The sequence below is a fragment of the Truepera radiovictrix DSM 17093 genome (genome assembly GCF_000092425.1).
Lineage (GTDB): Bacteria > Deinococcota > Deinococci > Deinococcales > Trueperaceae > Truepera > Truepera radiovictrix.
In genome coordinates, this window is the sequence record NC_014221.1 from 2,093,684 (window position 1) to 2,324,369 (window position 230,686).

The window sequence follows — 230,686 nt, forward strand, 5'->3', positions numbered from 1 at the left end:
CGTCCACAACCAAGCGCACGTCAACCTCTGCACGAGCCAACCGATGGTCAACTCGGCCAGGGGCTTGGGGATCAAACGGGTGCGGCTCTGGCCCAAAGCGGTCGACACCGAGCGCTACCAGCCGACGAACCGGAGCGCGGCGATGCGCGAACGCCTCTCCGGCGGGCACCCCGACGCGCCCTTGATGATCTACGTGGGGCGGCTGTCGCACGAAAAGCGCCTCGACTGGCTCTACGCCCCCATCACCCAGCTCCCCGGGGTGCGGTTGGCGATGGTCGGCTCCGGCCCCGCCGAGAGCTTTTTGCGCGAGCGCTTCAAGGACACGCCGACGGTCTTTACGGGGTACATGAGCGGCGACGAGCTCGCGCAGGCGTACGCCAGCGCCGACGTGTTCGCTTTCCCCTCGGACACCGAGACCCTGGGGTTCGTCGCGATGGAGGCGATGGCCTCGGGGGTGCCGGTCGTCGGCGCGCGGGCCGGCGGGATCCCCGACGTCATCCGCGAGGGTGAAACGGGGCTGATGTTCTCCCCCGGCGACCTGGGCGACCTCACCGAAAAGCTCCGGACGCTCCTCTTTAACCCCGAGCTGCGGCGCGCCATGGGCGAGCGGGCGCGGCAGGACATGGAGCGCTGGAGTTGGCGCGCCGCCACCGAGGCGCTGCTGACGTTTTACGAGCGCGCCGCGACCATCCACCGCCGCTACGACCCGCCGAGCAAGTACTAGGGCTCCTAGGTGTGTGGCCTGTGGCACGTAGCGATGCTCACCGCCACGAGCCATAGGCCACGAACCACAGGCCACGAACCACAGGCCACACACAACCGAACGCCCGACGCCGACTTTTGCGGTAGCATAACCCCATGACGGTGCGCGCTCTTGAAAGTCGTGACTTCCCGGACCTGTTGGCGCTCCTTAAACTTCAAGACGAGGACGCCGCGCACCGCAGCATGACGCCGGAGAGCCGCAGCGTCGAGGAGCTCGCCCTCGAGCTCGGCGAGCTCTCCCCCTACAGCGAACTCGTCCCGCTGGTGCTCGAGAGCGACGCCGGGCTCACCGCCTACGTCGCGCTCTGCCGCTACGACGGCGAGGCCTTTTTGGAGGGGCCTCTTATGCACCCCGAGGCTAGCGTCGAGGAGGTCAAACCGCTCGTGCTCGAGGCGACCGCCGAGGCCAAGCGGCGCGGGTTCGCCTTTGTCGAAGCGTTTGTCGATGAGGAAAACCGGCGGGCGCAGCAGGTGCTCTCGGAAGCCGCCTTTGAACCCTTTCGCACGACCTACATCTACACCTTTACCCGCGGCACCCCCCTCGCCCCCCTCGCCCCCAGTCCCTTCCGCTTCGAGCGCACCAAAACGGTCGACCTCTCCTCGTACCGCGACCTCTACCGCGAGACGAGCGACAACTGGGCGACGCGGCTCGCGTGGCGCGACGAGGACCTCTTGGAGCGCTTTGCCGACCCCAACGTGACGCTCACGCTCGCCTACAGGGGCGACAAGCTCGTCGGGCACCTCGAGCTCGAGCGCTTCCCCGACGAAGGCTACGCCGAAGTGGCCTACTTCGGCGTCTTGCCGGAGGCGCGCGGCCAGAAGCTCGGCCGCGAACTCCTGCTGCGCGGCCTTCACGAAGCCTTCGCCGACGAGGCCATCGAACAGGTCCTCGCCCGCGCCCAGGACGACGAGCGCGCCGCGTCGTTTGCCTTAGAGGGGGTCGGTTTTCGGCTCTCGCACGGGGTGGTGGCCTTTACCTTGGAGCTCGAGCCTTAAGCCTCACGTCACCCCAGCGAACCCGTTAAACAGCGAGAGTAGAGCTTAAGAAGGTTTCATTAAGCTTCCACTTAGCAATCACTGTAAACTGCTAACATCCTCGAAGCAACAAAGGGGGTGGCAGCCTTTGCCCAGATAGCCCTTCTGCAAGTTGGCGGTTCATCTAGGAGCTGGTCGGCTTTCAACCTTCTCGTAGGTTGTCAGGGGGCATCTTGAACGCTCCTAATTCTCGTGCAACGAAACTTTTTTCTGCTCAGGTGAACTTCTCTTCGGGTGCGTTGAGCCCTGGTACGTATCGCTGGCACGTCATTGCAACCAGTGGCAGCGGTAGCCTTGACATGTTCCCAAAAGGTTGACCTTGGCTCTGCGGAGGCATATGGACATGAGATACGGTTTCGTCCTTTTAATCCTGTTGCTGTTCACTGCTTGCGGCTCAACGACAAGCCCCATCTCAGACCCTGGTCTACTCGGTCAGGTTTTGGTTGGTGTTGAGCCAACTGAACCCGCGTTCGGAACGTTCTCTAGTGCGCTTGCTGACGAAGAGCTGGCAGATGTTCGTGAACTGCTCATGCAAGAAGGGCCATATACAGTGTTCGTTCCCGGCAACGCGGCCTTCGACGCGTACTTCGAGGCGCGCGGCATCACCAAAGAGGCGTTTTTGGCGAGTGACGAGATGCCCGAGATCATCCGTGCTCACATCGCACTCGGCAAGTACAACGCCGATACACTGCTTGGTAACGACACTTTGACCGCCGAGAACCTCAACGGTGACACATTGACGATCAGCCGAGAAGGCGACGACTTTTACGTCAACGGCGTCCCAGTTGACGGCCCCGTTGTCGAGGGAACAGGGAACGTCAAGAACGGTGCACTCCACTTCCTCTTAGGCGTCATTGAACCCTAGCTGAAGCGTCTCAACCAACCTCAGACGGGCCGCTCTTAGGGGCGGCCCTTTTTCGTGCCGCATCCGCGCCGCCATAAACCCCCGGAGAGGATGCGTTGTTGCGCTCCGTTTTTCCACCCCAGCGCCCCTGCCGCGTCCCGCAGCGCGCTCCGGCAACAGAGCCCAGCAGCGAGCACGTATGAAAGAGACCAAGTACATCTTCGTGACGGGTGGGGTGGCCTTTACCTTGGAGCTCGAGCCCTAGCGGGTCGCTCCGCGCGGGTGTCGCCGAGGGTGTCGCGGAGGTAGAGCTCGCGCACGAGCACCAACAAAAGCGCCAGAAGCGGCGCGGCGACGAGAGCGCCTAAAAGCCCCAAGAGGCTGGCGAGCGCGAACACGCCGATGATCCCTAGCACCGGCGGCAGGTCGACCGCCCGCCGCTGGATCAGCGGGTGGATGACGTTGCCCTCGAGCTGCTGAATGACGAGGTAGAAGAGCGCCACGTAGAGCGCAAGCAGCGGGCTCTGGGCGAACGCCAGCAGCACGGCCGGCACCGCCGCTAGCACCGGGCCGATGTTGGGGATGAACTCGAAAAGGGCGGCGATAACGCCCAGCACAAAGGCGAGCGGCACGCCGAGCACCCAGAGCCCCACGCCCGTCACGGTGCCGATTAAAAGCATCGAGATAAGTTGCCCCACGAGCCACGCGCGCAGGGTGTAGCCGAGCTTGCTGGTGACCTCGCGCGCGCGGCGGCGCTGCGGCGGCGGCCACAGGCTGACCAGGCCCTCTTGGTAGTAGCGCGGATGGATGGCCAAAAAGAGCCCCACGAAAAAGATGAAGACGCCGTAGAAGACGAGGGTGGTGAGCGAGGTGATGAGCTGCGTCGTCTGCGCCAGCACCTGCGACAGCATCTGCCCCAACCGATCAGCCCCCTCGTCGGGTGCGGGGAGGAGCGCGCGGAGGCTGTCGTACCACGGCGTTCCGCCGAGCTCCGCCTCGAGGTTCTGCAAAAACCGGGGCAGCCCCTCGAAGAGCGCTACCGCTTGCGCGGCCAGCGTAGGCCCCAAGAGCGAGAGGGCAAGGGCGAAAACGCCGGCGAAAAGCAGCAGCGTGAGCGCGAGCGACCAACCGCGCGGCAGCGACAGGTAGCGGCGAAAAAGGCTCGAGGCGGCGTCTAGAAACACGCCGAACAGGAGCCCGATAAAGGCGAGCAGGAAGATGTCGGCGAGGCGCCACAGCAAAAGCGCCCCCAGCACGGTGAGGCCGACGATACCGGTCGCGATCAGCACGCGTTTGGCGTAGGTGCCTAGCGTCATCTCTTTGGCGATCACCCTCACCGGTGAGGCCCACTTCGGTCCACGCACGTCGTCTCCTCTCTGGCCACGCGTCGCCACGAAAAGCGCCCCAGAAGCGTCGTTAGCGGTCTTTGTGGCACCCGCCGGAAGCGCTGGCGCAACCGCGGACACAGCGGCCCCTCCACCATAACAGGCCCAACCACCCGCCAGCCTAGAGCGCGGGACCGCTCCCCATCCGTGCTACCATAAACCCCCGGAGAGGATGCGTTGTTGCGCTCCGTTTTTCCACCAGAGCGCCCCTGCCGCGTCCCGCAGCGCGCTCCGGCGACAGAGCCCAGCAGCGAGCACGTATGAAAGAGACCAAGTACATCTTCGTGACGGGTGGGGTGGTGTCGTCCTTGGGTAAGGGCATCGTCACCTCGAGCCTCGGGGCGCTCTTGCGCGCGCGCGGCTACCGCGTCACGGCCGTCAAGATCGACCCCTACATCAACGTGGACGCGGGCACCATGCGCCCGTACGAACACGGCGAGGTCTTCGTCACCGCCGACGGCGCCGAGACCGACCTCGACCTAGGCACCTACGAACGCTTTTTGGACGTGCCGATGAGCCGCGCGAACAACATCACCACCGGGCAGGTCTATTTGCGGGTCATCGAGCGCGAGCGCGCGGGTGAGTACCTGTCGCAGACCGTGCAGGTGATCCCGCACGTAACCGACGAGATCAAGGGGCGCATCCGCGAGGCGGGCCGCGCCGTGGGCGCCGAGGTGGTGCTCGTCGAGGTCGGCGGGACGGTCGGCGACATCGAGTCGCTCCCCTTTTTGGAGGCCATCCGGCAGCTGCGCTTCGAGGTGGGGGGCGGCAACGCGCTCTACCTGCACGTCACGCTCCTGCCCTACCTGGGCACCAGCGAGGAGTTCAAGACCAAACCCACCCAGCACTCGGTCGCGACCCTGCGCAGCGTCGGCATCCAACCCGACGGCATCGTGCTGCGCTCGCCGAGCCCGGTGCCCGAGGAGGTGAGCCGCAAGATCGCGCTCTTTACGAACGTCGAGGCGCGCGACGTCTTTAACTCGTTTGACACCGACATCATCTACGAGGTGCCGGAGATCCTCGAGCAGCAGGGGCTGGGCCGCTTCGTCGAGCGCCGCTTGGAGCTCGAGAAAGTCACTCCCGAGCTGCACGCCTGGCACAAGGCGGTGCGCGTTTTGCGCAACCCCAAAAGGCAGGTCACCATCGGCGTGGTCGGCAAGTACGTGGCCATGCCCGACGCCTACTTGAGCCTCACCGAGGCGCTTAAACACGCCGGCATCGCCAACGAGGCGCGGCTCGAGCTACGCTGGGTGAGCGCCGAAGCGCTCGTGGAGGGCGACCTGAGCCCCTTGGCCGAGCTCGACGGTATCCTCGTACCGGGCGGTTTCGGCGTGCGCGGCATCGAGGGCAAGGTGCGCGCGGCACGCTACGCCCGGGAGCGGGGGGTGCCCTACCTGGGGATCTGCCTGGGCATGCAGATCGCTGTCATCGAGTTTGCCCGCAACGTCGCGGGGCTGCAGGCGGCGAACTCGACCGAGTTCGACCCCTACACGCCGCACCCGGTCATCGACCTCATGCCCGAACAGCGGGGGCTCGCCGACACGGGCGGCACCATGCGCCTGGGCGACTGGCCCATGCAGGTGGCTCCCGACACGCGCCTCCATGAACTCTACAAAGACCGCCTGGACCACCGCGGCGTGGTGTTCGAGCGCCACCGCCACCGCTTCGAGGTCAACCCGGCGTACGTGACACCCCTGCAGGAGGCGGGGCTCACGGTCTCCGGCGTGACCCCGGGGATGGCGGGGCGCGGCGCGGGGCTCGTCGAGGCCGTCGAGCTCCCCGAGCACCCCTTTTTCGTCGCTCTGCAGTCGCACCCCGAGTTCGGCACGCGGCCGATGCGCCCCTCGCCGCCCTTTCGCGGCTTCGTGGGGGCGGCGGTGCGCTACGGGGAGGCGCGCGCGGCCCGTGAGGCCGGCGCCGAGGCGGACGTCCGTGCGCGGGCCTAGGCCGGTGGGGGACGCGTGAACCTCGCCCGCTCCGCGGAGACCCAAACGCTGGTGATCGGGCTCGCCGGCGGCACCGGTTCGGGCAAGACCACCGTCTCGGAGGCCGTTAGGCGCGCCGCCGGCCCCGAGCGCGTCCTCATCTTGCCGCAAGACGCCTACTACCGCGCGCAGAGCGAGCTGCCCTTCGCGGTGCGCGAGCGCACCAACTACGACGAACCGAGCGCCTTCGACACGCCCCTACTCATCGAACAGCTCGACGCCCTCTTGCGCGGCGAAGCGGTGGCGCGGCCCGTGTACGACTTTGCCCGGCACGACCGCGCGGCGACCACGGTGCACGTCACCCCGCGCCCCGTCATCGTGGTCGAGGGCATCTTGGTGCTTCACGACCCCGCCTTGCGCGAGCGCTTTACCCTCCGCGTCTTTGTCGACGCGCCCCCCGACGAACGCTTTATCCGGCGCCTCGAGCGCGACGTGCGCGAGCGGGGCCGGAGCGCGCAGAGCGTCATCGAGCAGTACCGCCGGAGCGTCAAACCGATGCACGACCTTTTCGTCGAACCGACCAAAGCCCACGCCGACCTCATCATCCCCGAAGGGGGCAACAACCGCGTCGCGCTCGAAGTCTTAAGCGCGTTTGTCGCGAGCTTTACCGAGCGCCGCAGCGAACGCGCCACGGAACGCCGCGCGGGGCAACGCGAGGGGGCGGCGTGACGACCCGCGGCGTCCTCTACCTGCTGGTGCTGCTAAGCCTCATCCCCGGCGGCTGGCTCGCCTACCGGCGGGTGCAGCACGAGGGGAGCCGCACGGCGGTGACGCTGTTGCTCGACGAGGCCGCCCTCACCGAACAGGCGGCCTACAAGGGGCTCGACCCCATGGCGCTGGCCGAGCGCTACCGCGAGGCGGGGCTTAACGGCGTCGCGCTCTTTGAAGACACCCTGCACACGCTCGCGCTCAAGGGGCGCGTCGCCCTCCTACCGAGCACGGACGCGCGCGCCGCCGCGGCGTTGCGCGGCGAAGGGCTCGCGCTCCCCCCGCAGAGCCTGTTGGTCGCCGAGCTCGAGCCCGGCGCCTTGACGGGCGCGCTCGCCAAAACCGCCCCCGCCCCCGAGACGCTGAGCCTAGCGGGCCGCACCTGGTACGTCTTCCCCGACCCCGCCGACGGGAGCGGCGCCGACCGCCCCGCCGGGCCGGACCGCGAGCTGCTCGCGGCCTACCACGAGGCGGGTTGGGACGTCGCCTACCGCCCGCTCAACTACCCGGGGTTACAGAACGTCGGGGCCGACTTCCCACCCGAAGCGCGCTACCTCATCCACGGCGGGCTCGAGGTCGCGGGCAACCCCGAAGCGCTCGCGGACACGGTCGCCGCCTCGCAAAGCTACCTCACCGGCCTCATCGAAGGCACCCCCCAAGCCGGCCTCGCTGACGTCCTCGGCGAGGTGCCCGCCGCGCGCGTCTTTAGCCTCGCGCAGGACTGGCTCAACACCCTCCCCCCCGAGGAGGCCGCCAGCAAGTACGTGCTCGCGGCGAGCGAGCGCGGCGCGCAGCTCCTCTACGTGCGGCCCTACACCACCGAAAGGGTCGGCGAGATGGTGGCCGCCACCGAGGCGCTCATCCGGAGTCTGCGCGCGGGGCTCGAGGCGCGCGGCTTCTTGGTGGGGCCCGTCGAGGCCGCGGCGTACGAGAGCCCCATCCTCTTGCGCGCGCTCGCTGCGCTCGGCGTCCTCGCGGGGCTCGTCCTGTTGGCGGGGCTCTACCCGGGCCTCTGGGGCGCTTTCGTGGCCTTCGGCGTGCTCGCGCTCGGCGTGCTCGCCGCCGGGTTCAGCTGGGGCGCGCTGGCGCTCGTTGCCGCGCTGAGTTTTCCCGTGCTCGGTTACGCGCTCCTGCCCCCCAAGCTCTGGGCGTTGGGCGGGGCGACCTTGGTCAGCCTCGTCGGCGCGACCCTTTTGGCCGCGGTTGGCAGCGACCGCGACACCCTGCTGGCCGTGACGCCCTTCGCCGGGGTGGCGGCGACGCTGGTGGTGCCACCCGCGCTCTTCGCCTTTCACGTGGCGCTGCGCGCACGCCCCCCCGCCCGCTGGGTGACCGACTTCTGGAACGCGCCGGTGCGCCTCGGCTACGTCCTGCTCACGCTCCTTGGCTTAGCGGCCTTTGCCCTGCTCCTTTTGCGGCGCGGCAACTTCCCGGTCTTGCCCGCGAGCGAGGCCGAGCTCGGGCTGCGGGCGCTCCTCTCCGAGTGGTTCGCCCGCCCGCGCTTCAAGGAGCTTTTGGGGCACCCGCTGGCGGTGCTGGCCCTGCTCAATGCGCGCTGGCCGCTCTGGGTGCGGGGGCTGCTGCTGAGCGCCGGGGTCGTGGCGCAAGCGAGCGTCGTCAACTCGTTTAGCCACTACCACACGCCGCTTCTGGTGTCACTAGAGCGCACCCTCGTCGCGCTCGCCCTCGGGCTCGCGCTGGGGCTTGTGCTCACGCCCGCCGTGCGGCTCGGCGAACGCCTCGTGACGCGCTGGCTGGCGCGGGGGGGCGCAGCCGGAACGCCGCCCCAGACGCCACAGGCGCACCCACCCTCCCAGAGCGCACCACGGGGGCCGCGGCGCTCGAGCGCGCGGGGTTAGGGGTCGTACGATCCGCGTCCTTTTAAGCGGCTACTACGGCTTCGGCAACGTGGGCGACGAAGCCATCCTCAGCGGCCTCAGCGCGGGGCTTAAGGCGCGCGGCTTCGAGGTCACGGCGCTGTCGGGGGCGCCGCGCGCGACGGAGGCGCTGCACGGGGTGCGCGCCGCACACCGCGTGCGCGCCCTTCTCCCCGCCCTGCTGCAGCACGACGCCCTCATCTCGGGGGGCGGGGGGTTGCTGCAAGACCGCACGAGCGCGCGCAGCCTGCGCTACTACCTCGGGGTGCTCGCGCTCGCGCGCCGGCTCGGCAAACGGGCGGTCGTCTACGGACAATCGGTGGGCCCACTCAGCCCGGCGGGTCAGCGCGCCGTCGCGAGCACCCTGCGGGGGCTCCCGGTCGCGGTGCGCGACGAGGCCTCGAGGGAGCTGCTGTACACCCTCGGCGTCCCCGCCGCCCTCACCGCCGACGCCGCGCTCCTCCTCCCGCGCCCTCGCGTGACCCCTGGCGGCGACGCCCCCGTCCTCCTCATCCCGCGCGGCGGTTTCCCCGAAGCGACCGCGACGCTCGTCGCGCTCGGCAAGCGCCTCGCCGCCGCTGGTCTGCGCGTCGCGGCGATGAGCGTTCAGGCCGCCGAAGACGACGCCCCCGTACGGGCGCTCGCGGCGCATGTGAGTGGCCTCGAGCCCCTGCGCGCCGACACGGTCACCGCGGCGCTAGCGCACGTCGCGCGCAGCCGCGCGGTCGTCTCCGTGCGGCTGCACGGCCTCGTGTTCGCGGCGCTCGCCGAGCGGCCCTTTTACGCGCTCGCCTACGACCCCAAGGTGACGGCTTTTATGCAGGAAGTGGGGACGCGCGCCTACCCCTTGCGCGCCGACACGGCGCAGCTCTTTGACGACGTGCTGCGCGGCGCGCGGCCGCCGGCGTGCGCGCCCTTGCGGCGCCGCGCCGCAGCCGGTTTGGACTGGCTCGAGGCGCAGCTGAAACGACCCTAAAGGGCTCCTCAAACCGCCCCTATGCGCGTCTCACCCCGCACCGGTAGGCTAGAGGCGTGTCCGCCCCGCTCCGCCCCCTTTACCGCTCCCTGCTCCTCGCCGCGCTCGGGTGGGGCGCCTGGGCCGCCGCATCGGCACCTACCCTGCAGGGGGAGCTGAGCGCCCTTCGCGAACTCCTCGCCGAGGGCTACTACGCGCTCGCCGCCCAGGTCGAGGGGCCGCGGGTCGTCGCGGCCTTTCCGGAGAGCCTCGAGGCGCGCCTCCTCTACGCGCGCGCGCTTCTGCTCGTCGGCAACCCCGACGCGGCGGGCGAGGTGCTAAGCGCCCTGGGCTCCGCCCCGCAAGCGCCCGACGCGTTGCACCTCAGCGCCCTCGTGCGCGCCGCTCAGGGCGACACCGAGGGCGCGGCCGAACTCCTGCGCGCAGCTTTTGAAACCTCCCCCAGCTACGACGTCGCGATGGACTGGGGGCAGGTGGCGTGGCAGGGTGGACACTTCGAGGAGGCCGAGCGCGCCTACCGCGCCGCGATGACGACCCCCAAGGGGCGGCACGAGCCCTGGCCGACGCTCAACATTGCCCGGCTGCAACTCATGCAAGGCCGCTTCGAGGAGGCCGTCGAGAGCCTCAACACGACCCTGGACATCCTCGAGGACGACACCGCCCTCCTCCCTTCCCCCGCCTACATCGAGGCGTTTTACCGCCTCGGCGAAGCGCACGAGGCGCTCGGCGACCTCGAGGGGGCGGTCTCGCACTATCAGGCCGCGCGCAGCGTCGACCCGGACTTCGCCCCCGCCAGGGAGGCGCTGCGCCGACTGGGGAGCCCATGACGCCCCGACGACACCGCCAAGCGCAGGAAGTGTAGGAATCCCCACCGACTTCCGAGACGCGATCGACGACGATATAAATAGTGTAGTGCACGGGGTGCTGAGCCGTCTGGGGCAGACGTCAGCACCGAGAAGGAGGCCCCACATGCTAAGCATCTCCGAACACATCGCGCCGCAAAACTGCGACACCCCCGAGGTCGTGCCGAGCACCCTCGCGCACCCCACGCGGACGCTCGAGCCGGGCGGCATCCTCTATGAGGCGGGCCGCGAGGCGAGCTCACTCTACATCGTCAATAGCGGCGTGCTCAAAGCCGTCGTGCCGACCTCGCTGGGGCGCGACCGCATCGCCGACCTGCACGGCCCCGGCGATGTCTTAGGGCTTGCTGCTATCGACGGTAGCACCCACGCCGAGACCATCCAAGCCGTCCACGACGCCTGCTTAACGCCGCTCGACCCGCAGCAGGCGATGAACGACCGGCGCTTGCGCGACTACATCCTGCGGAGCATGGCGCGGCAGCTGCGCCGCAGCCGCGAAGCCATCGACGACGCCGAGCTGCCCGTCGGCGCCCGCGTCACCCGCGCTTTCCTGCGCCTGACCGAGCGCTTCGGCCAAGCCTCGGACAGCGGCGAGGGCGTCAAGCTCCCCCTCGCTCTTACCCACGAAGACCTCGCCTCACTCACGGGCTCCTCGCGCGTGACCATCACCCGCATCTTGGGCGAGCTGCGCCAAGAGGGCGCGCTCTCGGGCACCCGCGGCGTCTACCTTGCCAACCCCAAAGTCCTCGAGGCGGCCACCGACCACTACGTGATGCAGGTCATCTGAACCCAGCCACCTCGAGCTCGGAACCCGTGCTGCGACGCAGCACGGGTTTTTTTTGGCGTACGCTTGGCGAGCGTAAAGACCGCTACGCGATGTCGGCGAGCGCGGCGCCCAGCAGCTCACACCCGGTCGCGACGTCTTCGGACGAAACGTTGAGGTGCGGAGCGACGCGGCTCACGTTGCCGTAGCGCCCCCCTTTGCCGATCAGCAGCCCCCGTTTGCGCGCGGCAGCGACGAGCGCGTTCGCCCGTTCCGGGTCCGGCGTCTTCGTCCCCGGCTGCACCATCTCAAACGCTTGCATAAGCCCCATACCGCGCACGTCACCGATAAAGTCGTAGCGCTCAGCCTGCTCCTCCATAAAGGCACGCAGGGCGCCCCCTTGCACTTCGGCGTTTTCCCACAAGCGGTGTTTTTCGATGTAGCTGATCGTCGCATAGGCTTGCGCCATCGACACGGGGTTGCCACCGTAGGTCGAGAGCGTAAGGCCGCTCATCGCTTCGGCCACCTCCGGCGTCATGATCGTGCAGCCGACCGGCGCGCCGTTGGCGATCCCCTTGGCGAACGTCATGATGTCGGGCTCAACCCCCCAGTGTTCGATCCCGCACCAGTAGCGTCCCGTCCGGCCCCAGCCGGTCTGCACCTCGTCGACGATAAGCACGCCACCCGCGGCTTTCACGAGCGGCAAGATGCGTTTAAAGTAGTCTTTGGGCAGCACCACGAAACCGCCCACCCCTTGGATCGGTTCGGCGATAAAGGCGGCGATGCGACCGTCCGTGCAGGTCGCCAAGAAGTCCTCAAAGTCGGCGACCAAAAAGTCCAGGTACGCCTCCTCGCTCATCCCCTCGGGGCGGCGGTACATGTTGGGGCTCCTGACGTGTTTGATGGTGCCGTCGTACACCCCGCCGAGCCGCCAGTTGGCGTGCGCGGTCATCGACATCATCGCGCTGCTGCGTCCCGAATAGGCGTGGCGCAGGGCGATGATATCGGTGTTGCCGGTGTAGACGCGGGCGGCGAGGATGGCCATCTCGTCGGCTTCGGTGCCCGAGTTGGTGAAAAAGCACTTCTGCAACCGACCGGGGGTGATCTCGGCGATCTTCTCGGCGACGTTGAGGGTGACCTCGTTGAGGTAGAGGGTGCTGGTGTGGCCTAGGCGCTTCATCTGCGCGTAGGTCGCCTCGACGACCTCGTCGTTGCAGTGCCCCACGGAGATCGTGAGGATCCCCCCGAAAAAGTCCAGGTAGCGCCGGCCCTCGATGTCCCAGACGTACTGGTCTTTCGCGCGCTCGACCGCTAGGGGTTCGTCGCCGTAGTAGAGCATGTTGCTCAAACTAGGGATTAAAAACCGCTGCTGCCGCTCCCGCAGGTCCTGGGTCTTGCTGGCGGTGGTCGTCATAGCACCCTCCTCAAAGCGCGAAGAACTGCCGTGAGAGCTACTCTAGCACTTGTGGGAACGCCGTCGGGCGGGAGCGCTTGACGGTGCTCTCAGGTAGCGTCGCAGAGCGTGATGCGGTGCCCCGAGCAGGTCTCTAGAAGCCTCGCGAAAACGAGCTATGCTGCCGCTCACGACGTTGGCACCTGAGACGTTGGCACCTGACCCTGAAGCGTCCAGGCGGTAGCGTGGCGTAACGCCGACGTACTCCCTAAGTCACGGGCGCGCCCTGCACGCCTAGCGCCGGTAGCAGTCGAGGTCGTGCGGGGCGTCAGCGCGCGACCACCTCGGGGATGCGAGAGCCGTTCGCAGTCGCCACCCCCGTACGGCGCCGAGCCCATCGGCTTAAGCGCGACTTGTCCCCTGCAGAGCGGCCCCGTTTCAGGTGCTGCCAGGTACGCGCCCGAACGCCCGCAGCAGGTGGTACGGGACGTCACACCGCGCCCTTTTTTCGGCGCGCGAGCAGTTTGCGCAGCTCGTCGGCGATGAGGAGCACGGGAGCCCACACAATGACCCCTAGCCAGTCGCGCGGGCTCAGCGCGGCCGTACCAAAAACGCGCTGCAGTGGGGGCAAGTAGACGATGAAAGCTAGAAGGACGAGCTCGCTCGCTACACCCGCCCAAGCCAAGCGGTTGGAAAAGAACCCTCGTTGCAAGATGGAGAGCCGCTCCGTGCGGTGGGCGAACAGGTTACCGACCTGGGTCATCACCACGGTAGCCAGCGCCACCGTGGTAGCGAGCCGGTAGAGCGGACCGCTATCGGGTACGCCGAACCAGCTCCCGGCGTAGCCGCTCCGCCAGTAGAAGCTGTAAAAGGCGGCCATGACCGCGACGCTTTGCAAGGGGCCGAGCCAGAGGTAGGCGCGGGCGAGCAGCGCTGGCGAGATCAGGTGCTCTTCTCTCCGGCGCGGCGGTCGGTCCATCACCCCGGGTTCGGGTCGTTCGGCGCCCAGCGCCAGGGCGGGCACCATGTCCGTCCCGAGGTCTACGGCGAGGATCTGCATGATATTGAGCGCGAGTGGGATGCGACCGCCGCTCAAGGCGAAAAGGACGAAGGGCACGGCCTCGGGCACGTTGCTGGTAAAGATGTAGGAGGTAAACCGCTTGATGTTGGCGTAGACCGCGCGCCCCTCCTCCACGGCGTTCACGATGGTGGCAAAGTTGTCGTCCAAGAGGATGAGGTCAGCAGCCTCCTTGGCGACGTCGCTACCGCTCTCACCCATAGCCACCCCGATGTCCGCGCGCTTTAATGCGGGCGCGTCGTTGACCCCGTCCCCCGTGACGGCGACCACGTGCCCCCGGCGCTTAAGCGCCTCTACCACGCGCAGCTTGTGCTCGGGCGCCATCCGCGCGAAGATCACGTCGCCCTCCAGCGCCGCCGCGAGCGCCTCTTCGGACATGGTGTCGACCTCGCTGCCCGTGACGATGCGCCCCCCCGGACCCCGGAGGATACCGATCCGGCGAGCGATGCTCTGAGCCGTGAGACCGTAATCACCCGTGATCATGATCACGCGGATACCCGCGCGGTGGCAGGTGGCCACCGCCGCCGCCACTTCGGGGCGTGGCGGGTCCATCATGGCGACGAGGCCGAGAAAGGTGAGCTCCCGTTCGACGCCCTCCACGCTGAGCTCGAGGTCGCCGGGAAGATCGCGCTGCGCGACGGCCAGGACGCGCAAACCCTCGGCGGCGAAGCGGTCGGTGGCGGCCTCGATACGCGCCCGCAGAGGTGCACTGAGCGCGTGCGGCCGTCCGGCATGCCAGACATGGGTGCACAACTCGAGCACCTCTTTGGGCGCCCCCTTGACGTACACGCGGCGACCTCCGGCTAGCTCGTGCACCGTGCTCATACGCTTGCGCCGCGACTCGAAAGGTAGCGTGCGCAGGCGAGGGTAGCGCGCCGTTTCACGCTCCAAGTCCACCCCGCCCTTGGCCGCTACCACCAGCAACGCTGCCTCGGTCGGGTCGCCGAGCGCTGTCCAATGCGTGGCGGGCGCTTCTGGCGGCACCACGCGGGCGTCCGTACAGAGCGCTGCGGCGAGCAGGAGGGCGCGGAGTTCCTCGTCGTCCTGTGCCCGCATCACGCGCGCCCCTTCCATGATCGTCCCGCCTGGCGCGTAGCCTTCACCCGTGACGCGCAACGTGCGTCCACCCAACCAGAGCGCCCGCACCGTCATCTCGTTCTGCGTCAGCGTGCCCGTCTTGTCCGTGCAGATGACTGTCGTGCAGCCGAGCGTCTCGACCGCTGAGAGGCGTTTGACGAGCGCGTGGCGCGCCGCCATCCGCTGCACCCCCATCGCCAACGCGAGGGTCACGGTAGGCAGGAGGCCCTCCGGGACGAAGGCGACGATCATACCGAGCGAGAAGATCAGCGCTTGGGCAAGCGGCATCGTACCGAGAAGGGTGGCCAGCAAGAAAAAGATCACGCCAACGCCTACGGCAAGGGCGCTGACGACCTGGGTGACGTGGGCGATCTCCCGCTGTAACGGGCTGAGGTCTTCACCCATGCTCCCCGTGAGGTGGGCGATGTGACCGAACTCGGTAGCCATGCCGGTGGCGATGACCACGGCCTTGCCCGTGCCCGTGGTGACGCTCGTACCCGCGAAGATCAGGTTAGGCAGCTCGGTGTGCGCGAGGCCGGCGCGCGTGACCTGCTCCGCCGTCTTACGCACGGCGTGAGATTCGCCGCTCAGGGTGGACTGATCCACCCATAGCTCGGTCTCCTCGACGAGGCGGGCGTCGGCTGAGACGTTTTCCCCTGCGGCGATGAGCATGACGTCGCCGGGTACGAGCGTCTCGGCGGCGATCTCCCGCACTGTCCCCTCACGTAGGACCCGGGCGCGTCGTGGCAAGAGTTTGCGCAGCGCCTCGGTGGCCCGCTCCGCGCGGTACTCCTGCCAGAAGCTGAAAACGCCATTGATCACGACCACCAGCCAGATGGCGAGCGCGAGCTGTGGCAGCCGCGCCGCCAGCGCCAGCGCTCCCCCCAACCAGAGGAGGAGGGCCATGAGGTGGGTGAAGTTGGCGAGCAACGCTCGCGTCAGCGGTTTGCGCTCGGCCTCTTGTAGGCGGTTGGGGCCGTAACGCTCGAGGCGCGCTTGCGCCTCGGTTTCGGTGAGACCCGTGGGGCGCGTGTCGAGAGCACCGTACACGTCGTCTGCAAGCAGCCTGTGCACCTGCAGCTCGGACGCGCCCACAGAACGCGGCGTGGCTTTCACCCGCGCCTCCTCACCGGTACGCCACCCCTACCCCGACGACCCGAGAAGGCGGCAGCGTATCCTGGGTGCCGCCTTCTCCAACGACGCGGGCCTTGCGGTAGGCTGCACCCCTCTCGCGAAAAGCCCGAGCCCGGGGTACCGGGGACGGAGCCAGCGGTGGGTTCCCGCCCCCCCTGGGGCAGCTCTGCCGCGCGCGGAGGCCGAACAAGCGGGGTGCAGCCGGCTTTCGAGCAAGGTGCCTTTGGGCCCGCTTCAGATCGCCGCTGCGATGAGGTCTCGGTGCCAAAGACGCCCAGCGCGACCCGCCTCGTCTCCTTTTCAAAGGCTATGCTCGGCGCTGTGGCACCGAGGTGAGGAGGTTGCGCTTGACGTTTCACGTTCCCCCGTCTCCATCCCCTTTAGCGAACTCAAGGCACACCTCAACGCGGGTGAACCGTCGTTCTAGAGCGACATCCTAGGCAGTCTGGCGGGGCGGTGGTATCTCGGAAAGTCCGACAAAGGGGTAGGAGTATCGCGGACACCGAGGCAACCCCCTTGACGTGACCCTAGTAAACCTGAGGTCGGGGGATGTGCGTCAGGCTGAGAGGGAAGAGGACGTGAGAAAGGCTCACAGCCCCTCGCTGCTCTTCACTCGTCTCGAGGTCTCATCGCTGTAGGCCCTTCACGAGAGGTCGCGTTTAAGCCGCCCCAACTCCTCCTGGCCAATCTCGCCCTTCGCGCAACGCTCACGCGCGATGTTCCAGGGCCTTGTCCTTGCCCGACGCACCGCCACCCGGCTATCGACCCGCATCCCGCCTTACGCCTCGCGTCACCGGTAGTGCGGCATCTCGCTGAGCTGCGAGGCTCTCACCACCTTAACCGCGCGCTCCCTGGCAGAAATGCACCTCCGCTTCGCGCAATTTGCTGGTCATCTCTTCAAGCTTGTACGCTTCACTCGGCACCCCTCCCGGAGCCGTGTGGCACCCTCATCGCGCCCGGTCTCCTGGGATCATCCGTGTCACTCGGGCCGACCGCAGGTGTGAGCGGGACGCCAAATGAAAGGGACGGGGCGCTGTTCCTTCCCCGTCCAAACCGACTGTTGTGTGGTGGAGCCTATCAGATTCGAACTGATGACCCCCTGCTTGCAAAGCAGGTGCTCTCCCAGCTGAGCTAAGGCCCCGCGGCAGCAAGGTAGTTTACTGGTCTAGAGCCCTTTGCGTCAAGCCGCCGCGGACGAACGCGCCGCGTTAGGGGACGGGCGCCCCGCGGGCCGCCTCGAGCAGCCGGTACCACTCCGTGCGCGTCAGCGTCACCTCGTCGGCGCGGACCGAGTCGGCCAGGCGGTCTACTTTGAGCGTTCCCAAGATCGGTTGGATGGGGGCCGGGTGACGCAGCAGCCACGCGAGCGCCACGGCCTCCTTCGTGGTGCCCTTCTCCTCGGCGAGCTGCGCAATCAACGCTGCCGCGCTCCGCACGTTTTCAGGCGCGTCATCAGCGGGGTTGAAGAGCCGCCCCCCTGCGACCGGCGACCACGCCTGGATCAAGATGTCGTGCAGGCGGCAGTACTCGAGCGTCTCGGCGGTGTTGGCGTAGACCGCCGCCGTCTGGTTGACCAAGATGCCGCTGCTAATCAGGTGGTGGTGCAGCAAGTTGAGCTCGAGCTGATTGACCACCAAAGGCTTGTCCAGGTGCTTTTGCAGCAGCGCGATCTGCATGGGGCTATGGTTGCTGACACCGAAGTAGCGCACCCGCCCCTCCCTATACAGGTAGTCGGCGGCGCGCGCGACCTCCTCTAGGTCGGCGAGCGGGTCCGGCCGGTGAAAGGCGAGCAGGTCGACGTAGTCGGTGCCGAGGCGTTTTAAGCTCGCCTCGACCGTGCCGACGAGGTGCTCGTACGAAAAGTCGTAGCGTCCGGGGGGGCCGTAGTCGGGGTCGGCACCGACGATGATCCCCGCTTTTTGCTGCAAGACGAGCTTTTCGCGCAGCCCGGGGTTGTGCTGAAGCGCGTAACCCACGGCCTCGTCGGACTTACCTAGCGTGTAGATGTCAGCCAAGTCGATGTGGTTGATCCCGTACTCAAAAGCCGCGACCAACAGGGCATTCGCCCGCTCCTTGAGCTCACCCGAAAGGGGCGTTTTGTCCCAGCTCCCGCCCAGGTGCCAGGTGCCGTAGGCGAGGCGGCTGACCTCGAGGTCGGTGTGGGGGATGCGGTAGGTCTTCATGGGGCGGCCTCCTCTATGGGCGCCGAGCCGGGGCTCGCTCCGCTCACTATAACGCGGCGGCCCACGAAACCCGCGCCCCAGGCGGCTGAAGCTCCCTTTACAGGGGACGGGCTATACTTGGGCCGATGAGACACCTTGCCGTTTTGACGAGTGGAGGCGACGCGCCCGGGATGAACGCCGCGATCCGCGCGGTCGTGCGCACGGCGATCTACCGGGGGCGTACGGTTTCGGGGGTTTACAGGGGCTATCAGGGGCTCATTAATGGCGACATCCACGAGCTCGGCGCCCGCAGCGTCGCCAATATCATCCAGCGCGGCGGCACGATGCTCCGCAGCGCCCGCAGCATGCCCTTTATGACCCCCGAGGGCCGCGCGCAAGCGGCTGAGAACCTGCGCCGACACGGCGTCGAGGGGCTCATCGTCATCGGTGGCGACGGCTCGTTTCGGGGGGCGCACGCGCTCTCGCAGGAGCACGGCGTGCCGGTGATCGGCATCCCCGGTACCATCGACAACGACATCTACGGCACAGACGTCACCATCGGCTTTAACACGGCGCTCAACATCGCCACCGAGGCCATCGACCGGCTGCGCGACACGGCGGCGAGCCACGACCGCCTCTTTCTGGTCGAGGTGATGGGGCGCCACGCCGGCCACATCGCCCTTAACGTGGGGCTCGCCGGCGGGGCCGAGGCCATCTTGCTCCCCGAGGTGCCGCACGACCTCGACGAGGTGGTCTCATCGATCGTCGAGGCCCAAGCGCGCGGCAAGTCGTCGTCGATCATCGTCGTCGCCGAGGGCGCCTACGAGGGGGGCGCGATGCACCTCAAAGAGAAGATCGAGGCGGCCTGCGGTTACGAGGTGCGCACGAGCATCTTGGGGCACATGCAGCGGGGCGGTTCACCGACGACGCGCGACCGGGTGCTCGCCAGCAGGCTCGGCTACGCCGCTGTCGAGGCGCTGTTGGAGGGTCAGCAGGGTGTCATGGCCGGGGTCGACAAACGCGGGACGGTCTTCGTCCCCCTCGAGGACACCTGGAGCAAGCAAAAGGAGATCGACTGGCAGCTCTTCGAGATCGCTAAGGTGCTCGCCGTCTAACGCCTAGCGGCGCGCCCGCCGCCGTCGACGGGCGGTCACCAGGGCCCGCACACCCAGGACCGCACGTCACCATGCAGGGCAGCCGACGCCGAGACGACTGCCCCGGGCTCATGGCCGCAGCGCCCAGAGCTGAGGCTACGCCCCGCTAGGCCCCAGACGTCGTCCTAGACATCTTCTAGTTCTAGACATCGTCGCTGACGTAGACGCGGTCGAAGTCGCTGGCCAGCTGCAGCCTTTCGTGGAGCGCCCGCGCGCGCTCGAGGAGCCCGCGCAGCGTCTCGGTGTCCTGCGCCAGCGCCGCGAGCACCTCCCGCCGCTCCGCGTCATCCGCGCCCTCGAGCCGCTTTTGTAACGCCTCCGCCCGAAAGGCCGCGCTCAGGACCTGGAGCGATTCGGCAGCCGAGCGGTAAGCCCGCAGCGTCGCCTCGACGTCTTCCATCGTGTTCACCCCTTCCTCGCTTTGTAGTTTAGGGGAAACCGCAAAGGGGCGACGAGGTTCGTCGGTGTTTTTCGGGCGGCCGCGTCGACGTCTATCTCACGAGCCCGTGACGAGCACGCTGTACCCTAGGGCATGTTTACGCACCTTCTCGTCCCCGTCAGTCGCACCGAGGCCGTGGGGCGGGCGCTCGAGGTCGCCCTCGCGCTGGCGCAACCCGCACAGAGCCGGGTGACGCTGCTCCACGTGGTCGAACGCCTTCAGGACACCGACGACGAAGAGCCCTGCGACGAAACCGATGAGGCCTTCGGCAGCTTTTACGAGCGGCTCGAGCAGCAGGCGGCGCGCGACCTGGAGACCGCCGGCGAACGCTTTCGCGGCGCGGGGGTGGCGCTCTACACCAAAGTGCTTCTGGGAACGCGCGTCGAGACCCTGGTGCAGTACACCCACGAACACGACGTCGACCTCGTCGTGATGCAGTCACACCCCGTCGACCCCGCCGACCCGGCGAGGGGGTGGAACACGATCAGCTACAAGGTGGCGCTCTTGGCGCCCTGTCCGGTGCTGCTCGTTAAATAAGCACCCGTCCTCCAGCTCCCGTTTCACAGGGCGCGAAGGCGACACGAGCGGTGTTCGGTTCGAACACATAGAACCCTTGCGCCCCAGGCATCATCGGTCTGTCTCGGAGCTTGCCAAAGGCGCGTCACTGCGATGCCGTCTGCGCGCCGTTCCGCTGACCTATTGAAAACACCGCCGGCCTCTTTGCGACCCGTGAGGCGTCGAGAGGGCTGAAAAACGTCTCGGAAAGGACCCCTTATGGCTCACGACGCCGAGCTCGCCGCCGAACACGAACCCGAAGCGATCCGCGAACGCCTTGCCGCGACGCGGCGGCACTCCTACCTCGGCGACGCCGTCTTGGGCGGCATCGACGGCTGCGTGACGACCTTTGCCGTCGTGGCGGGCACGGTGGGGGGCGGCTTTTCGGACGCGGTGGCGCTCGTGTTGGGGCTCGCCAACCTCATCGCAGACGGCTTTAGCATGGCGGTGAGCAACTATCAAAACGCGCAGAGCCAACGCGAGGCGCTTTTAGACACCCGCCGCACCGAGGAGCGGCACATCGCGGCGGTACCCGAGGGCGAACGCGAGGAGGTGCGGCAGCTTTTTGCGGCCAAAGGGTTCACCGGCGAGGCCCTCGAGGAGATCGTCCGCGTCATCACGCAAGACCGGCAGCTGTGGGTCAACACCATGCTCACCGAAGAGCACGGTCTGGCTCTCGAGGGGCCAAAGCCGCTGCGGGCCGCGCTGGCGACCTTCGCGGCTTTTTTGCTGGTCGGCGCCCTGCCGCTCCTGCCCTTTCTCCTCCCCGGCCTGGAGCGGTCAGAGACCTTTGCCTTAAGCGCCGGGGTCACGGGGTTGGCCTTTTTCGGGATCGGTGCCGCCAAGGGCTGGGTCGTCGGGCGCCCCTTGCTGCGCGCGGGGGTGCAGACGCTGCTCCTTGGGGGGGCGGCGGCGGCGCTCGCCTATCTCGTCGGCTACTGGCTGCGCACGACCTTCGGGATCTAGGCGCGCGAGGCGTGCCGCAAAGGGGTGACAAGGCCCGCGAGCCCCGCGCTACGGAGAAACGCCGCGCACCACCCTCGCGCTTCCCTGGCAGCTCCGCTGCTCTTCGCAAGTACGGGCTAGGCGCTGCAGCACCAAGCGCTATCAGCGCAGTTGCACGGCGCGTTACCCGGGGCGTAGAGGCTTAAGCGCCGTCACGCACGGCGACAGTCGGAGATAGACGACAGACGGAGATGAACGGAGCCAGGCTCTCGAAGGCACCCCGCCTCGGCTCCGGGCTATTTCGCCCCGTAAAGTGGCAACGACACCCGCCCCGAGACCGTCACGGGCGTCGGCAGCAGGGTGTAAGAGGTGGCGTACTGCGGGTGGAAGGTAAAGACGAGCAGCCCGAGCTCATCGCCCGCCGAAAGCTGCGCGCTCACGCCGACGAGCTCGAGAGTGTGGTCTCCTAGACCGCGCAGTGGCGCGAGCTGATCGTTAACGAGCTCGACCCTGCCACGCGCGTTGCGCCGGCCTAGCCCCACCAGCACAATAGGCGCTTCTGGATTGGGCGCACCTTCGAGGCGAAGCTCCGCCGTCGGTAGACCCACGAGCGCCCGCGGCGCCTCTACCAGCTCGAGGGGGACGAAGCGGTACGCGGTCGTCAGCTCAGCGCGCTCTTCGTACGAGAGGAGCGCCAAAAGGTTGGGAACGTCACGCGCCAGTGTCTCGGGAGCGCCAAGGCCAGCCACGGCGCGCGCGACGCGCAAGGACGCGTCGGCAGGTAGATGACGCAAAAGGGCTTCGAGGCGGCTGGGCGAGAGGCGGCGAAGCAGCGTCAAGGTGCCCTCTACAAGGGGGCCATTTGTCAACGTCGTGGTCGGCACGGTCCGGCTTACGCCCCCCACCGGTATCTCCTTGAGCAACACGCCACTCGCGTCGTTTTGGGTTACGCAGAGCTGCGGAACGGCGAGTCCCCGTCGGCCCAGCAGCTTCTCCTGCAGAAAGCTGACCATCAGTTCGGCCGTATCAAGCCGCCGCCCCCCGCAGACCACGGTGCTTTTGATCCCCGAGACCGAGGCGTCTTGTAACACCGGGAGCTGATGCCCCCCGCCCTGCACGAGAAGCCGCACGTCGTTGCCGGCGCGGCGCAAACAAGCCGCTTGACGTGCGGCCTCATTCAGATTGAAGAGCGTGTCGTTCACCCCCTGCACCAAAAACGCCGCCACGCGCGGCACCTGGCGGCCCTCGAGGTTGTCGCAAAACGACGCGAGCGAGTTGCGGTAGACGCGCTCCAAAACGGGCTCAGGTACGCGCTTGAGGGCGAGCGCGCTGAGAAACGCCTCCGGGATAAAGGGGTCGAGCCGTCCCCTTGAACCGACCAACCCACCGGCAAAGAGCAGGTCAATCCATAGCGACTTGGGTACCCCCCCTGGATTCAGACTGTAACGCAGGTCAAACCAGGTTCCCGAGGGCACAATAGCGTCAAAGCGCCCGTCTAGCGCCGAGCCGATAAGCTGAAACCCACCGCCATACGAGTAGCCGAGCGCCCCCACCAGTGGGTCACCCTCGCGGTAGCGCAGATACGGGCCCAAGTTGGCTTCCGCCCAATCGAGAATCGCGCGGACGTCGCGCCCCTCGAAGTCGGGGTCCATCACCTTGACGCTGCCGCCGCTCTCGCCAAAACCGCGCTGGTCGAAGGTGATGACGAACATGCCGCGCTGCCACGCCTTAAGCGCGGCGCGCACCGTCGTGTCCGTGGCCGCATCCGACCTCAAGTCCTTCGAGCGGCTGCCCCCGAAGCCGTGCCCGTGCAACACCAGCGGGGCGCGCTGCCCACGGGCGAGGGCGGGCTGAAACACGGTTGCGGCGATCGGCGTACCGTCAAACGAGGTGATGGTCACGTCGTAGGCGGCGCGCGCCAACGCGCCACCGCGCTGGCGCAGCGCCTCAACCGGCGGTGGGGTCGGGGTCGCGTTTGAACACGCGACCAACACGAGCGTCAGGAGAAGCCAAGACACGCTGACGTTACGGCGCCACATAGAAACCGCCTCCCTTAGTGCCCCGGCCACACCAGCCTACCCCGTCGGGATCGTGGGCTTCTCCCTCGGGCCAGGTGTCGCCGTACACCAACCTTTTTTCGACGCCCCCCACGCAGCCACCACGCCAGCTAACGCCTCGAGCTCGCCGCGGCCAGCGTGAGGCGCTAGCCCCTCAAAGCCGCACCCGCACAAACCGGTCTTTGCCGCGCTGCAACACCACGGGCGCGTCCAGGCGCACCTGCAAGTTGACGTCCTCGACCACCTCGCCGTCAAGCTTTAAACCGCGGTTTTGAATAAGGCGCCGCGCGTCGCCGTTCGAGGTGCTGAGCCCCGCCAGGGTGGCGAGCTTGCAGACCCAAATCACCCCGTCTTGGGTGGCGTCGGCGCTCAGCGTGAGTTCCGGCACGTCGTCGGGGATACCGCCCTTGGCGACGTGGTCGTAGCGCGCTTCGGCCTCCTGAATCGGTTCGGGACCGTGATAGAGCCGGACGAGTTCGCGGGCAAAGACCCGGTGCGCCTCTTTAATGTCCTGCTCGATAAGCGCTCTTGCCTCGCCCAGGGGAAACGAGGTGCACAGCTCGAAGTAGCGGTAGAGCAGCGCGTCGGGTACGAGCATGGCTTTTTTGAACATCACCTCGGGCGCTTCGGCGACGCCGATATAGTTGCCCAGCGACTTCGACATCTTCTCGACGCCGTCTAGGCCCTCTAAAAGCGGCATGGTCAAGGCGACCTGGGGAGCTTGGCCATACGCGCGCTGCACGTCGCGGCCCACGAGCAGGTTGAAGAGTTGGTCGGTGCCGCCGAGCTCGACGTCGGCGCGGATCGCCACCGAGTCGTACGCTTGGGCGAGCGGGTAGAGAAACTCGTGGATGCTGATGGGCACCCCCGCCGCGTAGCGCTTTGTAAAGTCGTCGCGCTCGAGCATCCTCGCGACGGTGTAGCTCGAGGCCAGCTTGATGAGTTCGGCAAACCCCAAAGGCGCCAGCCACTCCGAGTTGTAGCGCAGCTCGAGCTTGTCCGGATTCGGGTCCAAGATCTTGGTGGCCTGCGCGACGTAGGACTCGCTGTTGCGCCGCGTCTGCTCCAGCGAGAGCACCGGGCGGGTCTTGCTCTTGCCCGAGGGGTCGCCGATGGTGGCGGTAAAGTCGCCGATGATCAAGACCACCTTGTGCCCCGCGTCCTGAAAGTCGCGCATCTTGCGCAGCACCACCGCGTGCCCGAGGTGGAGGTCCGGGCTCGAGGGATCCACCCCGAGCTTGACCCTTAGGGGGCGGCCCTCGCGCCGCGCGAGCGCGAGCTTCTCCTCTAACCCGCCCTCCGGCACGAGGTGCTCGGCGCCGCGCAACAGCCTCTGCATCTCTTCTATTACATTGCCGGGACGCCCGGTACCAGACCCACCGGGGCCGGGCTTAAGTCTAGGGCCACTAGGCCCCCGGCGGGTACTAGCCCCACTAGGGCCGGGCTCGGTGCCCGTACTAGTGCCGGTACTAGTGCCCGTGCCTTCGGCGGACGCTCCGCTCGGCACTCCGTGACGCTCCGCGCTACTAGTGGCGCTGACCTCTAGGTTACCGGCATCGCCGGTGCGCCCGGTACTAGGCCCATCGGGGCCGGGCTTGGTGCCCGTACTAGGGGCGCTGGCCTCTGTGACTCGCTGACTCACCCGCTCAGTATGCCACGCGCGTGCCGGGGCGCCAAACACCCCGATCGCGGCAGTTGCCCCCGTCGCTTCCGTCACCCTAGAGGGGAGGGTTACACGCGCGCCCGGCGGCGACCTGTTAGAGTCGAGGGCGTACGTCAGGTCGGGGGGCCCTTCGGGTCCCTCGGGGTTTTGGTAGCGACGAGCGGGTCGGCAACCCGCGATGAGGTGACCGGCATCGTCGGGAGTGCGCAGCTGCGCGGAGCGGCGCCTGGAGGCGTTGACCTCTAGGTTACCGGCATCGCCGGACGCCTGGAGGCGTTGACCTCAAAGGTTACCGGCATCGCCGGGACGCCTGGAGGCGTTGACCTCAAAGGTTACCGGCATCGCCGGGACGCCTAGAGACGTTGACCTCAAGGTTACCGCACGACGCATGCGGAGGAGATGTGGAGGCGCTATGCGTTTAGGCATGATTGGACTTGGACGGATGGGCGGCGACATGTCCCGCCGCCTGCTCGCAGATGGTCATGAGGTCGTGGTCTACGACCTGAGCGAAGCGGCGGTGGGAGCGCTCGCCGCGGCGGGCGCGCACCCCGCGCGCAGCGTCGAGGACCTCGTGGCGCAACTCAGCGCACCCCGCGTGCTCTGGCTGATGCTGCCCTCGGGCACCGTTACCGAGAGCGCTTTTGGAGAAGCGCTCGCCGCCCTCTCGGAGGGCGACGTGCTCGTCGACGGCGCTAACTCACACTGGAAAGATTCGTGCGAGCGGGCCGAGCGGGCGGCGAAGCGGGGCGTTCACTTCGTCGACGCGGGCGTCTCGGGGGGCGTGTGGGGGCTCCGCGAGGGGTACAACCTGATGATCGGCGCGAGCCCCGAGGCCTTCGGGGTGCTCGAGCCCGCCCTGAAGTCGCTCGCTCCGGCGGGCGGTTACGCCCACGTCGGCCCCGCGGGCAGCGGCCACTTCGTCAAGATGATCCATAACGGCATCGAGTACGCCATGATGCAAGCGTACGGCGAGGGCTTCGAGGCGCTCGCCGCTTACCCTCACGCCGAGCTCGACCTGCACCAGATCGCTCGGCTCTGGACGCGCGGTTCGGTGGTGCGCTCGTGGCTTTTGGAGCTCGCCGCCCGCGCGCTCGAAAAAGACGTGCGCCTAGCGGACGTCCGCGCCTACGTCGACGATTCGGGGATGGGCCGCTGGACGGTCCTCTACGGGGTCGAAGCGGGGGTGCCGATGGCGGCGATTTCGGCGGCGCTCTTCGCGCGCTTTTCCAGCCGCCAGACCGACTCGTTCGCCGCCAAGCTCGCCGCCGCGCTGCGTAACGAGTTCGGCGGCCACGCGCTGCACAGGCTCCCCGAAGGCGAACGGGAGGTCGAATGACGCCTACGCAAAACGGCGAACACCGCTGCGCGTTCGTCATCTTCGGCGCGAGCGGCGACCTCGCCGCCCGCAAACTCCTGCCGGCGCTTTTCGAGCTGCACCTGCGCGGCGCGCTGCACCCCGAGACCGCCCTGGTCGGGTTTTCCCGCCGCGACTGGTCGGACGACACCTTTCGGGAGCGCGCCCGAGCGGCGCTGCAAGAACACGCCCCCAAGAGCTTCGACGAGGCGGCTTGGGCCGAACTCGCACCCAGGCTGTCGTTCGTCTCCGGCGGTTACGACGACGCCGAGGCCTACCAAAAGCTAAAAGAGCACCTCCAAAACCTGGGCCAAGACAACCGCCTCTTCTACACCTCGACACCGCCGAGCACCTACGCCCCTATCGCCGAGCGCCTCGGCGAAGCGGGTATGGCCAGAAGCGCCGGATGGGTGCGCCTCATCGTCGAGAAACCTTTCGGCCACGACCTTAGAAGCGCTAGGATGCTCAACGAAACGCTCCTCAAGCACTTCCGCGAGGAACAGATCTACCGCATGGACCACTACCTCGCCAAGGAGACCGCGCAGAACATCGCGGCGCTACGCTTTGCCAACGCGCTCTTTGAACCCACCTGGAACTCGCAGTACGTCGACCACATCCAGGTCACGATGGCCGAACCCATGGGGATGGAGGGGCGCGGCGGTTTTTACGACGAGGTCGGGGTGATCCGCGACGTCATCCAAAACCACCTCCTGCAGCTCGTGGCCCTGACCGCTACCGAACCTCCCGCCCGCTACGACGCCAAAAGCGTGCGCGACGAAAAGGTCAAGGTGTTTCAGGCGATGGCGTGCTCCAACCCGCAACACGCGGTGATCGGCCAGTACCGCGGTGACGGGCGCGTCAAGGGTTACCGCGAGGAAGAGGGGGTGGACCCGCGCTCGCGCCAGGGCACCTACGCCGCGCTGGAGCTGCGCATCGACAACTGGCGTTGGGCCGGCGTGCCCTTTTTCGTCCGCAGCGGAAAACGCCTCAGAGCCAAGTCGAGCGAGATCGTTATCGTCTACAAGCGCCCTCCGCACATCCCCTTCGAGCTGCGCGCGCCGGTGCAGCACGACCGCATCGTCTTGCGGCTGCAACCCAACGAAGGCATCAGCCTCCGCTTCAACGCCAAAAAGCCGGGGCAGGGTATCAGCTTGAGCCGCGCCAGCATGGACTTCTACTACGACAAAGAGTTTCGCAGCCGTAACCCCGACGCCTATGAAACGCTGCTCGAGGATGCCATGATGGGTGACGCCACGCTCTTTATGCGCGCCGACGAGGTCGAGGCGCAGTGGCGCGTGGTGACCCCGCTTTTGGAAGCCTGGGAGGCCTCATACGACGAACCGGCCTTTTACGACGTCGGCAGCTGGGGGCCCGACGAGGCCAACGACCTGCTCGCCAAACGCGGGCGCACCTGGCATACGCCGGCGGTGGAGTAAGCCAGAAGCCAGATGTCAGGAGTCAGTAGCCAGTAGGTGGTTAGGTTGCGCCTTGCAAGCTACACGCCACCCTCTTAGCGCCAGCTAACGCATCACCAGCCAAAAGGAGCGAGCATGTCCGACCAACAAGACGATCAAGCCGACAGCCAAGCCCGCAACCCCGACCGCGCGCAGCCCGAACTCACCGAGCTCAACCTGCTCATCCAAGAGCTCGAGAACGAAACCGACCCGGAGCGCAAAGCGGCGCTGCGGCGACAGCTCGAGCAGATGGAGCGCGAGGTCGGGGAGGCGAACAGCCGGTAGAGCCGCCACGCTAAGCTACAGCTCCTCCCGAGCCGAGCGCGTACGCTCAAAAGGTGGCGCTCGCCGTGGACCTCACCAACCTCGACCTCTGGGCGGTGGTGACCCAGCTGCTCCGCAGCCTCGACCTTTTGGGCGTCGCGCTGCTCGCGACCGCGCTCGCGCCCGAGCTCCTGCTCCCCTTGGTCGGCTTTTTGGTCTTCCGGGGCGAGTTCGGGTTTTGGGGCGCGCTGCTCGCCGCCACGGCGGGGGCGATGCTCGGTCAGTGGGCCATCTACCTAGCCGCCCGGGCCGTCGGTGAGGCGCGCCTGCTCGCCTTAAGCCGCCGCTACGGGCGCTTGCTGAGCGAGCGGGACGTGCGGCGGGTGTTGGCGCTCTCCGAGCGCTTCGGAGCGCCTCTGGTGCTCTTCGGACGCGCCATTCCCACCCTGCGGAGCCTCGTGTCGGTACCCGCTGGGCTGCGCAGGATGCCGCTCGGGCGCTTTTCCGTGTTCACGGCGCTCGGTACGGGTTCGTGGAACGCGCTGCTGCTCTACGCGGGGACGCTTTTGGGCCGCAACTGGCGACAGGTCACCCAGGTGCTGCAGAGCTACAGCGCAGCCGTCTGGGTGCTCCTCGCGCTCGCCGTAGCGGGGCTCGTCGTGCGGCGGCTTGGGCTGGAGCGCGTATAAGCGCACCCGCACGAGGTCGTCGCCACGACCGACCACCGGCACCACCTGGCTGCCCGCGCCCGCTCCCGTCCACCCCCCCCCTCGGGGTTTGCGACTCGCCCTTTTGTGGCTTGCCATGAAGTAAGCCCCGCGCGTATTCGCTATAAAGGCCTCCATACATGTCGCTCTTTCTAGACAACCTGCTAGGGTTTATCGTCGGGGTCATCGACCTGCTGGGTTACCCCGGCCTCATCGTGCTGGGGGCGCTCGTGCCACCCGAAGCGGTGCTGCCGTTTGCCGGTTTTCTCGTCGCCTCAGGCGAGCTGACCTTCCTCTGGGCGCTGCTCGCGGCGACGCTCGGCGCCACCATCAAGCACGGCGCCTTTTTTCTCGTGGCGCGCTCCCTCGGCACCGAACGCATCCGCGAGGTCGTCGAGCGTTACGGGAAGTTTTTTCTGCTCTCGACGAGCGGGCTCGAGCGCGTGCTCGCCCTTTTTGAGCGGGTGGGGGGGCGCCTCGTCTTTTTCGGGTGCTTCGTCCCCAACGTGCGCACGCTCGTCGCCGTCCCCGCGGGGTGCGCGCGGATGCGCCTGTGGCGCTTTTTGTCGGTGCACACCCTCGGCACCCTGCTCTGGAACGGCGGGCTGCTGCTGGCCGGCACCCTCGTCGGCCGCAACTGGGAGGTCGTGCGCGACGCCCTTTCGACCTACAAGCAGGTGATCTACGTCGGCCTCGGCCTCCTCATCCTCGGCGCCCTGCTCAAGCGCTTCTGGCCGCGCTTGCGGGCCAAAGGGGCGTCTTAACCAGCCTCGGCGCCCCCCGTCTCCGCCGCGCGCACCTCCGGCGCTTTGAGCACCGACGCCCGCTCGTTGTCGAAGGCGCTAAAGAACGCCACCACCGCCTCGGCTGCCACGCGGCCCATCCCGGGTATCCGGGCGAGCTCGTCGACGCCCGCGCTTTTAAGCTCGTCGATACTTGAAAAGCGCGCCAAAAGCGCGTCTCGGCGGGCGGGGCCGATCCCTGGGATGTCGTCCAGGACGCTCCGCGTCATCGCCGCCCCGCGCTGCTTGCGGTTAAAGCCGACCGCCGTGCGGTGCGCCTCGTCGCGGATGTTGATCAGTAGGCGCAGCGCGGGGTGCGTCTCGGGGACCAAGATCTCGGGCGCCCCCTCGCGGATGATGGTCTCCTGCTTTTTGGCGAGCCCCAGCAGGGGCAGCTCGAGCCCGGCGTCTTTGAGCGCGCGACGCGCCGCCGAGAGCTGCCCCTTGCCGCCGTCGATAAGGAGCAGGTCGGGCACGGGCAGTTTGTCGGCGAGCGCCCCCGTAAAGCGCCGGTAGACCGCCTGGTGCATGGCGTAAAAGTCGTCGGGGCGCGTCAGACCCGTGATCCGCATTTTGCGGTACTCGGACTTTCTGGCTCGCCCTCCCTCGAAGACGACGATGGAGGCGACCGTGTGGGTGCCCATGAGGTTACTGATGTCAAAGCCCTCGATGCGGTAGGGCGCGCTCTCGAGACCGACGAGCGCCTGCAGCTCCTTGACCCCCGGCGCCTCACCGCGCCGCTCGAGGAGCGCGAGCTCGGCCTCGAGCCCCGTGTGGGCGTTGCGTTCGGCCATCCCCATGAGCTCGACTTTGTCGCCGCGCTGCGGCACCCGGAGCTCGACGCGCTTGCCCGCGCGCTCCGACAAAAACGCGCTCCACACGTCCAGGTCGATCTCCTGCGGGACCAAGACCAGAGGCGGCACCTGCATCGCCTGACCGTAGTAGTCGGCCATGAAGCGCTCTAAAATCTCCGCCGGGCTCGCCCCCTCGGCGTTGGTCAAAAAGCGCTTGTCGCGCCCCACGACCCGCCCGCGCCGCATCTGAAAAAGCTGCACCATGGCGAAGTTGCCCGCTTGAGCGACGCCCAAAAAGTCGAGGTCGTCTTCTGAAGCGCGCGTCACGTCCGAGTCGTAGCCGGTCAGGCGCTGCAGCGCCTGGAGGCGGTCGCGGTAGAGGCGGGCGAGCTCGAAGTCTTGCCGCGCGGCGGCGGCGCGCATCTCGCTCTCGAGCTGCTCGGCCGTACCGGCGACGTCACCCTCCAAAAACGCGCGCACCTGACGGACGACCTTGGCGTACGCCTCCTCGGAGACGTTGTCGATGCACGGGGCGAGGCAGCGGCCCATGTGGAAGCGCAAGCAGGGTTTTTTGCGCTTTTGCAGCGGTACCCCGCTGTTTTGCCGCAGCGGGAAGATCGCGCCGACGAGCTCCTGCACCTTGCGGACCGCGCCGGGGTTGGGGTAGGGCCCGAAATAGGTCGCCCCGTCTTTAAGGACGCGCCGGGTAAAGAGGAGCATCGGGTAGGCTTCGCGGGTGAGCTTTAAAAAGGGGTAGCTCTTGTCGTCTTTAAGGAGCACGTTGTAGTGCGGCTTAAAGCGTTTGATGAGGTTCGCCTCGAGGATGAGCGCCTCGACCTCGGACTTGGTGACGATAAACTCGAGCCGCTCGGCGCGGTTCCGGATGAGCTGCGCCTTCTGCGCCGCCGTGGCGCTAAAGTAGCTGCGCACCCGGCTGCGCAAGTTGACGGCTTTGCCGACGTAGATGACCTCCCCGCCAGGGGCGTGAAAGAGGTAGCAACCGGGTTTGGTGGGCAACACGGGGAGTTCGGCGGCGGTCATCGAAACCCAGTTTACCGCGCCCAGAGCCCGCCTTTTGACCCCGGCCTACCTCGTTTGGCGCCACAGGAGGCGCCAGAGCAGCCCCAGGGCGAGCCACCCCAGACCGGTCAGCCACACGGCCGTTTCGACGAAGAAGGCGAGCCCCGCGCACGCCACGAGCCCCGAGAGCGCGACCGCGGGCCCGTAGAGCCGCTCCTCGGCGGGGAGGCGCAGGGCCGCCAGGTTGGTCAGGGCGTAGTAGACGAGGACGAAAAAGGCGCTAAACGACCAGGTCGTGCGCACGTCGCCCGTCAGCGTGAGGAGCGCAATGACGCCCCCGACGAGCAACGTCGCCACCGCCGGCGAGCCGCGCGCGTCGAGGCGGGCGGTCACGGCGGGGACGTCGCCGCCGCGACCCATCGCGAAGAGCACGCGAGAAAGCCCCAGCACGAGGTTAAGGAGCACCCCGAGCATGGCGGTCATGGCCCCGATGCTAACAAGCAGCGCGGTCCCCGGGAGGGCGAACGAGCGCGCGGCAAGCGCCAGGGGCGCAGCGCCCCTTTGCGCCTCGGCGAGCGCGTCCGCCCCGACCACGCCGACGCCGACCACCGCCACCGCGGCGTAGAGGAGCAGGGTGACGAGTAGCGTCGTGACGATCGCCCAGGGGATCGTGCGGCGCGGGTCACGCACCTCTTCGCCCAACGTCGCGACGCGCCCGTAACCGGTGTAGGCCACGAACATGAGCGCGGTCGCGTGCAGCAGCTCTCGCCAACCGCCCTCCCCCGCCCCGACCGGCCACAGGGGGACGAGGTTGGCCGAGCGCACGCTCGGCAACCCGGCGGCGACAAAGAGCAGGAGCGAAAAGAGGGTCACGGAGACGATGGCGAGGTTTGTGGCGCTCGAGCGCCTCACCCCGCCGAGCACCACGAGCGTGGTCCCGGCGGTTGCCGCGAGCGCCAGCAACGCGAGCGCCCAGGGGGCGTGCACGCCCAGGAGCCCCAACAGGTAGCCGCCGAAACCGAGCGCCGCCGTCGCCGCCGAGGCGCTTTTGGCGACCAGGAACGACCACCCCGCCAAAAAACCCAGCCAAGGGTTAAGGTAGCGGTACCCGTACGCGTAGGTGCCGCCCGCGACCGCGTAGTTGGCCGCGAGCTGCGCGCTCGAGAGCCCGTTGAAGGTCGCTAGAAGCGCCCCCAAAAGCACCGCGAGCACCACCGCGGGCCCCGCGACACCCGCCGCGATCCCGATGGAGACGAAGACCCCCGTGCCGATAATCGACCCGAGACCGACGATGACGGCCCCCGGGAAACCTAGGTGGCGTGTGAGCTGCTGCACAGGCGAGTCTACCGCACGGGCGTCAGCTTAGCGCCACCCCGCGCGAGCTCCGGTCGCAGGGGAGGGCCCAGAGGCTTGACAAAAGGCTAGGGGCTCGGCCATACTCTGGGGAAAGCTAACACGTGTTAGTAGAGCGAGCGCCCGTCGAAACCGCCCTTCGCCTTGCGTCGCCGCCCGGTTTTAGCCCCAACGGTCGCTTATGGAGGTGCAGGTGGCTCTCACGACGTCAGCCGAACCGCCCCGCCGCGAACGGAGCGCCCTAAAGCGCGCGTTCACCAAAGAGGCGCTTACCGCCTGGCTCTTTATCCTCCCTAGCTTCGTGGGCTTTTTCTTTTTCTACGCGCTCCCCGCCTTTCGCGGCCTGATGATCTCGTTTACCGACTGGAACCTCCTGCGCGACCCCAACCCGGTCGGGCTCGCCAACTACGAGCGGATGCTCGCCGACCCGCTCTTCTGGAACGCCTTGCGGGTAACAGGCCTCTACGTCCTCGCCAACATCCCCATCCAGACCGTCCTGGGCCTTTTGCTCGCCGTGCTGATGAGCCGCCTTACGACCTCGATGTTCGTGCGCGGCACCCTGATCCTGCCCTACTTGATGTCGAACGTCATCGTGGCTCTTATGTGGCTCTGGCTGCTCGACCCGCTGCTGGGGTTCGGCAACGCGCTGCTGCAGATGTTGGGCTTTAGTCGGCAGCCCTTTTTCGGCTCCCCGGATCAGGCCATCTGGACGATCGCGGCGGTCAACATCTGGCGCCACATGGGTTTTACCGCGCTCCTCTTTTACGCCGGCATGCAGGGCATTCCGGGGTCCTTGTACGAAGCGGCCCGCATCGACGGCGCCTCGGAGAACCGGATGTTTTGGAACATCACCCTGCCGCTCCTGCGCCCCGTGACGGTGTTCGTGCTGGTCACCTCGCTCATCGGGTCGTTTCAGATCTTCGACACGGTCGCCGTCACCACGCAGGGTGGGCCGGTCAACGCGACGCGGGTGCTGGTTTGGTACATCTACGAGAACGCCTTCCAGTTCTCCAACATGGGCTACGCCACCGCGCTCTCAATGACGCTCTTTGCCATCCTCATCGTGATCACCCTTTTGCAGCTCCGCTTTCTCCGCTCCGACCAGTCCGACTTGGCTTAGGAGGCCGCCATGGTAGAGTCCACGACCGCTCGAGCGTCCGCAAGGCACCGCCCCGGCGTCCCCTGGGGGCGCATCTTGGCCTGGGCTGCGCTGGTGCTGCTCCTCGTCATCACGCTGCTGCCCTTCTGGGTGGTCATTAAAACCGCCTTTTCGAGCCAGCGCGCGCTCTTCGGCGCCGCCGGCTCGCTCCTACCCGCCGACCCCACGCTCTTCAACTTCCGCCGCGCCCTGGGGCTCGCGAGCCTGGAGGAGATGATCGCCGCAGGGGGTTCGGGGCAGAGCCTCAACTTTTTGCTCTACCTGCGCAACTCGGTCATCTTCACGGGCCTGATCGTCGTGTTTCAGATTTTTTTCTCCGCCATGGCGGCCTACGCGTTTGCCCGCCTGAAGTTCCCGGGGCGCAACCTCATCTTCCTGCTCTACCTCGCCGCCCTGATGGTCCCCGGGATCGTGCTCTTCATCCCCAACTTCGTGCTGATTCGCCAGCTCGGTTGGCTCAACACCTTCCAGGGGATGGTGGCGCCTTACCTCTTGATGACGCCCTTTGCCGTCTTTTTCCTGCGGCAGTTTTTCTTGTCGCTGCCGCGTGAGCTCGAGGAGGCCGCCCGCCTAGACGGCGCGAGCCCCTTCGGCATCTTTTGGCGCATCGTCTTGCCGATCAGCCAAACCCCCCTGGCGACGCTCGCCATCTTGACCACCATCAACATGTGGAACGAGTACTTCTGGCCGTTTCTGGTGGGGCGCCAGGAGAACGTGCGCGTTCTCACCGTAGGTCTTGGGATCTTCCAGAGCCAGACGCCGCAGGGCGTCCCCGACTGGACGGGGCTCATGGCCGGAACGCTCCTCAGCATCATCCCGATATTTCTGCTGCTGCTCTTTTTGGGCCGCCGCATCGTCGATTCGCTCGCCTTCAGCGGCCTGAAGTAGGGGCCTGAAGTGATCTAACCAGGAGGTGCGCCCGTCAGAGCTGAAGCAGACAGGAGAAAGTAGTCAGCAGTCAGTAATCAGCAGCCAGTAGCCAGGAACCCCACGCCACGAAGGAGAACCGATGAGCCAGCTTCACCGCCTCGCCCTTTTAAGCGCCCTTAGCGCCATCACCGGCACCGCGCTCGCCCAGACCACCATCCGCTACACCCTTTGGGACGCCAACCAACTCCCCGCCTACCAGCAGTGCGCGGACGCTTTTAGCGAGCAGAACCCCGACATTCAGATCGCCATCGAACAGCTCGGCTGGGACGACTACTGGACGAACCTCACCACCGGCTTCGTCGCGGGGACCGCGCCGGACGTGTTTACGAATCACCTCTCGCGCTACCCCGAGTTCGTCGCCAACAATCAGCTCGTGGACCTGCAACCCTTGGTCGAGCGCGACGGTGTCGATACGGAGCAGTATATCGGCGACCTAGCGGAGCTCTGGACGCGCGACGGCGCCCGCTACGGGCTCCCCAAAGATTGGGACACCGTCGCCGTGTTCTACAACGTCGCCATGCTTGAGGAAGCGGGGATCGACCCCGCGGTGATGGAGGACTGGACCTGGAACCCCGAGGACGGCGGCACCTTTCAGGAGGTCGCGGCGCAGCTCACGCTCGACGCTAACGGCAACAACGCGCTGTCGCCCGACTTCAACCCCAACAACGTGCGGCAGTACGGCTTTATCCTCCCCGGCGAGGGGGGTGGCGGCGGGCAGACCGAGTGGAGCCACTTCGCGGCCTCGAACGGCTGGACGGCCGTCAACGAGATCTGGGGGAACGAGTACTACTACGACGCCCCCGAGTTCATCGAGACCATCAGCTGGCTGCAGGACGTGGTCAACAACCGCCGGCTGTCGCCGCTCGTGTCGGACGTCGCGGGCATCGGGGCGAACGCGCTCTTCGCCGCCGGTCAGGGCGCGATGGTCACCGACGGCTCGTGGATGATCGGTCAGTACATCAACAACTCGCCCTTTGAGGTCGGCATCGCCCCGCTCCCCATCGGCCCCGAAGGGCGCAAAAGCATGTTTAACGGGCTGGCGGACTCCATCTGGGTCGGCAGCCAACACCAAGACGAGGCCTGGGAGTGGGTGAAGTTCCTGGGTTCGGCCGAGTGCCAGAACCTCGTCGGCGCCGCCGGGGTGGTCTTCCCCGCCATTCAGTCGGGGGTCGACGCGGCTATTGAAACCTGGGAGGCGCGCGGCGTCGACGTCACCCCCTTTACCGACCTCGCGGCCGAAGAGGGCGCGACCTTCCTCTTCCCCATCACCGACAACTACGCCCGGGTCACCTCGATTCTCACCAACGCGCTGCAGAGCATCTTTATCCAAAACGCCGACGTCGAACAGACCCTGACCCAAGCCAACGCGGAGATCAACGCGCTGTTCCAGTAAAGTATAGGTGACGCGCTGTGCTGCTCCAGGGCAGCACAGTCCACATACGCCCCCCACGTACGCCCCTCCAGGGGCGCGCCGTCTTAGGAGCCTCGTGACCAAAATCACCTTTATCGGTGCCGGCAGCACCGTGTTCGCCAAAAACCTCCTCGGCGACATCCTGAGCTTTCCCGAGCTCGCGGGCGCCGAGATCGCGCTTTTTGACATCGACGCCCAGCGCCTAAAGACCTCGGAGGTCGTCGCGCACAAAGTCGCCGACGCGCTCGGCGCCAAACCCCGCATCCTCGCCACCACCGACCGTGAGCGGGCGCTCGACGGCGCCGATTACGCGCTCAACATGATCCAGGTCGGCGGGTACAAACCCGCGACGCTCATCGACTTCGAGATCCCCAAAAAGTACGGTCTGCAGCAGACCATCGGCGACACGCTCGGTATCGGCGGCATCATGCGGGCGCTGCGCACCGTCCCCGTGCTTTTGGCGATGGCGCGCGACATGGAGCGGCTCTGCCCGGAGGTACTGCACCTCAACTACGTCAACCCGATGGCGATCAACTGCTGGGCGCTAAGCCGCGCCTCGAGCGTCCGCACCGTCGGCCTCTGCCACAGCGTGCCGCACACGGCGGGCGAGCTCGCGCGCGACCTCGGCGTGCCGGTAGGTGAGATCACCTACCGCGTCGCGGGCATTAACCACGTGGCCTTTTACCTCACCTTCGAGCGCCGCGGCGAGGACCTCTACCCGGCGCTCCGGCGGATCGTCGACGAGGGGCGGGTGCCCGAGACCAACCGCGTGCGCTACGAGATGCTGCGGCGGCTCGGGTACTTCGTCACGGAGTCCAGCGAGCACTTTTCGGAGTACGTGCCGTGGTTTATCAAACGCAGCCACCCGGAACTCGTCGAGGCGTTTAACATCCCCATCGACGAGTACCTGCGGCGCTGCGAGTTTCAGATCGCCAGCTGGGAGCGCATGCGCGCGCTTCTCGAGGACCCCGCGACCCGGTTCCGGGTCGAGGACACCGCGAGCGAGCACACCGACCACACCCCCACGGACGGCTCGGTACGCGACGAGGCGAGGCTCACCGAGCAGCTGCTCACCATCAAGCGCTCGCCGGAGTACGGCTCTTTGATCATCCACTCGTGTGAAACGGGGGAGCCGCGCGTGGTCTACGGCAACGTGATGAACCGTGGGCTTATCGACAACCTCCCCGAGTGCTGCGTCGAGGTACCCTGTCTGGTCGACGGCAACGGGGTGCAGCCGACCAAGGTGGGCGCGCTGCCGCCGCAGCTCGCCGCGCTGATGCAGACCAACGTGAACGTGCAGGCGCTCACCGTCGAGGCCATCTTGACGGGGCGCAAAGAGCACCTCTACCACGCGGCGATGTTTGACCCGCACACGGCGGCCGAACTCAGCTTGGAGGAGATTCACGACCTCGTCGATGACCTCTTGGCGGCGCACGGCGACTGGGTGCCGGAGGCGTTTCGCCCCCCGCACCGACGCGAGCTCGCCCTGTAGCCACCCGCTACGCCCGCGCTAGGCGTAAACTAACCCTTAGGTGGCTAAGCAACCCCCTCCGACGAAGCGCCCGGCAAAACGCCCGACGAGCTTTGAGGTCGCCGAGCTCGCGGGCGTGTCGCGGAGCACGGTGTCTTTGGTGTTAAACGGGGTGCCCAAAGCCAACATCAGCCAGGCGACGCAGCAGCGCGTGCTCGAGGCGGCGCGGGCGCTCGGCTACGTGCCCTCGGCAGCCGGGCGCACCTTGGCGAGCGGCCGCACGCGGACCCTGGGGCTTTTAATCTGCCACGCCGAACACTTAAGGGTCGACGCCTTTATCCCGCAGGCGCTTTTTGGCCTCAACCAGGTCAGTCAGCGCTACGGCTTTAAGGTGATCGTCGAGGCGGTCGAGGAGCCGCGGCCGGGGGCGTACCTCGAGCTCGTGCGGGCCAAACAGGTCGACGGCTTGGTGGTGCTCAACCCGCGGCGGGGCGACGCGCAGCTCTCGGAGCTCGCGCGCGAGGGGTTCCCGTTGGTCATCATGGGCGCCTCTGAGATACCGGAGGTGTGCACGGTCTCGAGCCGCGACAACACCCTCGGCGCGCGGCGGGCGGTAACGCACCTCATCGCTCTGGGGCACACCCGCATCGCCCACATCTCGTACGGGGGGCTCGAGTACCGGGGCGCCGAGGAGCGCTTCGAGGGCTACCGGCGCGCGCTCGAAGCGGCCGGTCTCCCCTTCGAGGGGGCGCTCGTGCGCGAGGGCGACTACAGCGCCGAGAGCGGCTTTTCGGCGATGGCGTCGCTTTTGGAGGCCGGAGCGGGCTTCACCGCGCTCTTCGCCTCGAACGACACCGTGGCGCTGGGCGCGATGGCGGCGCTTCGGGAACGCGGCCTCAGGATCCCCGAAGACGTTGCCGTCGTCGGTTACGACGACATCCCGCTGGCCGCCTTCGCGGCGCCGCCGCTCACGACCGTGCGCTCCCCGGCGCTCGAACACGGTCGGCTCGCCGGGGAGATGCTCGTCAGCTTGATCCGCGGCGAGCGCCCGGAGCGCACCCAGGTCGACTTTGAGCTCGAGCTCGTGGTGCGCGCGTCGTGCGGCGCCGCGTCGCCCCCGAGGCGCTAAGCGACCTCTGACGGCGTGACCTCGTCGCTTGGACGCACCGCCGTCTCCCCCAGACCCAAATTGCGCCGCAAGAGCGCCTCGGGGTCGGGGTCACGCCCCATGAACTCGCGAAAGAGCACCTCGGGGGGGGCGCTGTCGCCGCGCGACAAGATGGCCTCGACGAAGGCGCGCCCCGTCTCCGGATTAAAGAGCCCCTCGCGCTGAAAGCGGGAGAAGGCGTCCGCGTCCAGCACCTCGGCCCACTTGTACGAGTAGTAACCGGCGGCGTAACCCCCCGCGAAGATGTGCGTAAAGGCGGTGAGGAAGCTGTTGTGGGCGAACTCGGGGCGGATAGCAAAGGGCGCCATCACGCGCTGGGCGAACCCCACGGGGTCGCCCGAGGCCGGGTCGTAGGTGATGTGCAGCGCCAAATCGACGGCGCCATAGGAGAGCTGGCGCATCTGCGCGTTCGCCCCCGCAAAGGTGCGCGCGGCCCGCAGCTTGTTAAAGAGCTCCTCGGGGAGCCTCTCGCCCGTGTCCACGTGGCGGGCGAAGAGGTCCAAGGCGGGACGCTCCCAGCACCAGTTCTCCATGATCTGGCTCGGCAGCTCCACAAAGTCCCAGGCGACGTTTGTACCGGCGCGCGCGCGCACCGAGACGCGGCTCAAGCAGTGGTGGAGCAGGTGACCGAACTCGTGAAAGGTGGTCTGCACCTCGCTGTGTGTCAGCAGCGCGGGGCGCCCCCCCTCGGGCGGCGAGAAGTTGGCGGCAATCAGCGCGACGTGCGGGTCAAACCCCCCTGCCGTCGGCCCCCCCGTGATGAGCGGGTTCATCCAGGCGCCGCTGCGTTTGTCCTCGCGCGGGAACCAGTCCGTATAGAACGACCCCAGGTGCGTCCCCGAAAGGTCGTGGAGGTCGTAGTAGGCGACGTCGGGGTGCCAGACCTCGGGGTTGTCGCGGCGCGTCACGCGCACGCCGAAGAGCGTTTCGGTGAGCTCGAAAAGCCCGGCGAGCACCCCCTCGAGCGGGAAAAAGGGGCGCAGCGCCTCCTCGTCGAAGGCGTAGCGCTCGCGCCGCAGCCGCTCGGTGACAAACGCGACGTCCCAGGGTTGCAGCTCACCGAGCCCCAGGGCCGCGGCGAAAGCGCTCAGCTCCGCGACCTCGCGCTGCCAGTGGGGGCGGGTGCGCTCGGTGAGCTCCGTAACGAAGGCCAGCGCGCGCGCGCCACTCCCCACCATGCGCGGCTCGAGCGCGTAGTCGGCGTGGTCGGGGTAGCCGAGCAGCTGGGCGCGCTCGCGCCGCAGCGCCAAGATGCGCCCGATCACCTCGCGGTTGTCGAACGCCCCCCCGCTGGCGCGGCTCGTGTAGGCGCGGTACATCGTCTCGCGCAACGCCCGGTTCTCCGCGTAGGTCATAAAGGGGACGTACGAGGGCGCCTGCAGCGTAAAGCGCCACCCCGAGAGCCCTTTGGCCTCGGCGCTCGAGCGGGCGCGCTCGAGCGCCGAGGCGGGCAACCCAGCGAGGTCGGCCTCGTCGGTCAGGAGGAGCTCGAAGGCGTTGGTGGCGTCGAGGGTGTTCTCGGAGAACTTCGCCCCGAGCTGCGACAGCTCGACGTTGATCGCCTCGAGGCGGGCCTTGTCGGCGCCGCTCAACTCCGCCCCGGCGCGCCGAAACTCCTGCAGAGTCTTCTCGAGGTGCCGCCGCGCCACCCCCTCTAGGCGCGCGGCCTGGGGGCTCTCGGCTGCCTCTTTCACGGCCCGCCAGAGCCCTTCGTGCAGCGGCAGGCCCGTTAAAAAGGCCGTGTAGCGCGGCAGCACCGCGTTATACGCGGCTCGCAGCTCGGGCGAATCTTGGACCGAGACGAGGTGCGCCACCAACCCCATGGGCCGACTTAAGCGCTCGGTCAGCGCGTCGAGCGCCAAGATGGTGTCGAAGGTGCGCGGCCCGGAAGCCGTGACGAGCGCCTCTAAGGCCGTCTGGGCCTCCGCGAGGGCCGTATCCAAAGCTGGTTCGACGTGGTCGGGGCGAATCGCTGAAAAGGGAACGCGCGGCTCCCGCGAAAGAAGTGGGTTCATGGGAACTCCTCTGACAAGGCGGCGTAGATCGCGAGGCAACTCCTGTCACCTTACCACGGCGCCCAAAGAGCTCCACGGTATTACGAGTAAGGTGCCGCGAGTACGGCGCCCCAAGCGCGGCGCTACAAACCAAGTAGGCGCGGCGCAGCGAGAGCACTCGCGCCTAGCGGGACGCGAGCAGCGCGTAAGAAAGCTGTGAGAGCCGTTCCGGTAGCTTGTGCTTCATGAACGCAGCCACGCCACCCAAGCGGGCGCTTTTTAATTGGTTGGAAGGTGCGTTGGCAATTGGGGCCGTGCTCCTCGTTTTGGGGCCCCTGTTTTGGGCGTACGCCGCGCTCTACGAGCGTACGGCGGATGGGTTTACCCCCCTAGTGGCGCTGCGCTTCGCCCTCGCGCTCCCCCCCCTGGTGATGTTCGGCTTGTCGTTTTCCCTGCGCGGCGCGCTCCCCGAAGAGGTCGGTTTTGCGCTGCGCGTCACCACCCTCGGCCTCACCTTCTGGAGCGCGTTCGAGGCGCTCTTCGACCTTTTAGCGCCACACGAAGCGAGCGACTGGTTGGAGCTCCTCTTTATGTCGCTGGTCACCTGCGGCCTCCTCGCGCACCTCGCGGCGAGCGTCAGGAGCGTGCAGCGCGCGCAGCAGCGGGCGCGCGACGCGGCCGAGCGCGACCCGCTCACTGGGCTTTTCAACCGCCGCGGGATTGAACACCACTACGCGGCGCTCCCCCCCAAAACCCCCCTTACGGTGATGATGCTCGACCTCAACGGCCTGAAAAGGCTCAACGACCTCGGCGGGCACAGCGAAGGGGACGCGCACCTGCGCCTCGTGGCGCAGACCCTACAGGCACACCTGCCTAGAGCCCTCCTCGGGCGCTGGGGCGGCGACGAGTTCGTCGCCCTGCTGCCGCACTGCACCGCGCAGGAGACGCGCGCCCGCCTCCTCAAGGTCGAAGGGGTGCTGCAGCGCCACACCGGCCCCCACCCCTTCGCCGCCGGTTGGGTCGAGACCCGTAGCGGCGAACCCTTGGGCCGCGCCGTCGCGCTCGCCGACGCCCGCATGTACGAGCAGAAAGAGGCGCAGCAGCAAGAGCAGCTGCGCCTCACCGGGGAGCGCGTCGCCTTCGGCGCCGAGGCCTTCGCCGCGCGCATCTTGCACCTCGAGCGCCCCGAAGAGGTGATCGGCGTGGGGCTCGCGACCGCGCGCACGCTGCTCGGCTTCGACACGGCGCTCTACTTCGAGCGCCGCGGCGAGGCGTTCGAGCTGCGCGCCGCCGACGGCTACCGCGCTGAAGAGCTGCCCCGGAACGGGCAGCTGCACACCCTGCATAAGGGCCGCGGGGTGAGCGGCCAGGTGCTGCAGCGCGGCGCCGCGGTGTGGGAGAGCGACTACCCGAGCAGCCCCCTGGCGCTCCCCGAATACGTCGCGGCGGGCGTCAAAAGCCTCATCAGCGTCCCCGTACGCGACCGCGGCGCGATCGTCGGGGTCTTTAGCCTGGTGATGTTGAGCACCTGGAAAGCGATCACCCCGGCGGCGCGGAGCGTGCTCGAGGGGGTGGCGCTGCGGCTCGGGCACGCCCTCGAGCACCGGCGCGTGCTCGGCGAGGTGCGCGCGACCCTCGAGGGGGGGCTGCTCGCGCTCGGGGTGGCGCTCGAAGCGCGCGACCTCGAGACGGCGGGGCACACGCAGCGCGTCGTAGAGGGGGCCGAGCGGCTCGCGCGGGCGCTCGGCCTCCCCGCCGAGCTCACCGAGGCGCTCCGCTTCGGCGCCTACTTGCACGACATCGGCAAGCTCGCCGTACCCGACGCCGTGCTGCTTAAACCCGGCAAGCTCACCCCCGAGGAGTGGGAGGTGATGAAGCTGCATAGCAGCAAGGGCTTCGACATCGCCTCGAAGCTGCCGACGCTGCACCCGGAGGTGCTCAACGTCATCCGGCACCACCACGAACGCTGGGACGGCGGCGGCTACCCCGACGGCCTCGCCGGTCGCGCCATCCCCTTGGTCGCCCGCATCTTCGCCGTCTGCGACGTTTACGACGCGCTCACCTCAGCGCGCCCCTACAAACCGGCGTGGAGCCCCGCCGCGGCGCGGCGGGAGCTCCTCGCCCAAGCGGGGCGGCAGTTTGACCCGGAGGTCGTGCGGGCGTTTCTCGCGCTGCCCGACCCCCCCGATACCACCCCCCGCGCAGCACCCCCCGCGCACCGAACGGCGCCCCTAAGAACGCCCGAGGCCGCGCCGCCCTAGGAAGACGCGTCGGGCCTTGAGCGGGCGATGTGCCGCGAGCGTGCGCAGCGTGCGCAACAGGATCAGGCTGGCGACCAACAGCTCACCACCGTCCTCGAGCACGGTCAGGAGCTCGTCGCGCCGCAAGAGCGAGGCGATGAGCTCGAGCGCGTCCGCCACGACCACCCCGGACGTGGCGGCCCAAAGCGGCCACGCGGGCAGCGACGCGGCGGACGCCAGGGTGAAGAGCGCTGGCGGTGCGTGCCCCCACCCGAGCGCCGCGGCGAGCAGCGGCAGCGACACCGGAGCGTGCGCCGCCCAAAAACCCCCTAGCGCGTGTGGGAGCAGCGCACCGTGCAACAGGTCGAGCACTCCACCCAACAGGGTGAAGGGGACGAAGAGCCCAACCATCTGCCACCAGTGCGCCCTGTCGGCGCTCGAGCCCCGGTAGTAGGCGGCCACGAGCCCCGCCGCGAGGGGTAGCCCCAGCGCCAACCAGAAGAGCAGCTCACCGACGTCCCACGCCCGCAGGCCGTGAAGGGGCGGCAACGCGTGGACCAGCGCGGCGCTCGCGCGCTCGTGCAGCGAGAGGGCGTCGTCGAGGCCCACAAACCCGAAGACGAGCGTCCAAGCAGCGGCGCTCCGGTAGCGGGTGCGGTAAAAGAGCCGGAGCGAGGCGAAGGTCAGCGCGAGCAGCTTGAGGTGCTGCCACCGCTCCGGCACCCCCCCTTCGGCCTCGAGCCGCCAGCTCAGGGGCAGCTCCCCGTACCCGGGAGCGAGGCGCAGGTGCACAGCGATAAAGAAGAGGTCGACGCCGAGGAGCAGGGCCACGAGGGCACCCGTGCGAAGGCGCCGCAGCGGGGGCGGCATACCGGCCATCATAGGGGTTTTGCACCCGCGCGGGGTGACGCGTGGCCAGCTCCGCGCGCCGACACCCCCCCACCTCAGCAGCACCCCTGCGGGAGCGGCTGCGGTGGTCTCAGCGAGGGCTCACGCGGGGACGCGTAGGGCGAGCGCGAGCGCCTCCCCACCGCCGATGCAGATCGACGCCACACCGCGCCCGCCACCGCGCCGCCTCAGCGCGTGCGCAAGCGTCCCCACGATGCGCGCCCCCGAAGCGCCGATGGGGTGACCCAAGGCGACCGCGCCGCCGTGGACGTTGACCCGCTCGGGCGAGAGCCCCAGCTCCTGAAGTGCGGCCATCACCACCACCGCAAATGCTTCGTTGATCTCGAAGAGGTCGAAGTCGCTCGGGGACGCCGCTAGCTTTTTGAAAAGCCCCCGCATCGCCCCGACGGGCGCCACGGTAAACCACTCCGGGTCGGTCGCGTGGCCGCTATAGCCCTCGATCACGGCGAGCACCGGTAGCCCCCGCTCGCGGGCCGTCTCCTCGCGGCACACCACCGCCGCCGCCGCGCCGTCGTTGATCGTCGAGGCGTTCGCCGCGGTGACCGTACCCGCGGGGTCGAACGCGGGGCGCAGCGAAGCGATCTTGTCGAACTTGACGCGCGCGGGCTCCTCGTCCTCGCCGACTATCACCGTCCCCTTGCGCCCCGGCACCTCGACCGGCACGATTTCGTCCGCGAACGCCCCCGACGCGGCCGCCTCCTGCGCCCGCCGGTACGAGCGCTCGGCAAAGGCGTCTTGGGCCTCGCGCGAAAAGCTGTACTTGGCGGCGCACAGCTCGGCGCACGAACCCATGTGCTTGTCGTAGTAAGCGTCCCAGAGGCCGTCGTGCACCATGTGGTCGAGCAGCTGCTGGGTACCCATCCTGAGCCCCGCGCGCGCCCCCGGCAGCAGAAAGGGGGCGTTGCTCATCGACTCCATCCCCCCGGCGACGACGATCTCGGCGTCACCCAGGGCGACCATCCGCGCGGCCTGAATGATCGCCTCCATCCCGCTGCCGCAGACCTTGCTCACCGTGACCGCCGGGGTGCGGTCGTCAAGCCCCGCGTACCGCAGCGCCTGCCGCGCGGGCGCCTGCCCCATCCCCGCCGGCAAGACGTTACCCATAAAGACGGCGTCGACGTCCTTCGCCTCAAGCCCCGCGCGGCTCACCGCCTCGCGGATAGCGACCGCCCCTAGCTGCGACGCTTTAAGGGGTGAAAGCGCCCCCTGAAAGGCCCCGAAGGGCGTCCGCACGGCCGACGCGAGCACGACGTTCACCGGCGCACCTCGAGCGGTGCGGCTAAACGGTTGGGCGCGTAGTGCGTGTTCTCGTTCATGCCTCTAGCCTACAGGAGGCTCGCGCGCCCTAGCGCCCCCCTCCCGCGCCGCCGGTACACCGCGCTCAGCGGCCGTTCTCGCTCAACGACGCGATCAGCTCCTGCTTTAGCGTCCACAGCGGCTCGCTCAAAGAGACGTGGTAGATGTGCGGGTTCACCAAGCGCCGCACCCCGGAGTTGAGCGCCTCGATGTCGCGCGTGCGCAGCTCGCGCATCGCCGGGATGTCGGGCAGCTCGCGCACCAAGCGGCCCTCTTCGAGTACCGGCAGCAGCAGGGGTTCGACGCGGCTCACCTCGCCCGCGCGCAGCGTGCGCCGCCTCGAGGGGTCCGAGGGGTGGTGGAGGAGCAGCCGCTCGTCCCCTTGGGGCGGCTTGGGCGTCTCGTCCGCGAGGGTGATGAGGTCGGCCGTGGCGTTGCCGCGCGCGTCGTAGAGGCGCCATGCCCCCTTGTCGCCCGGGTTGAGCACCTTGTCGCGCGAATCCGAGAGCTTGATCGCCGGCTGCCACCTTTCGCCGTCGTGGAGCGAGACGAGCTTGTACACCCCGCCCAGCGCGGTGTCGCCTTCGGAGGTAATAAGGCGGGTGCCGACGCCGTAGACGAGGCGGCGGATGATCGCCTCGGGGTCGAGGCCGTACGCGGGCGCCTCTTCAGAGATCTGCGTCAGGATCTGCCAGATGACGAGCTCGTCGAGGTTGCTGCTGAGCACGATGGCGACGTCTGGAAACCCCGCCTCGTTGAGCAACTTGGCGGCCTGGATGCTGAGGTACGCGAGGTCGCCCGAGTCGAGGCGCACCCCGACCGGTTCGTGCCCCTTGCGCCGCAGCTCCTCAAAGACCGTGATGGCGTTCGGGATGCCGCTATGCAGCGTGTCGATGGTGTCGACCAAGAGCACGCACTCGTCGGGGTAGGTCTCGGCGTAGGCGCGAAAGGCCGCCAGTTCGCCCAACCCGAGGGCGACAAAGGCTTGCACCATCGAGTGCGCGTGGGTGCCCTTGGGCGGAAACCCCAAGACGTGCGAGATGCCGGCGTTCGAGGTGAAATCGGCGCCGCCGATCAGCGCCGCGCGCGTGCCCGCGTTCGCCCCGCGGTCGTGCGCGCGGCGAACGCCAAATTCGAGCACCAGGCCGCCGCGCGCGCTCTCCTTGACGCGCGCGGCCTTGGTGGCGATGAGCGTCTGGTAGTTGAGCTGCGCCAAGAGGGCCGTCTCCAAAATCTGCGCCATGATCAGAGGCCCTTCGACGACCGTCAGCGGCACCCCGGGGTGCACCACCCGCCCCTCGGGGATCGCTCGCAGCGTCAGGCACTCGAAGGTGCCATGCCGTTTAAGCCACGCCAGAAAGTCGTCGCCGAAAAGCCGCTCGCCGGTGCGGCCCCTCATGCTCTTGAGCGCTTCGATATCCGCTTCCTGAACGCGCGCCTCTTTCATCCAGTCGAGCAGCCAGCCCAGCCCCGCGTTGACGCAGTAACCCGCCCGGTGGTCGCCGTAGTTCGGGAGGTCGCGGAAAAAGTGGTCGAACTGCGCCCGCTTCTCGGCGAGACCGGTGCGGAAGTAGAGCTGCGCCATGGTGAGCTGGTAGAGGTCGGTAAAGAGAAACCCCTCGGCGAGACGCTGCTGAGCGAAGGTCATGCGTGCTAGCATGCCACATCGCTACCGCCAACGTCAGCGAAACGTGAGCGGCCGGGCGCGCCGCTAAGGGCCGCGGTCTCTTGGCGCCGCGCTAGCACCGTCGCGCCAGGCTAGGCGGCTAGGGCCAGCGTGCGCTATACTAGCTGCACGGTCATGGTGAGGCGAACTGTTGGCAACGTTTGAGGCGCGCGCATGAGTGACCCGGCCGGGTGCAGCTCTCCAAGCGCCCCCGAGGTGCGGCGCTGAACGCCAAACGCCCACACGCGTGCCCTTCGCACGCCCTATCCCTTGCACACAACCTAACCACGCCCCGCGTCGCACCCCGCTGCACGCGCTCGCCCCTATGCACCCCTTGGGCGCCCGCGCCGAGGTAGGGGGCACCCTTACACGCTGAGGAGGACCCGATCAACAAAGTTCACGGTAAACTCTCCGGTTTAAAAACCTCGCAGGTCAAACGCCTCTCCAACCTCTACCGGCGCCGCCTGGACCCGAGCGCCGTCGTCTCACAGGAGTTGGCTCGAGCCCTCGGCGAGCTGTCGCTGGAGTTTCACAAACCCGTCTCGGTGCTCGTCGACCGGCGCGGGCGCGTCGTCACGGTGGCGCTCGGCGACGCTGCCGACACGCCGCTCCCCGCACGGCCCGGCGAGGCCGAGGGGCGGCTTTACGGGTTGCGGCTCGTGCACACCCACCTCAAAGGGGGTGGCCTGTCGCAGGGCGACCTCTCGAAGCTGTTTTTAAACCGCCTCGACGCCGTGGTCGCCGTCGACGTGCGGGCGAACGCGCGCGGCGACGCCGAGGTGACGCAGGTGCACCTCGCGCAGATCGCGCCGCCCCGCGCCGAGGCGGAAGACTGGCTCATCTCGCCCCCTATGAGCATGCAGCGCGCCGAAAAGCTCGACTTTTTGGAGCTCACCAGAGCCCTCGAGGAGGAGCTGAGCCGGAGCGCGCGCGCGCGTGAGACGAAGCGTTCGTCGCAAGAGCGCGCCGTCTTGGTCGGCCTCAACACGGGCGAGAGCCCCTTCGAGAGCGACTCGAGGCTGGCTGAGCTCGCCGAACTCGCCCGCAGCGCGGGTGCGACGGTCGCCGTGATGAGTAAGCAGCAGCGCGCCGCACCGGACCCGCGCACGCTGATCGGGCGCGGCAAGCTGCAAGAGCTCGTCTCCAGGGCGTACCACGAGGACGCCGACCTCTTGATCTTCGACCGCGAACTTAACCCCGCGCAGGCGCGCGAGATCGCCCAGGAGACGCAGCTCAAGGTCGTCGACCGCACCCAGCTCATCTTGGACATCTTCGCGCAGAACGCGCGGGGCCGCGAGGCGCAGGTGCAGGTCGAACTCGCGCAGCTGCAGTACCAGGTGACGCGCCTCGCCGGCCGCGGGCGCGCCATGAGCCGCCTCGGTGGGGGGATCGGCACGCGGGGGCCGGGGGAGACGAAGCTCGAGGTCGACCGCCGCCGCATCCGCGACCGCATCGCGGCGCTCCAAGCCGAGGTCGCCCAGATCAGCCAGCGCCGCGCCGAGGGGCGCAAGGGCCGCAAGGCGTCGGAGGTACCGGTCATCGCCCTGGTCGGCTACACGAACGCGGGCAAATCCACCCTCTTTAACGCGCTCGCCAAAGCCGACGTGCTGAGCCAAAACCGCCTGTTTGCCACCCTGCGCCCGACGACCCGCGAGGGCTGGCTGCCGGCCTTGGGCGCGTGGGGCGGCAAGGTGCTCTACACCGACACGGTCGGTTTTATCCGCGACCTGCCCGAGGAGCTCGTCGACGCCTTCCGGGCCACCTTAGAGGAGCTGCACGACGCCGAGCTCTTGCTCCACGTCGTCGACGCCGCCACCCCCGGCGCACCCGACCGCGTGGCAGCCGTCAACCGCATCTTGGACGACCTCGGCGTCGAGGTGCCGCGCACGGTGGTGCTGAATAAAGCCGACCTCGCCGCTCCGGCCGAGCTCAAAGACCTCGCCAAGCGCTACAACGCTCTTGGCGTGTCCGCTGCTACCGGCGCTGGACTAGACGCGCTCAAAGCGTCGCTGGCGCAGCTTCTGGAGGGGCCGCGCCACGTCCCGCTACCCGACGACCCGGGGCGCGCTTACGGCATGACCTTTCACGACTAGTCACGACCAAGACGTAAAGTCGCCACGTAGGTTGCCACCTCTAGTTGAGAGCCTTTCGAGCCGGGTGCAGCGCCCGTAGGGTTGGTAGCGCCAGATCGCGCGTAGCCTCCGCTACCGGCACCAGACTCGTAGCCCTTACAGCCTTTCACACCCCTTAAGGGGCTGCGGTAGAGTAGGGCGCATGAGGTTGCATCCGGCAGTTGCGCGCGCGCTTGCTACGGGGCAAGCGGTCGTCGCCCTCGAGTCCACCGTCATCACCCACGGGTTGCCCCGCCCGCAGAACCTAGCGCTCGCGCGAGCTTTGGAGCGCGCCGTGCGGGAGGCGGGCGCCGTGCCCGCCACGATTGGGCTTTTAGGTGGGGAGGTGGTCGTCGGGCTCTCGGACGGTGAGCTCGCCTACCTCGCCGAAGCACCGGCCGCCAAAGCCACGCTCTGGAACCTCGCCGACCTCACCGTGCGGGGTGCGGACGCCGGCACGACGGTCGCCGCCACCTTGCACCTCGCCGCGCGCGCGGGCATCTTGGTCTTCGCCACGGGCGGGATCGGCGGGGTGCACGGCGCCTACGACGAGTCAGCCGACCTCGCCGCGCTCGCGCGCTACCCCTTGGTGGTCGTCTCGGCGGGGGCCAAATCCATCCTCGACCAGGCGGCGACCTTGGAGCGGCTCGAGAGCCTCGGGGTGAGCGTCATCGGCTACCGCAGCGACCGCTTCGCGGGGTTCCACGTCCCCCAGACCGCGCTCCCCGTCCCCGCGCGCTGCGACACGCCCGAGGAGGTGGCCGAACGCTTCCGCGCGGCGCGCGCGCTGGGGCTACCGGGCGCCTTGCTGGTAGCCAAGCCCGTCTCGGAGGGCCTGACGGCCGAGGAGGTGGACGGCTGGTTGGGGCGCGCGCAGCGGGAGGCGGCCGCAGCGGGTCTGCGGGGAAAGGACGTGACGCCCTTTTTGCTGCGCCGCTTCGACGAGCTCTCCGAGGGGCGCGCGACCGACGTGAACGTACGCCTTCTAGAGGAGAACGCCAGGCTCGGGGCGCAGGTCGCGCTCGCGCTACAGCGCGCGCCGGCCAGCACCCCTTAGGGAGGTGAGCGCTGGTGAACGAGCTAGGGCACGACGCGTCGCTCAGGCGCCCCGCGCGGGCCAGTAGGCGTGCGGGTAGCGCCACGCGTTCGCCGCTGCGGCAGAGCCGCCTCGCCGAGAGCTTGCGCGAAGCGCGCCAAGATAGGGGGCTCGAGCTGCGCGACGTGTCGGTGATCACGGGGGTGCGCATGAGCTACCTCGAGGCGCTCGAGGCGGGTGACTACGGGCGCCTGCCGGAGGACGCCAAGGGCAAAAACGCCCTGCGGCTCTTTGCGCGCGCGGTCGGCCTCGACCCGGCGCGGATGCTGCTGCTCTACGCCCAAGAGCGGCGCGGCGTCTACGCCCCGCCGCCGGAGCTCGAGCTGCCCCGCGACGACGCGCGCCCCCCCAGGCCGGTGTGGGGCCGTTTGGGGCGGTGGTTGGCGACCCTGGCGCTCATCGCGGCGACCCTTGGGGCCGCGCTGTGGGTCTTTAACACCCTCCTCTTCCCCCCCGCCGGCACACCCGCCCCCCAAGCCACCCTCAACGCCCCCATGGAGGCGCCCCGGAGCCCCTCGGCCGCACCTGGTACGGTGGACCTCGCGACCGCCGACGTACCCGTGAGGCCACCCCCGACCACGCCACCAGCCGCGGAACCTGCGGAGGCTCCGGCGCCCCAGGTAGAGGCGCTCCCGACCGATGTCCCCCCGGCCGCCGTGGCGCCGTCCACCACCGGCCCCACCGTCACAGACCCTACAGCGATCACCCCGGCGACCTCAGCCCCTACCCCGAACGCCGCGCCGCTCGAGGCCGACGCGGCGCTGGACGCGCCCGCGAACGACGCTGAGCCCGTCGCCGAGGAACCGGCAGCGCCGGCAAACGCCCAGGCGGCGGCACAGGCAGACGCGCAGACAAACGGGCAGCTCAGCGAACCGATCAACGGGCAAACCGCCCAGGCGGAGGCGCCAGCGCCGGAAACGGCCCCGCCCACCGTCACCATAAACGTCACCGCGCCGGCGTGGCTCGAGGTCTACACGGGCGGCGCACGGCGCGAAGGGGAGCGCCTCGTCTACCGCCTCGCCGAACCGGGCGAAACCCTGACCTTCGAGGGGCCGGTGTTCATCTTTACCGGCAACGCGGGGGGCGTCGCGGTCTCCGTCGGCGGCGGCCCCGCCGAACCGCTCGGCGCGCCGAGCCGCGTGGTCGGCCGGGTATTCCCCGCCGAGTCACCCTGAGCTGCCCGAGGCGCCCGCGCACCGCGTTTGGCGCCATGCCGCAGCACCGTATACCGCAGCGCGGCGCGCGCCTCAAGGTCGGCGTAAACTAGCTTGATGCTCTGGTCACTCGCCCTGCAGTCGCTTCGGCTCCGCCCGGTGCGCACCTTTTTGACGGCGCTCGGGATCGCCGTCGCGGTCGGTTCGACCGTGATCTTCCTGTCGCTCGGGGAGGGGCTCCGGCAGATCTTTGCCGAGGAGCTGAGCGGTCTGGGGCCGGACATTCGCGTCGGCGCCGACGAGTTCGACGCGCTCTCGCTCTCTGCGCTCCCCGAAGTGCCGCTGACGCTCGCCGATGAGCTGCGCGCAGAGGCGCCGCAGCTCGGAATCACGAGCGTCGTCCCGATTCTTATCTATACCCGCGCGGGGTTTACACCGACGAGCACCTTCGTCTTTCAGGGGCTGCCCACCGACATCGACATCCGCAGCGTCTACTTCGACTACACGGTCATTGAGGGGCGGGCGTTAGACGCAAGCGACGAGGGCGCCTTTGTCGCCGTCGTCGGCGAGCAGGCCGCGCTGCGCAACGACATCGCGCTCGGCGACACGCTGCGCCTGAACCCCGAAGCCAGCTTCGAGGTCGTCGGCATCGCCCGCTCGGGCGGCGGGCTCGTCGACAGCACCATCGTGCTGCCGCTGACGAGTCTGCAGACGGCGCTTGACCTTCGCGACCGCGTCACCCTCCTCGCCGTCAGCCTCACCAACCCGGCGCGGGCCGCCGAGGTCGCCGAGACGCTGAGCGAGCGCTACCCGGACTACGGGTTTCAGACGCGCGGCGAGGTGCTCGAGGTGCTCGAGCGCGGGGTGCGCGTGAGCGACGTCGTGCGTCTGGGCATCTCGGCGATCGCCCTGATCGTCGGCGCCATCGCGGTCGCCAACACGGTGCTGATGAGCGTCTTTGAGCGTACCCGCGAGTTCGGCGTGGTGCGCGCGCTCGGCGCCAAACCGCGCTTTCTCTTCGGCTTGGTGCTCGCCGAGTCGGTGCTTCTAAGCCTCGTGGGGGCGGCCTTCGGGGTGCTCTTGGGGCGCCTCGGCATCTGGGTGGTCAACGCCATCTCAGCCGACCTCATCGGCCTCGAGGTCGCCGCGCTGACCCTGCGGCTCGGCCTCTTCGCCGTCGCCATCGCCTTCGCCATGGGGCTTTTGTCGGGTCTGCTGCCCGCCGCGCGCGCCGCGCGCATCCCGATCGCGGTCGCCATGGCGCGGGAGTAGGGGCGCAGGGGGTATCATCGAGCGGGCGGGGCGCGTTCGCACCGGGGCTTCGGGCCCTCTGTGAGGTTCTGCCGTGACCATCTTCCGCCGTTATCTCCCGCCGCTCCTGCTGCTCCTCGCCGGGGCGCTCGGGAGCGCCTACGCGCAAGACTTTCGCTGGCTGGACGTGCGGCAGCAGGTCACCGTGCAACCAGACGGCGCGGTCATCGTCCGCGACGAGCGCACGCTAAGCACCCGCGGCGACTTCGGCGAAGCGTTTATCTGCGTCGCGCTCGCCCCCGGGCAGACCCTGACGCTGCTCGAGGGGGGCGCCCTCTCCCCCGGCCCGGCGGCCGAGGCCCTGCAGCAGCCCTGTGAGGAGGGCGAGGGGCAGGAGGTCGTCCTACGCCAAGCCGAGCGGGTCGCCGAGCGGCGCGTCTTTTTCACCTACCGCCTCGAGGGGACCCTCGAGGCCTACAGCGACGTCGTCGCGTGGTACTGGGAGATCCTGGAGCGCGACCGCCCCCCCGTCGACGGCTACACCCTCACCGTCACCGCCCCCGGCCCGATGGCCGAACCCTACGACGCCTTCGTGCACCGCTTTAACAACCCCGAAGCGCCCGTCGTGCGGCTTTCGCCCGACCGCAGCGAGCTGTCGGTGACGTTCGCGCACGTCCCAGCGGGCGACGGCGTCGAGATCCACTACCTCATGGACCCCGCGCTCTTCGACGCGGCGGTGCGGCGCGCGGGGGTCCAGACGCCGGGGCTCGAGGGGCGCCTTTTGGAGGAGGCGAGGCTGGCCAACCTCGGCACCCCGGGCGCGCCCACCGTGCACCTCACGGAGGCGCCGCGCGTCGTCGACGCGGGCGCCGTGACGCTCACCGGCACAGTCGCGCACGAGGGCGTGGTGACGGCCGTCGCCTACAGCCTCAACCGCGCCGCACCCGCCCCCTGCGACCTCTCCCCTACCCCGCCCTGGACCTTTTCGTGCGCCCTCACGGCGCTCGAGCCGGGCGACAACGACGTCACGATCGTCGCGCGGAGCGCCGAGGGGGCGGGGTTCACCACCCACACCCTGAGGTGGCGGAGCGCCGCCGAACGAGCGCGCGCAAACCCCTTATGGGGTCTTCTGGGGCTCTTTGCGGCGCTCGGCGTCGGCGGCGGGGTGTTTCGGGCGCTCGGCCGGCAGCGGCGCTCGAGCTACCCTCCCAGCATGCGCTACCCCTTCGAACCGCCCAAGGCGCGCCCCCCGGCCGCCGCCGCGCTCCTCGCGTCGCGCCTCGCGCCGAACACCCAGGCCGCCTTTCACGCCACCATCATGGATCTGGCGCGTCGCGGCTTCGGGTCGTTCGCCTCGAAGGGGCGGCAGTTCAACATGCACCTCGACCTCGAGCAAGACACCTCCGAGCTCCTGCCCTTTGAGGCGAGCGTCCTCGACTACCTCAAACGGGCCGCCAGGAGCCGCCGCGGCGACCCGGCGCACCTCGAGTTCCGCGAGCTCAGGCGCTACTCCGAAAAGCACCTCGCCCACTTTTTAAGCGTCTGGTCGGAGGAGCTCAAAGCGTGGCTCACGGCCGAACTCGGTGGGCCGCGCCTCTCGCCCGCGAGCCAGCGCGCCGCCTGGGGGTGGGCGGCGCTCGGCGTTCTCGGCGCGGCGCTCTGCGGGGTCGGGGCGACGCTCACCCTCGGCGCGGCGCAGCTCGCCCTCCTCGGGTGCGCGCTCGCCTGCGGCGCCCTCAGTCTGGTCGCCGCCGCCTTGCTACCTGCGTGGCGCGCGGAGGTCGCGCCGGAGGCGCTGGGCTGGCAGGGCTTTCGGCGGACGCTCTCGGACTACACCCGCATGAAAGACGCCCCCGACGACTTTTTCCGGCTCTGGGACGTCTACTACTGCTACGCCGCCGCCCTCGGGGTGGCCGAGCGGTTCCTGCGCAACCTCGAGCGCGCCGCGCCGCTACGCAACCTCGACGAAGGGGCGCTCGCGAGCCGCGCGGCCTGGTTGGGCCACGGCGCCATGAGCGGCCAGAGCTTCGCGGGCGTCAGCAGCGCCGCCCTGTCGCTCGGCAGCGCCCTCAGGGCGGCGGGGGCGTCGGCCTCGTCGGGGGGGTCGGTCGGCGGCGGCGGCGGGGGGGGTGGGGGCGGCTCCTCGGGGGGCCGCTAGGGGTGGGAGCGGCGCGCACCGCACGTTTTGGAGGCCGTGAGGCGGCTATGCTAGAGCGTATGCCCGCTGCCCCCACGGACGCCCTGTTAACGGCCAGCAACCTCCGCAAAACCTACCCCGACCCCGGCGGCGAGGTGGTCGCGCTGCAGGGGTTTTCCTACACCTTTCCGGCGGGGCAGATCACCGCCATCATGGGGCCGTCGGGGTCGGGTAAGACGACGCTGCTCAACCTCCTCGCCGGGCTCGACACCCCTACGAGCGGCACCGTCAGGCTCGGCGGGGAGGTGATCAGCGCGCTGCCGGAAAACGCTCGAGCCGAGGTCCGGCTGCGGCGCTTCGGGTTTGTCTTCCAGTCGTACAACCTCGTCGCCGTGTTAAACGCCTGGCAGAACGTAGCCTTCCCGATGGGGCTCGCCGACGTCGGGGCGGCGGAGCGCAAAGCGCGGGCGCTCGCGCTCCTTAAGCGCTTCGGTCTGGAGCGGCGCGCCCATCACCTGCCGCACAAGCTCTCGGGCGGCGAACGGCAGCGCGTGAGCGTGGCGCGGGCGCTCGCGAACGACCCGGCGGTCATCTTCGCTGACGAACCGACCGGCAACCTCGACTCGAAAAGCGGCCGCGTGGTGATCGCCGCCCTGCGCGAGGCGGCGCAGGAGGGGCGCACGGTGATCCTGGTGACCCACGACCTCAGGCTCGTCGACGAGGTCGACGGCGTGCTCGAGCTCGCCGACGGGGTGTTGGAGCGCGTGCGCCCCACCAAACGGCGCGCGCAACCGGTCGGCGCGCCCTAAGCCTGGTCGCCCACACCCCAGCGAGGGCGACCCGAGGCCCAAAACACGGATACTGAAGGAAGGAGCAACGATGACACGTTCGACAGACCTCTCGGTCAGGAAAGACGCCGCACGACCCGCTGGGCTCTTCGCGCACCCCGCGCAGCTCGGCGCGCTGCTCGCCTTCCTCGGCGTGGCGCTCGGCGCGTTCGGCGCCCACGCCCTAGAGGGCGTTTTAAGCGAAGGGCGCCTTGCGACCTATCAGACCGCCGCGCGCTACGGGATGTACCACGCGCTCGGGCTGCTCGCCGTCGGCGCGCTGCCGCGCCCGACGTGGCGTGCGGCCCCGTGGCTCTTTTGGGGGAGCGTGGTCTTCTCCGGTAGCCTCTACGTGCTCGCTCTCAGCGGCGTCGCGCTCTTTGGCGCCGTCGCCCCCATTGGCGGTGTGCTGCAGCTCGTCGGCTGGGCGCTGCTCTTCGTGTCGCTGAGGGGCGCTTGGGTGAGAGCTCATCAGAGCGCCTAGGGACCTCCTACACCGGGATTCGCTACGTCGGGATTTGGCCGCCACCAAATCCCGCCACCACCGCTGGGGGTTTCCCCTCGTTGCACCCGGAGCCACCTAAAGGTGAACGCTCAGCCGGTGCTCCCTGCCCTAGCCAAACCGTGAGGCGGCACCAAGTAACGCGGTCAGCCGCTGTCCATAATCGGGGTGCACGTGCCGGGTTAGACCGGACGACACTACGGCGACACACTGGAGGGGGACCGATGACCCAGCAGCAAGCACTTCTTTCCTGGCTTAAAGACGCCCACGCGATGGAGGTCGGCGCCCTACCGACCCTGCGGGGGCACGCCGCCGCCGCACAGAAGTACCCCGAGCTGCACGCCAAGCTCACCGCGCACGCCGAAGCGAGCGCGCGCCACGCCGAAATCCTAGAGGGCTGCATCGAACGCCTCGGCGGCCACCCCTCGGTCCTCAAAGAGGCCGTCGGCGCCGTGATGGGCAGGGTCGGCGGGGTCGCCAACTTGCCGGCCAAAGACACTGTGATCAAAAACACGCTTGGCGACTTTGCCGCCGAGAACTTCGAGATCGCCTCCTACACGTCGCTCATTGCCGCCGCCGAAAAGCTCGGCGACCAGGAGACGGCGCGCGTCTGCAAGGAGATCCTTCGCGACGAGGAGGAGATGGCCGGTTGGCTCGAGGGGCAGATCGCGACGCTCACCCAGAGCTTTCTCGATGACAGCACCGGTGACGAAGACGAGGCTTGGTACAGCTCGCTCGAGGGCGCCAAGCACAAGGCGGCGGAGCTGGGGTCGCACGTCGACCAGCGCGGCGCGCTCCTCGCGCTCGGGCTGCTCTTCGCCGGCATCGGGACTCTGCTCATCATCAACCACGCGAGCCAAGACTAACGCACCCAGCTTTCACCTGAGGTCACGCAGCGCGCCGCACGGGACTTACAGCCGTGCGGCGCAGAGCTTTTGAGGCGTCATGGTGGAAGATCCCGAAACCCCGTCGGACGACGCGCCTAGGCGACCCGGCCCGAAAGGTGACGGCGACCAGAACCTCGAGCGCGACGCCGACCCGGACGGCTTGGGTGAGAAAAAGCTCCGCGAGAACCGCGCGGCGCTCGAGGCGACAGAAGTGCTAGACCCTTATGATGTCAACGAGCAGGGCCCGTAAAAGTCGGTTAGCTGCGCCCTCACCCGAAAACCCTAAGCGCGCACCTTCCAAGGTGGTCAGAACGCGTCTCGAAGACGGCTTTCCAAACGGGGGCGTCGCACCTTGTGCGCCCAGCTCGCGCACAGCCTTAGCAGACAAAGCGTCTCATGGGTCGTTGAGACGCTTTTGAGCAACGTTTTGGGAAGCTGCCGCTAGCAACTCCCCGCAAGAGCGCCCACGCCTAGACGTAGGGGTCAACGCGAGGGCAACGCTTAGGGGCGCAGCACCTCGCCGCTTTCGTACTCGACCGCCGTCAGGCCCGCGCGCTTGCTGCAGCTGAGCTCACCGCCGTAAGGAGCACGAAACGTTCCCGAAGTCGGCGCGACGTCGCTATAGTCGCGACCCACGGCGACGGTGAGGTAGTCCGGTCCGGGGCAGCGACGGTTGGTCGGATCGAAACCGTAGGCGGCGTAACCGTCTCCGTCTGGCAGGATCACTTCGACCCAAGCGTGCGACCCGCCTTCGCCTAACAAGTGTCCCGAAACGTAGCGGGCGGGCACCTTAGCAGCGCGGAGAAGCGCGATCATCACGTGCGCGTAGTCCTGACAGAGCCCTACCCCACCCGCGAGCGCCTTTGCGGCGGGGGTGCGGGTGTCGGTCACCCCAAAGCCGTAACGCATGTGGCGGTGCACCCAGTCGTTTACAGTCGCGGCGAACGTCAGGGCGCCCGCGTAGGTGGCGCGCAACTCGAGCGCCACCGCCTTGATGTGTGCGTCGGCGGTCGTGAGCGGCGTCGCCGCCAAAAAGCGCTCGGCATCGGTAGCCGTAACCCTTACGGGGCGCAGCTGAGCGTTACAACACAGCGTGCTCAGGGACTCGAAGCGTAGCTCGTGCGGCAGATACCCCGCCTGCGCCTCGAGCACGGCGTTGCCAAAGGGGTCTTGGCGGCACGTCACCTCGACCTCGGGGGTCACCGAAAGCCGAAAGGCCTGCAAGGTCTGGCCCCCATATTCGGCGCGCGGGGTGATCAGCAGGCGGTGCCTCAGCGCTTCGATAGGGCCCGGATAGCGGTAGTGAAACACTTGGTAGAGGGCCTGATGGACGCGCCGCACCTCCGGCCAGCGCACCGTCTTGGGGTCGATAAAAGCGCTCGGCAACTCGGCGCCGAGGTCAGCGTGTAGGGGCGTGACCATCTGCAAGGCGTTAGCGCACGCCCTCTGCGCTCGGCGAACGCTCCGGTAGCACGAAGGTGTCCGGCACCTCGTCCGCCCAGACCTTCATGCGGCTTAGGCGCGCTGCGCCATACGAGGTCGAGAAGGCCGCGTCCACGGCGTCGCGGCCGTAGGCGATGAGCACCCGCCCGGTGCGCGGGCGGTTATGCCGCGCGTCGAAGGTGCGCCACGCGCCATCTAAGTAGGCCTCGAACCAGGCGTGAAAGTCCATCGGTACGGGATCGGGGGGGACGTTGATATCCGGTAAAAAGCCCGAAACGTAGCGAGCGGGGATGTTGAGCGCGCGGCAGAAGACGATACCCAGATGCGCAAAGTCGCGGCAGACGCCGCGGCGCTCGCGGTAGGCCTCAAACGCGCTCGTCGCGGGGGTGCTGCCCGCTTGGTAGCGGATGTTGGCGTGTAGCCAGTTGCAGATCGCCTGCACCTGCGCCCAACCGCCTTCAATGTGCCCGAACATCTCCCAAGCGTCGGCGATAAAGAACTCGAGCTGACAGTAGCGGCTCGGTAGGGTGTAGACCATGACCTCGTCGGGCAGCTCGGCGACGGGTGTTTTGGGTAGGTCGGGGAGCACCGGGTCGGGGGTCGCTGGCACCTCGGCGACCGCGTCGCAAAAGAGGCGTAGCGACCCCGGGGACACCACCGTGCGCCACACCTCATTGCCGAAGGTGTCGGTATAGGTGTGCAGCGCCCCCGCGGGTTCGGTTTCACGGTGCTCCGACACGAGTTTGTGGTAACGGCTCTCGGTGCGTGGGCGCACGATGGTCATGAGAGGTACCTCGTACTGCGCTTCATAGACGAGTTCACAGCCGACACGGACACGCATGACGCTCCCTTTCCGCTCATCGAAGCTTTGAGCGTTAAAACTGACGCTGGCTCTGCGTTTGGCTCTGCGCTCCCGAACCCTGCACCTGGCTTTGAGCTTGGTTCCGAGCCCCCCCCTGTACCTGCGTTTGAACCTGACCGAGCCCCTGCTGCCATTGGCTCTGAACCGGGCGCAGAGGCGCCGGGAGGTTTTTGAAGTACGCTCTCGTGGTCACGTCCGAAATCGCGGCGAAGTCGGATAGGAGCGTTTCCATGCTCGGGTCCTCGCGCTCGGTAATCTGCTCGAAGCTCTCCATGTAGTGGAGCCGTGCGTAGAGCCAGCCCGCGAGCCTCGCGGGTTCGCTCGAGACCCCCTGGTTGCGCGCCTCGATCTCCTGCAGGGCCTCAAAAAGGGCGCGCGCGCAAAAGCGCACGCTGCGCGGAAAGGTCGGATCCAAGAGGAGAAACCCGACGATGCGGCGCGGCTCTAGAGCCCCATGAAAACTTTTACGAAACGCCTCAAACGCGCTGATGGACTTAAGGAGCGCCATCGAGCGGTGCGTTTCGACGCCGCGCACCAAAGGTTCCTGACCCCGGTACTGCCGGTAACGCACCATAAGGATGCGCAGCACGTTGTCGGCGCGCTCCAAATAGCGCCCCGCCTCGAGAAAGTACCACCCCTCGTTGCGCGGCAATGTCGCCTCGGCGGTGCCGAAAAAGAGCGTGCTCGCCTCGCGCACCCCCTCGCAGTAGTCGTGGAGCATCCCCTCTTCATCCCCCTGCGGAGCCGCGCAGAGGGTGAAGTAGGCGCGGTTCAGGACCTCCCACATCTCCGACGAGATGCGGTCGCGCAGCGTGCGGGCGTTTTCGCGGGCGGCGGTGAGGCTCGAGCGGATGCTGCCGGGGTTGTCCGGATGCAGCGTGAGCCACTCGGGGACGGTGTTGCGGTCGGCCCGTTCGAAGTGGCTGCGAAACTTCGCCTCGTTGCCGGTCATGGTCAGTAGGGGCGCCCACTGCTCGGCGACGAGCCCCTTAAACAGGTAGGGCGCTTCGGCCATCGCGTGGTAGTTGACGTCTAGAAGGCGCGCGGTGTTCTCGGCGCGCTCGACGTAGCGCCCCATCCAGTAGAGGTTTTCAGCCAGCCGACTGAGCACTAGCGCCCCCCCTCCTCACTCGGGTTCTCAAGTTCCTCGTCGTCCGCCCCGTCGTCTAACACCCAAGTGTCTTTCGAACCGCCCCCCTGCGACGAGTTGACGACCAACGAGCCGCGCTTTAGAGCGACCCGGGTGAGCCCGCCCGGCATCACCACGGGCGTTTCGCCGAAAAGGATGTAGGGCCGCAAGTCCACGTGACAGGGCTCCAACACGCCGCTGTCCGGGAAGTAGGTGGGGTGGGTTGAAAGCGCTACGATGGGCTGCGCGATGTAGTTGCCGGGGTTGGCCCGCACCCTCTTGAGAAACGCTTCGCGCGCCGCCGCGTCCACCTCGGAGCCGACCAACATGCCGTATCCCCCTGCCCCGCCGACCTCTTTGATCACGAGCCGTTCGGCGTTTTCGAGAATGTAGGGGAGCCTCTCGGGGTCGCTCCCCAGATAGGTCTCGACGTTCGGCAGGAGGGGCGCTTCACCCAGGTAGTAGCGGATCATCTCCGGGACAAAGGCGTACATCGCCTTGTCGTCGGCGACCCCCGTCCCGACCGCGTTGGCGAGCGCCACGCGGCCCGAACGGTAGACGTCCATCAGCCCCGGCACCCCGAGTGCGGAGTCGGGCCGGAAGGTCAGGGGGTCTAAAAAGTCGTCGTCGATGCGGCGGTAGATGACGTCGACCTGCCGCCTACCTTGGGTCGTGCGCATCCACACGCGCCCCTCGTCGCAGTAGAGGTCGCGCCCCTCGACGAGCTCGACCCCCATCTGCTGCGCGAGGTAGCTGTGCTCGTAGTAGGCGCTGTTGTACTGGCCCGGCGTGAGCACCACGATGGTGGGTTCGGAGACGTCGCGCGGCGAGAGGCTCTGCAGGCACTCAAAGAGCGCCGTCGAATAGTGCGAAATAGGCCGCACGCGGCACCCCATCATCAGCTTGGGGAAGGTGCGCGCCATCACCGTGCGGTTTATCAGCATGTACGAAACCCCGCTCGGCGAGCGGAGGTTGTCCTCCAAGACGCGGTAGGTCCCCGCCTCGTCACGGATGAGGTCGCAGCCGACCACGTGCGTGTAGGCGCCATATGGCAGCGCGACCCCTCTCATCTGGGGGCGAAAGTGCGGGTGCTTGAGCACGAGGTGCCGCGGCACCCGTTCGTCTTTCAGGATCTCCTGCTCGAAGTAGATGTCGCGCAGGAACAGGTTGAGCGCTCGCACCCGCTGAATCAGGCCCGCCTCGAGGTGCGCCCACTCGTGCGCGGGGATAACTCGCGGAAACGGATCGAAGGGGAAGGTGCGCTCGGTGCCTTGCGCGTCGCCGTAGACCGTAAAGGTGATGCCCTGGTTGCGCAAGGTCAGGTCAATGAGCGCGCGCCGCCGCCTAAACTCGTGCGAGCCGTAAGCGTTAAAGCCTGCCACCAGCCCCGCGTAGTGCGGCCTGGGCGACCCGGGCGCCTCAAACGCCTCGTCGAAGGCAGCCCCCACCGGGTAGGACCCAAAGAGATCCGGACTGGGTGACTGCGAGGAGGGGGGAGCAGCCGGCATAGAAAATAATAGCACGTGTCCTTTTGACTGGAGCAAGCGGTACGTAAACGCCCGCATTTCCGAGAAACGTCACCCCAAAACCGATAAGACGTCCTCTCTACCGGGAACATTGCGCAGTAAAAGTAAGGGTTCAATGCCGGGTTGGCCTTTGAACGCGCGCGTAGCGGGCACGGTGTCGGTTGACGAGGTCACCAGGTCACCAGCATGGGCAACGCGAAACGTTTAGGGACCTGCACGGCGCTTGCGCGTGGAGGGTGTCTACACGCTGTAGCGCACCGTCTGTGGGGCAGCGTCGACCCGTGTCCTGTACTGACCCTCCGCTCGCACAACCTGAACCAGAGTGTTTGGACGCTCCAGACAACCCCACCTTTTAGAGGTGGAGGCTGAGCGGCCCAACCGGTTGTCAGACCTGCCAAACCCAAGCGCGCCGCGCATCCCAAGGTGGCTGAGGGGGGCTCGCGGCGGCGCCACACGTCGCATAGACTAGAGGCGATGCCGCCGAGCGACGCCACCGCGCCCCACACCCCCTCCCACTTGCAAAGGGAGCCGCGCGGCCGCTACGCCCCCTCCCCCACCGGCGCCCTGCACCTCGGCAACGCCCGCACGGCGCTCGTCGCCTTCTGGCACGCCCGCGCGCAGGGTGGGGCGTTCGTGATGCGCGTCGAAGACCTCGACACGAAGCGCTCGCGTGAAGCGTTCGTCGCGACCAACCTAGACGAGCTGCGCTGGTTGGGGCTCACGTGGGACGAGGGGCCGGACGTCGGCGGCCCCTGCGGCCCCTACCGGCAGAGCGAGCGGTTTGGACGCTACGAACGGGCGCTAGCGAGGCTCGAGGCCGCCGGCCACCTCTTCGCCTGCTACCTGTCGCGCAAAGACCTGCAGGAGCTCGCGAGCGCGCCGCACGGCGCGGCCCCCGTGTACGGCCCTGCGCAGCGGGCACTCAACGAACGCTTAGGGGCCCAGAAGCGGGGGGCGGGCAAGGCGCCCAGCCTGCGCTTTCGCGCCCCACCGGGTCAGGTCGCCTTTACCGACCTGCTCGCGGGCAGCGCCACGTTCGACGCGCAGCGCGACGTGGGCGACGTCGTCGTGCGGCGCGCCGACGGCGAGTGGGCCTATCAGCTCGCGGTGGTGGTCGACGACCTCGAGATGGGTATCACGCACGTCGTGCGCGGCGACGACCTCCTGCCGAGCACCGGCACGCAGCTGCTGCTCTACCGGGCGCTCGGCGCGCCGCCGCCCACCTTTTTGCACGTGCCGCTGCTTTTGGAGGCGGACGGGACGCGGATGGCCAAACGCAAGGGGTCGCTGACGCTCTCGGCGCTCAAAGCGGCGGGCGTCCGGCCCGAACGGGTGGTTGGGCTGCTCGCGTACAGCCTAGGGCTCCTCGCCGAACCCACCGAAGTCAGCGCGCAGGAGCTCACGGCGTCGTTCGACGTCGGCCTGTTACAACGCGAGGCGTTCCGCCTGGACGAAGGGGGTCTCGGGTGGCTCTACGGCCGTTAGCGCCTGAGCGCTCTCGAGCCTCACTACACCCCGTGGCGGGCAGTTGTCCAGGACGGCGCCGCCAACGCAGCAGACCCACGGGGGAGCCCTTTTGGCAGGCTACCGCGCCGTCCACCCCAGATCTAACATCTGCGCCGACCCCGTGACGCCCCACGCCGCTTCCGAGCAGAGGAACACGACCGAGGCGGCGACGTCTTCTGGCTCCAAGAGCTTTTTGATAGCGACGTTCTCGAGCAGCACCTTCTGCTCGACCTCCTCGGGCGAGATGCCGCGCGTGCGGGCCTGGTCCTGGATCTGGTTGTCGACCAGGGGCGTGCGGACGTAAGCGGAGCAGAGCGCGTTGCAGGTCAGGCCGTAGGGGCCACCCTCTAGGGCGGTCACCTTGGTGAGCCCCAAAAGCCCGTGCTTGGCGCTGACGTAGGCGGCCTTAAAGGGGCTCGCGGTAAGAGCGTGCGCGCTCGCGATGTTGACGATGCGCCCGTGCTCCGCGGCGGTCAGGTAGGGCCAAGCGTACTTGGTGAGCAAAAAGGGCGCGCGGAGCATCAGAGCCAACATGGCGTCCCAGGTCTCCTCGGGAAAGTCGGGGATGGGGTCGATATGTTGAAAGCCGGCGTTGTTGACGAGGATGTCCAGCCTGCCAAAGTGCGCCGCGGTCTCCTCGACCACCCGGCGGCACGCCGCTCGCTCGGTGAGGTCGGCTTGAAAAAACCGCCCGCCGACCGCCTCCGCGACCGCTTGCCCCCCCTCTGAAACGTCCACCACGGCGACGCGGACGCCGCTTGTAGCGAGCGCCTCCGCGCACGCCCGCCCGATGCCGCTGCCGCCCCCCGTGATGAGCGCTACTCGGTTCTCCGTCATGCTCCCTCCCAAAAAGAACGTCGCCCCATCCTAACCGCTCGTTGCTCACCCCTCCCGCGAGATCGCCGTTTCGGGCTACACTGCCCCTTTGGAGACCCTTATGCCCGAGCCCAAACCCGACCTCACCGACCGCCCCGCCGCGCTGGGGTTTGCCATGCCCCCCGAGTGGACGCCGCACGCCGCGACCTGGACGAGCTGGCCCTTCGACGACGCCCTCTGGGTCGGCCACTTAGCGGCCGTCCGGGAGGAGTTCGCCGCCTTGGTCGCCACCGTGGCCCGCTTCGAACCGGTCATCTTGAACGTGCGCGACGACGAAGCCGAGGCGAGCGCGCGCGCCGCCCTGGAGCGCGCGGAAGCCCCCATGGCGCAGATCACCCTCCACCGCATGCCCTTAAACGACGTCTGGTTCCGCGACAACGGCCCGCTCTTTATCCGTAACGCCAAAGGCGAGGTGGCGCTCACCGATTGGCGCTTTAACGCTTGGGGGGGCAAGTACGCCCCCTGGGACGAGGACGACCGCGCCCCGCAGCGCGTCGCTAAGACCCTCGGGATGACCCGCTTCGCGGTGCCCTACGTGATGGAGGGGGGATCGCTGGAGCTCAACGGCCAGGGGGTCTGCCTCACCACGCGTTCGTGCCTGCTCTCGCCGGCGCGCAACCCCGAGCTGACCCAAGGGGAGATCGAGACCCTGCTGCGCGACGTCTTGGGCGTCCGGCAGGTCGTCTGGCTGCCGGGGGGGTTAGAGGGTGACCACACGGACGGCCACATCGACACCATCGTTCGCTTTACCGACGACCGGACGATCGTCTGCGCGGTCGAGGCCGACGAGGACGACCCCAACTTCGCGACCATGGCGCACAACCGGGCGCTGCTGGAGGGGCTGCGCGACGCCGAGGGCAACCCCTACCGGGTGGTGCCGCTGCCGCTACCGAAGACGCGCCTGGAGCTGGAGGGGGTGCGGCTGCCGCCGACCTACGCAAACTTCTATATCGGCAACGGCTTCGTCGTGGTGCCGCAGTACGGCGACCCACACGACGAGGGCGCGTTGGAGGTCCTGCGGCCGCTCTTTCCCGGCCGCGAGGTCATCGGTCTGCCGTCGCGCGCGCTGATCACCGGCGGCGGTTCATTTCACTGCGTGACGCAGCAGCAACCCGAGGGGGAGATCTACCGTGATGAACGCAACTAAAGAGGCGCTCAAAGCCAGTGGCCGGCGCGTCAAACTCGCCGTCGTGCAGATGAGCTGCAGCGACGTCTTGGAGGAAAACTTGAGCAAAGCCGAGCGCTTCGTGCGCGAGGCGGCCCAAGCAGGGGCGAACATCGTCTTGCTGCAAGAGCTCTTTGAAAACCTCTACTTCCCGCAGCTCGAGCGCGAGGACCTCTTCGCGCTCGCTCACCCCGTGGACGAGCACCCCTTTTTGGAGCGCTTCGGCGCGCTCGCCGGTGAGCTCGGCGTGGTCTTGCCAGTGTCGTTTTTCGAGCGCGCCAACCAGGCCTACTTCAACAGCCTGATGATGTTCGACGCCGACGGCTCGCCCCTGGGCGTCTACCGCAAAAGCCACATCCCCGACGGCCCCGGCTACGAGGAGAAGTACTACTTCAACGTCGGCAACACCGAGGTCAAGGCGTGGGGGACGCGCTTCGGCAAGATCGGCGTGGCGATCTGCTGGGACCAGTGGTTTCCCGAGGTCGCCCGCCTGATGGCGCTGCAGGGCGCCGACCTGCTCCTCTACCCCACCGCCATCGGTTCGGAGCCGCAGGAGGCGGGGGGCCTAGAGACCCGCGACATGTGGCAGCGCGCGATGCTCGGCCACGCCGTCTCGAACTGCGTCTACGTCGCTGCGGCTAACCGCGTCGGGCAGGAGGGCGAGGCGCGCTTTTACGGCTCGTCGTTTATCAGCGACTACAAGGGCGAGAAGCTCGCCGAGGCCGACCGGGACAGCGAGACGGTCATCTACGCCGACCTCGACTTCGCCGCCGCGCGCCGCTTCCGCGCGGGCTTTGGCTTTTTCCGGGACCGGCGCCCCGAGCTCTACGGCCGTCTCCTGACGCTCGACGGGGAAACGCAACCCCGAGAAAGATGAGAGTACACAAGCAAAGTAAACCGTTCACCGCAGCGCGCGCGGCTCGCGAGCGGGGGCCGCAGGCCCGCTACGGAGTATCGAAGGGTGAAGGTGCTATAAAAAACCTCACACTTTATGCCGTGTAGGGTGTAAGACGCAGCGTCGGTGTAACGTGCGGACGATCCAGGGGGTGCTGGGGTTGCTGACAAACGGCCTGAGCGCACCCTACTCACCCGCTGCCGAGGCGCGAGGGCGCGGTCCAAACGCGCGTTTGAGATGAGAAGAAGATGTAAGAAGCTTCACAGTTTCGCCGCCCATCTGTTACACTGCACGCGATGTTCTGGTCTCGCCCTGTCCTCGCGTTCGGCGCCGCACTGACGCTCGTCACGGTGGCCGCAGCTCAAACCACGTACGTCGTGCAACCGGGGGACACCCTAGTGGGGCTAGCAAGAACGCACAACACCACCGTCGAGGCGATTCTGGCCGCCAACGACCTCTCGGGTACCGATCTGCTCGCGGGCGCGACGCTGGTCATCCCCGACCCCGCGCGCTACACCGTCCGTTCGGGCGACACCCTGAGCGGCATCGCCCGAACGGTCGGGTTGCCCGTCGAGGAGCTTATGGCGCTCAACAACCTCACCGACACGCGCATCACGATCGGGCAGACCCTCGTCGTGCAGCGTCCCTCCGCGGCGAGCGAAGCGGCCGCCGCGCCCCTGACGGTCGAGGTCGCGCGGGGTGAGTCGCTCTGGGTGATCGCCAACCGCCACGGCGTCAGCGTCGAGGCGCTCGCCCGCGCCAACGGCCTCTCCCCCGAGGCCAGGCTGCGCGTAGGCGACCGCCTGACGGTACCGGTCGCCTACGCGGGGAGCGCCGGAACGGCCGACAAAGGGGGTGGCGCCGAACCGCGCGTCACCGTCGCGGCCGGCGAATCGCTCTCGGAGATCGCCGCGCGCCACAACACCACCGTCGACGCCCTTATGAGCGCGAACGGCCTTACGAGCGACATCCTCAACCCCGGCGAGACGCTCCTCATCCCCCCCGCGTCACCCAACGTCGACGCCGGCGCGCCCGGCATCATCTGGCCGCTGCGGGGCGTCATCACCTCGTACTACGGCCCCCGCAACCTGCTGGGCATGACCTACCACTACGGCATCGACATCGACGGCGACGTCGGCGACCCCATCGTCGCCGCGATGTCGGGGACCGTCACCTATAGCGGTTGGCTGGGCGGGTACGGGTACCTGGTCATCATCCAAGACGGCGACATCGAGTACTACTACGCGCACGCCTCCGAGCTGCTCGTCTCGGTCGGGCAGTGGGTCGAAGCGGGGCAGGTGATCGCCCGCGTCGGCGCGACGGGGCGCGTGACCGGACCGCACCTGCACTTTGAGATCCGCATCGGCGGTCAGCCCGTCGACCCCCTGCCCTACCTCGAGCGCACCGCTCAGCTACCCTAGACCCAGTAGGCGGATGAGGCGTAGCGCGCGAATGCGGGGGGCTGCGGCAGGACCTGCGCGCCACACCCTCGCTCGCCCCTCACGCAAAACACCCCATCCCTTTGCTCACGACGCCCAAGCCTCACCCTACAGGGCGAGCGGCATACCGCCTGCACGACGCGCGACGTCGCTGGGGGTCTCGAAGGTTGGCGCGCTCCGCATCAGCTGTCACCTGGACGCCACCTAGATGCCATTCGCTTACAGACCTTTACACTAAAGCTCATGGCGGCCCCGGCTCCCTTAGATCCCGACACGCACCGCCAGCGCGCGCAGCAGCTTCTGCGGGCGTTTGGCCTGACGCACTTTCGCCCCGGACAACAGGAGGCCATCCTCGGCGCCCTCAGCGGACGCGACGTGCTCGCGGTGATGCCCACGGGCGCCGGCAAATCGCTCGTCTACCAGCTCCCCGCGCTCGAGGGCGCGGGGCTGACGGTCGTCGTCAGCCCGCTCATCGCGCTCATGGGCGACCAGGTCGCGAGGTTGCAGCGGCGCGGGGTCGCCGCCGCCGCCTTAACGAGCGCGCTTACCGAAAGGCAGCAGGCGCAGGTGTTTGGGGCGCTCCCTGAGCTGCGGCTCCTCTACCTCTCCCCCGAACGGCTGCAGAGCGCTGCGCTGCGGCGCGCCCTCGTCCGGATACGCGTCGCGCGGCTTGTGGTGGACGAAGCGCACTGCATCTCGAGCTGGGGCCACGACTTTCGACCCGACTACCGCCGCTTGGGTGCGCTGCGGCGCGCGCTGGGTACACCCCCGGTGACGGCACTCACCGCAACCGCGACCCCGGCGGTCCGCCGCGACATCGCAGCCTCGCTCGCGCTCGAAGACCCCCTCGAGGTCCTCACCGGCTTCGACCGGCCGAACCTCGCCTACCGCGTCTGGTGGGCGCCTTTTGAGCGCCTCAAGCTGCAGCTCGTCGAGCACGCCCTCCGCGCGCAGCCGGGAGCGAGCATCATCTACGCGGGGACGCGCGCGGGGGTGGAGCGCCTCAGCGCGCACCTCACAAGCCGTGGGATAGCGGCGCGCCCCTACCACGCGGGCATGGCGGCAGAGGCGCGCGCGGCGGTGCAACGGGCCTTTTTGGAGGGTCGGGCGCCCCTTCTCGTCGCCACGAACGCTTTCGGCATGGGGATCGACAAACCCGACATCAAGGCCGTGCTGCACGTCGACCCGCCCACCTCGCTCGAGGCCCTCTACCAGGAGGCTGGGCGCGCCGGCCGCGACGGCGAGAGCGCCCGCTGCACCCTGCTCGTCGGCCCCGGCGAGCTCGAGCGCCAAGCGCGGCGCGTCGCGCTCAGCACCCCCACGCTGCTCGACCTCAAGCGGCTCTGGGTGCTGCTGCGCAACCACGGGGCGTTCGGCGCGGCGGCGCCGCCGGTCACGGCCGAAGGGGCTGCCGCGGCGCTCGGCCTCGGCCGGGGCAAACTCGTCGGCGCGCTCGAGCTGTTGGAACGCCACAAGGTGATTCGGCTCGAGCGGCAAAGGGGCGCGCTCACGCTCGCCCTGGTGGGCCCCACCCCACCCCCGCCCGAGGCTTTCGAGGCGCTGCGCGCCGACACCTTGGCGCTGCAAAGGGCCAAAGCGGCGCTCTGGGAGGCGGTGCGCCGTTACGCCCTGACGCCCAGGTGCCGCCGCGCGCAGCTCCTCGCCTACTTCGGCGACGAGGCGCCGCCAAGGGGCGCGTGCCGCTGCGACGTCTGCACGACCGAGGGGCGCACCCCGCTGCTCGGCGACGCTGCGCGGGTGCTGGGGCGCTGCACGCGGCCGCGGCGGCGGCGCGCGCTCGACGGGGCGTTTGCCACCCCGTTGGAAACCGAGGCGCTCCTAGCTTGGCTGCGGCGCGAGGGGTACGTGCGCGCGGCGCTCGGCTGGTACCGCGCGAGCGCCGCGGGGCGGCGGGCGCTGGCGCGCGCCGAGGTGAGCGCCCGGTGACCCCCCCGAAGGCCGCACACGAACCCCATAAGCTCGTCGTCGTCGGCGATATTCACGCCCAAGAGGCCAAGTTCTGGCACCTCTTGCGGCGCGCCGGGCTCGCCGACGCCGCGCGTCAGCCGACCGCTGCCCTGCGCGACCCAGCGACTCGGCTCGTGCTCCTAGGCGACCTCGTGCACGCCAAAACCCGCGCCGCCTACGCGGCGCTCATCGGTGAGGGGCACTACGACGAGTTCCACCCCCCGCACCTGCAGCGGGCGGAGCGGGCACAGGAGGCGTTTTTAGGGCGCCTCAAGGCGTTTTGCGACGCGGCACCCGGCCAGGTGGTGATCCTGATGGGCAACCACGACTACAGCGCCGCGACCGGCGAGAGCGGCCCTTTGCGCTCGGACGACCTCGCCCACCTCGAGTGGCTCCCCGGCTACGGCAACCCGCTGCCCGCGGCGCTGCGCGACTGGATCCTGAGCTGGCCCAGCGAGGTCGTCTTCGGCGGGGTGCACCTCGCCCACGTCGGCCCCTACCCCGAGCACAACCGCTTCGACGCGGGCTTTTACCTCGAGAACCGGCGCGACTGGATCCTCGAAGACCGCGACCTGCTCGCCGCCACCCCCTACCGCTTGGGCGTCTACGGGCACACCCCCGTGCGCGGCGGGGTGCACTTCGCCTCGCGCGGCCGGGCGCTGCTTCTCGACATGAACGGTTACCGCAACGAGTACGCCTTTCTCGAGCTGACCCTCACCGAGGGGGGGCCTTGCCTCGAGCTGCAGGGGTGCTTTTTTAGCGAGCGCCTCTAGGCCCCGGGGCGCGTGATAAGCTACCCCATGACCGCTCCAGGCTCCTTTATGTCCACCCTGACGGCGACCGAGGTGTGCACCTACACCCTCGTCTGCGGCGGCAAACCGGTCGGGAGCCAACTGCTACGCACCACGGCGCGGCGCGGCGAGGTGGCGCTCGAGGCGCGCCTACTCCTCCAGGGCGCGCTCGGCCACTACACGGTCACGCAGACGAGCCGGCTCGAGCTGCCGACGCTGCAGAGCGTGTGCTTCTCCGAAATCACCGAGGCGCGCGACGGGCGCCGCACCTTCGACCTCAGCTTCGACGCGGGCAGCGGCCTCGTGCGCGCGGTGCGGCGCGTCGGCGCGCAGAGCGACGCGGCCGATGTCCCCTACGTGCGCCCTTACAGCGACCCTTTGGGACTCCTTTACCGGCTTCGGCAGCACGTCGCTCAGGCTGTAGCGGGCGACGTCGCGCCCACCGAACGCGTCCCCATGCTCGGCAAAGACGTCCTCATCGAGCGCCATCCCCCCACCGAGGTCGAGACCGCGCTCGGCGTGCGCCGCGCGTTCGCGCTCATCCTCTCACCGGGGCCGAGCTACGTCTACATCGATACGGCTCCGCCGCACCCCATCGTGCGCCTCACGCAGCGTTTGGAGGGGGCGCTGCTCGACGCCTTCTTGGTGCGCATCGCGCACGAGGCGCTCCCGAGGGAGAGCGCTAGGGAGTGGGGACGCGCTCGCATCCCGCCGGGGCTCCCCGAGGTGCCGGAACCTTTCACGCCGGAAAGCCCCGAACACGCGCCCGGCGCCCGCCCCGCTCGGCGCCGCAGGCGGGGCGGCAGGCGCCGGCGTAAAGAGACGCCCTAGAGCATTTCCGCCCCGCAGCACCCTGCGGAGCACAGCGACCGTAGCAGGTATCTTTCGGTTAGCCACGCTCCAAACCGCCCAACTTTCCTCTAGCACTTACATTTTGAAGATGACCTCCTGGCTACCTCTGCGGGGTGGACCTGCACGTTACGGTGCGTGGTTGTGGGTACCGCTAACCCAAAGCGGCGTACAGCACCCCCGAAAGCGCCGCAGCGAGCAGCCCGAGCAGTGCGAACGCCAGCACGAAGGTTAGGAGCGCCTGGCGCGCGCGGTAACCGTGCGCTTCAGAGAGCATGGCGACGTTGACGAACGCGAGCCAGAGCCACAGCCCCCAGGAGAGGAGGACGAGCACGCCCGAGACCGCCCCCGGAAAAGCGTCCCCGAAAAGCGCGCCGCCGACAAAGCCCACGGCAAAGAGCAGCAGGCGCGCCTGAAAGCCCGCCAGCAGCGGCCACGCGAGCGCGTGCACGACCGCGGCGTAGGTGCCGCCGCCGCCCAAAGGCCGCCCGAAGCGCAGCAGGAGCCACCCGAGGCCGAACGCGGTCATAAAGCCCCACAAGGCCCCCTGCAGCGCCGCCCACAGCCAGAGCAACGGGGGCCAAACTAACGGGGCGCGCTCCCCGAGCCTCGGCGGCTCCCCACCGAAGACGGGCCACGTCTCGCTCGCGAAGTCCACCACCCCGCTCAGCCCCCCCGCGACCACCGCGACGGTCGCCGCAGCCAAGAGCGGCAGGCCGCGAACGCGCCGCAACACCCCCCTCGGTTCCGCCCACACCTCACGCCACGGCCACGACCTCGCGAGCATACGTCCCTCCCAACGCGGTGCTACAGAACGTCGTTTCGTAAAGTGTAGCAGCTCGCGAGCGAGCAGGTGCTTCACAGCGGCGCCGCCCTGCGCTATGCTGGAACGCTCCGCCATGACGACCCCCTCCACCCCCCACCCGGACTACGCCCGCAGCCTCGAGTACCTCTTCGCCCAAACCCGCGCGGGCGCCCCCCGCAGCGCCGGGCGGATGCGCGCGCTGATGGCGCAGCTAGGGCTCCTCTCGCCCCGCAACGTCATCCACGTCGTCGGCACCAACGGCAAAGGGAGCGTCGCGGCGGCGCTCGCCGCCGCCTACCAGGCCGAGGGGGTGCGGGTCGGGCGGTTTCTGTCGCCGCACGTCTCGGACTTTCGGGAGCGCATCGCCGTAGATGGCGAAGCAGTCAGCGAGGCCGAGGTCGTCGACTTCGTGGCGCGGCTTAAAGCGCGCGGCCCCCTCGAGCTCGCCGGCGCGCCCCCCGCCTTTTTCGAGCTGACCCTCGCTCTGGCGTTGGAGCACTTCGCGCGCCGCGGCGTCGAGGTCGCGGTGGTCGAGGCGGGGGTCGGCGCCAAGCACGACGCCACCCGCGCCCTCGAAAACGTCCGGAGCGTCGTGCTGACCAACGTCGGGCGCGACCACCTGGACACCCTCGGCCCCACGCTCGAAGACGTCGCTCGGGACAAAGCCGACGCCATCCGCCCCGGCGTGCCCATCTTGAGTAGCGCCACCGGCGAAGCCGTCGCGGTCCTCGCCGAGGTCGCCTCGGCGCGGCGCAGCCCGCTCTTTCTCGACCTCCCCAAAAGCCGCCTTTTCGAGCTGCCAACCGGGGCCGCGCCGCGCTCGCCGACCCAGGAGCGCAACGCCCGCCTGGCCGCTGCGGCGCTCCGGTTGGCGGGGGTGTCGGAAGCGGCCATCGCCACGGGGCTCCAGGCGACGCTGCCGGGGCGCGCCGAACGCTTCTCCCTCCACGGGCGCGAGGTCTTGCTAGACGGCGCGCACAACCCCGACGCTGCAGAAGCGCTCCTCGAGCTCGCTCGTCCCCCCTTCGTGCTGGTCTTCGGCGCCCAACGCAAAAAGCTCGGCGAGGAGACGCTGCGGGTTCTGGAGCCGCACGCCGAACGGGTCGTCATCACGGACGTCCAGGGGGAACCGAGCGCGCTCGCACAGCCGGGGCGAAACCACATCCCGGAGCCCCGAGAAGCGCTTCGGGAGGCGTTGTCGAGCGCTCCCAAAAGCGCTCAGGTGCTCGTCGCCGGGTCGTTCTACCTCGCCGGGCAGCTGCGGCCCTTGTTGCTGCAGAGCACCCTTGGCGCAGGTGCCTCGGGGACGATATCTGCTAGACTCTCCCCGTGAGTTTGTCCCCCGTCGCCGTGCGCGTGCTGGGCGCACTGCTCGAAAAAGCGCACACCACCCCCGAGAACTACCCGCTCTCACTGAACGCCCTCGTGCTGGCCTGCAACCAGAAGACGAGCCGCGACCCCGTCACCGCCTACTCGGAGCGCGACGTCGAGGAGGCGCTGCAAGGGCTGCGCGACCGCGGCCTGGTGAGCTCGAGCCAAGGGGTGAGCGAGCGCGTGGTCAAGCATCAGCACCGCCTTGAGGAGGCGCTCTCCCTCTCGCGCCCCGACCTCGCCGTGCTCGCGGTGCTCATGCTGCGCGGCCCTCAGACCGCCGGCGAGCTGCGCAGCCGCACGGAGCGCTACACGCACTTCCCGGACGTCGCCGCGGTCGAGGCGAGCTTACGGCGGCTCGCCGAACACCGCCCCCCGCTCGCTCGCGCCGAAGCGCGCGCTCCCGGCCAGAGCCAGACCCGCTGGGTGCACCTGCTCGGGGCAGACCCGGAGAGGGCCAAACCGAGAGCGCGCCCGGCTGCCACGCCACCTGCAACCGACGGCCCGACCCTGGAGACGCTGCAAGCGGAGGTCGCGACGCTCAAGCGGCAGGTGGCGCGGCTCTTACAGCACGCGGGGCTCGAGGAGTCTATGACGGCCGATGACTTTAGAGAATAGGGGCGGTGAACCTCGTGCAAGGTCGTGTCTACACCGTTGTGGGGTTGGCCGAAAGCGAGCGCACGTTAGCGGGACATGACACTTTAAGCTCGGAGACGCGCACACCTTCCCCGCCGACGCGCCGCTCGCGGTCCCCAACCGTTTGCTTTACGGCCTCGACGACACCGCGCGCCGCGCTAGCTTCGCCGAAACGCCCGCAGCGGTCGACCTCAGCGCGTTCCCATTTCTCGACCTGGCCCAGAAAGGGCACGCGACGCGCGTGTTCACCGTGCCCTACGGAACGTTGAACGGGCCGGCCCAGACCTTGCCGGACCCACCCAACGCGCTCGGGCCCTCTTTTTGTGCCGCGAGTTAGGGGGCTGGACGCGCTCGGTGGCGCGGTGTCCCCGCCTCTCCAGAGCGCGAGGCGCGCTGCCAAGCCTCGTGACCATAGCTACCTACCCCAGGGAACGCTTGATCACGCTCCTGCGCGACCGGACGCCCGAAACGCACCCCGAAGACGCCGCGCTCGGCTGGACCTCGCACGCGCTGACTATCGCGCCTTGCTCACCGCCCCAACCGCGGCCCTTCTCGCCGTGAGATGCGTCTACGGGCTTTCGCGGGGCGGGCTCGAGCGGGCTTTCGAGGGTTTCCATCACGACGCCCAAGCGGGGACGTCACGCGCCAAAGAGGCGTTGCGGCGACGACACGAACGCGACTTCAGCGAAGCTGACGTGGCGCTGGCCAAACAGGTCGCTCGAGCCTACGGGATCCACCGCACCCCTCCCCGGACACCTCCTGGGGGGCTAACACCCGCTATACTCAGCTTTACGCGAGCGCCGAGAGCGCTTTTTTGTTTGGAGTCTTCATGTCTGGCAAAGTCGGTTTTGTAAGTCTGGGCTGCCCCAAAGCCCTGGTGGATTCCGAGCGCATCTTGACGCAGCTGCGCGCCGAAGGGTACCGCGTGGTGCCGAGCTACGACGAGGCCGAGGTGGTGGTGGTCAACACCTGCGGCTTTATCACCCCGGCGGTCGAGGAGTCGTTAAACGCCATTGGAGAGGCTTTAGCGCACACCGGCAAGGTGATCGTCACGGGCTGTTTGGGCGAGCGCCCCGAAAAGATCATGGCGCGGCACCCGAGCGTGCTGGCGGTGACGGGCCAAGCGGACGTCGCGGGCGTGATGGCGGCCGTGCACCGGGTCCTGCCCCCCGATGACAATCCCTTTACCAGCCTCGTGCCGCCTCAGGGGGTCAAACTCACCCCGCGCCACTACTCGTACCTCAAGATCGCCGAGGGCTGCAACCACAAGTGCGCGTTTTGCATCATCCCGCAGCTTCGCGGGCTGCAGGTGTCGCGCGACGCGGGCGAGGTGCTCTACGAAGCGTACCGCCTGGTCGCGAGCGGCACCAAAGAGCTCTTGGTGATCGCCCAGGACAGCAGCGCCTACGGCGTAGACCTCCGGCACCGCGAGAGCGCGTTTCAGGGGCGGCAGGTCGCGGCGCACCTCGTACCGCTCGTCCGGGAGCTCTCGGACATGGGCGCGTGGGTGCGGCTGCACTACGTCTACCCCTACCCGCACGTGCGCGAGCTCATCCCCTTGATGGCCGAGGGGAAGCTGCTCCCCTACCTCGACGTGCCCCTGCAGCACGCCTCGCCGAAGGTGCTGAGAGCGATGCGGCGGCCCGGCGGCGCCGAGAGCCACCTCAAGACCATCCGGGCGTGGCGCGCGGTCTGTCCAGAGCTCGCCATCCGCTCGACGTTTATCGTCGGCTTCCCCGGCGAGACGGAGGAGGACTTCGAGCAGCTTCTGGACTTTTTGCAAGAGGCGCGGCTCGAGCGCGTCGGCGCCTTTACCTATAGCGAGGTGCCCGGCGCAGTCGCCAACGGCTTCCCGGACCAGGTACCCGAAGCGGTCAAACAGGAGCGGTTCGACCGGCTCATGGCGGTGCAGCAGCGCATCAGCTTGGAGAAAAACCAGGCGAAGGTCGGTCGGGTGCTCGAGGTTATCGTCGACGACTACGGCGAGCTGCCGGGCGAGGTCGTCGGCCGCACCAAAGCCGACGCCCCCGGCATCGACGGCACCGTGCTCGCTACGGGCGACGGGACGACCAAGATCGGCGACATCGTGAGGGTCAAGGTGACCGGCGCGACCGCCTATGACCTCTCGGGCGAGGTCGTCTCGCAGGTCCCGTGGCGGCCGAACGTGCTGACGCTGGCCTAAGCGCGGGCGCCTATAGCGGTTTATGCAGCAGGTAGCGTCTGGTTAGAGACGCTCGCACCTTGATAAGCAGAGAAGAGGCCGCTCGGTCTGCACGTTCCGAGAGGCTACCGGTAGCACGTTCTGTGACCTGTTAGGAGACACCGATCGCGAAGGGGCGCTCGGCACCCCCGAAAGGTGTGTACGCGACCCGTCTAGGACTGGCTGTAACCTGGCTGTGCTGGCTACCGATCCGGCGCGCGTGACGTGCGTCTCACGCCGCACGGGGTGCGCGTCTTAGGGTAAGGCGAAGGAGCTCGACCCGATGGCCCAGCCCGCTGCGCGCACCCCCCGCCGCACCCTGAGCGCCGACGACCTAGGCACGCTCATCCGCCTCGTCTCCGAGGGTTACGTGGTGACCTACCGAGGCTCGAGCCTCAAGGTGCGGCGGCGCTACCGCAGGCTGATCGTCGCCCTTGAAAAGCGCCGCGCACAGGAGCTGAGCGTCGAGGTGACCGCTAGAGGATCTTCGACAAAAACAGCTTCGTCCGCTCCTCCTGCGGGTTCGTAAAGAAGTGCTCGGGCGTGCCGACCTCGACGATCTGCCCCCTATCCATAAAGATCACCCGGTCACCGACCTCGCGGGCAAAGCCCATCTCGTGCGTCACCACGATCATGGTGATCCCCTCTTTGGCCAGGTTGACCATAACTTGCAGCACCTCGCCGATCACCTCGGGGTCAAGGGCCGAGGTCGGTTCGTCGAAGAGCATCACCTTGGGTTCCATCGTGAGCGCGCGGGCGATGGCGACGCGCTGCTGCTGACCACCTGAGAGCTGCCCCGGGTACTTGTTGGCCTGCTCGGGGATGCCGACTTTTTCGAGAAAGTAGCGGGCGCGCTCCTCGGCTTTCGACCGCCGCCACTTGCGCACCCGGATGGGCGCCAAGGTGATGTTGTCCAAAACCGTCAGGTGCGGGAAGAGGTTGAACTGCTGAAACACCATCCCGGTTTCGCGGCGGATCTGATCGATCTTTTTGACGTCATCGGTGAGCTCGATGCCGTCGACGACGATCTTCCCCTCTTGGTGCTCCTCGAGCCGGTTGATGCACCGGATCAGGGTCGATTTGCCCGACCCCGACGGCCCGATAATCACCACCACCTCCCCTTTGTTGACCGACAGGTTGATGTCTTTAAGGACGTGAAAGTCGCCGTACCACTTGTTGAGCCCTTCGATCTCGATGATGCGGCTCCCCCCCGCGGGGGCGTCCGCGCGCACGTTTTTGGTCTCTTTAGCTTCGGAGACGACCGTAACCATCTCTCCTCCTAACGCGTGCCGACGCCCAACTCTTTCTCGAGCTGCCGGCTCGCCACACTCATCCGGTAAGCGAAAAACCAGTACACCACGGCCAAAAAGAGGGAGAGCTCGAGGCGTATACCGCCGACGACCTGCAACGAGGCGTTTTGCTGCGCGACGATGTTGTGCACCTGAAAAAAGTCCGCCAACCCGACGATCAGCACCAGCGAGGTGTCCTTAAAGAGCCCGATCGCCTGCCCGACGATCGCCGGGATCACCGCCTTGAGCGCCTGCGGCAGGATAATGAGCCGCATCGCTTGCCACCCCGAGAGCCCCAGAGCCCGCGCCGCCTCGCTCTGCCCCTTGGGCACGGCTTGAAGCCCGCCGCGCACGTTCTCCGCCATGTACGCCGCCGAAAAGAGCGTGAGCGCCACCAGCGCCCGCGTCAGCGCGCTCACCCGCTCCGGACCGACGTTGAAGATGAGGGGCACCATGAGCGAGGCGATAAAGAGCCAAGAGATAAGGGGCGCCCCGCGGATGATCTCGATGTAGGCGATGCAAAAGAGCTTGATCGCCGGCAGCTTGCTGCGGCGCCCCAGCGCGAGGGCGACGCCGATGGGAAAACTCACCCCGATCCCCACGAACGAGAGCACGAAGGTGAGCATCATCCCGCCCCACTCGCGGGTCGGGACGACGCGCCAGGGGCCCGAACGCACCCCCGGCAGCCCGTAGAGGAGGAAAAACGCCCCCACGAAGGCCGCCGCCCAGAGCCAGGGGAGCGCCCGTTTGAGCGGTGCCGAACCCTGCAGGGCGCTGCCGAGGGCAAACCCGAGCACCGTCGCCACGCTCACCCCGACGTACGGCCAACGCACGCTCTCCCAAAAGAGCAGCGCCACGAGCGTGAGGAAAAAGACCAGAGCAGCGAACTGCCAGAACACCCCGCGGAAGATGCGCCCGACCCCGTCGGTCGCGGCGCCCGCCGAAAGGCCGAGCAGCAGCATCCCCACCCCGACCGCGGCGAGCGGGCGCCAGAGCAGTTCGGCGGGGTAGCGAAAGACCGCGAAGAGCCGGAGGTTGTTCCACACCTGCTGCCACGACGCGCCCAGGAACACCCAGCTGAGCAGCCCGTAGAGGAGCCAGGCCAGAAGCGCCGCGACGAGCACCGTGGTGATCGCGTTCGGCAGCGAGCTAAAGAGGTTTTTGCGCAGCCACGCGCCGGCGCCCGTCTGCACCGTAGGGGGGGGACGCGCGACCACCTTAACGCTCCACCAGCGCGAGGCGCTCGTTGACGATATTCAGGATAAAGGCGAAGATCAGGCTGATCGTCAAGTACCCCGCGATGATGATCAAGATGATCGGCACGGTCGCCCCCGTCTGGTTGGCGACAATGCGCCCGATCGCAAAAAAGTCGGGGTAGGTAATTAGCAGCGCCAAAGACGAGTTTTTCGTGAGGTTGAGGTACTGGCTAATCAGCGGGGGCAAGATGATGCGCAGCGCCTGCGGAAAGACGACCAGGTTAAAGGTCTGCGCGTCGCTCAATCCGAGCGACTTGGCCGCCTCGCGCTGCCCTTTGTTGACCGCCTGGATCCCGCCGCGGACGATCTCGGCGATAAACGACGCCGTGTAGATCACAAGCCCCAACAGCAGCGCCATAAAAGCCGCCGTGAGCCGGACGCCCCCCTCGTAGTCGGAGCGGGGGATCGTCGGCACGCTGAGCACCAAGGGGCCGGTCGGCAACACCTCGACGGTCGCTTCTAATGCCCCCGTCTCCGCCGCCTCATCACCGCTAGCGGTCGGCGTGCGCGGCGCTCCGAAGAGCGCCGCGGGGCTCGCCGACGCCGCCGGCGGGGGCGCCGCCTCGGCCTCCGCCGTCTCCGCCGCCCCCCCGGCGCCGACCGGCTCGAACTGCGGCATCCGGAACTGCCCGTTGCGGTCGGCGACCACGCGGCGCTCAAAGTTCTCGACTGTCAACACGAGCGGCACGCCGTTAAACCCCGTGCCCGCCTCGCTCACCTCTTCGCCGGGGTCGTACTCGCCGTTGCCGTTGCGGTCTTCGTACAAAAAACCCGACGACGGGAAGTTGAGGTAGTGGATGCTGAGGCGCGACGCCGCATCGCTCTCGGGGTCGGCGAAGGTGACCTCGGCGGCGCCGACTTCGTGGTCGCGCAGCGCCGGAAAGCGAAAGGAGCTGTAGACGCGGCGCCGCGACTCGTTAAAGCTCTGCGTGATGTCACGCAGCTGCCCCTCGGGGATGGTGACGCGCACAGCGGCGTAGGGCAAAAAGCGCGACGAGCCCCCCTCCCCCTCGACGAACACGGTCCCGCGCCCCCGGTCCGGCAGGTAGTTCGTAGAGGTCGGCGGGAGCTCGGACGTCCTTTCGGTCACCACGTAGCCCACGGCGGCGAGCCCGAGCGCCGCCACCAGGGGCAAGAGCCACGGGTTGCCGGGGCGCTCGGAGCGCCGGATCTGCACCCACCGCACCCAGACGAGGAGGACAAAGAGCGCCACGGCGCCCACGAGCCACGGCACCCAGGCCGAAAAGCTGTACGACGGGTAGAGCCAGGGGAGCGCCAGGCCAACCTGGCTGAAGTACGCCCCGCCGGGGAGCTCGATAGGGCCCGAGATGCGCGGGGGCAGGGGTACGAGCACCGCGAAAAACCAGAACACCAGCTGCACCGCCAAGGGGGTGTTGCGGATCGTCTCGACGTAGATCGAGGCGATCTGCCGGAGCAGCCAGTTCGACGAGAGCCGCATCACCCCCACCAAGATGCCGAGGAGCGTCGCGAGCACCACCCCGACGAGCGACACCTTGAGGGTGTTTAACACCCCCACCCAGAGCGCCCGCGCATAGGTGTCTGCGGTGTTGTACCGGATGGGCGACTCGCCGATGGGGATACCCGCGCGCGCGCGCAAAAAGTTGAAGTTGGCGGGGATGTTGGCGCGCTCTAAAGCCGTCGTGACGTTGTTGTAGAGGACCCAAAAGCCCATCACCACGAGGGCCAGAAAGATAAGTTGCGCCAAGATACCGATCACTTTGACGTTGCGGTAAAACGGGATGCGTTCTTTGCCCCCGGTGGGCCGTATCGACCGCGTTGCCACGCTTTTCACCTCCCTCGGCGCCGTGCGCCCCTAAACCCAGCGCTGCAGTTTAAGCCCCCTCGTCCCGCGCCGCGTCGGCGGTAGCGTCGTTGCTCCCGCTACTGCGAGAGGCGGCGCCACGGAACGCTGCTGCAAAGACCATCTCGAAGGGCATGCACAGCTTAGATACTTAGACAAGAGGCCGTACCTGCTACGAGAACCGAAACGGGGGCAGCGACGCTGGGCCGCCGCCCCCATCAGGGACCCTCTGGTCGCTTCGCGTTTACCTAAAGGGCATGCCGTAGATGAGCCCGCCCTCGTAGTACTGCGCGTTGAGGCCGCGCGGGATGTTGAAGGGGGTGCCTTCGCCCAGGTTGCGCTCGTAGATCTCGCCGTAGTTACCGACCGCTTCGATGGCGGTAGCGATCGCGTCGGCCTCGAGCCCGATCTGCTCGACCGCGCTCGGTTCGGCGCCGAGGATGCGCTGGATGTTGGGGTTCGTCGAGGTCTCGGCGAGCTCGCGCACGTTTTCAGAGGTGATGCCGTACTCCTCGGCCTCCATCAGCCCGAAGATCACCCACTTCACCACGTCGTACCACTCGTCGTCGCCGTGCAGCACCGCCGGGGCGAGGGGTTCTTTGGAGATGGTCGCGTCTAAGATGCGGTGCTCTTCGGGGTCGCTCAGCGAGATGAGCAGGCTCGCCAACCCCGACTTGTCGGTCGTCCAGGCGTCGACCGCCCCGTCGTCGTAAGCGGCGACGAGCTGGTCGGAGGTTTCAAAGATCACCGGCTCGTACTGGATGTCGAGCGCCGACATCACGTCGGCCAAGTTGAGCTCGGTGGTGGTGCCCGACTGCACCCCGATGCGGCGGCCCTCGAGGTCCTCCAGCGACTCGATCCCCGAATCGCGCCGGACCATAAAGCCCTGGCCGTCGTAGAAGATGACGGGGCCGAAGTTGAGGCCGACTTCGGTGTCGCGGCTGCTCGTCCAGGTGGTGTTGCGGATCAGCACGTCGACCTCGCCCGTCTGCACCGCCGTAAAGCGCTCCTGCGCCGAGAGCGGCCGGTAGGTCACCGCGTCCGCGTCACCGAGCACGGCCGCGGCGATCGCCTTGCAGAAGTCGACGTCGAAACCCTCGTGCTCACCCTCCTCGTTGACCGTCCCAAAGCCCGGCAGCACGTCGTTGACGCCACACACCAGCGAACCGCGGTTACGCACCTCGGCGAGTTTGCCCTGCGCCTGCGCGACCGTAAAGGAGGCGATAAGAACACATAGCGCGCTACCGACGAACCATTTCCGCATGTTTTCCCCTTTCACGTTTGGTGCTTGCCGACTACCTTACCGTTTCGCCCGCCCCCTTGTAAAGCTGTCAGGCGCTGCTTCGCACGTTGTCCCTGCGCGAGGGGGCCCCCGGATAAAAATACACCAAAAAGGGGCGCGCCGTTTGAGATGATGCGGTGCGCCGTACACGTTTCGGGTGACGCGGCGCCATGGGCATGGGCCACCCGGGTGCAGCGGCGTAGATAGCGAACCCCTACCGCAGCTTAGCCCTCCTCTCGTGAGGGCTAGCTAGGGTAGGGGTTTCGCAGCGGGCGCGACGTTACGGCCGGTTCAGCCCACCTGCGCGGTCGCTTCCGGCGGGCCCGAGCGCTGCGCCTTGCCCTCCGTGCGCGCGCCTTCTTGCGCCTCGGCCTCCTCACGGGCGTCGAGCTTCGCCTTGATGCGCTTTAACACCGTGATCTCTTCGAGCGCGCGCTGATCCAAAACGCTGCGGATGTCTTTGATCTGCTGCGCTACCCCGGGGATGACGATCTGCTCGAGCGCATTGACGCGGCGCGAGGTCTTTTTGATCTCCTCGCCAACCAGGCGCAAGCGCGTCTCGGTCGCGGCGACCCGGACGAGCGCCTCGGTGAGCGCCCGAAACTGCGAGGCGGCCTCGAGCGTACGCGCCCCCGCCCCGACGGGCGAAAAGGGGAGCGAACGGTCAAAGGTCGGCGGTTGCACCTGTGGCACCTTGACCCCGAAGAGGTTTTCAACCTTGACGTCAAGATCAAGCCCCGTCCGAGCGGCGAGGCTGAGGCTCTCGACCGCCTCGGGGCCGTCCCACGCTTTGGCGAGAAACAGGCTAAAGTACGCCTCGCGGCCCGCTTGGTTGAGCGCGCGGCGCGCCTTTAAAGAGGCCTGCACGAGGCTAAAAAACTCGCCGATGAGCGCGTCACGTTTGCGCTTTAAGAGGTCGGCGCCGCGGTTGGCGAGCTTGAGCTGCTCGCGGCGCTGCAGCAGATTGGATCGGGTCGGGGCGATCGTTTCGGCCATGGTTCTCCTTTTGCCGTCGTCACGCGTCGGGGGTCAGCAGCACACCGCCCCCCGACCGGACGCTGACGACTAGATGCCCTTTCGCGCTCCCCACAGCTCGTCCATCTTGGCGCCGTAGTACTTGTCGATCTGGTCGCGCGAGAGCCGGGTGAGCTCGCTCTTGGGCAGCATCGACAGGATCGACCAGGCGATGTCGAGCGACTGCTCGATGGAGCGGTCCTCGGAGCCCTGGTTGATAAAGTGCTTTTCAAAGGCGTCGGCGAACTTGAGGTAGAGCTTGTCGTTCTCCGACAGGGCGTCCTCACCGGTGATCGCCACCAACCGCCGCAGGTCGAGGCCGTTGGCGTAGGCCGACTGGAGCTGGTCGGCGATGTTTTTGTGGTCGGCGCGCGTCTTGCCCTTGCCGATCCCGTTATTCATGAGCCGCGACAGGCTGGGGCCGGGGTTGATGGGCGGGTAGATGCCCTGCGAGTGGAGGTTGCGCGCCAGGTAGATCTGCCCCTCGGTGATGTACCCCGTCAGGTCGGGGATGGGGTGCGTCACGTCGTCGTCGGGCATCGTCAGGATCGGCAGCTGCGTCACCGAGCCTTTGCGCCCCTCGACGACCCCGGCGCGCTCGTAGATCGAGGCGAGGTCGGTGTACATGTACCCGGGGTAACCGCGGCGCCCGGGGATCTCCTCGCGCGCCCCACCGATTTCGCGCAGCGCCTCGCAGTAGTTGGTCATGTCGGTGAGGATGACCAGCACGTGGTAGTCGTGCTCGAAAGCGAGGTACTCAGCGGCAGTCAGCGCCATCTTGGGCGTCAAGAGGCGCTCGACCGCGGGGTCGTCGGCTTTGTTGAGAAACAGCACCGAACGCGCCAGCGCACCCGTGCGCTCGAACTCCTGGGTGAAGTAGGTGATCTCGCGCTGGGTGACGCCCATCGCGGCAAAGACCACGGCGAACTCGGAGCCCTCCCCTAAGACCTTCGCTTGGCGCGCGATCTGCGCGGCGAGCTCGTTGGCCGGCAGCCCCGAACCCGAGAAGATGGGGAGCTTCTGCCCGCGCACCAAGGTAATCAGGGTGTCGATCGTCGAGATGCCCGTCTGGATGAACTCCTCGGGTTTCTGACGGGCGACCGGGTTGATCGGCGCCCCGCCGATGGGCAGCCGTTTGTCGGCGACCACCTCGGGGAGGCCGTCGATGGGCTCCCCGATGCCGTTAAAGCGGCGCCCGATCATCTCGCGCGAGACCCCCAAGCGGGCGACGTCCTCGACCAGCCACACCTTCGTCGCCGAGAGGTCGATCCCCGAGGTCTCCTCGAACACCTGCAGCACGGTAAATTTGTCCGAAACCTCGATCACCTGACCACCGCGCTCGCGCCCGGAGGCGTCTTTAATGCGCACGATGGCGTTGTAGGCGAGGTCGGGGGCGTTCTCTAGAAACAGCAGCGGGCCCGAAACGTACGAGACCTCGCTATACTCTTTGCGCAAAAATTTGGTTGCCATAACTCCTCTGCCTTAGGCGGCGACGGCGAAGCCTTGAGCGATCTCTTTGAGGGTGGCCTCTTTGTAGGCGGCGAACTCGTCTTCGGGTACGTAGCGCGCGCGGTTGACGCGCTCGATGACGGGGCTTTTAAGCACGTCGTCGACGGTAGCGCCGGCGTCCAACGCCCGCCGCGCCTGATCGTTTAGCGCGATGATCATCTGCAGCATCCCGTAGGCTTTGCTGAGCGAGCACGAGGCGTCGACCGGGTCGAAACCGTTTTGCTGCAAAAAGTCTTGGCGCAAGATGCGGCCGATCTCGATAATAAGCCGCTCGTTGTCCTGCAGCGCGTCCGGCCCGACGAGCTGCACGACCTCCTGCAGCTCCGCTTCGCGCTGCAAGAGCGCGACCGCTTGGGCGCGCAGCTCGGGGTAGTCCTCGGCGACGTTTTCGCGGTACCAGGGCTCTAAGATGTCGGCGAAGAGCGTGTACGAGCGGTTCCAGTTGATCGCCGGGAAGTGGCGGCGGCGCGCCAAGGAGGCGTCGAGCGCCCAGAAGCAACCGGTGATGCGCAGCGTCGACTGGGTGACGGGTTCGGAGAAGTCCCCACCGGCGGGTGACACCGCGCCGATGATCGACACCGCCCCCTGCTCGCCGGCGAGCGTCGTCACGCGCCCCCCACGCTCGTAGAAGGCGGCGAGGCGCGAGGCCAGGTAGGGCGGGTAACCCTCCTCAGCGGGCATCTCTTCGAGGCGCGAGGCGATCTCGCGGAGCGCTTCGGCCCAGCGGCTCGTCGAGTCGGCCATGACCGAGACGCGGTAGCCCTGGTCGCGGAAGTACTCGGCGAGGGTGATCCCGGTGTAGATGCTCGCCTCGCGGGCCGCTACCGGCATGTTCGAGGTGTTGGCGATCAAGACCGTGCGGTGCATCAGCGGGTTGCCGGTCTGCGGGTCCTCGAGCTCGGGGAACTCGACCAGAACGTCCGTCATCTCGTTGCCGCGCTCCCCGCAGCCGACGTAGACCACGATGTCGGCGTTGCCGTACTTGGCGATCGACTGCTGGGTGACGGTCTTACCCGAACCAAAGGGACCTGGAATGGCGGCGGTCCCCCCCATGGTGAGCGGGAAGAGCACGTCTAGGATGCGCATCCCCGTTAAAAAGGGGGTCACGGGGTCGAGCTTTTGCTGCACCGGCCGCGCCTGCCGCACGGGCCAGGCGTGGTAGAGCTTGAGCTCGGTGCCGTCTTCGAGGGTCGCGATCACATCCTCGACGGTGTACTCGCCCTTGCCGACGATCGTCTTGATCTTGCCCGAGACGTTGGGCGGTACGAGGATCTTGTGGGTAAAGGAGAACTCGGGGACGGTGCCGATGGCCTGCCCCCCCTTGACCTCGTCGCCGACCGAGACCTGCGGGGTAAACGCCCACTTCGTCTCGCGCGAAAGCGAGTTGACGGTGATGCCGCGGTCGATATAGGTGCCCGAAGCTTCGTTGATCTTATCCAAGGGGCGCTGAATACCGTCGAAGATCCCGTTGAGCATCCCCGGCCCGAGCTCGACCGCGAGCGGCAGACCGGTCGACACCACGGGTTCGCCGACCTTGAGACCCCCCGTCTCCTCGTACACCTGCACGAAGGCGGTGTCGCCGTCGAGACGGATAATCTCGCCGACAAGCTTTTCGTTACCGACGCGCACGATGTCGAACATGCGCGCGCCCATCATCCCGCGGGCGATGACCGCCGGCCCGGAGATGCGCTGAATGGTTCCCTCAATCGCCACGTTGTCCTCCTCAGAGCGGCGTCACCCGGGCCCGCGCGGCGCGAGGTGACGCGGTTTCAGCAAGCGGCGCCGCTTCCCCATCCCCTTAGTGTAAGGCAAACCGGTCGGGGGGGTGCGGCGCACGCGCGTGGGTTACTCGAGCTTGACGTCGAAGCCGATCGCGCTCCGCACAAGCTGTTTCATGTAGTCCGTGGCGTCGGCGCCCTCGTCAAACGCGGCGCCGAGGCTCGGCATGGTAAGTAGCACGGGCAGCTCACGCCCCCGCATGGTGCGCGCCGACGAACGGTTGGGGTCGGCGATAAGCCCCTCGTCGACCGCCACGAGCCCGTAGGCGTCGGAGAGGATCAGCTCGTCGAGCACCTCTTGCGCGTTTTCCGGGGTCGCCTCGCGCACCTCGACCCCCGCCAACCGGAAACCCGAGGCGGTGTCACTGTCGGTTAGTACGATCATCCTAGGCACTGCCGAGCTCCTGTTCGAGCTGCGCGCGCGGCACACCGTAGAACTTGCCACGCGCCAAGAGCCTGAGCTTCGCCGCCTCCGTCTCGCGCAGGCGCAGGTAGTGCAGCACCACACCGACGCCCAGAGGGTCGCGCAGGTAGAGCTTGCGGGCAGCGCTCTCGAGCGCGCCGCGCAAGATCTCCTCGGCTTCGGTCAGACCACCCGCCTCGGCGACGGCGGCGAAGCTCGTGTTCGCGAGCGCCTGCGTGTCGCCCGCCAGGAGGCTCTCAAAGGTCGCGCGGCGCACCTCTTTGCCACCCCGCACGAAGAGCTCGTCGGCGGAGACCTCGCCGGTACCCTGCACTTTAAGGGCGGTGCGGATGTTCGTCGCGTCGATCTCGCGCTGGACGTAGCGGACGAAGTCGGCCGGAAAGTCCCCCGACGCGGCTTCGGCGATGAGCACCTCGAAGTAGGCGCGGTCGAGCGCGAGCTCAAAGGCGTAGAGGTCACCCTCTGAGGCGTAGCGCGCCGACGCCTGCGAAAAGGCGCGGCCGAGCGGGTGCCCCGTGATGGCGAGCGCCTGCGCCGCCGCGCTCAGGTCGGGGGCGGCGGCGATGTTCTCGAGCACCGCGGGCTTTAACGCGCCGGCCGGCATGAGCGCCCCCGTGACGTCCTCCGCTTCGCGCTCGGCGTGCTTCGCGCGCGCGATCGCTTTAAGGTTGTGCAGGTCGTAGCGCAGCAGCAGGAGCTTTAACAGGCGCTCCGGCAGACCGTCGGCGACGCTAAGCAGCGTGCGGGTGGTGCTGTAAAAGCTCCGCCCGAGCGCCTCGTCGACAGCGCCCAGGCCCCCACCGTAGCGCGCCTGCGCCTCCTCGAGCTCGCGCCCGTAAGGGGTCTGCGAAAGCGCGTTTAAAAACGCCCGAAAGTCGGAGGCGCCGAGCGCGTCGGTGTAGAACTCGGGCGCTAAAAGCTGCGCTTTAAGGCCGCGCACGCGGGCGTTGATGTAGCCGAAGTCCGCGGGCACCCTACGCCCCTTGCGCAGACCCCTGCGCGCCCTCTCCTTCGGGCTCAGCCATGAGGAGCTTGGAGACCTCCGACGCGAGCTCCTCCCGCGCCGCCCGGAGGCGGTCGAAGAGGGTGTTTTCGACCGTGACGTTGGAGGTCGCTTGGAGCTTGACCCCCCCCTGCACGCTCTCGTCGGCCTCGACCTTGTCGGCCAGACCGCGCCCCTCGGCGAGCTTGCGCGCGCGCGCGGCGTCGTCTGGGTGCACGAAGACCTTGGCGAGGCGTTCGGGGCCGCCGAGCGCCTCGAGCGCCTCGTTAAAGAGCGCCTCGAAGACAGCGCCATAGCGGCGACCATTTTTGATGAGCGAACGGAGCTCGGCTTCGACCGCCGAGAAGACCCCCTCGACCGCCTCGTGTTGCGCCCGCAGTCGCAACGACGCGGCCTCGAGCTGCGCGGCGCTTTTCGCGCGCACCTTCGAAGCCTCCGCCTGCGTCTGCGCTAGGCGCTCCCCCTGAGCGGTCAGCGCTCTCGCCTCCTCTTCGGCTTGAGCGACAATCTCCGAGGCGCGCGCATGCGCCTCGGAGAGGATGGTGTCAATCTCCGCGCTCGCTTCCTTTTCAAGCAGCGCCGTAAGATTGGCCATCGTTAGCCGATCTGGCCGTTGAGGAAGAAGGCGATGACGAAAGCGAAGATGATGATGGTCTCGGGGATCACCAGGTAGATCAGGATCTGACCGAAAGCCTGAGGGCGCTCGGCCAGGGTCCCCGCGCCCGCGCTACCGATCGAGGCCTGCGCGATACCGACGCCGATCGCACCGATACCGATAGCGAGCGCCGCGCCGAGGGCGATGAGACCGTCGCCGATCGAGGCGCCCGTAGCGGCGGCCGCCTGAGCCTCTTGCGCAAAACCGAAGCCAGCGAGGAGCGCCAAGACAAGAAGACCGAGAACCTTTTTCATGCTTTTCCTCCTAGGATGCGGAACGGCCGATACGGACGCCCCGTTTCTTCGTAAAAGCCGAATTTCGTGAAAAATTCGACGTAGTGAAGACGAAGCGGTTGCAGGGTATACGAAATGGCTTTGAGCGTCAAGGCGATGAGGTGCACCGCAAACGCTACCAGAATACCGAGCGCGGGTCCGACGATCGGCAGGGTACCGCCGAGCGCGTAGCCGAGGTCGGTCGCCAGGGTTGCAATGAGCGCCGCCGAGAGACCGACGGCGAAAAGCCGCAGGTACGAGAGGATGTTCCCCGAGTTGGAGATCAGCTCGACGAGCATCAAGGGCAGCCGCGAGAAGATGAGCCCGGCGAAAAAGATGGCGAAGCCGAGCGCCACGAAAAAGAGGACGAAGGCGTTGTCGGAAAGGTTATTCGTCAAAAACCCGTAGGCGAAGGTGACGATCGCGGCGATGCCCGCAAACATCCCGACGCCCTCCCAGAAGTGCTTCATATCGCCGTGGCGCAGCCCGTAGTAGGCGCGCAGCGCCCAGCCGAAAAGCACCTGCAGGGTGCCGAACACGAGCGCCAGCAGGAGTACGGTGTAAAAACCGGACTCGTGCACGCGAAAGATCGCGATGGGGATGACGCCGTGGTAGTGATCGCTATAGGTGGGGTAGAAGATGGGGTTGTTCGGCGGGAAGTGCTCCAAGAAGTTGCCGAAAAACTCGCCGTAGAGAAACCCCCACACCATCGTCCAGGCCGCGCACCAGTTGATCACGGTGCCGATGGGTCGCAGCGCGGTCGACGGGATCACGATACCCAAGGGGCCCAGGTTGAGGTTGTTACCCCGCGCGCCGCGGAGGCGGAACCAGACGCCCAGGGCCAAAAACAGCAAGCCGAAGCCGATGTCGCCGACGATAAAGCCGAAAAACAGCGGGAAAAAGAGGGCGAGCGTCCAGGAGGGGTCGAAGTAGCCGTACTTGGGCGGCGCGAAGAGCGACAAGAGCCCCTCGAACGGCTTGACCCAACCGGGGTTCTCGAGCTTGACGGGGACGTCCTCGTCGTGGTGTTCGTCGGCTTTGCGCACCTCGATGACGAGGTCGCCGCCAAACTGGCGCTCGAGCGCCGCGACGACCTGGCGCCGGTCTTTGGCCGGAACCCACCCCTGCAGCGCAAACCCGTAACGCCCCCCGGCAAGCTCACTCATCACCTCGTAGCGGGCGCGGTGGTTGAGCGCGACGTCGCGCACCAAGCGCAAGCGGCCGCCGTGGACCTTGCCGAGGTGAGCGAGGTCGTCTTGCAGCGTCTTGCGGCGCTTGGGGAGCGTTTGGGCGCGCTCTTGCATCACGTGCACGGCCTTGGCGACGCCGAGGTCTTTAAAGCGCTCCGGCAGCTGCAGTTCGGCCAACCCGAGGCGCGAGAGCAGCGCCTGCAGCTCGGAGAGCTCCCCTTTGAGCACCGCCACGACCGCCAGAAACCCTTTGCCGTAACGCCGCGTCGCGAGCGCGAAGCGGTTATCAAAGGTCTCTTTAAGAGCGGCGCGCACGCGGCTCAAAAAGTCTTCGGAAGGGACCAAAAAGGCCGCCCCACGCAGGTAACGCGACCCCTCGAGCTGCGCGAGCGTCGGGGCGAGCTCCCGAAAGGGGGGCAAGTAGGTGTTGATGAGGTCGAGTTCGTCGTCGATCTCGGCGCGTTCGGCGACGAGCGAGTCGACCTGGTTGCTAAGATCGTTGAGGTAAGCGCGCAGCTCGGAGAGGCTTAAGGGGACGCGGTCTTTGCCGGCGACCGGACCCTCGGCGGCCGAGAGCAGCTCGAGCAGCGCCTCGGTCTTGGCGACCACGCCGTCCCACGCCTCTTGCGCACGCCGGTCGCTCTCTTTAAGCTCGAAACGGGGGAGCGCGTCGCCGTGGGCGCGTACGATGTGCACTACGCCGAGGGTCTGCAGGCTCACGAGAAGGTCTTTGACGATCCCCTTGCGACCGACGACGAGCAGCTGCTCCATGGGCGCGATCACGGCAGCACCCGCTCCAACACCAGCTGCATCGCCCGCTGCTGGTTGCGCTTGGCGCGCTCCTGCACCGCCGCGACCTCTTGACGCGCTCTATCTAGCACCGCGTCGCGCTCACGCCCACTTTCGCGCTCCGCCGCCGCCCGCCGCTCCTGGGCTTCTCTCGCGGCACGCTGGCGCGCGGCCTCGAGGGTGGCTGCCGCTTTGGCTTCGGCTTCTTCGATCACCTTGGCCGCCTCTTGCCGCGCCTCCTCGACCTTGGCCAGGAGGCTCTGCTCCTCGTCGATAAGACGTTGTAGCAGTTTTTCGCCCTGGGCTTCCAAACGACCCTCCTTTCTGACCATAACGACGCCCACCACCGTACGTCTAGGACACCGAGCGAGACCCACCGCGTAGGCCACAGCTCGGCTCGGGTTCGCGTCATCCAGGCACAAAAAAACGCGACGTTACAACTCGCGCTTTGCAGACGTCAGCATAGCAACCCACTAGGGCGGTGTCAACGAAATCGGCGGCGGCTTGGGCCCCGACCAAACTCGCCCGACGACCACCCGTCAACGGGTCGCAAAGCCGTCCTGGAGGGGGGTGAGCGAGGCGCCGGCGGACGGCTACGGGTTCGCGCCTTTGGCGCTAGCACCAAAGCGAAACTGCAGGATAGGGGCATATGTCTCTAGGCGCCGCACCAGCGTGCCATCGGGGGCGTGCTGTGAGATCACGCGCTGACCCCGTTCGGCGAAGAACACGTAGCCCTCTTCGTCGACCCCGAGGTCTTTAAGCGCACCGCTCGCCCCGAGGTGAGGCGGCGCGGCCGTGAGCGTCAGGTGGGGTTGTAGCGGGTAGGGGGGTTCGCGTGCACCCAACGCGGCGCCCCCCCCGAACCCGCCGGCGTAGCGCGGGGTAAGCGGGGCGTCTGGCTCGGGCGCTGCGGCAAAGGACAGCGCAACGGTCCCTAGCTCGCTCCCCGAGAGCGCCATCTGGTGCAGCCGCGCTCGCCCCGCTTCGGCCAGGTAGAGCGTCCCCGTCGGGGCGAGCGCGAACCCCCCCACGGCGAGCCGTTGGCCCTCCGCGCGGAGCTCCCAGACGCCCCGGCAACGCCCCCTGGGATCGAGGCGCTGCACCCGCTGGTTGCCGTAGTCGAGCACGTAGAGGTCACCGCGGGCGTCGACCTGCAGGTCGCGCGGATCGCTAAAGCGCCCTAGCGCCCCCCCCTGACCGCCGAGGCGGGCGAGCAGCTCACCGCGGGCGCTAAAGCGCTGCACGAGGTGCGTTTCGGCGTCGAGGACGAGCAACGTGTCGTCGGGGGAGACGGCGAGCGCCACGGGCCGCAGAAAGTTGCCCGCGTCCATCCCGTAGTGGCCGAAAGCGAGCAGCACGCCGCCCTCTGGACACAGCTTGTAGATCATGGGGTAGTCAGCGCGCAACCCCTCCTCGTGCACCGCGACGTAGAGCGCCCCGGCGGCGTCCTTCGCGCACGCTCGAGGCAGCGCGGGGAGCACCCCGCCGGCGGCCTCGAGCGCGCCGAGCACCGTATGCGGCTCGCCGTCGCGGCTCCAGGCGCGCAGCGCCCCCTCGGGCGAGGCGAGCGCGCAGAGGAGGCGCCCCCCCTCACCCGGCGGAGGCGTCGCGGCGCGCAGCGACGCGGCCTCTAGGCGCGCTTCGACCGTGGCGAGGTCGGGGCGCCGCTGCGGGTCTTTGGCGATCATCGCCATCACGAGCGCCTCGAGGTCGCTCGGAACGCGCGGCGCGTGCTGTCTGGGCGGGGGCGGCTGGGCGAAGATCTGTTGGTGCATCACGACCTCGTACCCGCCGCGAAAGGCGGCTTGGCCCGTCAGGAGCTCGTAGAACACCAGACCGAGGCTGTAGACGTCGCTCCGCTCGTCCGTTTTGAGACCGCGCACCCCCTCGGGCGACATGTAGCTCGGGGTACCGACACGTCCCGGCGCCACGTCGTTCGTCTCCCGCTGGCCTACCCCGTCCACCGCGTCCCACGCGCCCGCGACCCCAAAGTCCATCAGCTTGAGCGCGTCGGGCGCGACCACGACCTCACCGCGCCGCCGCCGCAGGCCGTCGCGGCGCAGCATCACGTTGGCGGGTTTGAGGTCGCGGTGCACGATCCCCGAGGCGTGGATGTAGCGCAGTGCACGCACCGCCTGCAGCATCAGTTCGCGGCTCGTGGCGTAGTCCCCGACGTGTTCGGGGACGTCGACGTAGCTCTCTAGGCTCACGCCGTCCACGAACTCCATCGCTAGGTAGTGTTGGCCCGCGACGCTGCCATGTTCAAAGGTCCGCACGACGTTGGGGTGATCGAGGCGCCTAGCGACCTCCGCCTCGCGGTGAAAGCGGCGCACAAACGCGGCGTCGCGCATAAACGCCTCGGCCGGCACCTTTAGCGCCACCCACCGGCCGTCGCGCCGCCGCCGCGCCCGATAGACGTTCGCCATCCCCCCTGAACCGAGCTTTTCGTGCACCTCGAAGCCAGGGAGGTCCCACAAGTCAGCAGGGCCTCTGCGCCCCTCCACGACCCCGTTGCCCCCACCGCCACCGGGTCTTAAGCGGCGCTCCCCCCGCTGCGCACACCTACCCAAGCCGAGTAGGAGCACACTAGCGCCCAGGATCACGAAGAGGGCGAGGACCACAGGGAGCACCGCTACGCCTCCAGATGGATTTGCCCGCAGAGCGCAACTCCCGCGAGCGTCCGGCAAGGCGCCTGCAAGCATCCCTGACGACTGCGCCAGGACCCCCCCCGAACAGCTTACAGGGTACGGCAGCTACTCTTACAAAAAACCAACACGCCAGAAAACCAGCACGCCTCTGCGGCCCACCCTACGCCGGCGTCGTTACGCGCAGGGCTCCCCCGTCAGTTGCCCTTGGGACGCGGCCGTTTGATGGTCTCGAGGTAAGGGAAGCGCTCTAACAGGCGCCGGTAGCTACAGAAGAGCTCGAGCGCCTCCTCCGCGCTCCCCGGCAGCGCCTTGAGGCGCAAGTAGGCGGCGTGCCCCCCCGGAAAGCGAAACGTCGGCGTGCCGAAGACGTCGAGCGAGGCGGCGCGGTAGTGCTCCTGCGCGAGCACGGTGCGGCATTCGGGGTTCGCCATGTCGCTCTGAAAGCGGCACAAATCGAGCCCCACGGCGGCAGCGACGCTGTGCAGGGTGTCGCGCGAAAAGGGCCTGTGGTCACGGTGCCGCGCGCGCATCAGCTCGAGCCGGAAGCGGTCGTGCAGCTCGCGCCCCTGCCGCCGCGCCGCGCACGAGGCGAGAAAGGGCAAAAGCCCGCGGTTGCCCCCCTCGTCCCCCTCGGTGAGGCGCTCGTTCCAGAGCTGCCACGCGCCACTGCCCGCGCGCGCGGCGCGCTGCGCTTCGTGGTTGCTCTGGTAGAGGCTAAAATGCTGCCACTCGAAGGTGAGCCCCAGAGGTTCGCGGACGAGCTCCACGAGCTCCGCCCCACGCCAAGCGTAGGGGCAGACGTAATCGAAAAAAACCGTGACCACCTCGTTCGACATGAGGGTATTAAAGCCCGCCTTCACGGTGTCCGAGGTAAGCCGTAGCACAGCGCCCTTTGGCGGTGCCGCCAAACCCGTCTAAGATGGCGGCGCTGTCAGCACCCGCCGGTTGCCGTGCGCGGCCAAAAAGCGTCCCTAGGGCGCGCCCTAGGGACCTACCACGAGCTGGCCGTTACAAACGGCTCGCGACCCGCGCTAAAGGTCAGTTCTCCCCCTGCACGGGGCGGGGCGGTTCGCCGATCTCGCCGAAGCGCGCCTCGTACTTGCGGACGTTGTCCTCGAGGCTGCGTAACAGCGCCTTGGCGTGGTGGGGGCTGGTGATCACGCGCGACCCGACCGAGGGCGGGTGCCCCGGGTAGGCGAGGGCGAAGTCGAGGATGAATTCGTCGCGGGTGTGGGCGATGATCGCGACGTTGGCGTAGCGCCCGCGGGCGACCTCTTTGTCGACTTCGAGCTTGATCTCTTTCATGGCCATAGCGTTACCTCCTGCCTCAGCCTACCGCAGAACCCAGGGGGAGCGCTGTCGGGTGTCGGCAACGACCCCACGCCCTAGGGCAGCGCGACCTCCTGCGGCACCGCCCCCAGCTCCGCCGCAGCGGCGTCGCTCTGCTGCGCGAGCACGGCGTTGAGAACCTGCTCGATGGCGTGGTCGGTCAGTTGATCCGTGTCGGCCGCTTCGAGCACCGGTACACCGGCGAGCTTCGCTTGCCGCACGATAAAGTCTTGCAGCGTGCGGATCTCGCCAAAGTGTTCCAGATAGTACTCGCGGCGGCGACGGCTGCCGGTCTGCACCTCGCGCGCGCCGAAGTACTCGCGGTGCAGCTCGGGGTCGGAAACGCACACGACGAGCTCGACGACCGTCGCCTCCTCGAGCTCGAGCGGCAAAAACCCGGGGACCAAGTGGATGCCCTCGAGCACGAGCGAGGTCGCCTCTTGAACGCTGCGGCTAATAATCGCGCCGACGGCCGTGGTGAGCTGCTGCACCTGGCGCTGAAAGCCACGGATCACCCGTTTGCGCTTCGGCTTGGCCGCCTCGCTCGGCAGCAGCTCGGCGCGCCACGCGGTAAAGCTCGAGGCGTGCAGCGCGGGGCTCAGCTCGGCGCTAATCAGCGAACGCAGCGCCTGCCTCACCGAATCGGTCGAGACGATGCGGGGGACCCCCAAGCGGTAGGCGAGCGCCGAAGCGAGGCTCGACTTCCCCACCCCAGGGGCACCGCCGATCAGCACGATCAGCGGTTTCGTGGGGCTGCGGACGCTGTGCAGCAGCTCGTAGCGGCGCACGAACTCCTCCCCCGCCTCCTGCAACAGCAGCTTTTTGACGGTGCGGCGCACCGTCTCCACGCTCACCTCGCGCTCGCCGAGGCGCCACAGGAGCAGCTCGGTGCGCTTGGCGAGCCCGTGCGACAGCTCCGGCGCTAGCCCTAGCGCCATCAGCGACTGCGCCAAGATGCCCCTCGAGTAAGGGAGCGCGCCGCCGTCGCGCCGCACAAGGAGCTCCGAGGGCGCGCCCGCTTTCGCCTCGAAGCGCGCGCGCGCCTCCTGCCCGTAGCGCGCGCCGATGGCGAGCGCGGTGTAGTGCACGAGTTCAGAGGTACCGATGACGCTCTGGCCGGTGCGCCGGAGCGTCCCCTCGACCTGCCGCGCAAGCAGGTTCCCCTCCTTAAAGGAAAACCCCCGCTTTTCAAGCCACGCGGCCAACGTGCGCCGCGAAAAGGGCGCTTCGCCGCTCTCGGTGCGCACGACCAGGGGGACGAAGGGGGGCGCTTCGCGGAGCCGCGCGCTCATCTCCGGACCGTACGCCTCCTCGACGAGCGCGGCGAGCGTCTCGATCAAAGCACCCAGCTTGACGGTCTTGAGTCCCTTTTGACGGTGATGCTTTTCGAGCGTCCGCGCCAGGCGGATCGCCTCATCGGTCCCCAGCCCGACGCCCTGCAGGGCCTCTACGACGGCACCCAAAGTAAAGGGGACCTTGTCGCCATCGCGGATGATGTAGAGCTCAGCGCGTTTCACAGCCCCTCCCTTCGGTTAGGTAGTGCCGCATCATACCCCCCTCGCTGCGCTGCCCCCCATGGGCCGACGCGCCTACGTCGCCCCCCCGAACGCACCAAGCTCTCGCAACGTGTCGAGCAGGTCTTTGAGGATGTTGCCGGTCATCCCCCAGATCAAACGGCGCTGCCAGGTGTAAAAGTGGATGACGCGGCTGAAGTGCTCCAGAACGCGCGTCTCGCTGCGCGGGGTGAGCGCGGCGAGCTCGGCGAGCGGCACCGCGAAAACCTCCTCGACCTCGGTGGCGTTCACCGCCAGGGGTTGCGGCCACGGGAGGACGCCGACGATCGGCGTGACGATGTACGCGGCCGGGGAGGGGTGATCGTGCAGCGTCCCGAGCAGCGCCCCCTCCGGTACGGCGACGCCGATCTCCTCGAAGGTCTCGCGGCGCGCCGCGTCGGCGGGCGTCTCGCCGGGGTCGACGCGCCCCCCCGGGAAGGCGATCTGCCCCGCGTGGTTGGCGAGCCGGCTGCTGCGCACGGTAAAGAGCACCTCGAGCCCACCGGGGGCGTCTAACAAAGGGACGAGCACCGCCGCGCGGCGAAACCCCGGCAGCACCATCGTGTCGCGTTCGCGCGCGGCGAGGGCGCGGCGCAGCTCGAGGAGCAGGGGTGGGGAGGTCACCTGGGGGGCGCGTGGCGGGGCCGCCCCCGGGTCGTTCGGCTCGTCACCCGACACGAGCCTCTACCGCCGGCCTCGTCCCATGGGCGCGCGCGTCCGCCGCCTCGCGCAGCGCCAGCTCGGGGTTCACCCCCTGCGCGCGGGCGTAATCGACGACCGCCAGGAGCAGCGCGCCCACCTCGCCCGCGTCGAGGGCGCTCACGACCGCCTCTTTGGAGCCCGCCTCCCAACCGAGCTTTCGGCCGAGCTCCGCAGCGCGCATCAGGGCGCTCAGACTGCGCGGCACGCGCTCCGCGGGGCTCGTCTCCCCCGTTTCCTTTTCGGCCGCCTTGATCGCCTGCCAGTTACGCACGACCTGCTCGGCGCCCGAGACCCGCACGTCGCCGAAGACGTGGGGGTGGCGGCGCTCGAGTTTTTCCACAATGCCCCCCTCGATGTCCTCGTAGGAGAAGCGCCCCGCCTCCTCGGCGATGACCGCGTGAAAGGCCACCTGCAAAAGGACGTCGCCGAGCTCTTCGGCCATCGCGCCCGCGTCGCCGCTTGAGAGCGCGTCGACCGCTTCGGCCGCCTCCTCGAGCAGATAGGGCCGCAGCGTCTCGTGGGTCTGCTCGCGGTCCCAGGGGCAGCCGTCCGGCGCGCGAAGACGGCGCATCGTCTCTAGCAAACGTTGCATAGGGGTAGTGTACGAAAAATAGCCATGAGTGCTGAGTAATGAGCGCCGAGTGAGCTGTTCTACTCCGTACTTATTTCTGGGGACTCGGTACTTGGATCACCCCCCACTGCCGCCCCGTCCGCCCCCGGTCGCGGCGGTGCGAGTAGAAGCGGCGGTCCTCATAGGTGCAGAGGCCGCTGTCCCAGAGGTTCGCTTCTTGCACCCCGCTCTCTAAAAGCAGCCAGCGGTTGGCCCCCGGGACGTCCAGCAGCACGCCGGCACCGTTTTCCTTAAAGACACCCTCCGGGAACCCCGCCGCCAAAAACGCGCGCGCCACCTCCGGCCCGACCTGGTAGTAGGGTTGCCGGATCGCCGGACCGAACGCCACGCGCACATCTGCCGGGTCGCAACCGAAGCGCGAGCGCAGCGCCTCTACGGTGCGCTGCGCCAACCGGGCGACCGTCCCGCGCCAACCGCAGTGCGCCGCGCCGACCGCGCCGGTGCGGGGGTCGTGGAACAGTACGGGCAGGCAGTCGGCGGTGCTGACGACCAGCCACAGCCCCGGGGTGTCGCTCACGGCGGCGTCGGCCTCCTCCTCGAACCAGCTCGGGGAGGCCTCGAGCACGCGGTCGCCGTGGACTTGGTGAAAGGCGCAAACGTCGCCTTGTGCAGCGCCGAGCACCTCCAGCACGCGCCGCCGGTTCTCCGCGACGGCCGCCGCGTCGTCGCCGCTCGAGAGCCCCAGGTTGAGGCCCGCGTAGGCGCCCCCGCTCACCCCGCCGGCGCGCGTGGTAAAGCCGTGGGGTGCGGCGATGTTGGGCGCTCGGATAAGCTCAGGCATGAACCCGCTCGTCCTCGGCGAACCAGACGAGGAGCGTGATGAGCGCGACCTGCAGCGCCAGCCGCCAGAGCAGGACGAGCGGCGGCACCCACGCCAGCCCGACCGCCGCGGGGTTCACGAGAACCGAGACGGATACGGGCAACGACACCGCCATGAGGAGCGCTAGGCCGTAGGCCGCGGCGCGGCGAACGGGGCGCAGCAGCAACCCGATCCCGCCGAGCAGCTCGAGCACCCCGCTGAGGAGCACCCAGAGCACGGGGACGGGGACCCACGGCGGCGTCAAGCGCACGTAGAGCTCCACGAGGGCGAAGTGCAGGGTGCCGACGACGATGAAAAGCACCCCGACGAGGATGCGCAAGGGCCGTTTAACGCGCTCCATGAACCTCCCTCAATTGGTTGCTCGCCGAGGCCACCAGCTCGAGCTTGCGCGCTCTAGAGAGCCGCTTGATGGCGTGCTCACGCCGTAGCGCCGCCCCGCGGCTCTCAGCCGCCTCCAAGTAGACGAGCTCGGCAGGGCCGTGACGCTTCGTAAAGGCCGCGCCGCGACCCGCGTTGTGCTCGGTTAGGCGCCGCAGCGGGTCGGTGGTGACGCCCGTGTAGAGCGCGCCGCTGCGGCAGCGCAGCACGTAGACGTGCCAGGGCACCTCAACCCTCACGCGGCGCGTCGGGAAGGCGCTCCCCTGCGCGGATGGGCACGCCTAGGTGGTTTTCCGCCGGGGGCAGCGGGCAGCGGTAGCGGGCCGAGTAGGCGCAGAAGGGGTGATAGGCGTAGTTAAAATCGAGGGTGACGCGTCCGCCCGTGGCGGCGCCAGCCTCGAGGTAGCGCCCGGCACCGTAGGTCTCCGTCCCGCTCGTGGCGTCGCGGAAGGGGATGAAAAAGCGCTCCGGCTCCCCGCTCGCGAGGTGCGCCGGTACGAAAAGGGTGAGCTGCAACGTCCTCCCCGCCAGCGTAAAAGTCGCGCGCCCGTAACGCCGGTAGGGCTGCGCGTCGCCAGCGCTCGTCGTGAGCCATACGGTCTGGGGCGGGTCGAAGGGCTCGAGCAGCGCCTCAACCGCGTAGGCCCCGTCTTCGGGGTAGTACGTGAGCCCCGCGAAAGGGCCCTCTACCGGCGCGTCGGGGCTCGACTCGAAGTAGCGGTCCTTGTCGCGCCGCCAGCGCGCCACGGCGCTCTCCTGAGTGCGCGCCATCAGTACGCGCGCACCTCGGCGCGCACGTCACCGAGGCTTAAAAGCCACTCGGTCACGGCGTGCACGGCGCCGTGCACAGTCTCGGTCACGACGGGGTCGCCAAAGGGCTCCAAACCCACGATGAGCCCCCCCGAGCGCCGCGCGCGCACGCTCACTAAGACCTGTTGGCGCAGCTCCGGTTCGTCCACGGTCGCGCGCACGAGCCACTTCTCACCGTGCTCGGGCTCGTCAGAACCCAAACTCCGCGCGACCTCGTGCAAGATGACGTGGCCGTCCCCATAGGGGACGACTTGCTTGCGAAACGTGACCGTCGGGGGCAGCGCCCCCGTCAAAAGTGCGTGTGGCATCGTCTCCTCCCGCCGTAACCCGGGCACCTCCGGCACCACCGCGCCGGTAGCGCGAAACACCTGATAAAAGAGCCTTTTGCCCTGCCCCTTCCACTTAAGGGCGTACTTGGTCTCGAACACGGCGGGGGGCGCTTCGGCCTCCTCGAGCGCGAACGCCCCTGACGCCTCCGCCTCGCGCTGCGCGAACGCCAGGTACTCGGGGTGGTCGGTCGCGAGCAGGATCACCCCGCGCGGTGCGAGGCGGGCGGCGGCCAAGCGGAAAAAGCTCGCGCGCAAAAGCCGCCGCCCTTCGTGCCGCTCTTTGGGCCAAGGGTCGGGGAAGTTGACCGTGATGCTTGCCAAGCTACCCGGCGGAAAAAGGTGGCGCACGGCGAACTCGGCGCCGACTTTGAGCAGCTTGACGTTGGCGACGCCCTCGCGCCGCACCCGCTTGAGGCCGCGCTGGAGGCTCGCCGAGGAGATCTCTAGACCCACGAACCGCTCCTGGGGCGCCTCGAGGGCGCGCCGCACGGTGTAGCGCCCGTCGCCGAAACCGACCTCTACGTGTAGCAGGGCGGCGGGGTCGTGGTGCGGAAACTGCGCGGCCCACTCGAGGGGGAACTGAAAGCGCCGCCACGGCAGCAGCGGCCCGCTCGGCGCGGTGAGAAAGGTCGTGGTGAGAAATCCGGGAGTGGGGCCTGGCATGCTTCAGCCTACCGCAGTTACGGTACCAACAACCTTCAGGCAAAAGGCTACCGTTAAGTGTTGATGAGCAGCGGCCGAGGAACGCGCCAAGCATATAGAAGACTCGGCTCGAGCAAAAACCTTGTCTAGGGAGACAACTAAGTTTAAACCAACGTCGTTACAACCCGCATCAGCCTTCCTCACGCTTTGCACTTGTTACACTTGGCCTACGCACAAGCACCCACAGCCTCAAAAGTCAGGCGATGCTTTAGACTTATGACGTGAGTGTCGTAGAGAACGAGCGCGAAAAAAGGGTTACACAAGCCGATGTGGCTCGCCTAGCGGGCGTTTCCCGCTCGATCGTGTCATACGTTATCAATAACGGGCCGCGTTCAGTTTCAGAGGAGAAACGACAACGGGTGCTTAGGGCTATAGAACGGCTCGACTATCGTCCCAACAAGCACGCTCAGATGCTCATCCAAGAAAAGTGGGAATCGGTAGCCGCGAATCAGCTTGGCGTCGTGATCAGCAGCGTCAACGCTTTTAAAAGGCCTTACTACGGTGAGATTTTGGCGGGTCTCCATGAAGAGGCGCATCGGCGGGGGTACCACATCCGCTTTATTCGCCTTTTCGAGGCGTTACGTAATCCTGCGCTTTTGAACCAACTCATACACAAACACGAGGTCTCGGGGCTTGTACTGCTAGCGCTCGACCAGGTCCTCCACACGGCAGCAGACAGGGAGCTGCTTGAGAAGATCGTCGGACGTGTTAAACGGGTGGTGTGCCTCGAGTGGCACCATAAGGGCTTACTCTCGGTGACCTTCGACCGGTACCGCGCCGCCTTCGATGCTGCCGCACACTTACTAGGTCTCGGCCACCGCACCCTCGCCTACATCGGTCCTGCTGACGAGCGCGTCGGTGGCGTGCGCGCGGCCCTCTCAGAGGCAGGCCTCGCCCTAACGCGCGAGGCCAACGACGCTCACTCGGGCTTTGAACAGGCGGTGGCCCTCAAGGAGACAGCTAGCCTTACGGCACTCGTTGCCGGTAGCGACGAGGTAGCCTTTGGCGTGCTCAAGGCTTGCCACCGTCAAGGCGTGCGGGTGCCCGACGATCTCGCGGTCGTCAGCATCGACAATATCGACCTCGCAGAGTTCGCTCTTCCCGCCCTCACAACCGTCAATGTACCGAAGCGCGAGCTGGGGCAACAAGCAGTGCGGACGTTACTCGAGCAAGGTGAGGGGTTACCTGTAACGGTCACGCTACCTACCAACCTAGTGGTACGTGAGTCATGTGGGGCACGCAAGACCTACTAGAGAATGATTTGACACGTGTTGACAGCACGATAATACATCCATATGCTCAAAAGCGTTAGACGGCTTGCTACTGCTCGCCTCACCCAAAGGAGCGCTATGTCCCCCCGACCCCACTTCCCCGCGCTGTTACACGGTGCTGACTACAACGCTGAACAGTGGCTCGCCTACCCAGAGGTCCTTCACGACGACCTACAGCTCATGAAGGACGCCGGGGTTAACTGCGTCAGCGTTGGTATCTTTGCGTGGTCGATGCTCGAGCCTGAGGAGGGAGTGTTCGAGTTCGGCTGGCTCGACACCCTCATGGACTCGCTCGCCAACGAGGACATCCACGTCATCCTCGCGACACCCAGCGGGGCGCGACCAGCGTGGCTCTCCGAGCGCTACCCCGAGGTGCGCCAAGTCGACGCCACGGGGAGGCGCCTGCCACACGCGGGACGCCACAATCACTGCCGCACCTCACCGGTCTACCGCGAAAAATGCGGGGCCATCAACCGCCTCCTCGCGTCGCGCTACGCCACGCACCCAGCGCTCTTTATGTGGCACGTCTCGAACGAGTACGGCGCGACCCCCTGCCACTGCGAGCTTTGTTACGCTGCCTTCCGAAACTGGTTACGTAAGCGCTACGGCGACCTGGAACGTCTCAATCACGCTTGGTGGACGACCTTCTGGAGCCACCGCTATCGCTGCTGGGAGGAGATCCGGCCAGTCGATCCTTCCATTCAGGGGCTCATGCTCGACTGGCAACGCTTCACGAGCGACCAGACGCTCGACTTTTTCCTCGCTGAGTCGGCACCGCTGCGCGAGCTGACGCCTAAGGTACCCATCACGACGAACTTCATGCAACCGGACGTGGGACTTGACTACTGGGTGTTCGCACCCCACGTCGACGTCATCTCTTGGGACTCGTATCCGCGCTGGCACCAGCACGGCGTCAGCGATGCAGAAACAGCCGCACGCACTGCCTTTTATCACGACCTACACCGCTCTTACAAAAAGCAGCCCTTTATGCTCATGGAATCCACGCCGTCGGTGACGAACTGGCAGGGGATAAGCCGCCCCAAGCGGCCAGGGTTGCACCGACTCGCCTCGCTGCAAGCGGTGGCACACGGCTCGAACAGCGTGCAATATTTTCAGTGGCGACAGAGCCGTGGCGGTGAGGAACAGTTCCACGGGGCAGTTGTCACGCATCAGAACACTGCAGACACTCGCGTTTTCCGTGAGGTGGCTGCGCTCGGAAGCACACTCCAGAGGCTTACAGACGTGCTCGAGACAAACGTCGAGGCACAGGTAGCCGTCATCTATGATTTCCAGAACGAGTGGGCACTAAGGTGGTCTCAACTCCCCCAAAACGAAGCCAAGGATTACCAGGCCTGCTGTCTAGAGCACTACGGGGCGCTGTGGCGGCAGGGAGTAGCGACCGATATCCTCTGCGCCGACGGCGAGCTGTTACGCTACCGGCTCGTCGTAGCGCCCATGCTCTATATGCTGCGCGAGGGGGTCGCAGAGCGGCTTGAGGCCTTTGTACAGGGGGGTGGCACACTAGTCATGACCCACACCACAGGGCTCGTGGATGCAGGTAATCTTGCCTTTCTTGGTGGCTTCCCAAAACCACTACGCCGGACACTCGGGCTCTGGGTCGAGGAGAGTGATGCCCTCTATCCAGGCCAGGAAGGGCGTATCGAGATGTTGTCCACCTCCAGTATGAGCGGGTGTTATATCTCGCGCTATGTCGCTGACCTCCTTCGCCTCGAGACTGCTCAGCCGCTCGCACACTACACCTGCGAATTCTACGCGGCCACCCCAGCAGTGACCTGCAACGCGCACGGCGCGGGGCGCGCTTACTATCTCGCCACGAGACTCGATGGGAGGTTTTTAAATAAGTTTTATAAACTACTCCTTAGTGACTGTGGCATAAGGACGTTCGAGCTGCCCGAAGGGGTGTCGGTGTCAGTACGCCAAGGAAAGGATAAGTGCACCGTATTCGTCATGAATTTCAACAACGCGCCGCAGAGTGTAGCGCTCGAATCGCTCGGCTTGGAACCTGTGGAGGTAGGCCCCTACGGCGTAGAGGTGGCGACGGCTGCGCGCCAAACTACCTCCTCGTGAGGGCAATCAGCAGGTGATTATAAGGTGCCCCAGTATTTCAACACGTGTTGACAACGCGAACCAAAAACCCTATGCTACCCCAAAACAACCTGGCCGCGTCGGCTCACGAAAGGAGAGGCTATGTCACCTAACTGCTCTTCTTCCACACAAATGGGGAAGATAGCGCTGTGCGCTCTTTGAAGTTAGCCGCCTCGCTTGCGGCGTTCCTTACACTTACCGCCTGTACGAGCCTGGAGATGCCTCAGACGCTCGCGGCACAAGACGGCGTCGCCTACGGGCAGAGCGTGCGCGGCGCGGACGTCTCCACGCTGCAAAAAGTCGAAGACCATGGCGGCCGTTTCTACGGCCGAGGTGCACAAAAAACCCCTCAAGACCCCCTTGTCATCCTGCGTAGTCACGGCGTCAACTACGTGCGACTTAAGCTATGGAAAGATCCTGTAGGCGTTGACGGCTACAATGACCTTGAGAAAACCGTGGCGATGGCCAAGCGGGCTAAACGGACGGGTCTAAGGCTGCTACTGAACTTTCACTATTCGGACTTCTGGGCTGACCCAGGCCGCCAGGACAAACCCGCCGCGTGGCGTGACCTGAGCTTTGAAGCGCTGACTCGGGCTGTCTACGACCACACCGTCGAGACGATGACGGCGCTTAAGGCAGCACGCGCGCTGCCCGACATTGTACAGATCGGCAACGAGATCCAAAGCGGCATCCTCTGGCCCGATGGCAAGACTTGGGGCGAGGGCTCGGGCGGCTTCGACAACCTGGCAATACTTCTGCGCGCCGGTATAGACGGCGTGCGCGACGTTGTGGGCAAGGACGTCAAAATTATGCTGCACCTCGCTGACGGCGCGGACAACGGTCTCTACCGCTGGTGGTTCGACGAGATTACCCGACGCGGCATCACCGACTTCGATATCATCGGCCTCTCCTTCTACCCTTACTGGCACGGCACGCTGCAGGGGCTCAGTCACAACTTGGCCGACATCAGCGCGCGCTATGACAAAGACGTCATCGTCGTTGAGACCGCCTACGCCTTTACGCTCGCCGACGGCGACGGTCACCCCAACATCTTCGGGGCAGCGCAGGCGCAAGCGGGCGGCTACCCAGCCACAGTCGCGGGGCAGGCAGCTTTTATTGAAGACATTCGCCGCGTCGTTCAGGCAGTTCCTGGCGGGCGCGGGCTCGGCGTTTTCTATTGGGAGCCCACCTGGCTGCCAGTGCCGGGCGCAGGCTGGCGCTCGGGCGAAGGCAACGCCTGGGAAAACCAAGCTCTCTTCGATTTCGATGGACGCGCGCTTACACCCTCGCTAGAGGCGCTCGGTCGTCCTCTCCCCACCCTCAAGCGCGCAAGAGCACGCTAAACCGCAAAGGAGTTTAACAATGCAACGCACCCTCACCCTTTTAGCCGCGCTTCTCGCGTTCAGCTTAGGCCACGCCCAACCCCTGACAGTCTGGACGCACTTCCAAGATGAGAGTTTGGGTTGGCTCGAGGCAGAGGTCGCTGCCTTTAGCGCGGCCTTCGGCACCGAGGTCGAACTCGTCTATGTGCCGGTCAATGAAATCGTGCAAAACATGCTTTTAAACGCCCCCGAGGGTCAGGGACCCGACCTCGTTGCCACCATCCCTCACGACCAACTCGGTCAACTCGCCGAGGGGGGCGTGCTCGCCAACATGGCACAGTACGCTACTGAAGACTACGTGGCCGACCTCACCGAGCAGTCGCGCCTCGCGTTCACCTTAAACGGACAACTATTTGGCCTACCCATGTACGTCGATGGCCTCGCCTTGATCGTCAACCGTGCGCTCGTATCCGAGGGCCCGGAAACGCTCGAGGAGCTGCTCAACACAGCCCAAGAGCTGACCACTGCCGACACGTACGGCTTTTTGCAGGTGCAAGAAGCCGATACTTTCTACCACAATTACGTCTGGATCCGGAGCATGGGTGGCTACGTCTTTGGCCGCGACGAGGCAGGCAACCTCAATCCTAGTGACATCGGCCTGGCAAACGAGGGGACGGTGCAGGCAGCCGAGTTTATCCGCAGCCTCCGCTACGACTACGAACTGATTCCGCCCGGGGTCAACTATGACATCATGCACGGTCAGTTTTTGGAGGAGGGTGCGGCAATGGTTGTTAACGGCCCTTGGGCTATTCCCGACTACTTAGCGGCTGGGATCAATGTAGACGTCATGCCTCTACCGCCGAACGAGGACGGCACCACCTACGCGGGCTTTATGGGGGTACAAGGAGTTGTGATGAACGAGTTCTCAGCGAACAAGCTCGAGGCTGCTAACCTTGCCAAGTGGCTTATTCGTGCCGACGCCCAGGTTGGGCTCGCCGAGGCAGGCGGGCGCATCCCCGCCTCGCAGGGAGCAGCCAAGCAAGTAGCGGATGACCCCATCATCTCCGGCTTTGCCGCGGCGCTCGCAGACGCCGAGCCCATGCCCAATATTCCAGAGATGGGTGCTGTCTGGACCCCCATGCAGACCGCTTTGGCCCTTATTTTAGAGAACCCGGACTCGGACATCGCGGGCATCCTAGAACGCGCCGTCAGTGAGATACGTGGCAGCGAGTAGGCAGCGCAGGAGCACATAGGCGTTAGGTAGTTGTTAGGGCTACGGGTCCGCCCGTAGCCCTTGTTGCCGGTGGACTTTGTGCCACCATACTAGGAAGGAGCTGGCCATCGACCTTTCACGTTCGGCGACCGAGTATCTGCCGCAACGGATACGCAGCAAAGGAGCACGCCTGTGGGCGTCCATCGGGCTGCTGCTGGGGGCACTTACGGTTTCGAGCACCGCCGCCGCGCTATTGACTTGGATGGTGCAGCGCGCTTTTCCAGCCGCACCCCCCTACCTCGCGCTCGTATTTGGCGTTCCCATCCTTGTCGGGGTGCTCGCGTGGATCGCGCATCACTTCCATTGGATCATGCCGTGGTATTACCTGCTACCGTCACTGCTCTTTCTGCTGACCTTTACGGTAATGCCGATTGGCCTGACCATCTTCTTAGCGTTTACCGACTACGCAGGAAACCGTAACACGCAGCTCAACCCAACGACGGAGACAACCATCGTGCAGGCTGCTGGAACCCAAGTCGAAACGGCTGACCTCACGTCGCTGCGCTGCGAGGTGCTCTTTGAGGGCTGTCTAGGGGTGCGCGTGCGGCTCTACACAGCGGGCACCTTGGAGGTACAGGGGGTAAACCTCGAGAACAACGTCCTCACCGTGTCACCCGCCCCCCCCGAGGGGCGCACCGTATCTGCAGCTGAACTCGAGCTGACCGAGTTCGGGATCCGCGCGCAGTTCCCCGTAGTAGCCATAGATGGTGACCACCTCACCTTAGGCCGCACGCCACCAGGTGAGGTGAACCTCGAGCGCGTGGCGCTCGAGGTAGCAGGGGAGGTGCTCGAGCGCCGTATCGTCGCCATTCAAGGTACCACCCTAACGCTCGACGCCCCCTTGCCCGAAGGTTTCACCTATACTTCGCTTGCCCGCTACAACGACTTTCGTGTAGTGGGCTGGGCAAACTTTCGCACCATCTTGGGGCAAGCCAACCGCGCTTTGTTGCCGGTGTTTGCCTGGAACCTCACCTTTGCGACGCTCACGGTCCTTATCAACATCGCTGTTGGAGTCTTTCTGGCCGTAATGCTCAACGACCCCGAGCTTAGATTTCGTAATCTCTACCGAACACTCCTTATCGTCCCTTGGGCGCTACCGGCCATTATTACCATTCAGATTTGGCGCGGCCTTTTGAACTACAACTTTGGCGCCATCAACCGCCTCCTGGCACTTTTCGATCTGCCCATCGTCGATTGGCTGGGTGACCCGAACGCCGCTAAGGCAGCCGTGCTGCTTGTCAACCTCTGGCTAAGCTTCCCTTTTATGATGACGGCGACCCTCAGCGCCCTTTCGGCCATTCCTGACGAACTCTATGAAGCGGCTAGGATCGACGGTGCCTCGGCATGGGGCAGTTTTTGGCATGTGAGCGCGCCCCTCCTGCGCAGCGCCCTCGTGCCGATCGCGCTGACAAGCTTTGCACTTTCCTTTAACAACTTTAACGTCATCTTTCTTTTAACCGACGGCGGGCCGGCGACCACGGGTGGCACTTCGACGGCGCGCGCAACTGACATCCTCATCTCCTGGGCCTACAACGAGGCCTTTCGCTCGCAGGGCGGCTTCGCTTATGGGCTGGGTTCGGCTATCTCGATTTTGATCTTTGTCATCACGCTGGCCGTGAGTCTTATCAACTTCCGTGTCACGGGAGCACTGAAAGAGGAGCGAGCGGTATGAGGGCTTGGACCTTCGGTTTCACTGTGACTGCGCTGCTAAGTGCGTGGCCGACAGCAGCGGCGCAGAGCGGTACGGGACGCTTTGTCGTTGTTCCTTACGGGTGGGCCTGGTTTTTATTCTTATTCACGCTCTCGGTGCTCATGGTAGGGCTTTGTGGCTACCTCTACGGGCGCGCCACCAAGCCGATGAAAGCCTTTCGGACCGCAATCACGTGGAGCAAGCACCTCTTTTTATGGGTAGCGGTGCTTTTGACGCTCTACCCCGTTATCTACCTCGTCGGGGTGTCGTTCGGGCGCAGCAACGCGCTCGCCTCTATACCCCCACGCGAAGGCAACCTGCTCGTCCGGGCCGGCGTCTTACCCAACCCCGCCGACTTCTCGCTCGTACAGTATAGGAGGGTTCTCGCTGACACGCACCTTTACCCTTACCAGTGGGGACTGCTCGCACTCTTTACAGCCGCAGCGCTCCTGTTTGTACTGCTTTCACTTGCTCGACGAAGCGGCAAAGAGGGGTGGGTGGCACGCCTACAACGCCTAAGCGGCTGGATCATGCTGGCGGCGGTGGCGCTACTCGTCGTGACCTTGAGCGCCGAGCAGTTTTACACTTTAGACGCCAGCGGCCAACGGCGACGGGCATCTAGCGGCGGCATGATGGTGCTCTATATCCGCAACACGCTGTTGGTCTCCGGCATGACGGGACTCTTTGCCGTCTTGATCTCCACTACGGCAGGTTACGCGTTTGCCCGGATGCGTTTCGAGGGGCGCTACGGCACGCTCCTCGCCTTCGTCTTCGTGCAGATGTTCCCAAGCTTTATGGCGCTCGTGGCAATCTTTTACCTGATGAATTACCTCGGGCTCCTCAACACCTTTACCGGCCTCATCTTGGCCTACTCAGGAGGCGCTATCGCCTTTTCATCGTGGATCTTTAAGGGTTACCTAGAATCGATCAGCCCAAACCTCGAGGAGGCAGCCATGGTCGACGGGGCGACGCGCTGGGGGGCGTTCTGGCGTATCATCCTCCCTATCAGCGTGCCCATGCTGCTCTTTATCTTCCTTTTGCAGTTTATCGGCACCTATAGCGAATTCCTGCTGGCCAACGTACTGCTCACCAGTAACGATAGGTGGACTGTAGGCCTTGGCCTAAGGGCGCTCGCCTCGAATGCGCTAGCGACGCAGTGGGGGACGCTCGCCGCTAGCGCCGTCCTGGGCAGTCTGCCGATCCTTGTCATCTTCTACGCCTTTCAAAACGCGCTGAGCGCCCAGTACATTGCCGGGGGGGTCAAGGGATAAGGATCAAGATCAGAGCGTAAAGACAGCTCACGCGCGACAACGAGGCTTGAGAGGTACAATCACCCGCACGATCTCCTCCTGATCGTCCGTCTCGGCGAGCTTTAAGACGCCCCGGTACCCCTCGGTCTCGGCGTCGTGGAGGCGGGCGTTGCACACGATGCTCGTCCGCCCCCGCGCCTGCAGGTCGAACAGGCCCCCTACTAGCATCGGGTTGATGCCGTAGCGAAGGTGCAGCCGCCCCTGAAGGTGCGCGCGCAGCCCCCACGCGAGCCACGCCTCGCCCTCGGTGACGCTAGGGTCGGGGGGCCACGGGCGCGTCCACGGGGCGAAGTTGGCGCTCGGCTGCACGACGATCTGCGCGCCTAGCGCGTCGAAGCGGTCCACGACCGAGCTGTAAAAGCCGTCCAAGCACACCGCCACCCCGACCCGGCCCACGGGCGTCTCGAAGGTGTGCTGCGCCTCGGGGAGGGCTCGAGAGAGGCCGAGGTGGGACTCGAGCCCCGGCGTCAGATAGCGTTTGGCGGTGCGGTCCAAAAGGGTGCCGGTCGGGGCGAAGGTGTAGGCGACGTTATAGACGCGAGGATCGGCGATATGGGTGCCGCGCACCGCCTCGAGCTCGATGTGCGGCAAGAAGCTGCTACCCGCCACCACGGTCGCCCCCGTACGCCGCGCTGCGGCGGCGAAAGCGGCCGTGTAGGCGCGGTAGGCGGGGAGCGCGCGGGCCAGAAACAAGGCTTCGGGACCTAACGCGCGAAAGCGCCAGGCGGTTCCGAGCACCGCGCGCCAGTACGTCTGTAGCAGCCGCTGAGCGGCTTCGGTCACGCGGCCCGACCCGGCGACGCGGCCGTAGTCGCTCCCCGAAGGCCCCAGCGTCAGCAGGAGCGGTAAGCCTATGGTCTCGGGAAAAGCGATCAGCTTGGGCGCGCCGTCCAGCCCCGCCACGGCCCGCTCGGCGAGCTCGAGGACGCGCGCAGCGAACGTCTCGGCGTCTCGGTAATCCGCGAGGCGCATGGCGGCCTGCACGGCGATGAGGTGGACGGTCACGCTCTAGTGTAAGACCTCACGCTCCGGCGGACATCGACAAGGGATCGCTGAAAGCTAGAGCCCACCGAGCTCCCCGCCTTCATGCGGGCCGCCGCGCGGCTCTTGGACCGGGAGCTAGATGACGCGGCGCTGGCCGTAGACGCCGAAGGGACGGTATCCCGCACCGCCGCCCTGCGCGCGTTGCGAACGCTCGGCGTGGACGGCGCGCACCTCAGCGACCCGCCGACGTGGGGGGAGCTCTGCGGCGCGGTGGCGCAGGTGCTCTAGCACGGCCCAACAGGGTTGCTCATGGCCTGCTGCGGTCGCTCGAGACGCCTGCCGCAGCGCCACCAAGCTCCAACCGTCTTGTTGCGGCAAGCACCCCTGGGACACAAACGCTTGCGGCCTAGCCAAAACCCATGCTCCTTAAGGCGTGAGTAGCGGGTGGGTTTCGGCCGCCTCCTCTTGACAAGGCTGCCTCTACGTGCTCCTATGTAAACAGCTTTCCAACTTGGAAAGTACTTGAAGGAGAAACATGGATAGAGATGAAGCGCAACGTCAGTTAGAGAGCCATGCCCGTCAGGCGCAGCACCTCCAGAGGCGCTACATAAGACCGGTGATGCTCTTTCTGGCCCTTTTCGCCTTTGCCTTCCTCATCACCGGGGGATCTGGGACGGTGCTAGGCAACCTCGTATTGGTGGGCATCTTCGTGGGGTGGGCCATCTTTTCTGGACAGCTCAACAGGGTCACTTGGCGCCGCGAGCAGCACCTCAAGCTCGTCGGGGTGCTCTTTTTGGGCTGGCTTTGGATCATCGTGTGTAACGCCTACTTCGTGAACTGGAACCCTCTGGGCTTGCCCCTCAGCGGGCTCCTCGGGGGGGTGCTAGCCGCCCTGCCGTTTCTCCTGCTCGCGTACCACTACCGTCCATGAAGCACCCGCGCGCCCAACTCGACGACCTCCTGCTCCACCCCGTGCGCTTTTCCATCCTCGCCCTTTTGCACCACGTCGCCAAGGCGGAGTTCGCCGCCGTACGCGACGCGGTCGAAGTGAGCGACTCCGTGCTTTCAAAGCAGCTCAGCGTGCTCGAGGGGGCGGGTTACGTGGCTGTCGAAAAGCGCTTCTTGGGCAAGCGGCCAAACACCAGGTTGTCGCTCACCGCACGCGGGCGTGAGGTGTTCGCCACGCACCTAGAGGCTTTGCAGGCGGTGGTGAATGTCGGGCTCCCCGCAGAGCCCCACGAGCGGGGTGCTGCGAGGCGCGGCGAGGCGTAACGCGCCCCCGTCCGTAACCCCGCCCTCAGTCGCTGCTAGCAGCTATGCGATGATGAAGGCAGCTTGAGATCACAGCTTGAGACGCGAGGCAGCGCGACGCGGGAGGGGTAGGGATGTTAGAAGCTTACGGAAACGAGACCAAGGTGCTGGTCCTTCACCTCGCTAACCTCGAGCTGAGGCTGTGCGCGCTCGAGGGGCTCTCCCGCGACGAGGCGATTGCGCAGACGACCGACGCAGTCCGGCTGTCGCTAGGGGCGATGCGCAACACCCTCCTGCCCGACGACGAGGTAGAGACCCTAAAACACCTCATCGCCGCGCAGTACGACCGGCTAGCCCCCAAAGAGGGTGCGGAGGTGCTCAAAGCCTCCTAGCTCCTCGGCTGCCGCGCGGACGTCGGGGGGTCTGTAGCCTGTGGCTCGTGGTCCGTGGATCACGAACGAGCTATGAGCACTTGCCGAACGCCTAGCTCACAGGGGCTCTGCCCTCGCGCAGCATCCTCACCGGGGGGCGCCTCTAGTGAGGCTGAGTGCGGCGTTGACCGCTCGGTTACGGCCATGGGCCGGACGCCTCGTGGCGTTGACTGTGGGCGCTAGCACCTAGCGCGGAGCCCAAAGGGGCCTTTAGATATCTGCGCCCGTTTCTCATAGCGCCTTTGGTAGACTCTCTCGGTGTCTAGGCTTCGTTTAGCGGGCTACCTCCTGCGCGAGACCGCTGGGCTCTACCTTTTGGGGGTAGCGGCGTTTTGTCTGCTGCTGTCGATCGACACGCTCACCGTGTGGGCGGGTTACTTGATCCAGCAAAACGCGACGCTCGGCGTGATCGCGCGGCTTATGCTCTACCAACTGCCGCTATTTTTACACCTGTCGCTGCCGGTCGCAGCGGTGTTCGCCGTGCTCCTCGCGACCGGCAGGCTCGCCAAGGACTCCGAACTCAAAGCAGCCTACGCGCTCGGGGTGCCGCCTTTGTCGCTCCTCTGGCCGCTTTTGGGGTTCGGTGTGCTCATCAGCGTCGCGGCGCTCCTTAACAACGGCTACTTGGAGCCGCGCGGGCAGATCGCCGAGGACGAACTCGTGGCGTCGTTTTTCAACGCGCGCCCGTCGGCCGAGACGCAGCGCGACGTGTCGTTTCGGCAAGAGGGCGGGCTCTACTACGCCGCGCGCATCCGGGCCGACACCTTCGACCGCACGCGCGCGGAGCTCTCCGGCGTGCTCGTCTACGGCGACGACGGTACCCTCTATAGCGCCCCCTACGGCACCTGGGACAGCGAGGTAAACACCTGGACGCTCGAGGAGGTCGAGGTGCTGCGCGAGGGAGAGGCGCCTCGTTTAGAACCCACCCTCACCCTGCCCTTTACGCTCCAGGCCGACGCGGGGGCGAGCTTGAGCGCCGCTGAGAACCTCACCCTGAGCGAGCTCTACGCCCGCATCGAAGCGGGGCGGCGCGCGGGGCAGTCGGTGCGGGGCGACCTCTTTAACCTACATCGGCGCCTGGCGGACGCCTCGAGCGCGGTTATCTTCGTGCTCATCGCGGGCGCTCTGGGGCTGCACCTGCGCGGGCGGAGCGCCGGTTTCGGTTGGACCATCGTCCTCTTGGTGTGCTTTTTCGCCCTCTGGACGCTCTCGGAGAGCTTCTTCGAGCAGGGCGTCCTCTCACCCGTGGTGGCCGCGTGGTTGACGACCGGGGTGGTCGGCCTCATCGGGGGCGCGCTGGCGCTCGTGAGGTTGCGGTGAGGCGTGCGGTGCGTGGCGTGTGGCGTGTGGCGCGTGGTTTGGATTCGTGTGGGACATCACGCCTTCTGACTCCTGGCTCCTGGCCACCGACCACTAACTACTGGCTACTGATTCCTGACTCCCAGCTTTTAGCTCCTCCCAAGGTCCCCCGCCCATGACCCGGCGCTTCTCCCTGTATCTGGTCCGCGAGATCCTGCCGCTCTACGCGGCGGGGCTCACGGCGCTCCTTATCCTCTTGCTCGGCGCCTTTTTGCTCCTTGAAGGCGTGCTCGCCGACGCGGTCGCGCGCGGGGTCGGTCCGGCTCTGGTGGCGCGCTTTTTGCTCTACAGCATCCCCTCGGCGGCGGCGATGGGGCTGCCCTTGGCGCTCCTTTTCGCGGCGCTCTTGGGCATCACCCGCCTGAGCCAAGACAGCGAGATCAAAGCGGGGCTCCTTCTGGGGCTCTCGCCGCGGCAGTTTCTGACGCCCATCTTGCTGCTGGGGCTGCTGGTCAGCACCGTGAGCTTTATCAACAACGAACTTCTCGCCCCCTGGAGCTATAGGCGCGCGCAGGAGGCGCTTAAAGACATCCTGGTGCAGAGCCCGGAGACCCTGATCGAAGCGGGGAGCTTTTTTACCGACGCGCTCGGGCGCAGCGTCTACTTGGGCAGCATCGCGCCGGGCGGGGTAGTGCGGGACGTGACGGTCATCCAACCGGGGGGCACGGCCGGACCGAGCGAGGTGATCCGCGCCGAATCGGGCGTTCTCGACGAAGCGGCGGGGGTGTGGCGCTTAAACGGCATCCGGATGCTGCGCTACCGCGACGGCCGCGTCGTCTTGGACGCCCCCGCCGACGAGGCGCTGCTACCCGTGCGGGGCCTCTCAGCGAGCTCGAGCACCCCGCCGGAGCTCACGCGGCTGCCCCTGCGCGAGCTTTTCGCGCGGCTGCGCGGCACCAACCCGCAAGACGCCCCCGCCGAGTGGACCGCCCTGCACCGCAAGTTCGCCGAGCCCTCGGCGGCCTTTGCCTTCGCGCTCTTTGCGCTCTCGATCGGCCTCTACTCGTTCCGGCGCAACTTCGGGTTGGGGCTCGTGTCGGTCTTGTTCCTGACCTTTATCTACTACGCGACTTGGAGCGTCTCCAACCTCCTGGGGGCGCAGGGCACCCTTCCGGCCGCCGTCGCGGGGTGGCTCCCCTTTGCCCTCTACCTGGTCGCCGGGCTCGTGCTGCTGGTGCTCTCGTGGCGGCGTTAGTGCGGCGTGTGGCGTGTGGCTCGTGGCGTGTGGCGCGTGTCTTGTGGCGTCTTCTCCGGCAGCATCCTCCTCGCTTTGTGCTACTGGCTACCGGCTACTGGCTACTGACCACCGCTGCCGCCGTCGAGATCCGCGTGCTCGAGGCCGACACCCTAGAGATCCGCCCCATCAGCGTCCCCGGCGGCGAGGCCACCGAGCTGCTCGTCATCACCGGCTCGCCGGTGCGGATGGAGGTCGGTGGCGACGCGATCACCGCCGAGTACATCGAGTTCGACCGCGAGGCGCGGCTCATGCGCATCGTCGGCCCCGGCGACGTGGGCTTCGAGGGCGTCACGACGCAGGGGCGCGACTACCTTTTGGACGTCTCGAGCGAGGAGCTGAGCGTCCGCGACGTGGTGATCTTCACCGAACCCATCGACATCCAAGGGGTTCAGGCGACCCGCATGCCGGGACAGATCGACATCACCGCGGGCGCCTTTAGCCCCTGCAGCCGCTGCGACCAAGAGGTGCAGGACTACCGCTTTAGCGCCGACCGGCTCATCCTCTACCCCGGCGACCGGCTCGTCGCGTACGGCGTCACGGTGTTTGTGCGCGAGCTGCCGAGCATGGTGCTCCCCGTGATGGTCGTCCCCCTCGGCCCCGAGGACCGCCGGCCGCGCTTTAGCGTGTCGCAGGGTTCCGCGACGACCCGCGCCGAGGCCGCCCTCGACTGGCCCTACGTGCTCGGCGCCGACGCGTTTGGCACCCTCTCGCTCCGCTACTACGCCGACGTGACGCCGGGCGCCTCGAGGGGCCCGACCGAGGGACTCTTGGGCGGCCGCGTCGACGAGAGCTACCTAGGGGGCGGTTTCGACGGGCGCTTCTACACGGCGACCGGGGAGGGAGAATTCGGGGTGTTCTACACGCCCGCCTTCGTCGACCCCTTCGCCCCGGGCGGGCGGACGCAAGACCAGCTCGAGCTCACCCTCGGCTACAGCACCCAAGAGGCGTTGGGCGGCACCCAGTTCGAGGTGCTTATAGAGCGCGACGACACCCTCAGTCCGCGCATCTTGACCTACACCGCGCGCGTTGGCGGCAGCTTGGGCGGCCCCCTGGCCCCTTTCGGCGTCCGCTACGTCACGCAGGGGTTTTTCGACCTCGACCCCGACGACGCGGTCTTTACCCCCAGCTACCGCGACCCCGAGGGGCCGCTGCGGACCCTTTCGCGGGTGCAAGTGACCCAAGACGACGGCGTGCGCTTCTCCGTCGGCCCCTTTACGCTCTCGGGGTTGCGCCTCGATGCGGGCGCGTTCGAGGACTTCGCCAACCCGAACAACCTCTCCGCGCAGCTCTCGCCCGTCACCTTGGGGGGGCGGGCGGTCGTCCAGCACGGGCGGCTCTTGGCGGGTCACACCGTCGAGCTCGCCCCCGTGGTGCCCTTTGCGGGCGCCAGCCTCTCGGGCCGCACCACCTTTACGGGTCAGTACTACACCTCGCAGAATACGGGCGGCGAGTTTGAACGCCTGGTGGACTGGAACACCTCGCTCACCGCGCGTCAGGAGTTCGGGGTCGGCTCCCTCGAGCTGGCGCTGCGGCGCAACATCTTAGAGGGCGAGACGCCCTTTTCGTTCGACGCCCGCGCGACGCCGAACAACCGCACCGACCTCACCAGCACCTTCCGCTTCCGACCCGCCGCGTGGTTCGACCTGCAGCTGCGCGAGGTCTACGTCTTCGAGGACGCGCGCGCGATCGACGCCGTCGGCCCCGGCCCTTTAGAGAGCCGCCTGACGCTGTTTGGTAACGTGAACTGGCTGAACGTCAGCCTAGAGCACCTCTACGACTTCGCCGAGGGCGACCCCGGCGTGCTGAGCGGCACGCTGGACGTGCGCACGCCCGAGGGTTTTCTGGAGCTGCCGGTCGACGCCCGCGTCCGCATAGACGGCGCTTACGACCTCGACGTGACGGGCGACCGCGTCACCGGTGCCCCCCGCAACGCGTCCGAGGTCGGCGCAACACTCGAGCTGGGTTACTTAGACCTCGTGCGCCTCGACGCGAGCTCCGGTTACGACTGGGAGGCGCTGCCCGGTTTCGACGAGGGTTTCGACGAGGACTTCGGCGCGCTCGCGCGCGCCGCGGCGAGCCCCGACCTGGCGCCCGCGCAGGCGCAACCGCAGGGCGTGCCGCGCTGGCGGCCGCTCGAGCTGGGCGTCAGCGTCGGCACCCTCCCCGCTGCGACCGGCGCGCTCGGCGCGGAGGGGGGCCTGGGCGCGCGGGTCTTCTACCAGCGCGACCTCAACGTGGGCCGCCCCGAAGCGGTCGGGTTCGAGCTCGCTGCACCCTTGGGGCCGGTGCAGCTCGCCGCGGAGCAGATCTTCGACTTCGCGAGCCGCAGCGACGACTCGCTCTTTCAGCTCACCTGGCCCGGCGTGGCGCAGCTGAGCGGCACCGGTTTCCGGCTCCTGCCCCCCACGCTGCTCGGTTTGACGCCCGACCCGCGGCGCGCGACGACCTATCAGCTCAGCTTGCTCGACCAGACGAACCCGAACGCCGAGGTCTACGAGCTGACCTACCGGACCACCTACGGCCCCTTCTCCGACCCCGTGAGCTTCGAGGAGCGCCTGGGGTTTTTCAACACCAGCTTCGTGGCCAACATTGAGCTGCTGCACAGCTACCTGCAGACCCCCGTCGGGCCCATCGGCTTCGGCGTCGACTTTTTGGGGCAGCTGCTGCTGGCCGACGACGCCCTCGCGGTCAGCTACCTGAGTAGCAGCGACCTGACGCTCTCGGTAGACGTGCTCTCGAGGGTGGGGTTGCAGGGGAGCCTCGCCTACGGGGCGACGTTCGACCCCAGCAGCGGCACCTTTTCACAGCGCGCGCTCGCGCTTAATGACTTCGGCTTGACCGTGCGCGTCCTCGACGACCTCTACGTCTCGGCGCTCATCACCGACCTCTGGGACTTTACGGGGACGCGCGCCGACGCGAGCAGCCCCTTTAACCTGCAACCGATCCTCTACGTCACCCTCAACCGCTGCTGCTGGGCGCTCTACGGCGCGCTCGACACCCGCGACGGCACGCTCTCCTTGACCGTCGGCTACCCCGGCGCCGGCGAGGGCTTTTTCGAGTCCGCCTTTGAAACCCCCTTGGCGCTGCCGCGGCGGCGTCCGGAGGGGGGCTTTTAACGGCAGGTAGCATCTGGTCATAGCAGGTAGCATCTGGTCACGGCAGGTAGCATCTGGTGGACGACGCTCTCACACGGCAAAGCGCCCCCTGCACCCACCCCCCGAGAGGTGGCGGTAGCACCGTCTCGCGCCACCGCTTACGAGAAAGGAGCACGATGCTAGGCGACACGACCCAAGTAGGTATGGCCCAAGGAGCGCTGGCCCCAGCCGGTAAGCGCCGTCCCCGCGCCGCGCGCCTCGGCGCAGCCCTTGCAGCCCTGTACGCGCTCCTCGGCGCGGCGCTCCTGACTGCTTGCACCGGCACCGCCGAGCCCGGCAACCCGGTCTTGCTGATCGTCGGCCAGGGGGACGCCGAAGCGAGCGAGGTCGTGCTGATCGAAGACACCTTCGCGGTGCGGGGGGCGACGCCGGACCGCTTCGCCTTCGTGGCGGGGAGTGCGCGGCCCCTCCCCGCCCCCGCCGTGGCCTACGACGTCGTCGACCGCACCACGACCCGCCGCGAGTTGGTGGTGCTCTCCCGGGGCGCCGCCCAAGCCGGGAGCGCCCCCGCGCAGCTCACCTTTTTCGCGCTGAGCGGCCTTAACGCCGCCAATCCCGAGGCTTTTACCCAGACGCGGCAGCTCGAGCTCGGTGAGCTCGAGATCCTGCCCAACCTCCCGACCCCGAGCTTCTGCCCGGTCGACGTGCAGGTGACCCACAACGGCCTCTACGCGGCGGTGCTGAATAACCCGCAGGTGTGCGGCGGCAACGCCATCAACGCGTCCGTCGACATCCTCGACCTCGCGGGCGGGCGGCTCGTCGAGCGCGTCGCGGGGGGGGTGCTGCCGGCGGGGCTCTTCCTCAACCAGACCCCCGCTGAAGACCTGCTGCTCTTTGCGACCGCGGCGCCCGGGCGGATCAACGTGCAGGCGCTGACCATGCCGCGCCCCGGCGCGACTTTCGGCCCCGGCGACAGCCTCGAGCAGCGCGCCCTCACGACCCTCCAGGTCCGCTTGCAGCAGGGCGCTCTGCAGGACGTAGGTGTTGCCAGCGGGGCGCCCGCCGGCGGCGCCCCCGCGCGGCTCGTCGCGCTCTTTGACGAAGCGCTCATCAGCGTCCCCGACTACCTCGGCGCCGCGCCGCAACCGGACGCGCCCATCGCCACGCCAACGGGAAACCGCCAGCTCATCCGCGACGACACCCTGCGGACACCCGCCACGCTCATCCTGGGAGCGCCGCAGAGCAACCGCTTCACCCTCGTCCCACCCCCGCAGCAGGGCGCCGCACCGGTTCCCGTCAACGGCTTTGTACGCGCCGAAGCGGCGGTGATCCAGGAGAGCGCCGGCGCTGGCTCCGGCTTCGTCTACTTCGCCTCGAGCCTCTCGGGGGCGCAGCTCTCGGTCTTCGACCTGCGCGGGTACCGCGAGGGGAGTGCGCTGAGCGCGGTGCCCTTCGCGGTACCCGAGATCACGCAGCCGAGCTTTGTCACCTGGGTGCAGGCGGCGCCGAGCTTGCCGAGCGCGCCCTAAGAGTGCTCGCGCTCCCTAGGGGCGTGCTCGGCGCGCGCTTCCGGCCCCCCGCCCAAAGCGGGCTTCTGCCCCTCGCCCCAGTAGAGCGTGACGTGCGGGTAGGGGATCTCGATGCCCTCCCTTTCCAAACGGTTTTTGATGCGCCGCCGGAACTCGCGCGAGACCCCCCACTGCTCTTTGGGGAGCGTGCGGAAAAGCACCCGGATCACCACCCCCGACGCGCCGAGCGCCTCGACCCCGGTCACCTCGGGGAGCCCCACGACGCGCCAGCTCCAACCGAGCGCCTCGGTGAGCTTTTCCGCCTCGTCGGTGATGACCTCGAGCGCCCGGTCGAGGTCGCTGCGGTAACTCACCTCGACGTCGACCACCGCGCGCGACCAGTCTTTGCTGGCGACCGTCACCTTGTCGATCTGCCCGTTCGGGATGACGTGCACCTGACCGTCGAGCGAACGCAGCGTGGTGATGCGCAGGTTCACGCTCTCCACCGCGCCCGAAAAGTTGCCGATGGTGACGACGTCGCCGACGCCGAACTGGTCCTCGGCGAGGATGAAAAACCCGGTGATGACGTCTTTGACCAAGGACTGCGCGCCGAAGGAGACCGCCAGACCCAAAATCCCGACCCCGGTAAGCAGCGCCGAGACGTTCGCCCCCGCTTGCGCCAGGACGAACAGGACGAAAAAGGTAATGAGCACGATGCGCGCGCTTGACTCGACGACGTTGCGGATCGTGGCGGCCCGCGCGACCTGACGCTCGAAGCGCTGGCCGCTAATGGGCGTGAGCGCCCGCGCCGTTTTGCGCACGAGGCGCAGGAGCACGTAGATAAGCGCCCCGACGATGATCACGCTGATGATCCGCCCGAGCCCGCCGCCGAGGAGCCAGTCGCGCACCGCCAGGGCGAGCGTCTGCAGGATCGGCACGCGGTGGCGCAGGGCGAAGAGCCCGAGCGTGAGTAGAGCGCCCAGCACCGCCGAGGCGGTGATCAAATAGCGCCGCAGCACCATCGTCCGCCCCCGCTCGGCCTCCTTCTGCGCGTCGTCCCACAGCTCGCGCTTGGCGATGACGTCGCGAGCGGCGCGCGCCCAGCGGTCGATAAAAAACCAGAGCGCGCCGAAGAGCAAAAGCCCGATACCGAGGTCGACGAAGAGGTTGCCGAAAAACTGCAGCGGTGCGGTCTGCACGTCCGTCCACAGCTCGGTGAGCCACGTCGTGTCCTGCACCTCGGCGATGACGTTGAGTTCGAGCAGGGGGACCTCGAGCAGCTCCGCTGCCGTCCCCTCGGCCCCCCCCGTCGGGTCCGCGGTCGCGGCGCCCGTGGGGGCGTCCGGTGCAGCTTCGTCGGCAGGGGCCGTGCCCTGAAAGAGGGAGTTCAACAGGTTAGCCAAAAGACACCTCGTTTCGCGCGGGAAGGAGCGCGTGAGCGTCTACCCGGAGCTTCGGCTGAACCGAGATGAGCGTAGGGTGTTGCATGGGCCTACGCAGTAAGGGATAACAGCGCGCGTCTGTCGAGTACTGCAGGGCGCCAAAGCGCTACGGGGCGCTCCATCCACGATGATACCTGCCCTCACCTTTGTGGCGGCGACGAGGGGCACGCGCGTACCCGGGAGCTATCTCGAGCGAGGCTCCGCCCCGCGCTTTCTAGCCGTGTCCAACCGCCAGTCGAGCGCCTGTAACGCGCGGCTCACGGGCCACACGCCCTTTATCCCATGCGGGCGCCAACGCGGCAACAGCCCCTAGGAAGCCCTAGCTGGCTCCAAAGCCGCCATCCCCGCTTTGATCTTCGGCAGCAGCTCGGCCTCCACGGCGCGCTTGGCGGTCAGGAGCGCGTTTTTGATCGCCCGCGCGTCCGACGAACCGTGACCGATAAACGCGTACCCGTCGACCCCTAGTAGCGGCTGCGCGCCGTACTCGGCGGGGTCGAGGCGCGCGGCGACGCGGCGGAGCGCCGACCTGACCAGGGCGGCCCCGAGCTTCGTGCCGAACCCACCCCCCGTGAGCGCCTCCCGCACCCACCCGAAGATCACCTTGGCTTCGCCCTCGGCGAGCTTGAGCATCACGTTGCCGGTAAACCCGTCGGCGACCACCACGTCGGTAGTGCCTTTGAGGAGGTCGCGCCCCTCGACGTTGCCGTAAAAGGCGATGCCGGGGGTTTTCTGCAACAGCGCGTGCGCCTCGCGGGTGAGCTCGTTGCCCTTTTCGGGCTCCTCGCCGATCGAGATCAGCCCGACCGAAGGGTTCGGAAGCCCGTAAAAGAGGCGCGCGTACACGCTCCCCATGACCGCGAACTGCTGCAGGTGCGTCGGCCGACAGTCGGCGTTGGCGCCCGCGTCGATCAGGGCGCAAAACCCCTTGGCGGTCGGGATGTTGGCCAAAATCGCGGGGCGCTCGACCCCTTTAAGGCGGCCCAGCACAAAGAGCGCGGCGGCCATCGTGGCACCCGAGTGACCGACCGAGACGCACGCCGAGGCGTCTCCCTCCTTGGTCAGGCGCATCGCTTGCATGATGCTCGAGTCTTTGCGCCGCCGCACCTCGGCGGCGTGGTCCTCCATCCGCACGGTGTCGGGGGCGTGATGCACGGGCAGCTCGCCCCCTTGCGCGCGCAGCTCCTGCCGGATCGCCCCCTCGTCGCCCACGAGCACGACCGACACCCCCTCGCGGGCGGCGGCGAGCGCGCCGGCGACGGCCGCTTGGGGCATGGCGTCCCCCCCCATGGCGTCGAGCGCGACGGTGTAACGCGGGGCTCTGTCGTGAGGTGACGTCGTCGGGGAGGGTGAGGTGTTCATGGTCGTAGTATACGTGCCGCTGCGCGCGCGCGACCGGATAGACCGGCCCCGGTGCCCTCGAGGGTTCTCTTACAAGACGCCGCGCCCTTGTTCAGGCGGTAGACTAGCGGGGTGGACGTACGGGTTTTTGAAGCCCCTGCCGGCGAGCGCCTCGACGTCGCCATCGCAGTGGCGCTCGAGCTCTCGCGCACGTACGCTAAAGACCTCGTGCTCGGCGGCTACGTGCAGTTAGATGGGCAACCGGTCGCCAAAGCTTCGACCAAGCTCTCGGGGCGCGAGCTCGTGTCGGTGGTGCTCCCCCCCCCGCGGCCTTTACGCGTCGAACCCGAAAACACGCCGCTCGACATCATCTACGAGGACGACGACCTCGCGGCCATCGACAAACCCCCCGGGATGACCGCCCACCCGACCGCTACGGTCCGCGAGGGAACGGTGGTCAACGCCCTGCTAGGTCGGATGGCGCTCGCCAAGGAGAAGCTCTTCGACCCCGAGGACGAGGACTACCGCCCCGGCATCGTGCACCGGCTCGACAAGGAGACCTCGGGGGTGATGGTGGTCGCCAAAAACGACGCGGCGCACCGCGAGCTCGCGAGCGCCTTTAAAAAGCGCCTCACCGAAAAGGAGTACATCGCTATCGCCGTCGGCACCCTCGAGGACGACCTCTACATGGACGGCCCCATCGGACGCCACCCCCACCACGGGCGTAAGATGACCGTCGGCGGCAACAACCCGCGGAGCGCCTCGACCTACTTTCGGGTGCTCGCGCGCACCCGCGAAGCGGTCCTGGTGCGCGCCAAACCCCACACCGGGCGCACGCACCAGATCCGCGTGCACCTCGCGCACCTGGGCGCTCCGATCTTGGGCGACAGCGTCTACGGCAAACCCTCGCCGCTTATAGCCCGCCACGCGCTACACGCGCAGCGCCTGAGCCTCCCCCACCCCCGCGACCACCACGCGATCACCTTCTCCGCTCAAGTCCCCTTAGACATGGTGAGCGCCTGGGTTAGCCTGGGTGGCACCTGGCCCCCCGAGGGCGAGCCGCACCTCTAGGCTGGGCGCAGCCGCGGTCACCTGGGGACCGGTGGGCTCTGGGCTCGGCGCTCGCCGTGGTCCACGCACCCCAGCCCCTAGCCACGGCGGGCTCGGCGCGTTGGCTAGGGCCCCCGCAGCGCGCCTCCAGCGCGTCTTTAACGCCCCTGGGCGGAACTGAACGCTCACACCGTAACGTTGAAGTGAATTGCGGCACATTCGGCCGTGGTAAAGTGGGAGGGTGAGGTTGCGGGCCAGCGTTTCGGCGCTGGGAGCGAGCACGCCCCGCACCCTCACACCGGCAGCGGCTCCGCTGCCCGCGCTTCAGGACGCGTTCTGGGGAGACGTGGACCGTGCGCACCCCACCTTGCTTTCGTTGCAACCCACGCCGCCCGCGCTACGCCGCGGCGGCCCACCTTATCACCTCGTGCAGCGCCTCGAGGAGGGCGGCGACACCTTTACGTCCTGCTACTTGCGCACGCAGCACCGACGAGGCCAGTGCGAGGGGACGAGTTACAAAGAGGGGGAACCGGTGAACCGCAGTTCACTTCGCAAAATCGCTGTGATCGGCAACTACCCGCCGCGCCAGTGCGGCATCGCGACCTTTACCGCGGACCTCGTCGGGGCGCTCGGTGAGCTTCACGGCCCCGAGGCGGTCTTCGCCGTGGCGATGAACGATACGCCCGAGGGCTACGCCTACCCGCCCGTCGTGCGCTTCGAGCTGCCGCAGGGCGACCTCAGCCACTACGCGCGCACCGCCGACTTTTTAAACCTGCAAGACGTCGACGTCGTCAACGTGCAGCACGAGTTCGGCATCTTCGGCGGGGAGTCCGGCAGCCACCTCCTCACGCTCCTACGCGACCTCAAAGCGCCCGTTGTCACCACCTTGCACACGGTTTTGGAACACCCCACGCCGCAGCAGCGGCTCGTCATCGAGGAGCTCGCCGCGCTCTCCGAACGCCTCGTGGTGATGAGCGAAAAAGGGCGCGCCTTTTTGGGGAGCGTCTACGGGATCCCCGAAACCCACGTCGACCTCATCCCGCACGGTATCCCCGACGTCCCCTTTACCGACCCGACCTTCTACAAAGACCGTTTCGGCGTCGAGGACCGGACGGTCCTCTTGACGTTCGGCCTGCTCTCGCCCAACAAGGGGCTCGAGCACGCCATCCGCGCCCTGCCGCGCATCGTCGAACGCCACCCCGACGTGCTCTACCTCATCGTCGGCGCGACGCACCCGCACCTCAAACGCAAAAACGGCGAGTCGTACCGCCTGTCGTTGCAGCGCCTCGCGCGCACGCTCGGCGTTGAACACCACGTCGTGTTCTACGACCGCTTCGTCGCGCTCGACGAGCTGCTCGCCTTTATCGGCGCCGCCGACGTGTACCTGACCCCTTACGTCAACCGCGAGCAGATCGTCTCGGGGACGCTCGCTTACGCGCTCGGGGCGGGCAAAGCGGTGATCTCGACGCCCTACTGGTACGCCGAGGAGCTCCTCGCTGAGGGCCGCGGGCGCCTGACGCCTTTCGCCGACCCCGACGCGCTGGCCGAGAACGTTTTGGCCGTGCTCGACAACGCCCCCGAGCGCAACGCCATGCGCAAACGCGCCTACCTCTACGGCCGCGAGATGATCTGGCCCGCCGTCGCCGCGCGCTACACCGAGGTCTTCGGCCGCGCCCGCGAACGCTCGACGAGCGCCTCGCAAGTCGCGCTGCCCAAACCGCTCGGCGCCCGCCCCCCCGAGTTTCCGCCCCTGGACCTGCGCCACCTGGAGCGCCTAAGCGACGACACCGGCATCTTGCAGCACGCCGTCCACGCGGTGCCCAACTACAACGAGGGCTACACGACCGACGACAACGCCCGCGCGCTCATCGCCGGAGTGATGCTTGAAGCCTATGACGAGCTCTCGGAGCGGGTGCGGCGCCTCACCCCGCGCTACCTGGCCTTTTTGCACCACGCCTTCGACCCCGCCACGCGGCGCTTTCGCAACTTTATGGCGTACGACCGCACCTGGCTCGAGCCGGTCGGCTCCGAAGACGCCCACGGTCGGGCGCTGTGGGCGCTCGGCACCGTTTTGGGCAGCTCGCAAGACCGCTCGCTGCGGGGCGTCGCGGGGGCGCTTTTCGAGCGGGCGCTGCCCGGTACGCTCGAGTTTACGAGCCCGCGCGCCTGGGCCTTTACCCTCCTCGGCGTCGCCTCGTACCTCGAGCGCTTCGCCGGCGACCGCAGCGCCCAGGGGGTGCAGGAGGCGCTCGCCGGGCGGCTCGTCAAGCTCTACCGCGACAACGCGTCACCGGCGTGGCCCTGGTTCGAACCGCTGTTAAGCTACTGCAACGCCAAACTGCCGCACGCGCTCATCACCACCGGACAGCAGCTCGCTCAGCGCGAGCTGCTCGAGATCGGGCTCCAGAGCCTCGACTGGCTCATGCAAGAACAAAAACCCAACGGCCACTTTTCCTGGATCGGCTGCAACGGTTTCTACCCGCGCGGCGGCGTGCGCGCCACCTTCGACCAACAGCCCGTCGAGGCGCACGCGATGGTCTCGGCGTGCCTCGCCGCGCACGCCGCAACGGGCGACGCGCGCTTTCTCAAAGAGGCTCGCTGCGCCTTCGAGTGGTTTTTGGGCGAAAATGACCTCGGTCTGCCCCTTTTCGATCCCACGACCGGCGGCTGCTTCGACGGCCTCCAACCCGACCGCGTCAACCAGAACCAGGGGGCGGAGTCGACGCTGGCGTTTTTGCTGTCGCTGCTCGAGCTGCGGCGGAGCTCGCTGCCGCCGACGCTGGCCGCGCCAAACCGCCTGACGCAGCTAGACGCTGACCCCGCACCGCCCGCGGTGATCGCCGACTGATGGCGGTGCGCCGCGTAGGCGGCGGGGGCGTCAAGATCGCCATGCTCGCCCCCATCGCTTGGCGCGTGCCGCCGCGCCACTACGGCCCCTGGGAACGCGTGGTCTCGCTGCTTACCGAGGGGCTCGTGCGGCGGGGCGTCGACGTTACGCTCTTCGCCACCGCCGACTCGCAGACCCAAGCGCGCCTCTCGGCCGTCGTGCCGCGCCCCTACGAGGAGGACCCCACGCTCGACGCCAAGGTGTGGGAGGGGTTGCACCTCGCCAACCTCTTCGAGCAGGCGGACGCTTTCGACCTCATCCACAACCACTACGACTTTCTGCCGCTCACCTATAGCGGCCTGGTCCGCACCCCCGTCGTCACGACCATCCACGGGTTCTCGTCGGCGCGCATCCTGCCCGTCTACCGGCGCTACAATGGCCGCACCCACTACGTCGCCATCAGCGACGCCGACCGCCACCCCGAACTGACCTACCTCGCCACCGTGCACCACGGCATCGACCTCGGCGCCTTTACGCTGCGCGAGACGCCCGAGGACTACCTGCTCTTTTTTGGACGCCTCCACCCCGACAAGGGTGCCGCCGAAGCCATCCAGGTCGCCCAAAGGGCCGAGCGCCCCCTCGTCTTGGCGGGCATCATCCAAGACCAGAGGTACTTCGAGCGGGAGATTGCGCCCCACCTCGGCGACCGCGTGCGCTACGTCGGGTCGGTCGGACCGGAGGAGCGAAACCGGCTTTTAGGCGGCGCGGCGGCGCTGTTGCACCTCATCAACTTCGACGAACCCTTCGGTCTGTCGATGGTCGAGGCGATGGCCTGTGGCACACCGGTGATCGCTACCCCGCGCGGGTCGGTGCCGGAGATCGTGCGCGACGGGGTAAACGGTTTTGTCGTGACGGGGCTCGAGGCGGCGACAGCAGCCGTCGCGCAGCTCCCTGAACTAGATCGCCGCGCCATACGCGCGGACGCCGCGGCGCGCTTTAGCCAGGAGCGGATGGTCGACGACTACCTGCGGGTGTACGAGCGGATTTTGACGGCCTAGCCCCCGACCCGACGGCGCGCGGTATGCTCGGGGGTAAGGATGCTAAACCCCTTTTACGAGGTCGCTTTGCTCCTCCTGATCGCCGCGCTCGTCGGCGCGGTGGCGGTGCGGCTCAGGCAGCCGCTGATCATCGCCTTTATCGTGGTCGGCATCCTCGTGGGCCCGTCTGCTCTGGGCGTCATCGACCCGGGCGAGCTGTGGGGGCTGCTGGCGGAGCTCGGCATCGCGCTGCTGCTCTTTGTGGTGGGGCTCAAGCTCGACGTGCAGCTCGTGCGGCGGATGGGACCGACCGCGCTTGCCACGGGCCTCGGGCAGGTCGCGTTCACCTCGGGGGTGGGGTTTGTGATCGCGCGCGCGCTCGGGTTAGCGCCGGTAGCGGCGCTCTACGTCGCGGTGGCGCTGACCTTTTCAAGCACCATCATCATCGTCAAACTGCTCTCGGACAAACGCGAGATCGACGCCCTGCACGGGCGCATCGCGGTGGGGTTTCTGATCGTCCAGGACCTCGTGGTGGTGCTCGCCATGATCGTCCTGACGGCGCTCGGCGAGGGCAGCGACCGCCACCCCCTCCTCGAGGCCCTCGCCGTGGGGCTGCGGGGGCTGCTGTTTCTGGGGGGCACCTTCGCGCTGGCGCTGCTGTTGCCGCGGCTGCTACACCTGCTCGCGCGCTCGGCGGAGCTGCTGGTGCTCTTTGCGGTCGCTTGGGCCGTCGCGCTCGGCGCAGCGGGCGACCTTTTGGGTTTTAGCGCCGAGGTCGGGGCCTTTCTCGCGGGGGTCGCGCTCGCCTCGACCCCGTACCGCGAAGCGATCGCCTCGCGGCTCGTGTCGCTGCGCGACTTTCTCCTGCTCTTTTTCTTTATCAACCTAGGCGCCGGGCTCGAGCTCGGGCTTTTGGGCGCGCAGGTCGTCCCCGCTTTGGTGCTCTCGGCGTTTGTGCTAGTCGGCAACCCGCTGATCGTCATGCTGATCATGCGCTGGCTCGGCTACCGCAAACGCACGGGGTTTTTGGCGGGGCTCACCGTCGCGCAGATCAGCGAGTTTTCGCTGATCCTCGCCGCCCTCGGTGCCTCGCTGGGGCACATCGGGCGCGACACGGTCGGGCTCATCACCTTGGTGGGGCTCGTTACCATCGCGCTGTCGACCTACCTCATCCTCTACTCGAACGAGCTCTACACCCGCCTCGCCCCGCTGCTGCGCCCCTTCGAGCGGCGCGTCCCCTTTCGCGAGAGCGAGGGCGACGCCAACGCGGGCGCGCGCGGCGCCGACGCGCTCGTCTTCGGCCTCGGACGCTTCGGCGGTCGGTTGCTGCGCGAGCTGCACAAGGGGGGGCTCACGGTGCACGGCGTCGACTTCGACCCCGAGACGGTGCGACGGTGGCGCGCGGCCGGGGTGACGGCGCACTACGGCGACGCCGAAGACCCAGAGTACCCGGGTACGCTGGAACTCAGCGGCGTGCGCTGGGTGGTCTCGAGCATCCCCCACCTGGAGGTCAACGTGGCGCTGCTGCACGGGCTGCGCCACTACGGCTACGGCGGCCGCGTGGCGGTCACCGCCCACAGCCGCGCCGTCGGCGACGCGCTCAGGGCGGCGGGCGCGGACCTCGTGCTCTTCCCCTTTAAAGACGCCGCCGAGCGCGCGGCGCAGGAGGTGCTCGCGCGCCTCGAGGCCGAGCCCCTCCCACGCTAGGGCCCGCGAAGATCGCGGCGCCTTTTAACAAAGCTTTACGACAAACGGGTTAAAGTCAGCCATGAGCCAAACCGCCTCCTTACCGCACTGGCAACTCACCTCGATCTTCCCGGGGCTCGACGCGCCCGCGTACGCGCAGGCCAAAGCCGAGCTGCGTGAGCGCGTCGAGGCGCTCCGGTCGGCCATGGACGCGCGCGGCGTGGGCGCCGCGCGCGAACCCCTGCCCACCCACAGCGAACAGGTCGCCACCTTCGACGCGCTTCTCGATCAGCTCAACGACCTCTACGTCCGCTTCGCCACGCTGCGCGCCTTTTTGGTAGGCTTTATCGCCACGGACGCCTTTAACGACCGCGCGCAGGCGGAAGCCTCCTCGCTCCAGCCGCTGGGGAGCGAACTCAGCTTTTTGAGCACCCGCTTTACCGCCTGGGTCGGCGCGTTGGACGCCGAAAGGCTCCTTAAGGGTTCAGAGCGCGCGCGGGCGCACGCCTACTTCGTACGCCGCAGCAAGGAGGAGGCCGCGCACCTCATGGGGAGCGAGGCCGAAGAGCTCGCCGCCGCCCTGCACCCCAGCAGCGGGGGGGCGTGGGCGAAGCTGCACGGCGACCTGATCAGCCGCGAAACCCTCCGCGTGACGCTCCCCGGCAGGGGCGAAGCCGAGCTTCCGCTCACCGAGCTGCGCAACTTGCAGAGCGACCCCGACCCCGAGGTGCGCCGCAGCGCTTTTGAGGCCGAGCTCGAGCTTTTGGAGCGCAACGCCGTGCCCTTTGCCGCCGCGCTCAATTCGATCAAGGGCCAGGTCAACGAACTCACCCGGCGGCGCGGTTGGGCGAGCGCGTTAGACGAGGCGATCTTCGAAAACCGCATCAGCGCCCGCAGCCTCGCGGCGATGCAAGGGGCGTGCGAGGCGCACTTCCCGCTCTTTCGGCGCTACCTAGCGGCCAAGGCCAAGTTTTTGGGCCAAGAGACGCTCGCCTGGTACGACCTGCTGGCCCCGGTCGGGGTCGGCGCGCCGCGCCGCTTTAGCTGGGACGAGGCCCAGGCGTTCGTGGTCGAGGCTTTTGGCAGCTACTCGGCGGCGCTCGCCGCGTTCGCGCAGCGCTCCTTTGACGAACATTGGCACGACGTCCCGCCGCGCAAGGGCAAACGCAACGGCGCCTTCTGCATGGGCGTCCCCGGGGTGCAGGAGTCGCGGCTGCTGCACAACTTCGGCGGTAACCTCGACGACGTCTTTACCCTGGCGCACGAGCTCGGGCACGCGTATCACAACGCCTGCGCCTACGCTTACGGCCGCACCGAGCTGCAGAGCGACACGCCGATGACGCTCGCCGAAACCGCCAGCATCTTCTGCGAGACGATCGTGGTCAACGCGCTGCTAACGCGCGCCGACGATCGGGAACGCTTGGCGATCCTGGAGCAGGACCTGCTGGGCAGCACGCAGCTCGTCCTCGACATCCACTCGAGGTTTCTGTTCGAGCGCGCCGTGTTCGAGCGCCGCCGCGAACGTGAGCTCTCGGTCGCCGAACTCAACGAGCTGATGCTCGAGGCGCAGGCGGCCACCTACGGCGACGCGCTCGATGAGAGCGCGCGCCACCCGCTCATGTGGGCGCACAAAGGCCACTACTACAGCGTGGGACGGAGCTTTTATAACTTCCCCTACACCTTCGGCTACCTCTTCGGTTTGGGGCTCTACGCCCAGTACCAGGACCAGCCGGAAGGGTGGCACGAACGCTACGACGCGCTGCTCGCCGCGACGGGGATGGAGGACGCGAACACCTTGGCGGCCCGTTTCGGTATCGACTTAGAGAGCGGGGCGTTCTGGGAGGCGAGCCTCAAGGTCGCCGAGGCGCGCGTCCGCGAGTACGAAGCGCTCGTGGCGCGGTTTTCGCCGTAGACCGGTGCGAACGGGCGCTACGGTTGCCGCACCAACCTCCCGCCCACGATCCTAAAACGCACCGTGCCGCCCCCGCGCGGGGTCATCGCTGGCGGGCGCCCCAAGCGGGCGTCGACGGTTTGCACCGTGATGAGCCCGTCGCTGGCCGTTAGGCTGAGCAGCCGGAGGCCGCGGCCGAGCGCCTGGCTGCCCCGCTGCGCCACCCTTTCGGGGCCGACCTCGACGAGCGTCACGTAGAGCCCACCCGCGCCGGAGACGCGGCGCACCTCGAGGGGGAGCACGAGAAAGTCGCGTCCCTGCGCGCGCACCTCGAGGCCGGGGGCGAGCAGCTGCAACGTGCCGCGGTCCCCGGGGAGCTCGAAAGCGATCCGCTCCCCCCGCAACAACGCCTCCCCGACCTGGAGGGTCACCCCCGTGTCGGGGACCGTGAGGCCGCTGCCGACGAGCGCGGTCGCGCCGGCGTCGACAGGGTGCGCCACAGGGTGCGCCGCCGTCTCCGGGGGTGTGGTGGACGTTGCACCCCTCGCCGGCTGAGCGACGGGGGTGCAAGCGCTTAGGAGCAGGAGGCAGGAGAGTACGACCCCGCCGAGGGTCGCGTCGTCGGCCCGCACCACCAAGCCCCTTACCATCCAGGCGCACACCCGACCGAACGCTGCGGGGTAGGGAGACCCCCTACCCCGCACCCTAGCGGCTCCAGGGCGAGCTTTGGCCGCGCCCAAAAAAGTCGGCGGCGTTTTGACGCACGGTATCGTGCAGCAGCCCGTACAGCGGGTGGTGCGCGGCGGGCCTCAAGAGCGCCTGCGCGGAGACGCGCGCCGCCGCGGGGCGCGGCACCCCGCCCGGCGGGTAGACCTGCGTCTCCCCAGGGAGGGGGCGGGCGTCGCAATGCTGCACCCGCGTCTGTGGCACCGTGCCGTCTAAAAGGTAAGCGGCTACCGCCGCATCGACGCACGCGGTGTTGTAGGGGAAAGCCCCGTGCGACAGCTCGTTTTCGATGTAGATAAGCGCCGCGTTCGGCAGCGAGTCAAAGGCGCGCAGCGCCCCCTCGCTCGGGGTCGCGGCGTCAAAACCGGTCTGCACCATCAGGATGGGGGCCATCTCGCTCGGCGTCTCGGGCATCGCGGCGGTCGGCGCGCCCCAGAAGCCGCACGGCTCGGCCGTCAGGGCCCCGCCCAGTAAGGGATAGCTCTCGTGCGCCTCGTTGCCGCGCCTGATGTAGTGCTCCGCGCCCTGAGGCCAGGGGGCGTCGTTGCAGGTCACGGCAGTACCAACAGCCCCCTCCGGCGGCAGCTCGACCGGGTAGGGGCCGTTCTCCAAAAAGTCGCGGTAGAGGAGGTAGTCCTGCGCGAGGGTGAGCGCGTAGGTGCGGGCGAGTTCGTCGACGAACGCGTCTTCGGCGTACGTCTGCTCGCCCACGAGCGCCGCGAACGCGTCGAAGTTGTCGAGGGTGAGCGTGTCACCAAACGCCTCTAGCGCCTCGTCGACCCCCCGCGCCGCGACGAGCGTCAGGGCGATATCGGGCACCGCTTCGGAGCTGTAGAGCGCGGCGAAGATCGACAGCGAACCCTGCACGAGGACCGCTTTGAGGTCTTCGGGCAGCCCGTCGTAGACCGCGTAGACCTCATCGGCGCTGCCGCCGAGGCCGAAGACCGCGTCGTTGCGCGCGGCAAAGGGCAAGGCGACCTCCCTAAAGGCGCGCTCGAACCCCCGGACGAAGTCGTTAAAGATGGCCTCAAAGGTCGCCGTAAAGTCGACGTTGGCGTCTAACACGATGTTGCCCGCGTGTTGCGGGAAGCGCTTGGCGTACCAAGCCCCCAACCAGGAGCCGTACGAGTACCCCAGGAAGTTGAGCTTTTCGTCGCCCATCACGGTGCGGATCAGGTCCATGTCGCGCACGGTCTGCTCGGTGTTGATGTACTGGCTTAGGGGGGTATTCAAGCAGGCGTCCGCTTGGCGCTCCCCGAGCGTGAGGAGCGCCTGAACGTTTTCGGGCGAGCGGTCGGTGTAGAAGCCCGGCGGTTCGGCGCGCCGGTTCGTCCCGCAGTAGAGGCGGAAGCTCCCCCCTACCCCGCGCGGGGAAAAGCCGACGACGTCGTAGGCGCTCGAGACCGCGCCGAGCAGCTCGGGCGCGGCGGCCTCGAAGCCGAGCTCCGCCCCCCCGTTGCTGGCGAACACCAACCCGAGCAGCGCCCCCAGGATGAGGCCGTCGCCCCCCGGCCCCCCGGGGTTGGTGAGGATCGCGCCGCGGCGGGCGGCTTCGTCCCCGGCGCGCACCCGCAACACGCCCAAGTTGATCGCCTCGCCCTCGGGCACCTCCCAGTCGAGCGGCGCGCGGAGCGTCGCGCACTCGAGGCGGTCGCCCAGAGTCGCCAGGGGCTCTAGCAGCACCTCCGGAAAGATGCTCGGATCACAAGGGGCCCAGGCGACCGCCTGCTCCCGAAAGCGCGCCAGCGCCGCCTCCCGCTCCGCGTCTACGGGGTCGGGCGCTCCCGAGCGGGAGCCGCACGCCGTCAGCAACCAAAGACACCCGAGGAGCAACGTGCGCCTACGTAACCTCATAACTACCTCCAGGGAACTGCCGAAGCTATGGGGGCCAACCCGGCCATTATGCGGAGCTCGCCCGAGCAAGTATGTAGTGCCGAGAGGTTGCGTACAACGTTGCGCGTGCTTACCTCGGCTCTACCCCGCGCAGCACCGAGATCTGCCCCGTCGGCAGGATCAGGCTGCTGCCGGCGTGCAGCGGCCGCAACCGCCGCGCCCGACCCGGCTCGGTCGCCCAGAGCCGCTCCCAGAGCCATCCGGGGTGCCCCGGTACGTCGGGGAGCACGAAGCGCGCGGGGCGCTTGCCGTGAAAGAGCACCAAGTAGCTCTCATCCGGGGCCCCCTGACCCGTTTGCGGCAGCTCCGAAGACGCTTCGCCGCATAGAAGCATCCCCAACGCGCGCAGCTTCGGGTTGTGCCAGTCGCCCTCATGCATCTCACGCCCCTCGGGGTGGATCCAGGTCACGTCGCGGCAACCATTCACCTCGCGCCCGGTTAAAAAGTGCCGCCGCTGAAAGATGGGGTGCGCCTTGCGGAAAGCGATCAGGTCCTTGACGAAGTTTAAAAAGCCCTCCTCGCGCTCGTCGAGCTCCCAGTCGAACCAGCTGATGGGGTTGTCTTGGCAGTAGGCGTTGTTGTTCCCCCCCTGGGTACGGGAGAGCTCGTCGCCGCCCAGGATCATCGGCACCCCCTGCGAGAGCAGCAGGGTCGCCAAAAAGGTGCGTTTGCGCGTCTCGCGATTTTTTAGCACCGCCGGGTCGTCGGTCGGCCCCTCGGCGCCGCCGTTATACGAGCTGTTGTGGTCTTCACCGTCGCGGTTGTTCTCGCCGTTGGCCTCGTTGTGCTTGTGGTTGTACGAAACGAGGTCTTGCAAGGTAAAACCGTCGTGGGCAGTGATAAAGTTCACCGAAGCGAACGGGCGGCGCCCACGGTGCGCGTAGAGGTCGCTGCTACCGGTGACGCGCGTCGCAAGCTCGGCCGTGAGCCCCTCCCCGCCGTGCCAGAACGCGCGGACGGTGTCGCGGTAGCGGCCGTTCCACTCCGACCAGTTCCAGGGAAACCCGCCGACCTGATACCCGTTGGGGCCCACATCCCACGGTTCGGCGATGAGTTTGACCTTCGAGAGCACGGGGTCTTGCTCGATAGCCTGCATCATCGTCGCGTGCATGTTGACGTCGTCGAAACCGCGCGCGAGCGAGGTCGCGAGGTCGAAGCGGAAACCGTCGACGTGCATCTCCTGAACCCAGTAGCGCAGCGAGTCGGTAATGAGGCGCACCACGGCCGGTTGGGTGGCGTCTAGCGTGTTGCCGGTACCCGTGTAGTCCATGTAGTAGCGGCGCTCGTCGGGTTTGGTCTTGTAGTAAGAGACGTTGTCGATCCCCTTAAAAGAGAGCGTCGGCCCCATCCGGTTGCCCTCGCCGGTGTGGTTGTAGACCACGTCGATGAGCACCTCTAAGCCCGCTTTGTGAAGCGCCCGCACCATCATCTTGAATTCCTGCACCGCCGCTTCGGGGCGCGTCGCGTAGCCCGGGTGCGGCGCGAAGTAGGCGAGCGGGTTGTACCCCCAGTAGTTCGACAACCCCTTGTCGACGAGGTACTGGTCGTTGGTAAAAGCCTGCACCGGCAAAAGCTCGATGGTGGTGACGCCGAGCGAGGTCAGGTGCTCTAAGATGGGCGCCGAGGCGAGCCCCAGGTAGGTCCCGCGCAGGTGCTCGTCGACCTCGGGGTGCAGCTTGCTGATGCCCTTGACGTGCGTTTCGTAGATGATCGTCTCTTCCCACGGGATGTTGGGGTGCCGGTCATCCCCCCACTCAAAAGCGTCTTCGACGACTCTCCCGAGGGGGGCGTAGGGGGCGCTGTCCTCGTCATTAAAGCTGAGGTCCGCTTGCGGGTCGCCCAGGCGGTAGGCGAACAGCGCGCTGTGCCACCGCGGCTCGCGGCCGAGCGCCTTGGCGTAGGGGTCTAAAAGCACTTTGTGGGGGTTGAAGCGGTGCCCGTGGTGCGGTTCAAAGGGGCCGTGCACCCGGTAGGCGTAGAGCTGTCCCGGATAGATCCCGATAAAGTAGCCGTGCCACACCGGTCCCGTGCGTTCGGGGAGGGCGATGGTCTGAGACGGCGCCTCCGCTTCGGGGCTATCGAAAAGTAGGAGTTCAACGTGCGTCGCGTGCTGGCTGTAAAGGGCAAAGTTGACCCCCAGACCATCCCACGACGCGCCCAACGGAAAGGGGTGTCCAGGTCGCAGTTCCACGTCGTTACTCTACGTGAGGGGGCCACACCAAAGAGCGCACAGGCGTACAAACGCCACGTCACACAACCTCTGCGCACCCAACATGTTGTGTATAGGTGAGCGACAACGTTTCAATCAGCCCGAAGCTATAAAAATCTTCACATTTCGCGCAGCACAGTGTCATAATGGCCCTCATGCCCGACCCTACCGACATCTCGTCCTCCGCCGACAGCCCCCTTTCCAAAGAGGCCATGATCGAGGAGCTCAGCGCGCACGCGCTGCCGCTCATGTGGGCGCTGCGGCAGAGCGCCGCGCGCACCTTTGAACCGCTCGGGTTCCGCACGGTCAGGGCCCTTCTGTTGGAGCTCGTCGGGCGCGGCCTCGCGCAACCCAAAGAGCTCTCGGAGGCGCTGCAGCTCGTACCGCCGGCGGTGTCGACGATGATCAGCGAGCTCGAGGCGCGCGGCCTCATCGTGCGGCAGAGCGACCCGAGCGACGGTCGGCGCGTTCACCTCGAACTCACAGAGGCGGGCGAACGGGAGCGCGCGCGCCTGCGCGAGGCGTGGCAGCGCACCTTACACGCCCCCCTCTCGGCTCTCGGCGACGACGAGCTCGAGCTCGGGCTGCGCCTGGTGCACAAGTTGCGGGCGTCGGCCTCGGGCGGCACCCTCTAGCGCACCACGAAGCTACATCACCAACCGGACGCGTGGAGTCCCGGGGTAGCTTTTAGGCGTCAAGTCAGGGGAAACACGCGTCGCGCATCCGGCTACACGACTTGCGCCACCTGCACGCTTTTATGGCGATTCGTAGCGGCATGGACGCGAAAGTGCTAGGGTCTGTCTGACAGAAGGGCTGACTGATGTTTTAGGGTAAAGGCATGGCACGGACGGACTTAAGCGAGAAACAGTGGCGAGCGTTAAAAGCGCATTTACCTGCGAATCCCCAACGCGGCCACGCCTACGTTGACCATCGCCGAGTTATCAACGGCATTTTGTGGCGGCTCAAGACTGGAGCACCTTGGCGAGATGTTCCTGAGCGCTACGGAGCCTGGCAAACCTGCTGGGACCGGTTCACGAGGTGGGAACGTAGCGGTGACTGGCAGCGCATCCTACAAGCCCTTCAAGCGCATGCCGACGCCACAGGCGATATTGACTGGGACGGAGCGGCCTTGGACAGCAGTCACATCAAAGCCCACCGGAGCGCTGCAGGTGCGAGAAAGCGGCCCGCCGAGGGCGAAAAAAGGGGGGCTTGACAGATGAGTGGTTAGGCCACTCGCGTGGCGGGCATACCAGCAAAGTTCATGTCTGTGCTGATGGGAAGGTTCGCCCCCTGTCCCTTGTCGTGACCGCCGGGCAACGCAACGATGCCGCTTGGTTGGAGCGGGTGCTCGACGAGATACACGTACCACGTTTAGGTAGAGGGCGACCCCGAAAGCGCCCCTCACAGCTCCGCTTGGACCGGGCTTACAGCTTTAAGAAGCAGCGCCAAGGGTTGAGGCGACGGAACATTCGCTGTATCAGCCCTGAGCGAGAAGACGCCAAAAAGCACCGGCTCGCCAAGGGCTCCAAAGGTGGGCGTCCACCTGCTTTTGATACCAAGGCGTACAAGGGGCGCAACGTCATTGAGCGCTGCATCAACCGACTTAAAGACTTTCGTGCTGTAGCAACCCGCTATGACAAGCGGGGTCGGAACTACCTCGCGGGCGTGCTTGTCGCCTCCATTATCCTCTGGCTCTAATCAGTCAGACAGACCCTAGCTGACCGATTAGGGTATAGCCGCGCGTCTTTCACCCTCGACCGCTACACCCACCTGGTTGCATCGCAGCGGGCGCAAGCCGCCGTGAGCCTGCTCAACTTCCTGCCCAAGCGTGACCCGAGCACTGCGAACTAGCCCGTCCCGTAGGTGCAAATAAGGTGCGAACGCACCCAAAAAGAGAACCCGCCACTTCCGGCGGGTTCTACGTCTTGCGTCTCTGACGCTTCTTTTTTGGTAGGCGCGGGCGGGATTGAACCGCCGACCTCTACCGTGTCAAGGTAGCGCTCTCCCACTGAGCTACGCGCCTGTGCACTGGCCACCTGCGCCCGTGGTAGGTGGAGGCGCCGACCGGATTCGAACCGGTGATGGAGGTTTTGCAGACCTCTGCCTTACCACTTGGCTACGGCGCCAAGGACCCAAGCCTATCATGAGGCGAGGGTGCTGTCAATCGGGAAAACGCCAGCGGCTGCGCCCGTACTCCTCGAGCCACTTGGCGTGGGCTGCCGGGGCGTAGCCGTGGTTGAGCCTGAGTTCGCCGACGATGCGACCCGCGTAGACGAGCAGCAGCTTGACGCCGTCGCGCTCGGGCACCACCACCGCCGAGAGCGAGAGCGCCTGCAGCGCTCTTTCGGCCGCCCGAAAGAGCACCTCGGGCTCCGCCGCTGCAGGACGGGGCGGGGCGACCCCCTCGAGCCCGATGGGGACCGGCTCGAGCGACAGGGGGTCGAGGTTGAAGCGGCCATACGCCCCCGCAGCGTCCCCCAAAAGCACCCGCAGCTCGCGCTTTTCATCGCGCCGACCGTGAACGTGCTCGAACACCGCCAGCACCTCGAGGCGCGTCAGTAGCGCCTCCCCCGCCTGCAACGCCGTGGCCGGATCGAAGGCTGCGGCACTTGGGGCGCGGCGGCTCGGCCCACGCCCGTCGGGGGGGCCGGGCTGCGCCGTCGCCCACACCAAAGTGAACAGAAGGAGCGCCACGAGGGGCGCCCCTAGGTGGGGTCTTCGCATCACGAGGCAGCTTACCCCTAAAAGCCGCGCAACCCCTCTAGAAGATGACGTCCGGCCTTCGCGACCTCCCGCGCAGCCTCCGCGTACGATGGCAAGGGGCTGTAGGGGGAGGCGAAGGCGGGGGGCAGGGGCGCTCCCTCGGTGCTGGCGACGGGCGACACAGCGCGGCTTAGGAGGTCATGGGCCGCCGCGCGCAGCCGCGACGGACGCTCGTCTTCGGGGGTGTAGAAGGCGAGCTCGCGGTCGAGCCGGACGAGCTCGTCTTGCGCGCGGTAGGGCGCTTCGAGCGCGCGGCGTTCGGCCCTGCGGCTCCGGCCGCGCCCCGGCCCATCCCCCAGGAGCGCGCCGTACCCCTGTTGCAGGTGTTCGGCCGCTTTGTAGAGGTCCTCGGCCGCTTTGGCTTTGCGCTCGCTCAGAAAGAACGCGCCGCTCGCGTAGTCGGCGTTCGCCTCCTGCAGGAGTTCTTGGGCGAGCTCCAGCAGGTTTAGGGGCAGCGCCTCCGTCGGCGCTTCCGCTTGGCCTTGGGGGCTGGCGCTCTGGAGGTTCGCGAGCGCCACCGAACGGGCGTAGTCGAAGCGGTAGGCGCGGCGGGTCGCCTTTTGCAGGGCGCTCGCCGCCCGTTCGGCTTCGCGCCAAGAGGCTTGGGGAGCGAGCGGGGGGAGCGGCAGCTCCGCTTCGGGCGCGCTCGGTGCGACGTTCTGGGTCGTGGTCTGCGGGGGCGCGCTCGGCGTCTGCGCCACCCCCAAACCGAACAGGGTGACGGCCGACAGGGGGGCCATCATGAGCGCATAGGCTCTCGGGGACCGACGTGACAAACGCAGCAAGTGACGCATAGGCTCCTCCTAAGATTTCCAGCTCGAGCCTAGCCGCCTTGGCTGAAGCGTTCACCACCCCAACCTGAAGGGAAGCTGAAGCGGAGGGTGACGCGCGCCCCCCCGTGTGGCGCGTTCTCGGCCACGACGTCGCCGCCGTGAACCGCCATCACCGCGCGCACGATGGCGAGGCCCAGACCGGTGCCACGCGCGCCCTCCCCCCCCGCTGCACCCTCGCCGGCGGCGCCGTAGACGAAGGGCTCGAGCACCCGCGCCAAAAGCGCCTCCGGAAACCCGGGGCCCGCATCCTCGACGACGAGCTGCGCGCGCCCCTCGCGCGACAGGACGCTCAGCGTCACGGGTGGCGCGCCGTAGCGCTCGGCGTTACGCAGCAGGTTGCGCAAGGCGACCTCAAGGAGCTCGGGGTCGGCGCGCGTGTAGACCGGCTCTGCAGCCCCGGCGAGCGCCAGGTGCGGAAAGCGCTCCCGCACGAAGGCGCGCAGCTCCAAGGGGGGGGCGCTGATACGCGCGCGCCCCTCGAGCCGCGCCAGGGTCAAGAGCGCGTCGAGTAGCCCGCGCATCCGCGCCATCTCGCGCAGCGCCCCCGCGAGCGCCCGCGGCTCGTCGGGGCGCCGCTGCAACACCTCGAGGTAGCCGCTTAGGGCCGCTAGGGGCGTGCGCAATTCGTGCGACGCCTGCGCGGCGAAGCGCCGCGCCGAGCGCTCCTGCGCCGCCGAACGCTCGAGCGCGCGCGACAGCTCGCGCAGCAGCTGGTTGAGCCGCTCGGCGATGGGGCGCACCTCGGGGAGGTCGGGTACGGCGAGCGGGGCGAGGTTATCGGGCGAGCGCCGGGCGATCGCTGCGGCCATCCGGTTGAGGGGGGCGAGTACAAGCCGCAGCAGCTGGGCCCCCAAAAGCCCGACGAGCGCGAAGAGGCCGAGCGCCGCGAGCGCGTAAGCGCTCAGCAGCCGCTGGGTAAGCGTCCCTATCGCCCCGGCCTGTACGCTGAGACCGACCGCACCGCCTTCAAGCGGTACGACGGCGAAGAGGGCGTCGCCGTGGAGCCCCGTGTAGGTCGCGCCCGCCTCGAGCGCCCGGCGCACGCTCTCGGGGAGCGTGTGGGCGGCCGTGTCGGTAAAGCGGAGCGCGCCGCTACCGGCCCCCGCATCGGCCCCCTCCTCGGTGTGGTAGACAAAGCCGTAACCGCCGAACTCGTTGGCGAGCGCCGCGAGCGGCACGAGGTCGCCGGGGGTAACAGCGCTATAGAAGCCCAGGCGCACGAGCAGCGCGTCACTTAAGGTCGCCAGCGAGGCCCGCCGCGCCTCCTGGAGGGTAAACGCTCCGAGCGGCACCAGAACGAGCAGCAGCGCGCTCAAAAGCAGCAGCGTCAGCCGCGCCTGCAGACTTAAGCGGCGCGGCACCCCGAAGCCGCGGCGCGCTCTACGCAACCTCACCACGCCTCCGGGCGGTAGCGCCCCCCCGGTAGAGGCGCCCGCAACAACCGCGGACGGCGCAGGTCGACGCGTTGAGGCAGCGCCTTCACGCGGGCGTCTTCAGGTGAGGCGCTTTCACGAAAGGTCGGCCTCATCGAGCAGGTAGCCGTAGCCGCGCACGGTGCGAATCATCGGCGGGTCACCCAGGGCGCGGCGGAGGCTTGAAACGTGCACCTCGAGCGTGTTGGGGTCGACCCGCTCCCCCCAGAGGCGCTGCATCAGCGCCTCACGCGAGACCACCCGCGCCCGGTGCTCGAGCAGCACCTGCAAGAGCGCGAACTCCTTGGGCGCGAGCTCGAGCGGCACGCCACCACGCCACGCTTCTCGCTTGTCGGGGTAGAGCCGCACGTCGGCGGCGCATAGCGCCGTGACGGGGCGCTGCAACCGCCGCCAGAGCGCCTCGATGCGGGCGACGAGCTCAGCTAAGGAAAAGGGTTTGACGAGGTAGTCGTCGGCGCCGAGGCGCAACCCCCGCACGCGGTCCTCAATGGTGTCAAGAGCGGTCAAAAACAGCACCGCCACCTCGCGCTTGGGGTTGTGTGGGGTGCGGATCGCTTCAAGGACGCGGTAGCCGTCGGAACCGGGGAGCAAGATATCTAAAATCACCACGTCGATGGCCTCTTGCGCGAAAAGCCGCAACCCTTCGCTCGCCGAAGCGGCCGTCACGACCTCGAACCCTTCAAAACCGAGCCCGAGCTCGAGCGACTCGCGAATCCCAGGGTCGTCTTCGACGAGGAGCAACCGGGGGCGCGGGGGCGTGAGGGGCGAGGTCTCGGGTAAAGGCATGCCGTATGGTAACGCGCCCCTCGGCGCTGCACCTGGCGCGGCACAACGGCCGTGGGGGCGCAGCACCTGCGGTGAGGCGACGGCGCGTAGCGCGAGGCGTGGTGTAATGTGGTGTGCGGCTCCACACCGAGCTCCTTTCGCCGACCCCACCCCGCGACGTCGCGGTGGTGATCGATGTGCTGCGGATGACGACGACCGCGAGCAACCTCTTTGCGCGCGGCCTCAGCGAACTCTTCGTGGTCGCCGAGCTCGACGACGCGCGGGCGCAGGCCGCGCGTACCGGCGCGCTCCTTTTGGGGGAGCGCGGCGGTCACCCCGTCCCCGGCTTCGACGGCGGCAACTCGCCCCTAGAGCGCCTCGAGGTCGCCGGGCGCAGCGCGGTGCTCTGCACCACCAACGGCTCCAGGGCGGTCGCTGCCGTGGCACCGGCGCGGCACGTGCTCTTGGGGAGCGTCGTAAATGCGCGGGCGACGGCGGCGCGGGCGCTGACGCTCGCCAAAAGCGGCATCACCCTGGTGTGCGCCGGGACGCTCGGGCGGGTGTCGCTCGACGACGTCGTCGGCGCGGGGTGCGTCGCGCGCGAGCTGCTCAAGCTCGAGCCCAGCTTGCGCACGGGCGACGCGACCGCCCTCGCGCTCAGCCTCGTCGAGGGGCAGCGCGACCTTGGCGCCCTGCTGCGGCGCGCGGAGCACGCCAGGCACCTGCTGACGCTCGGCTACGCCCGCGACGTCGCCTTTGCCGCCCGCCTCAACGCGCTCGAGGCGGTGCCCGAACGCGACCCCAAAAACCCGCTGCGTTTTACCCTCCCGGAGCGCTAGTTTGGACGCCCCCCCGCCCCTTTTCGTCGCCGCGGTCGCCGTCGTGATTCGCCGCGAGGGCACGGTGCTCGCCATGCGCCGCGCGCGCACCAAAGACGCCGGGGCGGGGCTCTGGGAGACGCTTTCGGGGCGCGTTGAAGCGGGTGAAGACCCCCTCGAGACAGCCCGACGCGAAGTCCGCGAGGAGTGCGGGCTCAGGGTCGCGTTCGAGGCGCGCCCGCTGACCGCCTACACCGCGACGCGCCTGGATCATCCGATGATCGTCCTTGTCTACGCTGCCGACTACCGCTGCGGCGAGGTCACTCTGAGCGCCGAACACGACGCGTACGCGTGGCTCACGCCGGAGGCGTTCGCCGCGCGCACCCCCCTCGCCAAACTCGCCGCGGCGGTTCGGCTCGCCCTCTCCCGCTAAGCATCCCCACCTTCACCCTAGGCCACGCGACTCGGGTATGGTAGGTCATGCTCGGGCAAGCTCTGAAAAAGCGCGAAACCATCCTTGTCACCACCACCCCGCACCTAGAGGGCCTTCGCATCGCGGCCTATCACGGGGTCGTGAGCGGCGAAGCGATCATGGGAACGAACATCTTCCGCGACATCTTCGCCGGCATCCGCGACATCGTCGGCGGGCGCAGCGGCGCCTACGAAAAGGCGCTACGCAAAGCCAAAGCGATCGCGCTGCGGGAGATGGAGGAGGAGGCGCGGCGGCTCGGCGCCAACGCGGTGATCAGCGTGGCCATCGGCTACGAAAACATCTCCCTACGCGACGGCAGCGGGATGCTCATGGTGTGCGCGAGCGGCACCGCCGTCACGATCGCTTACTAGGGAAGCTCACCGGGACCGGCTGGTCACCGCTCGTTGACTTTCGCGCACGGCCCTGCTACGATACCCCGCAATGACGCCCCCCCGCTCCCCCCAACGCGCGCGCCGCAATAACGACCGCAGGAGGCTCGGGGCTTAAGCGTCGAGAAGGCCGACGTCGCTACCCCGAGGCTACCCCTCGGGGTTTTTTCGTGGCGCGGCGTCACGGCACCCCGGCGAAGCCGCGACGAGGAGACCTATGAGCACACCCCCTACCCCACCCGCCGAACCCCTTCAGCGCCACCTCATCAGCGACCTGCCCGAGGCACTAGGGCAGACGGTGACGCTGCAGGGTTGGGTCTACAGCCGCCGCGACCTGGGCGGCATCCGTTTTCTGCTGCTGCGCGACCGGAGCGGCGTGGTGCAGTGCGTCTTCGGCAAAACCGAGCTGCCGCTCGCCGAGTCGTGCGTGCGGGTCACCGGTCGGGTCGCCGAGAGCCCCAAAGCCCCGGGCGGTCTGGAGGTGCACGCCGAGGCGCTCGAGCTCATCACCAACGCGGCCGAACCCCCCCCCATCGAGATCCCCAAAGAGGCGTGGCACGTCAACCCCGACACGCTCTTGGAGTACCGCCACGTCTCCTTGCGGAGCCCCAAGGCGCGCGCGGCGCTCAAGGTGCAAGCGGAGCTCGTGCGCGCTTTTCGGGAGGTGTTGAGCGCGGAGGGCTTTACCGAGATCTTTACGCCCAAGCTCGTCGCCGCCGGCGCAGAAGGGGGCGCGGCCCTTTTCGAGGTCGACTACTACGGCAAGCGCGCCTACTTGGCACAGTCGCCGCAGCTCTACAAACAGATCATGGTCGGCGTGTTCGAACGGGTCTTCGAGGTCGCGCCGGTCTATAGGGCCGAGCTGTCGCACACCTCCAGGCACCTCTCGGAGTACCTGTCGCTCGACGTCGAGTTGGGGTTTATCGACTCCGACGAGGACGTCATGGCGCTCGAGGAGCGCCTGCTCAAGGCCATGATGCGCGACGTCGCCGAGCGCTGCGCGCCGGAGTTCGCGCTGCTGGGGGCCGCGGCGCCGGACCTCAGCGCGCCCTTTCCGCGCCTGACGCTCCTTGAAGCGCGCGCGTTGGTGCGCGAGCGTTACGGCCACCAGACGGGCGGTAAAGACCTCGACCCCGAAGCCGAGCGGCTCGTCGGGCGCTGGGCCAAAGAGGAGCGGGGGTCGGACTTCGTCTTTGTCACCAACTACCCGCAGGCCGCGCGCCCCTTTTACACCTATCCGACCGACGACGGGCTCACCCGCGGCTTCGACCTCCTCTTCCGCGGCGTCGAGATCACCTCGGGGGGGCAGCGCGTCCACGAGTACGGGACGCTCATCGCGCAGCTTCGCGCGCGCAACCTCGACCCGGAGGCGTTTCGCGGCTACCTCGAGGTCTTTAAGTATGGGATGCCCCCCCACGGCGGTTTCGCCATCGGCGCCGAGCGGCTCACCGCGCTCCTTTTGGGTATCGCCAACGTGCGCTTTGCGCGGGCTTTCCCCCGCGACGGCAGCCGCTTGCACCCCTAGGTCCCCCTAGCGGGACTCGGCGAAGAGCGGCGTCAGGCGCTCCGCGCGCGGGACGCGGTGACAGGCGCGGCAGCGCGGCTCGTACGCCTCCGCTGCGCCGACGAGGATGACGGGGTCATCGTAGTGCGCCGGATGCCCCCCGATGAGCCGCTGCGTGCGGGTCGCCGGGGCGCCGCAGCGGACACACACGGCGGTGAGCTTGGTGACCGATTCGGCGCGCGACAAAAGCTCCGGCATGGGTCCAAAGGGTTCAGCGCGAAAGTCGAGGTCGAGCCCGGCGATCATCACCCGCTTGCCGCTTTCGGCGAGGTCGCAGGCAAAACCGACGAGCGCCGCCGAGAGAAACTGCCCCTCGTCGATAGCGACAACCTGCACCGCCTCCGAGAGCGCCGCGCGCATCTCCTCCACGTCGCTAACGGCGAGCGCTTCGAGCGTGCGCCCGTTGTGCGACGCGACCGCCTGCGCGTGGTAGCGCCCGTCAAGCGCGGGTTTGAATACCTGCACCCGCTGCTTGGCGATAAAGGCGCGCGTGACGCGGCGGATGAGTTCTTCGGACTTGCCGGAGAACATGGGGCCGACGATGAGCTCGAGAAAACCTCCGCGGAAAGGGTGAAACAGCATAGGGCACTCTACCGCAGAAGGCCGCGCGGCCTGGAGCGGCGCGCGGACCAAACAGAACACCCCGCGTTGCCGCGGGGTGCCTCCTTTAAAGAGAAGCTTAGTTGCCCTGGTTGTCCTGGTCGTCCTGCTGGTCTTGCTGACCCTGCTGATCTTGTTCGTCTTGCGCGCCAGCTTGATCCTGCTGGTCTTGTTGCTGACCCTGCTGCTGGTCTTGCTGGTCTTGGTCCTGCTGGTCGTCAGCTGGCTCTTGCTGCGCCCCTTGCAGCGTCGTCCCGACGAGCAGCACCTCGAGCGGCTCCGCTTCGAGCGGCGTCCCGATAACGAACATCGTGTAGACGGTGTTGACGTCGAGCTGCGAGTCGGCGAGGCTGATCGCGGCGGCCGGCGACTCCTCGATGCGGAGCTCGAGACCCGCGGTCTGCGCCGGGTCGAGGTCGTTATAGTTGCTCACGTCGCCGAAGGGGACGTTGCCGATCAGCACGTTGACGTCGTCCGTCGCGGCGGCGTCACCAGCGGTCGCGTCGGCGGCGGCGCCAACGTTGACGAGCGACACCTGCGCTACCCCGGGCGCGGCGTGTACCAAGCGCACCGTCACAAGCTGCTGCAGCGCGGGGTCGGCGACCGTGCCGGTCGTCGCGGCGGGGTCAGCGGGTTGCGCCGCCGGGTCAGCGGGTTGTGTGGGTTGCGCAGCGGGGTCGGCAGCACCCGTCGCGGGGTCGACGGGTTGTCCCGTCACGGGGTCGACCGGCTGACCGGTTTCGGGGTCGGTGGCTTGGCCCGTCGCGGGATCGATGGGTTGCAAGGCGGGGTCGGCGGGCTGCAGCGCCGTCAGGGTCGTGACGTCCTCTTCGAGCACCTCGAGGCGGAAGCCGAGCACGTCACCCGTGCCGCCAAAGCCCAAGAACCCGCCGTCATCGGGCGCCGCGGTCTGATCGAGGCCGCCGGGCGCCACAAGGCCCATCGCCGCGATCGTGTAGTAGCCGCCAGCAGCGAAGTTGAGGTTTTCTTGGAACGCGCCCCCTTCCGTCGACACCACCACGTCGTAGTCGCCCGCTGCGACGGCGACGTAGTCCGTGACGTCGCGGTATTCGATGTTCGAGAGCGCGTCGGCGTCGGCTGCAGCGTCGTTGCCGCCGAGTAGACCGCCGCCCCCCAGCTCCACGTTAACTGCCGGCGCGTTCGGCGAGAGGTGCGCGACGCGGACGAAAGCCGTCTCGGCGGGGTCTTGCTGCGCCACCGCGAACGCTAAAAGCGACGAAGCGGCCGTTGCTTGAATAAGCTTTCTCATAGTTGCCTCCTCTTACCCGATGGTGCCGGATGTCACACCAGCAGACTTTCGTCCACAACACAGTTGCGATGAGGGGCTTTCACATCGGACGCACATCTTGGCCGTGGGGCGCGCAAAACCCTACTCAGGGACGCTACCTGTATGAGGAAGTCAGTTGCCTTTGGGAAAGAGCATGAGAAGCGCACTAACGTGCTGATACTTATTCGTGATGCATGACCGTGCTACGTTGTGGCGTAGAGCGTCACAGAGCCGTGGGCGGGTGGGGGCGCCGGTCGCCCCGAACGATAAGGTCTTGCAAAAACCGTTGAGAGAAAAGCTTACAGCGTCCGTAGCAAGAAAGCTGCCTTACATCTCTCCAGACGTAGCCTGTTACGATTGCGCCTGTATGCAAGACTCTCCACGTTCCGCACCGCGCATGCACGGCACTACCATCGTCGCGGTGCATAAAGACGGCGTCACGGCGATTGCCGGCGACGGCCAAGTCACCTTGGGCGACACCATCGTGAAAAAGGGTGCTACCAAGGTACGCAGCCTCATGGACGGGCGCGTCATCACCGGTTTTGCGGGCGCCGTTTCGGACGCGTTCACCCTGCTCGAGAAGTTCGAGGGGTACCTGTCGACGTACCGCGGCAACCTCATGCGCGCGGCGGTCGAGACCGTCAAGGAGTGGCGCACCGACCGGATGCTGCGCAACCTCGAGGCCATGCTCATCGTCGCCGACGCCGAGCAGATCCTCACGCTTTCCGGCGCGGGCGACGTCATCGCCCCCGACGAACCCATCGCCGCCGTCGGTTCGGGGGGCGCCTACGCCCAGGCCGCGGCCACCGCCCTTTTACGCCACAGCGACATGAGCGCCGCCGAGATCGCCGAGACCGCCCTCCTGATCGCCGCCGACATCGACATCTACACGAGCGGTACGGCGACCGTGCTCAAGGTGCCCGACACGCAAGACACCGACGAAAGCGACGAAGCGGTCCTGCAGGGCGCCGCCCGCTCGCAAACCGCCACCCAAGAGGACGCGTGATGCTCAACCTGACCCCCTTAGAGATCGTCGAGGAGCTCGACAAGTACATCATCGGCCAGCACAAAGCCAAACGCTCGGTAGCGGTGGCGCTGCGCAACCACTTTCGCCGGCGGCAGCTCGCGGGCGAGATCCAACGCGAGGTGACCCCCAAAAACATCCTGATGATCGGCCCCACGGGGGTCGGCAAAACGGAGATCGCGCGGCGCCTCGCGCGGCTCGCTAGAGCGCCCTTTGTCAAGGTCGAGGCGACCAAATTTACCGAAACGGGGTATGTCGGCCGCGACGTCGAATCGATGGTCCGCGACCTCGTGCAGGCGAGCTACGTCATGGTGCAAGAGGAGCAGCTAGAACGCGTCAGCGAGCGCGCCGCCAAAAACGCCGAGGAGCACCTTCTAGACGCCCTCTTGCCGGGCGGCACCGAGGAGGGGCGCGCGAAGATGCGCGAGCTTTTAGAGGCGGGCAAGCTCGAGGACCGCAGCATCGAGATCGAAGTCAAAGACGAGCGCCCGCAGCAGATGATGATGCCCGGTATGGAGGAGATGGGCCTTAACCTCCAGGAGATGATGTCGAACCTTCTGCCCAAACGGCGGGTGCGGCGCAAGACCACCGTGCGCGAGGCGCGCGAGGCGCTCCGCGGCGAGGAGGCGGAAAAGCTCATCGACCACGATGAGGTCTCCCGCGAGGCGATCTCCAGGGCGGAAAACTCGGGGATCATCTTTATCGACGAGATCGACAAGGTCACGGGCAGCGACAACACGAGCGGCCCCGACGTCTCCGGCGAGGGGGTGCAGCGCGACTTGCTGCCCATCGTCGAGGGGACGCAGGTCAACACCCGTTACGGCCAGGTCAAGACCGATCACGTGCTCTTTATCGCCGCGGGCGCCTTTACCGCCTCGAAACCCTCGGACCTCATCCCCGAGCTGCAGGGGCGCTTCCCCATCCGGGTCGAGCTCGAGGAGCTCTCCGCGAGCGACTTCCAGCTGATCTTGACCAAACCCCAGTACTCGCTCACCAAGCAGTACACCGAGCTCCTCAAGGTCGACGGCACGCGGCTGCGCTTCGACGACTCGGGCATCGAGGCCATCGCCGAGTACAGCGCGCGCGTCAACGCCGACGTCGAGGACATCGGCGCGCGGCGGCTCCACACGGTTTTAGAGACCGTCTTGGAGGACGTGTCGTTCGCGACCAACTTAGGCGACGTGGTCATCGACCGCGCCTACGTCGAGAAAAAGCTCGAGGACATCGCCTCGGACGAGGACCTATCGCGCTACGTGCTCTAGGCTTCGTCGGCTCGGGCTCCTTTGAGGCGTCTAGAGCGTGTATAGTAGACCCTTGGCGGGGGCGCCCTCTGGGCGCCCCCATACCTTGCCCCGAGCACCCGCTCACCTTTCAGCACGCTCACCCCCCTTAGGACGCACTATGGACTACCGAAACATCGCTATCGTTGCGCACGTCGACCACGGCAAGACCACGCTCGTCGACGGCATGCTTAAGCAGTCGCACATCTTCCGCGACAACCAACTCGTCGCCGAGCGGGTGATGGACTCAAACGACCTAGAGCGCGAACGCGGCATCACCATCTTGGCCAAAAACACCGCCGTCACCTGGCGGGGCGTTAAGATCAACATCGTCGACACACCCGGCCACGCCGACTTCGGCGGCGAGGTCGAGCGGGCGCTGGGAATGGTCGACGGCGTATTGCTGCTCGTCGACGCCGCCGAAGGCCCAATGCCACAGACCCGCTTCGTGCTGCGCAAAGCGCTCGCGCGCGGCCTCAAACCGGTCGTTGTGGTCAACAAGATCGACCGCAAAGACGCGCGGCCCGACGAGGTCATCAATCTGACCTTTGACCTCATGGTCGAGCTCGGCGCTAGCGACGAGCAGCTCGACTTCCCGATCGTCTACGCGGTCGCCCGCGAGGGGCGGGCCTGGCTCGAGCTCGACACCCCCGGCGACGACCTCACACCGCTCTTCGAGACGATTTTGCAGCACATCCCGGCGGCCGCAGCCGACACCGAGGCGCCCTTTCAGCTGCAGGTGACCAACCTCGACTACTCGGACTACCTGGGCCGCATCGCCATCGGACGGGTGCGGCGCGGGCGGGTGCGTAAGGGCGAGGGGGTGCTGCGCCTCATGCGCGGCGGCGAGAGCGTGCGCGCCCGCGTCACCAAGCTCTACACCCACTTGGGGCTCGAGCGCGTCGAGGTTGAGGAGGCGCTCGCGGGCGACATCGTCGCGCTGACCGGTGTCGAAGAGGTGCAGATCGGCGACACCCTGACGCACCCCGACGCACCCGAAGCGCTCCCCGCCGTCTCGGTCGACGAACCCACGGTCTCAGTCACCTTTAGCCCCAACACGAGCCCACTCGCCGGCAAAGAGGGGAAGTTCGTCACCAGCCGCCACATCAAAGAGCGCCTCGAGCGCGAGCTGCTGACCAACGTCGCGTTGCGCGTCGAGGAGCTCGGCGGCGAGAGCTACCGGGTCTCCGGGCGCGGCGAGCTGCACCTAAGCATCCTCATCGAACAGATGCGCCGCGAGGGGTACGAGTTTTCGGTGTCGCGCCCCGAAGTGATCATGAAAGAGCTTGACGGCGTGCTGCTGGAGCCCTTTGAGCACGTCGTCGCCGACGTTCCCGAAGCGGCCATGGGGAGCGTGATGGAGTCGCTCTCGAGCCGCCGCGGCACGCTCGTAAACCTCACCCAGGAGGCGGGTCGGGCGCGGCTCGAGTTCTCGATCCCTAGCCGCGCGCTGTTTGGTTACCGCACGCACTTTTTGTCGATGACCCAGGGCGAAGGGCTTTTAAACCACACCTTTGACGGCTATGAAAAGAGCGTGGGCGGCCTTAAAACGCGCCTGAACGGGTCTTTGGTGGCGATGGAGGCGGGCGAGGCGTTTGCCTACGCGATCTTTAAGCTCCAAGACCGCGGGGTCTTCTTTATCGACCCCGGCACCGAGGTGTACGTCGGGATGATCGTCGGGGCGAACGCGCGCGCAGGGGACCTCAACGTCAACGTCACGAAGAACAAAAAGCTCACCAACGTGCGCGCGGCGACCGCCGACGACAACATCACCCTGACGCCGCCCAAAAAGCTCACCCTCGAGGAGGCCCTGGAGTACATCGCCGACGACGAGCTCTTAGAGGTCACCCCGAAGAGCATCCGGCTCCGCAAACGCATCCTCGACCCCAGCTTGCGTAAGCGTGAGGAGAAGGTCACCGCGGGTATTTAGTCCATTTCATTTAGTCGGCTCGACCCACCAAACCCCTGGCGTCAACGTGTCTAGCGTGAGCGGGGCGCCCGCAAAGCGCCCCGCTCCGTTCGTGCGTCGGCTGCGTTGGTGACGCGCGTCGCAGCTCTGACACCCCTAATGACACCCCTAACACACCTCGGTGCGCAGGGCGAGCTCGCGCGTATCCTCTGTAGCCTCTGAGGCGGCCTCGAGCCAGATCTCTCCGTAGCGCTCCCCCTGCTCCGCGCGCACCTCCCCCTCTTTGACGAGTTCGAGCAGCGCGCTAAACCCGACCACCACGGTGGGCCAGTCGCGCGCGCCCATGAGCGCCACCAGGGGTGCGCGGCGCAGGCGGCGCAACCCGTCGCGCAGCCGCGCCATCGCCACGGGGAGCGTCAGGCGCTCGATGGCGAGCTCGAAGTACGCCACCGCGCGGTGGCGGGTGGCGAATTCGGCCAAACGGCTCAGCTTCGGCGCGAGCGGGCGGGTGCGGCGTGGGTACGTCGGGCTCGGGGCGCGCGCCGGCAGCACGCGCGCCTGCGCCTCGCGGCGGCTGCGGAGAAAGTCGACCGCCTCCTCAAAGGCCTCTAGCGCCAGCACCGTCTCGAGGACGTCGCTAGGGACCGTTTCGCCCGCGTCGGAGGTCTGGGGGGGGCGCGGCAGCAGCAGGCGCAGCTTGAGCTCGACGATGCGGGCGAGCGCCGGCAGCGTCTCGGTGGCCACTTCGAGGTCGCGGCGCAGCTCGCTGTAAAAGGCCAGGTAGCTTTCGACCAGCGCGAGCACGTCGAGCGCTTCGGGGGCGAGCTTGCCCGTGCGCAGCGCGTGCGCCAGCTCCCCCACACTCCCCTCGAAAACGGGGGTCACCACGTGAAAGCGTTGCGGGGCAGGCGCAGCCGCCTCAGGGTTCACGGCACACGCTCTGCGCTTCGCTCTCGCCAAACGCGTCGGCCGCCTCTAGCGCCACGGGCGCCCCCTCGAGCTCGGCACTCTGAAGATGCCCGAAGTCGTTGACCCGCTCGATGAGAAATTCGCCGTCACGAAACACCAGACAGGTGACGCCCGTGTGTCTCAGGTGAAACCGCTTGCGCCAGCGCGGGTGCTCGACACCGAGGACGTAGCTGAGGAGCATCTGGATGGTACCCGAATGCGTCACGGCGACGATGTGGGGCACCTCGGGGAGACTTTGAAGCCACGCGACCGCGCGCGCGCGCAGCTCCCCGTAGGACTCCCCCCCCGGCGCCCGCTCCGCAAAGGCGTTTTGCGACCACGCCGTCCAGTGGGGCGACGCGAGGCGCTCGGCGAGCGTGCGCCCCTCGAAGTGGCCGAAGTGGACCTCTTTCAGGCGCGCGTCGCGCACGATCGCACGCCCCGGAAAGGCTAGCTCGGCCGTCTGCAGGGCGCGTACGAGCGGGCTCGAGTAGACCACGATCTCGGCTCCCTGAAAGCGCCCCCGCAGCGCCTCGGCTTGACGCCGCCCCCGCGCGGAGAGGGGAACGTCGCTGTGGCCCTGAACGCGGCCTTCGAGGTTCCAGTGGGTCTCAGCGTGACGAATGAGGGAGAGCTGGCGCATGCCAAAAGCCAGTTTAGCACGGCGGCAGCTGGCGTTTTGGCGTTTGCGGCGTCGCCGACGCAAAGCGCTTACCCATCAAAAGAGCCCAACCGACGTTTGTGCGGTTCGTGCGGCCCGTATACTCTAAAACGGTGAGTCGCGGACGCCCTTTTGGTGAGTCTGTCCGCAACGATCTCGCTCATTGAGAGCCGCTCATAGCTCGAGCCTTTTACACACCGTTTAAAGGGGTGACGTTATGCAGTACCCGTTTTTAGGTGCCACCGTCGAACCGGGGGGCGTGCGCTTCCGGGTGGTCTCACCCATCGCTCAGCGCATGGAGCTCGTCGTCGAAGACGGGGGCGGTCAGAGCAAGCTCTACGACATGACGCGCCAAGAGGGGGGGCTTTTCGAGGCGTTTATCGCGGGGCTCCAACCCGGGGCGCGCTACCGCTACCGGATGGACGGGGGGGACACGCTCTACCCCGACCCCGCCTCGAGGTTTCAACCCAAAGGGGTACACGGCCCCTCCGAGGTGATCGACCCTCACGCGTACAACTGGCAGGACGCGGGTTGGGCGGGGGTGCCGCACCAAGACCTGGTGTTTTACGAGCTGCACGTCGGCACCTTTACGCCCGAGGGGACCTACGAGGCGGCGCGGGCCAAACTGCCCTACTTAAAAGAGCTCGGCGTCACCGCCGTCGAGCTCCTGCCGGTGGCTGCCTTTCCGGGGGAGCGCAACTGGGGCTACGACCCGGCGGCGCAGTTCGCCCCCGCGCACCCCTACGGCCGCCCCGACGACCTTAGGCGCTTCGTCGACGAAGCGCACCGCCTCGGGTTGGCGGTCTACCTAGACGTCGTGTACAACCACTTCGGCCCCGACGGCGCCTACGTCGTGGGGCTCAACCCGCAGATGTTCACCGCCCATCACCACACCCCCTGGGGTCAGGCGATCAACCTAGACGACGAGGGATCGGCGGCGGTGCGGGCGTTTTTCCTCGAGAACGCCGTCTACTGGCTTCGCGAGTTCCACCTTGACGGCTTTCGCCTCGACGCCACCTTCGCGCTCGTCGACGACTCGCCGAAGCACTTTCTGGCCGAGCTCGCGGAGGTCGTATCAAGCGTCCCCGGTTGGCGGCGCCTGCTGATTGCCGAAGACCCGCGCAACATGCGCGCGCTCGTCGAACCGCGCGAGCGGGGCGGCTACGGCTTAGACGGCATCTGGGCGGACGACTTCCACCACCTCGTGCGGCGCCACCTCGCCGGCGACCGCCACGCCTACTACGCCGACTTTACGGGCAAGATGCAAGACATCGCCACGACCCTCCAGCAGGGGTGGTTCTACACCGGCCAGCACTCGGCCCATTGGGGCGGGCCGCGCGGCACCTCCACGGACGGCCTCAAACCTGAGAACTTCGTCCTTTGCATTCAAAACCACGACCAAGTCGGCAACCGCCCGCAGGGCAACCGCCTGACAGACGACGTCTCGCTCGACGCCTACCGCGCGGCGAGCGCGCTGCTGCTCTTCGCGCCGCAGCTGCCGCTGCTCTTTCAGGGTCAGGAGTGGGCCACCAAGACCCCCTTTCTCTACTTTACCGACCACAACCCCGAGCTCGGCAAACTGGTGAGCGAGGGGCGCAAGGAGGAGTTTAAAGACTTCCCCGCCTTCCAGGGCGACGTCCCCGACCCGCAGGACGAAAGGAGCTTTCTGCGGAGCAAGCTCGACTGGGGTGAACTGGACAAAGAGGCGCACGCGGGCGTCCTGGCGCTCTACCGCGACCTCTTGGCGCTGCGCCGCGAGCTCTCGGGGGACATCGACATCGTGCACGTGACCGACGAAGGGCTCGTGGCGCGGCGCGGTCCTTTCACCTTGCTGCTCGCTTTTCAGGGCGGCACGACCCTGCCGCTGACGGGCGAGGCGCGGGTGCGGCTCGTGACCGAGTCGGCGCGCTACGCCCAGGGCGGCCGCGAACCGACCTTTGCAGAGGACGCCGTGCACTTCCCCACGCCGGGCGCCGCCATCGTCGAGGTGCGCGCGTGAACGCCTCCTACCGGCTGCAGCTCACCCCCGAATTCACCTTCGAGGACGTGCGGCGGCTTCTGCCCTACTTTCAGAAGCTGGGTGTCAGCCACCTCTACCTCTCCCCTATCACCGAAGCGCGCCTAGGCAGCACGCACGGCTACGACGTCATCGACCACAACCGCGTGCGCGAGGCGTTCGGCGGGCGCGAGGGCCTCGAGCAGCTCATGCAGGAGGCGCTGGCGCACGGCCTGCGGCTGATCCTCGACTTCGTCCCCAACCATGCCGGCGTGGGTCCGCGCAACGTGCTCTGGCACGACGTGCTCGCCTACGGCCCCCACGCGCCGCACGCAGGGCTTTTCGACATCGACTGGAACCCCCTCAAACCCGAACTCAAGAACAAGGTGCTGCTGCCCTTTTTGGGCGCACCCTACGGCCAGGTCATCGACGAGGGCGGCTTCGGCCTCGCGTACGCGGGTGGCCGCTTCTACCTCACCTACTTCGACAACCGCTTCGCGCTCTCCCCAGCGACCTACCCGGTCATCTTGGAGAAGCTCCTGCCGCTTTTCGAGCGCACCGACGCCTACTTCGACCTTAAAGACCTCCTCGAGGCCTACGAGGCGCTCGAGCCGCACGAGGTCGAGAAAGCCGAGGGGCTCCGGGTGCGCCTCACGGCGCTCGCCGAACGGCTCGAGCTGCAGCTCCCCACGCTCACCCCTCAGGAGATGCACGCGCTCTTGGAGCGGCAGTTTTTCCGCCTCGCGCACTGGCAGACCGCCGGTTTCGAGATCAACTACCGCCGCTTTTTCGACATCAACGAGCTCGTCGCGCTCCACATGGAGAACCCCGAGGTCTTCTGGGCGTCGCACAAGCTGCTCGGCGAGCTCGCCACCTCCGACGCCCTCGAGGGGGTCCGCATCGACCACATCGACGGGCTCTTCGACCCGCAGGGGTACCTCGAGGGGCTCAAGGCGCTAGGGGTCAAGAAAGCCTGGGTCGAGAAGATCCTCGCGTCGGGGGAGGTGCTGCCCGAAGGGTGGATCACCGCGGGCACCTCCGGCTACGAGTTTATGAACGACGTCGTGGGCGTGCTCACCTACCCCGGCGGCGAGGAGCCGCTGCTGCGGAGCTACCGCCGCTTCATGGGGACGGTCAAACCCTACGCCGACGAGGTCCACGACGCCAAACGCTTGGTGATGGACACGAGCCTAGCGGGCGAGCTGGCGCGGCTCGCCAACGAGCTCGACCGGCTCTCCGAAGCGGACTACCGCACCCGCGACTTTACGCTGCCGTCGCTCCAAGAGGCGCTCGCCGAGGTTATCGCCGCTTTTCCGCGCTACCGCACCTACTTGCCACACGACCCCGAGGAGGCGGCGAAGATCATCACCGAGGCGGTCGAGGCGGCCAAACGCCGCAACCCGGCGACCGAGCTTTCGGTGTACGACTTTATCCGGCGGTGCTTGCTCGAGCCCGGTCCCGAGGCGCTCGAGGAGGCCAGAAAGGCGTTTGTCGGGCGCTTTCAGCAGTACACCGCGCCGGTGACCGCCAAGGGGATCGAGGACACCACCTTTTACCGCTACGTCCCCTACATCGCGCGCAACGAGGTCGGGGGCGAACCCGAGCACTTCACCACGCCGCTGCACGCCTTTCACGCGCACGCGCGTTTTCGCGCTTTTCGCTACCCCGAAAACCTCCTCGCCACCGCCACCCACGACCACAAGCGGGGTGAGGACACGCGCATGCGCCTCGTGGCGCTGAGCGAGCTGTCCGAGCGTTGGGAGGAGACGGTCACCAGAGTGCACGAGCGCGCGCAGGCGCTCCGGCGCGCGCGGAGCACCGCCCCCTTTACGAGCAGCGCCCCGGGCAGCGACCTCTACCTCCTCTACCAGACGCTCGTCGCCCTGTGGCCGCAAGGCGCCGACGAAAGGGAGCGCGAAACGCTCACCGAACGGCTCCTCGGCTACATGGAAAAAGCCATGCGCGAGGCCAAGCTGCGCACCTCGTGGCTCAACCAAAACACCGAGTACGAAGAGGAGATGCGCACGCTTGTGCGCGAGCTTGTCAGCGACCCCGAAGCGGCGGCGATCATCGAACCGCTCGCCGCCGAGGTCGCGCGCCTCGGGTTTCACAACACCCTCGCGCAGACCATCCTCAAGCTCACCACCCCAGGGGTCCCCGACTTCTACCAGGGCACCGAGCTCCTGGACCTCTCGCTCGTCGACCCCGACAACCGCCGGCCGGTCGACTACGAGGTGCGCAGCGCGATGATCGATGCGCTGCAGGCGAACCTCGCCGCCCCCGACGCCGACACCTTGCGGGGCTGGATGGCGGCGCAGGACCCACGCGCCAAGCTCTTTTTGAGCGCCTTTTTGCTGCGCGTGCGGGCGCAGCACCCCGAGCTCTTTAGCGGCAGCTACCGCGAGCTCGAGGTTGCTGGCGAGGGCGCCGAGCACCTCATCGCCTACGCCCGCGAGGGGGGTGGCAAGGCGCTCGTGGTGCTCGTCACGCGTTTTCCGGGCCACGCCGCAGCGCGCGACCTCTCGGGCGTGAGCGTGACGCTCCCCGAAGAGCTAGCCGAGCGCGACTGGCTCGAGCTGCTCTCCAGCGAACGGCTCGAGGGGGGGGTGCTGACGCTCGGCGACCTCCCCCTGCCGTTCGGCGTGCTCCTGAGCCAGTAACGCGCGCAAAAGCCGCGGGGCACCCACCCCCTAAGGCGGAGGTGGGGCGGGGCGCTCCGCGGCGTCTTAAGCTGGGCTTAAGGTTGCGCGCGCATAGTTAGCCGTTTCACGATGTCGGGGAGAAGGGAGGGGGCTTTGCGTGGCGTTTTGCGGTGAGCGTGCTTCCGTAGCGCTCACCACCGTGTGGGGCGACCTGCCCCTATCAACGCAGGAGTCACTATGGCTCGCATCCGCTCCGCCACCCTTTTAATCGTTCTCCTCCTCGTCACCGCTTGCAGCAACCTCTCCGAGACCCCCGTAACCACGGTAGACCCGCTTTTTGGCGCCAAAACCCCCGGCGCGGAGACGGTGCGTCATCTAGCCGTCAGCGAGGAGGGCATCTTTATCGGGGGTCTATGGAATGGCCGTGAGGCCCTCGTCAAGTTCTCGCGGAAGGGGACGATCCCCTGGACCAAGCGCCTGCCGCAAGAGGCCGAGGTCAAAGAGGTCACGGCCGGTCCGGAGGGCTCTGTCTACGTCGTTTACGTCAAAACGTACGCGCCCTTTGGCGGCCCCTATACCCAGCGAGACATTATCCTTGGGCGTTACGACCGGACTGGTGCGCTGATCTGGGAGCGCACCCTAGCAGCAGACCTCGGTAGGTGGGTTTCAGCGACCGCTGCCGCCGACAAAAACGGCACCCTCTACGTCTCTATGCCGCGCTCACGCGAGTTGCGCAGCTACCGGCCCGATGGCAGCCTCGTCTGGCGCAAACTGATCGACGAGGCCATCCTCGACTTGGACGTGTCGGCAAACGGCTTTATCCACACCGTTTCAGAGATTGAGGAGGTCTCTGCGGCGATCTTTTACAGATTGACGCGCTATAAACCCAACGGCATCCCCCTTTGGAGCGTGCCCTTACCCTACACGGACGACCCTCAAAGGGTTGCAGTAGGCAGAGAAAACGAAATCTACGTGGCGACCAACAAAGAGGAGTACCCCCACGAGTGGTACACGACGCTGACCAAGTACAACAGCCGCGGCGCTCGGGTGTGGACGCGCGACGTGCAAGACGCCATCGGCTTGCGCCTCGACGGGCTCGATGCCGACGCGCAGGGCAACGCTTTCATCGCGCTGACCAACCCGGATTGGGGCGCAGACGAAAAACCCAGCCGCTTCAAGGAGTTCTATACCTATAGCCCGAGCGGTCAACGCCTCGTCTACAAACGCTTCGACCTCGGCAGCGAGGCGCCCCTCGTCGGTCCCGCCGCGCTCTCCCCTACGGAGGTCTACCTGGCGACCTCAGGGGTCGGCGCCGAAGGCAAAGACGGCCTTCTGGTGCGGCTCGAGGGTCTGACGGGGAGGGTCACCTGGCAGCGCTAAAGTACCCCCCCGCCGAATGACGCTACCCGAGTGACGTTATCCAAATGACGCTGACGCCCCGGTCGTTACGCCGGGGCGTCAGCGTGCCGCTTGGGCGCGTGCCAGGTTCTTAGGGCGGAGCGCTACCGGCTATACTTAAGCGCCTCCATCAGCTCCTCGACGATCTTGTCCGCGTCACCGCGCAGCGCAGCGGTGGTCACGTGGTCGCGGATGTGCGCGCGCATCACCTTGTCGCTGACCTTGCTGAGCGCCCCCTGCACCGCGCTCAACTGTTTAAGGACGTCGACACAGTAGACGTCAGGGTCTTCGAGCATCCGCAGCACGCCCGCGAGGTGCCCATGGGCACCCTTGAGTCGTCGAATGGTCTCCTGGCGGGTCGCAGGGTCGAGGTGTAAGCAGGGGTCGGCCTTCTCGACCATCGGGTCTGGCACCGTTTCCATCCGCTATCCGTCCGTGAGGGCTGCGCCAAGGCGCTGGAGCTGGAGGCGTCTTACGCTGGGCTGTATCTGCATGACTTCCCCTTCCACCCCAGGGGGGGTGCGTCTCCTTTAAAGTGTAGCACGGAGCCCTCCCGCTGAGGGTTCGCCACAACGCCCAGAGGACCCCTACGTGTTCTCGGGAACACCTTGTCTGCACGCCGTAGGTTTATGCTGATTTCACTTTCCACCCCCCCTGGGGTGGGTACAGATAGGAGGACGCATGGCTGAGGAACCGTTGCCGGGTTCGCCGCGGGCCGAGAGACCTTCAAGCCTCGAGAAAACCGGGGAGCGCCTCCGCGACCGCGTGGAGCACGCGCGGCCGTTAGGGGCCGCTCATGATGACCCCCGCAAGCAGGGCCACCAGGGGCACGGTGCCCATCACGCGCACGGCGGGCACAAAGGGCACGAAGGACACGACAAGCACGCCGGACACAGCGCCCACATGTTCCGCAACCGCTTCTGGCTGTCGCTGGCGCTCACGCTGCCCATTCTCTACTTCGACATGCACTTTCAGGAATGGTTTGGCTACACCGCCGTGCAGTTTCCCGGCGTGGGTTGGGTCCAGCCGGTTTTGAGCGTCATCCTCTACTTCTATGGCGGCTGGCCCTTCCTGGAGGGCGCGCTGCGCGAACTCCGGGCCCGGCAGCCCGGCATGATGACCTTGATTGCGCTCGCCATCAGCGTCGCGTTCTTCTACAGCCTGGTGGTGACCTTCGGCGTCATCGAGGGGATGCCGCTCTACTGGGAGCTCGCCACCTTGATCCTGATCATGGTCTTGGGCCACTGGATCGAGATGGCCTCGGTAGAGGGTGCCAGCAGGGCGCTCGAGCACCTCGCCTCGCTGGTGCCTGTGAGCGCGCACAAGCTCGTGGGGAATAGAACCGAAGAGGTTTCAGTAGACGCGTTGAGAGCGGGCGACCGCATCCTCATCCGCCCCGGTGAACAGGTTCCCGCCGACGGCGTGGTGATGGACGGCGCCTCGAGCGTCAATGAAGCCTTTCTCACCGGCGAGTCGCGCCCGGTCCCTAAAGAGCAGGGGGCTGAAGTCGTCGCCGGGGCGGTGAACGGCGAAGGGGCTTTAACCGTTGAGGTGAAGCGCACGGGCGATCAAACCACCCTGAGCCAGATCCAACGCCTCGTAGCAGAGGCCCAGGCGTCGCGCAGCCGCTTCCAGAACCTCGCCGACCGCGCCGCCGGCTGGCTCACCTACATCGCCGTGGGCGCGGGCACGCTCACCTTCCTAGCCTGGCTGCTGCTCGGTTTCGACCTGAACTTCGCCATCACCCGCACGGTGACGGTGCTGGTCATGGCCTGCCCGCACGCCCTGGGCCTCGCCATCCCGCTGGTCATCGTCAACGCGACCGCCATGAGCGCCAAAAACGGCATCCTGGTGCGCAACCGCGAGGCGTTCGAGCGCGCCCGCGACCTCAAAATCGTCGCCTTTGACAAGACCGGCACGCTCACCGAAGGCAAGTTCGGGGTGCGGAGCGTCTACACGGGCGGCGTGGCCGAGGAAGAGGCGCTGACCCTGGCCGCTGCACTCGAGGGCCGTAGTGAGCACCCGCTCGGCAAGGCGATCGTCGAAGAAGCCGACGCGCGAACCCTGGGCGTTCCCGACGTGCGCGACTTCGAGGTGGTCGCCGGGAAGGGCGTCGCCGGAACCGTGGACGGGACCCGCTACCGCATCGGGCGGCCCGAGTGGGTGAATGAGGGGGGGTTGAGCCTCCCCCCTGAGCTTCAGCGCGGGCTTGACGAGGCCGAGGGGCGTGGTGAAAGCGTCATCGCCATGATGGATGAGGGGCGCGTGCTCGCCCTCTTTGCCCTCGCCGACAAGGTGCGTGGGAGCGCCAAGGAGGCGGTGAAACGGCTCAAGGAGGCAGGCGTCCAGCCCGTCATGATCACCGGCGACGCCGAGGCGGTCGCCAAGACCGTGGCGCAGGAGCTGGGCATCGCGCGCTATCACGCCCGTGTGCTGCCGGAGAACAAGGCGCGGATCGTTCGAGAGCTCAAGCAAGGCGGCCCGACCGCCTTCGTCGGCGACGGCATCAACGACGCCCCCGCCCTTTTGGAAGCCGACCTCGGTGTCGCCATCGGCGCGGGCACAAACGTCGCCATCGAGTCGGCGGACCTGGTCCTCATCGAGGACGACCCGCTCGATGTGGTGCGCGCCCTGCGGCTCTCCAAAGCGACCTACAGCAAGATGATTCAGAACCTCTTCTGGGCCACCGGCTATAACGCGGTCGCGCTGCCGCTCGCGGCGGGCGTCGCCTACGCCTGGGGAATTCTGCTCTCCCCTGCCGTCGGCGCGGTCTTCATGAGCGCCTCGACGGTGATCGTCGCGGTCAACGCCGTGCTCCTTAGACGCACGAGGCTGGCGTGAGTGCGGAGCCCGGTGCCTCTTCTGTGCTCCATCTCACTACCCACCCCAGGTGGGGTGGTAGATTAGAGGGAGAAACCGCTACCGTCCCAAAAGGCTACAGGCGGCGGTGGTTTAAAGCGTGATGACCATGACGGATAAGACCTTGACAGCGTGGATGGTGATCCACCGTGAGAGGACCAGGAGATGCGACAGCCTGAGACAACCGACCTGAGGCGCCTGAGCGTGGGCGTCCAGGGCATGACCTGCGCGAGTTGCGTGGGCCGCGTCGAGCGCGCCCTCAAGAACGTAGAAGGGGTAGAAGAAGCTTCAGTGAACCTGGCGACCGAAAAGGCGAACGTCACCTTCGACCCACAGAGGGTGGGTGTGCCTGCGCTTTTGACGGCCGTCAAAGAGCGTGGCTACACGCCAGTTACAGCGCAAGCCAGCCTCAGCGTCGAAGGGATGACCTGCGCGAGTTGCGTGGGCCGTGTCGAGCGGGCGCTTACGAAGACGGTAGGCGTACTGGACGCTACGGTCAACTTAGCGACCGAAAAGGCCAGCGTCACCTATCTGCCGGACGCGGTGGATCTAGGCCAGCTCAAAGCTACGGTCCGCAAAGCGGGCTACGAGGTGCGTGAGGAGGCTGCAGGCGCGGACCGCGCCGACACCGAGCGCGAGGCGCGCGAGAAGGAGGGCAGGGAACTCCGGCTCGAGCTCACCCTAGCCGCCGCCCTGACCCTACCCATCTTCCTGCTGGACATGGTTCCCATGATGATCCCGCCCCTGGGCGCGTGGTTCCACGGACTCGTGCCGATGGCAACCCTGTACTACCTGTTTTTCATTCTGGCGACCGCGGTGCAGTTCGGCCCCGGCTTGCGCTTTTACCAAAAGGGCTGGCCCGCCTTGCGCCGCGGCGCCCCGGACATGAATTCGCTGGTCATGCTGGGCACCACAGCGGCCTACGGCTACTCGGTGGTGGCGACCTTTCTGCCGGGGCTGCTGCCCGCCGGGACGGTCTACGTCTACTACGAGGCCGCCGCGATGATCATCACCCTCATCCTGGTCGGCCGCTACCTCGAGGCCCTCGCCAAAGGCCGAACCAGCGAGGCGATCAAAAAGCTGCTCGGGCTCCAGGCCAAGACGGCGCGCGTGGAACGAGGGGGGCAGATGCTCGAGCTGCCCATTGATGAGGTTGTTCCCGGCGACACCGTATTCGTGCGGCCGGGTGAGAAGATCCCCGTGGACGGTCGCGTGGTTTCGGGGTCGTCGTTCGTGGACGAGTCGATGATCACCGGCGAACCGATCCCGGTGCAGAAGGGCGAGGGCGACGAGGTGGTCGGGGGCACGATCAACAAGACCGGCGCGTTCCGTTTCGAGGCCACCAAAGTGGGCGCAGAGACGCTGCTCGCCCAGATCATCAAGATGGTCGAGGACGCGCAAGGCTCCAAGGTCCCGATTCAGGCGCTCGTCGACCGGGTCGTGAACTACTTCGTGCCGGTGGTGCTGCTTATCGCCGCACTCACCTTCGGCGTCTGGATGCTTTTCGGGCCGCAGCCCGCGCTGACCTTTGCGCTGGTCAACGCCGTGGCGGTCCTGATCATCGCCTGCCCCTGCGCCATGGGCCTCGCCACCCCGACCTCCATCATGGTGGGCACCGGCAAGGCCGCCGAGATGGGCATCTTGTTCCGCAACGGGGCGGCCTTGCAGACGCTCCAGGAAGCGAAGGTGATCGCCCTCGACAAGACCGGCACCTTGACCAAAGGCAAGCCGGAACTCACCGACTTCAGCGTTCAGGGTGGTTTCGAGCCCAAGGAGGTCCTGTCGCTCGTCGCTTCGGCCGAAGCGCACTCCGAACACCCCATCGCCGAAGCGATCGTGGCGAGCGCCAAGGCGCAGGGCGCTAGGCTGCTCGAGGTGCAGGACTTTAGCGCTACGCCCGGCTTTGGCGTCGAGGCAAGGGTCAATGGGCAGCTCGTGCAGGTGGGCGCCGACCGCTACATGACCCAGCTAGGGCTAAACGTAGCGCTCTTCGCCGAGGAGGCCGGGCGGCTGGCCGACGAGGGCAAGACGCCGCTCTACGCGGCCGTGGGTGGGAGGCTCGCCGCCGTCATCGCGGTCGCAGACCCGATCAAAGACTCGACGCCCGAAGCCGTCCACGCGCTTCACAAGCTCGGCCTACGCGTCGCCATGATCACCGGCGACAACCGCCGAACCGCGGTCGCCATCGCCAGCGCGCTCGGTATCGACGAGGTCCTGGCCGAGGTGCTCCCGGGCGGCAAAGTGGACGCCGTCAAGGACCTCCAAGGCGAGGGCCGTAAGGTCGCCTTCGTCGGCGACGGCATCAACGACGCGCCCGCCTTGGCGCAGGCCGACGTGGGCCTCGCCATCGGCACCGGCACCGACATCGCCATCGAAGCCGCCGACGTGGTGCTGATGTCGGGCGACCTGCGCGGCATCCCGAACGCGCTCGGCATCTCGCAGGCCACCATTCGCAACATCAAGCAGAACCTCTTCTGGGCCTTTTTCTACAACACCAGCCTGATCCCCGTCGCCGCCGGGGTGCTCTACCCCTTTTTCGGCGTCCTGCTCAACCCGGTCCTCGCCGCGGGCGCGATGGCGGTCTCGAGCGTCTTCGTGCTCTCCAACGCCCTGCGGCTGCGCGGCTTTAGGCCGCCCATGCGGGCGGACACGGGCACCCCGCGGCGCGCCGAGCCGCAGGTGGCGGCCGCCTAAGCCCCTCGAGGCCCGTATCGGAGCGAACCCTGAGATGTAGCCGTAAGGAGCTAAACGTGAACAACACCCTTAAGCGCACCCTCATCTTACTTGTCGCCAGCACCGCCTTCGTAGCCCTCGCCCTGGCCACGGGGCTAGGACCGCAGACGGGGGGCGAGCCCTCACACGACATGCACGCCGCGCACACCGTGGCGGTCGACAGCGAAGAGGCCTTTATCGCCCACATGATCCCCCACCACCAGGAGGCCGTAGAGAGCGCCCAGGCGGTGCTGGCGACCACCGAACGCCCTGAAGTTCGCGAACTGGCCCAGAACGTGATCGCTACCCAGACCGAGGAGATCGTCCTGCTCCAGGGCTGGCTCGAGGCGTGGTATCCGGACGCGACCGCCGCCGTCTACGAGCCCATGATGCCCGACCCGAGGGGACTCAGCCCCGACGAAGCCGACCGCGCCTTTTTAGAGGGCATGATCGTGCACCACGGGGGCGCTATCGAGATGGCGCAGGCTTATCTGGACGGCGACTTCGAGAAACGTGGCGAGGTCGTCGCCTTAGCCGAGCGCATTATCGCGGCGCAGCGAGCGGAGATCACGCAGATGCAGGGGTGGTTGACGGCGTGGTACGGGGGGGAGTAGCGCACCCCAGCACCTCGGTTTCGGTGACCTTCGCGCCCCATCCAAGCGCTGGTCCAGCTAGCGAGCACCCAGCCTGTAGCTTGTGCTCCATAGGCCACAAGCTACAGGCTACGAGCCCCTTCCCCCTTCCGAAACGTCCACGCGAAAGCTTCGGGATGAGGCGTCGACGGGACCTAGTCGGCAGCAAGCCCCGCGCTGCTCAAACCGACGTTGTTCTTTTCGAGCGCCCGTTCGGCGCGGTACGACGAGCGCACCAAGGGACCCGAAACGACCTCCAAAAAGCCGCGTTTTAGCCCCTCCTCGCGGTAGCGCGCGAAGTCCTCAGGGGGGACGAAGCGCGCCACCGGCAGGTGCGACGCCGTCGGACGCAGGTACTGCCCGAAGGTGACGATGTCGACGCCGATGGCCCGCAGGTCGTCTAAGGTTTCAAAGATCTCCGCGTCCGTCTCCCCGAGCCCGAGCATGAGGCTCGTCTTGGTCAGCACCTCTGGGCGCGCGCGCTTGGCGTAGGCGAGCACCTTTAGCGTCTGGTCGTAACCGGCGCGCGGGTCGCGCACGGGGTGGGTGAGGCGGCGGACCGTCTCGAGGTTCTGCGCGTAGACCTCGACGCCGGCGTCGAGGACCTTCTGCACGTCCTCGGTCTTGCCTTGAAAGTCGGGGGTGAGCGCCTCGACGGCGGTCTCCGGGTTTACGCGCTTGATCTCGCGGATGCACGCGGCGTAGTGCCCCGCGCCGCCGTCGGGTAGGTCATCGCGGTCGACGGAGGTGAGCACCACGTACTTGAGGCCCATCAGCCTGACCGAGCTCGCCGCCAGGCGCGGTTCGTCGGGGTCGAGGTAGCCTTTCGGGTTGCCGGTGTCGACCGCGCAGAAGCGGCAGGCGCGGGTGCAGACCGACCCCATCAGCATGATCGTCGCGGTGCCCGCGTTCCAGCACTCGCCGATGTTGGGGCACATCGCCTCCTCGCACACCGTCGAGAGGCGGTGCTCGCGCACGGTCTTTTTAACCTCGCTGTAGCGCGCGCCCGAGGGCAGCTTGACCTTGAGCCACGCCGGTTTGCGCACCTTGGGTTCGTTCTCCGCGCCTTTGCGGTAGACGCCGTTTTTCACGACTTTGGGGGGCCTTTGCGGCGCCGGCGCGGGCGACGCCATGGGCAGCTCGAGCAGATCCGTCGGGTCGATCATAGGCTAGCCTCGGTTTCTGGGGTCGGGTCGGAGGGGACAAAGGGCACGGGGGTGTAGCCGAAGGTCTCGCAAAACGCCCGTACGAGTCTGGGTTTGACCTCCTCCAAGGTGACCGGGCGGCCGAGCAGCGCGCTCAGGCTGGTCACGCCCTTGTCGCGGATGCCGCACGGCACGATGTAGGAAAAATGGCTGAGGTCGGTCGCGACGTTCATGGCAAAACCGTGAAACGACACGTTGCGTTTGATGGCGACCCCGATGGCGACCACCTTCTCGTCGCCGACCCAGACGCCCGCGTAGCCGGGGGAGCCGACGCTCGGGATGCCGTACTCGGCGAGCACGGCGACCATGACCGCCTCGAGGTTGCGCAAATAGCTCCTGACGGCGCGGCCGACGGGCAGAATCGGGTACCCCACCAGCTGGCCGGGGCCGTGATAGGTCACGTCGCCGCCGCGCTCGATGTCATAAAGCGAAAACCCCTGCGCGGCGAGCGCCGCCGGGTCGGCCAGCAGGTGCTCGCGCCCCCCCTTTTTGCCGAAGGTGATGACCGGCGGGTGTTCGACGAGGAGCAACGTCGGCGCGAGGCGCCCCTCGGCGACCGCCGCGTGGGTAGCGAGCTGCACGTCCCAGGCGGCGCGGTAGTCGAGCCGCCCGAGGTCGCGCACGAGCAGTTCCGTCACCCCCCGATGATAGCACCCACCCCCCAGGCCACGCGTCGTTTGGGGGGCGCGAGGCGCGCTAGAAGTAGACGTTGGTGCCGAGCGAGAGCTTGGGCACGGTAAGCAGCGGCAGCGGGAAAAACGTGAGGTTGGACCCTACCAGCCCCACCGCCGGCAGCGAGAGCTGCAGCTCGAGAAAGAGGCCGACGCGCTGCAACCGGGCCTCGAGCCCCCCGAGCGCTCCGACGTTAAGGGCGACCGCGGTGCTCGTGACGTCACGCATAAAGTCGTAAACGCCCCCCTGAACCAAGAGGCGCGGGCCGACGCCGCCGTAGGCCATCAAAAAGAGCTGCGGCTGAGCGCCGTCCGGGCGGTAGGTGTACGACAGCGCCGAAGCGGCGAGCTCGGCGCCGAGCTCGCCGCTAAAGGCTTGTACGGTGTAGGCGACGCTAAAGCGCGCGTCGGCGTTGTCGCCGAAAAGGGCTTCCTGGCCGTAACCGACCATCGCCCCTTGGCCGAAGGTGCTGAGTTCGGCCGCCAGGGTGGCCCAGCGTTCGGGCGGCGCCGCGCGTCCGAAAAGCCCCTGCGCCGAAGCAGCGGAGAGAGCGAGCAAGAAGAGGAGCGCAGCGAGCCGGCGAGCGACGTGTGGGGGTAACATAGCGCGATTGTACGCCGCCCTCGTAACCCTTTGTGGGTTAGGTGAAGGGAAGCTCAAGGCTTGTTCTTTGCCCCCTCATCCGAGTATAGTGGCGCTACCGCGGTTGAGCAGCTGCTTTGTCGTGGCTCGAGCTTGCTCGAGAGTTTTGTTGGTGCGCCCAGCGCGCCAAAAGGAAGATAGGTAACAAGATGGCAACAGGCAGAGTGAAGTGGTTCAGCAACGAAAAAGGCTTCGGCTTTATCGAACAAGACGACGGTGGCGCGGACGTGTTCTGCCACTTTTCGGCGATTACCGGTAGCGGCTACCGCAGCCTCAACGAGGGCGACGAAGTCGAATTCGAGGTTGAACAGGGTCAAAAGGGGCTCCAGGCGAAAAACGTGACGGTGACAAACGCCGCCCCCGCCCCGCAGCGCGGCGCGCGCTACTAAGCGTCCCAGCAAAGACGAGCGCCCGCTTCACGCGGGCGCTTTTTGCTGACATTTGGCAGGTATCTGGTCAGAGGCGCTCTCACACCGCTAAGAACGTGCTGATAAGAGGCGCGCTGCGCGCACGCTCTGAGAGGCTACCAGTAGCCACGTCTCGTGGAGCTGCTAGTCCTACCGACGCTGGCATCATAGACCCTCATAGAATGGCCGCCATCTCCCCTTGCACGCGCCTCGGGTGGGGTGACTAAGTACCTCCCGGCTAACATTGCGAGCTTCAGCAAAGAACGCTGAAGCTCTCCATTACCGCCGAGACGTACTCTCTTCCTGACTCGCTCCGCTCGGGTTGATCTAAAGCTCAACCAGGAGATACTTAGCCGCGCCGCTCCAGCGTGAGCGCGCTCCTTAACCGCACCAGGGACTCCTGCCAACGCTCGAGCTGCCGTCTGCGCGCCTCCGCCTCATCGCGCCCGTAGGGCCCCTGGGTCAGGGTCAGCAGCGTCCCCGCGTCGCGCCGCTCAAAGTCCACGACCACCTGCCGCTCGGCCTCGCCGGGTGAGCGCCAGGAGAAGGCGAGCCGATTTCCGGCGATCACCTCCGCGAAGGTCCCCGTCACCGCTCCCTCCGGAAAACCGTAGCGGTAGCTCCCCCCCACCCGCGCGTCGACGCTCGCCTCCGGCGGCCCCCAGAGGCGCAGCTTGGCCGGTTCGACCCAGTAGGTAAAGAGCGCCTCCGGCGGCACGCCGCGGTAGGTCTCCCAGATGCGGAGGCGGCCGTCGGCGGTCGTCAGGTGATCCACTACTCCGCCGCGACGAAGCGGTAGAGCGCGCCGCCGAAGTCCGCGACGTAGAGCTCACCCGACTCGTCCTCACCGAAAGCGACGACCGGAAAGGCCGCCTCCAAAAGGAGCGCGCGGGTGTACCCGTCGCCCTCCGGCACGGCGCGCCAGATGTTACCGCTCACAAAGTCGCCGAAGACGTAGCTGCCGCGGAGTTCGGGCAGGGCCGCGCCGCGGTAGACGTACCCGCCCGTGACGGAGCGGCCGTCGCCGGAGGCGTGGCTGTAGGAGAGCACCGGCAGCGTCAGCCCGGTCTGGTCGCAGCGCTCGGGCGGCTCGCGCGGGGCGGCCGGGTCGAAGCAGTGAGGGCCCTCCATGCGGTTCCAACCGTAGTTCTCGCCGCCGGGGCCCCCCGCAGGCTGACGGTTGACCTCCTCAAAGGCGTTTTGACCGACGTCGGCGATCCACAAGTCCCCGGTTTCGCGGTCGAACGAGAAGCCCCAAGGGTTGCGCAACCCGTACGCCCACGTCTCGGGGGCGGCGTCCGCGCGGCCGACGAAGGGGTTATCGTTCGGCACCGCGTAGGCCCACCCTGCCGTCTCGCCGTCGCCGCGCGTATTGACGTCGATGCGCAGAAGCGAGCCGAGCAGCGTGCGGGGGTCCTGACCGTTCCCCTCCGGGTCGCCGCCAGCGCCGCCGTCGCCCAGACCGATGTAGAGGTAGCCGTCCGGACCGAAGGCGAGACCGCCGCCGTTATGGTTGGCGTAGGGTTGCGCGACCGTCAACAGCACCCGCTCGGAAGCGGGGTCGGCGAGGTTGGGGTCACCTGAGACGGTAAACTCGGCGATCACCGTGTCGCCCTCTAGGTCGGTGTAGTTGACGAACAGCCGCCCGTCGTCGGCGTAGTCGGGGCTAAACGCGAGCCCCAAAAGCCCCTGTTCGCTGGTCGTCGAAACGCGGCTCGAGAGGTCGAGAAAGGGCGCCTCACGAAGCGCTCCCCCTTCGATCACCCGGATGAGGCCGGTTTTTTGCGTGACAAAAAGTCTATCGGATCCGTCGCCCGCATGGGTGACGCTGGTGGGCTGCTCGAGCTCGGAGGTGACCGGCTCGAGCGCGACGCGCACGTCGGCGGGCCCGGGTGGTGTGGGCGGCGCGTCGGGTGGGGGCGTCCCCGCCCCCGCTTGGGGTGTGTGGCAGGCGATGAGGGTACCGAGAAGCAGAAGGCCGCTAGGCCGGCAAAGGGTCGCTAAGCGCATCGAAACCTCCCCAACGCACCTTAACCGAAAGGCGCCGCAGGGGCTGTTAGCGCGCGTCGGGTGGCGCCGCCGCAAGGATGCTGCCATCGTCACCGAGCGGCGGGTAGGGCAGCCCCTGCGCCTCGAAGAGCGCCGCTTGGCGCGGGTAGAGCCAACGAAACGCCCACGCGTGCAGCTCTCTCTCGCTGAGCTGCGGCGCGTCGTACAGCCCCGCCTGCAGGCGCTGGCGCTGCGCCTCGAAGAGGATAACCGCTGCTGCCACGGAGACGTTAAGCGACTGCACCATCCCGAGCATCGGGATGACGATGTGCGCGTCGGCGGCGTCCGCGGCCTCGCGGGAGACGCCGTGCTTTTCGTTGCCGAAGAGCACGCAGGTCGGCCTTGTGTAGTCGACCTCGCGGTAGTCTAGAGCGCGCCCTGAAAAGTGCGCGGCCAAAAGCTGCACCCCCCCGAGCGCCGCGCGCGCTTCGGCGAGCGACCCATGCACCCGCAGCTCGACCCACTTGTGGGCGCTCGCCGAGGTCTCGTTAAAGGTCGGCACGCCGCCCGTCGGGTTGAGCGCGTGCACCACCCCGATACCTACGGCGTCGCAGGTGCGGAGCATGGCGGAGAGGTTGTGCGGTTTATGCACGTTTTCGGCGAGCACGCTGAGGTCGCGCTGGCGCTTTTTCAAAACGCGGAGGATCTTGTCGTACCGCTCTTTCGTCACCACTCAAGCATACCGCCGTCGGTGTCCACACGGCCTTGACAGCTCCCGGCGCAGCAAGTATTATCACCCTTGCTGCGCCGAGGTGGCGGAATAGGTAGACGCGCCAGCTTGAGGGGCTGGTCTCCGTTGAGGAGGTAGGGGTTCAAGTCCCCTCCTCGGCACCACGCCACACTACAGGAGCCCGACGCAACACCCGCGTCGGGCTCTTTGCTTGCTCTATAGAACACGTGAACACCCGGCTCCCTCCGCTTGTCAAAGCGCCTCCGGAGAGCCCCGAGGTCGTAGACAAAGCCCCTTACCCTGAAGCGCTGCGCGCACGCCTCTCGTCGTCACGGCTCCTCACCGGACGCGGTGAGCCGCACTAAAGCCATCCCGTAGGTGCAACCCCCCAAAAAGAGCACCCGCCACTTCCGGCGGGTCTTACTTTTACTGTCCCTCTTTTACCGTCCCTGACGGATTTTATGGTGGTGCACCAGGAAGGACTCGAACCCTCGACCTATCGCTTAGAAGGCGACTGCTCTATCCAGCTGAGCTACTGGTGCATGGGCGTCGGCCGGGCCGACGCCCTTAGTTTACCCTACCAGGGCCCTAGCGGGGCAACGCGGCCGCACGTTATTGCGGAACCTCGAGCCCCTGACCATTCGCGCGCACCACCTCGCGGTACCACGCCCCGCTCTCCTTGAGCACGCGCTCTTGGGTGGCGTAATCGACGTAAAAGAGGCCGAAGCGCTTGCTGTAGCCCTTGGCCCACTCGAAGTTGTCCATGAGGCTCCAGGCGTAGTAGCCGCGCACATCGACCCCTTGGCGCATGGCCTCCTGGAGGGCGGTGAGGTGCAGGGCGTAGTAGCGGACGCGCTCGGGGTCATGAACGCGCCCCCCCTCGAGGCGGTCGGGGTAGGCGGCGCCGTTTTCGGTGATGTACAGGGGGGGCAACGCGTAGTCGCGCTTTAGCCGCACGAGCAGGTCGGTGAGCCCCTGTGGGAAGACCTCCCAGCCCATATCGGTGTGCGCCTCGCCCGCCGGGACGTTCCGAAAGTGCGGCCACGCTTCATCGTGGGCGACGACGGCGCGGGAGTAGTAGTTGACGCCCAGAAAGTCGAGGGGCTGCGCGAAGCTCTCGAGGTCGCCCGCCGCGATCTCCGGTACGGCGTCGCCGTACCCCTCCCACAGGTCCTGCGGGTAGCTGCCTTTTAGGAGGGGGTCCAGAAACCAGCGGTTGAAAAAGCCGTCGAAGCGCGCCGCCGCCGCCTCGTCTTCGGGCGCCTCGCTCGCCGGGTAGCTGGGCGTGAGGTTGAGGACGATACCGTGCTCTGCGCCGGGCGCGTTCGCGCGCAGCCGCGGCAGCGCGAGGCCGTGGGCCACGTAGAGGTGGTGGGCGACCCTGAGGGCGAGCTGGGGGTCGCGCAACCCGGGTGCGTGCTCACCGGTGGCGTGACCCAAGATGGCGATGCACCACGGCTCGTTAAAGGTCGCGCAAAAAGCGAGGCGGTCGCCGAGGCGCTTGGTGACGACCTCAGCGTAGTCGGCGAAAGCGTAGGCGGTGTCGCGCGAGCCCCAGCCCCCGCGGTCTTGCAGCGCCTGTGGCAGGTCCCAGTGGTAGAGGGTGGCGTTGGGTTGCAGGCCGCGCTCTAACATCCCGTCGACCAGACGGTCGTAGAAGTCGAGCCCCTTGACGTTGACCTGCCCCCGCCCCTCGGGGAAGACGCGCGGCCAGGCGACCGAAAAGCGGTAGGACTGAACGTTTAAGCTCGCGATGAGGTCTAGGTCGCTCTCCCAGCGGTGGAAGTGATCGCAGGCGACCTCGCCGGTGTCGCCGCCCTCGATCCGGCCGGGGGTGGCGCAGAAGGTGTCCCAGATGCTCGGCCCGCGCCCGTCTTCGTGCGTCGCCCCCTCGATCTGAAAGGCCGCCGTCGCCACGCCCCAGACGAACCCCGGCGGAAAGCCCCCCGACGGTTCCGTAGCGGTGTCCGTCGCACGCTCGGCGGGCATTATCTCGCCCCCAACAGGAGCTCGACGGTGAGCTGGTCGAGCCGCTCGAGCCCCGGCCCCCGAGTCCGGAGGGCGGGCAGGTCGAACGCCTCGGCTTTCAGCGCCTCGGCGTTCTCGGGGCTAAAGCGCCCGAGCGCCTCCAACCGCTCGTCGCGGACGCGGTACGCCTCCAGAGCGGCCTTGATGTCGGGGTCCTCCTTAAAGCGCTCGACCTTCTCTTTAAGGAGCAGGTAGGTCTTCATACACCCTTCGGCGAAGGCCCACACCCCCGCCTCGTCCTCGGTGCGTAGCGCGTGCGCGTCGAAGTGCTTGGGGCCGTCGTAACCGGACTCCTCGAGCAGCATAACGGTAAAAAAGGCCGCCTTGAGGTTTTCGGCACCGAAGCGCAAGTCTTGGTCGAAGCGGCTCATCTTCTGGTCGTTGAGGTCGACGTGAAAGAGCTTGCCCGCGTCGAGCGCTTGGGCCAGCGCGTGCGGGAAGGAAAGCCCGGCCATCGTCTCGTGGGCAAACTCGGGGTTGAGCCCGAAGAGCTCGGGGCGCTCGAGGGTGGTGATAAAGCCCAGCGCGCTGCCCACGGTGGGGAGGAAGATGTCCCCCCGCGGCTCGTTGGGTTTGGGTTCTAAAGCGAAGCGGAAGCCGTAACCCTGGCTCTCCGAGTAGGCCGCCAAAAAGTTCAAGGCGTCGCGAAACCAGCCCAAAGCGTCGAGGAGCTTGCCGCCAGCGTCGACCTCCGCGCCCTCACGCCCCCCCCAGAAGACGTACACCTCAGCGCCCAGCTCGGCGCCGAGGTCCATGGCGCGCATCGTCTTCTGCAGCGCGTAGGCGCGGACGCGGGCGTCGGCGCTCGTAAAGGCGCCGTCTTTAAACACCGGGTCGGTGAAGAGGTTGGTCGTCGCCATGGTGACCTTGAGGCCGGTGTCAGCGAGCGCCCGCTTAAACGTGCCGACGATACGGTCACGCTCCTGGGCCGAGGCGCCCTGTGGGACGAGGTCGTTGTCGTGCAGCGAGACGCCGTAAGCGCCCCTTTCGGCGAGCTGCTGCAGGCTGTAGGTGGGGTCCAAAGCGGCGCGGGTGGGTTCGCCGAAGGGGTCGCGGCCGACGTTGCCGACCGTCCAGAGGCCGAAGGTAAACTTGTCGCTCTTCTGCGGGGTGCGGGTCATGAAAACCTCCTAAACAAGCGAAGATAGTGTGCGCCCGCCGAGGCGTCTTTTTCAGGGCGCACCTCTCGAATCGAACCGTTTAGCCGCTTAACGCGCCGCCCAGAGCATCCCCCTGAGCATTATCGTCCTCGCCTCCGGCACCTCGAAGTCCTGGCGCACGTGGCCCAACGACGAGTAGAACACCCGTCCGGCCCCGAAGCGGCGCTTCCACACCACCGGCATGACCGTTCCAGCGATCCACGGAGCATTGCCGTACTCCCCCGAAAAGGTCGTCGTCGCCAGCACCTCGTTGCTCGGGTCGACGTGCATATAGTACTGCTCCGAAACCATGTCAAAGTCGTCCAAACCCTGGGTGATGGGGTCGTGGTGATCTCGGATGTTCACCCGGTAGGGGATGATGTCCCCCGGGTGCGCCACCCACTGCCCACCGACCATCCACTGGTAGGCGACGCTCTGCCGGAACGCGTCGGCCATGCCGCCGTGCCACCCCGCTATGCCCACCCCGCCGCGCACGGCACCGAGCAGCCCCGCCTCCTGCTCCGGCGTGATCTGGCTCATCGTCCAGATCGGTACGATGAGGTGCAGCGACGTCATGTAGGCGTCGTCGGTGTAGACGCCCAGGTCGGAGACGACGTCGACCGCAAACCCCTCGCGGCGCAGCAAGCCCGCGAAGAGCTCGGCGCACGCCTCCGGCTCGTGCCCCTCCCAGCCGCCCCAGTTGATCAGCGCGCGCTTCATGAGGTCGCGCTCACCGCCGCCTCGAGCCTCCCCTGGCCGACCCCTAAGGGCAGCGGTTCGGGGCGCTCGCAGCGGCTCTGGATGGTGACGTGTGTTCCGCGTTCGGCGGCCTCATGGAGCGACTGCATGGTGTCTAGAACGTGAAACGCCAGCTCGCCGTGACAGCGGTGGGGCCGGCCTGCGAGGAGCGCGTGCGCCAGGTCGGCGGCGCCGATACCGCGCATGTTGTCGGTGTAGGCGTTGACCGGTTCCTGGGGTTCCCACGCCTCGGCACCTGCTGCCCGCACCCGGACCTCGCCGCCGAAGTGGTTGGGGTCGGGCACCTGCAAGCTGCCCAGCTCCCCGTGCAGCTCAATGGGGTGATGGGTGTGGTGGTGGACGTCGAAACTCATCACCAGCGTGACGAGCGCGCCGCTATGAAACTCTAAAGTTCCGGAGACGTGTGTCGGCACCTCCACCGGGATCACCTCGCCGCGCCGCGGTTCGCTCATGATGGTGCGCGTAGGGTAGCTCATCGCCGCCGCCGCGCTCACCCGGCGCACCGGCCCCAAGAGGTGCACGAGCGCCGTGAGGTAGTAGGGCCCCATGTCGAACAGGGGACCGCCGCCCCGGCGGTAGTAGAAGTCGGGGTTGGGGTGCCAGCGCTCGTGGCCGGGGATCATCATAAAGGCCGTACCGGCCACCACCCGGCCGATGGCGCCGCTGTCGAGAACAAAGCGGGCGGTCTGCAACCCCGCCCCCAAAAAGGTGTCGGGGGCGCAGCTCACCCGGAGCCCTAGCTCGGCGGCCTTGTCCAGCACGGCGCGGCCCTCGTCGCGGTTCAGCGCCAGCGGCTTCTCGACGTGCACGTGTTTGCCCGCCTCGAGGGCGGCGCGCGTCACCTCGGCGTGGGCTTGCGGCACGGTGAGGTTGAGGACGATGTCGAGGTCGCCTCTGGCGAGCAGCGCTTCGACCGGCTGCGCCTCGACGCCCCACCGCCGGGACGCGCTGAGGGCGGCCTCGGGGATCCGGTCGGCGCACGCGACGAGCCCCAGCACGGGAAACGTTCGGACGGTCCTAACGTACGCATCGCTGATGGTGCCGCAGCCGATGAGGCCGACTTTGACCTTCGGCTCGGGCCGGTGCGGCGTCATGGGTGCACCTCACGCGTCTTCGCGGTAGCTGAAGTAGTCGAAGTCGGCATGGCGCCTCCTCCCGCTCAGGTCTTGGGCGCAGAGCCCGATAAAGGTCCCCGTAAAGCTGAGCCCCTGGCAGTAGTCGTCCGAGAGCTTGCCCGCGTCGAAGCGCGGGCCGACTTCCCGCCACGCCCCCGGTTCGGTGGCGTAGGCGAAGCGAAACGTCTCGCGCTCAAAGCGTACCTTGAGAAAGACGCGCGCGGCGCCCTCGACGGACACGTCCTCGTCGAGCGCCTCATCATAAACGCTGTGGTCGCACGTGAGGATGTTGAGGCTTTTGCCGAGCACCTCGTCGCGGCTGAGGCGCAGGTACACCCAGTTGTTCGCCTGGTAAAACGCCACGAGCCCCGCCATCTGCTGAAACGTCTCGGGTTCAAACTCTACGCACGTCTCCGCCTCCGCGACGTGCGCTTGCAAACGCCTCGCCACGAGGCTCTGACGGTGCCGCGAGATGAGCGACTCGCGCCCCCGGAGGCGTAAAAAGCCGGGACGCTCACGCAGCGACAACCAGCTCTCATCGTGCGGGACGCGCAGCGTCTGCCAGTGCGGGCTCAGCGTGGGCGCGTCAAAGTCATCGCGCTCGTTTTCAGGGGGGAAAGGGTGCGCCGGGAGCGCGGGCGCCGGGACCTGCAGCTTGGGCGCGTTGTCGCCGCCCGCCAAGCGCGGCCAGTCGCCGCGCGGCCACTCGAGCCGCTGCAGCGCCGTCTCGCGGCCCAAGTTGCAGCGCCCTAGGGGCGAGAGCGGCCTACCGCAGAGGTGCGCGAGGTACCACTCGCCCGTCTGCGTCTCGACCAGCGAGCCGTGGCCGGCTTTTTGCAGCTCGAGCTCGGGCCTGCCGCGCGAGGTCAGGAGCGGGTTGTCGGGGTGCACCTCGTAGGGCCCGGTGAGCGTTTTCGAGCGCGCGAGCGTTACGGCGTGCTCGTACGTCGTGCCCCCTTCGGCGGTGAGGAGATAGTAAAAGCCGTCTTTGCGGACGATGTGCGGCCCCTCGGTCACGCGCAAGTGGGTACCCCTAAAGATGTTGTGCACCGGCCCGACCAACTCCCCGGCGGCCGGGTCGAACTCCTGCAGGAGAATGCCACCGAAGGGGTTTTTCCCCTTGCGGTGGTCCCAGATCATGTTAAGCAGCCACTTGCGCCCGTCTACGTCGTGAAAGAGCGATGGGTCGAAACCGCTCGAGTTGAGGTACACGGGCTCCGACCACGGGCCACAGATGTCGGGGGCCGTGACGAGATAGTTGTGCGCGTCCTTAAAAGGTTCGCGCACCCCCCACGTCTTGACGTCGGTATAGATCAGGTAAAAGAGCCCGTCGGCGTAGCTCAGGTGGGGCGCCCACACCCCACCCGAGTCGGGGTTGCCGATCATGTCGAGCTGGCTCCGCCGGTCTAGCGCGCGCCCCACGAGCCGCCAATGCACGAGGTCGCGCGAGTGGTGCAGCTGCACGCCAGGAAACCACTCGAAGGTGGAGGTGGCAATATAGAAGTCGTTCTCGACGCGCACGATCGAAGGGTCGGGGTTGAAACCGCGCAGGATGGGGTTTTGGATGTACGCCCGCGCTTCGTCGGTCCGGGGGGGAGACAGGGTATCGGTTAACGTTTCGGACATCTGCAGCTCCTTGCTGTAGCAGATAGCATCTGGTCGGTTACGCGGCCGCTATCACGCGGGTGCGGCACACCTTCGAGATGCCGCTTGCAGACTTGAAGTCGGTGAGCATGCCGAGGATCGTCATGCGCGTTTCACGCGGCGCCCCGTAGGCTCACCGCTGACTCTCGAGGTAACTTCTCAGCCACGTCATCGCGGGACGCGGTTCATCAAACCAGTCGATGAGGTACGCGTTCGGCTTCCACATGGCGCCCGCGCGGTACCCCCAGAGCGTCACCCCGGCGACCGCCTCGTGCTCCCAGAGCACCGGAAAGAGGCTCCTGTAGAGTTCTAACTGCCGCGCGTCGTCGGCGGTCTCGAGGTCGAGTTCGGAGACGTAGATGGGCACGCCGAGCTCACCGAGCGCGTCTAGGCTCGCGCTTACGGTCTCGGGTGAGACGGTCTCGAGGCCGTGCGCCTGCACGCCGACGCCGTCGATGAGGCCGCGCTCGTCCAGCAGGCGCACAATCTCGGCGTAGCGCTCGCGGTTCGCCTCGCAGCAGAGGATGTTGTACTCGTTGATGAGCAGCTTCGCCTCGGGGAGCGCCTCACGCGCCCGCTCGAACGCCCACACCACCCAGTCCCAACCCGTCTCGCCGTCGCCACCCAGAGCCTCCTTGTAGCTAGGGGGCGCGTGCAGCGGCTCGTTGACGACGTCTACGAGCGCGACGTCCGGGTAGCGCTCAGCGAAGGCCCAGATCCACGCCTCGACCGCCGCGCGCTGCTCAGCCGGCGGGAGGTCGCCTAGCCAGCGCGGCTGCTGCTGGCCCCAGACGAAGGTGTGCTGTTTGACCGGCAGGTCGTGCTCGCGCGCGTAGGCGAAGATGCCGTCGAGCACCCCCCAGGTCATCGTCCCCCGCTGCGCTTCGACCGAGCCCCACTTGCCCGCGTTTTCGGGGGTGACCTGGTTCCAGAGGGTGGCGAAGTCCGGCTCGAGCTGCGCGCCCAGGATGTTGCCCAAAAACTTGTCGTGACCTCTAGCGAGCTGCGCGTGACCGAACGTGAGGGCGAGCAGCACGAGGAAAACGAGGGCGCGACGCATCGCGCTTAGCCACCTGGGCGGCGCGCCCTTTGAGGGGGCCGGGAGCGGCGTGCGGGTCATGGAGTCTCCTTTACCGTCAGCGTGTGCGGCGCCGCCGTGAGCACCGTGCCGTCGGCGAAGGTGACGGTGCGCGGCGCGCCCGATGGGTTGTAGGCCAGGTAGGTGCGCGCGCCCCCCTTGGCCAAGACCGCCGTCTGCGGGGCGTTGGCGGTGATTGGCTCAGGGCCGCCGTAGCGACGCAGGCTAGTCAACCAGTGCAGGACGCGCGCGCGGCTCTCGCCGAACTCGGGGCGGAGCTCCGGACTCCAGAGGGCCAGCGCCTCGTCGGGGTCGGCGAGCGCCAGGTACGACAGGGCGATGTCGGGCCAATAGTGGGGGCGCGTGCCGACGAGCATGTGGTGGTAGTTGCGGCGCACGAAGTCCGGTGCCAGCCCCAGGTAGAGCGAACTCGCGGTGACCGGCAGGAAGTTGATGCCGTGAACCGCTTCGGGGTCCGAGGTCCACCAGGTGGTGTAGGCGCCGCCGTCGCTCCAGAGGATGCCGATGGCGGTATGGGGGTAGGCCGCGGGGAAGTTGCCTCCCTCGGCCAACCAGTACTCCCAGACGGCGGCAGTCTGGGTCGCGTAGAGGTAGACGCCTAGCTCGAGGAGCGCCGCGTCGCCGACCGCGTCGGCCCAGCGGATGAGGCCGGCGGCGAAGTTGACCGCCTCCGAGGAGGACTCGAGGTTGTTCCCGCGCCCGTACATACCGCTCCCGGAAGCCCAGCCGTGGCCGAGGTAGGGGTCTAACGCGCGCAGAAAGGGGAACAGCGGGTCGCCCCTGGGGGCGGCGACGTCGCGGATAAGGAGCGCGACCACCTGCCCCCAGGTCTCGGCCCAGGCGGGGTCGCGCTCGGCGACGCTGGCAGCAGCCTGCAGGAAGTAGCCGTAGTGAAAGGCGTGGTCGTTGAGGCTGTGGTCGAGCCCGTGCGAGGTGGGCGCGGCGATGAGAGCCCCCCAGGTGGCGTTGTAGTAGAGGAGCGGCAGGCTCTCGGGGGTGAACCAGAGCTCGAGCCGCTCCTTAAGGGCCTCCAGCAGCGCCGCCGCCGCCTCGGTGTCCCCGAGCTGCTCGGCAATAGGCAGCAGCGCGGCGAGCTTGCCTAAGCTCTTGCCGTCGGCGTACGAGTCCGGCATCCGCGTCTGCCCCACGAAGAGTGGGAAAAAGACCTCCTGCTCCATAAAGTCGTCCAGCAGCGCCCGCAGCGCCTCGCTCGCCTCGGCGGCGAGCGGCAGCACCGGCAGGACGCCGCGGTAGGGCAGGCGCAGGGTCACGCGGTCGGTTTCGGCGAGCGTCATGACGCCGCGCGGCGTCTCGTAGTGGAGCTCGGTCAGCGGCGCGTCGGTGTGCTTGTGGTGGAGCGGGTAGAGCCCCATGAGCGCCCCCTGCGGGGCCGTCAGCGTCAAGGTGACCTCGACCACCCCCTCGTCCGGCAGCCAGCGCCAGGAGGCGCGCGAGTCGGTGGGCGGGTGGTGCGCGTAACGGGCGAAGCGCGTGAGGAGCGCCTCGTCGGCCTCGGGGAGCGCCGCGACACTCACAAGCGCCCCGGCGCCGCTTTCCTCAAGCGGCCCGCCGAAGCTCGCGCCGCTGAGCGTCCAAGCCCCGGGGTAGAAGACCGCGTAGTGGCGCCCCCCCAGGGTGACGCCGAGCGCACCGGGGGCGTCGTGCCAGACCTCGGGCGGCTCGCGGAAGCGGATGGCGGCCGGGCCGTCTAGCTCGAGGTAGGCGTAGGGCAGGCCCTGCCCCAAGGTCGCGCGCAAGGCGCGCGCCTCGTCCGGCGCCTCGCTCTCCCAGCGCACCGCGACCGTCCAGTCGCCATACCCCACCACGCGGGCGGCGTCGGCCGTGAAGTCGGTCATCCCGACGACGAGGTCCGCGCGAAAGGGCATCTGGAAGCCCGTCTCGTCGACCTCGAGCGTCGGATAGCCGAGCGCCAGCCCCTCGGGGCGCGCCTGGTAGCTCAGCGGCCCAGCGTAGATCGGCTCCGAAAACGCCGTCCAGAGGAGCGAGCTCCACCAGCGGTTGGTCGGTACCGGACCCTCCCAGGCATCCCGGTAGGGGGTGTCGGGCGGGTCGATGATGTTGGGGGGGCGTTCGGTGACGTAGCCGCCCGCGCCGAGGCCGACGGGCGCCACTTGGACGGGCGCCGCCGGGACGCCCAACGCACCCGCACACAACACACCCGTACACAACAAGAGGGCGAGAGGGCGCTTCACGGCGCGCCCCTCACGAGCACCACCGAACGCGCCGGTACGGCGACGGGGGCGCCCGCTGCCTGCACGGCCTCCCGGTAGCCGAGCAGCGCCTCGAAGGTCGGTTCATCCAGCGTGTTGACCTCGAGGGTGCCCGCGACGCCCTGGAGCGTGACGCGAACGGCTTCGTCGCCGCGGTTGACCAGAAGCAGCTGCACGCTTTCCGCGCCGCTCTCCCCCGCTCCCCCATCGTCCGCTACCGCGTAGGCCGTGAGCAGGGGCGCCCCGGTACCAACGGCGCCGTCGGCACGGACGTCCAGCACGGTGCCCGCGAAGTCAGAGAGCATCTCGAACACGTAGTAGGTGGGGCGCACCCAGCCGCTCCCGTCGATGAGCCCGTGACCGCCGAAGCCCTGCAGCGCGAAGTAAAAACCCGCGACGCCCTCCTGCGCGAGCTGCCCGAGCACGTCGGCGAGCCACAGCGCCGCCGTCACGTCCTCGAGGTGTCGGTAGGAGGCGGTGCGCCACGAGAGGCCGAACTCGGTCACCGCGAGCGCGGTGTCTTTGAGGTAACCGCGCGGGTTGTGCTCGGGGCTCCTCAGCCACGCCCGGTAGCGCCGGATCTCCTCGCCGACCCCCTGCGAGGTCGCAAGCGCCGCCGCGTCCTCCCAGGTGCCGTCGGTCGGGTAAACGTGCCAGGTGAGCACGTCTAGTAGCTCGCCGCACCCGAAGAGCACCGCGCGCAGGTAGTCCTCGCCGAGGGGCCTCGAGCCCGACACCGCCGGCCCGGTGATGCGGTTGTCGGGGTTCACGGCCCTTAGCGCCGCCGCGAAGCCCGCCAGGCGCTCGCAGTAGACCTCCGGCGTCCAAGCGGCGTCCATCCGGTTCTGCGGGTAGAGGTCGGGTTCGTTGCCGACCGCCCAGTGCCGGACGGGGACGCCGATGCTCTCGAAGTAGCGCGCGGCCGCCGCGGCGTGCTCGGGCCCCTCGAAGAAGTTGGCGACCACCCACACCTCGGGCTCGCCGAGCAGCTCCCACTGCACCCTAAAGGCGTCTATCATGTCGGTGGTGAGCGGGAAGTTGTCGGCGTCGTTGCCGGGGGGAAAGCGCAGCGCCCGGACCCCCACAGCCTCCCACGCGGCGGCGTAGAGCGCGACCTGCATGGCGAGGCCGTAGTTAAACCCGCTCGGCCGTTCGGCGCGCGCCGCGCCTGCGGCCCTCGGCTCGAGCGTGAGGGTGACGCTCGCCGCCGAGGCCACCGTCAGGAGGGAGAGGGCAAGCAAGAGGGTGCAGCGCCACCACACCCTCCCCACCAGACGTTCGAGCTTGCGCCCTGCCACCTCAGCCCCGCCTCATCCTTTGACCGACCCCGCCGTGAGACCGTCGATGACCTGCCTCGAGGCGAAGACGAAGATGATAAGCAGCGGCACCACCGCGAGCGCCGTGCCGAACAAGACCGCCCCCCAGTCGGTTTGGATCTGCCCCTGAAGGGTGCGCAGCGCCAACGGGATGGTGTAGTTCTCCCTCGAGTTGAGCACCACGAGCGGCCCCAAAAAGTTGTTCCACTGCCCGATAAAGGTCAGCAGCCCAAGGGTCGCGAGGCCGGGACGAATAAGCGGCAGCACGATGTTCCAGTAGATGCGAAACTCCGAAGCGCCGTCGATGCGCGCGGCGTCCATCAGCTCGCGCGAGATGGCCGAGGCGATGTACTGGCGCATCAAAAAGATGCCGAACGCACTCGCCATACCCGGAAACCACACCGCGCGGGGGGTGTCGAGCCAACCGAGCCACTGGATGATCAGGTAGTAGGGGATGATGCCTAAAAGCGGCGGGATCATCAGCGACACGATCAGGATCGCGAAGAGCACCCGCTTAAAGCGGAAGGTGTACATCGCGAAACCAAAGCCGCCCAAGCTGCAGAAAAAGAGCGTCGTCACGGTCGCCATGAGCGCGATGTAGACGCTGTTCCAGATGTTGCGCAAAAAGGGCAGGCGCGCTATCAGGGCTTCGTAGTTGCGACCGAGAAACTCTCCAAACCATAAAGGTGGCGGCGCGGAGAAGATGTCGGTCTGGGCGTGGGTCGCCAGCACGAACATCCAGTAGAAGGGAAAGAGCGTCAGGAGGGCCAGCGCGATGAGCAGGACGTAGAGCACGAGTTTACCGAGGGCCGTACCGATCGCCGGCGCTTTGCGCGTGCGGGTGGCCGAAGCGGGAGCGCTCGCTTGCATCACGCCTCCCCCATGCCGCCACGCCCGAAGAGGTAGAAGTGCACGAACGTCAGGGTGCCGATCACCAAAAAGAGCAGCCACGAGATGGCGGCGGCCATGCCCATGTCGAGCCACTCGAAGCCGGTGCGGTAGAGGTACATCGCCACGGTCATCCCCGCCTGCCCCGTACCGCCGGTACCGCCCGTCAGGATGAACGGCTGGTCGAAGAGCTGCAGGTTGCCGATGATGGTAAAGGTCACGGCAAAAAAGATCATCGGCCGCAACAGCGGCAGCGCGATGTGCCAAAAGGTCTGGAGGATGTTCGCACCGTCGATCTGCGCGGCTTCGTAGTACTCGCGCGCGATGGTCGTCAAGCCGGCGACGTACAGCACCACGTTGAAGCCGAAAAACTGCCAGATCACCAAGATGGAGATCGCCGGTTTGATGTTGGGCGCGCGGCCGAGCCAGTTGACCGGCAGGTTCTCGGCCAGACCGCCGAAGAGCGGAGCGCTCCACGGGGCCGTCGCCAGGTATGCGAGCGCTTGATTGAGGATGCCAAACTGCGTGCCGAAGATCGTGCTAAAAACGAGCGCTACCGCGACCGACGAGGTGATGTAGGGCAAAAAGTAGATGGCGGTGAGCGGGTTGCGCAGCCTCCTCACCCCCATGGTGAGGGCGAAGGCCAGCGGGATGGCGATCAGGTGTTGCGGCAGACCGCTCACGACGGCGATCCAGAGGGTGTTCCAAAGCGACTGCCAGAACCAAGGGTCCTCGACCAAGAAGACGTAGTTTTCCAGCCCCACGAATTCCATCGAACCAAGCCCCTGTACGGGGTTCCAAGCCTGAAACGAGAGGTAGATGGAAAAGAGGATCGGGAAAAGCCCAAAGACGGCGAAGAGCAGAAAAAACGGGCTCACGAAAAAATAGGGGGCGTAGCGGCGCTGAAAGCGGTCGAGGCGGACGCGTAAGGGGAGCCGGGGGGAGGGCGCCCCGGCTCGTTGGGTGATTCCAGCCATAAAACTCCTTACTGCGGGGGCGACCCCCGCAGTCGCAGTCTCCGTCCTCTAGCGGCGCGCGCGGCGTTCGACGAGCCTCTGCGCCTCATCGAGCGCCCCCTGCACGTCGCGCCCCTCTTCGAGGATCTGCGTCAGCGCCGAACCGAAGATCTCGTCGGCGACCACGTCGCCGGGGTAGGTCGCAACCCCTTGGATGCGCTCGGCGATCTCGGCGAAGAGCACGCGCGCGGGCTGCCCCGCGAGGAAGTCGAGGGGTTCTTCAAACATCGGGTCGCCGTAGGTCTCGGGCATCGCCGGAAAGGCGTTGATGGTCCTAAACGCCTCGAGCTGGATCTCGGGGTCGGTCGTCAAAAACTTGATCAGCTCCCAAGCGGCCTCCTGGTTCTGCGACTGGGTGGGGATACCGTAAAAGGACCCGCCCCAGCTCACCAGCACGCCGCCGGGCATCTCCGACGCGCCCCAGAGCCCAGCAGTGTCGGGGGCCATCCAGGTCTGCAGGTGCCCGCCCAACCAGGCGCCGGAGAGCTCGGTGGCGACCGTGCCGCGCCGGAAAGCCTCGTACCACTCGTTGCTCCAGGCGCCGATCTGGGCGTCTAGCCCCTCTTGGCGGATCTGCTGGGCGATGGTTGCCGCCTGGACGAAGCGCTCGCTGTTAAGGAGCGGGTTGCCCTCGGCGTCAAAGAAGATCCCCTCGCCTTCAGGGATGTCACTCCGGATGATCGCGTTGGCGACCGAGGCGGCGTCGGCGATCAGGTAGACGTCCCCGAGCTCGCGCACCTGCCGACCGTACTCGAGGTAGGAGTCCCACGAGCTGATGATCTCGTCAACGTTGGCACCTGCGGCCTCGAGGTGGTCGCGGCGGTAGTACATCACGCCGGGGGCGATGTCGGTCGGCATCGCGATCTGGCGCCCGTCGGGGGTGCGGGCCTGCTGCCAAGCGTAGCTCACGAAAAGGTTTTCATACTGGTCAGCGCTAAAGGGCTCCTCGCTGAGGTCGACCAACCCCCCTTCAGCGACGAAGCGGGCGATGTAGCCGATCTCGACGGCGACCACGTCGGCGGCGCCGGAGCCCGTAGCGAGCGCCGTGACGAGCGCGTTGTGATGGTCGTTAAAGCCGAGCGTACGGATCTCGACCTCGATGTCGGGGTGCTCCTCTTGAAAGCGCGGGAGCACCCGCTCGACGTGTTCGTTGAGCGGCTCGAAGAGGCCGATGGAGATCTGCGTCTGGGCGGCGGCGAGGCCCAGGGTGGAGGTAAGAGCGAGCGCGACAAGTTTTTTCATGGTCTACCTTTCAACAGTCGGGTGGCTTTAGATCCTCTACCGGGGGTTGGGGCTACTCGCTGGCGGTCACATGGGGGCTCCTTCTCCTCTCTAAACCCTGAGGCGGCGTGGGCGTAGGGGGCGTCTCGCGGGCAAAGCGTTACTCACCGCTCACTAGCGCGAAGCGGTCAAAGTTGCCGAGACCCTCGCTGCCCGTGAAGAGGACGTAGAGGTCCTGCGGACCTGCCTCGGCGGAGAACTCGGTGCTTAAGGTAGCGAAGGTGTTCCAACCACCGGTGCTTTCGGGCTCGAAGCTTGCGGCGAGCGGACCGTCCAGCGCGCCCACCCGGACCTCGACGAGGCCGCCGACGGCGTCGCGCGCGTAGGTCGCCTCGAAGCGGGTGTACGAGCTCCGCACCTCGACACCTCGAAAGAGCAGCCAGTCGCCGTCGTCGGCGTTGCCGACAAAGCTGCCGTAGACCTCGGTGCCCGACTGCTCATCGAAGCTCTCGGCCTCGAGCTCCAAGCGCGCCTCGGTGCCGACGCGACCGCTGCGGCCAAACTCGAAGTAGTCGAAGTTGCCAAACGCGTCGACGTCATGAAAGGTGAAGAAGAGGTCGTAAGCACCCTCGAGCGGGGGCAGCGGGACCTCGAGCGTGGTGAAGGTGCCCCAGCTCCCCGTGCTCGGAATCTCGACGCTGATGGTCGCGGCCGCCTCGAGGCTGCCGAGTCTGAGCGCGAGGGTGCCGGCCGCCTCAGAACCTTTGGCGTAGCGTATCCGGAGCACGTTGTAGTCGCTACGAAGCTGTGCGTTCCGGTAGAGCACCCAGTCGCCCGCGTCGATGTAGGCGATGATGTCGCCCGCCGAGACGATCCCCTGCGCGTCGTCGTAGTCCTCCGCTTCGATGCGCAACCGCACCTCATCACCTACGCGGGGTTGCGGTACATACTCGGGCACAGGGCAGTCACGGTTGCCCGCTAGATAGCAGCGCAGCCACACCAAAGCGGGGCGTTCGCTCCCGTCGGCGCGCAGGAGATAGGCGTCGGTGCGCCAAATTTGGTTCTCCTTGTAACCCCAAAAGGTGACGCCGGCGACCGCCTCGTGCTCCCAGAAGACTGGGAACAGCTCCGCTAGGCGGTTGGCTTGCTGCGCGTCGTTGGCAAAGTTAACGTCGAGCTCGGTGATGTAGATGGGCAGCCCCGTCGCGGCGAGCAGGTCGAGGTTCTCGCGAAGGGTTTGCAGGTCGGTGCGCTCGAGAAAGTGTCCCTGCTCCCCGATGCCGTCGATTAAACCGCGCTCCTGTAACAGCGCAACGATCTCCAGGTACTGCTCGGTACTTTCCCGCCTAAAAAGGATATTGTAGTCGTTGAGGTGCAGCTCAGCTTCTGGAAAGTACGCGCGCGCCAGCTCAAAGGCGCGAATCACCCAGTCCCAACCCGTTGCACCGTCGCCACCGAGGGCCTCTTTATAGCTAGGGGTTTCATGAAGGGGTTCGTTGACGACATCGATAAAGTCGATATCTGGGTAGCGCTCAGCAAGTTGGCGCATCCAGCTCTCAAGCGCCTCAAGCTGCTCTGCTTGCGAAAGCCCAGCGAGCCACGCCGGCTGCTGACTGCCCCACACCAGCGTGTGTAGGCGGAAGGGAAAGGCTTGCTCCTTGGCGTAGGCGTAGGCGCGGTCGAGATCGGTCCACTTCATCACGCCGCGCTCGGCTTCGACGCTACCCCACTTACCCGCATTTTCTGGGGTTACCTGGTTCCAGTAGGTTGCAAAAGTAGGATCATCTTGCGTGTCGTTGGGCCAGATGTTGCCGACAAAGCGCTCGCGCGGCGTGCAGGTGCGGCCGTTGATACTTAGCAGCTCGGCCCGCACGCCCTCGGCGCTGCCACGGCCCGCGAAACCAAGGCGGTGCGTTCTCCCCTGCCGCAGCGGGGCGCGGCTAAGCTGGCGGGGCGCGCTCACGAGGTAGCCACCATCTGCCTCCCGCTGGAAAACGCCCCCTTGGGTGCTGATGAGGTCCGCTTCCTCGGCAAAGCTGAGCCGTAGGACAAAGGCCGTCGCGGGCTCGCCCGAGCGGTTGGTGAGCTGTAGCTGCCCCTGGAAGCGGCCTGCTGGGTTCGCCCTGACATCTAGCGACAGGGTGTAGCCGCAGCGTTCCTCGGTTTTAGGGGGGGTGGGCGCAGCTGCCTGTTCGAGCGAAGGGGATTGGGTGGCGCAGGCAGCGGCCACCAACATGACCAAAGCGAGATAACCGAGACGGGGGTTTGGCAACTTCACAAGCACTGTTCCTCCTCATGTTGAGCGCTGGTGATGGCCTCAGCCTTCTAGGGGTCGGCTGTGCTGATCACGGAGTCTCTGGCGACCAGCACGGGATCAAACCTGGTGGTCACCTCCTTCGGCTTCTCAGCGCCGAGCGCAGCGAGTGCGAGTCGCGCCGCCGCCCTGCCCATCTCGGCCAGCGGTTGGCGGATCGTCGTGAGAGCGGGAAAGAGATAGCGAGCGAAGAGCACATCGTCGTAGCCGATCAGCGAAACGTCCTCGGGCACCCGTAACCCGTGGGCGCGGAAGGTGTGGAGGGCGCCAGCGGCCATCTGGTCGTTGCTGGCAACGATCGCGGTAAAGGGGCGGCCGCGTGCAAGCAGCTCCTCAGCCCCGCGCTGCCCCCCCTCTTCGGTAAAGTTGCCCGCGATGACCAAGCGCTCGTCGAAAGGGAGGCCAGCGTCGTCAAGGGCGCGCTTATACCCCTCTAAGCGGTCACGCGCGTCTTTGATCGCCAGCCACCCGGCGAGGTGCGCGATCTGGCGGTGGCCGTGCTCGATAAGGTGCTTTGTCGCCAAGTAGCCCCCCGCGACGTTATCGAGGTAGACGCAGCGCCCAGCAAGTTCGGGAATAAGGCGGCCCACCACGATCACGGGGGTGTCGCCCTGCGCCCAGCGCACGAGGTCGTCGTCGGGCAGCGCTTCAAGCTGCAAGATAAGGGCGTCGGCGCGGCGCTGCTTGAGGGACTCGACGGCCCGCCTTTCGAGGCTCGCCTGAGCGTGCCCGCTTGAAACCAGCAGGTGCAACCCTTTTGCCTCGGCGACCTCTTCGATACCCCGCACGATGCCGCTATAGAACGGGCTGGAGATCTCGTTGATGACCACGCCGATCCCCCCCGAACGGTTGGTCACCAGACCGCGCGCAAAGGCGTTGGGTTTGTAGTTGAGCGCCTCGACCGCCTCGAGCACCCGCAGGCGGGTTTCTTCGGCCACGGGTACGGTGTTGTTGAGCACCCGCGAAACCGTCGCCATTGAGACCTTGGCGCGGCGCGACACCTCTTTGATGGTCGTCACTCGCTGCTCCTATGAAAACGCTTTCATGGAATTGTAGTAGAAATTTTTGGCCCCGTCAAGCCGGTCGCGCGACCTCTAGGGGAGCGCAGGGACCGTTAAGCGTGACTTTGTAGGGTATGGGGGGCGCCAGCGTCGAAACAGCTCGTCGCCAATAGGGGCGCGGCTGAGGCGGCGCTGGGGTAAGTGGCAGGTAGCCAGTTCGGCGCACAACCGTCACCGCAAGCCGGGTTCGGCCAACGTCGGCGATGCTGAGCGCGAAACGCACGCTTAGAGCGACGCAGACCGCTATGTGGGGGTGCTGGATGCGTCGGGGTAGTACCCGGGGTCATCACCGATGGGACGCGCCCGAGACGGATGGGAAGCGCACCACAAGGGGTGGCCCCTCACCGAGACCGCCCCGGTACGGCCACACGCAACCACCGGTCAAAGCCAAAGGCGCCCCCCGTCGTGAGGCGCCCCTAGTGCTTGAGACCTACTTGCTGCCTTTAACGTCCTTGTGGCGCTCCACGCACTCGAGCACGAGTTTGTGGGCTTCGTCGACGTCGTGCCAGTCCTCGATGATCGTCTCTTTGTGCTCGAGCTGCTTATAGATCTCGAAAAAGTTCTCGATCTCCCGGAGGTAGTGCGGCCCGACGTCTTTAAGGGAGTTGTACGAGTTGAAGCGGGGGTCAAAGACCGGTACCGCCAAGATCTTCTGATCGCGCCCCTTGTCGTCGGTCATCTCGAGAAACCCAAGCGGGCGCACGTCGAGCACCGCCCCCGGAAAGCTCGGGCGGCCGATCATCACGGTGATATCTAGGGGGTCGCCGTCCTCGGCGAGCGTGCTCGGGATAAAGCCGTAGTCGCCAGGGTAGTGCACCGCGCTGTAGAGCACGCGGTCGAGGCGGATAATGTCGTACTCGGGGTCGTACTCGAACTTGTTCGAGGAGTCCTTGGGCACCTCGATCACGGCGGTTAGCACTTCCGGCACGTGGCGGCCAGGTGGCAGTTGGTAGAGTTTCATGCAGCTCCTAAAAAGAGGGTTTGGCGCGTCCGCGCGTCCGCCGACCACTATACCAACTCGCTTAGCGCGCGGCCCGACCGGTCATCGCAGGGTCACCGGAAACGGCTGGAGCTACGGCGACGTCGCGAGCTCCAAAAAGCGCGCGTGCACGCGGTCGTCGCCGGAGAGCTCGGGGTGAAACACGCTCGCCAACACCCGCCCCTGCGCCGCCATCACGGGGTCGCCCGCGTACTCGGCGAGCACCTCCACCCCCTCCCCGACCCCGGTGATCCGCGGGGCGCGGATAAACACCGCCGGAAAGGGCCGCGCCATCCCCGCGATCGGCACCTCCGCCTCGAACGAGGCCACCTGCCGCCCGTAGGCGTTGCGGGCGACTTTCACATCGAGGAGCCCCAGACGCAGCTGCTCGGGGCGTCCCTCGATCTCCCTAGCGACCACGATCGCCCCCGCGCAGGTGCCCCAGATGGCCCCGCCGCGCGCGTGAAAGTCCACGATCGCCTCGTCGAGACCGTACGTGCGCATAAGCTTCGCCATCGTCGTCGATTCGCCGCCGGGGATGACGAGGCCGCAGAGCCCCGTTAAGTGCTCGGGCAAGCGCACCTCGCGCACCGCAGCGCCCAAACGCTCGAAAGCGCGCCTGTGCTCCCGAAACGCCCCTTGCAGGGCCAACACGCCGACCGTCACGCCCTTCATACGCTCATCATGACACGCGCGCCGCGGCTGCCCCGCGCACGATCGCCTCCGCTACGACCTCCTGCGCAGCGACCGCGAGCAGCGTCAGCGGCACTTTGGGGCCGCGCCCCGTCGACAGCGCGAAGGTCGTATCCCCGTCCGACGGGGTGTGCGAGGGGCGGGTCACGCGGGCGATACCGACGTGGGCGCTCTGCGCGAGCACGTACGCTTCGGTCTTCGAGAGCGGCGCGTCGGTCGCGACCACGACGAGCGTGGTGTTGGTTCCCGCAAGGGCGTCCGTAAAGGTCTCGAGCCTCCTCTCGGGGGGCGGCCGGCGCCCGTCCGCGAGGCGCGCCCCCGCGACCACCGCGCCCGTCGAGGGGTCGACGAGGTCGCCGACCGGGTTGGCGACGCTGAGCGCAGCGACGACCGCCCCCTGGACGGTGCGAGCGGCGCTCCCGAGACCGCTCGGCTCGGCGCGCTCAAAGCCCAGGTACTTGCCGCAGCTCGCGCCTGTGCCCGCGCCCACACGACCCTGCGCGATCGGCGCGGCGCTCGCTGCCTCGAGGGCTGACCGCCCCGCCTCCGCGTCGGGGCGCGGCAGCGGGCGCCCGACGCCGAGGTCGTAGATCACCGCTGCGGGGACGATGGGAACCACGCCAAAAGGCGTCGGAAAACCCACACCGCGCGCCTCGAGCGCCTCGACGACCCCCGTCGCCGCCGCGAGACCGAACGCGCTGCCACCGGAGAGCACCACCGCGTGCACGCGCTGGACGCTCTTTTCAGGTGCCAAGAGGGCGGTCTCACGCGTTCCCGGCGCCCCGCCGCGCACCTCCCCCGAGGCGACGCACCCCTCGTCCGGGCACACCACGACGGTACAACCCGTCTGCGCTTCGGGATCGCTCCAGTGGCCGACGCGCAACCCTGCGACGTCGCACAGGGTGCCCACAGGTGCGCTCTCTCGGGCCACGCTCCTCCTTTCAGCTACCCAAGGCTGACCTACCTAGGCCGCGCACAAACGCTGCGCGGCCTAGGTAACAGCGGTCGGCTAGTTGCCCCAGTCGAGCCAACCGACTCCGTCGTCGTCGGTAGAGGCGCCTGCAGCGGCACCCTCATCCGCACTGGCCTCCACGTCACCGCTAGGCTCGGCGACCGCGGCCTCCCCTAGCGCGTCGAGCGCAGCCGAAGCGCCTTCCTCATCCGGGATACCCTCGAGCATAAAGCCGTTTTGCTCGCCCTGCAGCTCCCCTTGAGGGTTCGGGGGACCGAACCCCCCACCCTCCTGCGCTGGCGTCTGCGCGACTTGGGTCGTCACCGGCAGCGGTTGGGCGTAGGCTTGCACTTCGCTCGGGCTGATCTCGCGCCACTCGAGCGCCTCCAAGGGGGTCTCAGCGGTCGCGCGCGCGTTCGTGCGCGTGTCGATGGGGACGGTGATGTTGAGGTAGCTAAGGGGCTGGGCGCGCGCCCCTGGCTCGGTGCCGCTGACGAACGCCACCCGCGTCCCCTCCTCGGGGCTCGGCGCGGGCATCCCGGTCTGCAGGTCGATCTCGCGGAACACGATCCCCTCGGGGGCCGTGACCTCCCTAGAGGGGGTGCCGGCGAGCGCCTCCTCGACGAAGTTGCGCCACACCCAGACCGGCTGCCTCGAGCTGTTGACGAGCTCGCCACTTGGCATCGTCTTTGGCAAGCTGCGGTTGTCGTCGTAACCGATCCACACCGCCGCGACCAGCTCCGGCGTCAGGCCGACAAACCAGATGTCGCGCTCGTCGTTTGTCGTCCCCGTCTTCCCCCCGACCCAGCGCCCGTCGATCGCGGCGCGGTTGGAGAGACCGAAGGGGTCGCGGTCGGTGACGTTGCCGCGCAGCATGTCGAGCATCAAAAAGGCCGTCGTTTCGCTCCACACCTGCGTGCGGCGCGGCTGCGCTTCGTAGAGCACGTTGCCCTCGGCGTCGGTCACGCGCTCGATAAGGTGCGGCTGCACGTGAACGCCGCCGTTGGCAAAAGCGCCCATCGCGCTCGCGTGCACCAGCGGGGTCACCTCAAAGGCGCCGAGGGCGATCGACGGGACCGGCAGCAGGTTGTCGTAACCGAGCTGCGAGGCGCGCGTCACGACCGCTTGGGGCGTCAGCGCCTCGACGAGCTTGACCATCGGGATGTTGCGCGAGCGGTCGAGGTGCGAGCGCAGGGTGCGGAGCCCGTCAAAACCGCCGTCGTGGTTGCGCGGGGTCCAGGGTTCGGGGCGGCCCGGCTGCTCAAAGGCCGTCTCATCGTCGGTGATGAGACTCGCCTGGGTAAAACCGCCCTGCTCGAGCGCGGTCGCGACGATGATCGGTTTGAACGAGCTGCCGGGTTGCCGGCGCGCGCTCGTCGCGCGGTTAAAGGTGTCGCCGGTTTTGGCGTCGTCCCCAAGGCGCCCCCCCGCCATGGCGCGGATCCCCCCCGTCTGCGGGTCGATGCTGACCAGCGCCAGCTGCGCCTCCCCGGGGAGCAGCCCCTCGGGGTCCTGCGCGGCGCGGTTCGCCGCCTCCTGCTGGCGCGCGTCGATGGTGGTGTAGATGCGAAACCCCCCGGCGCGAAAGAGCAGGTTCGGAAACAGCCGGTTCATCTCGTTGCGCACGGCGAAGACCACGTGCGGGTTTAAGCTCGAGCCCACCGTGCGCGCAACCCGCGGCTGCACGTCTAGGCGTTCGGGCTCACCGACGATCTCGCCCGCTTCGTCGTACTGCACGCGCCACCCGATGGGCTCTAGCGGGTAGCGCCAGGCGCGCTCGGCCATCTCTTGGCTCACCACGCCCTGCTCGACCATGTTGTTGAGAACGACCCGCATCGCGCGGCGCGTCGCGGCGAAGTCCTCGTAGTTGGTTTCGGGCGCCGGCAGGAGCCGCACCAGGTAGAGCGCCTCGGCGAGGTTGAGTTCAAGCGGGTCCTTGTCGAAGTAGGCGCGCGAGGCCGCGTGGATGCCGTAGAAGTTTTTGCCCCAGTAGACCACGTTGAGGTACTGCTGCAAGATCTCCTCTTTGGTGAGGCGGCGCTCGATCTCGATAGCGAGCATGAGCTCCTTGACCTTGCGCTCTAGCGAGCGGTCGTTGGCGAGATCGGCGAGCAGGGTGTTTTTGGCGACCTGCGTCGTCAGCGTCGAACCGCCACGCCCTTGCCCCCCCAGGAACTCCTCGTAGGTCGCCCGCAAGAGCGCCAGGGTGTCAAAGCCGTAGTGACGGAAAAACGCGTCGTCTTCGGAGGCGACCAGGGCCGCGATGACCGCCGGGGAGACCTCATCGAGGGTTACGACGGTGCGGTTGGTCGGCGCCCCCCCCTCTTCGGTCACGGGCAGGATCTCGTCTAAGAGCTGCCCGTTGACGTCGAAGATCTGCGAGGTCGCGGTGTACTCGAGCTTCTCGATCTCGCTTACGGGCGGCAGCTCATCCGCCCAGCGAAACGCCGAGGCGGTCAGAAAGGCTGCCACCGACAGCGCGGGGGTGAGAAGCAACAGAAAAAGTCCCTGCAAAACCTTCACGGGGCCACTATAGCAAACGCACATGTGAAAGCCCGACCCCGCTGCGACGGCTGCGTCTCGCACATCATCGCGCGCCCCGGGGTTACGGGGGGGGGTTTACAACGCGCGAAGATGTGTTAGACTTTGTAGGCGAGCGCACCGCTGTAGGTGCGCGGCTATCAGCGGCTTGGGGCTGTGGCGCAGTTGGGAGCGCGCGTGAATCGCACTCACGAGGTCAGGGGTTCGAATCCCCTCAGCTCCACCAAGAGAAACACCGTCTAGGACGTTACAAGCAAACCCCCGCAGCTCTGCGGGGTTTTCGCTTTTGGGGGGGATTGCACCTTATTTGCACCTACGGGGTTCTTAGTTCGTCCCGGTCTCTACCCTGCCCAAGAGCACATCTAGGCTTATCGCGGTGCGCTCCCTATGCTCTTCGAACATATGCGAGTAGCGGCGCAAGGTAAAAGAGGCGTCGGTGTGTCCTACGCGGTCGGCTATGGCCTGAGGGTCTATGCCCTGCTTCACCAGAAGAGACACGTACAGATGTCTGAGGTCGTGTAGACGCGCGTGCGGCATGTCAGCGGCCTTCTTAAGCTGTCCCCAGCTCCGTTCAAAGTTGCGCGGGTGAATGGGCGTGCCTGCTTCGGAGACGAACACAAGCCCGGTGTCAGGCCACATCTCCCCCAGCGCCGCGCGCTGCGCCTCTTGCGCCCTGCGGTGTGCCTCGAGCACGGCGTACATGTCCGGGGTGATCGCGATGCGCCGCGTGCCCTGAGCGGTCTTAGGCGGGCTGTAGATAAAAGCCCCGTCACGATAGGTGAGCTGCTACCGAGTGTAGAGCTCACGCTCGCTCACGTCTACCCAGCGCAGCCCCAGCAGCTCGCCACGGCGTAGGCCGGTCGCCATCACGAGGTAAAAAGCAGCGAAGAGCCTATGCGAACGCGCGGTGTAGAGGAAGTGGGCAGCCTGTGCGCTGCTCCACAGCTCCATGTCTTTACGGGCCGCCTTGAGCGGATCGGTAGCCTCTACCGGGTTGCGCGTCACAAGCTGCCAGCGGATCGCTTGCTTATAGGCGCTGAAGAGCAGTGTGCGCACGGCGTTCGCTGTCCGCACCCCGGTCGTGTCGGCAAGTTCCCCCATAAGCGTCTGCACGTCGAGCGGGGTGAGCTTGTCGAGGTTCTTGCGCCCCACCTTGGGCGTGATGTGCTTCTCAGTTAGGCGCTTGTAGGTGTCTACCGTGCTCGGTTTCACGTGCCGCGCTTTCTCGTCTAGCCAGCGCTCGAGGAAGTCTTTGACCGTCAGTTTCGTGTCTGAGTAGGGACCGCTCGCTAGGCGCTGCTTCAGCTCGGCGACCTTGGCGAGCGCTTCGGCCTGCGTCTTGCCGCTCACCCACCGGAAGCGCTGCTTTCCCGCTTTGTCGTAGCCCACCGTTACCTTACCGCGCCAGGTGCCGTTAGGCAGTTCGAACATAGAGCCCTCACCGCTTACCCGCTACCCCGTACACGTCGCGCTTATCGTCCTCTTGGCGGATGCCGATGACGACCACCGTTACCCGTCCCTCAAGTACCCCCACTTGATAGATGGTGCGGTAACGCTGCCCCGCCGCCCGAAGGCTCCGGTAGTCCTTGAGGCTCCCACTTAGCGGCTTGCCTTTTGCCATAGGCTCAGTCTCGAGTTCAGAGGCTTTGCGGATGATCGCCGCGCGCGTCCGGGTGTCAGTGATCGCCTCGAGGTCGGCGTCCGCTTCACGAGTAAAGACAACCTCAAAGGTCAACGCTTCACACCGTACTTCGCCGCAATGTCCTTGAGGGAAATCATCTTGGTCTCGCCCGCCTCATGCCGACGCACGCGCTCTAGGATGTCCGGAATCTCGTCCAAAACCGCGTCCGTCTCGGGGTCGCCGGTGTAGGGCACGCCCGCGGCGGTGAGGCGCTCGGGGGCGCTTTGAACGTCGTGTTCGTACTCGAGCAGGTCGGAGACGGCGTAGCGCTTGCCGGTAAGCTGCTCTAGGCCACACAGCACCCGTCCGGCTACCTCTAGGTCGATCCGTTCGGGTTGCTCGCTGGCGAGTCGGTAGAGGGTTGTGCGCGACACGCTGCGGCCCGCCTCTGCAAGACACCGGTTAAGTGCATAGACCGTCACCCGTTCCCGGCGTAGCAAGTCGTGTAGTTTCCATTTCAGTACGGGTCCCATACCTCGATAGATCAGTACAGGGCGTATTGTAGTGTAGAGCAGTCCATCATAAATTAACAGTATGTAAACACGCGTGGTGCTATAGGGGCGTCAAAGGGTGATCCGCGGCCAAGGTGCACATCTCTAACAGAACAGGAGCCTGCCGCCACCGGTCTCAGCGTCACACACGGCGGCTGGCTCAGCATCTCTAACCTCATCACCTCTCCTCACGCGCGCCACGAAGGGCTCGCCTCCGCCGCGGCGGCAGCGTTTTTGGCTCGGAGCCGCCAGCAGCGCCGCCGCTTGGCCCAACTCCAGGTTCCGAGGATGACGGGGCGGCTCGGCTACGCGTGGCGCCGGTTTAAAGCCCTCTGCCTGGCGACCTCGAGACGCCCCGAGGCGACCTCATGGCGCGTTAAGCTGGGGGCACCAAGCTAAAGACGCCTTAGGAGGTCACCATGCTCGTCGGCATCTCCCCCGTTATCGGCCCCGACCTACTCGCCACCCTCTACCGCATGGGTCACGGCGACGAGATCGTGCTAGCGGACGCGCACTTCCCCGGCGACGCCTGTAACGCGCGGGTCCTGCGCGCCGACGGCCTCAAGGTCACGGCGCTCCTCGAGGGCATCTTGCCGCTTTTCGTGCTCGACACTTACGTCCCCGCACCCCTTGTGATGATGGCAGCCGTTCCCGGCGACACCTTGGACCCAAACGTCGAGGCGTCCTTTAGAGCGGTTGTAGACCGCTTCTACCCGGACACCCCAGCGGTTGCTCGCATCTCCAGAGCCGACTTCTACGCTCGAGCCCGCGCCGCCTTTGCGGTCGTCATGACCGGCGAGACCGCCAAGTACGGCAACCTGATCTTGACCAAAGGGGTTACGCCGGTTTAGGGTTCGTGCAGACCTCGCGCCGCAGTTTTCTGGCGCCTGAGTACTGACCCCTGACCCCTGACCGCTGTTTTCGTCTCCTAACGTGTTGACTTTCGTGCCCCCTTTCACTAGAGTGGGGAGCGGCACAGACCTGCTGCGCCTTTTTACCCCACGGACTCAAAGCTTAGGTGCTGTTCTAAGTACGGGTTGAGGTTCAAGCAGGCCCAGAAAGGAACCACCATGTTTCATGACCTCCCCTTGCGGGCGTCCCTATCGCGGGCGCTCGAGGCGAAGGGCTTTTCTACCCCTACGACCATCCAAGCCGCTACCTTGCCCCACGCGCTCGCCGGCGGCGACGTGCTTGGTTTGGCACGCACCGGCACCGGCAAGACGCTCGCTTTTGGCCTGCCGATCGCCAACCGTCTAGAGCCCGAGAGTGCGCGCGGGCGCGCGCCGCGGGCGCTGATCCTGACGCCCACGCGCGAACTCGCCCTGCAGGTCGCGGGGGAGCTCGAGTGGCTCGCCCCCGAGCACAACGTCGTCACGGTCTACGGCGGCACTGGTTACGGCAAACAGGCGAGCGACCTCAAACGCGGCGCCGACATCGTCGTCGCCACCCCCGGCCGCGCCGTGGACTACTACAAACAGGGCGTCTTGCAGCTTTCGCGCGTCGAGGTCGCCGTCTTGGACGAAGCCGACGAGATGCTCAACGCGGGCTTTGAAGAGGACGTTGAGCTGCTCCTGGCCGCGACCCCACAGGAGCGCCAGACGCTGCTTTTTTCCGCCACCTTGCCCCGCTGGGCCGAAAGCCTCGCCGCGCGGCACCTGCGCGACCCGCTGCGCGCGAACGTCACGAGCGACGAGAGCGTCTCGTACGACGAGGTGGCGATCGAAGCGCCCCTGGCATCTCGCTTGGGCGTGCTGAGCGACGTGCTGCACGTTCACGGTACGGGGGCGTCCATCGTCTTTACCCGTACCAAAGCCGAGGTCGACGAGCTCGCCAAGGCGCTCACCAGCCTCGGCCACCTCGCCGAAGCGGTCCACGGCGACCTCAACCAGGTGCAGCGCGAACGGGTTTTGGAGCGCTTCCGCGCCTCACAGGTGACCGTTTTGGTGGCGACCGACGTCGCCGCACGTGGCCTCGATATCCCCGAAGTCGACCTCGTCGTTCACTACCGCTTCCCCGAGCAGCCCGAGCGCTACCAACACCGGAGCGGTCGGACCGGTCGCGCGGGGCGCGCGGGCACCGTCGTGCTGCTCTATAGCCCCCGCGAACGGCGCGAGCTGGCCCTTTTGGAGCGGGCTATCGCGCGGCGCATCGAGCGTGCCGGCGCCCCCCGCCCCCAAGACGTGCAGCGCGCGAAGCTCGCCGGTCTGCAGCGCAACCTCGCCGCTCAGCGCGACGACGACCGCTCGGCGTGGCGCGCGGTCGCGCAAGCGTGGATCGACGCGAAAGACGTCGACGCTCTGGCGGGCTTGCTCGCGCTCACCCTGGGCGGCGCTCCCGCACCGCGCAGCTTGCTCACGGGTGAGGAGGGCTGGACGACGCTGAAGCTCACCGGCCGCCCCTTGAGCGTGCCGCAGACCGTGCGCATGCTCAAGCAAGCCGGCGCCGGCGACATCGGTCGCGTTCAGAGCGCTAGGGACGGCGCCTACGCCGACTTGCGGCCGGAGGAAGCCGAGCGGCTGGGGGGCGAGGTTGAAGGTCTTCAGATCGAGGAGGCCACCTATGTCGAAGCGCCCCCCGCCGACACCCGCCCTCGCCGCCCCACCCGTCGCCCCGAGGGGCCGCGCACGCGCGCGCCGCGCTACCGGGCGTAATCGTAGCTTCGGAAAGACCGCGGCGTGCGGCGCGTGGTTCAAAGCGTCACGCGCTGCACGCCCACAACCGGCTAAAACGTGAAAGAGGAGGCAGGCGCCTCCTCCTTTTGGTGATCGGTGACGCGTAGCTGCTAACGTCGCCCTTGAATGGCTTTGACGATAAAGAGCAGCACGACCGCCCCGATCACCGCGACGAACAGACTCGGCAGGTTAAACCCCGTCACGGTCGGTCCGGCGTCGAGGAAGTCGAAGATAAAGCCGCCGATAAACGCCCCGGCGATGCCGACGATAATGTCGAGCAAACAGCCCTGTTGGCGGTTCGTTCCGGCGATCAAGCTGGCGATCCAGCCGGCGAGGGCACCCAGAATAATCCACGAAATGAGACTCATCGTTGACCTCCTTGCACAAGTTTAGCGGAAAAGGCGTCCTGCACAAAGCGCGGTGAGGGCGCCGTGCTATCTCGCGCGTGCTACCTTGCGGGGGTGAGCGAAGCGCACCCCTTACCGACGCACGTGATCGGTGATCTGCACGGCCACTTGGCGGTCTTCGAGGGGCTGCTTGGGCGCGCCGGGTTGTGTCGTGACGGGCGCTGGTCCGGCGGCGCGGCGCGGCTACTGCTGCTGGGCGACTTTTTCAACCGCGGCCCCCAGGGGTTAGGGTGCTTAGAGCTCGCGATGCGGCTGCAGGAGGAGGCTGAGCGCGCGAGCGGCGGGGTGGAGGCGCTCATCGGCAACCACGACCTGCTCCTTTTGGCCGCCTACCGTTTCGGAGAGGGTTCCGGCTCGAGCGGAACGTTCGTCACCAGGTGGCGCGACAACGGGGGTGTGGCGGCCGACCTCGAGCGCTTCGGCGACGCCCACGCCACCTGGCTCAGCGCGCGCCCCGCGCTCTTGCGCGCGGGCGGCACGCTCTACCTGCACGCCGACGCGACGTTCTATGACGCCATGGGCGCGAGCATCGAGGCGGTCAACCGCGCCTTTTGGACCCTTCTAGCGGGGCGCGACGCGGCCGCTTGGGAGCGGCTGCTGGACGCTTTTGCCGAACACAAGGCGTTTTGGGGGGCGGGCGAGCGACGCGCGCGGGGGACGCTCGAGCGCTTCGGCGCGCGGCGGCTGGTGCACGCGCACACCCCCATCTCGAAGCTGACGGGACAGCCCTCCGCCACCGTCACGGCGCCCCTGGTCTACCACGGCGGCCTCTGCACCGACGTCGACCACGAGCTCTACCGCGGCGGCCCCGGTTTCATCTACCGCCCTTGACGGCGCGGTGCAGTTTCATGGGGCAGCGCGGCGACGGCTTCGCGCAGCGCCGACGCGCAGGGGCTCGGCTGCACCGGAAAGCGCAGCAGCGGCACCCCCGCAGCCGCCAAAGCGCGCTCCACGAAGGCGTCCCTGGCCCTGCGCTCAGGCCGCGCGTGCGTCTTGTCGTCGAGTTCGATCGCGCAGAGGATGCGCGCGCTGTGGGGGTCGCAGAGGGCGAAGTCGACGTGTTTCGCGGCGATGCGGTTGCGTGCCCTCTGCCGCTCACTCGGGGCAAGCCCCCCCTTTACGCTCACGAGGTCGCTCAGACGGACCTTGCCGAACACGCGGTAGGGCTGGCCCTGCAACGCGGCCTCGAGCTGCCGCAAAAACGCCCTTTCGGCGGGCGTAAAGAGGGCCGCGCGCGCCACGTAGGGGTAGGTGGCGGGCTCGCGGCGCGCCCGCTTGGCGCTTAGCAACGTGACGATGAGAAGCACGATGAGGAGCGCGAGGGCGAGCAGAAGGGCGGGAAGGGGGAGGTCTAGGGGCAACGAGAGAGGCGACGTCATGGTCAAAGCATGATACGCAGGCCCGAGAGAAGACGCTGCTGCATTCTCCACACCCGGCGACGCTGCCCGAGCGTCCTGCTACCCTAGAGCATGAACGCCATCACCGTACACCGAGACAAGCTCGTTTGGGAAGACGTCCCCGACCCCCGACCCGCCGCCGGCGAGGTGCTCGTGCGGGTGCGCGCGGCGGGCGTCAACCGCGCCGACCTCGCGCAGCGCGCGGGCCACTACCCCCCGCCGCCGGGGGCGTCCGAGATCCTGGGGCTCGAGGTCGCCGGGGAAATCGCCGAACTCGGTCCTGGCGTGAGCGGTTGGCGGGTCGGCGACCGCGTCTGCGCGCTTCTCGCCGGGGGCGGTTACGCGGAGCTCGTCAACGTCCCCGCGGCGCTCCTCATGCCGGTTCCGGAGGGGTGGCGCTTCGAGGAGGCCGCCGCTCTGCCCGAGGTCTTTTTCACGGCTTTTCTCAACCTGTTTCTCGAGTGGAACCTCAAAGAGGGGGAGGCCGTGCTCATCCACGGCGGCGCGAGCGGCGTGGGCACGGCGGCCATCCAGCTCGCCGTAGCGGCGGGCTGCACGGTGTTCGCCACCGCCGGCACCCCCGAAAAGGTCGCCGCGTGCGAGGCGCTCGGCGCCACGGCCTTTAACTACCGCGAGGAGGACTTCGCGGAGGCGCTGACGCCGCACGTCGCGGGCGTCGACGTGGTGCTCGACATGGTCGGCAAAGACTACCTGGCGCGCAACCTCAGGGTCCTCAAAACGGGTGGGCGCCTCATCGTGATCGCTACCTTGAGCGGCAACCGCGCCGAGATCGACCTGCGGCTGCTCATGCAAAAGCGCCTGACGCTTAGGGGCTCGACCCTGCGAAGCCGCCCGCTAGGCGAAAAGGTCGCCCTCAAAGAGGCGTTTATGGCGCGCTTTTGGGAGCGCATTGAGGCGCGGCGGCTACGGCCCCTTATCGACAGCACCTTCGACATCCGCGAGGTGGAAAGCGCGCACGAGCGGATGCGGGGAAATCAGAACATCGGCAAACTCGTGCTGCGCGTCCCTTAAGGTTGCTTAAGCTATCTAAGGGAGACCGGTCACAAAAAAAGAACTCTGAGAGGATCTCCGCCGGGGGGGGCAGCGGGGTGCGGAGATGCAACCCTCAAAGTTCTAGGTTAGTTTACACCAAACGCCGCAGAATGCAAGTGCCTTTTGGCGTCTTTTGCCCTCACCGCTCCTAATCGCGGTGAGGGGGAGCGATAACAGCAGCGCTGAAGCGGGGTGCGGGCGCCGAGCCCTACCGCCGCCGCTTGTTGGCCACGTGGATCGCCATGCCGTGCGCCGCTTCGGCGGCCTCCATAAAGCTCTCGGCGATCGTGGGGTGCGCGTGCTGGGTGAGCGAGATGTCCTCCAAGGTAGCCCCCATCTCGATCGCCAGCGCCGCTTCGGCGACCATGTCGCCCGCGGCGGGTCCGACCATGTGAAAGCCGAGGAGCAGATCGGTCTCCTCGTCGCCGATGACCTTGACGAGCCCCTCGGAGACGCCTAACGTCATCGCCCGACCGGAGGCCGCCAGCGGAAAGACGCCCACGCGCACCTTGTGCCCCGCGTCCTTCGCCTCCTGCTCGGTCATCCCGACCGACGCGAGCTCCGGGCTCGTGTAGACCACCGCCGGCACGATGGTGTCATAAGCGGCCGGCTTGCCGGCGGCGTGCTCGGCGGCGACGATCCCCTCTTTCATCGCCTTGTGGGCCAGCAGGGGCGGTTTGGTCACGTCGCCGATGGCGTAGATGTGCGGCACGTTGGTCTGCATGTGCGCGTTTGTCGGCACGAAACCGCGCTCGACCGTCACGCCGACCTCCTCGAGCCCCAACCCCGTCCCACGCGGTTTGCGCCCGACGGCGACCAGGATCTTGTCGACGACGAGCGTCTCTCTCTCCCCGCCCCGCTCGAGGGTGACCTCGATGCCGTCAGCGGTCTTTTTCTGGTTGAGGGCCTTTGTGCTCGTCAAGATCTTGATGCCGCGCTTTTCAAAGGACTTGCGCAGCTCTTTGGCGGCGTCGCGGTCGGCAGTCGGGACGATCTCGTCCATGAGTTCAACGACCGTCACGTCGCTGCCGAGCGCGTGGTAGATGTCGGAAAATTCAAGGCCGATAGCGGAGCCGCCGATGGCCAAAAAGCGCTTCGGCACCTCCGACACCAAAAGCGCCCCCGTCGAGTTGACGATGCGCTCGCCGTCCGTCTCGAAACCCGGGATCTCGATGGGCTCCGAACCGGTCGCCACGATGATCTTCTCCGCCGTCACGCTCCGGTCGCCGACCTGCACGGTGTGCGGGTCTTTCAAGGTCGCGCGCCCCTCGATGAGGTCGACCTTGTTGCCCTTTAAAAGGCTGCGCACCCCGCCGGTCAGCTTCTGCACCACGCCCGACTTCCACGCCTCGAGCTTTTTAAGGTCCACCTTGGGTTCGCCGAAGTCGATGCCGTAGCTTTTGGCGTGCTTCGCCTCGCGCAGGTCCTCGGCGACGTGGAGTAGCGCCTTGGTGGGGATGCAGCCGACGTTCAAGCAGACGCCCCCCACATACTCCTGTTCGACGCACGCCGTTTTTTTGCCGAGCTGCGCGGCCCGAATCGCCGCGTGGTAACCACCCGGCCCCGAACCGATCACCAGAACTTCGTAGTCCATCGTCCCTCCTCTTGGGGTGAGGCGCCGCACCCTAGGGGCGCCAGCCGCTCCTCACGGGCTAACGGTAAGCACAACGGCCCAGTCTACCGCGCCGCGGGGGCGCGCTTTGAAGTGCGGCGCTTTGGCGAGACCAGGTAGCCGAACCGAGCGGCTCAACGACGCGGGAAGGTCGCGCGTCAAAGCGCGCTGTGCGATAGTGGAGCGTGTCGCTCTTGTTGCACGTCGGGCCGCCCACGGAGGCCGACGTTCGGCGGTGCCTGGAGGCGCAGCGCGCGCAACCGCTCTCGTATGGCGCAGTCGGGATGAGCGCGCGCCGAGAGGTGCCTAGAGGCTTCTCGAGGCGGGAAACGCACGCTCACCTCGGCGACGGCGAGGCGGTGTTTCACCGCGCCGTACGGGCGCTCCGGAGCTGGGCCGTCTACCCGCGCTGGATGACCCTCTACCCGGTAGCGCCCCCCGTGGCGCGCGGCACGGTCGTCGCCATCGGCACGGGGTGGGGGCTCTATACGGTGAACCTAGTACGGGTCACCGACGTCCAGGAGGGGGCGCGGCGCTTCGCGTGCGTTTTGGGGACGCTGCCGCAGCACGTCCTCACGGGCGAGGAGCGCTTCAGCGTGACGTGGGACGCAGCAAACCGCGTGGTCTACAGCATCGAGGCGGTCTCTCGCGTGCGCCATCCGCTCGTCCGCTTGGGCGCGCCCGCCGTGCAGCTCGTGCAGGCGCGCTTCGCCAGGGATTCGGTGCGGTCGGTCAGGGCTGCGCTCTAACCCCGCCACCGACACGACATCTGGGCCCCGGTTCGGGGCGCCGAGCGCGCTCGGGCGCAGCGCTGCTTGGAGGTTGTAGCTCGAGCTGGCTGAAGTATGGCAGGACACTTCAGGTAAGCTAGCGTGTGCCGCTATTTTCACGCTCAGATGACAAACTCTTCGCCGTAGCGCAGACCAACTTCGCTACTGAGAAAGAGCTACAGAAACTCGTCGAGAACAATTTAGCAGCCATTTTCAACTGTCGTTTGGTTGCCTCTGAGTTCTCTACGGGTCAACAACACGCGGGGCGCATCGACACCCTTGGGCTCTCCGAAGACAACAACCCTGTCATTATCGAGTACAAAAAAGTCGAGTCTTCTGCACTTATCACACAGAGCTTGTTTTATCTCTCATGGATTCAAGACCACAGGGGCGACTTTGAGATTGCAGCGCAAAAAGCCCTAGGTAATGACACCAAGGTAGATTGGTCGGACATACGCGTCATCTGCCTCGCACCGAACTACAACAGATACGATCTACACGCTGCTCAAGTCATCGGCGGAAGCATAGAACTGTGGACCTATCGACTCTTCGATAATCAAACGATCTACTTTGAAGAAATTTTACAAAAAGCTTACGCGCCCCCAGCCGTAACCGAAACCGCTTCCAGACATTCGGTTGCGACGACCGTCGGCAAAAAAACCATGCTGACGAGACCGTCTGCAAGCTACACCTTTGAAGAGCACTTGAGCGGTAAGTCTCAGGAAATTCGAGACCTGGCTTATGCGGTTCAAGACTTCGTCATGGGCCTTGACGCTGCCATAGAGGAGGCGCCCAAAAAACTCTACGTGGCGTATCGTATCTCGCAAAACATCGTCTGCATGGAGGTTCGAAAAAAGCATCTTGCCCTCTACCTCAAATTGGATCCCCGCGAGGTCTCTGGTCCGCCAGGAATCTCTAGAGACGTGAGTAGAATCGGCCACTTCGGCACGGGCGACTTGGAGATCATTGTCAAGTCACCCGCTGACCTCGAGGCAAGCAAACCCTTTCTTGAACTTGCCTACCGCAGAGTTGGAGGATAGCCAATTGACTTTGCGCCCCCGCGCGACTACCATACGCTTATGCCCGTGGCAACAAACCTCCTACAACTAGGTGGGCCGAGGCGCTAGCGCGTTCGCTGCTGCCTTGTGGCCCTAACCGCACGGTTAGGGTTTTTTCTTTGCCCGTTTGCGGTTGTAGAGACCGTCAACTAGAGTGGAGACGTTATGACGACCCAACCCGAGGTGAGCTCGAGCGCCCCTTACCGCTCCGAGCGCTATAACCCGCAGGAGATCGAGCCGAAGTGGCAGGCGCGGTGGGCCGAGCTGAAGCTCTATGAGACCGACCTTGAGAGCGACCAAGAGCCCTTTTACTACCTGACGATGTTCCCCTATCCGTCGGGCGACCTGCACATCGGCCACTGGTACGCTTTCTCCATCCCCGACGCCTACGCCCGCTTTAAACGCATGCGCGGCCTTAACGTCCTCTTCCCCATGGGATTTGACGCTTTCGGGTTGCCCGCCGAAAACGCCGCCATCAAGGCCGCCCGTCAGGGGGGGAGCGTTCACCCCGCCACGCTCACCTACGAACGCATGGCCCACATGGAGCGGCAGTTCGCAAAGATGGGCGCCTCGTTCGACTGGTCCAAAAAGGTCGTCACCTGCGACCCCGGTTACTACCGCTGGAACCAGCTCTTTTTCCTCAGGATGCTGGAGCGCGGCCTCGCCTACCGCAAGGCGTCCTTTGTCAACTGGGACCCCGTCGACCAGACGGTGCTGGCCAACGAGCAGGTGGTGAACGGACGCGGGGAGCGCTCCGGCGCGCTCGTCGAACGCCGCTTGATGCCGCAGTGGCACTTTAAGATCACCGCCTACGCCGAGGAGCTCTTAGACTTCTCCGGGCTCGACTGGCCGGAGAAGGTCAAACTCATGCAGACCAACTGGATCGGCCGCTCCGAGGGCGCCGAGGTGCGCTTTAAGACCGAAAGCGGCGACGAGCTCGTCGTCTTTACCACCCGCCCCGACACCCTCTGGGGGGTGACCTTTATGGTGCTCGCCCCCGAGCACCCGTTGGTCGAGAAGCTGACCACGCCGGAGCAGCGCGAGGCGGTCGCGCGTTACGTGAAAGCCGCCTCGCACCTCAGCGAGATCGAGCGCCAGGCGACCGACAAGGAGAAGACGGGCGAGTTTACGGGCGCCTTCGCCATCAACCCCGTCAACGGCGAACGCGTCCCCATCTGGATCGCCGACTACGTGATGATGGGTTACGGTACCGGCGCCGTGATGGCGGTGCCCGCTCACGACGAGCGCGACTTCGCCTTCGCTCGAGCCTTCGGGCTGCCCGTCAAACCGGTGATCGCCGCCTCAGAGGGCGCCGAGGTAGACGGTGAAGCGATGACCGAAGCCTATACGGGCGACGGCGTGATGGTCAACTCCGGCCCCTTCGACGGGACCCCGACCGGCAAGGGCACGCCGGAGGGGATCCACAAGGTGATCGCCTGGTTGGAAGCGAAAGGCAAGGGCAAGGGCACTGTCACCTACCGCCTGCGCGACTGGCTCATCTCGCGCCAGCGCTACTGGGGCACCCCCATCCCGGTGCTCTACTGCGACCGGTGCGGCTTGGTCCCCGAGCGCGAGGAGAACCTGCCCGTCTTGCTCCCCGAAGACGTCGCCTTTATGCCCACGGGCGAGTCGCCTTTAAAGCACCACGCGGGCTTTTTGAACGCGACCTGCCCGTCGTGCGGCGGCCCCGCGCAGCGCGAAACCGACACCATGGACACCTTTGTCGACTCGTCGTGGTACTGGTTCCGCTACCTCTCCCCCGACCTGCAAGACGCCCCCATCGACCGGCAGCGGGCGCGGCGCTGGACCCCCGTCGACCAGTACACCGGCGGTATCGAGCACGCGATCTTGCACCTCCTTTACGCCCGCTTTTTCACCAAGGTGCTCCGCGACCTGGGTTTCGTCGACGTCGACGAACCCTTTAAACGGCTGCGCAACCAGGGGATGATCCTGGGCGAGGACAACGAAAAGATGTCCAAGTCGCGCGGCAACGTGGTCAACCCCGACGACCTCGTCGCCGAGTACGGCGCCGACACGGTGCGCGCCTACCTGATGTTTATCGGGCCGTGGGAGGCGGGCGGCCCCTGGAGCAGCACCGGTATCGAGGGCGTCGCGCGCTTTTTAAACCGCGTCTGGGCGCTGCTCACCGAGCCGGTCGAAGCTACCGGGGGCGACCCGGAGACCCGTAAAGCGCTGCGCCGCGCCGTGCACCACGCCATCAAGGAAGTCACCGAGGACTTAGAGGCCTTCGGCTTCAACACCGCCGTCGCCGAGCTGATGACGTTGACCAACGCCATGAGTCGGGCCAAACCCGCCCTCGCTGGAACGGACGTCTGGGAGGAGGCGACCGAAGCCCTGTTGCTGCTCCTCGCCCCCATCGCCCCGCACCTCGCCGACGAGCTGTGGGAGCGCTCCGGCCGCGCGGGTTCGGTGCACCAGCAAGTCTGGCCGACCCCCGACGAGGGCGCCCTGGTGCAGGACACGGTGACGATCGCGGTGCAGGTGAGCGGCAAGCGGCGCGGCGAGGTCACGGTGCCCAAAGGCGCCGACGACGCGGCCGTGCTGGCCGCCGCCAAAGCGGAGCCCAACGTGGCGCGGCACCTCGAGAACGCGCAGGTGGTGCGGGAGATCGTGGTGCCGGGGCGGCTCGTCAACATCGTCGTGCGCAAGTAGCCGGTCGTTACAGGGCGTCCAAACGGCGGAGCCGGAGGCTATGCACCTCCGGCTCCGCGCCCGTCGCGAGCGGTGCTGCCACCATCACCCCGCTGCCGGCACGGGGCTATGGTGGCGGTATCCCCTTCTCTCCACCAACCCGCTCGAGCGTTGCGAGACGCACCGAGAACCGATCGCGCGGCTCATCAGCAGCGTATGCGGGGGTTAAACGGGCCGCCTCGGCTTGTGACGGCAAAGCGTGCAAGCTGTGGGGCGCGAAAAAGGCGCCCCGCTCGGGAGCGCCGCTTTGGCGGAGAGAAGGGGATTCGAACCCCTGATACGGGTTACCCCGTATACACGCTTTCCAGGCGTGCTCCTTCAACCACTCGGACACCTCTCCAGGTAACGAGCTTGCGCCGTTTCGCCAACCAAACCGCGGGCCGTGCAAGCCTACGGCCTCAAAGTCTAGCAAGTTTCATCCAGCGAATCAATGGCGGAGGCTGCGGGTTTTCGCTCGCGGCGCTCGGCCCGCTGCCTAACAGGCGACATAACTCCCTAAAGCCGGCTGACTAGAATAGAGCCGGTGCTGCGATGCGGCAGCGCGCCGAGGCGCTTTCACTGCAACGCGACGGGGCCGCTACGGCCCATCTCGTCGCGACACCTATGACAACGCGCTTTTCAAGGAGGCGTCATGCTTAGAGATCGGCTCTACAACCTCGAGACCCCGGAGGACGTGCAGCGGTTTCTCCAGGAAAACCCCAACAGCATCATTTTCAAAGCGGGCACCTGTCACAAAACGATGCAGGGCTTTGGCTTTTTGCAAGAGCAGCTTGAAACCAGAGACGACCTCCCCGTCGGGCTCATCCGCGTGGTGCAGGCGCGCCCCGCGAGCAACTTCGTCGCCGAGCAGACGGGCATCACCCACCAGTCGCCGCAGGTGATCCTCTACCGGGAGGGGGAAGCGGTCTTTGACGTCGACAACTGGGACATCACGCCCGAAACGCTGCAACAGGGGCTCGCGAAAGTGCCCTACACCGGTGCGGCGGCAAGGGGGGCGGACGCTGCGCGCAGCGACCTCTCGGTCTACTTGCACCTGCTCGAGCAGTACCTCTCGGGGATGATCGACGACCGTCAGTTCGAGTTCGCCTACACCACGACCTTCCGCGACGACGCCTCCTTGCGGAGCCGCGAAGAGGTCGAAGTCTTGGGGAGCATCTTCGGCGACGTCGACCGCCACCTCGAGATGCACCTGATGATGGGGGGGCGCTCGAACAGCGACGAGGTCCGCAAGCGCGCGGAGGCCGCCTACGAGCGGCTGCGGGCCCTCGCGCAGTAGATCGCTCACGCGACGTCTCGCACGTCTCGCGAACGTACCGTCGTGCCAAGGGCGCACGGTCGCGCGTACACGCTCCCCTCAGCGAAAGCCGGGGCCGGACGAACGCCCGTCTCCGGCTCTTGCAAGAGGCCTCATGAAGCGTCCTAGCGCCGACGCTCCGTAACCTCTCGCCTAACCAGAGCTTGCAGGACGAGTGCTAGAATCCGTTCATGTGTAGCCCGCTCGGCCTCCACGCCCGCCACACCACGGGGCGCGCCCCATGACCTCTGAGCGCGCCCGTGGGGGCGCGCCCTCGCGCACCCCGTGGTGGCAGCTCGACCTCACCGATCTCGGCTTCGTCTACGGGGTGCTCTTGGCGCTGTCGCTCACGCTGATCAACCCGTGGGGCACGCCTCGGGGGGGCATCTGGACCGACCCGAAGGTCTACACGCTTATCGCCCTCGCGCTCCTCACCTGGACGGTGCTCGGTGGTGTTGCCGTCACCCGTTGGCGGCGCCGACCGACAAGCCCCGTGAGCCTGCTGCGACGGGCGCCCCTCTCGCGGCTCTGGGTCGCCGCGGCCCTGTTGTGGCTCGCGTTTCTCGCTTCGGGGTTTGTCACGGTGCTCCTGAGCCCCGTCTCGTTTCAGAGCGCCCTGATGCCGCAAGTCGAGATGGGTGACGGCTGGGTCTATTGGGCCTGGACGGCCGCCTTTACCCTCGGCAACGCCCTTTTGCTCGCGCGCTTCCCGACGCTCTTTAAAGCGCAGCTCCTCGGGCTCCTCGCCGGGGGCGTCATCTCATCGCTGGCGGTTGCCGCACAGAGCTGGAACTGGCAGCTCGACTTTACCGCCACGATGGGTCGAACGCTCTCGCCGGTGTGGCTTGAAAGCCGCATCCACCAGGGGCAGATGCCGATTGGCTTGACCTCAAACCGCGGGCACGTCGCCTTTATCCTCGCCGCGCTCGCGGTGCTAAGCGCTCTAAGCCACCTCCGCGGGTGGTTGCGCGCGCACGTCGCTTGGCCGCTCTACGCGCTTCTCCTCGTCGGGCTCTACCTCACCTCGTCGCGGGGGCCGCAGCTCGCCTTTGCCGTCGGCATGCTCTACTTGTTCGTTCGTTTCTGGCGCGAGCGCCCCGCACGCGCCAAGCTGCTCGCTCTAGGCGCCCCCCTCATCTTGGGGGTGCTCGCGCTGGGCGTTATCGGGCTCGGCCCATCGCGCAACCTGCCCTCGCTCCGGCTCGCGCTGACCAACCTCGACGCGTTTACCTCGGCGCGCGCCTACCTCTGGCCCTCGGCGGTCGCGGGGATTCGTGAGCGGCCGCTTTTCGGGTGGGGCTTTAACGGCTACGGCCTCGCGTGGCCGCACGTCAACGACTTCGACGAGCGCTGGGCGATCCAGCTCGCCCGCGACGCCCGGGGCCAAGCCATCGGCGTCGTGAGCATCGGGCGCCACAACCACAACTTCTTCCAGTACGTCGGCACCGACGGTAACCTCTACCTCGGGCGGGTGCTCACCAACAAGGCGCACAACATCGTGCTCGATACGGCCGTCTCGGTGGGGCTCGTCGGGCTGCTGCTCTACGGCGCGCTCTTCGGGGTGTTCGTCTACGCCGCGGCGCGGGGGCGGGGGTACGGGCTCGAGGCCATCGCGGTCGTCTACCTCGCTTTTGGGTTTACCTGGTTCGAGTCGGCGCAGTACAGCCACCTAGCGTGGTGGGCCCTGAGCGCGGGGCTCGCCTTCGCACTCCCCCGCGCGCGGGAGGTGGTGCAGCAACCAGTCAACGTCGTGCGGCGCGACCCCGCCGCGTAGACGCACATGGGGCCGGTGCGTGAACTTACCGAGCTCGCCGACTTGCGCCGCTGCGAGCGGGTGCAGCGCACCGTGTGGGGTGGCGATGAGCTCGAGGTCACCGCCGCGTCGCAGCTTAAAGCGGCCGTTCACGCGGGCGCCCTCGTCGCGGGCGCGTTTGAGGGCGACGAGCTGCTCGGCTTCGTCTTTAGCTTCCCCTCCTACACCCGCTGCGGGGACGGGTGGCGCGTCGGGCAGCACTCGCACCTGCTCGCGGTGCGCCCCGAGGCACGCGGGCGCGGTATCGGACGGCAGCTCAAGTGGTTTCAGCGCGCGTGGTGCCTCGCGCGTGGCGTCACGCACGTCACCTGGACCTTCGACCCGCTGCAAGCGCGCAACGCGCGGCTCAACCTCGAGCACCTGGGCGCCTACGCCACGCGCTACTACCCCGACTTTTACGGCCCCTTGGGCGGCCTCAACGGCACCGGACCGAGCGACCGGCTGCTCGCCGAGTGGCCGCTCACGGCACCCCACGTCGCCGCGCTCGCTGCGGGGGAGGCGCGCGCGGCGCCGCCCACAGCGGTCGCAACGGGGCTCGAGCTTGATCCCGAGGGGCGCCCCCTCGTCCACCGCGTCCCCGCCGACGCGCAAGCGGTGCGCCTGGAGGTCCCCGCGCGCGTCGACCTGCGCGGCGGCGACCCTTTAACGCTCACCTGGCGCCTCGCGCTGCGCGAGGTGATGCAACCCCTTTTGGCGCGCGGCTTGCGCGCGACGCGCTTTTTCCGCGGTGGGTATCTCCTCGAAGCAGCCGCCCACGCGCCCGACGCGTAGCGGGTGGCGACGAGCCGCGCTCCCACCGGACACGTCAAGCGCGCGCGACCTCTTGTCAACGTAAGAGCGCCTCTAGCCAGATGATACCCGCGAAAAAACCCAGCCGAAGCTGGGTCCTGTAGAAGCTGGGTACGTTGTAAGCGACGTTTAAAAGCGCTGACGCGGCGAACGCTGAGGGCGCGGCGCGGCGGGCGCGGCGTTGATCACCTCGACGTTTTTGGCTTGCAACCCCTTTTGGCCCTGTTCGACTTCAAACTCGACTTCGTCGCCCTCGTTGAGGCTGCGGTAGCCGCTCGCGTTGATCGCGGAAAAGTGGCAGAACACATCGGCGCCCCCGCCATCTTGCTCGATGAACCCAAACCCTTTTTCGTTGCTAAACCACTTTACTCTGCCTGTTGCCATGCCAACCCTCATCTGCGCGCCAAAAGCGCGCATGAACTTTGCTGCCGCAGCGCCTCTGGCGACCCTCGGGCTGCCCGAAGTTGTGTGCCGCGTGCAGCCCTAACTATAGCCCTAAGCCCCCGAAAAAGCAATCTGGCGCGGCGCGCGTTGGACACAGCGAGCGCCACGGCACCGTGGTAGAAAGAGGCGTGTCACACTCCGCCACCCCCGTAGCCGACGCGCCGCATAGCCCCCCCAAACCCGAGCGCATCTACCTTTCGCCGCCGCACTTGGGGGGCGCCGAGCGCCGCTTCGTCGCCGAAGCCTTCGACAGCAACTGGGTCGCCCCCTTAGGCCCCAACGTCGACGGCTTCGAACGCGACCTCGAAGCCTACACGGGCGCCGCGCACGCCGCCGCGCTGAGTTCCGGCACCGCCGCGCTGCACCTCGCGCTGATCCTCCTGGGCGTCGGGCCGGGTGACGAGGTGCTCTGCTCGAGCTTTACCTTCTCCGCCTCGGCCAACCCGATCCTCTATCAGGGCGCCACCCCCGTCTTTATCGAGTCCGAAGCGGACACCTGGAACATGAGCCCGGAGCACCTCGAAAGGGCGCTCGCGGAGCGCGCGGCGCAGGGTCGGGCGCCCAAGGCCGTCATCTTGGTGCACCTCTACGGGATGCCCGCCAAGATGCGCGAGATCATGGCGCTCTGCGAACGCTACGGGGTGCCGGTCATCGAAGACGCCGCCGAAGCGCTCGGCTCCACCTACGAGGGCCGCGCGCTCGGCACCTTCGGGGCGATGGGGGTGCTGTCGTTTAACGGCAACAAGATCATCACCACCTCGGGGGGGGGCGCGCTGCTCTCGGACTCCGAAGCGTGGATCCGCGAGGCGCGCTTTCTCGCCACCCAAGCGCGCGACCCCGCCCCGCACTACCAGCACTCCAAAGTCGGCTACAACTACCGCCTCAGCAACGTCTGTGCCGGCATCGGACGCGGTCAGATGGAGGTGCTAGACGCGCGCGTCGCCGCGCGGCGGGCCAACTACGAGCGCTACCGCGCGTTTTTCGCCCCCTATCCCGGCGTCACCCTGCTGGAGGAACCCGCAGGGATGGTGAGTAACCGCTGGCTCACCTGCGCCCTCTTCGACCCGGAGCGAACGGGCGGCGTCACCCGCGAGGACGTGCGGCTCGCTTTGGAGCGCCACAACATCGAAGCCCGCCCCCTCTGGAAACCCTTGCACCTGCAACCGGTCTTTGAGCGCTACCTCTACTACGGCGACGGGCTCTCCGAGAGGCTCTTCGACCTCGGCCTCTGCTTGCCTTCGGGCAGCTCCCTAGACGACGCGGCGTTCGCGCGCATCACGGACGTGCTGCAAAAGACGCTGCCGACGCCCTAACCGAAGACCCCCTCGCGGCCCTCGCTCCGTTGCAGGTCGATCTGGGTCGCCGCTAGCTTGAACGCCTGCGCGCTGGTCGCCGCGTGCAGACCGGTGTCGAAAGCGATGGCGCCAGCGGCGTAGAGGTCGGCAAGCGCGTCGTCAAAGAGCTGCATGCCGTCTAACTTGGAATCCTTAAGCGCGTCGTAGAGCTCGCCGTAGCGGCTCTCGTCGCGCAACAGGTCTTTGATACGCAAGGTGCCTTTCATGACCTCCAAGGCGGCGACCCGCCCCCCGCCGACGCGTGGCAAAAGCCGCTGCGAAACGATGCCGACGAGCGCGTCGGCGAACAGGATGCGCGCCGAGGCGCGTTCGTAGGGGGGGAAGAGCTCGAGCACGCGGTTAACGGTGCGCACGGTGTCGAGCGTGTGCAGGGTGCTCAGCACCAGGTGCCCGGTCTGCGCCGCGCTGATGGCGGCCGAAGCGGTCGCGTAGTCGCGGATTTCGCCGATCATGATGACCTCGGGGTCTTGGCGCATGGCGGCCACCAGGGCCTCGCTAAAGGAGAGGGCGTCGACGCCGATCTCGCGCTGGACGATCACCGAGCGTTTGGGGCGGTGCAGGTACTCGATGGGGTCCTCGACGGTGATGATCATCTTGTTGTGGACGCTGTTGATCTCGTCGATGATGCGCGTCAGCGTCGTCGATTTGCCCGAACCGGTCGGCCCGGTGACCAAAATGAGGCCCTTTTCCTGATCGCGGAAGTAGCGCAGCAGCTCGGGGGCCAGGTTGACCACCTTGAGCTGCGACTCGTCGGAGTTGATCACGCGCAGCACGGCGCTCACCGAACCGCGCTGGCGAAAGAGGTTGACGCGAAAGCGGGCGACGCCGGGGATGCTGTAGGCGAGGTCGACCTGATGGTGCTCTAAAAACCGCGCCTTCTGCCGCGCGTCGCACATGATGTCTACGAGCGTCGCGGTCACCGCCGGGGTCAGCTTGGTCTCCCCTACCGGGGTCAAGCGGCCGCTAAGGCGCACCATCGGCAACAGACCGGCGTGCAGGTGAATGTCCGAAGCGCCGCGCTGCACAAAAGACGTGAGCATGTCGTTAAAGGTCACGCCCAAGTGTAAAAACGCCGCCTACTTAGCGGCGCGTAAAAGGTCTCATCGCCCCCGGGTTCAGCCGCCGAAAGGACCCCTCAGCGGTTGCAACGGCGTCGTCTCGTCCGTTTGGCCGTAGGGGTAGCGGTCGTAGTTGGTCAGCTCGACGTAGCCGACGCCCGCCTTGGAGCCCGTCACCGCCACCGCCCCCTCCCAGTAGACGACGCCGGTCGAAGCGCGCGTATTCATCTCCTGCTCGGGGAAAACGGGCGTCACCGTCAGCTCTAGGCCGTGCGCGGGAACCGCGACGCGCCACCCCATCGGGTAGACCGCGCCCGTCTCCGGGCTCGTCCAGGTCGCGCCCGTCGGCGTTACCGAAAAGTCCTCCGCGCCGAGGCCCAGGGTCTCGCTGGAAGCCGTGACAAAGCTCCCCGCTCGAGCCGTGTACGCCCCGCTCGGTTCGCGGATGAGGTAGAGCATCAGCTCGGTGTCATCCGTAAACTGCACGCTAAACCAGTCCCACCCCGCGTAGCTCGACAGGTCGAAGTCGCCCCACTGGTGGTCGTGCCACGCCTCGCCGGTGACGCGAAGCGTCTCGCACCCTAGCCCCAAGGGGCCACAACCGCGCCCCAAGGTCCCCGTCGCCGCCATGCGCGTGTACGACACGTAGTAGCTCGTACCGCCGGGGCCCATGCTCTGGATGCCGGGCGGGTCGCCGTGCAGCGCAGCCGGTTTGGTGGGGGTGAGCGTGAGGTCGAGCGCAAACCCCCCCTCGGCGGCCCGGATGCGGTGGCTCACCCCGTCCGGGGCGCGCTCCGCACGCCAGTTGGCGACGAAGACCTCGAGCTCGTCGCGAGAGGCGCCCGCACCGTAGCCCCAAAAGTCGGCCCGCTCGCCCATAACGAAGCGGCGGCCGGTCTTGTCGGTCACCGCGAAGTGCGCCACGTGGCCGCGCTCGAGCGTGTGGTAGAGCGGGTAGACGCCGAAGAGTTTGATCTCGGGAGGGACGAACGCCTTGAAAAAGGTGAGCTCGAAGCCGTACGGCTCCCCCGTTTCGGTCTCCAGGTGCCCCGTGTAGTACCACCACTCGATGGGGGCGTCGTGGGCCGCGTCGTCGCGGGGCAGCTCGACGGGGCGGACCGGATATGGCGCGTCGTAAACGCTCGGCGCACAGGCGCTTAGGGCGAACACCGCCAGCAGGGCGGGCAGCGAGGGGGCTGCGAGGGGGCGCATGCTTCAGCTTAGAGCTTCGCGCGCTAGGGGGTCGGGGCGTTAGCTCTCAGTTGTGGCGCCACGACCCGGGAGCGACCGCTGCGGTTCCCGTACGGGTTCGTGGCCCGTAGTGCGTGGCTCGTGGTCAAACCCCCCCCACGCGCGCTGCGCTAGACCCCCCCAGGCTCCCTCGAGCGGTCGCGGGCGCGCGTGCCCGCAGCGCCGACCCCTTCGCCAGGTTCGCTCTCATGGAGCGCGGTAAGATGACCTATGGCAAGACCGTTTCGTCTTCTTATCCTCTCGCTCGCCGCTTGGCCCGCCGCCCTCGCCGCTGCGCCCGAGGTCAATCTCCCCGAGGGCTACACCCCGACCCCGCTGCTCTCCGAAGAGCCCGTGCGCGAATTTAGCGGCGCCGACGAGGTGCTAGCCCCCAACACCGACTACGGCGCGGTGATGGTCACCAGCCAAGGCACCCTGATCCTCGACCTCTACGAAGACCTCGCCCCGCGCACGGTCAACAACTTCGTCTTTTTGGCGCGGCACCGCTTCTACGACGGGGTGGTCTTTCACCGCGTGCTGGAGGACTTTATGGCCCAGACGGGCGACCCCACCGGGACGGGGACCGGTGGCCCCGGGTACACCTTTGACGACGAGTTCGCCGAAGGGTTGCAGCACGACCGCCCCGGCCTGTTGTCGATGGCCAACGCCGGGCCCGACACCAACGGGTCGCAGTTTTTTATCACCTTTACCGAGACCCCCTGGCTCGACGGGGCGCACGCGATCTTCGGCGAGGTGACCGAAGGCTTCGAGGTTCTCGACGCGCTGCAGCGCATCGACCCGAGCCAACCGAGCGCCATCGTGGCGCCCGCGGCTTCGCTCGCTGAGCTCTCGCAGCAGGGCGTGACGCTCGCCGGCGACGCTGACACGACCGTCGAAGCGTACCTCGCGGGGCAGCTAGGGGGCCTGCCGGCGCGCGGCGAGCGCTTCGAGGTCGACGGCTTTAGCGGCGTCGTCGGCCAGGGCGGCGGCGGCGAGACGCTCGTCGGCTTTTTCCCCGAACCCGACGTGATCGAGTCGCTTATCATCATCGAGCGTCCGCGGGAGTAGCCCCGCGAGACCGCTGCGCGACGCGTTCGTGCAGCCCGCAGCGAGACAGGCTTTGCAAGGGCGTTGTAGCTCCGCCCAAGCCGACTGGAGGCACCATGGAACAGTACACCGCGGACGGTTACCGCGTCGCCGAACCCTTAAGTGAAGCGCGCACGACCTCGTTTCGGCGCGCCGACGAGGTGCTGGCGCCCGGCAAAGACTACCGCGCCGTCCTCGAGACCAGCAAAGGCCGCATCGTCGTCGACCTTTTCCAGGACGACGCCCCGCGCACGGTCAACAACTTCGTCTTTTTGGCGCGGCACCGCTTCTACGACGGGGTGGTCTTTCACCGCGTCTTGGAGGACTTTATGGCCCAGACGGGCGACCCCACCGGGACGGGGCGCGGCGGCCCCGGGTACACCTTCGGCGACGAAACCGACAACGGCCGCCGCCACGACGGCAAGGGGGTGCTGTCGATGGCCAACGCTGGCCCCGACACCAACGGGTCGCAGTTTTTCATCACCTTTACCGCCACCCCTTGGCTCGACGGCAAACACACCGTTTTCGGCCGCGTCCTAGAGGGCGAGGCGGTGCTCGACGCGCTGCAGCGCGTCGACCCGAGCCGCGGCGCGCGCGTCCAGCCGGACACCCTCGAGCGCGTCTACATTTTAGAGAGCCTCTAAACCGGCGGTGGGGGGATGAGGTCTCGCGTGACCTTTTATGACCCAGGGCCGCTCGAGGACGGCGACCTCGAGCTCGTTTTAGAGCGCACCTACCGCGGCTCCCGTTCGCTCGGGCTCGCCCCCGCCTACGCGTTTTCGATGCGTCAGCGCGAGACCGGGGTGCGCATGGGTGACATCGACCTGCGCCTTTCGAACGATCCCTATATCGTCCTCTACGCCGGGCACATCGGTTACGGCGTCGAACGCGCCTACCGCGGCCACCGCTACGCGGCCCGCGCCTGCCGTCTGCTGCTGCCGCTCGCCAAAGCGCACGGGTTGGACCCCTTGTGGATCACCTGTAACCCCGACAACCTCGCCTCGAGGCGCACCTGCGAGCTCGCGGGGGCGACGTTGGTCGAGATCGTCGAGGTGCCCCCCGGGACCGACCTCTACCGGCGCGGCGAGCGGGAAAAGTGCCGTTACCGCATCGACCTCGCCACCGTGCAGCGCGCCCCCGCTGCGGTAAGGAGCGCCCGCTGAGCCCCTTTGAATTCGCCGTTCTCATCGTTATCTTCTTCGTCACTAGCGTGATCGGCGTCATGACGGGGGCCAACTCGCTGATCACCATCCCCGTGATGCTGCAGTTTGGCATCCATCCGGGGGTCGCGGTCGCGACGAACATGCTGGCGCTCACCTTTATGAGCGTCGGTGGGGCGTTGCCGTTTGTCGGCAAAGGGGTCTTCGACCGGCGGCGCCTCCCGCTGTTCGTTCTGCTGACCCTCCTTTCGTCGGCGATCGGCGCGTACCTCGTCACGCTCATCCCCGCCGAGGCGATGAGCTTCCTTATCGCCTTTTTCATGCTGGGCGTGGCGACCTTTGTGGTCCTCAACCGCCGCGCTGGGGTGACGCCGCGCCAGAAGGTAGGATTCGGCGCCGCGTTCGCCGGCTACCTCCTGACCTTTTTGCTGGGCGTCTACGGCGGCTTCTTTAGCGGCGGTTACGTCACCATGCTGACCACGACGTTCGTGGCCCTTTTCGGGATGACCTTTTTACAGGCGATCGCCACGACCAAGATCATCAACTTTTTCTCGTCGCTCGTGGCTACCGGCGTCTACGTGTGGGCCGAGCTGATCGATTGGCCCCTGGGAGTCGCGCTGAGCGTCACCATGTTCGTCGGCGCCGCCATAGGCGGCAAGCTCGCCCTCAAGTTCGACAACAACGTCGTGCGGCAGGTTTTTTTGGTCGTCGTGGTCGCCCTGGCCGTTAAGACGCTCGTCTTCGACCTCGACTGGGACATGCTCGCGCGCCTCGTGCAGACCGCTCTGGGGACCGCTTAAGGGGCGCTCGGTGACGGCAGGGGCAGCGCACCTCTTGGACCTTCGGATACCTTAATATTTAAGGTATAGACGTTTATTAAGGCATTTGTCTACACTATGACTTGGGCGCACGCGACCTTCGAGTGGGACGAGCACAACCTCGAGCACATCGCTCGGCACGGGGTCTCAGACGACGAGGTCGAGGCGGCCAGCACCGACCCCTGCCGCGTCCCCTTCTCCGCGCATAGCGGTCACCTCGGACTCATCGGCAAGACGACGAGCGGTCGCGTGCTGGTGGTTATCCTCGCGCGGCGCGGCGGGGGCCGCTGGCGTCCGGTGACGGCCCGCGACGCGAGCCCGCGCGAAAAGCGCTCCTACCGGCGGCGGACGAAGCGGTAACCGATCAAAGCGGTAGCCGATCAAGCGGTAGCGAGCGCCCCTAGAAGGTTGCTGAGCGAGGCGCCCACGGTAGCGCCAGCAGGAGAGGACGATGAGCCGCAAACGTAGCAAGATCCCCCTAACCGACCCCAAACAGGTCCCAGAGGTCATGACCGAGGAGGAGGCGCGCGCCTTTTGGGACAGCCACGAGGTCACGGAAGCCTACCTTGCAAAAGCCGCGGTGCGTGAACCGGAAGGGCCGCCCAAACGCACCCCGACAGCGAGCCAGAGCATCAACTTGAGGCTCGAGGTGAACACCTTAAAACGCCTCAAGGCGCTGGCCGCGCGCAAACAGATGGGCTACCAGACGCTCCTCAAGACGTTTTTAACTGAGCGGCTCTACGAGGAGGAGAAGCGCGAGGGCGTGCTCTAGCAGCCGGTTTCCACTGGCCGTCCTGGATGTACAAGTGGCCTCTGGTTTGGTCCGCAACCGCCACCCTGGACGGGTTGCGCGCACGCCTTCCGGAGATGCAAAGCGCCGTGGGCGCCCCCACGCCCTCACACGAGCCGTTGTGCAAACCCCTTTTGAGTGTCGCTGCCAGCAACGCGTGCAGCGTCCTTGTAAACCACGTCAACCACACCCCGCGCCGACGGGGCCTCCAAGCGCGCCGTTACAGCGGGATGTTGTTACAGCGGGATGTTGCCGTGCTTTTTAAAGGGCCGCTTCTCCTCCTTGTGGGCGAGCATCCGCAGGTGCCGGATGAGGTGGCGGCGCGTGTCTTTGGGGTCGATCACGTCGTCGATGTAGCCGCGCCCAGCTGCCCAGTAGGGGTTGTCGAAGCGGGCCTTGTACTCGGCGATCTTGGCCGCGCGCGTCGCCTCCGGGTGCGGCGAACTCTGGATCTCACGGCGGTAGATGATGTTCGCCGCCCCCTCCGCCCCCATCACCGCGACCGCCGCCGTCGGCCACGCGAGCACGATGTCAGCGCCCATGTCGCGCGAATTCATAGCCAAGTAGGCGCCGCCGTAGCTTTTGCGGACGATTAAAGTGATTTTGGGGACCGTCGCCTCGGCGTAGGCGTAGAGCATCTTCGCGCCGTGGCGGATGATACCCGCGTGCTCCTGGGCGACGCCGGGCAAAAACCCCGTGACGTCGACAAAGGTCACGACCGGCAGGTTGTAGCAGTCGCAGGTGCGGATAAAGCGGGCGGCCTTGTCCGAAGCGTCGATGTTGAGGGTACCGGCCATGTGGCGGGGGTTGTTCGCGACAATGCCGACCGCCTGACCGCCGAGGCGGGCGAAGCCGCAGAGGATGTTTTTGGCGAAGTCGGGTTGCACCTCCAAAAACTTGCGGTCGTCGACCACCGCGCGGATCACCTCGAGCATCGGGTAGGGGCGCCGCTGGTCGGGGTGCACGATCGACAAGAGCTCCGGCGTCTCGCGCGTCTCGGGGTCGTCGGTCCCCTTAAAGGGCGGTTTCTCCTTCGCCGACTGCGGTAAGTAGGAGAGCAGCTCGCGGATGGTAGCGATCACGCCCATGTCGTCGTCGGCCTCGAAGTGCGCCACCCCCGACTTGCGGCTGTGCACGTCGGCCCCGCCGAGCTCCTCGAAGCTCACGCTCTCTTTGGTGACCGAGCGGATCACCTCCGGCCCGGTGATAAACATGTAGGAGGTGCCCCGGCTCATCAGCACGAAGTCCGTCAGGGCGGGGCTGTAGACCGCGCCGCCGGCGCACGGCCCCAAGATGGCGCTGATCTGCGGCACCACCCCCGAGTAGACCGCGTTGCGGTAGAAGACCTCGCCGTAGCCGGACAGGGCGTCGACCCCCTCCTGGATGCGCGCCCCCGCCGAGTCGTTGAGGCCGACGATCGGCGCCCCCGTCTTTACCGCGAGGTCCATCACCTGAGCGATTTTTTGCGCGTGCATCTTGCCCAGCGAACCGCCCAAAACGGTAAAGTCCTGGCTAAAGACGAACACCGTGCGCCCCGACACCGTACCGTAGCCCGTCACCACCCCTTCGCCGGGGGCGGCGACGCCGGCCATCAGCTGCGCCCCCAAGTGTTCGGCGAAGACGCTGAGCTCGACGAAAGAGCCCGCGTCCAAAAGGGCGTGGATGCGCTCTCTGGCGGTCATCTTGCCCGCTTCGCGCTGCTTGTGCTGCCGCGCCTCACCGCCCCCCTTGTGGACCGCCTTGCGGCGCTCCTCCATCTCGGCGGTCAACTCGTTCATCCAGGCGAGCGTGTCGTCGACCCCTCTAGCCATGTCGTGTCCTCATGAGCCCAAGCATACCCAGAAAGGGTGGGGACTTTGACAGTGTTCTCAGCGTCAAGAGCACGCACACGTCGTCACGCAGCCCACCGCGTCATCAGCGCACCGGCGTGGCTGCCCGTCGCCCCCCACCGGACGTCTACCATCTGCGGCGGTCAGGGGGCGTTAGCGCGCCTCGTCGGCGCTGGGTAGGGGGTCCGGCGTCGCAGCGCTTTCGGCCCCCCCTCGAGCCCCGTCACCCTGGCCACCGTCACTCTGGGCGCGCGGCTGCGGGCGCGTGACCACGCGCAGCTCGTCGGGGTAGACAAACCCCTGCTGCCGAGCGAGCTGTTCGCGAAAGGTGGCGTCGTGGCGGTGCCTCAACACGGCCCGCAGCTCCTCGGCTTCTTGACGCAGCGCGCTGAGCTCCCCCTGCAGCCGACGGATTTCGCTCTCGGTGTAGAGGAAGCGGTTGACCTCGAGCCCCAGCATCAAAAGGGCGTGAAGGCCGCCGACAAGCGCGATCAGCGCGAAAAGCCGCGCGCCGAGCCCCGTCCCGAAAAGCCGCCCGAACGCGGAAGAGGTCTCGGAGGACACCGCTGGCACCTCCTCGGGTGCGCTCGCACGGCGGACGCGCACTTCAGACTTCAAAGGGCGCTCCAAAGGGTGGGGTCGGGACTCGGTCGAAGGTCGTCATGGTTGCTGTCGCCGCGTTCTTGAAGCCGAGTCTACCAGGTCGCGCGCGACCTGGTTCAAGGGCGAGGCGCCCCCGCCCCCCGCGCCACAAGCCGGCTGCAACGCCACTTTTATGATACATTATGACTCATAAACCTGAGGAGGCCTCGATGACCACACGCCCCCCGAACTGCCCTTACGCTCACAGCCACCGGCACCGCAAAAGTGGTCGCGGCGAGGATGGGGGGCGCGCCATCGAGCACCGCGGCGATACTTGGCACCTGCGCTCTTACGCGGCGGTCAAACAGGTCCTGCGCGACGGCGACCGGGTACGTCAAGGGATCGACGCCGCCCTCGGTGCCAAGGCCGCACTCCAGACTCGCCAGCGCAAACCCGTCATCTTCCAAGACGGCGCCCCCCACCGCGAGCAGCGCGCCGCCATCGCTCGCTTTTTTACCCCCAGCGCTGTCGCAGCGTATGGAGCGCTGATCGAAGCGGCCAGCGAACGGATCCTAGCGGGGCTGCGCCGAAGCGGCCGCGGCGACCTCAGCGCGATGAGCATGCAGCTCGCTGTGGAGGTCGCGGCCCAGGTCGTGGGGCTCACGAACGCCCGCAGACCCGGCACCGACCGCCGCATCGCCGCCTTGATGTCGCAAGCACACCCCCGCACGCGGCTCGGCCGCCGCCTCGCCGCGCTACACAGCCAACTGAACGCGCTGCGCTTTTACCTCCTCGACGTACGGCCGGCTATCGCCGCGCGCCGCAAAAAGCCACGCGAGGACGTGATCAGCCACCTCCTCGCTCAAGGTTACCGAGACGTCGACATCCTCACCGAGTGCATGACGTACGCCTTTGCCGGTATGGTCACCACGCGTGAGTTTGTCGGCATGGCCGCTTGGCACCTGCTCGAGGACCAGGCGCTGCGGCGCGACTACCTCGCAGCGCAGGAGCCGGAGCGCCACCGCATCCTGCACGAGATCTTACGGCTCGAACCGGTCGCCTCGCACCTCTACCGCCGGACGGTCGCCGAGGTGAGGCTCAGGCACGGCGGCGAGACCTACACCGTTCCGGCGGGCGCGCTTTTGGTCCTCGACCTCCGCGCCGCCAACGCCGACCCCGAGGCGGTCGGCGCCGAGCCGCTCGCGCTGTGCCCGCAGCGCCCCCTCGCGCGCGGCGTCCACCCCTTTGCGCTGAGTTTCGGCGACGGCGCGCACCGCTGCCCAGGGGCCTACCTCGCGATCAAGGAGAGCGACCTCTTTTTGCAGCAGCTTTTACGCTTGCCCGTCATCCTGCAGCGCCCGCCGCGCCTGACCTGGAGTGACCAACTCGGCAGCTATGAGCTGCGCGACGTGACGCTCGAGCTTGCCAGCGCTGGCGGCTCGGGAGGCACCACCTGAAACACGCTTCTGGGCGCATTCGGGGTAGAAGGGGGTATGGCGCTCTTCTCTCCACTGACGCTACGCGGCGTCACTTTGCGCAACCGCATCGCCGTCTCGCCGATGTGCCAGTACTCGGCCGAGGACGGAAGGGCCAACGACTGGCACTTCGCGCACCTCAGCGCCCGCGCGCTCGGCGGTGCGGGGCTCGTCTTGACCGAAGCGACGGCGGTCGAGGCGCGCGGCCGCATCTCCCCCGAGGACTTGGGGCTTTGGAAAGACGCGCACATCGCGCCTTTAGCGCGCATCAACCGCTTTTTGCGGGACCAGGGCGCCGTACCCGGCGTCCAGCTCGCCCACGCGGGGCGCAAGGCCAGCACCTACCGACCTTGGGCAGCAGAGCGCGGCACGGTGCCCCCGGCGGCGGGCGGCTGGCGGAGCGTCGGCCCGAGCGAAGCGGCGTTTCCCGGGCTTTCGGCGCCCAAAGCGCTCGACGAGGGGGAGCTGCCGGGGATCATTCAAGCCTTTGCCGACGCGGCGACGCGGGCCGTAGCGGCCGGCTTTCAGGTGATCGAGCTCCACGCCGCGCACGGCTACTTGCTGCATTCTTTCCTGTCGCCCCTGACCAACACGCGCACGGACCGCTACGGCGGCCCCTTCGAAAACCGCGTGCGGCTACTGCTCGAAGTCACGGAGGCAGTGCGCGCGCGCCTGCCCGAGGAGCTGCCCCTATTCGTACGTCTCTCGGCGACCGACTGGGTCGCGGACGGTTGGCAGGTCGAGGACTCCGTGGCGCTCGCGCGGCTTCTCAAAGAGCGCGGCGTCGATCTCATCGACTGCTCGTCGGGGGGCGCGGTGCCTGGCGTGACGATCCCCGTAGGGCCGGGCTACCAGGTGCCCTTGGCCGCGCGGGTGCGCCGCGAGGCCGGGGTCGCGACCGGCGCCGTCGGGATGATCACCGAGCCCGAGCACGCCGAGGCGATCGTCCGCTGCGGCGAGGCCGACCTCGTGCTGTTGGGGCGCGAGCTGCTGCGCGACCCCTTCTGGCCGCACCGCGCCGCCGCCGCGCTCGGTGCCGCCCCCTTCTGGCCGCCGCAGTACGAACGCGCCGCCTTCTAATGGCTCACTTGTCCTTACGTTACACCGCGGCGGGTCGTGCACCATGGGCCTTCTAGGCGCCCACGTCCCCACCGCAGGGGGATTAGCCAACGCCCCCACCAACGCCGCCGCCATCGGCTGCGAGGCGTTTCAGCTCTTCGTCAAAAATCCCAACCGTTGGGCGGCTGCGGCGCTCACAGAGGCCGACGTCGCGCGGTTTCGGGCGGCGCACCGCGAGCACGGGAGCCGAAGCGCCGTCGCTCACGCGTCGTACCTGGTCAACCTCGCGGCCACGAACCCCGAGACGCTCGCCAAATCGCGAGCTGCGCTCGCGGACGAACTGCGGCGCTGCGACGCGCTCGGCGTCCGTGGGCTCGTGTTGCACCCCGGCGCGCACGGCGGGGCGGGTACCCAAAAGGGCCTTGACGCCGTCGCGCGCTCGCTCGACGCGGTGCTCGCCCAAACGCCGGGGGACGCGGCCGTGTGGCTCGAGAACACCGCCGGTCAGGGCACCGTCCTCGGCCGCACGCCGCAGGAGCTGGGCGCGATCCTCGCGCGCTGCGACCACCGCGCGCGCATAGGCGTCTGCCTCGACACCTGCCACGCGTTCGCCGCCGGTTACCCCATCCACGAGGTGGCGGGGCTCGCGGCGTGGCTCGAGGAGGTAGACGTGCAGGTCGGTTTGGAGCGGCTCGGCTGCTTTCACCTCAACGACGCGCAGTGCGCCCTCGGCTCTCGGCGCGACCGGCACGCCAACATCGGGGCGGGAAAGATGGGCACGGAGGTGTTCGTCAGGCTTTTGAGGGACGCGCGCTTTACAGCCACGCCGATGCTGCTCGAGACCCCGCGCGGTGAGGACAAACTAGGGCACGCCCGCGACCTCGCGCGCCTGCGCGCCCTCGTGAACCGGGACGCAGTGCCCATGGCGGAACTCACCCCGTGAACGCGCGCCGCACCGCGTCGCTAGGACCGTTCCTTCTAGCCCTCGCTCTCGGCGCCGCCGCGACGCGCTTGGCGGAGAACGCGGCTGCGTTCGTCGCCCTTATCGTCGTCTTCGCCGCAGCGCTCTGGTTGTTGCAACCGAAGCGGCGTGCGCTGCCTCGGCATACACCCAGGGTACAGGTGGGCGAGCGGCGCCTCACGAGGTTGGCCCCCGAAGGTCGGTCCAGCCCTCTCGTCACCGGTACGACCGTCGTCTGCAAACGGATCACCCCGGAGCGCCAGGAGTGGGTCTCGAGCCGCACCGGCCGCCTCTACGACGTGTCGTGCCACAACGGCCCACCCAACGCTCGCCCCGGCGACCGGGGTCGGGTCGCGGTCACCGCTACAGGTTGGCGGATCGTGCCCGACCCCGTGCCCCCCGACCTAGACTAGACACTACCCCTAGCGCGCCATCACCTTTGACGGCGCGCTAGGGGGATTAGGCTGAACTAGGCTGAGGGCACTACCAGCCGCGCTCTAGACCTCTTCCTCGTCGTCGTGGTCGGGAACGACAAAGGGGATCAGCGTCACGGCGCCAAAACCGACGACGGCGAGCGTGATCATAATCAGTGTAAAGAAGTTTTCCATAACAGCCCCTTACAGCGTAGTAGGTCGTTGTGTCGCGACGCGCAGCGGCGACGGAGCGCGTCCGCCAACGCCAGTATAACGCGTCGAACCGTCGGCTCCGGCGGCGAGAGGGTGCTAGTCGAGGTGAAACACCTCTTCGAGCTCGAGCATCATCTCGTCGGGGCGCGCCCCCTCGGGCAGCTCGAAAAAGGGCGCCATCTGCGCCTGCCACCGCGCGTTCACCTCGGTCGCCGCCATCTTCGCTCGTGCTGCCTCGAGCGATTCTGGCGTCTCGAAGTAACCGAACAGCAACCCATCGGCCCGCATAAAGAGGGTGTAGTTGTGCCAACCGGCTTCTCTTAGCGCCGCGCGCATCTCTGGCCAGACGTTTTGGTGTCGCGCCTTGTACTGCTCGAGGAGTTCAGACTTTACTTTCAGCACAAACCCTACGCGCTTGTTCGGCATGGGTGAGCATACCGCAACCCCCGCCACAGCGTAAAAACGCCCCACGGGTCCCCACCCGCGGGGCTTTTGCGGCGCAACCGGCCAAGGTCAACCGCAGGTGTAGTCTACGTGGTTTTGCGTCGTGAGCGCTGTGACGAGGGCACAGTGCGCCTCCTCACGCGTGCTGGGAGCGGCCAACGTACCTTTGGCAGCGAGGGTCCTAGCAAGTTTACAGGGCCGCCTCGGCGGCCCTTTGGCGTCTACAGGTGCGTTCTTACTGCGTAGCCAGCATCAAGACCATGGCAGCCGGCAGTACGGTCTTGCGAGGCGCATTCATATGGTGTGCCTCTGTAAGGGCGTACGTCCTTATAGTAGCGTCTAGTAGCTTACCCGTACCGTCCCAAGGCCCGGTTACGTAGTAAGGCCAACCGGCGAACTGCGACCGCGTCCCCCGCGTCGTCGCTCGCGCCTGCAACCCGCCCCGGTCGCTACTGCCACAGATCGTCGGGGCGTAGGAGTTGACGTCGTCGTCCATGACGAAGCTCGTAAAACCGTTCGAGACCTTGCTCATAAAACCGTGATCGGCGAAGACGCTAAATTCTTCGAGCGCCAGGTCCTGGAACGCCTGCATGGTGTGGCGCAGGTAAACGAACATCTGGCACCCCATGTTGCTGTAGCGCCTCACGTCGCTGATGCGGTGATCCCAGATGAACGCGGGGCCGGCGGGGCTGTCGACCTCGATCATGTGGTTGGCGACGTTGTTCGCCATGCGCCGCGCTTCGCTGAGGTACCTGCCATCGCCCGTCAGCTTGTTCATGTAGTAGTGGTAGCGGATCCACTGTGAGTAGGCGTGGGTGAGCTCTTTGGTGATAAAGGGAAAGCCCGTGGGCCGGTTTTTCCGCTGGCGCCACTTCGCCTCGAAATGGTTTTGCAGGTAGTCGGTCCAAAAGGCCGCTCGCTCGGCGTAACGGGGATCAGCGGCATTCTGCTGAAAGACGTAGGCAGCAGCCGCCACGAGCGAGTGCGTGAGGATCTCGTCCATCTCGTGGTAGTCGTCGCCGATGAAAGGGGCACCACTAGGTTCGGTAAGTGTTAAATAGCGCCAGTTCAGGTACCCATCGCCGTTATAGTCCCGCAGATCGGCGCGGGTCAGCTGCATGAGGCGGTCGATCTCGTCGAGGAGCTGAGGGTCGCGCGTGATGCGGAAGACGGTGATCAGAGTGGTGACGTGAGTATTCAGCGAGCGGCCAATTAAGAAGAGGTCGCCGCTCGAGGCCCACCTAGAGGGGTCACTACCAGCTAATGCGGAGTGGGTGTGGTACTTGGGATGCTCAATGGCACTCATCAAGCGGTCGTACCAGAGTCGCACCTCCGCGGCGAGTTGGTTGCGGCTGAAGTTCGGGTTGGCGCGGAGCGTGGTGTAAGAACCGCGCGGGCGCTTGCTGCCGGGTGCTGGAGCCGGTTCGGGTTGCGGCGCTGGAGGGGTGGGTTCGGGCGTAGGTTGCGGCGCCGGCGGGGTCGGTGCAGGAGCTGGGGTGGGGTCGGGCGAAGGCGCTGGGGCTGGCGGCGGAGGCGTGGGCGCTGGCGCGGCAGCCATCTCGTAAGTGATCGTGAGCCTCGGCCCGTCAGTGGCGCTCACGTCTCGCGAAACCGCCGAGCGCTTCGTCCGACCATCGCCGGAGATCACGAACGCCATGGCGTTGCCACTTCGCCAATTGGGTCGGTTGACGATCTCCTGCACGATCGCCGAGAGGTCGGCTGTACGCACCGCCTGGCCGACCTCCCAAGGACGCGGACGCCACAGGGCCGCAGCCGTCGTCGTGGGTCTTTGGCTCAGGTTGCGGTTCGCCGTCGTAAACCTCGGGGTGTTGTCGGCGCTGATGCCACGGACCGTCAGGGTCAGGCTACCGCTGTCCGCCGCGGAAGCTTTGAAGTCGATGTGAGCACCCGTAATGCGCGCGCCGCGGGGTACGGTGACGTTGGTAAAGCGCAGACCGACGCTCTGCGCCACCCCGCCTTCGACAGAAAAGTCGAGCGAGCGGGTGCTCGCCCCCGTGCGGATGGTACCAGTCGCCGTCTCCTCGATGTCGTCCTCGGGGCTCGCGAGCGGCAGCCTCACCGAGCCACCTGTCTGGGGGGTGGGGGTAGCCGGTGACGTTACAGGAGCCGAAGCCTGCGCGGGTTCAAAACTCACGACGAGCACAGGAACGTTCGCAGGGTTTCCGCCGAAGGCGATCGCTGCACGCTCCCCGCGCCCGTCGCCGGTTACGATCAGCGCGAGCGCGTTGCCGCTGCGCCAACCGCTGCGGCTGACGACCTCTTGAATGACGTCCTTGAGCTCGGAGCTGCGCCCCCAGCGGCCTTGGGTCCACGCCACCGGACGCCACGTCGCGACCGCCGCGGTCGTCGGCCGCGAGCTGATATTGTGGCGCGCGCTCGTGAATGTGGGCGCGTTGTCGGCGGCTTGGGCGCGCACCTGTAACGTCACGGGGCTCGAGTGCGCGAGCCCCGCACGCACCTCGAGGTGTGCCGAGGTGATCCTAGCGCCTCTTGGGATCGCGAGGTTTTGAAACCGCAACCCGACGATCTGCGGCACCCCTTGCTTGGCCGAAAAGTCGAGCAGGCCGCCATCGAGCTCCATCCGGCCACCCGTAACCTCTTCGGCATCGTCAGACGCAGCCACAATGGGGATACGTACGGTCGTCGGGGCTGAAAGGGGCTCGAAAGCAGGTAAGGCGTCGTCGATACCGCGGCTGCACGCGCTGAGTAGGAGCAACCCGAGCAGCGCCAAGAACAGAGGACTCCTGCGGACGGATGCGTTCATCTTCTCCTCCACCCCGTGGATTTGGTGTCGCGTCGCAGCTAGAGCTCCGGAGCCTGGGGAAGCTCACGGATCCAAACCGGGTACACGGCGACCGGTTTGGTCCATCTGCTCGGCGTTGCAGCACATTTGAGGTGGAGCGCGGCAGCTCCCCTCGGCCGGTTGCGCTACTGGCTCGACCCGCTCCCAAGCGCCCATATACAGGAAACGGGTGTCAAAGCCTCCGAGGGGCGGGGTAACCCCTCAACGGAGAGAAGCTTAGCCCGCGCCAGATGAAGGGAGTGTGAAAAGTTTTTAATTTTTGCGGATGTGCGAGACTTAACGTTAAACCTCGCGGAGCCCTCCTGCGCGTTTTGTCAACGGGTGGCTCCGAGACCGTCAACCACACCGCCACGTCACCGCAAGCTGAGCGCAAACGCTGCCGCTAACCTGAGCCATGGAAGGAAGCTTCGCCGCCACCTCGCACCCGCTTCCGGTGCAACGCGCCGCGCGCTCACGCTTTCGCGGAGCCCGCGCGAGCCACCGGCCTAGCGGGCAGCCCGACGTTTTTCTCCTCGCAACTCCCGGCAGCGGCTCGAGCTGGCTCACGAAGCTGATCGAGCGTCAGCCGGGGTTTCGGTGTGTCGACGACCCCTTCTGTCACGCCAACGCGTCTTTGCACACCGCTCTGGGTGCGACCACGACCGAGACGTTTGGTGGCGACACGACAGGGTCACTCGAGCGCTACTTCCGCAACCTCTGCCAGAGCACCATGCCACAGGGGGGACCTGCCCCCCGCCGCCCCTTTTTCCGCCGCACAACCCACCGCACGGTGCTCCGCATCGTTCGTCGCAGCGAGAGCGTCGTGAGCTGGTTGATGGTGCACGCGAACGAACGCTTGGGGGGACGGAGCCTCCTGTTGGTGCGCCACCCCATCGCCGCGAGCCTTACGCAACGGCTCTCCCCACACCTTGAGATGCTCTTACAGCGTCAGCACCGCTACCTTAGCGAGGCGCAGCGGCGCGAAGGGGCACGTATCGTAGCGTGCGGGTCGGACCTCGAGCGCGGCGTGCTCGCTTGGTGTCTTTACAACCTGCGCGCTCTGGGGTCCCGCTCCCCCCACTGGAACGTTCTCAGCTACGAGCAGCTCCTTTTAGAACCCGAACGCTCGGCGCTCTACCTCGCTGATTGCCTCGCCCTGCCCGATACGGCTCGGCTCCTAAAGCAGCTAGGGCGCAGTCGCAAACGCCCTGGCTCCGGCTTAGAGCGGCAGATCGACGGGTGGCGCGAGCGGGTACCCGCGACTCAAGAGCGGCAGCTCATGGGGCTCCTCGAGCTGTTTGCGCTCGGGGCGTATAGGACGGGTGACCCACTGCCCGCACCCGACCTCTGGCTCTCGGCGCCGCACGCTGCGCAACCGCTCCCTAGGCACAGACCTGGGGGTCTATCTACATGGACACTGTCCGTTTACGGCTAAGTCTCTACATCGGTACTCTTTCGTCAAGCCGCAATATCTCTTGGGAGTCTTTAAACCCCTTAGTTCTCAGTTGACAAAGCTTGACCAAAAGCTACCTGGCCAATGATCGAGCTATACTGCTATCGATTAAAAGCAGTTACTTTCGGAACGGTCTTCAGTTGACCGTCTTCGTTCGCCGCGACTGGAAGTCCATCAGGACGTAGCGACCGATCGTGTGCGGCGTCGTGAAGTACGCTTTGCCCCGCGTCATCGCCGAGACGCGCTGCACGAACGCGATGAGTTCGGGGTCGCGCGCCAGCATAAAGGTGTTGATCTGAATCCCGGCGCGGCGGCAGTTGCCGACCTCGCGCAGGGTTTCGCCTAAGACCATCGGATCAAGCCCGTAAGCGTTTTTGTAAACCCGTCCGTTCGGCAGGGTGATCGCCGAGGGTTTGCCGTCGGTGATCATCACGATCTGCTTCATGTCCTTGTTCTGGCGCTTAAGCAGCTTTTGCGCCAAGCGCAGCCCCTCGGCGGTGTTCGTGTGATAAGGCCCTACCTGCGCCTGCGCCAGCCGCGCTAGGGGGATCTCCTCGGCGGAGTTGTGAAAGAGCGCGAACTGAATGGTGTCGCCGCGGTACTGCGTCTGAATCAGGTGCGCTAGGGCCAACGCGACCTGTTTAGCGGGGGTAAACCGGTCCTCGCCGTAGAGGATCATCGAGTGCGAGCAGTCTAGGAGCACCACTGTCGCCGCCGACGAGTAGTACTCGGCCTGCAGCACCTGCAAGTCGCCATACTCGAGCTC

General features: G+C 67.2%; 195 protein-coding genes, 7 tRNA genes, 1 pseudogene and 1 riboswitch (2 of these 204 cut by a window edge). Of the genes and pseudogenes, 102 read left to right on the forward strand and 101 right to left on the reverse strand.

The annotated features are described in order from the left end of the window. From TRAD_RS09650 to TRAD_RS09660, 3 genes are all read left to right on the forward strand, one after another. On the forward strand, positions 1-724 hold the 3' portion of the coding sequence (locus TRAD_RS09650) for a glycosyltransferase (protein WP_013178429.1). The gene continues 422 nt to the left of window position 1, outside the view; the window shows 724 of its 1,146 coding nt (coding positions 423-1,146); its start codon lies off the left edge, out of view; the stop codon is at positions 722-724. A 134-nt stretch (positions 725-858) separates the two neighbouring features. Then, positions 859-1,758, forward strand: a complete 900-nt coding sequence (locus TRAD_RS09655) for a GNAT family N-acetyltransferase (RefSeq protein ID WP_013178430.1) — start codon at positions 859-861, stop codon at positions 1,756-1,758. 376 nt (positions 1,759-2,134) lie between these two features. Further along, on the forward strand, positions 2,135-2,662 hold the full coding sequence (locus TRAD_RS09660) for a fasciclin domain-containing protein (RefSeq protein WP_041947232.1): 528 nt from the start codon (positions 2,135-2,137) through the stop codon (positions 2,660-2,662). Between the two features lie 221 nt (positions 2,663-2,883). Here TRAD_RS09660 and TRAD_RS09665 read toward each other — a convergent pair whose 3' ends face one another. After that, the gene (locus TRAD_RS09665) at positions 2,884-4,005 is read right to left on the reverse strand and encodes an AI-2E family transporter (RefSeq protein WP_013178432.1); all 1,122 of its coding nucleotides are present in this window, start codon (positions 4,003-4,005) and stop codon (positions 2,884-2,886) included. Between the two features lie 281 nt (positions 4,006-4,286). Between TRAD_RS09665 and TRAD_RS09670 the strand changes: the two genes are divergently transcribed. From TRAD_RS09670 to TRAD_RS09695, 6 genes are all read left to right on the forward strand, one after another. After that, positions 4,287-5,972, forward strand: coding sequence for a CTP synthase (locus TRAD_RS09670; RefSeq protein WP_013178433.1), 1,686 nt, complete (start codon positions 4,287-4,289; stop codon positions 5,970-5,972). A 15-nt stretch (positions 5,973-5,987) separates the two neighbouring features. Continuing rightward, a complete protein-coding gene (gene udk / locus TRAD_RS09675; protein ID WP_013178434.1) occupies positions 5,988-6,680 on the forward strand; it encodes a uridine kinase in 693 nt (230 codons plus the stop codon). Then, positions 6,677-8,578, forward strand: a complete 1,902-nt coding sequence (locus TRAD_RS09680) for a DUF5693 family protein (RefSeq protein WP_013178435.1) — start codon at positions 6,677-6,679, stop codon at positions 8,576-8,578. Before udk ends, TRAD_RS09680 begins: the two co-directional genes overlap by 4 nt. A 10-nt stretch (positions 8,579-8,588) precedes the next feature. Beyond that, on the forward strand, positions 8,589-9,572 hold the full coding sequence (csaB, locus tag TRAD_RS09685; RefSeq protein WP_013178436.1) for a polysaccharide pyruvyl transferase CsaB: 984 nt from the start codon (positions 8,589-8,591) through the stop codon (positions 9,570-9,572). Between the two features lie 56 nt (positions 9,573-9,628). Further along, on the forward strand, positions 9,629-10,399 hold the full coding sequence (locus tag TRAD_RS09690; RefSeq protein WP_013178437.1) for a tetratricopeptide repeat protein: 771 nt from the start codon (positions 9,629-9,631) through the stop codon (positions 10,397-10,399). Between the two features lie 142 nt (positions 10,400-10,541). Continuing rightward, positions 10,542-11,219, forward strand: coding sequence for a Crp/Fnr family transcriptional regulator (locus TRAD_RS09695; RefSeq protein WP_013178438.1), 678 nt, complete (start codon positions 10,542-10,544; stop codon positions 11,217-11,219). An 82-nt stretch (positions 11,220-11,301) separates the two neighbouring features. Here TRAD_RS09695 and TRAD_RS09700 read toward each other — a convergent pair whose 3' ends face one another. The 4 genes from TRAD_RS09700 to TRAD_RS09715 all read right to left on the reverse strand — a co-directional run bounded on the left by TRAD_RS09700 (position 11,302) and on the right by TRAD_RS09715 (position 18,060). Beyond that, on the reverse strand, positions 11,302-12,609 hold the full coding sequence (locus tag TRAD_RS09700; RefSeq protein WP_013178439.1) for an aspartate aminotransferase family protein: 1,308 nt from the start codon (positions 12,607-12,609) through the stop codon (positions 11,302-11,304). Between the two features lie 469 nt (positions 12,610-13,078). Then, positions 13,079-15,859: a cation-translocating P-type ATPase gene (locus TRAD_RS09705; RefSeq protein ID WP_013178440.1), complete on the reverse strand. Its 2,781-nt coding sequence runs from the start codon at positions 15,857-15,859 to the stop codon at positions 13,079-13,081. 1,083 nt (positions 15,860-16,942) lie between these two features. Continuing rightward, a tRNA-Ala gene (locus TRAD_RS09710) sits at positions 16,943-17,018 on the reverse strand. A gap of 67 nt (positions 17,019-17,085) precedes the next feature. Beyond that, the gene (locus TRAD_RS09715) at positions 17,086-18,060 is read right to left on the reverse strand and encodes an aldo/keto reductase (RefSeq protein WP_013178441.1); all 975 of its coding nucleotides are present in this window, start codon (positions 18,058-18,060) and stop codon (positions 17,086-17,088) included. A 125-nt stretch (positions 18,061-18,185) separates the two neighbouring features. Between TRAD_RS09715 and pfkA the strand changes: the two genes are divergently transcribed. Further along, positions 18,186-19,154, forward strand: a complete 969-nt coding sequence (gene pfkA / locus TRAD_RS09720) for a 6-phosphofructokinase (RefSeq protein ID WP_013178442.1) — start codon at positions 18,186-18,188, stop codon at positions 19,152-19,154. A gap of 181 nt (positions 19,155-19,335) precedes the next feature. On the opposite strand, the gene TRAD_RS09725 is transcribed toward pfkA, so the two are convergent. Next, positions 19,336-19,593: a hypothetical protein gene (locus tag TRAD_RS09725; RefSeq protein WP_013178443.1), complete on the reverse strand. Its 258-nt coding sequence runs from the start codon at positions 19,591-19,593 to the stop codon at positions 19,336-19,338. Between the two features lie 132 nt (positions 19,594-19,725). Between TRAD_RS09725 and TRAD_RS09730 the strand changes: the two genes are divergently transcribed. Next, complete coding sequence (locus TRAD_RS09730; RefSeq protein ID WP_013178444.1) at positions 19,726-20,169, forward strand: universal stress protein; 444 nt, start codon at positions 19,726-19,728, stop codon at positions 20,167-20,169. Between the two features lie 237 nt (positions 20,170-20,406). Then, positions 20,407-21,153 carry a VIT1/CCC1 transporter family protein gene (locus TRAD_RS09735; protein WP_013178445.1) on the forward strand — a complete coding sequence of 249 codons (747 nt, stop codon included), beginning with the start codon at positions 20,407-20,409 and terminating at the stop codon, positions 21,151-21,153. 275 nt (positions 21,154-21,428) lie between these two features. On the opposite strand, the gene TRAD_RS09740 is transcribed toward TRAD_RS09735, so the two are convergent. Both TRAD_RS09740 and tyrS read right to left on the reverse strand, forming a co-directional pair. Next, positions 21,429-23,171: an alpha/beta hydrolase gene (locus TRAD_RS09740; protein WP_013178446.1), complete on the reverse strand. Its 1,743-nt coding sequence runs from the start codon at positions 23,169-23,171 to the stop codon at positions 21,429-21,431. A 172-nt stretch (positions 23,172-23,343) separates the two neighbouring features. Continuing rightward, complete coding sequence (gene tyrS, locus TRAD_RS09745) at positions 23,344-24,528, reverse strand: tyrosine--tRNA ligase (RefSeq protein ID WP_013178447.1); 1,185 nt, start codon at positions 24,526-24,528, stop codon at positions 23,344-23,346. A gap of 736 nt (positions 24,529-25,264) precedes the next feature. On the opposite strand from tyrS, the gene gnd reads away from it, so the two are divergent. The 5 genes from gnd to TRAD_RS09770 all read left to right on the forward strand — a co-directional run bounded on the left by gnd (position 25,265) and on the right by TRAD_RS09770 (position 29,395). Further along, complete coding sequence (gene gnd, locus TRAD_RS09750) at positions 25,265-26,188, forward strand: phosphogluconate dehydrogenase (NAD(+)-dependent, decarboxylating) (RefSeq protein WP_013178448.1); 924 nt, start codon at positions 25,265-25,267, stop codon at positions 26,186-26,188. Further along, positions 26,185-27,642 (forward strand): glucose-6-phosphate dehydrogenase, encoded by a 1,458-nt coding sequence (zwf, locus tag TRAD_RS09755; protein WP_013178449.1) that lies wholly within the window; start codon positions 26,185-26,187, stop codon positions 27,640-27,642. Before gnd ends, zwf begins: the two co-directional genes overlap by 4 nt. 114 nt (positions 27,643-27,756) lie before the next feature. Next, a complete protein-coding gene (locus TRAD_RS09760; RefSeq protein WP_013178450.1) occupies positions 27,757-27,945 on the forward strand; it encodes a hypothetical protein in 189 nt (62 codons plus the stop codon). A 53-nt stretch (positions 27,946-27,998) separates the two neighbouring features. Further along, the gene (locus TRAD_RS09765; RefSeq protein WP_049773081.1) at positions 27,999-28,613 is read left to right on the forward strand and encodes a DedA family protein; all 615 of its coding nucleotides are present in this window, start codon (positions 27,999-28,001) and stop codon (positions 28,611-28,613) included. A 158-nt stretch (positions 28,614-28,771) separates the two neighbouring features. Beyond that, on the forward strand, positions 28,772-29,395 hold the full coding sequence (locus TRAD_RS09770; protein WP_013178452.1) for a DedA family protein: 624 nt from the start codon (positions 28,772-28,774) through the stop codon (positions 29,393-29,395). Here TRAD_RS09770 and uvrC read toward each other — a convergent pair. Both uvrC and TRAD_RS09780 read right to left on the reverse strand, forming a co-directional pair. Next, positions 29,392-31,248, reverse strand: a complete 1,857-nt coding sequence (gene uvrC, locus TRAD_RS09775) for an excinuclease ABC subunit UvrC (protein WP_013178453.1) — start codon at positions 31,246-31,248, stop codon at positions 29,392-29,394. The genes TRAD_RS09770 and uvrC overlap by 4 nt on opposite strands. A 45-nt stretch (positions 31,249-31,293) precedes the next feature. Next, on the reverse strand, positions 31,294-32,562 hold the full coding sequence (locus tag TRAD_RS09780) for an APC family permease (RefSeq protein ID WP_013178454.1): 1,269 nt from the start codon (positions 32,560-32,562) through the stop codon (positions 31,294-31,296). A 211-nt stretch (positions 32,563-32,773) separates the two neighbouring features. On the opposite strand from TRAD_RS09780, the gene TRAD_RS09785 reads away from it, so the two are divergent. The 5 genes from TRAD_RS09785 (at position 32,774) to TRAD_RS09805 (ending at position 38,680) form a co-directional block, all read left to right on the forward strand. After that, a complete protein-coding gene (locus TRAD_RS09785) occupies positions 32,774-33,700 on the forward strand; it encodes a carbohydrate ABC transporter permease (RefSeq protein WP_013178455.1) in 927 nt (308 codons plus the stop codon). A gap of 9 nt (positions 33,701-33,709) precedes the next feature. Beyond that, complete coding sequence (locus TRAD_RS09790) at positions 33,710-34,627, forward strand: carbohydrate ABC transporter permease (RefSeq protein ID WP_013178456.1); 918 nt, start codon at positions 33,710-33,712, stop codon at positions 34,625-34,627. A gap of 121 nt (positions 34,628-34,748) precedes the next feature. Next, entirely contained in the window at positions 34,749-36,062 is a 1,314-nt protein-coding gene (locus TRAD_RS09795) for an ABC transporter substrate-binding protein (RefSeq protein WP_013178457.1), read from the forward strand. Positions 36,063-36,156: 94 nt separating this feature from the next. Beyond that, on the forward strand, positions 36,157-37,572 hold the full coding sequence (melA, locus tag TRAD_RS09800) for an alpha-glucosidase/alpha-galactosidase (protein WP_013178458.1): 1,416 nt from the start codon (positions 36,157-36,159) through the stop codon (positions 37,570-37,572). 40 nt (positions 37,573-37,612) lie between these two features. After that, positions 37,613-38,680 carry a LacI family DNA-binding transcriptional regulator gene (locus tag TRAD_RS09805; RefSeq protein ID WP_013178459.1) on the forward strand — a complete coding sequence of 356 codons (1,068 nt, stop codon included), beginning with the start codon at positions 37,613-37,615 and terminating at the stop codon, positions 38,678-38,680. Here TRAD_RS09805 and TRAD_RS09810 read toward each other — a convergent pair. Beyond that, positions 38,677-40,734: a M3 family metallopeptidase gene (locus TRAD_RS09810; protein ID WP_013178460.1), complete on the reverse strand. Its 2,058-nt coding sequence runs from the start codon at positions 40,732-40,734 to the stop codon at positions 38,677-38,679. The genes TRAD_RS09805 and TRAD_RS09810 overlap by 4 nt on opposite strands. 278 nt (positions 40,735-41,012) lie before the next feature. On the opposite strand from TRAD_RS09810, the gene TRAD_RS15305 reads away from it, so the two are divergent. Then, a complete protein-coding gene (locus TRAD_RS15305; RefSeq protein WP_185095157.1) occupies positions 41,013-42,974 on the forward strand; it encodes a bifunctional diguanylate cyclase/phosphohydrolase in 1,962 nt (653 codons plus the stop codon). On the opposite strand, the gene TRAD_RS09820 is transcribed toward TRAD_RS15305, so the two are convergent. From TRAD_RS09820 to TRAD_RS09830, 3 genes are all read right to left on the reverse strand, one after another. Further along, complete coding sequence (locus tag TRAD_RS09820) at positions 42,945-43,823, reverse strand: hypothetical protein (RefSeq protein ID WP_041947234.1); 879 nt, start codon at positions 43,821-43,823, stop codon at positions 42,945-42,947. The two genes, TRAD_RS15305 and TRAD_RS09820, sit on opposite strands and share 30 nt — an antisense overlap. Positions 43,824-43,943: 120 nt before the next feature. Next, entirely contained in the window at positions 43,944-45,119 is a 1,176-nt protein-coding gene (locus TRAD_RS09825) for a thiolase family protein (protein WP_013178463.1), read from the reverse strand. Between the two features lie 124 nt (positions 45,120-45,243). Next, positions 45,244-46,806, reverse strand: a complete 1,563-nt coding sequence (locus TRAD_RS09830) for a nicotinate phosphoribosyltransferase (protein ID WP_041947235.1) — start codon at positions 46,804-46,806, stop codon at positions 45,244-45,246. A gap of 404 nt (positions 46,807-47,210) precedes the next feature. On the opposite strand from TRAD_RS09830, the gene hflX reads away from it, so the two are divergent. The 9 genes from hflX (at position 47,211) to TRAD_RS09875 (ending at position 57,039) form a co-directional block, all read left to right on the forward strand. Next, on the forward strand, positions 47,211-48,917 hold the full coding sequence (gene hflX, locus TRAD_RS09835) for a GTPase HflX (RefSeq protein WP_013178465.1): 1,707 nt from the start codon (positions 47,211-47,213) through the stop codon (positions 48,915-48,917). Positions 48,918-49,098: 181 nt separating this feature from the next. After that, a complete protein-coding gene (locus tag TRAD_RS09840) occupies positions 49,099-49,992 on the forward strand; it encodes a pseudouridine-5'-phosphate glycosidase (protein WP_013178466.1) in 894 nt (297 codons plus the stop codon). A gap of 14 nt (positions 49,993-50,006) precedes the next feature. Beyond that, entirely contained in the window at positions 50,007-51,206 is a 1,200-nt protein-coding gene (locus TRAD_RS09845) for a helix-turn-helix domain-containing protein (RefSeq protein ID WP_013178467.1), read from the forward strand. 96 nt (positions 51,207-51,302) lie between these two features. Beyond that, a complete protein-coding gene (locus TRAD_RS09850; RefSeq protein ID WP_013178468.1) occupies positions 51,303-52,457 on the forward strand; it encodes an ABC transporter permease in 1,155 nt (384 codons plus the stop codon). Positions 52,458-52,530: 73 nt separating this feature from the next. Beyond that, positions 52,531-54,594 carry a DUF2207 family protein gene (locus tag TRAD_RS09855; protein WP_013178469.1) on the forward strand — a complete coding sequence of 688 codons (2,064 nt, stop codon included), beginning with the start codon at positions 52,531-52,533 and terminating at the stop codon, positions 54,592-54,594. Positions 54,595-54,653: 59 nt separating this feature from the next. Beyond that, positions 54,654-55,382 (forward strand): ABC transporter ATP-binding protein, encoded by a 729-nt coding sequence (locus TRAD_RS09860; RefSeq protein ID WP_148221224.1) that lies wholly within the window; start codon positions 54,654-54,656, stop codon positions 55,380-55,382. Positions 55,383-55,452: 70 nt separating this feature from the next. Continuing rightward, positions 55,453-55,884: a DUF423 domain-containing protein gene (locus TRAD_RS09865; protein WP_013178471.1), complete on the forward strand. Its 432-nt coding sequence runs from the start codon at positions 55,453-55,455 to the stop codon at positions 55,882-55,884. Between the two features lie 242 nt (positions 55,885-56,126). Then, the gene (locus TRAD_RS09870) at positions 56,127-56,768 is read left to right on the forward strand and encodes a YciE/YciF ferroxidase family protein (RefSeq protein WP_013178472.1); all 642 of its coding nucleotides are present in this window, start codon (positions 56,127-56,129) and stop codon (positions 56,766-56,768) included. 82 nt (positions 56,769-56,850) lie between these two features. Next, the gene (locus TRAD_RS09875) at positions 56,851-57,039 is read left to right on the forward strand and encodes a hypothetical protein (protein ID WP_148221225.1); all 189 of its coding nucleotides are present in this window, start codon (positions 56,851-56,853) and stop codon (positions 57,037-57,039) included. 251 nt (positions 57,040-57,290) lie between these two features. On the opposite strand, the gene TRAD_RS09880 is transcribed toward TRAD_RS09875, so the two are convergent. Genes TRAD_RS09880 through TRAD_RS09895 form a run of 4 tightly spaced genes read right to left on the reverse strand, consistent with a single transcriptional unit; the run spans position 57,291 to position 61,605 of the window. Continuing rightward, positions 57,291-58,211 carry a transglutaminase family protein gene (locus tag TRAD_RS09880; RefSeq protein WP_013178474.1) on the reverse strand — a complete coding sequence of 307 codons (921 nt, stop codon included), beginning with the start codon at positions 58,209-58,211 and terminating at the stop codon, positions 57,291-57,293. A gap of 10 nt (positions 58,212-58,221) precedes the next feature. After that, entirely contained in the window at positions 58,222-59,073 is an 852-nt protein-coding gene (locus TRAD_RS09885; protein WP_013178475.1) for a transglutaminase-like domain-containing protein, read from the reverse strand. 34 nt (positions 59,074-59,107) lie between these two features. Further along, entirely contained in the window at positions 59,108-60,205 is a 1,098-nt protein-coding gene (locus TRAD_RS09890; protein WP_013178476.1) for an alpha-E domain-containing protein, read from the reverse strand. After that, on the reverse strand, positions 60,205-61,605 hold the full coding sequence (locus TRAD_RS09895) for a circularly permuted type 2 ATP-grasp protein (protein ID WP_221401595.1): 1,401 nt from the start codon (positions 61,603-61,605) through the stop codon (positions 60,205-60,207). The genes TRAD_RS09890 and TRAD_RS09895 overlap by 1 nt, the downstream gene beginning before the upstream one ends. Before the next feature lie 618 nt (positions 61,606-62,223). Between TRAD_RS09895 and gluQRS the strand changes: the two genes are divergently transcribed. Continuing rightward, a complete protein-coding gene (gluQRS, locus tag TRAD_RS09900; protein ID WP_013178478.1) occupies positions 62,224-63,234 on the forward strand; it encodes a tRNA glutamyl-Q(34) synthetase GluQRS in 1,011 nt (336 codons plus the stop codon). A gap of 99 nt (positions 63,235-63,333) precedes the next feature. Here the strand turns inward: gluQRS and TRAD_RS09905 are convergent, their stop codons facing one another. Then, on the reverse strand, positions 63,334-64,092 hold the full coding sequence (locus TRAD_RS09905) for a 3-hydroxybutyrate dehydrogenase (RefSeq protein ID WP_013178479.1): 759 nt from the start codon (positions 64,090-64,092) through the stop codon (positions 63,334-63,336). Positions 64,093-64,192: 100 nt separating this feature from the next. On the opposite strand from TRAD_RS09905, the gene TRAD_RS09910 reads away from it, so the two are divergent. From TRAD_RS09910 to TRAD_RS09935, 6 genes are all read left to right on the forward strand, one after another. Next, a complete protein-coding gene (locus TRAD_RS09910; protein WP_013178480.1) occupies positions 64,193-65,278 on the forward strand; it encodes an agmatine deiminase family protein in 1,086 nt (361 codons plus the stop codon). Further along, complete coding sequence (gene aguB, locus TRAD_RS09915) at positions 65,265-66,173, forward strand: N-carbamoylputrescine amidase (RefSeq protein ID WP_013178481.1); 909 nt, start codon at positions 65,265-65,267, stop codon at positions 66,171-66,173. The genes TRAD_RS09910 and aguB overlap by 14 nt, the downstream gene beginning before the upstream one ends. 314 nt (positions 66,174-66,487) lie before the next feature. After that, positions 66,488-67,612, forward strand: a complete 1,125-nt coding sequence (locus TRAD_RS15310; protein ID WP_013178482.1) for a LysM peptidoglycan-binding domain-containing protein — start codon at positions 66,488-66,490, stop codon at positions 67,610-67,612. Positions 67,613-67,873: 261 nt separating this feature from the next. Beyond that, positions 67,874-69,577, forward strand: a complete 1,704-nt coding sequence (locus TRAD_RS09925; protein ID WP_013178483.1) for a RecQ family ATP-dependent DNA helicase — start codon at positions 67,874-67,876, stop codon at positions 69,575-69,577. Next, on the forward strand, positions 69,574-70,371 hold the full coding sequence (locus TRAD_RS09930; RefSeq protein ID WP_013178484.1) for a metallophosphoesterase: 798 nt from the start codon (positions 69,574-69,576) through the stop codon (positions 70,369-70,371). Before TRAD_RS09925 ends, TRAD_RS09930 begins: the two co-directional genes overlap by 4 nt. Positions 70,372-70,398: 27 nt before the next feature. Beyond that, positions 70,399-71,220, forward strand: coding sequence for a hypothetical protein (locus TRAD_RS09935; RefSeq protein WP_041947236.1), 822 nt, complete (start codon positions 70,399-70,401; stop codon positions 71,218-71,220). 172 nt (positions 71,221-71,392) lie between these two features. Here the strand turns inward: TRAD_RS09935 and TRAD_RS16360 are convergent, their stop codons facing one another. Then, on the reverse strand, positions 71,393-72,025 hold the full coding sequence (locus tag TRAD_RS16360; RefSeq protein ID WP_013178486.1) for a hypothetical protein: 633 nt from the start codon (positions 72,023-72,025) through the stop codon (positions 71,393-71,395). 112 nt (positions 72,026-72,137) lie between these two features. Here TRAD_RS16360 and TRAD_RS09945 point away from each other — a divergent pair, with 112 nt between their 5' ends. From TRAD_RS09945 to TRAD_RS16085, 4 genes are all read left to right on the forward strand, one after another. Further along, positions 72,138-73,376, forward strand: a complete 1,239-nt coding sequence (locus tag TRAD_RS09945; protein ID WP_013178487.1) for a bifunctional folylpolyglutamate synthase/dihydrofolate synthase — start codon at positions 72,138-72,140, stop codon at positions 73,374-73,376. Continuing rightward, the gene (locus tag TRAD_RS09950) at positions 73,373-74,032 is read left to right on the forward strand and encodes a YceH family protein (RefSeq protein WP_013178488.1); all 660 of its coding nucleotides are present in this window, start codon (positions 73,373-73,375) and stop codon (positions 74,030-74,032) included. Before TRAD_RS09945 ends, TRAD_RS09950 begins: the two co-directional genes overlap by 4 nt. A gap of 847 nt (positions 74,033-74,879) precedes the next feature. After that, a complete protein-coding gene (gene rimO, locus TRAD_RS09960) occupies positions 74,880-76,232 on the forward strand; it encodes a 30S ribosomal protein S12 methylthiotransferase RimO (protein WP_013178489.1) in 1,353 nt (450 codons plus the stop codon). Between the two features lie 301 nt (positions 76,233-76,533). After that, positions 76,534-76,779, forward strand: a complete 246-nt coding sequence (locus tag TRAD_RS16085; protein WP_013178490.1) for a hypothetical protein — start codon at positions 76,534-76,536, stop codon at positions 76,777-76,779. Here TRAD_RS16085 and TRAD_RS09965 read toward each other — a convergent pair. From TRAD_RS09965 to trmB, 24 genes are all read right to left on the reverse strand, one after another. Continuing rightward, positions 76,727-77,521: an amino acid ABC transporter ATP-binding protein gene (locus tag TRAD_RS09965; protein WP_013178491.1), complete on the reverse strand. Its 795-nt coding sequence runs from the start codon at positions 77,519-77,521 to the stop codon at positions 76,727-76,729. The two genes, TRAD_RS16085 and TRAD_RS09965, sit on opposite strands and share 53 nt — an antisense overlap. Positions 77,522-77,529: 8 nt before the next feature. After that, positions 77,530-78,756 (reverse strand): amino acid ABC transporter permease, encoded by a 1,227-nt coding sequence (locus TRAD_RS09970; RefSeq protein ID WP_013178492.1) that lies wholly within the window; start codon positions 78,754-78,756, stop codon positions 77,530-77,532. 1 nt (position 78,757) lies between these two features. Beyond that, positions 78,758-80,599, reverse strand: a complete 1,842-nt coding sequence (locus TRAD_RS15315) for an amino acid ABC transporter permease (protein WP_013178493.1) — start codon at positions 80,597-80,599, stop codon at positions 78,758-78,760. Positions 80,600-80,861: 262 nt separating this feature from the next. Continuing rightward, complete coding sequence (locus tag TRAD_RS09985) at positions 80,862-81,881, reverse strand: amino acid ABC transporter substrate-binding protein (RefSeq protein ID WP_013178494.1); 1,020 nt, start codon at positions 81,879-81,881, stop codon at positions 80,862-80,864. A gap of 309 nt (positions 81,882-82,190) precedes the next feature. Beyond that, positions 82,191-82,895 (reverse strand): V-type ATP synthase subunit D, encoded by a 705-nt coding sequence (locus tag TRAD_RS09990; RefSeq protein ID WP_013178495.1) that lies wholly within the window; start codon positions 82,893-82,895, stop codon positions 82,191-82,193. Positions 82,896-82,964: 69 nt separating this feature from the next. Beyond that, positions 82,965-84,383 (reverse strand): V-type ATP synthase subunit B, encoded by a 1,419-nt coding sequence (locus tag TRAD_RS09995; RefSeq protein ID WP_013178496.1) that lies wholly within the window; start codon positions 84,381-84,383, stop codon positions 82,965-82,967. A gap of 12 nt (positions 84,384-84,395) precedes the next feature. Beyond that, entirely contained in the window at positions 84,396-86,078 is a 1,683-nt protein-coding gene (locus TRAD_RS10000) for a V-type ATP synthase subunit A (RefSeq protein ID WP_373466581.1), read from the reverse strand. A 189-nt stretch (positions 86,079-86,267) separates the two neighbouring features. Then, complete coding sequence (locus tag TRAD_RS10005; RefSeq protein ID WP_041947240.1) at positions 86,268-86,585, reverse strand: V-type ATP synthase subunit F; 318 nt, start codon at positions 86,583-86,585, stop codon at positions 86,268-86,270. 1 nt (position 86,586) lies between these two features. Continuing rightward, positions 86,587-87,597, reverse strand: coding sequence for a V-type ATPase subunit (locus TRAD_RS10010; protein ID WP_013178499.1), 1,011 nt, complete (start codon positions 87,595-87,597; stop codon positions 86,587-86,589). A gap of 1 nt (position 87,598) precedes the next feature. Beyond that, positions 87,599-88,222 (reverse strand): V-type ATP synthase subunit E, encoded by a 624-nt coding sequence (locus TRAD_RS10015; RefSeq protein ID WP_013178500.1) that lies wholly within the window; start codon positions 88,220-88,222, stop codon positions 87,599-87,601. Between the two features lie 2 nt (positions 88,223-88,224). After that, positions 88,225-88,536 (reverse strand): ATP synthase subunit K, encoded by a 312-nt coding sequence (locus tag TRAD_RS10020; RefSeq protein ID WP_013178501.1) that lies wholly within the window; start codon positions 88,534-88,536, stop codon positions 88,225-88,227. Beyond that, positions 88,533-90,527 (reverse strand): V-type ATP synthase subunit I, encoded by a 1,995-nt coding sequence (locus tag TRAD_RS10025; RefSeq protein WP_049773088.1) that lies wholly within the window; start codon positions 90,525-90,527, stop codon positions 88,533-88,535. Before TRAD_RS10025 ends, TRAD_RS10020 begins: the two co-directional genes overlap by 4 nt. Continuing rightward, entirely contained in the window at positions 90,524-90,844 is a 321-nt protein-coding gene (locus TRAD_RS10030; protein WP_185095158.1) for a V-type ATPase subunit subunit G family protein, read from the reverse strand. Before TRAD_RS10030 ends, TRAD_RS10025 begins: the two co-directional genes overlap by 4 nt. 282 nt (positions 90,845-91,126) lie before the next feature. Then, a complete protein-coding gene (locus TRAD_RS10035) occupies positions 91,127-93,163 on the reverse strand; it encodes a serine/threonine-protein kinase (protein WP_013178504.1) in 2,037 nt (678 codons plus the stop codon). A 212-nt stretch (positions 93,164-93,375) separates the two neighbouring features. Next, positions 93,376-94,017 (reverse strand): DsbA family oxidoreductase, encoded by a 642-nt coding sequence (locus tag TRAD_RS10040; protein ID WP_041947909.1) that lies wholly within the window; start codon positions 94,015-94,017, stop codon positions 93,376-93,378. Between the two features lie 202 nt (positions 94,018-94,219). Continuing rightward, the gene (locus TRAD_RS10045) at positions 94,220-94,492 is read right to left on the reverse strand and encodes a DUF3467 domain-containing protein (protein ID WP_013178506.1); all 273 of its coding nucleotides are present in this window, start codon (positions 94,490-94,492) and stop codon (positions 94,220-94,222) included. Between the two features lie 74 nt (positions 94,493-94,566). Continuing rightward, positions 94,567-96,027 (reverse strand): AAA family ATPase, encoded by a 1,461-nt coding sequence (locus tag TRAD_RS10050; RefSeq protein ID WP_013178507.1) that lies wholly within the window; start codon positions 96,025-96,027, stop codon positions 94,567-94,569. A 72-nt stretch (positions 96,028-96,099) separates the two neighbouring features. Then, positions 96,100-96,741 (reverse strand): NUDIX hydrolase, encoded by a 642-nt coding sequence (locus tag TRAD_RS10055; protein WP_013178508.1) that lies wholly within the window; start codon positions 96,739-96,741, stop codon positions 96,100-96,102. Further along, on the reverse strand, positions 96,731-97,357 hold the full coding sequence (locus TRAD_RS10060; RefSeq protein ID WP_013178509.1) for a MazG family protein: 627 nt from the start codon (positions 97,355-97,357) through the stop codon (positions 96,731-96,733). The genes TRAD_RS10055 and TRAD_RS10060 overlap by 11 nt, the downstream gene beginning before the upstream one ends. Positions 97,358-97,427: 70 nt before the next feature. Continuing rightward, a complete protein-coding gene (gene pgeF / locus TRAD_RS10065; protein ID WP_013178510.1) occupies positions 97,428-98,177 on the reverse strand; it encodes a peptidoglycan editing factor PgeF in 750 nt (249 codons plus the stop codon). Beyond that, positions 98,170-98,556 (reverse strand): DoxX family protein, encoded by a 387-nt coding sequence (locus TRAD_RS10070; RefSeq protein WP_013178511.1) that lies wholly within the window; start codon positions 98,554-98,556, stop codon positions 98,170-98,172. Before TRAD_RS10070 ends, pgeF begins: the two co-directional genes overlap by 8 nt. Beyond that, positions 98,543-98,821: a GIY-YIG nuclease family protein gene (locus tag TRAD_RS10075; RefSeq protein ID WP_013178512.1), complete on the reverse strand. Its 279-nt coding sequence runs from the start codon at positions 98,819-98,821 to the stop codon at positions 98,543-98,545. Before TRAD_RS10075 ends, TRAD_RS10070 begins: the two co-directional genes overlap by 14 nt. 1 nt (position 98,822) lies before the next feature. Next, positions 98,823-99,365 carry a DUF1684 domain-containing protein gene (locus tag TRAD_RS10080; RefSeq protein ID WP_013178513.1) on the reverse strand — a complete coding sequence of 181 codons (543 nt, stop codon included), beginning with the start codon at positions 99,363-99,365 and terminating at the stop codon, positions 98,823-98,825. Beyond that, entirely contained in the window at positions 99,365-100,396 is a 1,032-nt protein-coding gene (trmB, locus tag TRAD_RS10085; RefSeq protein WP_013178514.1) for a tRNA (guanine(46)-N(7))-methyltransferase TrmB, read from the reverse strand. The genes TRAD_RS10080 and trmB overlap by 1 nt, the downstream gene beginning before the upstream one ends. Before the next feature lie 260 nt (positions 100,397-100,656). On the opposite strand from trmB, the gene TRAD_RS10090 reads away from it, so the two are divergent. The 6 genes from TRAD_RS10090 (at position 100,657) to TRAD_RS10115 (ending at position 109,368) form a co-directional block, all read left to right on the forward strand. After that, a complete protein-coding gene (locus TRAD_RS10090) occupies positions 100,657-101,688 on the forward strand; it encodes a LacI family DNA-binding transcriptional regulator (protein WP_041947242.1) in 1,032 nt (343 codons plus the stop codon). A gap of 96 nt (positions 101,689-101,784) precedes the next feature. After that, positions 101,785-103,794, forward strand: coding sequence for a beta-galactosidase (locus tag TRAD_RS10095; protein WP_013178516.1), 2,010 nt, complete (start codon positions 101,785-101,787; stop codon positions 103,792-103,794). 236 nt (positions 103,795-104,030) lie between these two features. Further along, entirely contained in the window at positions 104,031-105,155 is a 1,125-nt protein-coding gene (locus TRAD_RS10100; RefSeq protein WP_013178517.1) for a glycoside hydrolase family 53 protein, read from the forward strand. Positions 105,156-105,174: 19 nt separating this feature from the next. After that, a complete protein-coding gene (locus TRAD_RS10105; protein ID WP_013178518.1) occupies positions 105,175-106,368 on the forward strand; it encodes a sugar ABC transporter substrate-binding protein in 1,194 nt (397 codons plus the stop codon). Between the two features lie 313 nt (positions 106,369-106,681). Then, the gene (locus tag TRAD_RS10110; protein ID WP_245523511.1) at positions 106,682-108,079 is read left to right on the forward strand and encodes an ABC transporter permease subunit; all 1,398 of its coding nucleotides are present in this window, start codon (positions 106,682-106,684) and stop codon (positions 108,077-108,079) included. A 140-nt stretch (positions 108,080-108,219) separates the two neighbouring features. Next, positions 108,220-109,368: a sugar ABC transporter permease gene (locus TRAD_RS10115; RefSeq protein ID WP_245523512.1), complete on the forward strand. Its 1,149-nt coding sequence runs from the start codon at positions 108,220-108,222 to the stop codon at positions 109,366-109,368. 27 nt (positions 109,369-109,395) lie between these two features. On the opposite strand, the gene TRAD_RS10120 is transcribed toward TRAD_RS10115, so the two are convergent. Next, positions 109,396-110,412 (reverse strand): nitrilase-related carbon-nitrogen hydrolase, encoded by a 1,017-nt coding sequence (locus tag TRAD_RS10120; protein ID WP_013178521.1) that lies wholly within the window; start codon positions 110,410-110,412, stop codon positions 109,396-109,398. An 81-nt stretch (positions 110,413-110,493) separates the two neighbouring features. Here TRAD_RS10120 and TRAD_RS10125 point away from each other — a divergent pair, with 81 nt between their 5' ends. The 8 genes from TRAD_RS10125 (at position 110,494) to TRAD_RS10160 (ending at position 119,293) form a co-directional block, all read left to right on the forward strand. Continuing rightward, a complete protein-coding gene (locus TRAD_RS10125) occupies positions 110,494-110,679 on the forward strand; it encodes a hypothetical protein (RefSeq protein ID WP_013178522.1) in 186 nt (61 codons plus the stop codon). A gap of 247 nt (positions 110,680-110,926) precedes the next feature. Beyond that, complete coding sequence (locus tag TRAD_RS10130) at positions 110,927-111,322, forward strand: hypothetical protein (protein ID WP_013178523.1); 396 nt, start codon at positions 110,927-110,929, stop codon at positions 111,320-111,322. Beyond that, positions 111,319-111,663, forward strand: a complete 345-nt coding sequence (locus TRAD_RS10135) for a winged helix-turn-helix domain-containing protein (protein ID WP_013178524.1) — start codon at positions 111,319-111,321, stop codon at positions 111,661-111,663. The genes TRAD_RS10130 and TRAD_RS10135 overlap by 4 nt, the downstream gene beginning before the upstream one ends. A gap of 113 nt (positions 111,664-111,776) precedes the next feature. Continuing rightward, complete coding sequence (locus TRAD_RS10140; RefSeq protein ID WP_013178525.1) at positions 111,777-112,034, forward strand: hypothetical protein; 258 nt, start codon at positions 111,777-111,779, stop codon at positions 112,032-112,034. Positions 112,035-112,331: 297 nt separating this feature from the next. After that, on the forward strand, positions 112,332-113,393 hold the full coding sequence (locus TRAD_RS10145; protein ID WP_013178526.1) for an LptF/LptG family permease: 1,062 nt from the start codon (positions 112,332-112,334) through the stop codon (positions 113,391-113,393). 154 nt (positions 113,394-113,547) lie between these two features. Beyond that, entirely contained in the window at positions 113,548-114,627 is a 1,080-nt protein-coding gene (locus tag TRAD_RS10150) for an LptF/LptG family permease (RefSeq protein ID WP_013178527.1), read from the forward strand. 77 nt (positions 114,628-114,704) lie between these two features. After that, positions 114,705-117,785: an LPS-assembly protein LptD gene (locus TRAD_RS10155; RefSeq protein WP_013178528.1), complete on the forward strand. Its 3,081-nt coding sequence runs from the start codon at positions 114,705-114,707 to the stop codon at positions 117,783-117,785. A 155-nt stretch (positions 117,786-117,940) separates the two neighbouring features. Next, positions 117,941-119,293, forward strand: coding sequence for a hypothetical protein (locus tag TRAD_RS10160; protein WP_013178529.1), 1,353 nt, complete (start codon positions 117,941-117,943; stop codon positions 119,291-119,293). Here TRAD_RS10160 and TRAD_RS15320 read toward each other — a convergent pair. Further along, a complete protein-coding gene (locus TRAD_RS15320; protein WP_013178530.1) occupies positions 119,290-120,675 on the reverse strand; it encodes a mechanosensitive ion channel family protein in 1,386 nt (461 codons plus the stop codon). The two genes, TRAD_RS10160 and TRAD_RS15320, sit on opposite strands and share 4 nt — an antisense overlap. A 348-nt stretch (positions 120,676-121,023) precedes the next feature. Further along, complete coding sequence (gene plsX / locus TRAD_RS10170) at positions 121,024-122,073, reverse strand: phosphate acyltransferase PlsX (RefSeq protein ID WP_049773094.1); 1,050 nt, start codon at positions 122,071-122,073, stop codon at positions 121,024-121,026. Positions 122,074-122,184: 111 nt separating this feature from the next. On the opposite strand from plsX, the gene TRAD_RS10175 reads away from it, so the two are divergent. The 5 genes from TRAD_RS10175 to TRAD_RS10195 all read left to right on the forward strand — a co-directional run bounded on the left by TRAD_RS10175 (position 122,185) and on the right by TRAD_RS10195 (position 130,564). Beyond that, the gene (locus TRAD_RS10175) at positions 122,185-123,123 is read left to right on the forward strand and encodes an RluA family pseudouridine synthase (protein ID WP_013178532.1); all 939 of its coding nucleotides are present in this window, start codon (positions 122,185-122,187) and stop codon (positions 123,121-123,123) included. A 511-nt stretch (positions 123,124-123,634) separates the two neighbouring features. Beyond that, positions 123,635-125,950: a glycosyltransferase family 4 protein gene (locus TRAD_RS10180; protein WP_049773196.1), complete on the forward strand. Its 2,316-nt coding sequence runs from the start codon at positions 123,635-123,637 to the stop codon at positions 125,948-125,950. Next, entirely contained in the window at positions 125,950-126,987 is a 1,038-nt protein-coding gene (locus TRAD_RS10185) for a glycosyltransferase family 4 protein (protein ID WP_013178534.1), read from the forward strand. The genes TRAD_RS10180 and TRAD_RS10185 overlap by 1 nt, the downstream gene beginning before the upstream one ends. Before the next feature lie 39 nt (positions 126,988-127,026). Continuing rightward, positions 127,027-128,673, forward strand: a complete 1,647-nt coding sequence (locus TRAD_RS10190; RefSeq protein WP_013178535.1) for a cation:proton antiporter — start codon at positions 127,027-127,029, stop codon at positions 128,671-128,673. A gap of 61 nt (positions 128,674-128,734) precedes the next feature. After that, positions 128,735-130,564 carry a M3 family oligoendopeptidase gene (locus tag TRAD_RS10195; protein WP_013178536.1) on the forward strand — a complete coding sequence of 610 codons (1,830 nt, stop codon included), beginning with the start codon at positions 128,735-128,737 and terminating at the stop codon, positions 130,562-130,564. A 17-nt stretch (positions 130,565-130,581) separates the two neighbouring features. On the opposite strand, the gene TRAD_RS10200 is transcribed toward TRAD_RS10195, so the two are convergent. The 3 genes from TRAD_RS10200 to glgX all read right to left on the reverse strand — a co-directional run bounded on the left by TRAD_RS10200 (position 130,582) and on the right by glgX (position 135,353). Then, positions 130,582-131,043 carry a hypothetical protein gene (locus TRAD_RS10200; protein WP_148221226.1) on the reverse strand — a complete coding sequence of 154 codons (462 nt, stop codon included), beginning with the start codon at positions 131,041-131,043 and terminating at the stop codon, positions 130,582-130,584. Positions 131,044-131,248: 205 nt separating this feature from the next. Then, positions 131,249-133,123 (reverse strand): alpha/beta fold hydrolase, encoded by a 1,875-nt coding sequence (locus tag TRAD_RS10205; RefSeq protein WP_013178538.1) that lies wholly within the window; start codon positions 133,121-133,123, stop codon positions 131,249-131,251. Positions 133,124-133,232: 109 nt separating this feature from the next. After that, positions 133,233-135,353 carry a glycogen debranching protein GlgX gene (glgX, locus tag TRAD_RS10210; protein ID WP_013178539.1) on the reverse strand — a complete coding sequence of 707 codons (2,121 nt, stop codon included), beginning with the start codon at positions 135,351-135,353 and terminating at the stop codon, positions 133,233-133,235. A gap of 173 nt (positions 135,354-135,526) precedes the next feature. On the opposite strand from glgX, the gene TRAD_RS10215 reads away from it, so the two are divergent. Further along, entirely contained in the window at positions 135,527-136,006 is a 480-nt protein-coding gene (locus TRAD_RS10215) for a MarR family winged helix-turn-helix transcriptional regulator (RefSeq protein WP_185095159.1), read from the forward strand. Positions 136,007-136,209: 203 nt separating this feature from the next. Beyond that, a protein-coding gene (locus TRAD_RS15735; protein ID WP_148221177.1) for an IS5 family transposase occupies positions 136,210-137,069 on the forward strand; the annotation gives its coding sequence in 2 pieces (ribosomal slippage) (positions 136,210-136,564 and positions 136,564-137,069; 861 coding nt in all). Positions 137,070-137,319: 250 nt separating this feature from the next. On the opposite strand, the gene TRAD_RS10220 is transcribed toward TRAD_RS15735, so the two are convergent. From TRAD_RS10220 to TRAD_RS10245, 6 genes are all read right to left on the reverse strand, one after another. Then, positions 137,320-137,394: transfer RNA gene (locus TRAD_RS10220), tRNA-Val, on the reverse strand. Positions 137,395-137,423: 29 nt separating this feature from the next. After that, positions 137,424-137,497, reverse strand: a tRNA-Cys gene (locus TRAD_RS10225). Between the two features lie 34 nt (positions 137,498-137,531). Further along, positions 137,532-138,098: a hypothetical protein gene (locus TRAD_RS10230; protein WP_041947246.1), complete on the reverse strand. Its 567-nt coding sequence runs from the start codon at positions 138,096-138,098 to the stop codon at positions 137,532-137,534. 14 nt (positions 138,099-138,112) lie between these two features. Beyond that, positions 138,113-138,874 carry a hypothetical protein gene (locus TRAD_RS10235; RefSeq protein ID WP_041947247.1) on the reverse strand — a complete coding sequence of 254 codons (762 nt, stop codon included), beginning with the start codon at positions 138,872-138,874 and terminating at the stop codon, positions 138,113-138,115. A gap of 83 nt (positions 138,875-138,957) precedes the next feature. After that, on the reverse strand, positions 138,958-140,361 hold the full coding sequence (locus TRAD_RS10240; RefSeq protein ID WP_013178543.1) for a sensor histidine kinase: 1,404 nt from the start codon (positions 140,359-140,361) through the stop codon (positions 138,958-138,960). A gap of 114 nt (positions 140,362-140,475) precedes the next feature. Next, positions 140,476-141,186, reverse strand: a complete 711-nt coding sequence (locus TRAD_RS10245; RefSeq protein WP_013178544.1) for a response regulator transcription factor — start codon at positions 141,184-141,186, stop codon at positions 140,476-140,478. 113 nt (positions 141,187-141,299) lie between these two features. On the opposite strand from TRAD_RS10245, the gene TRAD_RS10250 reads away from it, so the two are divergent. The 4 genes from TRAD_RS10250 (at position 141,300) to aspS (ending at position 144,369) form a co-directional block, all read left to right on the forward strand. Continuing rightward, positions 141,300-142,004 (forward strand): 2-phosphosulfolactate phosphatase, encoded by a 705-nt coding sequence (locus TRAD_RS10250; RefSeq protein WP_013178545.1) that lies wholly within the window; start codon positions 141,300-141,302, stop codon positions 142,002-142,004. Between the two features lies 1 nt (position 142,005). Then, positions 142,006-142,416: an NUDIX domain-containing protein gene (locus TRAD_RS10255; protein ID WP_013178546.1), complete on the forward strand. Its 411-nt coding sequence runs from the start codon at positions 142,006-142,008 to the stop codon at positions 142,414-142,416. Between the two features lie 80 nt (positions 142,417-142,496). Next, positions 142,497-142,826, forward strand: a complete 330-nt coding sequence (locus TRAD_RS10260; protein WP_041947926.1) for a heavy metal-binding domain-containing protein — start codon at positions 142,497-142,499, stop codon at positions 142,824-142,826. A 235-nt stretch (positions 142,827-143,061) separates the two neighbouring features. Continuing rightward, positions 143,062-144,369: an aspartate--tRNA(Asn) ligase gene (gene aspS / locus TRAD_RS10265; protein WP_013178548.1), complete on the forward strand. Its 1,308-nt coding sequence runs from the start codon at positions 143,062-143,064 to the stop codon at positions 144,367-144,369. Positions 144,370-144,375: 6 nt separating this feature from the next. Here aspS and TRAD_RS10270 read toward each other — a convergent pair whose 3' ends face one another. Then, a complete protein-coding gene (locus TRAD_RS10270) occupies positions 144,376-144,990 on the reverse strand; it encodes a thymidine kinase (protein ID WP_013178549.1) in 615 nt (204 codons plus the stop codon). 97 nt (positions 144,991-145,087) lie between these two features. Continuing rightward, positions 145,088-146,278, reverse strand: a complete 1,191-nt coding sequence (locus tag TRAD_RS10275; RefSeq protein ID WP_013178550.1) for a DUF4397 domain-containing protein — start codon at positions 146,276-146,278, stop codon at positions 145,088-145,090. A 415-nt stretch (positions 146,279-146,693) separates the two neighbouring features. Between TRAD_RS10275 and hslV the strand changes: the two genes are divergently transcribed. The 3 genes from hslV (at position 146,694) to typA (ending at position 150,530) form a co-directional block, all read left to right on the forward strand. After that, positions 146,694-147,302: an ATP-dependent protease subunit HslV gene (gene hslV / locus TRAD_RS10280; RefSeq protein ID WP_013178551.1), complete on the forward strand. Its 609-nt coding sequence runs from the start codon at positions 146,694-146,696 to the stop codon at positions 147,300-147,302. Next, complete coding sequence (hslU, locus tag TRAD_RS10285; RefSeq protein WP_013178552.1) at positions 147,302-148,582, forward strand: ATP-dependent protease ATPase subunit HslU; 1,281 nt, start codon at positions 147,302-147,304, stop codon at positions 148,580-148,582. Before hslV ends, hslU begins: the two co-directional genes overlap by 1 nt. 139 nt (positions 148,583-148,721) lie before the next feature. After that, positions 148,722-150,530: a translational GTPase TypA gene (gene typA, locus TRAD_RS10290; protein WP_013178553.1), complete on the forward strand. Its 1,809-nt coding sequence runs from the start codon at positions 148,722-148,724 to the stop codon at positions 150,528-150,530. 147 nt (positions 150,531-150,677) lie between these two features. Here the strand turns inward: typA and TRAD_RS10295 are convergent, their stop codons facing one another. Both TRAD_RS10295 and TRAD_RS10300 read right to left on the reverse strand, forming a co-directional pair. Beyond that, positions 150,678-151,397 carry a hypothetical protein gene (locus tag TRAD_RS10295; RefSeq protein WP_049773096.1) on the reverse strand — a complete coding sequence of 240 codons (720 nt, stop codon included), beginning with the start codon at positions 151,395-151,397 and terminating at the stop codon, positions 150,678-150,680. A gap of 31 nt (positions 151,398-151,428) precedes the next feature. After that, positions 151,429-152,100 (reverse strand): histidine phosphatase family protein, encoded by a 672-nt coding sequence (locus TRAD_RS10300; RefSeq protein ID WP_013178555.1) that lies wholly within the window; start codon positions 152,098-152,100, stop codon positions 151,429-151,431. 235 nt (positions 152,101-152,335) lie between these two features. Here TRAD_RS10300 and treZ point away from each other — a divergent pair, with 235 nt between their 5' ends. The 3 genes from treZ to TRAD_RS10315 all read left to right on the forward strand — a co-directional run bounded on the left by treZ (position 152,336) and on the right by TRAD_RS10315 (position 158,136). Beyond that, complete coding sequence (gene treZ, locus TRAD_RS10305; RefSeq protein WP_013178556.1) at positions 152,336-154,117, forward strand: malto-oligosyltrehalose trehalohydrolase; 1,782 nt, start codon at positions 152,336-152,338, stop codon at positions 154,115-154,117. Continuing rightward, a complete protein-coding gene (gene treY, locus TRAD_RS10310) occupies positions 154,114-156,774 on the forward strand; it encodes a malto-oligosyltrehalose synthase (RefSeq protein WP_013178557.1) in 2,661 nt (886 codons plus the stop codon). The genes treZ and treY overlap by 4 nt, the downstream gene beginning before the upstream one ends. Positions 156,775-156,993: 219 nt before the next feature. After that, positions 156,994-158,136: an NHL repeat-containing protein gene (locus tag TRAD_RS10315; protein WP_013178558.1), complete on the forward strand. Its 1,143-nt coding sequence runs from the start codon at positions 156,994-156,996 to the stop codon at positions 158,134-158,136. Between the two features lie 122 nt (positions 158,137-158,258). On the opposite strand, the gene TRAD_RS10320 is transcribed toward TRAD_RS10315, so the two are convergent. After that, positions 158,259-158,576, reverse strand: a complete 318-nt coding sequence (locus TRAD_RS10320) for a metal-sensitive transcriptional regulator (RefSeq protein WP_013178559.1) — start codon at positions 158,574-158,576, stop codon at positions 158,259-158,261. Positions 158,577-158,835: 259 nt separating this feature from the next. On the opposite strand from TRAD_RS10320, the gene TRAD_RS10325 reads away from it, so the two are divergent. From TRAD_RS10325 to TRAD_RS10335, 3 genes are all read left to right on the forward strand, one after another. Beyond that, complete coding sequence (locus tag TRAD_RS10325; protein ID WP_013178560.1) at positions 158,836-160,995, forward strand: copper-translocating P-type ATPase; 2,160 nt, start codon at positions 158,836-158,838, stop codon at positions 160,993-160,995. 183 nt (positions 160,996-161,178) lie between these two features. After that, a complete protein-coding gene (locus TRAD_RS10330; protein WP_013178561.1) occupies positions 161,179-163,707 on the forward strand; it encodes a heavy metal translocating P-type ATPase in 2,529 nt (842 codons plus the stop codon). 56 nt (positions 163,708-163,763) lie between these two features. Continuing rightward, positions 163,764-164,339, forward strand: a complete 576-nt coding sequence (locus tag TRAD_RS10335) for a DUF305 domain-containing protein (RefSeq protein WP_013178562.1) — start codon at positions 163,764-163,766, stop codon at positions 164,337-164,339. A gap of 173 nt (positions 164,340-164,512) precedes the next feature. Here TRAD_RS10335 and lipA read toward each other — a convergent pair whose 3' ends face one another. Genes lipA through TRAD_RS10350 form a run of 3 tightly spaced genes read right to left on the reverse strand, consistent with a single transcriptional unit; the run spans position 164,513 to position 166,837 of the window. Beyond that, entirely contained in the window at positions 164,513-165,490 is a 978-nt protein-coding gene (gene lipA / locus TRAD_RS10340; protein WP_049773197.1) for a lipoyl synthase, read from the reverse strand. A 29-nt stretch (positions 165,491-165,519) separates the two neighbouring features. Further along, positions 165,520-166,200, reverse strand: coding sequence for a lipoyl(octanoyl) transferase LipB (lipB, locus tag TRAD_RS10345; RefSeq protein WP_049773097.1), 681 nt, complete (start codon positions 166,198-166,200; stop codon positions 165,520-165,522). 58 nt (positions 166,201-166,258) lie between these two features. Then, entirely contained in the window at positions 166,259-166,837 is a 579-nt protein-coding gene (locus TRAD_RS10350) for a hypothetical protein (protein WP_013178565.1), read from the reverse strand. Positions 166,838-167,025: 188 nt separating this feature from the next. On the opposite strand from TRAD_RS10350, the gene TRAD_RS10355 reads away from it, so the two are divergent. Continuing rightward, positions 167,026-167,265 carry a cold-shock protein gene (locus TRAD_RS10355; RefSeq protein ID WP_013178566.1) on the forward strand — a complete coding sequence of 80 codons (240 nt, stop codon included), beginning with the start codon at positions 167,026-167,028 and terminating at the stop codon, positions 167,263-167,265. 367 nt (positions 167,266-167,632) lie between these two features. Here TRAD_RS10355 and TRAD_RS15325 read toward each other — a convergent pair whose 3' ends face one another. From TRAD_RS15325 to trmH, 3 genes are read right to left on the reverse strand one after another with little or no spacing between them, the layout of a single operon-like run. Continuing rightward, positions 167,633-168,058 (reverse strand): SRPBCC family protein, encoded by a 426-nt coding sequence (locus TRAD_RS15325; protein WP_013178567.1) that lies wholly within the window; start codon positions 168,056-168,058, stop codon positions 167,633-167,635. Beyond that, positions 168,058-169,293 carry a PQQ-dependent sugar dehydrogenase gene (locus TRAD_RS10360; protein ID WP_013178568.1) on the reverse strand — a complete coding sequence of 412 codons (1,236 nt, stop codon included), beginning with the start codon at positions 169,291-169,293 and terminating at the stop codon, positions 168,058-168,060. Before TRAD_RS10360 ends, TRAD_RS15325 begins: the two co-directional genes overlap by 1 nt. A 46-nt stretch (positions 169,294-169,339) precedes the next feature. After that, positions 169,340-170,002 (reverse strand): tRNA (guanosine(18)-2'-O)-methyltransferase TrmH, encoded by a 663-nt coding sequence (trmH, locus tag TRAD_RS10365; RefSeq protein ID WP_041947250.1) that lies wholly within the window; start codon positions 170,000-170,002, stop codon positions 169,340-169,342. A 76-nt stretch (positions 170,003-170,078) separates the two neighbouring features. Between trmH and TRAD_RS10370 the strand changes: the two genes are divergently transcribed. Then, positions 170,079-170,166 (forward strand) — tRNA-Leu (locus TRAD_RS10370). Between the two features lie 301 nt (positions 170,167-170,467). On the opposite strand, the gene TRAD_RS10375 is transcribed toward TRAD_RS10370, so the two are convergent. From TRAD_RS10375 to TRAD_RS10460, 18 genes are all read right to left on the reverse strand, one after another. After that, a tRNA-Arg gene (locus TRAD_RS10375) sits at positions 170,468-170,544 on the reverse strand. 70 nt (positions 170,545-170,614) lie between these two features. Further along, positions 170,615-171,991: a GH1 family beta-glucosidase gene (locus tag TRAD_RS10380; RefSeq protein WP_013178570.1), complete on the reverse strand. Its 1,377-nt coding sequence runs from the start codon at positions 171,989-171,991 to the stop codon at positions 170,615-170,617. After that, a complete protein-coding gene (gene xylA / locus TRAD_RS10385) occupies positions 171,991-173,151 on the reverse strand; it encodes a xylose isomerase (RefSeq protein ID WP_013178571.1) in 1,161 nt (386 codons plus the stop codon). The genes TRAD_RS10380 and xylA overlap by 1 nt, the downstream gene beginning before the upstream one ends. A gap of 87 nt (positions 173,152-173,238) precedes the next feature. After that, positions 173,239-173,889, reverse strand: coding sequence for a ThuA domain-containing protein (locus TRAD_RS10390; RefSeq protein ID WP_013178572.1), 651 nt, complete (start codon positions 173,887-173,889; stop codon positions 173,239-173,241). Further along, complete coding sequence (locus TRAD_RS10395) at positions 173,886-175,022, reverse strand: Gfo/Idh/MocA family protein (protein ID WP_013178573.1); 1,137 nt, start codon at positions 175,020-175,022, stop codon at positions 173,886-173,888. The genes TRAD_RS10390 and TRAD_RS10395 overlap by 4 nt, the downstream gene beginning before the upstream one ends. A 9-nt stretch (positions 175,023-175,031) precedes the next feature. Then, positions 175,032-176,669 carry a glycoside hydrolase family 43 protein gene (locus tag TRAD_RS10400; RefSeq protein ID WP_013178574.1) on the reverse strand — a complete coding sequence of 546 codons (1,638 nt, stop codon included), beginning with the start codon at positions 176,667-176,669 and terminating at the stop codon, positions 175,032-175,034. Positions 176,670-176,820: 151 nt separating this feature from the next. Beyond that, entirely contained in the window at positions 176,821-177,807 is a 987-nt protein-coding gene (locus TRAD_RS10405) for an endo-1,4-beta-xylanase (RefSeq protein WP_013178575.1), read from the reverse strand. After that, positions 177,804-179,999, reverse strand: a complete 2,196-nt coding sequence (locus TRAD_RS10410) for a glycosyl hydrolase (RefSeq protein WP_013178576.1) — start codon at positions 179,997-179,999, stop codon at positions 177,804-177,806. The genes TRAD_RS10405 and TRAD_RS10410 overlap by 4 nt, the downstream gene beginning before the upstream one ends. Further along, on the reverse strand, positions 179,996-181,315 hold the full coding sequence (locus TRAD_RS15330) for a glycoside hydrolase family protein (RefSeq protein WP_013178577.1): 1,320 nt from the start codon (positions 181,313-181,315) through the stop codon (positions 179,996-179,998). Before TRAD_RS15330 ends, TRAD_RS10410 begins: the two co-directional genes overlap by 4 nt. Before the next feature lie 12 nt (positions 181,316-181,327). Next, positions 181,328-182,203 carry a carbohydrate ABC transporter permease gene (locus TRAD_RS10420; protein ID WP_013178578.1) on the reverse strand — a complete coding sequence of 292 codons (876 nt, stop codon included), beginning with the start codon at positions 182,201-182,203 and terminating at the stop codon, positions 181,328-181,330. Next, on the reverse strand, positions 182,203-183,198 hold the full coding sequence (locus TRAD_RS10425) for a carbohydrate ABC transporter permease (protein WP_013178579.1): 996 nt from the start codon (positions 183,196-183,198) through the stop codon (positions 182,203-182,205). The genes TRAD_RS10420 and TRAD_RS10425 overlap by 1 nt, the downstream gene beginning before the upstream one ends. 48 nt (positions 183,199-183,246) lie before the next feature. After that, positions 183,247-184,479: an ABC transporter substrate-binding protein gene (locus tag TRAD_RS10430; protein WP_013178580.1), complete on the reverse strand. Its 1,233-nt coding sequence runs from the start codon at positions 184,477-184,479 to the stop codon at positions 183,247-183,249. Between the two features lie 139 nt (positions 184,480-184,618). Further along, a complete protein-coding gene (locus TRAD_RS10435) occupies positions 184,619-186,694 on the reverse strand; it encodes an endo-1,4-beta-xylanase (protein ID WP_049773100.1) in 2,076 nt (691 codons plus the stop codon). Between the two features lie 89 nt (positions 186,695-186,783). Further along, positions 186,784-187,791 (reverse strand): LacI family DNA-binding transcriptional regulator, encoded by a 1,008-nt coding sequence (locus tag TRAD_RS10440; protein ID WP_013178582.1) that lies wholly within the window; start codon positions 187,789-187,791, stop codon positions 186,784-186,786. A gap of 472 nt (positions 187,792-188,263) precedes the next feature. After that, a complete protein-coding gene (locus TRAD_RS10445) occupies positions 188,264-188,794 on the reverse strand; it encodes an inorganic diphosphatase (RefSeq protein ID WP_013178583.1) in 531 nt (176 codons plus the stop codon). Between the two features lie 111 nt (positions 188,795-188,905). After that, complete coding sequence (gene pdxT, locus TRAD_RS10450; protein ID WP_013178584.1) at positions 188,906-189,487, reverse strand: pyridoxal 5'-phosphate synthase glutaminase subunit PdxT; 582 nt, start codon at positions 189,485-189,487, stop codon at positions 188,906-188,908. A gap of 7 nt (positions 189,488-189,494) precedes the next feature. Further along, on the reverse strand, positions 189,495-190,436 hold the full coding sequence (locus tag TRAD_RS10455) for a P1 family peptidase (RefSeq protein ID WP_013178585.1): 942 nt from the start codon (positions 190,434-190,436) through the stop codon (positions 189,495-189,497). 78 nt (positions 190,437-190,514) lie between these two features. Beyond that, positions 190,515-192,980, reverse strand: coding sequence for a transglycosylase domain-containing protein (locus tag TRAD_RS10460; RefSeq protein WP_049773101.1), 2,466 nt, complete (start codon positions 192,978-192,980; stop codon positions 190,515-190,517). 168 nt (positions 192,981-193,148) lie between these two features. Between TRAD_RS10460 and TRAD_RS10465 the strand changes: the two genes are divergently transcribed. After that, positions 193,149-193,224: transfer RNA gene (locus tag TRAD_RS10465), tRNA-Ala, on the forward strand. A 98-nt stretch (positions 193,225-193,322) separates the two neighbouring features. Here TRAD_RS10465 and TRAD_RS10470 read toward each other — a convergent pair. From TRAD_RS10470 to TRAD_RS15335, 4 genes are all read right to left on the reverse strand, one after another. Next, positions 193,323-193,700 (reverse strand): tyrosine-type recombinase/integrase, encoded by a 378-nt coding sequence (locus TRAD_RS10470; protein WP_041947251.1) that lies wholly within the window; start codon positions 193,698-193,700, stop codon positions 193,323-193,325. Between the two features lie 84 nt (positions 193,701-193,784). Then, positions 193,785-194,429 (reverse strand): site-specific integrase, encoded by a 645-nt coding sequence (locus TRAD_RS10475; RefSeq protein ID WP_041947252.1) that lies wholly within the window; start codon positions 194,427-194,429, stop codon positions 193,785-193,787. A gap of 7 nt (positions 194,430-194,436) precedes the next feature. Then, complete coding sequence (locus TRAD_RS10480; RefSeq protein WP_013178587.1) at positions 194,437-194,733, reverse strand: type II toxin-antitoxin system RelE family toxin; 297 nt, start codon at positions 194,731-194,733, stop codon at positions 194,437-194,439. Further along, positions 194,730-195,053, reverse strand: a complete 324-nt coding sequence (locus TRAD_RS15335) for a hypothetical protein (RefSeq protein ID WP_049773102.1) — start codon at positions 195,051-195,053, stop codon at positions 194,730-194,732. The genes TRAD_RS10480 and TRAD_RS15335 overlap by 4 nt, the downstream gene beginning before the upstream one ends. 536 nt (positions 195,054-195,589) lie before the next feature. Here TRAD_RS15335 and fucU point away from each other — a divergent pair. Then, positions 195,590-196,021 carry an L-fucose mutarotase gene (fucU, locus tag TRAD_RS10490; protein ID WP_013178589.1) on the forward strand — a complete coding sequence of 144 codons (432 nt, stop codon included), beginning with the start codon at positions 195,590-195,592 and terminating at the stop codon, positions 196,019-196,021. 219 nt (positions 196,022-196,240) lie between these two features. Further along, positions 196,241-197,821 carry a DEAD/DEAH box helicase gene (locus TRAD_RS10495; protein WP_013178590.1) on the forward strand — a complete coding sequence of 527 codons (1,581 nt, stop codon included), beginning with the start codon at positions 196,241-196,243 and terminating at the stop codon, positions 197,819-197,821. A gap of 131 nt (positions 197,822-197,952) precedes the next feature. Here TRAD_RS10495 and TRAD_RS10500 read toward each other — a convergent pair whose 3' ends face one another. Then, positions 197,953-198,210: a GlsB/YeaQ/YmgE family stress response membrane protein gene (locus TRAD_RS10500; RefSeq protein WP_013178591.1), complete on the reverse strand. Its 258-nt coding sequence runs from the start codon at positions 198,208-198,210 to the stop codon at positions 197,953-197,955. A gap of 93 nt (positions 198,211-198,303) precedes the next feature. On the opposite strand from TRAD_RS10500, the gene TRAD_RS10505 reads away from it, so the two are divergent. Further along, a complete protein-coding gene (locus TRAD_RS10505; RefSeq protein ID WP_049773103.1) occupies positions 198,304-199,080 on the forward strand; it encodes a metallophosphoesterase in 777 nt (258 codons plus the stop codon). On the opposite strand, the gene TRAD_RS10510 is transcribed toward TRAD_RS10505, so the two are convergent. Then, complete coding sequence (locus TRAD_RS10510; protein ID WP_013178593.1) at positions 199,068-199,628, reverse strand: DUF2726 domain-containing protein; 561 nt, start codon at positions 199,626-199,628, stop codon at positions 199,068-199,070. The two genes, TRAD_RS10505 and TRAD_RS10510, sit on opposite strands and share 13 nt — an antisense overlap. 90 nt (positions 199,629-199,718) lie before the next feature. On the opposite strand from TRAD_RS10510, the gene TRAD_RS10515 reads away from it, so the two are divergent. Then, the gene (locus TRAD_RS10515; RefSeq protein ID WP_013178594.1) at positions 199,719-200,678 is read left to right on the forward strand and encodes an NAD(P)H-quinone oxidoreductase; all 960 of its coding nucleotides are present in this window, start codon (positions 199,719-199,721) and stop codon (positions 200,676-200,678) included. A gap of 229 nt (positions 200,679-200,907) precedes the next feature. On the opposite strand, the gene lpdA is transcribed toward TRAD_RS10515, so the two are convergent. Continuing rightward, the gene (gene lpdA, locus TRAD_RS10520; protein ID WP_013178595.1) at positions 200,908-202,293 is read right to left on the reverse strand and encodes a dihydrolipoyl dehydrogenase; all 1,386 of its coding nucleotides are present in this window, start codon (positions 202,291-202,293) and stop codon (positions 200,908-200,910) included. Positions 202,294-202,496: 203 nt separating this feature from the next. Here lpdA and TRAD_RS10525 point away from each other — a divergent pair, with 203 nt between their 5' ends. The 3 genes from TRAD_RS10525 (at position 202,497) to leuS (ending at position 206,812) form a co-directional block, all read left to right on the forward strand. After that, complete coding sequence (locus TRAD_RS10525) at positions 202,497-203,060, forward strand: DUF1990 domain-containing protein (protein WP_013178596.1); 564 nt, start codon at positions 202,497-202,499, stop codon at positions 203,058-203,060. 125 nt (positions 203,061-203,185) lie between these two features. Further along, positions 203,186-204,121 carry a DUF5655 domain-containing protein gene (locus tag TRAD_RS10530; protein ID WP_013178597.1) on the forward strand — a complete coding sequence of 312 codons (936 nt, stop codon included), beginning with the start codon at positions 203,186-203,188 and terminating at the stop codon, positions 204,119-204,121. A 183-nt stretch (positions 204,122-204,304) separates the two neighbouring features. Further along, positions 204,305-206,812 (forward strand): leucine--tRNA ligase, encoded by a 2,508-nt coding sequence (gene leuS, locus TRAD_RS10535; RefSeq protein ID WP_013178598.1) that lies wholly within the window; start codon positions 204,305-204,307, stop codon positions 206,810-206,812. 287 nt (positions 206,813-207,099) lie between these two features. On the opposite strand, the gene TRAD_RS10540 is transcribed toward leuS, so the two are convergent. Beyond that, positions 207,100-207,191: transfer RNA gene (locus tag TRAD_RS10540), tRNA-Ser, on the reverse strand. 291 nt (positions 207,192-207,482) lie between these two features. Between TRAD_RS10540 and TRAD_RS10545 the strand changes: the two genes are divergently transcribed. The 3 genes from TRAD_RS10545 to TRAD_RS10555 all read left to right on the forward strand — a co-directional run bounded on the left by TRAD_RS10545 (position 207,483) and on the right by TRAD_RS10555 (position 210,729). Continuing rightward, a complete protein-coding gene (locus TRAD_RS10545; protein ID WP_013178599.1) occupies positions 207,483-208,127 on the forward strand; it encodes a monothiol bacilliredoxin BrxC family protein in 645 nt (214 codons plus the stop codon). 259 nt (positions 208,128-208,386) lie between these two features. Then, on the forward strand, positions 208,387-209,919 hold the full coding sequence (locus TRAD_RS10550) for an O-antigen ligase family protein (protein ID WP_013178600.1): 1,533 nt from the start codon (positions 208,387-208,389) through the stop codon (positions 209,917-209,919). A 15-nt stretch (positions 209,920-209,934) separates the two neighbouring features. Beyond that, complete coding sequence (locus TRAD_RS10555; RefSeq protein WP_185095161.1) at positions 209,935-210,729, forward strand: GNAT family N-acetyltransferase; 795 nt, start codon at positions 209,935-209,937, stop codon at positions 210,727-210,729. A gap of 210 nt (positions 210,730-210,939) precedes the next feature. Here TRAD_RS10555 and TRAD_RS10560 read toward each other — a convergent pair. Then, a pseudogene (locus tag TRAD_RS10560) lies at positions 210,940-211,131 on the reverse strand (cold-shock protein); the annotation flags it as partial. Positions 211,132-211,319: 188 nt separating this feature from the next. Here TRAD_RS10560 and TRAD_RS10565 point away from each other — a divergent pair. Next, positions 211,320-212,504: an aminotransferase class I/II-fold pyridoxal phosphate-dependent enzyme gene (locus TRAD_RS10565; RefSeq protein WP_013178603.1), complete on the forward strand. Its 1,185-nt coding sequence runs from the start codon at positions 211,320-211,322 to the stop codon at positions 212,502-212,504. On the opposite strand, the gene TRAD_RS10570 is transcribed toward TRAD_RS10565, so the two are convergent. Continuing rightward, positions 212,501-213,601 (reverse strand): type IV pilus twitching motility protein PilT, encoded by a 1,101-nt coding sequence (locus TRAD_RS10570; RefSeq protein ID WP_041947253.1) that lies wholly within the window; start codon positions 213,599-213,601, stop codon positions 212,501-212,503. The two genes, TRAD_RS10565 and TRAD_RS10570, sit on opposite strands and share 4 nt — an antisense overlap. A gap of 60 nt (positions 213,602-213,661) precedes the next feature. Further along, a complete protein-coding gene (locus TRAD_RS10575) occupies positions 213,662-214,816 on the reverse strand; it encodes a lipocalin-like domain-containing protein (RefSeq protein ID WP_013178605.1) in 1,155 nt (384 codons plus the stop codon). A 249-nt stretch (positions 214,817-215,065) separates the two neighbouring features. Here TRAD_RS10575 and TRAD_RS10580 point away from each other — a divergent pair, with 249 nt between their 5' ends. From TRAD_RS10580 to TRAD_RS10605, 6 genes are all read left to right on the forward strand, one after another. After that, positions 215,066-215,902: a peptidylprolyl isomerase gene (locus TRAD_RS10580; protein ID WP_013178606.1), complete on the forward strand. Its 837-nt coding sequence runs from the start codon at positions 215,066-215,068 to the stop codon at positions 215,900-215,902. A gap of 95 nt (positions 215,903-215,997) precedes the next feature. Further along, positions 215,998-216,564 (forward strand): peptidylprolyl isomerase, encoded by a 567-nt coding sequence (locus tag TRAD_RS10585; protein ID WP_013178607.1) that lies wholly within the window; start codon positions 215,998-216,000, stop codon positions 216,562-216,564. A gap of 27 nt (positions 216,565-216,591) precedes the next feature. Beyond that, positions 216,592-217,083: a GNAT family N-acetyltransferase gene (locus tag TRAD_RS15340; protein WP_221401599.1), complete on the forward strand. Its 492-nt coding sequence runs from the start codon at positions 216,592-216,594 to the stop codon at positions 217,081-217,083. A gap of 29 nt (positions 217,084-217,112) precedes the next feature. Next, entirely contained in the window at positions 217,113-217,880 is a 768-nt protein-coding gene (locus TRAD_RS10595) for a sulfite exporter TauE/SafE family protein (RefSeq protein WP_425358649.1), read from the forward strand. Between the two features lie 96 nt (positions 217,881-217,976). Continuing rightward, the gene (locus TRAD_RS10600; RefSeq protein ID WP_013178610.1) at positions 217,977-218,258 is read left to right on the forward strand and encodes a BrnT family toxin; all 282 of its coding nucleotides are present in this window, start codon (positions 217,977-217,979) and stop codon (positions 218,256-218,258) included. A 91-nt stretch (positions 218,259-218,349) separates the two neighbouring features. Next, a complete protein-coding gene (locus TRAD_RS10605; protein ID WP_013178611.1) occupies positions 218,350-218,670 on the forward strand; it encodes a CopG family antitoxin in 321 nt (106 codons plus the stop codon). 254 nt (positions 218,671-218,924) lie between these two features. On the opposite strand, the gene TRAD_RS10610 is transcribed toward TRAD_RS10605, so the two are convergent. Both TRAD_RS10610 and TRAD_RS10615 read right to left on the reverse strand, forming a co-directional pair. Next, complete coding sequence (locus tag TRAD_RS10610) at positions 218,925-220,499, reverse strand: acyl-CoA carboxylase subunit beta (RefSeq protein WP_013178612.1); 1,575 nt, start codon at positions 220,497-220,499, stop codon at positions 218,925-218,927. A gap of 171 nt (positions 220,500-220,670) precedes the next feature. After that, entirely contained in the window at positions 220,671-221,135 is a 465-nt protein-coding gene (locus TRAD_RS10615) for a hypothetical protein (protein WP_148221229.1), read from the reverse strand. 194 nt (positions 221,136-221,329) lie between these two features. Between TRAD_RS10615 and TRAD_RS10620 the strand changes: the two genes are divergently transcribed. From TRAD_RS10620 to TRAD_RS10635, 4 genes are read left to right on the forward strand one after another with little or no spacing between them, the layout of a single operon-like run. Next, positions 221,330-222,556, forward strand: coding sequence for a cytochrome P450 (locus TRAD_RS10620; RefSeq protein WP_013178614.1), 1,227 nt, complete (start codon positions 221,330-221,332; stop codon positions 222,554-222,556). A 36-nt stretch (positions 222,557-222,592) separates the two neighbouring features. Then, a complete protein-coding gene (locus TRAD_RS10625; protein WP_013178615.1) occupies positions 222,593-223,654 on the forward strand; it encodes an NADH:flavin oxidoreductase/NADH oxidase in 1,062 nt (353 codons plus the stop codon). 43 nt (positions 223,655-223,697) lie between these two features. Further along, the gene (locus TRAD_RS10630) at positions 223,698-224,576 is read left to right on the forward strand and encodes a deoxyribonuclease IV (protein ID WP_013178616.1); all 879 of its coding nucleotides are present in this window, start codon (positions 223,698-223,700) and stop codon (positions 224,574-224,576) included. Next, positions 224,573-225,007, forward strand: coding sequence for a hypothetical protein (locus tag TRAD_RS10635; protein ID WP_013178617.1), 435 nt, complete (start codon positions 224,573-224,575; stop codon positions 225,005-225,007). The genes TRAD_RS10630 and TRAD_RS10635 overlap by 4 nt, the downstream gene beginning before the upstream one ends. A gap of 309 nt (positions 225,008-225,316) precedes the next feature. Here TRAD_RS10635 and TRAD_RS10640 read toward each other — a convergent pair whose 3' ends face one another. After that, entirely contained in the window at positions 225,317-225,646 is a 330-nt protein-coding gene (locus tag TRAD_RS10640) for an L-rhamnose mutarotase (RefSeq protein WP_013178619.1), read from the reverse strand. A gap of 253 nt (positions 225,647-225,899) precedes the next feature. Further along, positions 225,900-228,449 carry a hypothetical protein gene (locus tag TRAD_RS16090; RefSeq protein ID WP_013178620.1) on the reverse strand — a complete coding sequence of 850 codons (2,550 nt, stop codon included), beginning with the start codon at positions 228,447-228,449 and terminating at the stop codon, positions 225,900-225,902. A gap of 144 nt (positions 228,450-228,593) precedes the next feature. After that, positions 228,594-228,680: riboswitch (cyclic di-GMP riboswitch) on the reverse strand. A 202-nt stretch (positions 228,681-228,882) separates the two neighbouring features. Between TRAD_RS16090 and TRAD_RS10650 the strand changes: the two genes are divergently transcribed. Further along, a complete protein-coding gene (locus TRAD_RS10650) occupies positions 228,883-229,902 on the forward strand; it encodes a hypothetical protein (protein WP_013178621.1) in 1,020 nt (339 codons plus the stop codon). Between the two features lie 154 nt (positions 229,903-230,056). Here the strand turns inward: TRAD_RS10650 and TRAD_RS10655 are convergent, their stop codons facing one another. Further along, positions 230,057-230,686: the 3' portion of a vWA domain-containing protein gene (locus TRAD_RS10655; RefSeq protein ID WP_013178622.1), read on the reverse strand. Its footprint extends 624 nt past the window's final position; only the last 630 of its 1,254 coding nucleotides appear in the window; its start codon lies beyond the right edge, outside the window; it ends in the stop codon at positions 230,057-230,059.

What these genes read in the sequence shown, in the direction of transcription:
- TRAD_RS09655 (WP_013178430.1), top strand. Translation starts at nt 859, where the DNA reads ATGACGGTGCGCGCTCTTGAAAGTCGTGACTTCCCGGACCTGTTGGCG.
- TRAD_RS09660 (WP_041947232.1), top strand. Translation starts at nt 2,135, where the DNA reads ATGGACATGAGATACGGTTTCGTCCTTTTAATCCTGTTGCTGTTCACT.
- TRAD_RS09670 (WP_013178433.1), top strand. Translation starts at nt 4,287, where the DNA reads ATGAAAGAGACCAAGTACATCTTCGTGACGGGTGGGGTGGTGTCGTCC.
- TRAD_RS09695 (WP_013178438.1), top strand. Translation starts at nt 10,542, where the DNA reads ATGCTAAGCATCTCCGAACACATCGCGCCGCAAAACTGCGACACCCCC.
- TRAD_RS09700 (WP_013178439.1), bottom strand. Translation starts at nt 12,609, where the DNA reads ATGACGACCACCGCCAGCAAGACCCAGGACCTGCGGGAGCGGCAGCAG.
- TRAD_RS09715 (WP_013178441.1), bottom strand. Translation starts at nt 18,060, where the DNA reads ATGAAGACCTACCGCATCCCCCACACCGACCTCGAGGTCAGCCGCCTC.
- pfkA (WP_013178442.1), top strand. Translation starts at nt 18,186, where the DNA reads ATGAGACACCTTGCCGTTTTGACGAGTGGAGGCGACGCGCCCGGGATG.
- TRAD_RS09725 (WP_013178443.1), bottom strand. Translation starts at nt 19,593, where the DNA reads ATGGAAGACGTCGAGGCGACGCTGCGGGCTTACCGCTCGGCTGCCGAA.
- TRAD_RS09730 (WP_013178444.1), top strand. Translation starts at nt 19,726, where the DNA reads ATGTTTACGCACCTTCTCGTCCCCGTCAGTCGCACCGAGGCCGTGGGG.
- TRAD_RS09735 (WP_013178445.1), top strand. Translation starts at nt 20,407, where the DNA reads ATGGCTCACGACGCCGAGCTCGCCGCCGAACACGAACCCGAAGCGATC.
- TRAD_RS09740 (WP_013178446.1), bottom strand. Translation starts at nt 23,171, where the DNA reads ATGTGGCGCCGTAACGTCAGCGTGTCTTGGCTTCTCCTGACGCTCGTG.
- tyrS (WP_013178447.1), bottom strand. Translation starts at nt 24,528, where the DNA reads ATGCAGAGGCTGTTGCGCGGCGCCGAGCACCTCGTGCCGGAGGGCGGG.
- gnd (WP_013178448.1), top strand. Translation starts at nt 25,265, where the DNA reads ATGCGTTTAGGCATGATTGGACTTGGACGGATGGGCGGCGACATGTCC.
- zwf (WP_013178449.1), top strand. Translation starts at nt 26,185, where the DNA reads ATGACGCCTACGCAAAACGGCGAACACCGCTGCGCGTTCGTCATCTTC.
- TRAD_RS09760 (WP_013178450.1), top strand. Translation starts at nt 27,757, where the DNA reads ATGTCCGACCAACAAGACGATCAAGCCGACAGCCAAGCCCGCAACCCC.
- TRAD_RS09770 (WP_013178452.1), top strand. Translation starts at nt 28,772, where the DNA reads ATGTCGCTCTTTCTAGACAACCTGCTAGGGTTTATCGTCGGGGTCATC.
- uvrC (WP_013178453.1), bottom strand. Translation starts at nt 31,248, where the DNA reads ATGACCGCCGCCGAACTCCCCGTGTTGCCCACCAAACCCGGTTGCTAC.
- TRAD_RS09790 (WP_013178456.1), top strand. Translation starts at nt 33,710, where the DNA reads ATGGTAGAGTCCACGACCGCTCGAGCGTCCGCAAGGCACCGCCCCGGC.
- TRAD_RS09795 (WP_013178457.1), top strand. Translation starts at nt 34,749, where the DNA reads ATGAGCCAGCTTCACCGCCTCGCCCTTTTAAGCGCCCTTAGCGCCATC.
- TRAD_RS09810 (WP_013178460.1), bottom strand. Translation starts at nt 40,734, where the DNA reads ATGAACCCACTTCTTTCGCGGGAGCCGCGCGTTCCCTTTTCAGCGATT.
- TRAD_RS09820 (WP_041947234.1), bottom strand. Translation starts at nt 43,823, where the DNA reads ATGCCGCCCCCGCTGCGGCGCCTTCGCACGGGTGCCCTCGTGGCCCTG.
- TRAD_RS09830 (WP_041947235.1), bottom strand. Translation starts at nt 46,806, where the DNA reads ATGACCTTCGCTCAGCAGCGTCTCGCCGAGGGGTTTCTCTTTACCGAC.
- TRAD_RS09840 (WP_013178466.1), top strand. Translation starts at nt 49,099, where the DNA reads ATGAGGTTGCATCCGGCAGTTGCGCGCGCGCTTGCTACGGGGCAAGCG.
- TRAD_RS09850 (WP_013178468.1), top strand. Translation starts at nt 51,303, where the DNA reads ATGCTCTGGTCACTCGCCCTGCAGTCGCTTCGGCTCCGCCCGGTGCGC.
- TRAD_RS09860 (WP_148221224.1), top strand. Translation starts at nt 54,654, where the DNA reads ATGCCCGCTGCCCCCACGGACGCCCTGTTAACGGCCAGCAACCTCCGC.
- TRAD_RS09865 (WP_013178471.1), top strand. Translation starts at nt 55,453, where the DNA reads ATGACACGTTCGACAGACCTCTCGGTCAGGAAAGACGCCGCACGACCC.
- TRAD_RS09870 (WP_013178472.1), top strand. Translation starts at nt 56,127, where the DNA reads ATGACCCAGCAGCAAGCACTTCTTTCCTGGCTTAAAGACGCCCACGCG.
- TRAD_RS09880 (WP_013178474.1), bottom strand. Translation starts at nt 58,211, where the DNA reads ATGGTCACGCCCCTACACGCTGACCTCGGCGCCGAGTTGCCGAGCGCT.
- TRAD_RS09885 (WP_013178475.1), bottom strand. Translation starts at nt 59,073, where the DNA reads ATGCGTGTCCGTGTCGGCTGTGAACTCGTCTATGAAGCGCAGTACGAG.
- gluQRS (WP_013178478.1), top strand. Translation starts at nt 62,224, where the DNA reads ATGCCGCCGAGCGACGCCACCGCGCCCCACACCCCCTCCCACTTGCAA.
- TRAD_RS09905 (WP_013178479.1), bottom strand. Translation starts at nt 64,092, where the DNA reads ATGACGGAGAACCGAGTAGCGCTCATCACGGGGGGCGGCAGCGGCATC.
- TRAD_RS09910 (WP_013178480.1), top strand. Translation starts at nt 64,193, where the DNA reads ATGCCCGAGCCCAAACCCGACCTCACCGACCGCCCCGCCGCGCTGGGG.
- aguB (WP_013178481.1), top strand. Translation starts at nt 65,265, where the DNA reads ATGAACGCAACTAAAGAGGCGCTCAAAGCCAGTGGCCGGCGCGTCAAA.
- TRAD_RS15310 (WP_013178482.1), top strand. Translation starts at nt 66,488, where the DNA reads ATGTTCTGGTCTCGCCCTGTCCTCGCGTTCGGCGCCGCACTGACGCTC.
- TRAD_RS09925 (WP_013178483.1), top strand. Translation starts at nt 67,874, where the DNA reads ATGGCGGCCCCGGCTCCCTTAGATCCCGACACGCACCGCCAGCGCGCG.
- TRAD_RS09935 (WP_041947236.1), top strand. Translation starts at nt 70,399, where the DNA reads ATGACCGCTCCAGGCTCCTTTATGTCCACCCTGACGGCGACCGAGGTG.
- TRAD_RS16360 (WP_013178486.1), bottom strand. Translation starts at nt 72,025, where the DNA reads ATGCTCGCGAGGTCGTGGCCGTGGCGTGAGGTGTGGGCGGAACCGAGG.
- TRAD_RS09945 (WP_013178487.1), top strand. Translation starts at nt 72,138, where the DNA reads ATGACGACCCCCTCCACCCCCCACCCGGACTACGCCCGCAGCCTCGAG.
- rimO (WP_013178489.1), top strand. Translation starts at nt 74,880, where the DNA reads ATGTCTGGCAAAGTCGGTTTTGTAAGTCTGGGCTGCCCCAAAGCCCTG.
- TRAD_RS16085 (WP_013178490.1), top strand. Translation starts at nt 76,534, where the DNA reads ATGGCCCAGCCCGCTGCGCGCACCCCCCGCCGCACCCTGAGCGCCGAC.
- TRAD_RS09965 (WP_013178491.1), bottom strand. Translation starts at nt 77,521, where the DNA reads ATGGTTACGGTCGTCTCCGAAGCTAAAGAGACCAAAAACGTGCGCGCG.
- TRAD_RS09985 (WP_013178494.1), bottom strand. Translation starts at nt 81,881, where the DNA reads ATGCGGAAATGGTTCGTCGGTAGCGCGCTATGTGTTCTTATCGCCTCC.
- TRAD_RS09990 (WP_013178495.1), bottom strand. Translation starts at nt 82,895, where the DNA reads ATGGCCGAAACGATCGCCCCGACCCGATCCAATCTGCTGCAGCGCCGC.
- TRAD_RS09995 (WP_013178496.1), bottom strand. Translation starts at nt 84,383, where the DNA reads ATGGCAACCAAATTTTTGCGCAAAGAGTATAGCGAGGTCTCGTACGTT.
- TRAD_RS10000 (WP_373466581.1), bottom strand. Translation starts at nt 86,078, where the DNA reads ATGATGGGCGCGCGCATGTTCGACATCGTGCGCGTCGGTAACGAAAAG.
- TRAD_RS10005 (WP_041947240.1), bottom strand. Translation starts at nt 86,585, where the DNA reads ATGATCGTACTAACCGACAGTGACACCGCCTCGGGTTTCCGGTTGGCG.
- TRAD_RS10015 (WP_013178500.1), bottom strand. Translation starts at nt 88,222, where the DNA reads ATGGCCAATCTTACGGCGCTGCTTGAAAAGGAAGCGAGCGCGGAGATT.
- TRAD_RS10020 (WP_013178501.1), bottom strand. Translation starts at nt 88,536, where the DNA reads ATGAAAAAGGTTCTCGGTCTTCTTGTCTTGGCGCTCCTCGCTGGCTTC.
- TRAD_RS10040 (WP_041947909.1), bottom strand. Translation starts at nt 94,017, where the DNA reads ATGTCGAACGAGGTGGTCACGGTTTTTTTCGATTACGTCTGCCCCTAC.
- TRAD_RS10045 (WP_013178506.1), bottom strand. Translation starts at nt 94,492, where the DNA reads ATGGCCATGAAAGAGATCAAGCTCGAAGTCGACAAAGAGGTCGCCCGC.
- TRAD_RS10060 (WP_013178509.1), bottom strand. Translation starts at nt 97,357, where the DNA reads ATGCAACGTTTGCTAGAGACGATGCGCCGTCTTCGCGCGCCGGACGGC.
- pgeF (WP_013178510.1), bottom strand. Translation starts at nt 98,177, where the DNA reads ATGCCTGAGCTTATCCGAGCGCCCAACATCGCCGCACCCCACGGCTTT.
- TRAD_RS10070 (WP_013178511.1), bottom strand. Translation starts at nt 98,556, where the DNA reads ATGGAGCGCGTTAAACGGCCCTTGCGCATCCTCGTCGGGGTGCTTTTC.
- TRAD_RS10080 (WP_013178513.1), bottom strand. Translation starts at nt 99,365, where the DNA reads ATGGCGCGCACTCAGGAGAGCGCCGTGGCGCGCTGGCGGCGCGACAAG.
- trmB (WP_013178514.1), bottom strand. Translation starts at nt 100,396, where the DNA reads ATGCCAGGCCCCACTCCCGGATTTCTCACCACGACCTTTCTCACCGCG.
- TRAD_RS10095 (WP_013178516.1), top strand. Translation starts at nt 101,785, where the DNA reads ATGTCCCCCCGACCCCACTTCCCCGCGCTGTTACACGGTGCTGACTAC.
- TRAD_RS10100 (WP_013178517.1), top strand. Translation starts at nt 104,031, where the DNA reads ATGCCTCAGACGCTCGCGGCACAAGACGGCGTCGCCTACGGGCAGAGC.
- TRAD_RS10105 (WP_013178518.1), top strand. Translation starts at nt 105,175, where the DNA reads ATGCAACGCACCCTCACCCTTTTAGCCGCGCTTCTCGCGTTCAGCTTA.
- TRAD_RS10115 (WP_245523512.1), top strand. Translation starts at nt 108,220, where the DNA reads ATGGTAGGGCTTTGTGGCTACCTCTACGGGCGCGCCACCAAGCCGATG.
- TRAD_RS10125 (WP_013178522.1), top strand. Translation starts at nt 110,494, where the DNA reads ATGCGGGCCGCCGCGCGGCTCTTGGACCGGGAGCTAGATGACGCGGCG.
- TRAD_RS10130 (WP_013178523.1), top strand. Translation starts at nt 110,927, where the DNA reads ATGGATAGAGATGAAGCGCAACGTCAGTTAGAGAGCCATGCCCGTCAG.
- TRAD_RS10135 (WP_013178524.1), top strand. Translation starts at nt 111,319, where the DNA reads ATGAAGCACCCGCGCGCCCAACTCGACGACCTCCTGCTCCACCCCGTG.
- TRAD_RS10140 (WP_013178525.1), top strand. Translation starts at nt 111,777, where the DNA reads ATGTTAGAAGCTTACGGAAACGAGACCAAGGTGCTGGTCCTTCACCTC.
- TRAD_RS10150 (WP_013178527.1), top strand. Translation starts at nt 113,548, where the DNA reads ATGACCCGGCGCTTCTCCCTGTATCTGGTCCGCGAGATCCTGCCGCTC.
- TRAD_RS10160 (WP_013178529.1), top strand. Translation starts at nt 117,941, where the DNA reads ATGCTAGGCGACACGACCCAAGTAGGTATGGCCCAAGGAGCGCTGGCC.
- plsX (WP_049773094.1), bottom strand. Translation starts at nt 122,073, where the DNA reads ATGAACACCTCACCCTCCCCGACGACGTCACCTCACGACAGAGCCCCG.
- TRAD_RS10185 (WP_013178534.1), top strand. Translation starts at nt 125,950, where the DNA reads ATGGCGGTGCGCCGCGTAGGCGGCGGGGGCGTCAAGATCGCCATGCTC.
- TRAD_RS10190 (WP_013178535.1), top strand. Translation starts at nt 127,027, where the DNA reads ATGCTAAACCCCTTTTACGAGGTCGCTTTGCTCCTCCTGATCGCCGCG.
- TRAD_RS10195 (WP_013178536.1), top strand. Translation starts at nt 128,735, where the DNA reads ATGAGCCAAACCGCCTCCTTACCGCACTGGCAACTCACCTCGATCTTC.
- TRAD_RS10205 (WP_013178538.1), bottom strand. Translation starts at nt 133,123, where the DNA reads ATGAGGTTACGTAGGCGCACGTTGCTCCTCGGGTGTCTTTGGTTGCTG.
- TRAD_RS10215 (WP_185095159.1), top strand. Translation starts at nt 135,527, where the DNA reads ATGCCCGACCCTACCGACATCTCGTCCTCCGCCGACAGCCCCCTTTCC.
- TRAD_RS10235 (WP_041947247.1), bottom strand. Translation starts at nt 138,874, where the DNA reads ATGGCCCCCCTGTCGGCCGTCACCCTGTTCGGTTTGGGGGTGGCGCAG.
- TRAD_RS10245 (WP_013178544.1), bottom strand. Translation starts at nt 141,186, where the DNA reads ATGCCTTTACCCGAGACCTCGCCCCTCACGCCCCCGCGCCCCCGGTTG.
- aspS (WP_013178548.1), top strand. Translation starts at nt 143,062, where the DNA reads ATGAGCACACCCCCTACCCCACCCGCCGAACCCCTTCAGCGCCACCTC.
- TRAD_RS10270 (WP_013178549.1), bottom strand. Translation starts at nt 144,990, where the DNA reads ATGCTGTTTCACCCTTTCCGCGGAGGTTTTCTCGAGCTCATCGTCGGC.
- TRAD_RS10275 (WP_013178550.1), bottom strand. Translation starts at nt 146,278, where the DNA reads ATGAGAAAGCTTATTCAAGCAACGGCCGCTTCGTCGCTTTTAGCGTTC.
- hslV (WP_013178551.1), top strand. Translation starts at nt 146,694, where the DNA reads ATGCACGGCACTACCATCGTCGCGGTGCATAAAGACGGCGTCACGGCG.
- hslU (WP_013178552.1), top strand. Translation starts at nt 147,302, where the DNA reads ATGCTCAACCTGACCCCCTTAGAGATCGTCGAGGAGCTCGACAAGTAC.
- typA (WP_013178553.1), top strand. Translation starts at nt 148,722, where the DNA reads ATGGACTACCGAAACATCGCTATCGTTGCGCACGTCGACCACGGCAAG.
- TRAD_RS10300 (WP_013178555.1), bottom strand. Translation starts at nt 152,100, where the DNA reads ATGCGCCAGCTCTCCCTCATTCGTCACGCTGAGACCCACTGGAACCTC.
- treZ (WP_013178556.1), top strand. Translation starts at nt 152,336, where the DNA reads ATGCAGTACCCGTTTTTAGGTGCCACCGTCGAACCGGGGGGCGTGCGC.
- TRAD_RS10315 (WP_013178558.1), top strand. Translation starts at nt 156,994, where the DNA reads ATGGCTCGCATCCGCTCCGCCACCCTTTTAATCGTTCTCCTCCTCGTC.
- TRAD_RS10320 (WP_013178559.1), bottom strand. Translation starts at nt 158,576, where the DNA reads ATGGAAACGGTGCCAGACCCGATGGTCGAGAAGGCCGACCCCTGCTTA.
- TRAD_RS10325 (WP_013178560.1), top strand. Translation starts at nt 158,836, where the DNA reads ATGGCTGAGGAACCGTTGCCGGGTTCGCCGCGGGCCGAGAGACCTTCA.
- TRAD_RS10330 (WP_013178561.1), top strand. Translation starts at nt 161,179, where the DNA reads ATGCGACAGCCTGAGACAACCGACCTGAGGCGCCTGAGCGTGGGCGTC.
- lipA (WP_049773197.1), bottom strand. Translation starts at nt 165,490, where the DNA reads ATGGCGTCGCCCGCGCCGGCGCCGCAAAGGCCCCCCAAAGTCGTGAAA.
- TRAD_RS10350 (WP_013178565.1), bottom strand. Translation starts at nt 166,837, where the DNA reads ATGTTACCCCCACACGTCGCTCGCCGGCTCGCTGCGCTCCTCTTCTTG.
- TRAD_RS10355 (WP_013178566.1), top strand. Translation starts at nt 167,026, where the DNA reads ATGGCAACAGGCAGAGTGAAGTGGTTCAGCAACGAAAAAGGCTTCGGC.
- TRAD_RS10360 (WP_013178568.1), bottom strand. Translation starts at nt 169,293, where the DNA reads ATGCGCTTAGCGACCCTTTGCCGGCCTAGCGGCCTTCTGCTTCTCGGT.
- TRAD_RS10380 (WP_013178570.1), bottom strand. Translation starts at nt 171,991, where the DNA reads ATGCCCGCCGAGCGTGCGACGGACACCGCTACGGAACCGTCGGGGGGC.
- xylA (WP_013178571.1), bottom strand. Translation starts at nt 173,151, where the DNA reads ATGACCCGCACCCCGCAGAAGAGCGACAAGTTTACCTTCGGCCTCTGG.
- TRAD_RS10390 (WP_013178572.1), bottom strand. Translation starts at nt 173,889, where the DNA reads ATGAAGCGCGCGCTGATCAACTGGGGCGGCTGGGAGGGGCACGAGCCG.
- TRAD_RS10395 (WP_013178573.1), bottom strand. Translation starts at nt 175,022, where the DNA reads ATGACGCCGCACCGGCCCGAGCCGAAGGTCAAAGTCGGCCTCATCGGC.
- TRAD_RS10400 (WP_013178574.1), bottom strand. Translation starts at nt 176,669, where the DNA reads ATGTCCGAAACGTTAACCGATACCCTGTCTCCCCCCCGGACCGACGAA.
- TRAD_RS10405 (WP_013178575.1), bottom strand. Translation starts at nt 177,807, where the DNA reads ATGACCCGCACGCCGCTCCCGGCCCCCTCAAAGGGCGCGCCGCCCAGG.
- TRAD_RS10420 (WP_013178578.1), bottom strand. Translation starts at nt 182,203, where the DNA reads ATGCAAGCGAGCGCTCCCGCTTCGGCCACCCGCACGCGCAAAGCGCCG.
- TRAD_RS10425 (WP_013178579.1), bottom strand. Translation starts at nt 183,198, where the DNA reads ATGGCTGGAATCACCCAACGAGCCGGGGCGCCCTCCCCCCGGCTCCCC.
- TRAD_RS10430 (WP_013178580.1), bottom strand. Translation starts at nt 184,479, where the DNA reads ATGAAAAAACTTGTCGCGCTCGCTCTTACCTCCACCCTGGGCCTCGCC.
- TRAD_RS10435 (WP_049773100.1), bottom strand. Translation starts at nt 186,694, where the DNA reads ATGTTGGTGGCCGCTGCCTGCGCCACCCAATCCCCTTCGCTCGAACAG.
- TRAD_RS10445 (WP_013178583.1), bottom strand. Translation starts at nt 188,794, where the DNA reads ATGAAACTCTACCAACTGCCACCTGGCCGCCACGTGCCGGAAGTGCTA.
- pdxT (WP_013178584.1), bottom strand. Translation starts at nt 189,487, where the DNA reads ATGAAGGGCGTGACGGTCGGCGTGTTGGCCCTGCAAGGGGCGTTTCGG.
- TRAD_RS10470 (WP_041947251.1), bottom strand. Translation starts at nt 193,700, where the DNA reads ATGTACGCCGTGCTCGAGGCACACCGCAGGGCGCAAGAGGCGCAGCGC.
- TRAD_RS10475 (WP_041947252.1), bottom strand. Translation starts at nt 194,429, where the DNA reads ATGTTCGAACTGCCTAACGGCACCTGGCGCGGTAAGGTAACGGTGGGC.
- fucU (WP_013178589.1), top strand. Translation starts at nt 195,590, where the DNA reads ATGCTCGTCGGCATCTCCCCCGTTATCGGCCCCGACCTACTCGCCACC.
- TRAD_RS10495 (WP_013178590.1), top strand. Translation starts at nt 196,241, where the DNA reads ATGTTTCATGACCTCCCCTTGCGGGCGTCCCTATCGCGGGCGCTCGAG.
- TRAD_RS10500 (WP_013178591.1), bottom strand. Translation starts at nt 198,210, where the DNA reads ATGAGTCTCATTTCGTGGATTATTCTGGGTGCCCTCGCCGGCTGGATC.
- TRAD_RS10510 (WP_013178593.1), bottom strand. Translation starts at nt 199,628, where the DNA reads ATGACGTCGCCTCTCTCGTTGCCCCTAGACCTCCCCCTTCCCGCCCTT.
- TRAD_RS10515 (WP_013178594.1), top strand. Translation starts at nt 199,719, where the DNA reads ATGAACGCCATCACCGTACACCGAGACAAGCTCGTTTGGGAAGACGTC.
- lpdA (WP_013178595.1), bottom strand. Translation starts at nt 202,293, where the DNA reads ATGGACTACGAAGTTCTGGTGATCGGTTCGGGGCCGGGTGGTTACCAC.
- leuS (WP_013178598.1), top strand. Translation starts at nt 204,305, where the DNA reads ATGACGACCCAACCCGAGGTGAGCTCGAGCGCCCCTTACCGCTCCGAG.
- TRAD_RS10545 (WP_013178599.1), top strand. Translation starts at nt 207,483, where the DNA reads ATGCTTAGAGATCGGCTCTACAACCTCGAGACCCCGGAGGACGTGCAG.
- TRAD_RS10550 (WP_013178600.1), top strand. Translation starts at nt 208,387, where the DNA reads ATGACCTCTGAGCGCGCCCGTGGGGGCGCGCCCTCGCGCACCCCGTGG.
- TRAD_RS10575 (WP_013178605.1), bottom strand. Translation starts at nt 214,816, where the DNA reads ATGCGCCCCCTCGCAGCCCCCTCGCTGCCCGCCCTGCTGGCGGTGTTC.
- TRAD_RS10580 (WP_013178606.1), top strand. Translation starts at nt 215,066, where the DNA reads ATGGCAAGACCGTTTCGTCTTCTTATCCTCTCGCTCGCCGCTTGGCCC.
- TRAD_RS10585 (WP_013178607.1), top strand. Translation starts at nt 215,998, where the DNA reads ATGGAACAGTACACCGCGGACGGTTACCGCGTCGCCGAACCCTTAAGT.
- TRAD_RS10600 (WP_013178610.1), top strand. Translation starts at nt 217,977, where the DNA reads ATGACTTGGGCGCACGCGACCTTCGAGTGGGACGAGCACAACCTCGAG.
- TRAD_RS10605 (WP_013178611.1), top strand. Translation starts at nt 218,350, where the DNA reads ATGAGCCGCAAACGTAGCAAGATCCCCCTAACCGACCCCAAACAGGTC.
- TRAD_RS10610 (WP_013178612.1), bottom strand. Translation starts at nt 220,499, where the DNA reads ATGGCTAGAGGGGTCGACGACACGCTCGCCTGGATGAACGAGTTGACC.
- TRAD_RS10620 (WP_013178614.1), top strand. Translation starts at nt 221,330, where the DNA reads ATGACCACACGCCCCCCGAACTGCCCTTACGCTCACAGCCACCGGCAC.
- TRAD_RS10625 (WP_013178615.1), top strand. Translation starts at nt 222,593, where the DNA reads ATGGCGCTCTTCTCTCCACTGACGCTACGCGGCGTCACTTTGCGCAAC.
- TRAD_RS10630 (WP_013178616.1), top strand. Translation starts at nt 223,698, where the DNA reads ATGGGCCTTCTAGGCGCCCACGTCCCCACCGCAGGGGGATTAGCCAAC.
- TRAD_RS10640 (WP_013178619.1), bottom strand. Translation starts at nt 225,646, where the DNA reads ATGCCGAACAAGCGCGTAGGGTTTGTGCTGAAAGTAAAGTCTGAACTC.
- TRAD_RS16090 (WP_013178620.1), bottom strand. Translation starts at nt 228,449, where the DNA reads ATGAACGCATCCGTCCGCAGGAGTCCTCTGTTCTTGGCGCTGCTCGGG.
- TRAD_RS10650 (WP_013178621.1), top strand. Translation starts at nt 228,883, where the DNA reads ATGGAAGGAAGCTTCGCCGCCACCTCGCACCCGCTTCCGGTGCAACGC.